This window comes from Bacillus sp. 01N42_2 (assembly GCF_056399565.1).
The window spans coordinates 343,992-569,417 of record NZ_JBFTRO010000003.1 but is presented as its reverse complement, the minus strand read 5'-3'; the positions used below and the strand labels follow the sequence as shown (position 1 = coordinate 569,417).

Below are 225,426 nucleotides of genomic sequence, written 5' to 3'. Positions count from 1 at the left end.
TTAGAATGCCTGCCTGTCACGCAGGAGGTCGCGGGTTCGAGTCCCGTCCGGACCGCCATTTATATAAAAAGGCTCGGTAGCTCAGTTGGTAGAGCAACGGACTGAAAATCCGTGTGTCGGCGGTTCGATTCCGTCCCGAGCCACCATTTTAATTTAATATTGTTTTGGCGGTTGTGGCGAAGTGGTTAACGCACCAGATTGTGGCTCTGGCACTCGTGGGTTCGATTCCCATCAATCGCCCCAAACAAATGCGGGTGTAGTTTAGTGGTAAAACCTCAGCCTTCCAAGCTGATGTCGTGGGTTCGATTCCCATCACCCGCTCCATTTTTATATTGTCGTGGGCCTGTAGCTCAGCTGGTTAGAGCGCACGCCTGATAAGCGTGAGGTCGGTGGTTCGAGTCCACTCAGGCCCACCATGATAATTTTCCACAGTAGCTCAGTGGTAGAGCTATCGGCTGTTAACCGATCGGTCGCAGGTTCGAATCCTGCCTGTGGAGCCATATGGAGAAGTACTCAAGTGGCTGAAGAGGCGCCCCTGCTAAGGGTGTAGGTCGTGTAAGCGGCGCGAGGGTTCAAATCCCTCCTTCTCCGCCATAAGGCCCGTTGGTCAAGCGGTTAAGACACCGCCCTTTCACGGCGGTAACACGGGTTCGAATCCCGTACGGGTCATTAAAAAAACCTTGCATAGTATGCAAGGTTTTTTATTATGAGTTCATAGTGTAAATGGTAAAAGACAGGTATGTGGCAAAAGCGCTCCATAATAAATAAGGAACCAAAAGCCAGGCTGAAGCTTTGCTGTATTTACTGGCAATCATCAATAAAATGAGTGTTGTAACGGCTACAAGCAGGCAATCGATAGATGCAGCAAGCAAATTTTTCTGTGTGAATTGAAAAAAGCTGAATCCTTGATTCACGATATAATTGATGAGAAGCATCACCCAGAAAGCTTTGGATTCTTTACATGAAAGCTTTACGTATACCAAGGCTGCTGACAGGGAGATAAGCGCAAACAAAACCGCCCATATGATGCCTATCACTGATCCGCTCGGCGTCCAGTCAGGTTTTTGAAGCGCGTCGTACCATTCCCGATCTATGGGAAAGAGAAACCCCGCTAAGGAAAACAAGGCATATGTAATGATAAATACAATGATCGCACCGATATACTTCTTTTTCATCTCTTCCCTCCATTGTTCAATGTCATTCCCGATTTTGGAAAGGTTAAACCTTTTTGAGAGCCATGCACCATTAAGTGTATGAGTTTCCATTGCAAAAATGCAACAAATGTAAAAACCCCGGCTTACCGGGGTTTTAGTCAGCATGAAGATCGCCGAAAGTCGTCATAATTCCTTCTTCATCCAGTTCCTGTTCATATTTTTCGTGGTCTCTGCTTGGATACACGGAAATGTTTTTTCCGGTAATATCTGTGGCGATAAAATTTTCATAATCCTCAACATAGCCGATGTTTTCTTCTGAGTTCATTGTCATATCGTTGTAGCTGAGAGGCGGAACCTCTAAATCTTGAGGTGTTTCTGAGTTTCCGTATTCCTCTACATCCTGATATGAGTCTTCACTATCGTAAGGCGGCCGTATTGATTCATCATCATCAAATTCAAACTGTCCGAACGGTGTTTCCTCTTCAATCGGCCTGTCTTTAGAAACGGCATCCTGAGAGGAATATTCCGCCAAGGTGGTAGCCGTCGGCAGAGCTTCCAGTCTGTCATAAGGGATTTCTTTGCCGCTGACTTCACAAATACCGTATGTGCCGTTTTCAATTTGTCTCAGGGAGTAATCAATGTCGCGAAGGTGCTCCCGTTCATGGTCGAGGAGAGCAAGATCTTTTTCACGCTCGTATAATTCAGTCGCCTGATCGCCGGGATGATTGTCATAGGAAGACAATTCGCCGGATGACTGATACGGGAATTCATCTGTTAATTGAAATTGGTCATTCTCTTTAAAACGACTTAAGATATCATGTTTGGCTTCTTCGAGCTCTTTTTTCAAGTGTGTGATCTGTTCATTTGTAAGCACATCATTCCCTCGTTTCTATGTGATGCTTATGACTGTTAGTATGAACGTTTTTGTGCAGAAAAATGGTGGATAAAAATGGTCGTTTTCCCACAGTAAAGTAAAGGATACAGTGATTGCCGAGAGTGGGGAAAGAAAATTCAAGTTTGTTTCTTTATTCATTTGCGCAAAAAGGTTTATAATAAGAAATGCAGGCATTTTGTCGTGCGCAAATCTGTGTGTTTGACACAAAGTCATCACAGGTGTATTGTATTAAAAGCATTTAACGGATTATGGAGGAATGTCTCATGGTGACAACGGTGCAGCATACGTTCCGAGAGGAAGCAGATCATGCATTACATAAAGCCAAACAAGTCAACCATGCTGTCTTATTGAGCTATTCAAGACGTATTGCGTCTTTAGACCCTCTATCATTTTTCAAAGACGGAGCAAAAAAATATAAAGGCAAACGATTTTTTTGGTCAGAACCCGGTAGTGAATTAACAATAGTCGGTCTTGGCACAGAAGCGCTGTTCCAATCGAATGAAAAAAACGAAAAACGTTATCAAGACGTTTTTGAACAATGGGAGCGCTTTAAAAAGACGGCTTATCATATTCATGAAGAAGAAGAGGCGGCGCAAACCGCGGTCGGCCCTGTCTTATTCGGCGGTTTTTCATTTAATCCCGCTGAAGAAAGAGGAGACGAATGGGATGGGTTCGAAGAAGGACTGTTTTTTATTCCCTCACTCATGCTGACAAAGACGGCGGATGGTGATTATTTAACCGTCAATCAATGGGCGGCAGACGGCAATCAGGCAGAAGATGTGCTGAAACGTCTGAAATCTTTTTCTGAAGCTTTTACAGTTTCTTCAATGACATATGAGGAATATCCTGATTTAACAAAAGCGGAAGAACTAGATGTAGAAAACTGGCTTGACGCCATTAAAACAGCAACAAATGATATGAAAGCAAATCAATATGATAAAGTCGTGCTGGCAAGGGAAGTCGTTTTGTCATATGACGGGCCGATTCCGGCGGAGAGCGTTGTCCGCAAGCTTTTGACGGATCAAACGACAAGCTATGTTTTTGCGATTGAGCAGGGAAATAAATGCTTTGTCGGCGCTTCACCGGAACGGCTGATCAAAAAATCCGGCAAAGACGTCATGTCCTCTTGTCTGGCAGGTTCAATTAAGCGCGGAGAAAGTCAGGAAGAAGATGACCGTCTCGGCGAAGAATTGCTGCATGACGAAAAAAACCTGGCGGAGCATGATTTTGTGGTTCAGATGATAAACGATGCTTTTATATCGAGCTGCAGTGATGTGAAAAAGCCTGCAGGTCCGCAATTATATAAAACAAAAAGTGTGCAGCATCTATATACGCCGATCACCGGCCGTCTTAAAACGTCTGCTTCGCTGTTTGATTTAATTGAAAAGCTGCATCCCACACCGGCATTGGGCGGAGCGCCCCAGCAGAAAGCTGTTGATGTTATCGCTGAAATTGAACCGATGACACGCGGGTGGTACGCGGCGCCGATCGGCTGGATGGACGGCAGGGAAAACGGAGAATTTGTCGTGGCCATCCGATCAGGATTGATTGAAGACAAAAGGGCGCGCCTTTTTGCAGGCTGCGGCATTGTTGAAGATTCAGATCCGCAATCAGAATATGAAGAAACACAAATTAAACTAAAGCCGATGATCTCTGCTTTAGGAGGTGAAAGGCTTTGACAAACCCGATTACACATTATATCGGAAGCTTTATTGATGAATTCGCTCTTTCGGGTGTAACCGACGCGGTCGTTTGTCCCGGATCGAGGTCGACTCCGCTGGCGGTTTTGGCAGCGGCCCACCCGGATATTCAAGTCCATATACAAATTGATGAACGATCCGCAGGTTTTTTCGCACTCGGTCTTGCAAAAGCCCGCCAGCGTCCGGTCATGCTGATTTGTACGTCAGGAACGGCAGCGGCTAACTTCTATCCGGCCGTGATTGAGGCTCATTATTCAAGAGTGCCTCTCATTGTCCTGACTGCTGACCGGCCCCATGAATTAAGGGAAGTAGGGGCGCCTCAGGCGATTAACCAGCATTTTCTGTTCGGTAACTTTGTTAAGTTTTTCACAGACTCGGCTCTTCCCGAGGAAAATCCTCAAATGCTGAGTTATATCAGAACTTTGGCCGGCAGAGCCGCAAGTGAAGCGGGGAAGCAGCCAATGGGACCGGTGCATGTCAATGTGCCGCTCAGGGAGCCTTTGATGCCTGATTTGTCAGCCCGGCCTTTTGAAAGAATGAGAGCAGATCGGCATGTCTCTGTCACAACAGGGATTCAATCTGCCGATCCGGCCTCACTGCGTCATATTACAGAGCGTCTTGCGAACACCGAAAAGGGGATGATCGTCTGCGGCGAAATTCACGGTGAAGCAGAAAAACAGCAAATCCTCGCGCTTGCCGAGATACTTCAATTCCCGATTTTGGCTGATCCGCTTTCAAATCTGCGAAACGGAAAGCATGATAAGGCGCTGATCATTGATGCTTATGACTCGTTCTTAAGAGATGAGGAGATAAAAGAAGTGCTGCGTCCGGAAGCTGTGATTCGCTTCGGTCCGATGCCGGTTTCCAAACCGCTCTTTGTATGGCTCAGGGATGATCCTGCCATTGAGCAGTTTATCGTCGATGAAGACGGAGGGTGGAGAGATCCCACTCAGGCCGGCGCGCATATGATTCATTGCCATCCGTCGGTGTTTTTGGAAGCGGTCCGTTCAGTTGAAACGGGAAGACGGCTATCCGAATGGCTGGAGAAATGGCAGTTTGTCAATGAACGGTTCCGCGGCCATTTACAGCATGCGGGCATTGATAACTTGTCATTCGAAGGAAATGTATATCGTCACCTTCAGCACCTTGTTCCTGAAGACAGTTCGATTTTTGTCGGCAACAGCATGCCGATTCGCGATGTGGATACTTTCTTTGAAAAGCAAGATCGTTCCTTCCGCGTCTATGCCAACCGCGGTGCTAACGGAATTGACGGAGTTGTTTCCTCGGCTATGGGCGTATGTGAGGGAACAAAAGCTCCCGTCACGCTTGTGATTGGAGATTTATCGTTTTACCATGATTTAAACGGTCTGTTAGCGGCTAAAAAACTTGGAATTCCGCTTACGGTTATTTTAATAAACAATGATGGCGGCGGGATTTTCTCATTTTTGCCGCAGGCATCTGATAAAACTCATTTTGAAGAACTATTCGGTACGCCGACGGGCCTTGATTTCAAGCATGCCGCAGCACTGTATGGCGGGACGTATACTTGCCCTGAGACATGGGAAGCATTTAAGGATGCGTATCAGCCGCAGGCGGACAAGCCCGGACTTCATATTATCGAGCTGAAAACAGATCGGACCTCAAGAGTTCAATTCCATCGCGATCTGCTGCAGGCTGCAGTGCGGGAAGTGAAAAAAGAATGGAGACTGTAACTGTCAAAATGGATGACGGCGTGTGCTACCGGGTGAATGATACCGGTGACCGCTCGTCTGAAGCAATTGTTTGTCTGCACGGATTTACGGGCAGTAAAGAATCATGGATGTTTCTGCGCGAAATGTTTCCCGGCGAGCGAATGGTGATGATTGACTGCCTGGGTCACGGGGAGACAGACGCGCCTGTGCAAGCGGCAAGGTACAGTACGAGCCGGCAGGTTGCGGACCTTGCCGCCGTTTTTGATCAATTAAAACTTCACAAAGTGAAACTTATTGGTTATTCTATGGGGGGAAGACTTGCGTATTCCTTTGCACAGGCATTTCCGCATCGGGTGTCAGCGCTTGTTTTGGAAAGCTCCACTCCGGGTCTCAGCACGCTTCAGGAACGCAAAAAGCGGATTCAGTCAGACCGGAAGCTTGCAGACTTTATATTGAAGGAAGGCATCACATCGTTTGTCGATTATTGGGAGGGCATTCCGTTGTTTGCCACGCAGCTTTCTCTGCCGGACAGCGTAAAGGCGTCCATCCGTGCCGGCAGGCTGAAAAATAATCCGTCCGGACTTGCAGGCAGTCTGCTCGGAATGGGGACGGGCTCGCAGCCTTCCTGGTGGGATGCATTAGACCGCATCAAGGCGCCCGTTCTGCTTATATGCGGTGAATGGGACGAAAAGTTTTGCGTGATTAATCAAAAGGTGCATAACCTGCTCCCATCAAGTAAAATAGAGGTTGTCAAACAGGCGGGGCACACGGTACATGTGGAACAGCCGCGAATTTTTGGTAAGATAGTAAGTGAGTTTTTATACGGCTTGTAAAGCATATAGAAAATAGCTTTTCGGCCGGACTCAGGCAAAAATGAAGGAGGTCATATCAATGGCTGCAGAATGGAAAACTGAACGTCAGTACGATGAAATCCTGTACGAGACGTATAACGGTATTGCAAAAATAACAATTAACCGCCCGGAGGTACATAACGCATTTACTCCTAAGACGGTATCAGAAATGATTGACGCATTTGCTTGTGCGCGTGATGACTCTAATATCGGTGTCATCGTTCTTGCGGGAGCGGGAGATAAAGCATTCTGTTCAGGCGGAGACCAAAAAGTCCGCGGTCACGGCGGATATGTCGGAGACGATCAGATCCCGCGTCTGAACGTGCTTGATCTTCAGCGTTTGATCCGCGTGATTCCTAAACCGGTTGTAGCAATGGTTTCAGGTTACGCGATCGGCGGAGGCCATGTGCTTCATATCGTCTGTGATTTAACGATTGCGGCTGATAACGCGATTTTCGGTCAGACCGGACCGAAAGTGGGAAGCTTTGATGCCGGGTACGGCTCAGGCTACCTGGCGCGTATCGTCGGACATAAGAAAGCCCGTGAAATCTGGTATCTGTGCCGTCAATACAATGCGCAGGAAGCGCTCGACATGGGTCTTGTTAATACGGTAGTCCCATTAGAGAAACTTGAAGAGGAAACCATTAAATGGTGTGAGGAAATGCTTGAGAAAAGCCCTACAGCCCTTCGTTTCCTTAAAGCGGCATTTAACGCAGATACAGACGGCCTCGCCGGAATTCAGCAATTTGCGGGAGATGCAACACTTCTTTATTACACGACAGACGAAGCGAAAGAAGGCCGCGATTCCTTTAAAGAAAAACGCAGTCCGGATTTCGGTCAGTTCCCTCGTTTTCCGTGATCAGATGACACTACGAAACAGCTTGAGCCGCTCTGGTCCAAGCTGTTTTCTTTTCAAACACAGTACTTTTACCTCGGAGATGATAACATGCTGACAGAACAGCCAAATTGGCTCATTCAAAGGGCTCAGCTGACACCTGAGAGAATCGCTCTCATATTTGAAAACAAACAGATGACATTCAGAGAATTGTATGATGCTTCTGAACAAATGGCCGCGCGGCTGTCCGAATACTGCAAGCTTAAAAAAGGAGACCGTGTCGCGATTTTGCTTTCTAACCGTCCGGAAATGGTTTATGCCGTTCACGCCTGCTTCTTATTAGGAGCGGAAGCGGTGCTGTTAAATACGAAGCTCTCAAAACAAGAACGGCTGTTTCAGCTCGAAGATTCAGAGGCGAAGCTTTTATTGACGGAAGACGGTTTTTGCCGCGAAGATTATGAATCTGCAGTCGCTGTCGCAGATGTGGACGAACTGCAGGCTGAAAAGGCGGATGACATGGAGCCGGAAGCTTATGTAACACTTGGTGATACGGCGACTCTTATGTATACGTCAGGAACAACGGGAAGGCCGAAGGGGGTGCAGCAGACTTTCGGAAACCATTATTCCAGCGCTGTATCGTCTGCGCTGAATCTGGGGGTCACGGAGCGGGACCGCTGGCTTATTGCGCTGCCGCTGTTTCATATCAGCGGCCTGTCTGCACTGTTTAAGTCGGTCATTTACGGTATGCCCGTCGTGCTGCACCGAAAATTTTCAGTTACTGATGTGCTTGCCAGCATCAGCTCACACCGGGTCACGATCATATCAGCGGTGCAGACAATGCTTTCAGGTCTGCTTGCGGAAACCGAACAATGTCCGGAATCATTGCGGTGCATTCTGCTTGGCGGAGGGCCGGCCCCGCTGCCGCTCCTTGAAGAATGCCGAAGAAAGCAATTTCCGGTCTTCCAGTCTTACGGCTTGACCGAAACCTGCTCACAGATTGTCACGCTTTCTCCGGAATTCAGCATGGAAAAGCTCGGCTCGGCCGGTAAACCGCTGTTTTCATGCGAGATCAGAATTGAAAAAGAAGGAAATCGCTGTGCGCCGTTTGAACACGGTGAAATCACGGTAAAAGGCCCGAATGTGATGAAAGGCTACTATCATCGTGATGAAGCGAATCAGGCCGCTTTTCATAATGGCTGGTTTAAAACGGGCGATCTTGGTTATTTAGATGACGAAGGGTTTTTATATGTGCTGGACAGACGGTCGGATCTCATCATTTCAGGCGGAGAGAACATCTATCCGGCTGAAGTGGAAGCGGCGCTGCTTGCCCATCCGGCTGTAGCGGAAGCAGGTGTTTCAGGAGCCGAAGATCCAAAGTGGGGGAAAGTGCCGCATGCCTTTCTCGTGCTGACTTCTTCTGTCAGTGCAGAAGAGCTGGCCGACTTTTGCCGTGAACGCCTTGCAAAATATAAAGTACCGGCTGCTTTTTTCGCGGTTGACGAGCTCCCGCGGAACGCGTCCAATAAACTGATGAGACATCGGCTGAATGAGCTTCGTAAAGGAGAATTGTCATGATTAAGATTGAAAAAATCACCCTTTATCATGTAAGTATGAGGCTGAAAAAACCGTTTAAAACAAGTATTGAAACGCTGCAGGACCGCAAATTTTTGATCGTGGAGGCGATCGATGAAACCGGCAGAACCGGCTGGGGGGAGGTATCGGCGTTTTCTTCTCCTTGGTATACAGAAGAAACGATTCAGACATGCGCGCATATGCTGAGAGATTTTTTCATCCCAAATATCGTAGGCCGCGAGTTTTTCCATCCGTCAGAAGTGCCTGACAGTCTCGCGCGTTTCAAAGGAAACCGCATGGCAAAAGCGGGGCTCGAATCAGCCGTGTGGGATCTATATGCCAAGAAAAAGGGGATATCTCTCGCAGAAGCCTTAGGGGGCAAAAGAGATAAAGTGCCCGCCGGGGTCGTAGTGGGTCTTGCTTCGGATGATGTGATGCTTCGGGAAATTGAGCAATATTTAAAAGAAGGTTATCAACGTATAAAAATAAAAATTCAGCCCGGCCGTGACGTTGATTTGGTCAGAGCCATCCGCAGCCGTTTCCCGAACTTACCGCTGATGGCAGATGCCAACTCGGCATATGAACTGAAAGACATCAGCAGGCTGAAAGAATTGGATGAATTCCAATTAATGATGATAGAACAGCCGCTTCAGGCAGATGATATTGTCGATCACCGCCACCTGCAAAAACATTTGAGAACGGCGATATGTCTTGATGAAAGTATATGCTCATTTGATGACGCGAGGCGGGCGATTGAGCTTGGAAGCTGTAAAATCATTAACATAAAACCGGCGCGTGTAGGAGGCCTGACAGAAGCTTTAAAAATACATGATTTATGCAGAGAGCATCACATGCCGGTATGGTGCGGCGGAATGTTCGAGACCGGCATTTCGAGAGCGCAGACAGTCGCGCTTGCTTCGCTGCCGCAATTTACGATACCGGGTGACATTTCCTCATCAGACCGATACTGGGAGGAGGATATCGTCACTCCTGACATCCGTATCGAAGAGGGATTTATCTCTGTTCCGGACGATCCTGGACTGGGTGTCAGCGTGAATCAGGAAGTAATGAGAAAATACGTCACCCAAATGGACGTTTTCACAACGAACAGCTGATAAAACTTTATTTCAGCAAGTTGAGCACACTGTAAGCTGCTGTTATATTGAAACTGTTCAACATCACCCCTTCCCTGTTTGAACCGGCTGAAAAAGCCGGTTTTTTTAGCAGACGAATGTGATAATTTTTTTCAAACAGTCTCAGCTTAACATCGCAAGCGTTGCTTTCTCGATACTGATTGTACCGTCTGCCGCCGCCTATTTGCCGGCGAACCGCCTTTCTGCCGTGCTTCTCATCGGCGCCGAAATGAAAAAGAGCTGTATAAAAACAGCTCTTTTTTTATAAATCATACGGTTTAAAGGTTTTGCAATCGGTTTCTTCACTTTTTTCAGCGGTTTCGCCTGTATGGCTGACAACATAAATCGCGTCGGCCGTGCATTTGTTTCCTTTGCCCCAATAAGAGCAGTTATTGACTTCACACAGTATTTTTTGATGATCCATGCTGACTCCCCCTCCATAATAAAAGGTACGCCATTAGTATGAACCGCTCTGATTTCTGTTATTCCTCCTGGCGGATATAACGTCTGTCTTTCATAAAGAGCTTCCAGAAGAAATAAAACCCGGGAAACAAAATAATGAAAGCGACGATATACGTCATAAACAGCGCCTTGAAGGTTGCCGGCTCCGTAAACCCAGACATGACCGTAATATCGGGATAAATCATATAAGGAAGATGGGCCCGTCCGTACGCATAGCTTGCCAGGAAATATTGCAGCGCAATGGCGATCATGGCGATTCTCGGTTTGCCGATGTTCTGGCCGAAGCGTTTATTCGGCAGAAACAGGGCCGCGCCCGCAATAATAAATGTAATGACAGACAGGATGAGCCATGTCTTGTCTTTCATCATCCCCGTATACAGCCAGCCGGCTTCAGAGCGTAATGTCACCATAATGAAGATGGCAAAAAGAAGTGACAGCGGCCCTGTTATTAAAGAGCTCCGTCTGTAGATGCGGTACGCATGCTCCTCTTCCGCAACATTTGAAAAGTCAGCCAGAAGCAGCGAAGATAAAAACAAAGTGCTTAAAATGGCAAAGCCGATAAACGCATACGCATTAGGGCTTGTAAAGACATTTGCCAAATTTAAGTGATACACTCCGCCCGTCTTGTCGATAAATCCCCCGTGTGTGACCGGAAGGACCAATATCAGCACGGCAGGAATAATGAAGCCTGAAATTCCGGAGATATATCTCATGATTTTTCTTTCCTTCGCCGTATTGGAGAAGACGAGAAAGCCGCTGCGGATCGCTAAAAGCAGCAGAATGATACTCCCCGGAATCAATAAAACGGTCCCCAGCACGAAGGTTGCCCCGGGAAAGAAGCTGAAAAGGGCGACAACGATCGCGACGATAAAGACATTGGTCACTTCCCATGTCGGGGACAAATAACGGTTGGCGATGTTTGTCGCCTTTGTTTGTTCTTTATTTAAATAAATCATCGACCAAAAGCCGGCTCCGAAGTCCATCGTTGCCATGACCGCGTAAATAAACACGAAGCCCCATACGATTGATATCGCGATGAGAGCGTCCATGGTAATGTCCATTTCAATTCAGCCCTTTCTTTGTTAAGATTCCGCCGCTTTTACATCCTCCTCAACGGGATGTTTGCGGAAATAATAAAGCAGCACATAAATGACTGCGGCCGCCAAAATGGCGTATACCACCGTAAACAGGATGAACAGCAAGCCGATTGAACCGGTTGTGGTGACGACATCTGATGTTTTCAGCAGATGATAAATCACCCATGGCTGCCGTCCCGTACAAGCGAATATCCACCCGAATTCAATTCCGATCAGACTGAGCGGTCCTGCTGTTAAAAATAAAATCAAAAGCCAAGTCGGAAAGCTGTCTTTCTTTAAGATTTTTCTCCATACGATGCCGATGATGGAGTATAAAATGAGCAGCATTCCGATGCCGACCATTCCGTTAAACAGTGTATGAATGAATAAAGGCGGCCACTCGTCTTTCGGAAACGCGTTCAACCCTTTAACGACGGTATCAAAGCTGTTTGCAGCCAAAAAGCTTAAAGCCCACGGCACTTCTATCGCCCATTTTACTTTTTCTTCTTTTGGATCGGTAAAACCGCCGATCGCAAGCGGAGCGTGTGATCTTGTTTCGAACAGCCCTTCTGCGCCCGCAAGCTTTTCAGGCTGGTATTCGTAAAGAAGCTGGGCAGATTCGTGTCCGTTTAAAGAAGCAATAATGGAAAAGATTCCGCCGATCGTTAAAGCGAGCAGCAGCGCTTTTCGGTGAAACCGGTATATCTGCTCCTGTTTTCTCGTTCTTAGCATTTTATAAGCTGCTACTGAGGCGACGATAAATGCACCGGTCATGAAAGCCGTCAGAACGACATGGCCCGCGGTGGTGAAAAAGCTTGGGTTAAAAAATGCGGCCCACGGTTCGACGTCAGTGATTTTGCCGTTTAAAATTTTAAAGCCGGCCGGCGTTCCTTCAAATGCGTGAACATTTGTGATTAAGACGGCAGATGCTGCGGCGCCGATCAAAACGAAAATAACCGCAATGATGCGCATCGCCGGAGTCAGCCGGTCAGCGGCATAGACATAAATGGACATAAACAGCGCTTCGATAAAGAAAGCATAAATTTCAATTTGAAACGGGAGTGACATCACTCTGCCGATGACTTCCATGAATCCGGGCCACAAAAGAGCAAGCTGTGTACCCGCGATCGTTCCAGTCGGTATCGCCACGCCGAGCAGAACCGCCTGCGCCTTTGTCCACCTTTTCGCCATAATGGCATAATGAGGATCTTTGGTTTTTTGATAAATTAATTCAGCCATTAAAATCATCAGAGGCAAGCCGACACCAAGCGTCGCGAAAATAATATGAAAGCCCATGGTTGTCCCGAACAGGCTTCTGGCTAACACTAAATCATCCACGTCATAAACCGCCTTTCTTATTACCGTTTTATGTAATGTGGTTATATTATTTGCTGAAGCCATTAGATTATTCTTCTGATTCCATATATGAGCAGGGTTTAGAAATCAAGGGATCGGGGCATATATGATTGACAAGCGCCTATTTAAGGTTTAGAATAAAACGTAATTATTACGATTTGAGAAAGGGAGATCAGCATGAAAAAAGATATTCATCCGGATAACCATCGAGTGATTTTTCAAGATGTGAACAGCGGCTACCGATTTTTAAGCCGTTCAACGAAAACGTCAGAGGAAACGGCAGAGTGGGAAGACGGAAAAACATACCCGCTGATTAAAGTAGAAGTCAGCTCAGATACGCATCCGTTTTATACAGGCCGCCAAAAGTTCAACGAAAAAGGCGGGAGAGTCGAACAGTTCAACAAAAAATACAATATGGGAAAATAAGACAAGTCCGAGGGGGTTTGTCTTATTTATTGGGCCGTCTGTTACTTTGGGATCAGGTGCGGGTAGTGACGAAATGGCCCGCCTTGTGTTATATTGTGAATAAAAAGACAGAAAGGAAACACCAAGATGAGTCTTCTAAACGATATCATGAATTTTAATGAGCAGTTCACTAAAAACAAAGATTATGAAAAATACCAAACATCTAAATTCCCGGATAAAAAGATGGCGATTTTGTCCTGCATGGACACACGCCTTGTTGAATTGCTTCCTCACGCGATGAACATGCGAAACGGCGATGTGAAAATAATTAAAAGTGCCGGCGCGCTTGTCGCCCACCCGTTCGGAAGCATCATGCGCAGCCTTTTAGTGGCCGTATATGAATTAAACGCTGATGAAGTCTGCGTGATCGGCCATCATGATTGCGGCATGAGCAAAATCAACAGCGAGGATATGCTCGGTAAAATTATTGACCGCGGTATTCCGAAAGAGCGGATTGACATGCTGAAGCACTCAGGTGTTGATCTTGATCAATGGCTGAAAAGCTTTGATTCTGTAGAAGCGAGTGTGACAGACAGCGTAAACGTCATTAAACACCATCCGCTTTTCCCTGACAATGTGCCGGTGCACGGTCTGGTGATTGATCCTGAAACCGGTAAACTTGATCTGGTGATCGACGGCTACCAGCATATGGACTAATGCTTTTGTTTTTTTTCCGGTACGGGATCAACCCCGCCCGGATGAAACGGATGGCACTTTAAGATTCGCTTCAAGGTCAGCCATCCGCCTTTTAATGCGCCGTGAGTCCTGACGGCTTCGATTCCGTACTGAGAACATGTCGGATAGAAGCGGCATGACGGCGGCGTCAGCGGAGAGATGAACTTCTGGTATCCGCGGATTAACGCAATCATTATGGTTTTCATCAAAAAAACCACCTTTCTAATGCCAGTATAGAAAAAAAATTTCAGATTGAAAAGCTTCCGCCGCAATTCTTATCGGAAAACTGTGTTATAATGGATGCATATTCTGAAAAAAAGGGAGTGCTATTATGCCTTCAGTAGAAAGCTTTGAGCTTGACCATAATGCGGTTGTGGCTCCGTATGTAAGACATTGCGGGGTGCATAAAGTCGGAACAGACGGCGTCGTGAATAAGTTTGACATCCGCTTCTGTCAGCCGAACAAACAGGCGATGAAGCCGGATACGATTCATACGCTTGAGCACTTGCTTGCGTTTACGATTCGCACACATTCTGAGAAATACGATCACTTCGACATCATAGATATTTCACCGATGGGCTGCCAGACAGGCTATTATCTAGTTGTGAGCGGCGAGCCGACAGCGGAAGAAATTGTCGACCTGCTTGACGCTACGCTGAAAGAAGCCATCGATATTACGGAGATCCCGGCAGCCAACGAAAAACAGTGCGGCCAGGCGAAACTTCATGATTTGGAAGGCGCGAAACGCCTGATGCGTTTCTGGCTGTCACAGGATAAAGAAGATTTGCTCAAAGTGTTCGGATAAAAAACAGGCCTTTTTGCTGTCATGCAAAAAGGCTTTTTTACATATTTCTAAAAAATGTCACACCTTATGTGTAAGCGTTTGCTAAAATAGAAGCAAACATGAAGGAGTGATGGAATGAAACGGGCTGTATTGGCGGGTATGTGCGGTATGGTATTTCTTTTATCTTCTTGCGGAGGCAATGCGGACAAAACCTCCGCGGATGAAGAGCCGAAAGCGCTTGAAGTCAAGCTTACCGGACCGGAAACGGCAGAGCCGCATGAAAAAGCAGAATACAAGGCGGAAGTTTTTTACGGCGGTAAGCGGGTCACGGATGCGGATGAAGTCATGTTTGAAGTATGGAAAGAAGGAAAAAAAGGCAGCGGCAAAACAAGCAAGGCCAAGGAGGAAAAAGGGGCGTATTATCTGCGGACTGAATTCGATAAAGAAGGTGTATATACCGTTCAATCCCACGTAACGGCAAAACAGCAGCACAATATGCCGACTGTAAAAGTGCGTGTCGGGGATGCTGAAGCTGCCGATGATTCCTCCGGCCGTGAGGAAAAGGCGCAACATCATTAAGGCTTGTTTTTATCCGTCAATCCGTTTGATGCGTCCTGCGGCGGATCGATCGTATGCTTTACGTTATAGGCTCTTACCGTCGACCAGATGGATAAAAGCAGCACGGCAAGCACGATAAGAAAGCCGAGACTCAGTAGAAGCAGCATGAAATCCCTCCTTTTTAACAAATGATAACATATTTTCCATCTGGAAAACCAAGGGCTAAAAATTTATGTTTTAACACACGATATATAGGGTATATCAATAGTAAACCAAAGGAGGAAGATTGGCATGTCAGAAAAACTATTGGAAGCAGTTAATAAACAAGTTGCAAACTGGACGGTCATGTATGTGAAATTACATAACTATCATTGGTACGTCAAAGGGAAGGACTTTTTCACATTGCATGAGAAATTCGAAGAGCTGTATAACGAAACGGCTACATATATTGATGACCTTGCAGAGCGTCTGCTGGCATTAAACGGCAAGCCGATCGGCACCATGACGGAATCATTGAAGACTGCTTCTATAAAAGAAGCGGAAGGCAATGAGAGCGCAGAACAAATGGTACAGAACGTTTATGATGATTTCACTGTCATTGCAGAAGAGCTGAAAAGCGGAATGGATCTCGCAGATGAGGTCGGGGATGAAACGACCGGCGATATGCTGCTGGCCATTCACCAGAATATCGAAAAACATAACTGGATGCTGAAAGCGTATTTAGGATAATTAACAAGGGAAGACCGGGGCTTTAGAGCGTCCGGTCTTTTATTTGGCTGCCGAAGATGTTGTCCATTTTTCTGAAAAATCCAGACCGTTCCGTTCACTTTTCATAGAATAATGTAAGGCCGTTTCTGTGAAAGGATGTTGGATCAAATGGGCAGAGACTTTGGCATCTTTTCGTTTTTTGCAGTGATTGTGTCGGCAGCGGGATTTTTCTTTGGCGGTTTTCAGTATTCGTTTCTGATTTTGCTATCGGTCATGGCGATCGAATTTATCAGTACAAGCTTAAAAGAGTCTCTTTTGCATCAGCTGAGCCCCAAAAGGCTTTTTGCGCGGCTGGTCAAAAAAATTGTGACCCTGGCATTAGTCTCAGTTTGCCATTTTTTTGATCAGCTGCTTTATACCGAAGGCGCTATCCGTAATTTGGCTATCATGTTTTATATCTTATACGAATCGGTACAGATTGTGATCACGGCAAGCTCACTGGGCATCCCGGTTCCGCAGGTGCTCGTCGATCTTTTGGACGCCTTGAAAAATAAATTCAAGCGCAAACCGTAACATTTGCTTCAAACGAGGCTATACTAGCGGGTATGATGGTTTTCCTCTGAATTTTTGATAAAGGGCTTCCGAACAAACGCAACTGTGGTATGATGTATGGAAGATATGAAGGAACGGATTAGAGGGATAAACATGTACGAGTTTAAAGACTATTATCAGAATACTGTTCAGCTCTCCTTTGAACACCAGCCTTTTTCAGACAGCCCGAAGCACGTATGGGTCATATGCCGATATGGCGATAAATGGCTTTTGACTGAGCATGAAGACCGGGGGTTTGAATTTCCGGGCGGAAAAGTGGAGCCGATGGAATGTGCGGAGGAAGCGGCCCTGCGCGAGGTGAAAGAAGAAACCGGCGCTGCGGTAAGACACCTTCAGTACGTCGGACAGTATAAAGTTCTCGGCAGGGAAAAGATAATCATTAAGAATATATATTTTGCCGATATTGAAAGGCTTGAAAAACAGGCTGATTATTTTGAAACGAAGGGGCCAGTGCTGTTCAGCGAACTGCCGGAGAATCTCCCGAGAAATAAAAAGTTCAGTTTCATCATGAAAGATTCAGTGCTTCCGATCAGCCTGAAAAAGCTGAAAGAGGACGGCGTATTTCAATCATAAAAACGGAGACCCGGCGATACCGCACGGGTCTTTTTTATATTTTTCCTTTCGTCCATTTTCTTTCTAACCATTCGACTCCCTGATACATCAATGTCGCAAAAACCGCGATGATCAGAAGGCTTAAGAACACCAAAGTGAAATTGAAGACTTGGAAGCCGTAAATGATCATGTAGCCCAGGCCCTTTTCGGACACAAGAAATTCGCCGACAATGACCCCGACCCAGGATAAACCGACATTCACTTTAAGCGCAGAAACAATCGCGGGGGAGCACGCCGGCAAGATGACTTCTTTAAATATGATGCGCCTTTTCGCTCCGAAGGTTTTCATGACCTTAATATAATTCTCATCCACTTCCTGAAAAGCCGTAAAGACGACGATCGTCGTGATAATGACACTGATGACTGCACCCATGGCTACGATGCTTGTGAAACTCGGCCCGAGTGCGACGATAAGAATCGGCCCGAGTGCGACTTTCGGCATCGCGTTTAAAATGACGAGGTACGGGTCTAACACACGGGCAAGCCTGTTTGACCACCATAACAGAGCGGCGAGGCATGTGCCGAGAAGTGTGCCGAGCAAAAAGCCCAGAACGGTTTCTCCTAATGTAACGCCGATGTGAGCCGCAAGAGATCCGTCCGCGATCTTTTCCGCCAAGAGCCGGCAAACGGCAGAGGGTGAGCTGAAGATTAACGGATCGATCCAGTCTGCCTTGCTCGAAATTTCCCACCCGGCAAAAAATACGATGAAAATGGCGGCCTGATACGCACGGATCCGGCGTTTTTCTTTTTGGTGGTTTTTCTTAAACTCCTGATGAAGCTGTTCAATCGTGCCGCTGCTGTTTTTCAAGGGAGTTCAGCTCCTTCCATATCGTTTGAAACAGCGGCTGAAAGGCCGGGTCCTGACGCGCGTCAAACGGATCTAAGGACGCGAGCTCCTTGGGCACGGTGAAGATTTGATGGATGGTGCCCGGCTGATTCGAAAATAAATAGATCGTATCGCTCATGGCGATGGCTTCACCGATATCGTGGGTGACGAGCACGGCGGTTTTTTGAAAATCTTTTAATGTTTTGAAGACAAGGTTTTCTAAAGAAAGCTTCGTTTGAAAGTCCAGCGCGGAAAACGGCTCATCCAGAAGCAGCAGTCCCGGGTCCGGCGCAAGCGTTCTGGCAAGTGCCGCCCGCTGACGCATTCCGCCTGACAGCTCTTTCGGATATTTTTTTTCGACGCCGATTAATCCGAGTTTAGGCAGAAGGCTGAGAACTTCAGCCCTTTTTTCTTCTGTTAATGTTTTGGAAATGTGTAAACCGAGCAGGACGTTTTCCTCAATTGATTTCCAAGGAAATAAATAATCCTGCTGAAGCATATAGCCGATTTGGTGTTCTTTATGGTTCGGCACGCTTCCTTCAATCAGCACCCGGCCTTGCGCGGGGGCGATAAGGCCGGCCAGAATGGACAGGAGTGTGGTTTTTCCGCATCCGCTCGGCCCGAGAAAAGAGATGAAATCCCCTTTTTCAATATGAAAATGTATATCTTTCACGGCGGTTGTTCTTTCTTTCAGCGAGAAATAAGTATGTGTCACATGATCCACTTGTAAAAAAGACATTCATGTTCCTCCTATTGTTCTGAGGTGGCTTTTTTGGCGATTGTTGTGTTGACGAGTTTGCTGTACGGAATATGTTTCGGGAGCTCTCCGGCTTCATCCATAATAGCTTGGAGCTGTTCCCATTCATCCTCTTGCAGAACAGGGTCTGAAGAGAACGATTTTTGTTTTTTATAGCGTTCTATTGATGCTTCAATAATGGCTGGGTCGGTATCGGCAAATTCCTTTTGAATCGTTTTTGCGATGTCTTTGGCCGGGTGGCTTTCCACCCATTGCTGGGCGCGGTAAATGGCGCGGGTGAATTTTTCCGCTGTTTTTTCATTGTTTTTTAAATAGCTTTCTTTTGCCATAAAAGTTGTGTAAGGCACTTGGCCGGAAGCTTCTCCGAAGGATGCGACGATATGGCCGATGCCTTCTTTTTCAAATTGGGATGCCGTCGGTTCAAACAGCTGCACATAATCACCGGTGCCGGATGCAAATGCGTTGGAAATGTTGGCGAAATCAATGTTTTGAATCAGGTTGATGTCTTTTTTCGGCTGTATGTGATGTTTTTTCAGGACGTACTCACCGGCCATTTGAGGCATGCCGCCTTTTCGCTGGCCGAGAAATGTTTTTCCTTTTAAATCGTCCCACTTGAATGATGTCTCATCCTTCCGCGCCACGAGAAATGTGCCGTCTGTCTGCGTCAGCTGTGCGAAGTTGATGATAGGATCTTTAGCTCCCTGCGCTTCCACGTAAATGGATGTTTCAGAACCGACCAGCGCGATGTCAGAGCCGTTTGACAAAAGCGATGTCATCGTTTTGTCTCCGCCCCATGTTGTTTGAAGAGACACTTGAAGCCCTTCTTTTTTAAAGAAACCCTTCGCTTCAGCGACATACATAGGCGTATAGAAGATGGAGTGTGTGACTTCCGCCACCTTCACCTTTGTCAGACTTTCTTCCTGTCTGCAGGCCGGAAGAATGAGCAGGAATAAGGCGCATATGACAAAGATGCAGCTCGTTTTGAGCCATTTGTTCACGTTGTAACCTCCTTATATTAAGCGTTAAAATAACCCTTTTTGCTTTACATATCGTATGATGGGTATAAAAAATGTGTGAGTGCCCATATTCAGGTTGGGAAAGAATAAAAAAACTGATGATGAAGGAGGCTCATTTGCTTTGCTGGTTGAAAAGAGAAGGTTTCCGTCTCCGAGCCCGCATGTCCGGCTCTTTGCGGTATGCTACGAGTCAGAAGGGCTGAAGGTAAAGGGGCTCCTTGCCGAGCCTGCGGCGCCGGGAACATACGACGGTTTTTTATATTTGCGCGGCGGCATAAAAAATGTCGGCATGGTCCGCCCGGGAAGAATCGTTCAGTTCGCTTCCCAAGGCTTTGTCGTGTTTGCACCTTATTACAGAGGCAATCAGGGCGGCGAGGGAAATGAAGATTTTGCGGGAGAGGACAGAGAGGACGCGTTTTCCGCTTTCCGCCTGCTTCGGGATCACCCGAACGTCAGGGAAGGCCGGGTTCATATTTTCGGGTTCTCCCGAGGCGGCATCATGGGGCTTTTGACTGCGATCGAGATGGGGCATCAGGCGGCTTCGCTCGTCTCTTGGGGCGGTGTGAGTGATATGGTGCTTACTTATGAAGAGCGGAAGGATATGCGGCGGATGATGAAGCGGGTGATCGGCGGCACGCCGAAAAAGGTGCCGGATGAATACAGATGGCGTTCGCCGTTTGAAAAAGCAGACCGTATTCAAGCGCCTGTGCTGCTCATCCATGGCGAGAATGACGAAAATGTTTCGATCGAACATGCGCGGATGATTGAGGACAGGCTGAAAGAGGCGGGAAAACCGGTAGAAACCTGGTATTACAGCGGTTTTACGCATTATTTTCCGCCGCAGGAAAACAGACGCATAGTCCGGCGTCTGGCGGAATGGATGAAGACAAGGTAAGATAACGGATTTATGATATGATAATAAAGAAAAAGAGAATGAAAGGGGATTTTCATTTTGGGAATGCCTGTTGAATTTAATACAATGATTGTGACAAAAGGCAATGAAAAACGGATAGAGGAAAATATTTTTTTATTGGAGAAAGAGGGCTACCGCGTTTATCCTCTTGATATTCCGATGGACGTGCGCAAAACAAAAAACGGCGAGAAATCCGGCACCGGCGAAGTCCAAAAGCTCGAATGGGCGAACGGCCGGACGAGCATTACATACAGACTCACTTCGCTTCATTCGACTAACTGAAAAAACAAAAGCCGAGGGCAGCAGCGCCCTTGGCTTTTTTGATTAAACGAGAGGCCCGCCGGCTTTGGCGATTGAGTCTGCATGAGAAAACTTTTTAAAGTTTTCTTTAAACTCATTGGCTAAAAACAGCGCCTTTTCGTTGTATGCTTTTTTATCGCTCCATGTGTTTTCAGGCTGAAGAACCTCATCCGGAACGCCCGGAACGTGAACGGGACTGTGCAGGCCGAAAATGCTGTCTGCCGTCATATCTGTCTGATCAAGTGTGCCGTCAATTGCGGCTTTTACCATCGCTCTTGTATACGAAAGTTTCATCCGCTCTCCGACTCCGTACCCTCCGCCGGTCCAGCCTGTGTTGACCAGGAAGACTTGAGCGCCGTGCTCGTCGATTTTATGCCCGAGCATTTCGGCATAGACGTGAGCCGGAAGCGGCAGGAAAGGTGAACCGAAGCACGTGGAGAAAGTCGTTTGCGGAGATGTCACGCCGCGCTCGGTTCCTGCGAGTTTGCTTGTGTACCCGCTTAAGAAATGATACATTGCCTGTTCCTTCGTCAGTTTGCTGATCGGAGGGAGCACCCCGAACGCGTCCGCCGTTAAAAAGACGATCGCCTGCGGATGGCCGGCAATGCTCGGCTGCACGATATTGCCGATCATCTCAATCGGATACGCGGCTCTTGTGTTTTCCGTGTAGAAGGAATTGTCGTAATCCGCCTCACCCGTTTTTTCATCAAGCACAACATTCTCAAGAACAGACCCAAAGCGGATCGCACGAAAAATCTGCGGTTCTTTTTCTTCGCTCAGATTGATACATTTAGCATAACATCCGCCTTCAATGTTAAACACGCCGGAGTCTGACCAGCCGTGCTCGTCATCGCCGATCAGTTTCCGGTCCTCATCGGCCGAAAGCGTCGTTTTCCCCGTGCCGGAAAGACCGAAGAACAAGGCGACATCACCTTTTTCACCGACGTTGGCTGAGCAGTGCATCGGCAGAATATCTTGCTGCGGAAGAAGGAAGTTCATAATGGAGAAAATTGATTTTTTCATTTCTCCGGCGTATTCGGTACCGCCGATTAAAATGACGCGCTTTTCGAAAGATACAATGATAAATGTTTCCGAATGCGTGCCGTCCGTCTCCGGATCCGCTTTAAAATGCGGAGCTGAGAGAATGGTAAAGGGCTGTGCTTCCGAATCCCTTTCAGCCGTCTCCGGTCTGATAAACAGCTGGCGCGCGAACAGGTTGTGCCATGCAAATTCATTTACGACTGTAATCGGCAGTCTGTATTTTTCATCTGCGCCTGCGAATCCTTCAAAAACAAACAGTTCATCTCTCTGTTTTAAGTAGCTGACGACTTTGGCGTACAGCTTTTCAAACGCCTCTTCAGAAATGGGCTGGTTCACCGCGCCCCAATCAATTTGATTTTCTGTGCTTTTTTCACGAACAATAAATTTATCTTTAGGTGATCGTCCCGTATATGCACCGGTAGTGGCGCGTACGGCGCCCGTAGATGTCAGTGTGCCTTCATTTCGGGTGATCACTTTTTCGGTAAGTTTTGGCGCCGATAAATTATGATGCACATTTGGACTTGCGAGTAATGCTTGAAGATCTGCGGTTAAATCAACTAATTTCATAAAACCCTTCCTTTGCCGGTTTATTTTTATTTCGCTGAATGTGGAATTAGTATAACACATATATAAAAATAGTCTATACTGTTTATTATTTTTTGTTTGTGTTTTTCCATTGCTTCCTGAAATAAAGGCGCGTAATCGCTTTAATTCATATTGACACTTTCCGCCCTTTTACGATAAGATATTTCATTGAGCGGATACTCTTATCCCGAGCTGGCGGAGGGACAGGCCCGATGAAGCCCAGCAACCGGTTTCTCTGTAAAAAAGCAGGTGAATACACTGTGGGAAACCAAGGTGCTAACCTGATGCAAGGTTTAATATTTCCTTGAGCGATAAGAGTGAAAGGCACACAGACCAAACCCTTTCCTCGAGTGGAAAAGGTTTTTTTATTTCATAAAATATGCCAATTAACATTCTCTGATATAGTATGACATTGTATTAAGAGGGAGCGAGTTCCGTATCATATGAGAAGGTCTTTCAAAAGATCTTTTTTCAGGAGGAAAAGTGAATGAGTAAAAACCGTCGACTATTTACATCTGAATCTGTTACTGAGGGTCATCCGGATAAAATCTGTGACCAAATTTCTGACAGCATCTTAGATGAGATTTTAAAAAAAGACCCGAACGCGCGCGTAGCCTGTGAAACATCTGTAACGACAGGCCTTGTGCTGGTAAGCGGAGAGATTACAACTTCAACATACGTTGACATTCCGAAAACAGTCCGTGAAACGATTAAAGAAATCGGCTACACACGGGCAAAATACGGATTTGATGCGGAGACTTGCGCTGTTTTAACATCAATTGATGAACAGTCTGCGGATATCGCGATGGGTGTCGATCAGGCTCTTGAAGCGCGTGAAGGCACAATGAGCGATGCTGAAATCGAAGCTATCGGAGCGGGTGACCAAGGTCTGATGTTCGGTTATGCGTGTAACGAAACGAAAGAGCTTATGCCGCTTCCGATCTCTTTGGCGCATAAATTGGCCCGCCGTTTGAGCGAAGTCCGCAAAGAAGACATTCTTCCGTACCTTCGCCCTGACGGAAAAACGCAAGTTACCGTTGAATATGACGAGAACAACAAGCCGGTCCGCATCGATGCGATCGTCATCTCGACTCAGCACCATCCGGAAATTACGCTTGAGCAGATTCAGCGCAATCTGAAAGAGCATGTCATTAACCCTGTCGTGCCTGAGGAACTGATTGATGACGAAACAAAATACTTCATCAACCCTACGGGACGTTTCGTAATCGGCGGTCCTCAAGGCGATGCGGGACTTACCGGCCGTAAAATCATCGTTGACACATACGGCGGATATGCACGCCACGGCGGCGGTGCATTCTCCGGTAAGGATGCGACGAAAGTAGACCGTTCAGCGGCTTACGCTGCGAGATACGTAGCGAAAAACATCGTGGCTGCAGGACTTGCTGATTCTTGTGAAGTGCAGCTTGCATACGCAATCGGCGTGGCACAGCCTGTATCTATTTCCATCAATACATTTGATACAGGAAAAGCTTCTGAAGAGAAACTGATCGAAGTCGTACGGAATAACTTCGACCTGAGACCTGCTGGCATTATTAAAATGCTTGATCTGCGCCGTCCGATCTATAAGCAGACTGCCGCTTACGGCCACTTCGGACGTCACGATGTGGATCTTCCTTGGGAGCGTACTGACAAGGCGGATGCGCTTCGCAAAGAAGCACTAGGAGAATAATTTTATAGCCGCTTATTTAAGCGGCTTTCCCTTTTTGCAGATGCTGCCATGCTTATTTTTTACATAGCGTGAAACCAATGGCGTAACAAAGCGTCTATAAAAAGGGGGTTCAATTAGAAAATTACACTTATGGAGGCTATACTATGTGTGGATTTGTCGGTGTTTTTAATAAGCATCCATTAACTCAAACCGCAGATCAAGAAGAGCTAATCAAACAAATGAACCAAATGATCGTTCACCGCGGTCCTGACAGCGATGGGTATTATCATGATGAGCACGTCGGATTCGGCTTCAGACGGCTCAGTATTATTGACGTAGAAAACGGCGGACAGCCTTTATCATATGAAGATGAGAAATATTGGATCATTTTTAACGGCGAAATCTATAACTACATTGAATTGAGAGAAGAGCTTGAAGCGAAAGGCTACACTTTCAATACAGATTCCGATACAGAGGTGCTCCTTGCGACATACCGTCATTATAAAGAAGAAGCTGCTTCAAAGCTTCGCGGAATGTTTGCGTTTTTAATCTGGAACAAAACTGACCGTGTCATGTACGGCGCGAGAGACCCGTTCGGCATTAAACCGCTGTATTACACAACCATCGGGGACAAAGTGTATTTTGCATCTGAAAGAAAAAGTTTAATGGCCGCTCAAAACGGTATTGATCTCGATAAAGCTTCTTTACAGCAATATATGTCTTTCCAATTCGTTCCTGAACCGAGCACGCTTGACGCTGAAGTGAAAAAAGTCGAGCCGGGCAGCCAGTTTACGATCCGCCCGGAAGGCGAAATCGCGTTTAAAACGTATTTCAAAGCGAACTTTAAGCCTGTTCAGTCCGATGAAGATAAATTGGTGAAAGAAGTCAGAGACGCAATCTTTGACTCTGTCAAAGTCCACATGAGAAGTGACGTTCCTGTCGGTTCGTTTCTATCCGGCGGCATCGACTCTTCTTTTATCGTCTCAGTTGCGAAAGAATTTCACCCGAACCTTAAAACATTTTCTGTCGGCTTTGAACAGCAGGGCTTCAGTGAGGTTGACGTAGCGAAGGAAACAGCTGCCGCGCTCGGGATTGAAAATATCAGCAAAGTCATTTCTCCTGAGGAGTATATGAACGAGCTTCCGAAAATCGTCTGGCACTTTGATGACCCGCTTGCAGATCCGGCGGCGATTCCTTTGTATTTTGTCGCGAAAGAAGCGAAAAAGCATGTAACGGTTGCATTATCCGGGGAAGGCGCGGACGAGCTGTTCGGCGGGTACAATATTTACCGCGAACCGCTGTCTCTTAAACCGTTTGAACGCATTCCGTCCGGTCTGAAAAAAATGCTTCTTCATGTGGCGTCCGTCATGCCGGAAGGAATGAGAGGAAAAAGCCTCTTAGTCCGCGGCTGCACACCGCTTGAGGACCGTTATATCGGGAATGCGAAGATTTTTGAAGAGCCTGTGAAAAAACAGCTGCTCAAACATTACAACCCAGAGCTTTCATACCGTGATGTTACGAAGCCGTACTTTACGGAAAGCCGTTCATACAGCGATATTAATAAAATGCAGTATGTTGACATTCACACTTGGATGCGCGGCGATATCCTGTTAAAGGCTGACAAAATGACGATGGCCAATTCATTGGAGCTGCGCGTGCCGTTCCTTGATAAAGTCGTGTTTGACGTGGCATCTAAAATTCCGGATGAACTGAAAACGAAAAACGGCACGACGAAATACCTTCTGCGTAAAGCTGCTGAAGGAGTTGTGCCTGATCATGTGCTGAACCGCAAAAAACTCGGTTTCCCTGTGCCGATCCGCCACTGGCTGAAAAATGAAATGAACGAATGGGTGCGCAACATCATTCGTGAAAGTGAAACAGACGCTTATATTGAAAAGGATTATGTCCTTCAGCTTCTGGAAGATCATTGCGCAGACAGAGCGGACAACAGCCGCAAAATCTGGACCGTGCTGATCTTCATGATCTGGCACAGCATCAATGTCGAAAAAAGACTGGTGCCGGAAGAACTGAATCATCAGCCGAAAGAAGTCATTTTCGTTTAATCCAAAAGGCTTTCGATGTTATCGAAAGCCTTTTTTCTATTGTTTTATGTAAACCGTCTATTCCGCTATGTTTTCAGTAAAGTATTACGCAATATTCAGAAAAAGGTTATAATAGGACTAATCGGGCAGATTCCGGAAAGTGCTTTCTGGCTATTTCGTCTCGGTTTGTTACTTTTCTGTCAAAATCAGGGGGGAGAGTTATGCAAAACAAAGGAAAAACGCTTCACCGCGGTTTGGAAGAGAGGCATATCTCGCTTATGTCTTTGGGCGCCGCGATAGGGGTCGGACTGTTTCTCGGGTCAGCTTCTGCCATAAAGCTTGCAGGACCGGGGATTTTAGCCGCTTACGCCTGCAGCGGGCTGATTATGTTTTTTATTATGCGGGCATTAGGGGAAATGGCGATTCAAAAGCCTGTTGCCGGCTCATTCAGCCGCTATGCAAGAGATTATCTCGGGCCGCTGGCCGGCTTTTTAACAGGGTGGAATTATTGGTTTTTATGGGTCGTGACCTGTATGGCGGAAATCACCGCGGTCGGCATTTATATGGGCTACTGGTTCCCTGACGTGCCGTCATGGATCTGGGCGCTTTGTGCACTCGTCATTATGACAGCTGTCAACTTTCTGGCGGTCAAAGCGTATGGTGAACTTGAGTTCTGGTTTGCGCTCATTAAAGTCTTGGCGATTCTGTCAATGATTGCAATCGGTCTGGTGATGATCGTATTCGGTCTCGGAAACGGAGGCGTCGCGCTTGGAATCAGCAATTTATGGAGCAACGGCGGCTTTTTCCCGAATGGGATTAAAGGGGTGCTGCTGTCGCTGCAGATGGTCATGTTTGCATATCTCGGAATTGAGCTGATCGGTGTCACAGCCGGTGAGGTCAAAAATCCGGAAAAATCATTGGCGCGGGCCATTGATACTGTTTTTTGGCGCATTCTCATTTTTTACGTCGGAGCTTTATTTGTCATTATGTCAATTTATCCGTGGCAGGAAATCGGTTCAGGCGGAAGTCCGTTTGTTTTGACATTTGAAAAAATCGGAATTCCCGCAGCAGCCGGAATCATTAATTTTGTCGTTTTGACAGCGGCTCTTTCTTCCTGCAACAGCGGGATCTTCAGCACGGGGCGCATGCTGTTTAATCTCGCGGAGCAAAATGAAGCCCCGAAAGCCTACGGCACAGTCACAAAAGGCGGCGTGCCGGGAAAAGCGGTATTGGTTTCAGCGGGAGCGTTATGCATCGGCGTTCTGCTGAACTACGTGGTGCCGGCGAAAGTGTTTACGTGGGTGACAAGCATTGCGACGTTCGGAGCAATTTGGACATGGGCGATTATTTTGCTTTCCCAAATGAAATACCGTAAAAGTTTACAGCCAGAACAACGGAAAAAACTAAAATATAAAATGCCTTTATACCCTTTTTCCTCATACATCTCACTGGCCTTTCTCGCATTTGTCGTTGTACTGATGGCTTTTGATGCAGAAACCAGAGTGGCTGTCATCATCGGCCCTGTCTGGTTCGGCATTTTATTAGCAGCCTATTACGGGAAAGGCTTCCACAAAAGAAAACACATAAACCTGGAAAACGGACAGACATTCGCTGAAAAAGCGTAAAAAAAGAGCCCGCTGAAATGGGCTCTTTTTTCATAGGATCGGGTAAAAGGGGGAAGAATAAAACAAATTCCTGAACATTTTGCTACTGTTTCCTGACAATCAGCGGAACGCAAATGGTTATTACTTAAATAATATTTTGAAAAATGGTACAGTAGTAAAACAAAGCTGATCTTTTTTATTTCTCTTGCAGTGTTTTATAGTATCGGCCTTTTTCAACATATTCCGATCTGATTCTTTCCATGTCCCGTATGTCTTCTTCTGTCAGCCGGCGGATGACCTTTGCGGGCCGGCCGAACGCAAGACAGCCGGGAGGAATGGTTTTGCCCGGAGGAACGAGACTTCCGGCGCCGATAAACGCGCCTTCTCCGATTTCCGCCCCGTCCAGAATGACGGAGCCCATACCGATTAAAGCATTCTTTCTGATGACTGCGCTGTGCAGTGTAACCTGATGGCCGATCGTGACGTCATCTTCAATAAGAAGCGGGCGCCCGGGACTTTGATGCAGACAGCTCAAGTCTTGTATGCTGACTCTTTTTCCGATCCTTGTCGGCGCAACATCCCCGCGGATGACGGCTGAGAACCAAATGCTTGATTGTTCTCCGATCACGACGTCACCCGTAATGACGGCGTTATCCGCGATAAACGCATCAGGATGTATATCCGGCGTAAATTGTTTATAAGGGTAGATTATCATGTCTCATCCTTCTTTCTTTAAATTTATGTAAGAGGTGAACTGCATGTGGACTTGGAAAGCAGACAGGCCCGTCGGTACCATTGTCATCATCCACGGGGCAAGCGAATATCACGGGCGTTATAAATGGCTCGTTGAAATGTGGAGATCTTCCGGATATAACGTGGTGATGGGCGATTTGCCGGGTCAGGGAACATCCACCCGCGCCAGAGGGCATATTCGCTCTTTCCAAGAATACATTGATGAAGTAGATATATGGATTGATCAAGCGAGAACGCTTGAAGCACCCGTTTTCCTTTTGGGCCACAGCATGGGCGGACTGATTGCGATAGAATGGTTTAAGCAGCAGAGAAATCCCCGCATTACGGCACTCATTTTATCATCACCTTGTCTCGGGCTGCAAATAAAAGTCAATAAAGTGCTTGATTTTGCGTCTAAAGGGCTGAATGTCCTCGCTCCGTCCATCAGAGTGGACTCCGGTTTATCGCCTGATATGGCGACGAGGAATGCGGATATGATTGAAGCGGATCAAAACGATTCTTTATATGTCACGAAAGTATCTGTAAGATGGTACAGAGAGCTTATAAAAACGATTGATGCCGCTATGGCGCCGACTGATGCGTTTTTAAAGGTGCCGCTTTTGCTTATGCAGGGCGGTGATGACAAAATCGTCGATAAAATGAAGGTCCGCAAATGGTTTTCCGGTGTGGCTTCCCATAATAAATCGTATCGGGAATGGGAAGGGCTTTATCATGAAATTTTTAATGAACCGGAAAGAGAAACTGTGTTTAAGGCGGCAAAAGCCTTTACAGATCAGTATATTTGAATTCGCTGGGGGTGCATATGTTGACAGTACCGGAACATCCTTTTAACCTTATGGCAAAAGTGTATCGGGAAATTTTTCCGCTCGTTCATCAGGAATTGAACATGTGGCGGGAAAAATCAGATTCCATTAAAAATACCGAACTGCGGCAGCAGGCGGCCGCAAGTATCCGCGATAAATCGTTTCATTGTGAAGGCGGCGGCATTTTAGCACTGCTGTCGGGAGAGCAAAAAGAGAAGTGCGTGCAATTTATCATTGCGTATCAGACGATCAGTGATTATCTGGACAATCTGTGCGACCGCAGCACATCGCTTGACCCGGAGGATTTCCGCATGCTTCACCTTTCCATGCGTGACGCGCTGACGGTCGGTGCAGAGGTGCAGCCGTACTATCAGTACAGAGAGGAGCAGGATGACGGCGGTTATCTTCATGAGCTGGTCAAAACATGCCAGCGGGTGCTTGGGTCAATAGAACATTACAGCCTTATTAAACCGTATCTGCTTGAGCTGTGCGATTATTATTGCGATCTTCAGGTTCATAAGCATGTCGTAGAACATGAACGCGTTCCGAGGCTTAAAGCCTGGTTTGAGCAGTATCAGTCAAAGCTTCCAGAAATGGAGTGGTTTGAGTTCTCGGCCTGCGCCGGATCGACGTTAGGTATTTTCTGTCTCGTTGCTTATTCATTCCAGCCTGATTTTAACGAACATACCGCTGAGAAAATCCGCAGCAGTTATTTTCCGTACATACAAGGCTTGCACATTCTGCTCGATTATTTAATTGACCAGGAAGAGGATCTGCTTGAAGGCGATCTGAATTTCTGCACGTATTATCAGTCTCATGAAGAAATGATGCAGAGACTGAAGCATTTTATTGAAAAAGCGGATGAACATCTGCACGGCATTCCGCATGAAAACTTTCACCGGCTGATTAACAGGGGGCTGCTCGGCGTCTATTTATCCGATGACAAAGTCGCCAGCCAAAAAGAAATGGGCCGCCTCGCGCGAAAGCTGATCAGAGCAAGCGGAAAAACGTCATTTTTCTTTTATATCAACGGAAGAGCCTACCGCAAATTTCAGAAGATGGCTTGGACGAAAAGTTCGTAATGGGTGAACTGCGCCTTTCGTGTATATCATGAAGGTGCGGTTTTTTTATTCTTAGAATGAAACATTGTTTGCGCAGGCATAATATGATACTTTAATTTTATGAAAAAATTAAAGTATTTAGTCATCATAGGATTAATTTCCATGATGGCCGGCTGCTCCGTCATACATGCTTCCCCCGGCTATCATCCCGTATTAATAGCTCACAGGGGCTCTTCTGAGATTGAACCGGAACATACTGCTTTATCCTATGCACGTGCCATTAAAGACAAAGCAGACTATATTGAGATAGACTTAAGGGAGACAAAGGACGGCCATCTGATTGCAATTCATGATAAAACAGTCGATCGGACAACTGATGGTAAAGGTTTGACAGAGGATCTGTCTTTGACTGAGATCAAAAAACTGAATGCCGGAAAAGGAGAAAAGATTTTAACGATTGAAGAAATCATAGAGAAATTCGGACAAACTGCCAATTACTATATTGAGACAAGAGAAAGCAACGGCAGCCTGGTGATGGAAAAGAAGCTGATTGACATATTACAAAAATATAAGCTGATTTCCAGTCATAAAGCAGTCATTGAATCCTTTAGCGAGAAGAGCTTAAAGAAAGTTCGATCTATGAATAAAAGCGTTCCTCTTGTTCGGTTATTAAAAGATAAAGAGACTGAGAACATAAATGATAAGCAGCTGCAAGCCATCAGAACATATGCTGATACAGTCGGTCTTAATGCTAAATTAACAAATGAAGCCGCCGTCAAACGTATCCACCACAATAAGATGAAGGTTCACGTCTTTTTTGATAAGGAAGATGAGCGGGCTCTGACGCCGATTATGCTGAAACAAAAAGTAGATGGGGTATTTACAAATAATCCTGCGTATACACGTAACGTGCTGCAAAAGCAGTAAATAAAAAGAGACATGCGATTTACGCTGTCTCTTTTTTTAATGGTTTCTTTTTTGCCGCAAGGTGCATTGCAAATTTGCCGATCAGCCCGATGACGAAAAATGCGGCAAACCACCAATAATAGGTTTTTGCGAACTCAAATCCTAAATGTCTTGATAAGATGATGACGAACATGACATAGGGAACACTGGAAAATATGATGCGAAGAATATTCAAACTGCTGCTCCTCCCGGATGTTACATTTAAACATGTACTTTTTTCCATTATTCATGGTAAGGGACTTTCGAAAAAATGTAAACACCATTCACAAAAAGAATCGGCCCGCTTATGACAGGCCGATTCTTTATTTGGCGGCAGATTTCTTTTCAATCGCTATAATAAACGGCGGATCGTTTCGCTGATTGAGAAAGCCGTAGCTCAGCACGCGCGCCTTTTCCTGATCTAGGTTTTCGCAATACTTTAGAAGCGCATTCTTTTCCGTCTTGCCTTCAGGATGCCCGTGGTACACAACGAGAACGATCAGCCCGTTTTCCTTCAGCAGTTCAAGGAGCTGTTCGATGGCAGAAATGGTAGAACGGCCGTTTGTCGTAATGCTTTTATCGCCGCCGGGCAGATAGCCGAGATTAAACACCGCACAAGCCACATGCCCGTGCGCTTCCTTGGGCAGAGCGGCCTTGATTTGATCATGGCTCTTATGGTGAAGCGTGACGCGCGGGCTGAAGGCGGCACCGAGCCGCTCCTTCGTTTTGGCGAGTGCGTCCGCTTGAATATCGAAGGCATGAACATGTCCTGTCTCACCGACAAGGCCTGCCAGAAAATATGTATCATGTCCGTTGCCCATCGTCGCGTCAACCGTGATATCTCCTTCTTGAGCGGCTGACTTCAGCAATTCTTTACTGAAAGGGAGGATATGCATCAAGGTCATAGGGCAGTCTCCTCCCCGATTTTCCTGAAATGCTTTCCTTGATAGCTTCCCCGTGCTTCCAGCTCTTTTTGAATGGCGCCCAGTACTTCCCATTTGTTGACGCTCCACATCGGCCCGACCATTAATTCAATCGGCCCGTCTCCCGTAATGCGGTGAACGATCATTTCCGGGGGAATGATTTCGAGCTGATCACATACAAGCTGGACATATTCTTCCTGAGAAAGGAATTCGAGCTTTCCTTTTTCATACTGCTTCACCATCGGTGTGCCTTTTAATAAATGAAGCAGGTGAATTTTAATGCCTTGAACATCCAAATCGGCAACCGCTTTGGCCGTGTCCATCATCATGTCCCTGTTTTCGAGCGGAAGCCCGTTAATGATATGGGAACAAACGCGGATGCCGTGTTTTCTCAGCTTATTGACGCCCTCAACATAGCAGTCAAAATCATGGGCGCGGTTGATCAGAAGGGCGGTCCGCTCATGTACGGTCTGCAGCCCGAGCTCAACCCACAAATATGTCCGCTCATTCAGTTCGGCTAAATATTCCACCACATCATCGGGCAGGCAGTCCGGACGGGTTGCGATAGACATGCCGACAACGCCGTCAAGCTTGAGTACGGATTCAAATTTCTCACGCAGCTCCTCTACCGGAGCATGCGTATTCGTGAACGCTTGAAAATAGGCGATATATTTGCCGTCTTTCCACTTTTCGTGCATGCGGTTTTTGATATCGTGAAATTGCGTGAGTAAGTCATCGGCCCGATTGCCGGCAAAATCGCCGGAGCCCGCCGCGCTGCAGAACGTGCAGCCGCCGTGTGCGACCGTGCCGTCCCGATTCGGACAGTCAAAACCGCCGTCAAGCGCAACTTTAAACACTTTATGTCCGAAATGCTCCCGCAGATGATAATTTAATGTATGGTACCGTTTTTCCGTATTTGAATAAGGAAAAGGGTTATTCTCGTTCAATGTTCAAAAAGCCTCCCTCACATCAGATGCATCCTAAAATTGTAGCATGAATGACAGAGAGGAACAATGAAACAATTATGGAACGGTCAAGACGTAATATCTACCTGGCTTTTCTGTTGTTGTTTTAATCTTTTTGGAGATATATCACTGAACAGTGCAAAAATAATTCCTAATATAAGAATTAAACCGCCTGCTTTGAAAGTAATATTAAAACTGTCACTCATTTTTTCATTATATATATTTGAAATTTTTTTCTGGAGGGCGATAACTTCCTTCTTTTGAATATCGAAGCTTCTTTGAACTTTTTCCTTATATGGGTCAGGAGTTACTGAGAGAATTTCATCCTCTTTTTTGTTTAATTCAGCAATACTTTTTTTCCGATCGAAACCTTTACCGTCAGAATGCTTTAAATGGGTTATTATTTCTTTTTTTGCATTCTTATCAAAAACCTGGTTGTTTTCTACAATTTTAATGGCTTCTTTTTTGGCGGAAACTGTCTGATCATTTATATTCATTGTAAGCACAGATGTAAGTATCGCGATGCCTAGTGCCTGACCAACTGTTCTCATCATATTAAGAATACCAGAAGCAATTCCTACTTTTTCAGGAGGAATAAGTCGTATCCCTGAACTCATAGCCGGACCTATTACAAGCCCTAAGGCTAAGCCGGTCAGACATAATAGAATAATTACTGTTGTTATAGAACTGTCGTATCGTATGTATCCATATAAATATGTTGTGATTGTTAAACCGAGCATTCCTAAGCCCGAAAGCCAAATGCCCCCGAGTTTATCAGATAGCTTTCCGGAAAGGACAGAGGTAAACATAGATGATAGAGCTAATGTAGAAACAATTAACCCCGCTTCTAATTCAGTTTTCCCCATTAAATTCGTGAGGAGTAAAGTAATAATAAGGGTACCGCTTGTTAATCCAAGGCCTTGCATAAAGAGGGTGAAAGAACTGAAACTAAACGTACGTATCTTCAGCATGGATAAGGGAATCATCGGGTGTTTAATTTTAGATTCAATAAAGAAAAACAAACAGAATAATAATACAGAGATTACAAATAGAGTGATAATTAATGATGATGACCAGCCTAAGTCAGATACTTTTGCAAAACCAAAGGTTAAACAGAAAAGAGCTCCGGATAAAATAATAATTCCAATATAATCAATTTTTTTACTTACTGTCTCATCATAACTCTCAGTAATAAAAAATGCTGCTAAAAAAAGAGAAATCAGACCTAAAGGAATATTTATGAAGAAGATAGCTTGCCAATTAAAATTTTCAGTTAATAATCCTCCAAGAACAGGTCCTAAAGTAGCTGCTAATCCTGAGAAAGCCCCCCAAACTCCAATGATCAATCCTTTTTTATTTGGAGGAACGATGGCCAAAGCAATAGGCATTGTAACTGGCACAATGAAAGCAGCAGATAATCCCTGAATCACTCTAATTGTGATAAGCATTTCAATTGAAGTGCTCAAACAGGCAATAACCGATGTCAAAATAAAAAGTGCTAATCCAAATATAAAAGCTTTTTTTCTTCCGAAATGGTCTGCCAGTTTTGAGGCACCTACTAATAATACTGCAAAAGCTAAAGTATAACCTGTAGCCACCCAAGCTACTTGAGAAAGGTTGCTCGAAAAATAATCCAGCATCTTAGGTAAGGCTATATTTACTATAGTGGTGTCCATTACCGAAATGAATGTACCTAATAATAATGCAGATAACATAATTAATTTTTTGAAATTCAATATACTTACATCTCCTTTAGATTATAATCTAATTTAATATTTGATATAAATCTAAAAACATGATAAATATAATTTGAAGGAGTGTCAATATTATTCATAGTTTGTTTTTTTATCCACTTGTTTAAAAACTTATTTTTAAGAAACTGAAATATACCTGTAAACTAACTGGGAGATGAATAAGGGTTCTGACAGGGAGACCGAAGGAGAGTAATTTAAATCAGGATCATGCTCAGCACGGGTATCCGAAGCATTTATATTACGAAGTGCAATGCAAAAATCCTTAAAAACAGGAAATGAATATTCTATGAAATTTCTCTTTTGATTGATAAGATTAATAAACATGTAATATGTCTTCCGAGAAGATGGTAAAACGTTTTCATCTGCGAAAAAAAGACTTTATGGGGTGTTTAGAAGTGCAGTTAATAATTAATGACAGTGTTTCAGATTTTTTTGATAAGATATCCTCTATTCTATTCCTAAAACACGAAGAATTCTTCAAAGATTATTCTTCAAAGATGGGTTTGAATTTAGATAATGAATATTTTGTATTAATAGATGATCTTAAACGAATAAAAGAGTTAGATAGTGAGTTTTTAAATTTTTATTTTGGCAGCTTTTGCGACTACAAAGATGTTAGGAATGCAAACATTTTTTGTTTAGCGACAGCTTTTTTTAAAATCCCACAGATCTATACGAAGGATTTTTTTGAAATAATTGAATATTTGTCTGCAGCTACAGATGAAGAGATAAGAAAAAATATTTTAGAGTCCTTAATTTATTTGCATGGAGAGCTTAAAACCGAAACATCTGCCCAACAATATTTAAATGATAGGGAAAGTTTATTTGAGCTGCTGAATAATCTTAATATAAAGTCCGAATACAAGTGGGTCATATTTAAGGTAATGAAATCTCCTAAAACTTATGTAGATCAATTTTGTAACAAATTAATGTTGGTGAATGGTTATCTTAACGAGGCGATTTATAATTTAATTAAATTTAGAGATGAGTGGATGAATCAATTAAAAAACATCAATATAGATTTTCCAAAAAAGATAATCAGTACGTTAAAAGGTAAGGAATACTTATCTTGTGATTATATTAATATATATCCAACACTTTTACCTTATACTGCAACTATTACGAAAAGTGAAGATAACATTTATGTTGGACTTGGTTATAAAGTTGATCAAATTTTTGAAAATACATTAGAGAAAGCAGAGATGAATCACATCATTGATTTTTTGAAGCTTTTATCAGATAAAAGTAAGTTCAAGATATTAATCTTACTTAGTCATAAAAAAATGTATGCTAATGAGATTGCTGAACAGCTCAATTTAACCAACGCAACGATTTCACACCATATGAGAATTTTGACATTGCAAGGTTTAGTTGAGAGTACGAGACATCAAAATAAAACATACTATTATCTTAATTCTTCTAAATTTCATTCCCTTTTGAATGGTTTATTGAAAAAATTTAAAGGTGTTTCAATTTTGGGTAAAGAAGAGTAAAACAAAGTGTTAAAACCGTCTTGATTTTATGGTTGGTGCTGAAATTCGAAATGAATTCTGGGTGTTTTACAAAATAGGGCGATTATGTCGAGGGGAAACTCGATAAATGTAAAAAAATAAGGCACCATATCAATCGAGTTATGCTCGGTAAAGTGCAGCGTTCTAAAATGGCGGATTTTTATAAAGATTTCATTCTGTCTTGATTAAATTATACATTTAATCGTATTTTATACCTTTTCTGTCTTGTGAATGAATTACCTGATATTTCTTGTGAGAATTTATTTGGAATAAGAAATACTATTGATATGACATTATCAATAGGAGGACTGTTTAATGGCAACAAGACAATCAGTAGATGAACATCTCCAAAGAAGCGAACAGGCGTATGAATTTGCGAATGAGCAATTTATAACCGCTTCAAAACAAGAGCATTATAATGATAATGAGTACAGTGAAGCGCAAATGATGCTTGAAAACGCGGTGAATGAATTAAACAAGCTGTCATTATCTGCGAATGATCAGCAGAGAGAACAGCTTTACCGAATGAGGCTGCAGCTGCAGACTTTGCAAAACAATATGATTTTGCAGCGTAATTTCGATTACTGACCGCGCTGTCTTAGATGGTGCAAAAAAACCTGCCGGAATCCCGGCGGGTTTTTTGTATTTCTTTTCAAAAAAGAATTGACAATAAGGCGGAGTGTGTTTATTGTATTACGTGTACTACTTGATGTAATACACTATAAACACTCAAAAAATAAAAACGACATATAAATGCTGAGCAAAGGAAAGGAGAGCTTTCATGAAAAACAAAAGATCCGTAAAACAAGATGTGCCTCTTATTATCGCCGCTTCGGTTTTGGCCAGCAGTCTGTTTGTCATTCTTGTCGTCATCGGTTTTCAGTGGCAGAACATTTAAAGAAATCGAGCAGCTCGTAAAAGAAAGAAGGGAAGTAAATGATTCAAATCGACCCGAGAAGCTCAACTCCGATTTATGAGCAAATCATACAGCAATTGAAAGAGCTTTGTTTGAAAGGGATCATGAAGCCGGGGGATAAACTTCCTTCTGTCAGAGAATTGGCAACGATCATTATCGCCAATCCGAATACCGTCAGCAAAGCGTACAAGGAGCTTGAACGCGATGGCGTCATTGAAACGCTGAGGGGAAGAGGAACGTATATATCGGAGAATGCAAAAAAGACATTGGTTGAAGGGAAGATGACGATGATAAAAGAGCAATTGAAACAGCTCATCATCGATGCCCATTACGCGGGAGTTGAGCTGGAGAAGCTGCAGGAATGGATAAAGGAAATCAGCGCTGATGTGAAAGGAGGCACGGATCATGATTGAATTGCGCAATCTCTCAAAAACAATTGACGGTAAAGAAGTGCTCAAAGATATTTCACTCACTATCGGAAAAGGAGAAATTTTCGGGCTGCTTGGCCGAAACGGATCAGGGAAAACAACGCTGCTCCGGCTCATTCAGCAGATTCTCCTGCCGGACCAAGGGACGGTTTTATTTAATCAGGTGGAAATAAAGCGGCACCCAAAAGTAAAACAGAATATCATTTATATGCCTGTTGAAAATCCTTTTTATGACAAATATACATATAAACAGCTTGTTGCGATTGTAAGCAGAATCTATCCGAATTTTGATGTGACTTACGCCAATGAACTGATGAACAGGTACAATATTCCGGAAACGAAGAAATACCGTGAACTATCAACAGGGCTGAAAAAACAGCTCGCGCTCGTCCTTGCCTTTGCGTCACGGCCGGCACTGATTCTTTTGGATGAACCGACGGACGGCATTGACGCCGTAACGCGTCATGACGTGCTTCAGCTTATGGTGGACGAAGTGGCTGAACGGGAAACGAGCATCCTGATTACCTCACATCGTTTAGAAGATATTGAGCGAATGTGCAACCGGATCGGATTTTTGGAAGGAAACCAGCTGACGAATGTGATGGATTTGGATGATATGAAGGAAGAATACATGAAAATCCAAATGGCGTTTGAAGAGGATGTCAACTTGATGATCAGAGAACAAAACATACCGATTCTCGACCATGCCGGTGTATTTTATACAGTGCTGATTCCGAAAAACGATGAGCAGAAAAAGGCATTTCTGCAAGAGCTGCGGCCGAAAGTATGGAACGAGCTTCCTGTGAATTTGGAAGAAGTCTTCATCGCGAAATTTGGGGGGAACCGGAGATGGTAGACAGGGGATTGCTGTACAGAGAATGGATGCAGAATCGAACTGTTCTCGTGATGGTAGGCATTTTTTTAGCGGCAGTTAATCCGTTTGAAGTATTAAATACCTATCTGGTCTACCAAGGCTGTCTGGATACCCACGGAGCATATTGTAAGTTTTATGTGAATTCTTTGGATAGCGGAATGCTGAACTTGAACTGGGCGCCCGCTGTGATCTTGGCGGTTTGCTTATTCGGACTGGAGCGTACGAAAGGAACGATTGATGCGCTGTTCAGTCTGCCGTATTCCCGCGCTCAGGTGTTTCACACCAAATTTTGGCTCGGAGCAGCGGTCATTGCCGGATTCCAAATCATCGGCTACGGGCTGGCCGAGCTGCTCATTCTTCTGTTAAAGCCTGAGCGCGTATATTTCTTCCATCATTACAGCGTCGGTGAGATCATTGTGAGTATTTTGGCTTTTGCATTGGTCGCTAGCGCAGGCTGCTTAACGGGCAATACGTTCGCCCAGCTGTTAACGGCGTTTACTGTGTCGATAGCGCCTTACCTGATTATTACGTTGCCGCTGTCAAATGCGGAAGTCATTTTCGGGGTCGGCATGTATGAGCTGATGCCGTCAGAAGATGCTTATCTCGAAGTATACAATCTTTTTCAATATTTGAATCCGATCATGTACATGGATACAGATTGGGTATCTGCCAGCAAGTATATATTACTCATCCCGGCAGTGATGAGCATTGTATTTTATGCCATCGGGTACTTTTGCTATGTCAGACAGCCGGTGGAACGGAACGGCCGTTTTTTCCTCTGGAGACAGCTTGACCGCCCTGTTCAGATTGTGGTCATCATGATCGGCGTTCTCGGTTTTGGTCTCGCGGGGTACTCGACGGGACAGTCAATGACAGGATATGTGGCCGGGATGATTGTCGGGGGAGCGGTCGGATTTTTAGTCAGTTATTTTGTAATTTATAAAAAAGCAAAGCATGTGTAAGAGAGGAGAACCGGAATGATACCGCGGGGATTATTGTACACAGAATGGAAGAAAAATCAGTGGCTGTTTTTGTTGAGCGGTATTTTATTAATAGCGGCAAACCCTTTTATGGTTTATAACAACTACTCAACATATCAAGGGTGTTTGAATAACCAAGTACTTCAAGATTGTGAATTTGCGTTGAGTTATACGAATGGGTCGCTTCTTTCTTTCAGCTGGGTTGTGAGTGTCGTCATTGCTGTCTGCTTATTGGGCTTGGAACGGACAAAGGGAACGATGGACGCCTTGTTAAGCATGCCTTACAGCAGAGGCCAAATCTTTCAGACTAAATTCTGGCTTGGCGCGGCAGTCATTGTTGTTTCTCAGGCGATAGGCTACGGAGCGGCGTCATTGCTCATATCTTTGCTGAAACCGAGCCATACGTACGATTTTGATCATTTTTCAATCGGAATGATTGTGATCAGTTTGATGGCTTACGCCCTGTTAATGGCAGCCGGCGCATTAACAGGACATATATTCGCCCAGCTGTTAACTGCGTTTACAGTAACGGTTCTGCCCTTTTTACTCATCGGTCTGCCGGCCGCGAATCTGGAGGTTGTTTTCGATATTAGTGTGGGAAATCAATTCTCTTTCATCAGCAGCTATATCGAATCTCGTCTTTTTGTATTTATAACTCCTGTTGGATATGTGTTTAACGACTGGATCAGAGAAAGAGATTTAGTCTTAATAATTCCGGCAGTGATGAGCCTCGTCTTTTATCTGATCGGTTATGTCAGCTTTCTGAAACATCCGAATGAACGGAACGGCAGATTCTTTCTATGGAGAAAATTGGACCGCCCGGTGCAGATTCTGGTGATTGTGTTTGCCGTTATGGGGTTTGGATTATTCGGGTATGGAGTCACAAACACGATGTTCGGCTATTTAGCCGGCATGATCTTCGGCGCTGTGATCGGGTTTTTTATCACTTATTTTACGGTTTACAGAAAAACAAAGCTTATGTAAGTTTGTATGAAAATGTGTAGTTTGGGGGAAGGCAAGGTGCCGATTAACGGTTTGCTTTATAAAGAATGGAAGCAGAGGCAGACACTGCTGCTTCTTACAGCGGGGTTCTTATCTATATTAGGCCCTTTGGCAATTATAAATGAGTATTTTCACTATAAGGATTGTTTGGGTGCGCTTCATCAATATTCAGGTTCAGTTTGTACATTCAGCATGAATTACAGCAATCAGAATTTGATTGGGCTGCACTTCATTCCTCCGGTTATATTGGGGCTTTTTCTGTCAAGAGCGGGACGGGCTGAAAACATGTTTACATTGAGTCTGCCGTATTCGAGAAGCCGGATATTCCATACTAAGTTTTTGTTGGGAGCAGCCGTGTTAGCCGGCTCGCAGCTTGTTTCTTACGGATTATCTGACATATTGTTTCTTACGCTTAAACCTGACGCTGTACTTCATTTTCACTCATTCAGCGCAGGAATGCTGGTCATCAGCTTGATGATTTATGCATTAGTGACAGCTGCCGGCACGATAACAGGCAATTTAGCAGCACAGCTGATCACAGCGTTCATGGTCTCCGTTTTTCCGATCGTTGTCTTGATCATTTACCTGTTAAACGCTGAGTTCCTTTTTGGCAGCCAGGCTGTGCAGAATATTCATTTTCCTTGGAGCGGATTTCTGATCTATTTCATGCCTGCCGCTTACATCCATACACCATGGATGTATTACACGAAACATGCCTTGCTTATATCTGCGTTAATGGGATTTTGTTTCTATCTTTTCGGCTATGTGAATTTCCTGAAAATGCCGAGTGAGCGAAGCGGACATTTTATCTTGAACAAACATACAGAACGCATGATCCAAGTGCTGGTCATGGCGCTTAGCATGCTGGGAAGTGCGGGTGTATGCGGATATGCTTATAACGGTAACGGTTCATATACCGGTTACATATTCGGCATGCTGATCGGCGCGGTTATCGGGTTTTTCATCAGTTATTACTTCATCTATAAAAAAACGAAACAAATATAAAGGGGAGTGGTGTACATGATAGAGGTGCAGCATATCGATCATTCATTTAAAATCGGCAGGAAAGGCAGAGAGAGTCAGGTTCCGGTGCTGAAGGACGTCTCTTTGACGGTTGAAAAAGGGGAGATCGCCTGTATCGTCGGGCGAAGCGGTTCCGGAAAATCGACGCTTCTGAATTTAATTTCCGGCTACATAGCGCCGACGAAGGGGCGTATCGTCATTAACGGCACTGATGTGACGGGCTTCAGTGAAAAGGAGTGGGCTCAGTTCCGCCTCGGGCATTTCGGCTTTATTTTTCAAAGCTTCCAGCTCATTCCGAGTCTGACAACCTATGAAAATGTTGAAATGCCGCTTGCCCTCAAAGGGATTAAACCGTCTGAACGGAAGCAGAAAGTCGCAGACATGCTGAAACGGGTCGGACTTGAGAATCATGCGAATCATTATCCTAATGAGCTGTCGGGCGGCCAGCAGCAGCGTGTCAGTATCGCAAGAGCGCTGATTTTAAATCCGTCGATCATTTTAGCAGATGAGCCGACGGGAAGCCTTGATTCAGAAACGGAGCTTGAGGTGCTTTCATTAATTCAGCAGCTGAACCGGGAGCGCGGGATTACTTTTGTCATCATCACGCATGACGATGAAGTCGCTTCGATTGCACATTCAAAATTCCAGCTGCACGACGGCGTATTAAAAGGGGGCGTTACTGTTGAGATTTAAGGATCAGGTTCACTTTATCAGAAGAAATATGAAGAAAAACCGCCTGCGTGTTTTCATGACTGTGCTTGCAACAACGATGGCATGTGCATTTTTGGTTGTGCTGGCCTCCGTCGGATTCGGCATTCAAAAAACGATAACAGACATAACCATGAGCCAGCAGATCGTAACGGAAATAAGAGTGCTCGGCCAAGAGAACGGAAAAGCCGTGAAGAAATCAGACTTGGAAAAATATAAGAATGTCAAGTCTGTCGTTGAAAGAACCGAAGTATATGAACCGAATAAAGCGTCATTGGATAACAGGACAAACGAAGGTTCAACGATCGTGTTAACGAACATGAAAGATGAAGTGAAAGCCAATATGGAGCTTGATCAGGGAAGAGTAGCCAAATCAGAAAATGAAATTGTGGTCGGTTATGATTTCGCGAAAAACCTATTGACGAAAAAAGAAGCTGAGGCTTACAACAAGGACTTAAAGGATCATCAAGAAGATGTCTCGGACGTGAAAAAGCCAAAAGGCTATACGAAGGATCTGCTGAATAAAACCATACAGCTGAGCATTTCTAAAACGAACAATGATAGCGGAAAAACGGAAGGAACCAGAACATACGACTTTAAAATTGTCGGGATTACAAAAAAACCGTCCCAAGATTGGATGGAGGACACAAATATTTTTATCAGTGATCAATTCAAAAAGGATTTTTCGAAATTCTTAGATTTTAAAGGCGGAAATGCTGAAAAAAGCATAAAAGTCTACGCTGACAAATTTGACAATGTTGAACAGTTAACGAAGGATTTGAGTGATGACGGTTATCAAGTCATGTCCGTCACAACCGAGCTTCAAGGCGTCAACACGTTTTTCCTCGTCTTTAAAATCGGTCTGATCTTTGTCGGCTTTATCGCCGTCGTCATTTCTGCCATCGGTATTTTCAATACGATGACGATGGCGGTTACGGAAAGAACGCAGGAAATCGGGATTATGAAAGCGATCGGCGCAAGCCCGTCCATCATCCGCAGAATGTTTTTGATGGAAAGCGCCTATATCGGAATATTAGGTTCTGTCATCGGGATTATCATTTCCTACGGAGTGAGTTTTGCCGTCAATCTGGCTGTGCCGGTTATCTTGAAAGCGGTAGGGGGAAATACCGGAGCTGAAGATCTTCATTATACCTTCTCCTATATCCCGCTCAGCCTCGTGGTGATCGCAGTGGTCATTTGTGCGGGGGTCGCGGTGATTTCGGGTATGAATCCGGCACGGAAAGCGACAAAAACCAACGTTCTGACCGCACTAAGAAGAGAATTGTAAAGAGAAAAAACCGGCTGGACGCAACAGCCGGTTTTTCATCTATCTATCAGAAAAGGGCGGATACCATGTTTCACATTTTGTTAATAGAAGATGATAACACTTTGTTTCACGAGATGAAAGAAAGATTAACAGGCTGGTCATTTGCGGTGCACGGAATAAAGGATTTCAGCCGGGTCATTCAGGAGTTTGCAGAAATCAAGCCTGATTTGGTGATCATTGATGTACAGCTGCCGAAATATGACGGCTTTCACTGGTGCAGAATGATACGTTCTCAATCAAACGTACCGATTCTGTTTTTGTCCTCGCGCGACCATCCCGCGGATATGGTCATGTCGATGCAGCTTGGGGCAGATGATTTTATTCAGAAGCCTTTTCACTTTGATGTGTTAATCGCGAAAATCCAGGCGGTATTCCGCCGCGTGCACCAATACGGCGCAGAACCGGCGCTGATGAAAAGATGGTGCGGGGCGGTCATTGACACAGAAACCGGCACAGTCAGCCATAAAACCGGTTCGGTCGAACTGACCAAAAACGAAATGCTGATTTTAAAACTGCTGGCCGAGCAGAAAAATAAAATCGTCAGCCGCGAAGAACTCATCAGAAGCCTATGGAATGATGAACGTTTCGTCAGCGATAACACACTGACGGTGAATGTCAACCGGCTGCGGAAAAAGCTCGATCATTTAGGCATCGGGAAAATGATTGAAACCAAGGTGGGGCAGGGATACATCGCAAAGGAAGAAGACGGTCTTTATGATTAAATCATTTCTGCTCGAAAGAAAAAGCTGGATCGCGATGTTTCTTTTTCAGCAGGTTGTGCTCCTTTTTGCGGCATATATTGATCCCTCCATTCCGTTTTTATCGGCGCTGTATTTTATTTATTTGTCACTTCTCGCCTTTCTCGTTTTTCTCTTGTTCCGCTATCGGAAAGAGACCGCTTTTTATAAAAGCTTAAAAGATTGGGACGCTGATTTAGATATTTCCGGTCTTAAAGCGCCCGACAGTCCGTTTGAGTCGATCATTGAAGAAAGCATTGAAGAACAGACAGAGCGATTAAGAAATAGTTCACTTCATATGCAGGCGGCGTCAGAGCATGAGAAGGATGAGCTGATGTCGTGGATTCACGAAGTCAAAACACCGCTGACAGCGATGCATCTCATGATCGAGCGCCTTGATGAACAGCCGCTGAAAGCCCCTTTGCATTATGAATGGCTGCGGATTCACCATCTCCTCGATCAGCAGCTTCATCAGAAACGATTGTCCTTTATCGAAAATGATTTATCGTTCCAGCGCATTCAGCTCCGCCCGCTTGTTTTCAAAGAAATTAAGGATCTGCAATCATGGTGTATACAAAAAGGAATCGGGTTTGACATTCAGCTTGAGGCACCGGACGTTCTCAGTGACGGAAAATGGCTTTCCTTCATTATCAGACAGCTGTTAAGCAATGCCGTCAAATACAGTGAAGCGGATGATATAACCGTAAAAAGCTACGAACTAAACGGCCGGGTGCATGTGGATATCAAAGACCGCGGCATCGGCATCAAGCCTAAAGATCTTCCGCGCATTTTTGAAAAGGGGTTTACCTCCACGCGGATGAGCCGTGATCACGCGTCAACGGGAATGGGCCTGTATTTGGCTCAAAAAGCCGCGGCTCCGCTTCACATCCAGATCAGCGTGCGATCAGAGCCGAAACAAGGCACGGTTTTCACCTTGGTATTTCCGAAACAAAACGACGCCGTCAGCATGTTCAGCGTGTGACAAAAGTGTCACATGCTTTTCTCTTTTGTTCGCTTAATCAAACGAAAAAAACGGCTTTTGTTTTTAAAATGAAGATAACCAATGTAAAAGGAGAATCGTAACTGATGATTTTAGAAGCAGGCAATATTCGAAAAAACTACGGAAATAAGCTGAATAAGCAGGAGGTGCTGAAAGGAATTGATCTTCAGATCCAAAAAGGGGAATTTGTCAGCATTATGGGCCCGTCAGGATCAGGGAAAACCACACTTTTGAATGTGCTATCTTCCATTGATAAAGTGAGCGCGGGCACGATCAGACTGAATGAGACGGAGATCACATCCATGAAAGAAAAACAGCTTGCCGAATTCAGAAAACGGCACCTCGGTTTTATCTTTCAAGATTATAATTTATTGGATACGCTGACCGTGAAAGAAAACATACTCCTGCCGTTATCCATTACGAAAATGCCTAAAAAAGAGGCGGACCGGCGATTTGCCGAGACGGCAGAGGAGCTTGGCATCTATGAGTTGAGAGATAAGTATCCGAGTGAAATTTCCGGCGGACAAAAACAGCGGACGTCTGCCGCGAGAGCTGTTATTCACGAGCCGGGCATTATTTTTGCTGATGAGCCGACGGGAGCACTTGATTCTAAAGCCGCCTCCGACTTGCTGAATAAACTCAGCCGCCTGAATCAAAAACGCCGCGCTACCATTGTGATGGTGACGCATGATCCGGTTGCCGCCAGCTATTCCGGCCGTGTGGTTTTCATTAAAGACGGCCGCGTGTATACACAGCTGAATAAAGGCGGCCAGGACAGACCGGACTTTTTTCAGGATATTATGAAAACGCAAGGTGTATTGGGCGGGATTCAGGCATGAGCATTTATCATTTGATCTTCCAGAACCTGAAAAAGAATATGAAAAACTATTACCTTTACGTTTTTGCGCTGGTGTTCAGCGCCGCCCTTTATTTCGCGTTTGTCACGATGCAATACGATCCGGCGCTTGATGAAATGAAAAGCTCCATAAAAGGAGCGGCGGCAATCCGGGCCGCCTCCATACTGCTTGTGGCGATCGTGTCGGTATTTCTTTTATACGCCAACACCATTTTTATCAAACGCCGCGGCCGGGAAATCGGCTTATTCCGATTAATCGGCATGACGAAAATGCATATTTTCCGCATACTCAGCACAGAAAACTTCATTTTGTATTTCGGATCGATATGGATCGGTATTATTGCCGGCTTTTCTCTCTCGAAATTATGTATGATGATGCTGTTTCATACAGTCGGTGTGAAAGCCTCTGTCTCACTGTTTTTTTCAAGCAAGGCGCTCGTTCAGACGTTAATTGTGTTCGGGGCAATTTATGTGCTGATTATGATGATGAATTACTTATTTATTAAACGGCAAAGCATTTTGTCTTTATTTAAAACCGCGTCATCGTCAGAAAGCAATATAAGACGGCTCTCTTGGGTGCAGATGACAATCGGCGTCATCGGTATCGCGGCCATTATCGCCGGCTATGCCGTGTCCGCAGATTTATTCGGAGGCAGTTTTACAACCATGAATGAACTGTTTTCGGCAATGGTGTTTATTCTCGGCTCGGTCATTATCGGAACCTATCTGTTTTATAAAGGTTCGGTCAGCTTTCTGGCAAATCTCATCCGGAAATCAAAAGGCGGGTATCTGAATGTCAGTGAAGTGCTGTCTTTGTCATCCATCATGTTCCGGATGAAGTCAAACGCCGTGCTGCTGACGATTATTACGACTCTTTCGGCGCTGGCAATCGGTTTACTGTCTTTAAGCTATATCTCGTACTACTCCGCGGAAAAATCGGCTGAGCAAAATACAGCCGCGGACTTTGCGTTTGATAACCAAAAGGAGACTGACTCATTTACCGCTTTATTGAAGAAAAACGGAATTGAACACAAAGTAAAAACAATCAAGACCATTCAAGCCGGTGTCAATATGAAGAATATCGTAAACGGTGATATGAAAAGCTTCAAACAAGACCCGTCCAGCTTGGCGCTGCCGATTATAAGCGAGAAAGACGCAGAAGGGACGGAGCTTTCTGACGGAGAAGCCGTGTTTACCGGATATAATGATATGATGAAAAGATTTCTCGACTTGAAAACGTCAGGTTCCATTGATATAAACGGCAAAACGGATAAAATACCGCTGGCGTATAAGGGCTTGAAGAACGACTTCCTCCTGTCATATACATTTACAAGCGGAGGGCTGCCGACCGTTATCGTCACGCAGCACGTATTTGACAGGATCGAGAAAGATATCGACCCGTCCATTCAGGGAAAATCAAATCGGTTTTTCGGCATTACACTCAAACATGAAGAGGACGTCCAAAAAGCTGATGACCTGTTTCAGGCGCAGCATTATTCAGACGGTGCCCTTTCACAGTTTGAAACGGCTGACACCCAAAAGAAAAATATGGGGCTGATCATGTTTATTGTCGGATTTTTAGGCTTAACCTTTCTGATCACTTCGGGCTGTATCCTTTATTTTAAACAAATGGGCGAGTGTGAGGATGAGAAGGCTGATTACACGATATTGCGGAAGCTCGGCTTCACAACGGGAGATCTGCTGAAAGGCATCCGCCGGAAGCAGGCGTATCATTTCGGCATTCCGCTCGTTCTCGGGCTGTTCCACAGCTATTTTGCCGTTCAGTCAGGGTGGTTTTTATTCGGAACGGAAGTATGGACGCCGATGATTATCGTCATGGCGCTGTACACACTGCTGTACTCCATTTTCGGCATGCTGTCGGTGCTTTATTATAAAAAGGTCATTCGGTCCGCATTGTAAAACAGGTTGAGGAGCCCCGCTGTGCGGGGCTTTTTTCTGCATGAATAGAAAAAAGCGATTTTTAAAAGAATAGACATACGTCATTTTTTCGCGCGGGGGAGCCTTATGCAGAAGTATTTTCAATTGAAATCTGAAACAGGGGCTTTTCATCTTTTTTCCAAGGAACACATTTTCACGCTGTTGATCATCGGATTGCTGGGGGTATGCGTGATCGTATTCCGGAAAAAGCTCCATCACGGCCGGCCGAATCGCGTGTTCCGATACGTGCTGTTCATTCTTCTAGCTGTGTCGCAGATCAGCTATCATATATGGCTGCTATGGCATCATGCCTGGTCGCTGAAAACATCTCTGCCGCTGCAGCTGAGCGACCTTTCCGTCTATTTGGCGATGCTGATGGTCATGACAAAAAGCAAAAAGCTGTTCGCCTTTCTCTATTTTGCCGGCTTGGGCAGCGCCATACAAGCGATGGCCACACCTGATTTAGGGGCGTATTCTTTCCCTCATTTTCGGTACATCGTATTTTTCATCTCGCACGGCTGTGTGTTTCTAGCCTGTCTGTTTATGGCCGGTGCCCAAAAGTACAGGCCGTCGGTGCGCGCGCTCTGGGTGTCATTGCTGACCGTAAATCTGTACGGGGCGTGTGTCTTTTTGATTGACCATGTGCTGAATGCAAACTACCTCTATTTAATGAAAAAACCGAAGACCGCTTCGCTTCTGAATGTTCTCGGCCCTTGGCCATGGTATCTTCTTTCAATGGAAGCTGCGGTGATGCTGAGCTTTTTCATTCTGTATATTCCGTTTTGGCTGCTGAGAAAAAGAGCATGAATCCCGTTTATGTTTGTGAAGCCGATCATTTGTAATTTTTTCAACATTCCGGCATTATTTTTTTCAGATTCTGATGTTGTAAAAAGGCGTCCGCGGCGATAAAATGAATCTGCTATGATAATGGGATCGATACGGAGCTGCAGCTTGCGGTTTCCGTTTTTTCATGGGGTTTTTTATAGAGAAAGGGGGATCGGTATGCCGCGCGCTTTGAAGATATTAATTATCGGAATGTTTATCAATGTGACGGGCGCATCTTTTTTGTGGCCGCTGAATACGATCTATATTCATAATCATTTAGGGAAATCGCTGACTGTCGCGGGGGTTGTTCTGATGCTGAATTCCGGAGCCAGTGTGGCGGGGAATTTATGCGGCGGATTTTTGTTTGATAAAATCGGCGGATTCAAATCCATTATGCTGGGTATTATCATCACCTTGGCAAGTCTTCTCGGACTCGTTCTGTTTCACCAATGGCCCGTTTATATTTGGCTGCTCGTCATTGTCGGGTTCGGTTCCGGCATCGTGTTTCCGGCCAGCTACGCCATGGCGGGAGCGGTCTGGAAAGAGGGCGGACGGAGAGCTTTTAATGCGATTTATGTAGCTCAGAATGCAGGTGTCGCGGTCGGTTCAGCACTCGGCGGAATGGTTGCGGCGTACTCGTTTACGTACGTGTTTTTAGCCAATGCTTTGCTGTATGTGCTGTTTTTCCTTATCGTATTTTTCGGGTTTCGAAATATTAAAACCGGAAATGCGGGCCAGGTCTCTGTACTGGACTACGAGCCTGTCAGCAGCAGAACGAAATTTACGGCGCTTCTTATACTGAGCGGCGGGTATGTTCTCGGGTGGATTGCCTATTCGCAGTGGTCCACAACCGTTGCGTCACATACTCAAAGCATCGGTATGCCGCTTTCATTATACAGTGTGCTCTGGACCGTAAACGGAATACTGATTGTCGCCGGACAGCCGCTTATAGGTGCTGTTCTGAAAAAATGGTCCGGGGCGTTAAAAACGCAGATGGTCATCGGCTTTTGTATTTTTATCGTCTCGTTCGGCGTGCTCCTTGGCGCCAAGCACTTTCCGATGTACCTTACCGCGATGGTGATTTTAACGATCGGAGAAATGCTTGTCTGGCCTGCCGTGCCTACTATTGCCAATCAGCTTGCGCCTAAGGGGAAAGAAGGGTTTTACCAAGGGTTCGTCAACAGTGCGGCGACGGGCGGCAGAATGATCGGGCCGCTCCTTGGAGGCGTGCTGGTTGATCAATACGGCATGAGCGTGCTGCTTTTGTTCCTGATGGCGCTTCTTGTCGTCAGCATCCTAGCGACGGTGCTGTATGACAAACGTCTGAAAACCGTTAATAAACAAAACGTCCAAGTGCGATGACGACATAAAAAATCCCGCTGTTTCGGCGGGATTTTTTATTTATAAGAGCGGAAGCACGTTGACGGCGTCCTTAACATTTAAATACGTCTTTAATGAAGTAAAGCTGGCATCAAGCTGATTCATTTTCATGGCAAGGGAAGGCTTGATACCGGTGATGATCAATTCTGTGCCAATTAAATTAAGCAGATGATGCAATTTGAAAATCCGGTCTGCGGTCTGTTCGTTTACCTCAGCTAAACCTGATAAGTCTATAATTAAGTAATCATCTTTAGATGCGGTTAATATGTCTGTCAAAGTTGTCACAATGGAATCAAATCGTTCTTCTGTTAAATTCCCCACTAACGGCATGGCGGAAATCCCGTTTCGAATCGGAACGATCGGCGTTGACAGCGTCGCAATTTCTCCGAGGGAATCCTCAAGAAGCTTTTCGTACTCTTTCTGCTCTGTGATGTCTTTTTGAAAACCGACAAAATAGAGCTTGTCTTCAACATAAAGAGGATCAATATTGAGTTCATTCCAAAACGGGGTGCCGTCTTTTTTGACATTTTTCAGCCGCACCGTGATCTTTTCTTTATGTTTTAGGCCTTTTCTTATTTTCGCGACTTGTTTTCGGTCGGTTTCTTTTCCTTGCAGAAATCTGCAGTTCTTACCTAATATCTCTTCGGAAGAATAGCCTGTCATATCCATAAATCCCTGATTCGTATAAATGATGGGATTGTCCTCAAGAGAGGGGTCTGTAATCACCACGCCGATGCGTGCGTGATCAAGCGCCTTTTTGATAAGCTCCAGCTGCTCCAGATTTCCGAGTACATTTGAGTCAGCCATATAAAACCCCCTTTTGGCCGTAAAGCTGCGCACTTTTTTCAGCCATTGTTTCTCCCCTTTTTAAATGAATCTACAGTAACCGTAGCATAACACATGTTCTGTTTCAAGCAGCCGCAGTTTGCAATTTGTCATTCGGGCTTGTCCTCATATACACTGAATATTAAGGGGAAGGCACATCATCGCTAAGTAAGTGACTAGGTCATTGTCACTGGGTGAAAAATGAATCTAATGCATCAAGCTTACCGATCATGTGTTCACATATAATGGAAGAAACAAGCTTTTTACTTTCCTGCTCATTCGCCGGTATGTAGATATCGAAAATCATCGTATTCGTAAGGGGGCTGGATGGCCTGAAGTCGCTTTACTAAATAAGGGCTTTAGGAAGGTGATGAAGATGCTGCATCAGGTAATTATTGCTTGTGTAATTGGAGGAATCATGGGGGTTCTCGGTCATGTGAAAAAGAGAGGCAGGCTGGAGAAACCCAGAATGACAAAGCGGTTTATCTATCTCGGTTTTTTGGAAGATGGTTTTATCGGAATGGCTGCTTCCATCTTACTTGTCTTATCCGCTAACCCCGATTCAGGAATTCAACTCGTCATCTTATCCATAATCGCAGGCTACGGCGGAGAAGCTGTTCTCAGGAGCTTTGATTTTGTCAGGGAACAAAACAGTGATTCGGCCGAAGCAAAACCACACCAGCAAAAAAATCCTCCATCAAAATAATATCCCCGCTCATGACCCGTTCTGGGTACATTCCCATTGTATACAAACCTGCTTGCACTTATGAACAGAATTCTATAAAATACAGGTAAGATTACGGTAGCGATAAGAACAGTGAAGAGGAGCAGTAAGAAGCAGATTTTGCAGTCAGAGAGTTGACGGCCGGTGCAAGTCAATCAAGTCTGTTTCCGAACTCGCCTCAGAGTTGCAGCGGCAAAACCGCTGACGCATAACTGCGTTAAAAGTATCAAGTGAGTGCGGCTTAAAACCGCGCTAACGAGGGTGGTACCGCGGGAAACAAAAATCTCTCGTCCCTTTTTGGGATGAGGGAGTTTTTTTTAGTTTTAGAATAATCTGAATACAATCTTCCTTATCCCGTCAATACTTGGACTACATACGCCGTATTCAATCAGAAGGAGGTTTTTGCGTTGAGTTTTCAGCACGAAAAAATAGAAAAGAAATGGCAGAATTACTGGTTGGAGCATAAAACGTTCGCCGTCAGCGAAGAGAGTGACAAGCCGAAGTTTTACGCGCTTGACATGTTCCCGTATCCTTCAGGAGCCGGCCTTCATGTCGGGCATCCGGAAGGCTATACGGCAACCGACATTCTTTCACGCATGAGACGCATGCAAGGGTACAACGTGCTTCATCCGATGGGATGGGACGCGTTCGGGCTTCCCGCCGAGCAATACGCGCTTGACACGGGGAATGATCCGGCTGAGTTTACGAAACACAATATCGATAATTTCCGCCGCCAGATCCAATCGCTCGGTTTTTCATATGATTGGGATCGTGAAATCAATACGACTGATCCTGACTACTACAAGTGGACGCAGTGGATCTTCACCAAGCTGTATGAAAAAGGTCTCGCTTATGTAGACGAAGTGCCGGTCAACTGGTGCCCGGCACTCGGAACGGTGCTTGCGAACGAAGAAGTCATTGACGGCAAAAGCGAGCGGGGCGGCCATCCGGTTGAACGCCGCCCGATGAGACAATGGATGCTGAAAATCACTGCTTATGCGGACAGGCTTCTTGAAGATTTAGAAGAGCTTGACTGGCCTGAAAGCATTAAAGACATGCAGCGCAACTGGATCGGACGCTCAGAAGGCGCAAACGTCCATTTCGCGATCGACGGCACTGACGACACATTCACGGTGTTTACGACAAGACCGGACACGCTGTTCGGCGCGGCTTATGCCGTGCTGGCTCCAGAGCATGAGCTTGTGGAGGCCATCACGACGGCTGAACAAAAAGAAGCGGTAGACGCTTATATTAAAGAAGTTCAGGCGAAAAGTGACCTGGAACGGACGGATCTTGCGAAAACAAAAACGGGCGTCTTCACGGGCGCATATGCGGTAAACCCGGCAAACGGGGAAAAGCTGCCGATCTGGATAGCTGATTATGTCCTCGCTTCTTACGGAACAGGGGCTGTAATGGCCGTTCCGGCGCATGATGAACGCGATTTTGAATTCGCCAAAGTGTTCAGCCTGCCTGTCAAAGAAGTCGTAAAAGGCGGAAACACGGAAGAGGAAGCGTACACGGGAGACGGAGAACATATCAATTCCGGCTTTCTGAACGGACTGAATAAAGCGGAAGCGATTGAAAAAATGATCGCCTGGCTTGAAGAAACGAAAAACGGTGAGAAAAAAGTGACATACCGTCTGCGTGATTGGCTGTTCAGCCGCCAGCGCTATTGGGGCGAGCCGATTCCGGTCATTCATTGGGAAGACGGCACTTCAACAGCCGTTCCGGCAGAAGAGCTGCCGCTGATTCTGCCGAAAACCGATGAGATCAAACCGAGCGGAACAGGTGAATCACCGCTTGCCAACATTAAAGAGTGGGTAGAGGTCACTGATCCTGAAACGGGCAGAAAAGGCAGAAGAGAAACGAACACGATGCCGCAATGGGCGGGAAGCTGCTGGTATTTCCTTCGCTTTATCGACCCGAAAAATCCGGATCAGCTCGCTTCACCTGAGAAACTGGATAAATGGCTGCCTGTCGATATTTACATCGGAGGAGCGGAGCATGCCGTGCTTCACCTTCTGTACGCGCGTTTCTGGCATAAATTCCTCTATGATATCGGTGTCGTACCGACGAAAGAACCGTTCCAAAAGCTGTATAACCAAGGAATGATTCTCGGGGAAAATAATGAAAAAATGAGTAAATCCCGCGGAAATGTCGTTAATCCGGATGAAATTGTGGCGTCTCACGGAGCAGATACGCTCCGCCTGTACGAAATGTTTATGGGGCCTCTTGACGCATCTATCGCCTGGTCTGAATCAGGTCTTGACGGAGCGCGCCGCTTCCTTGACCGTGTATGGCGTTTGTTTATCGAAGAAAACGGCGAGCTGACGGGCAAAGTGACAGAAGGCGCGGGCGAAACTCTTGAGCGCGTCTATCATGAAACGGTTATGAAAGTGACAGAAAACTACGAAGCTCTTCGCTTTAATACGGGCATCTCTCAGCTGATGGTCTTCATTAATGAAGCCTACAAAGCGAATGAACTGCCGAGAGAATATGTCGAAGGCTTTGTGAAGCTGCTTTCTCCTGTTGCACCGCATTTGGCGGAAGAACTGTGGGAAAAACTCGGCCACGAAGGTTCGATTGCATACGAAGCCTGGCCTGCTTATGACGAATCAAAATTGGTGGATGATGAAGTGGAAATCGTCGTCCAGCTGAACGGAAAAGTAAAAGCGAAATTAATGGTTCCGGCTGATGCTGATAAAGCAGCATTAGAACAGCTCGCACAAGCTGACGAAAAAGTAAAAGAGCAGCTTGAAGGAAAAACGATCCGAAAAATCATTGCCGTACCGGGCAAGCTTGTCAATATCGTCGCAAACTGACCGGACGAAGCCCCTCTCCTATAGAGAGGGGCTTTTTTATCAGGCCTCTATCATAGAAATTGCACCGCGGGCTTTGGTATACTTACACCATAAAGATGAATGGGAGTGTCACATATTGAAAATAAATGAAATCAGCACAGCCGCACTTGAAGAAAAATTAAAAGCGGGAGAAGAGCTGTATCTGATTGATGTCAGAGAAGATGAAGAAGTCGCCGAAGGAATGATTCCGCAGGCTGTTCATATCCGCATGGGGGACATCCCAGAAAAGATGGATGCGTTAGACAAGGACAAGGAATATGTATTTATCTGCCGTTCCGGAAAAAGAAGCATGAACGTTTGTATGTATTTACATGAGCAGGGCTTCCGTACGGTTAATGTTGAAGGCGGAATGCTGGAATGGGAAGGCGAAACAAAGCCGAAGAAATAACGTTGTGAAGTGAAAGAAGAAAAGGGATGCACGTCTTTTCTTCTTTTTTTATAGAAAAAAACGGGAGGCGATCAGGTGAAACCGGTCATACGCGCTATGAAAGCAAGTGATATCAAACAGGTCCGGCAAATCGCGGAACGAAGCTGGCATCATACGTATGAAGGGATTATCCCCAGACACATTCAGGATCAGTTTCTCGAATCCGCCTATCAGGATGAGATGATGGAACGCCGGCTTCGTCATTCACTGTTCCTTGTGGCAGAAGAAAAAGAGGGAAAACATCTCGGTTTTGCAAATGCCACCCCGGTTCAAAAAGACGGGAAAGCGGAGCTCGCTGCTATTTATATTGATCCGGATTGTCAGGGAAGCGGGATAGGCACGGCACTTCTTAAAGAATGCATCAGACAGTCCGGCGGGATAAAAGAGCTTTATGTCCATGCAGAAAAAGAGAACCGCCCCGCCTTGTCCTTTTATCAGGCTAAAGGATTTCAATGGGTATGTGAATTTGAAGAAGACTTTAAAGGACACACTTTACAGACGGTCAAACTGGTGCTGAACATATAAAGCGTCCGGCCCCCCTCAAGGGCCGGATCGCGTAGATCAATGATAAGCCGGAAGCCAGTCTTTGTGCGCTTCAAATAAGTCATCGCACAAAGATATGATGTCATTCATGGAAAGCTCGGCGCTCGTATGCGGATCAAGCATCGCCGCCTGATAGACGGCTTCCTTTTTTAAAGTGACGGCCGCTTCAATGGTTAAAAGCTGTGTGTTGATGTTCGTTCTGTTGAGCGCCGCGAGCTGTTCCGGAAGTTCGCCTGAATAGCACGGCATAATTTGATTTTTGACGGCGGCGCACGGCACTTCTACGATCGCTTTCGCCGGCAGATTCGGTATCAGCCCCGTATTCAGCACATTGCCGCCGAACATAAACGGATGCCCCGTCTCCATCGCTTCTATAATTCTCGAACCGTATTCTTTCGAGCGTTCATGCGTCAGGTTTTGATTGTTGATGATACCGTCTCTCATCGTTTCCCAATTTTTGATTTGTTCTGTGCATCTCCTCGGATATTCATCAAGCGGAATTTGGAGTTCGTCTATCAGCTCGGGATACCGGCTTTTTATAAAATACGGGTGATATTCGGCATTATGCTCAGATGATTCCGTGACGTAGCAGCCGAACTTATCCATCAGTTCAAATCGAACCATGTCTTTATGTTTTGTCTTTTGTTTTTCGCGGGCACGTCTTTTAATTTCCGGATATAGATCAATTCCGTCTTTTTTGATCTCCAAGAGCCAAGCCATGTGGTTGATGCCGGCAATGCGTTCTTCCGTACCTTCGTGATCCATGCCGAGTGAGTCAAACAGATCTTTCGTACAGACCTGCACGCTGTGGCACAGGCCGACCGTTTGCACATTTGTATGTCTGAGCATCGCGCCGGTCAGAGAAGCCATCGGATTTGTATAGTTTAACAGCCATGCATCCGGACAGACTTCCTCCATGTCTTTTGCGATATCAAATAAAACGGGGATGGTGCGGAGGGAGCGGAAAATGCCGCCTATTCCGACAGTATCGGCGATCGTCTGGCGGAGGCCGTACCGCTTCGGAATGTCAAAGTCGATGACCGTCGCGGGTTTATAGCCGCCGACCTGAATGGCGTTTATCACATAGCCGGCGTGTTTAAGCGCCTGTTTTCGATCATCATAAGAGATGATAGAAACGCTTGTATTATATCGGTCTCTCATATTTTCAAGCATGAGCTGGGATTCTTTCAGCCGCACAGCATCAATATCGTAAAGCGCGAATTCAAATCCGTTTAAAGCTTCAGTCAGTAAACAGTCTCCCAGCACATTTTTTGCGAAAATCGTGCTTCCGGCTCCGATAAACGTAATTTTCTTCAACAGAAATTCCTCCCTTTTCTTTTCAGCCTTTAACCGCCCCGGAGGACAGCCCTGAGATAAAATATTTTTGAAGCGCCAAAAACAAAACGACCATCGGCAGCATCGCCATAATCGCGGCTGCAGCGACTAAGTGGAGATTGTTCGCATTTTCGCCGAAAAATCCCGCCATAGCCACGGTCAATGTCTGCACCTTTTGATCTTGTAAAAAGAAAATCGCAAATTGGTAATCATTCCAGATAAACACGCAGGAAATGATGCAGACTGTTGCGGTAATCGGTTTCAACAAGGGAAACACGATCGTATAGAAAGTCCTGATCAATCCCGCGCCGTCCATCCGGGCCGCTTCCTCAAGCTCTTTCGGAATGGAAGAGCGGATAAACCCTGAATATAAGAAAACGGTCAGCGGCATATATGCAGCCGTATTAATGAGAATGGCTGCGGCATGCGTATTGATCAGCCCCGCATCAGCGACCATCTTGTATAAAGGAACCATGGAAGTCAAAGGCGGGATAATCATAATTGAAATCAAAAGGCCGAAGACGATTTTATTCAGCTTCGTATTTCTTCTTGCAAGCGGATATGCGGCAAGCGAACCCATGAAAATTAACAAAGCGGCGGAAACGGCCGTAATGATGATCGTGTTCAGAAAGGATTGCCCGAGAGAGGCCCGCTCCCATGCTTCACGAAAATTCTGAAAAGAAAAAGCGGAAGGCAGCGACCATTTTGAACTGTAGTCTCCTTTTGCTTTTAAGGACGTGGTCAGCAGAATGTAAAAGGGGACAATATGAACGCATGAGATGACGGCAGCCAATAGGGTAAAGATCCGCATTCGGGCTGTTTTCATGACGTTTCCGTCTCCTTTCGCTTGAAATACACGAGAGCCGTAAAGCTGATGACGAGAATAATGATGGACATAAACACACCTTGGGCGGCGGCATATCCCGCATCCTGCCGTTTAAAATATAAATCATACATAAACGTCGACATTGATTGAGAAGAATTGCCCGGCCCGCCTGCGGTCAGCGCGAAAATGACATCAAACAGTTTCAGCCCCCCGATGATATTGATGATCATGTTGATGGTGACAGCCGGCATCAGTAAAGGCAGGGTAATGGTGAAAAACGGCTGAAGACCGCCCGCGCCATCCATTTTTGCCGCTTCGTAATAATCTTTCGGAATACTTTGCAGCCCTGCCAAATACACAATCATCGCAATGCCTGCGTATTGATAGGTGTTAATCATGACGATAATCCAAGGGTTCGCCGACGGACTTGCCAGGGCATTGACAGAACCGGCTCCCAGCGCGCCAAGCACATCATTCAGCGCACCTCCGTCATATGAGAAAATAAAATACCAAATGTATCCCATAATCAGCGGACTGATAATGACGGGCAGGTAGACGATCGTTCTTGTGATCGCCTTCATTTTTAAGCTCTGATTCAAAAGCAAAGCATATAAAAGTCCGAGCATATTCTGAAAAAAAGTGCTTCCGAGTCCGTAAAGCAAAGTGTTTTTCACAACGAGCCACGTGTCCGGGTCTGTAAAAAGCCTTTTATATTGAGTGATACCCACCCACTGATACGTCTGCGAGAAACCGTTCCAGTTTGTAAATGTGATAAAAGCGCCTTTGACAAACGGAAAAATCATAAAAATAAAAACCGTGGCAAGAGCAGGGACGTACATCCACCATAGTGACGCGGGTTTTACAGGTTTCTTATTTTGATATCCGGCGGTTTCTCTTGCAAGATTACTCATTCTTTTTCAGCTCCTTGTGAATCAGACTGAAGACGGAGCCGTTTATATTCTCTGCCGAGTTTCGCCGAAATTTCAGCAGGAGTTAAAATATCAGCCATCAGCTCCTGTCCCGCTGTTCCCATCACATCCCACATTCCGTTCGGCAAGTAAAGGCGGTCGAAATAAGGCTGCACCTTAATATGCTGATAGCGCTTATAGTCATTTGCATAGAAAATGTCTGTTTGCACATTCACTAATCCGGCCGGGAGCGAGGTCGCTTCGGCAATTGATTTTGCGTTTTCGGGACGGGCCATAAATGCGATAAACTGTTTCGCTTCTTCAAGCCGCGGGGAATCCTTGGATGCCGCAAGCGTATAACGTTCGCCCCCGATCCATACCGGTGCGTCTCCCTTGTGGATAGCCGGGGTCGGTATGATGCCGACTTTTACCTTCGGATTGATTTGCGCAACATCTTGGCCGAGGGTGCCCCCCTGCAGCGTAAAGGCGATTTTGTTTTGCGCCATCAGTTCGATGAGCTGGGACCGTTTTGCTGTCACGGCATCTATATTAAGCAGGTTTTCCTTTTGCATCTCTTTCAGCTTGTCAGATAAATAGGTGAAGTGTGTCCAGCGGAAGGTTCCGTTTAACAGCTGTTTTTTGTAACGGTGAGCGGGATCTGTGATGAGGAGCGGTGCGGCGAATTGATCGTAATATTGGGCAAATGAACTTTTCTCATAACCGGCAAACCAGAAGGGGGTGACTGTTCCGCCGCTTTTTTCTTTAACCTGTCTCAGTGCCTTCATCAAATCATCCATCGTTTCCGGCGGTTTAATGCCGTACTTTTCCAACAACGTACGGTTGTAGGCCAGTCCGTCCTTTGCCTGATTCAGAGGGAAGGCGTATATTCTGCCTTTGGCGTCCTTAAGCATGCTGTTTAAATTCGGATCGAGCCGCTTCGTCCAAGACATTCCGCTGAGATCGGCTGTATATTCTCCGTAGCGGAGTTTGGCCCAGCCATGCGTGTCGAAAAGATCAGGCATGTCATCGGCAGCCATTCGGACCCTCATCATATTTTCGTAGTCATTGCCTGGGAAATGAACGTTTACTTGAATGTCCGGATGTTCTTTTTGGAATGCATCAGCCAATTTTCTGAATACCGCGCGTTCGCTGTCTGAGGAAATGGTCGAATAGACTGTCAAGGTTTTCTGCTTTTCTCCTGAGCTGCTCTCTTTTGCCGAGCAGCCGGTAAGTATCATACAAGTAAAAGAAAGAAACAAAACCAGTAAGCGTTTCATCTTTTCCTCCTTTAAATATGATATAAACGTTGCGGGAAATGTCACCTCCTTTCTTGTGAACCGCAGCTTTGTCTGACAATTAGTGAAGTGGGAAGCGTCACGGCCAGCGGGACGGTTCTGCCGTTTAAACGGTCGAGAAGCAGTTTGACGCCCGTCCGGCCCATCTCTTCTGTGTATACTTTTACCGTTGATAAAGGCGTGCTGGCGTATTCTGCTTCATCAATGCCATTGAAGCTGACAATCGCTGTATCACGGGGAACTTGAAGGCCGGCTTCTTGCAAGGCTTTTAAAGCGCCGACGGCCATTGAATCACTTGCGATAAAGAAAGCGTCAGGCAGACTCCCGCTTTTGATGGCTTCCTTCATCAGCCGGAAACCTTCGTGCATGCTGTATTCGCCTACCAGCACATGCTCCGGCTCGGCGCCGGCCATTTGTAAAAAAGCGGTCAGACGCTTATCTTCAATCGTTTGATTGCTGTTTACACCGTTTATGACGGTATGCTCCCGCTCACGGCCGCCAATATAGCCAAGCCGCTGATAGCCGAGTGACAGCAGATGTTCTATCGCCTTTTGCGCTGCGGCATAAAAATCCACGCTGACGGAGTCGTAGCGGGAGGGATCAGGTGTGCCGTTGACAAATACCGCATGCTTGAAAGCGGCGCAGATATTCGTAAGCGCCTCGTCTTGGAGGCTGCCGATTACGATCACACCGTCCAAATCGTGAAATAATTGCTCTTGGAAAGAACCGAGATGGATAGAAGAAGTGATAAAGATTTTTTGTTCAAAACATTCTTCTTCAATGCCTTTTCTGATCGCTGAGAAATAAGGATCCTGCCGTTCTTCCTCCGGTGACAGACAGCTGACAACGCCGATCAGAGGCGCTGAATCGCTGCGGCTGCGGTTCTTTCGTTTTTTTGCCGCCGGCTGATAGCCGAGCTCATCGGCGATCCGCAGGACTTTTTCTCTTGTTTCTTCAGTCACGGCCAAAGAGTCATCTCTGTTCAAAATTCTTGATACTGTCGCACTGGATACAGATGCTTGTAAGGCAATATCTTTGAGGCGGACCATTTTGCATCTCCTTTTTACTAAAAATTTACTAAATAGAAACGAACTGGTTATGATTAAAATGATATTATCACATGTTAGTAAGCGTTTTCAATAACGATTTTCGGTTATTTTTAGTAAAGATCAGTGAAAAAGAAAAACTTGTTTATTCTCTATCATAATTCATTTCTACCGGAATAAATTGATAGGGAAAGGAGAGGATGACGTGCTGAAGATAGCTGTGTTTGATGAGGAGCATGAAAAGGATTTGCAGACTGAAGTCAATTCATTTTTAAAGGGGATTTCTGAAGAACAGCTCGTTGATATCAAATATACGGTAGCGGCAGCTTGTGATCCGGAAGGGGAGCAGCTTTATTGTTTTTCCGCTCTCATTTTATATCGGAAATAAAGAAGCCCGGACGAATGGCCGGGCTTCACTGTGCATTATGCTTTTTTGACGCGGGGACTTCTCGGCTTTTGGTATTTCTCCGCTTGTTTGATTCCTTTTCTTTCGCTCGCTAATGATTTGTACAGAGACACGATCATCAGAAGGATTACGACTGAAAACGGAACCGCAGCGAGAATGGCTGTGTTTTGCAGTGCGGCAAGGCCGCCGGAATATAATAAAACCGCTGCCACGGCAGACTGGATAATGCCCCATGTGACTTTCACCCGGTTTGAAGGGTCCAACGAGCCGTATGTCGTCTGCATTCCAAGCACAAATGTCGCTGAATCGGCTGATGTAATAAAAAATACAGCGATCAGAACAAGCGTCAACACGGATGTCACCATTGTGAGCGGATAGTGGCTGAGAGCGCCGAACAGCATCGTATCCGTCGACAATCCGGCGACATTGAAGACGCCTTTCTGCTGAAGATCCATTGCAGATACGCCGAAAATCGCAAACCATAAAAAGGCCAATATACAAGGTGTCACTAACACACCGATTAAAAATTCCCGGATGGTCCGGCCCCTTGATACACGGGCGATAAAAATGCCGACAAACGGAGACCAGGAAATCCACCAGGCCCAATAAAAAATGGTCCAGCTGTTAATCCATTCGCGTTTTTGGGGATCATTCGGTGACAAGCGGAAGCTCATCTGCACGATATTTTGGATGTACTGCCCGATAGAATCGGTAAATGAGTTCATAATCAGCACCGTCGGGCCTACAATGAGCATGAAAAGCATTAATATACCCGCGAGTACCATGTTGGTATTGCTTAAGTATTTAATTCCCTTGCCGATGCCGCTCCACGCAGAAATTAAGAAAAGCACGGTCACGACAACGATCAAGATCAGCTGAATGGAAAATGTCTTCGGAATGCCGAATAAATAATGCAGACCGCCGTTGATCTGAGTCGCGCCGAGCCCCAAGCTTGTCGCCACACCGACAACCGTTGCAAATACGGCGATACAGTCAATCGTCTTGCCGATCGGACCGTTCACTTTATCGCCTAAAATCGGTGTCAGTGTGCTGCTGATCAAACCGGGGGCATCTTTTCTGAATTGAAAATATGCGATACATAAAGCGACGACGGCGTATATGGCCCAAGCGTGCAGCCCCCAATGGAAAAACGTATACCGGAGCGCATCACGAAAAGCTTGGGGCGTTTCTGTTTCACCTGAGGGAGAGCTGATCGCGTAATGGCTGATCGGTTCCGCAGCCCCGTAAAATACCAGGCCGATTCCCATGCCTGCGCTGAATAGCATGGCAAACCATGATAATAAGCCGAATTCCGGTTTTTCCCCGGGTTTTCCGAGTTTTATTTTGCCGATCGGACTCACGATGAGAAAGAGACAGAAACCGACAAATATTGAAACGGCCAGCAGATAATACCAGCCGAAAGAATCCGTAACAAAACGTTGTGCCGTATCTGTAACTTGCTGCAGGCTGTCAGGTGAAATAACTCCCCATAAAACCGCAGCGGCTGTGATAACGATCACAATCCAAAAAACACTGGAGATATTCTTTTTCTTCAAACGTTCTCACCCTCTGACTATTTTTTCAATACGCCATTTGCTTTAGTATGATCGTACGATTGCAGGTCATTCCTTTCTTCCTATTCCCTCAATCAGGTGAAACAAAACGCAGAAAACTCTATCATGTTTTTGGTGGGGACGCTCACGTTAATGTACTTAAAACTTTTTACAGCGAGTGTGAGTAACGTCCTGCATTCAAGCCGGCGAGACGGCCCGTAACAAGGGCTGACGTGATATTATAGCCTCCGGTGTAGCCGTGAATGTCAAGGATTTCCCCGCAAAAATATAAGCCCTCCATTTTTTTAGACGCCATTTGTTTCGGTTCAATCTCTTTTACAGAAACACCGCCGCCCGTGACAAACGCTTTGTCCAAAGAAAGCGTTCCGTCTGCTGAAACCGTAAATTGTTTGCAGTCTTTGACAAACGCCCTGAATTGATCCTTCGGCAGCTCCGTAAAGCTGATCTGAGGATCAAGGCCGTTCCGCTCCAGAAGGAAAAGCAGGTACCGTTCCTGCATCCATGGTCTGAGCGCGTTTTTGAGCGCTTTTTTCGGCGCGTCTTTCAGCTCCTTGTGCATCCGCTGAAATAACTCTTCCTCGGTGATGCCGGGAAACAGATCGATGCGGAGCTTGACCTCTGGCTGCTTTTTCAGTTCTTTGACGACAAACTGGCTGCAGCGGAGAATGGCCGGGCCTGACAAGCCGAAATGGGTAAACAGCATGTCCATCACATGTGTGACGACAGGTTTGCCTTTTTTATTCAGGACGCTGACGGCCGTGTTTCTAAGAGACAGCCCCTGAAGGGTTTTTTGCTTAATAAACGGCTCTGACGACGTAACCGGCACTTCTGTCGGAAAGAGTTCAGTTACGGTGTGGCCGGCAGCTTCCGCCCATGCATAGCCGTCTCCGGTGCTGCCGGTATGGGGGACTGATTTTCCGCCGACCGCGATAATGACGGCGCGTGCGTTAATGTGTTCGTCATTGTTTGTCGTAATGCCCGCTGTTCTGCCATTCTCGTACCGCACTTCTTTGATTTTTTCATTTGTGCGGATGGTGACATTCAGTTCTTTTAAACGGTTCAAAAGCGCATCGACAACGCTTTGCGCTTTGTCCGTCACCGGGAACATGCGCCCGTGGTCTTCTTCTTTCAGCTGAATGCCGAGGTTTTCAAAAAAGGCGATGATATCCTCATTATTAAATTCGGAAAATGCGCTGTATAAAAAGCGGCCGTTGCCGGGAATGTGTTTGATAATCTCTTCAACAGGGAGGCGATTGGTCACGTTGCAGCGCCCGCCGCCGGAAATCGCCAGCTTCCGTCCCAGCTTGTTTCCTTTATCAATTAATAGAACATCTGCCCCTTCTTCACCTGCGGCAATGGCAGCCATTAAACCGGACGGGCCGCCGCCGATCACAATCACGTCATAATGTTTCATATTTCATCAACAACTTTCTTTTTCGCGTATAATAGGCGGAAATGTCCGCTTCCTGCTATTATAGCGAAAGAAGGGGAATCCTTAAACGTGTTTTGTTTTTTTAGAGCTTCCCAAAAAGTTTCCCGCTGTAATTATTACCGTCTATTTGCCCAATTGTGTTAAAATAGAAAAGTTGAATCTTCGTAGAAAATGGTGATGAGGAAACATGTCAAGCAAATTGTTAAGGGGCACGTTCGTGCTGACGCTCGGCACCTATATATCGCGGATTTTAGGGATGATTTATCTGATCCCGTTCGGAGCGATGGTCGGAGCGACGGGCGGAGCTTTGTTTCAATACGGATATAATCAATATACACTGTTTTTAAACATTGCCACGATGGGATTTCCCGCCGCGGTTTCAAAGTTTGTCTCGAAATATAATTCCAAAGGAGACTATGAGACGAGCAGGCGGATGCTGAGAGCGGGAATGTCGGTTATGCTCGTTACCGGGATGATCGCTTTTTCGATACTTTATATTTCGGCGCCGTTTTTTGCGGAAACATCTCTCGGCGGCGCAAGTAACAACGGCCTTACGATTGACCACGTCGTTTATGTCATCCGGATGGTCAGTCTGGCACTTTTGGTTGTGCCGATTATGAGTCTTGTACGCGGTTTTTTCCAAGGCCACCAGATGATGGGGCCGACAGCCGTTTCTCAGGTTGTGGAGCAGCTTGCCCGGATCATCTTCTTATTGGGCGCAACATATTTGATTTTAAGAGTGATTAACGGCGGCCTTGTCATCGCAGTCGGATATGCGACTTTCGCAGCGCTGATCGGATCATTCGGAGGGCTTGTCGTCCTTTATATTTACTGGAATAAGCGAAAAGGCGATCTTCTGGCGATGAAGCCGAACCTCGTCCCGTCAGCGAACTTAAGCTATAAAAAAATGTTTATTGAGCTTTTCAGCTATGCCGCTCCTTACGTTTTTGTCGGACTGGCGATTCCTTTGTATTCTTATATCGATACGAATACGTTTAATAAAGCGATGATTGCGGCGGGCCATAAGGACATCAGCCAGGACATGCTGGCGATTGTCACCCTCTATGTACCGAAGCTTGTCATGATTCCGGTTTCTCTGGCGACCGCTTTCGGTCTGACGCTGATCCCGACGATAACCGAATCATTTACGAGCAGGAATTATAAGCTTTTGAATCAGCAGATTAACCAGACGATGCAGATCATTCTGTTTCTGGTTATCCCCGCCGTTGTCGGGATGTCGGTGTTATCAGGGCCGGCCTATACGTTCTTCTACGGTTCTGAAAGCCTTCGTCCGGATATCGGACAGGATATTTTGTTCTGGTACGCGCCTGTCGCGATTTTGTTTTCTCTGTTTACAGTAAATGCCGCGATCCTGCAAGGGATTAATAAGCAGAAATTTGCGGTCGTGAGCCTTTTTATCGGCGTCATTATAAAAGTGGTGCTGAACGTGCCGCTGATCAAGCTGTTTCAGGGAGACGGCGCCATATTGGCAACGGCGCTCGGTTATATCGCTTCTCTTCTGTACGGTTTTATTATGATTAAGCGCCATGCGGGCTATTCGTATACGGTGCTTATGAAGCGGGTCATTTTAATTGCGGTATTATCCGTTGTAATGGGAGTCGCGGTCAAGCTGACTCAATGGCTGCTCAGTTTCTTCGTAACGTACCAAAGCGGCCAGCTGCATGCGGCGATTGTCGTCTTTGTCTGTGCCGCTGTCGGCGGTGCGGTGTACATGTTTGCCGCGTACCGAATCGGATTTTTGCAGAAAATGTTTGGAAACCGTCTGCCGCGGGTTTTAAGAAGAGGCAGGCATTCCGCCCATTGAGGAATAATGAACAGTCCGCTTATTGCGGACTTTTCTTTTTAAAGGAGAGGATCAGGATGAGACTTGATAAGCTGCTTTCAAACAGCGGATTCGGCTCAAGAAAAGATGTGAAAAAAATCGTCAAGGCAGGGGCTGTCATGATTGACGGAGAGCCGGCGAAAGATGTGAAAACCCATGTCGATCCGGATAAACAGGACATCACGGTATACGGAGAGCCGGCAGACTACCGGGAATTTATTTATGTCATGATGAATAAGCCGCAAGGAGTGCTGTCCGCTACAGAAGACAGCCGCCAGCAAACGGTGGTTGATCTGCTGACGCCCGAAGAACAGAGATTCGAACCGTTTCCGGCGGGGCGTCTTGATAAGGATACCGAAGGATTTCTGCTTCTGACCAATGACGGGCAGCTCGCTCATCGTCTTCTTTCTCCGAAAAAGCACGTGCCTAAAACATATGAGGTCCGGTTAGCCTCACCTCTGTCACCGGAAGACATCATCAATCTGGAAAAAGGCGTCGTCATTGAAGGTGGCTATAAGACGAAGCCGGCAGCTGTTGAAACTATCACTGAAAGCCCGGATGAAACGGTCATTCATTTGACCATTACAGAAGGCAAATATCATCAGGTGAAGCTGATGGCAAAGGCTGTCGGAAATGAAGTGGCTTATTTAAAACGGCTTTCGATGGGGGCTGTTTCTCTTGATCCGGAGCTTAAGCCGGGAGAATTTCGCGAGCTGACTGAAGAAGAGCTCGCAGCGCTGAAAGATACTGAAGTGTAATCGATATCAGAAAAGCCCAAAACAGATTTGTTTTGGGCTTTTTATATAGAGGAACAAAAAACAACAAGGCAAAGACGCTGCTTTGCCTTGCAGCATGTCAGGCCGAAAAAGGCCTTATGTAATTGTTCGCTTAAGATGTAATTTTTACTTTTTTTCGTGTTGTCTCCCACTTGCCTCGGCTAGGACTATGAACAAGATCATTGTATGCTAACACATTTAAGTCTCGCTGAATGGTTCTAGGTGTAATGCCGAATTCATCAACCAGTTCCTGTGTCGTCACAAGACCTTTTTCCTGGATGAACATGTAAACTGATTTAATCCGAGTCAGCATACGATTTGTTGAAGGTTTCAAAAAACCACTCCCTATCATAAGATCGGATGGACTTGATATACCACAACTTTCGACTCTAAAACTTCGTACGAATAAGCAACAAAGGCAGACATTCTGTTTTTTCTCTTTTAACTGCCTCCATTATACACGATATGGCGGACATGAATCTAGGAATAAGCGCAGATAATTTTTACCAATTGAGCGCCGCTTGGTGCATTACTATGCCCGGCCCGCTTTTATTATTATGGAAACTGAAACTTTTTTTATACGTGTCCGTATGAAAACGGGGGAGGGAGAAAGCTTGGGAGACTTATTGAATGCAAACATCGTCTGCGCCGGTTATGCTGACAGGCCGAAGGTGATCTCAAATGTATCTCTGTCGGTCAGCGCGGGGGAAATTGCCGGGTTAATCGGGGCAAACGGGGCGGGGAAAAGTACGGTGATTAAGGCGATTCTCGGGCTGTGCAGGGATATAGAAGGCGGTATTGAATGGAATGATTCATCCTATGCTTACATACCGGAGCGTCCGAGTTTTTATGAAGAACTGACGCTTTGGGAGCATCTTGAACTCACAGGGTCATTGCGGGGGATAGAAGCCGGAGAGTGCCGTGAGCGGGCCGGGCGGCTGCTTGATGAATTTTCATTGACGGCGGTAAAACATGAATTGCCTTCCGGTTTTTCAAAAGGGATGCAGCAAAAATTGATGCTCATACAGGCGTTTTTGGCGAAGCCGGATATTTACATCATTGATGAGCCGTTTATCGGACTTGATCCGATCTCAACGAAGCTGTTTACCGACATGCTGATTGCTGAGAAAGAAAGGGGCGCGGGTATTCTGATGTGCACCCATGTTCTGGATACCGCCGAAAAAATCTGCGACCGGTTTTATTTGCTGGATCAGGGCGCTCTGCTTCTTCAAGGCACGTTAGCGGAGCTTCAAGAAAAAACGGGGAGCCGTTCATTGTTAGATTGCTTTTATTCAGCGGTTCGGAGCAGTCAGCGATGACCGGGCGGGCTTTGTTTTTTCAAAGGATGTTTCATTTCTGGCGGTATCAATGGAAGGTGTTTCAGACGGTCATTGATTGGACGGTCGCGCTGTATATCGTTCTTCCTGCTGCCGCATTGGCCGTTTATCAATATGCTGAATGGCTGAACGGCAGGGGGCTTCTTGATAGAGCTGCCGGAGTATTAGGCTGGGGCTGGCTGTATGTCTTCAGTGTCCTGCTGTTATGCACAGGTTTTATTCATACCTTTTTGCTGGAAGCGGATCATGTGTTTTTGGTGCATGCAAAATATCTGATGAAAAAGCTGAAACGGTACGCGCTTTTGTATTCGATGTTCCTTTCACTTATCAAATGGGGCGTGCTTGCCGTGCTGTTATTTCCCTTATGGCGCCAGTACGGTGACTGCACCTTCTCGGCATATTCAGGCATTTTTTGCTGTCTGTCCGGCTTTCATGCTGCGATATTGGCAGTGCATCGGCAAAGAAAAATCAGACGGCAGACAGTTGGACATCAGGCGGCAGGCTGGCTGAAAGCGGCGGTTCTGTTGGCGGGCGCGTGTTTCATGATCCGGTTTGCCGCCGAGTGGTACTGGCTTTGGCCGGCAGGATATATATTGTTCATCTGCTCCGTTCTTTTAACTTGGAAAGAAGCGGAGTCCTTATCAGCTTTTGAGGAAGAAGTGCTTGAGGAGAACAGGCGCAAGCTTTCATTCGCCGCCTTTGTTTTGATGCTCAGCCATGATGTGCAGCTGCCGAATGTAAAAAAGAAAGGGCGGAGCAAGCCGTTTTTATATCCCGGCTCAAAGCACATCTTTACAAAACGGTCGGCGTATACGGCGTGGAAAGAATTGTTTTTTAAAGTGCTGATCCGAAATGGCGGGTATCTCCGGCAGCTTTACCTTTTAACCGCGGCTTTTACGGCTCTTATTCTCGTTCTTCCGCTTTTGCTGAAGCCGGCAGCCCTCATTTTATTTACACTGGTCAGCCGATATGCCGCGTCGCTTCTCTTTGACCGGATCACGGACAAACCGGTTTTAAGCGGTATCAAAAGAGACAGTGATGATTATTTCCGGGCGAGAAACAGCGTATTAACCCTCATTCAAATCATCTGTTCCGGATGGTGCCTTATTGCGGCGGTTTTTTCCGCCCTTTATATGTGAAAAATCCCTTTCCGAAAAAGGAAAGGGATTTTTTTAATGTCCGTTCAAAATAAAAAGCTGAATAAAAAACAGCACCGCAAAGATGATGACTAAAGGATGGATTTCGCGCCATTTTTTCTTAGCGAGCTTCACAAGCGGGTATGAAATGAAGCCGAGCGCGATTCCGGTTGAAATACTGGATGTCAAAGGCATCGCCAAAATGACGAGAAAGGCCGGGAATGCTTCATCAAGCTCATTCCAGCGGATATTCGACACCGCCCCCATCATCAGACTGCCGACAATAATCAGAGCCGGTGACGTAATGGCGGACACTTCTGATAAGACGCTGACAAGCGGACTGAAAAACATGGAAACGGCAAACATAACGGCAATCGTCAGCGCCGTCAGGCCCGTTCTTCCGCCCGCGGCCACCCCTGCTGAAGATTCAACGAAAGCGGTCGTCGGGCTGGTGCCGAAAATGCTTCCGACTGTCGTAGCGGTCGAATCAGCCAAAAGCGCTCTTCTCGCATTCGGCAGCTGATTGTTTTTGATCAATCCCGCCTGTTCGGCGACACCGATCATGGTGCCGGTCGTATCAAAAATCGTAACGAGAAGAAAAGAAAACACAACGGCGTACAGACCGTGGTGCACGACATCCCCGAGGGCTCCGAACGGATTTGTTATTAAAAGCCCCTCAGGCAGGTGCGGGAAGGACATGAACCCTTTTGTAAAATGAATCTGACCGGTCAAAAAGGCAATGACAGCAGTCAGCGCCATACCGATGAACAGAGCCCCGTTTACATTCAGCACCATCAGCACGATACTGATGATAAGCCCGATAAGCGTTAAAATGACGGCAGTTGAATGAAGATCACCGAGTGCGACTAAATTAGATTTATCAGCCGTGATGATACCGGATTGGCGCAAACCGATAAATGCGATAAATAAGCCGATGCCGGTCGTAATGCCGTATTTTAAATTGTCTGGAATGGCTTCTATTAGTTGTTTTCTTAAAGGCGTTAACGATAAAATGATAAAGATGACTCCCGCGATAAATACGGCGCTGAAAGCCGTCTGATACGAGATGCCGCTGCCTGCGCCGACGACATGAAAGGCGAGATACGCGTTTAAGCCCATGCCGGGGGCAATGGCAATCGGAAAATTCGCAGCGAGAGCCATCCATAAAGTTCCGACAATGGAAGCGATAATCGTGGCGGTGAACACTTGGTCAAACGGAATTCCCGCATTTGAAAGGATCACCGGATTGACGACAATGATATACACCATTGTAAAGAAGGTGGTCAGTCCCGCGGTAATTTCTCTTTTTATTGTCGTTTGATGCTTGTCGAGATGAAACATAAGTACCTCCAATGACGAACATTTTTTCAAAACATCATCTATATTATTCGTTTTATGAACATTTTGCAAGTCTTTATCAAGAAAGGGGATTTGTGATGAACTGGGAAGTTGAAGTTATCCGAAACAAAGAAGATCTCATCCGTGACACGCAGAAATTTTTACAGATCAACAGCGTAATGGACGAATCAACAGCCGGCCCCGGCCGGCCGTTTGGGGAAGGCGTCAATGCCAGCCTGACTTCACTGCTGGAATTCGGCGAAAAAGAAGGCTTCACCGTCAAAAATCTTGACGGCTATGCGGGCCATATTGAGTGGGGGACGGGTGACGAAATTGTCGGCGTTCTGTGCCACGTCGATGTCGTTCCGCCCGGAGACGGCTGGACAAGCGATCCGTTTTCAGCCGAAATCAGGAACGGCCGGATATATGCCAGAGGCGCCATTGATGATAAAGGGCCGACAATGGCGGCGTTTTACGCGCTGAAAATCGTCAAAGACATGCAGCTGCCTTTATCCAAACGCGTGAGAATCATCATCGGAACAGATGAAGAGAGTGATTGGAGATGCGTGGACCACTATTTCAAACACGAAAAAATGCCTGACATCGGATTTGCCCCTGACGCCGATTTTCCGATCATTAACGCGGAAAAAGGAATGATAGATGCCACACTGCGTATTGCAAAAAGAACTTCTGACAAAGACGCAAAAAACAGGCTTCTGTCATTCCGTTCAGGGCTGCGCTTGAACATGGTGCCGGATGCGGCTGAAGCGGTCATTGAAGGGGCCGGCCTGGATGCCGTGCACGCATATTTCAGCAACTGGCTGGAGCAGTCAAAAACACAAGGTGAAGCGGTTTCGGAAAACGGAAAACTGACGCTTCGGGTGTTCGGAAAATCATGCCACGCGATGGAACCGAATAATGGTGTCAATGCCGGCTTAAAGCTTGCTGAATGCCTTAACGGAACGGAACTGGATGAAGCCGGAAAACACTTTGTCAAAACCGTCAGTGACTATTTTTTAAATGATACACGGGGCAAAAAGCTGAAGATTGATTGCAGGGATGACATCAGCGGAGAGCTTACATTGAATGTCGGCATCTTTACATACAGAAAGGGTGAGGGCGGAGAACTCGGCATCAACATCCGTTATCCCGTCACTTCGGACAGCCAAGTGATTCGTGATGCCTTTATGTCCGCTGCTGAATTTCGGCTTGAAGAATTTAAAGACAGCAAACCGCACCACGTATCTGCCGATCATCCGCTCGTAAAGACGCTTCAAAAGGTTTACGAAGGACAGACGGGAAAGAAAGCGGATTTGATTTCAATCGGCGGAGGAACGTATGCGAGATCCCTTGCGGCGGGCGTGGCGTTCGGACCACTGTTTCCCGGCCGGCCTGACAGCGCGCATCAAAAGGATGAGTACATCGAAATTGATGACCTTCTCCGATCAACCGCTTTATACGCCGAAGCCATTTATGAGCTTGCCAAGTGATCACAAAAAGGGACGCCGAAAGCGGCATCCCTTTTTTATCATTCAAATGACCATAAATCCGTTGATAAATAACGTTCTCCCGTATCGGCCGTCATACAGATGACGATCTGTTCGGGAGGGAGGCGTTTTGCGGTTTCAATGGCGGCAAAGCAGGCGGCGCCTGAAGACGGGCCGACGAGTATTCCTTCTTCCCGGGCCAGGCGCCGGGTTGTCGTATACGCATCTTCATCAGAGATTTTCATGATTTCATCGTAAACGTCCTGATTCAATATGCCGGGAATAAATCCGGGGCTTGTCCCGACCAGCTTATGAGCGCCGGGTTTTCCGCCGGACAGTACCGGCGATCCCGCGGGTTCGGCGACATGAACAATCATATCAGGGAAAAGCTCCTTCAGCGTTTCTCCGGTTCCGGTAATAGTTCCGCCTGTTCCCGCCGTTGCAACAAAAGCACCGAGCGGCCTGTTGAGCTGCTGAACGGCCTGATAGATTTCAATCGCGGTCGTTTTTCGGTGGGCGTCCGGATTTGCGCCGTTATCGAATTGCATCGGGATAAAACTTCCCGGAATCTGTTTGGCGAGTTCTTTCGCTTTTTTGATGCTGCCGGGCATTCTTTCAGCCCCCGGCGTTAATACCACCTCGGCGCCGTACGCTTTAAGCAGGTTGATGCGTTCTTTCGTCATCGTGTCAGGCATGACGAGGATTGCTCTGTAGCCGCGGGCCGCCGCGTTCATCGCCAGACCGATGCCTGTATTGCCGCTTGTCGGTTCGATGATGACAGAGCCGGGTTTTAAATGCCCGCTTTTTTCCGCTTCAATGATCATATTGTAAGCCGCTCTGTCTTTGACACTGCCGCTTGGGTTAAATGATTCTAATTTTAAATAGACTTGAGCTGCATGTTCTGGCTGAAGGCGATTGAGCTTTACGATCGGTGTGCCGCCGATCAGCTCCGCCGTGCTGTTTGCGATTTTCAAGACCGGCTCATTCCTTTCTGTATAAAACGTTCGGTACATAATATCCTATCATAATAAGCGGACAGGGTTCTCCTCTCCGCTTATCCGTTTTATAATAACACCATAACCAAAGAGGGGAGATCCTCATATGAAAGCTTCATTGCCGCATTATTTTATCGGCATTCCGATTCCTGCTGACATTGCTGAACCGATTTGGGAAGCAGCCAGAAAGGAGCCGGCGTTAACATTCAAAAAATGGGTGCATCCGCATGACTATCATATTACACTCATTTTTCTCGGGGCTGCGGATGAAGCCCGGCTTGCGAAACTATTGCCTTTGCTCACATATGCTGCGTCGAAAGCGCAGCCGTTTACCGTACAGTTTCAGCATCTGGATGTTTTCGGCGACCGCAGACAGCCGAGAGTGCTTCACCTAGAACCTGAACGGAATGAACGGCTCTTTGATTTGCGGGAAAAAACAAAACAGGCTGTTTTGAAAGCCGGTTTTCAAGTGGAAAAACGGCCGTATCATCCTCATATGACGATGGCGCGGAAGTGGGCGGGAGACCGGCCGTTTCCGGACGATGTGCCGTTTGAAAGCGGCAGGGTGCAAAGCGCCGTCAGCCGGTTTTCCCTGTTTCAGACCCACCTTGACCGGTCGCCAAAATACGAAGAAATCGCACAGTTTCAATTGACATAAACAAATATTCGGAGTGGGGAAATCACATGGCACAGATCATCAAAATACACGATTGCATATCAAGATATGAGCTTGATCCATATCATTATATGAACCAGTTTATCCGGCTGAAGAAAGAACGCTGGGAGGCACTCCTTGAAGCGTTTGACCGGAAAACGGAAGAAAAAGAAACAGAAACGGCTCAAGGCGGTGAAACCGGCCAAACGCCGGCCCGAAAAAAATTTTTCTTAAAAAAGAGAAAAGAAGAAATAACGGCCGATATAAATGAAAAGAGGCACCAATGGTTTGATGAGCCGGAGGAAGAAGAGGCGCTGTTCGGACATCTTCCGTCTCAAAAGTCTGAGCTCGCGTCTTTTTTCAAAGAACAGCTGTATGACTTTCAATTAAAATGGGCGAGCTCCACGCTTTCTCAAAAGTCTGAGCTTTCGCAGGCGGTCAAGAGGGACAGGATATTAAAAATGCTTGCTCAAAAGCTGCCCGATTCCTATTTTGTGATGTATCATCCGGTTCTTCAAATCCAGCAGGCGTCCGTCGAGCTGAGCATCATCATCATCTCCCCGCTGGAGATTTTCTGCGCTGCTTTTATGGAAGCTGAAGAGGACAGCGTATATATCGGATCAAAACATCGTTTTTGGGAAGAGAGGGGTTCCGGCAGCACGCGCCAAGTATTAAATCCGTCTCTCAGCCTGAACCGCACGGGATCGGTCGTTTCGCAAATCGTAAAAGAAAAGCAGGCCGACATTCCCGTCAGGAAGCTTTTGCTCAGCAGAACGTCTTATTTTGATTACCCGGAGCCGCCATTCGGGCTGGATATAGCCGATAAACGGACCGCCGCAGAGTGGCTGGAAAAGCAGCGGAAAAATACGGCGCCGATCAAGCACCATCAGCTGAAGGCGGCGAAGGCACTTTTGTCTTACTGCTTGAGCGATTCAAGCCGGAGACAGGAATGGCTTGATTAAAACGGACGTTTGGAGGCTGTCTCTTCTTCAATGAAGCAGGTGAAAACAAACGATGAGTCAATGGTTTTTTATTATTAATCCGGTCTCAGGAGGCGGGAGGGGGCGGCGTGTCTGGAAATCGGTTCAAAAAGAGCTGACCAGACGCGGTGTCAGCCACCGCTCCTTTCTGACCGGACATCCCGGACATGCGGAAGTGCTGGCGAGACAGATTTCAACGATGCAGGATCATAAGCTGAAGCGGCTTTTTGTCATCGGCGGTGACGGCACGATGCATGAAGTCATTAACGGACTGAAAGGAATTGATCAGATTGAACTGACCTTTGTGCCCGCCGGTTCGTACAATGACTTTTCCAAAGGCCTCGGTGTTAAGAAGTCGGCGCTCCTCCATGAAATCAAAGGTCTGCACCGCCCGCTCACACGGAAATTTTTCGGGGGAAGCATCAACTTTTTTCATGACAAAGCACAATCTCTTTATTTTATTAACCACCTGTCTGTAGGGTTTGACGCCTCAGTTTCGAAGGCAGCCGCGGAGTTTCCGTTTTTGCGTGTTCTTCGGTTTCTGCGTCTCGGCTTTGTGATTTACCCGCTTGCGCATATACATACGGCCTCGGGATTTCAGCCGTTCCGGTTTGCATGCACGGCAGACGGCCAAAGGCATGAATTCCGCAATGTCTGGTTTGTCATTGCGGCAAATCATCCTTATTACGGAGGCGGTATGAAAGCGGCGCCTTCTGCAAATCCCCGCCAAAACGATTTTGATATTGTCATTGCGGAAAACCTGTCCTTTTTCTCGCTGTATCGTTTTTTATGGGCGATGAGCTTTGGCCGTCATATCAAAATGGACGGAGTGACGATGATAAAGGGGAAGGAATTCATTTTTGAAACAGATGGGAAAATTCCGTTTCACGCTGACGGCGAACTGGTCGGAACGACGCCGTTTCGGCTGATGCCGGGCGGAGCGCCGTTAAAAATAAAAACATAATAAAAATAAAACCCGTCAAATCTTTCTTGGCAAAGAACGGTTTGCGGCATAAATCTTCAGAATTCACAGGTGTTCTTGCTAGTTTTGCTTGACGAAGTTTGTGCTGTAGCGCTAAAATTTATAAGACGGCTATTGATTAGCATATGAGACTCTCAATAGCTGTCTTTTTTATTCTCAAGAAATTGTTTATGACAGGCTGCTCCGCCGAAAGAGAAAGGCTGGAGGCCTATTCTAAAATATTTTAAGAAATGATGGGTTGAACATTGATATGAACTGGTTGGGACAATTACTAGGTAGCGATTGGGAGATCTTCCCCGCCGGAGGAGCTACAGGAGATGCATATTATGCGAAACATAACGGCCAACAGCTTTTTTTAAAACGTAATAGCTCGCCCTTTTTAGCCGTGTTATCCGCCGAAGGCATTGTTCCGAAGCTGGTTTGGACGAAACGGATGGAAAACGGAGACGTTATTACGGCTCAGCATTGGATGACGGGCAGAGAGCTGAAGCCGAAGGATATGAGCGGACGCCCGGTGGCTGAGCTGCTCCGCAAAATCCACACATCTAAAGCCTTGCTTGACATGCTGAAAAGATTGGGGAAAGAACCGCTCGATCCGGGCGCTCTTTTGTCGCAGCTGAAGCAGGCCGTCTTTGCTGTGCGGCAATTTTCGCCGCTTATTCAGGAAGGCCTTGCTTATTTGGAAGCTCATGTGGATCAGGTGCAATTCGGTGAAAAAGTCGTTTGCCATTGTGATGTGAATCATAATAACTGGCTTTTGTCTGAAAACGACCAGCTGTATTTAATAGATTGGGACGGCGCGATGATAGCTGATCCGGCCATGGATCTCGGCCCTTTATTGTATCATTACGTCGAAGAGCCAGCGTGGGACAGCTGGCTTGGGATGTACGGCATGAAGCTCACGGAAGGGCTTCGGCTGCGGATGGCGTGGTACATGTTATCAGAGACCATCACCTTCATCGCCTGGCACAAATCAAAAGGGAATGACAAAGCGTATCATGATGCCATGGAAGAGCTTCATGCCCTGATGAAGCAGATTGTCAAGTAGTCAGGAGTACGAATCCATCTGCTCCACCCATTGGGACAAATGGTTTTGGTGCTCCTGAATATGCGTGTCGATGGAATCGGCCGTGATGCCTGACTGGCTGTAGCGGTATACATCCTCGAGCACGTTTTTTATATTTGAATCAAGCCCGGTGTTGGCCATCAGTGATTTGATGACGCGCTCGAGCTGTTCATACTCGGCAACCGTGCCGCAGCAATCCAACTGGTGGTCGGCCAGTATGTCCTTTAATAACCGGACCTGATGTTCGCTTGTTAAGCCCATGATTCATATACACATCCTTTCTGTGTCATACATTGTGCAAAGCGGTGCGGTTTTATGCATCACATGAGTGTTCCGGACCGGGGAGCCTCTTTTTTTATGCAGCCGGAGCCTTTAAAAGGCGCTTGCGGCTCTTTTTGTTTCATGGTATGTTGTTACTCGAAATTATAGATAGAGGTGTCAATCATATGAGAATGCGCCATAAACCTTGGGCGAATGATTTTCTGGCAGAAAACGCTGACATCGCCATCAGTGATCCGGCTCAGTATAAAGGGCGGTGGAACACGGTCTTTGGCAATGACAACCCGATCCATATTGAAGTCGGTACGGGAAAAGGGCAGTTCATTTCAGGAATGGCCAAGCAGAATCCGGATATCAACTATATCGGAATTGAGCTGTTTAAAAGTGTCATCGTCACTGCCGTCCAAAAAGTAAAGGACAGCGGGGCTCACAATGTCCGTTTGTTAAATATAGACGCGGAAACACTGAATGACGTATTTGAACGGGGAGAAATCAAGCGCGTATATTTAAACTTTTCTGACCCTTGGCCGAAAAACCGTCACGAAAAACGCCGTTTAACCTTTAAAGCGTTCTTGAAAAAATACGAAGAAGTCATGGGCGAAACGGGTGAGATTCATTTCAAAACCGATAACCGCGGGTTGTTTGAATACTCTTTGAAAAGTTTTTCCGAATACGGCCTGCTCCTGAAGGAAGTCAGTCTCGATCTGCACAACAGCGATCCAAAAGGCAATATTATGACAGAATACGAAGAAAAATTCTCCGCGCTCGGCCAGCCGATTTACCGGGCTGAAGTTGAATGGAGAACAAAAGACAGACTCTGATGCGGGAGTCTGTTTTTTTATGCCTCCATTTGCTACCATTACATCAGGAGGGATCAAGATGGAGACATTGAATATTGGGAATATTTCATTAACATGGCTGGACGGCGGTGTAACGCATATGGACGGAGGAGCGATGTTCGGCGTTGTCCCGAAGCCTTTATGGTCGAGAAAATACCCTGTAAACGACAAAAACCAGATTGAATTAAGAACAGACCCGATTCTGATCAGAAAAAACGGCCTGAATATTTTGGTTGACGCGGGGATCGGCAGAGGGAAATTCTCCGATAAGCAGAAAAGGAATTACGGTGTAACGCAGGAATCCAATCTGAAAAAATCTCTGAGTGAACTCGGGCTTTCCTGTGAAGACATTCATATTGCGGCAATGACCCATCTTCATTTTGACCATGCATGCGGCCTGACGGAATACCGCGGAGAGGAGCTTGTCTCTGTTTTCCCGAACGCCCGCATTATCACTTCTGCGACAGAGTGGCAAGAAATGAAAAACCCTAATATCAGATCGAAAAATACATACTGGAGAGAAAATTGGGAGGCTGTACAAGATCAGGTCGAAACCTTTGAGGATGCGTATGAGCTCACAGAAGGCATTACGATGCACCACACCGGCGGCCACAGTGACGGACACAGTGTCATTGTATTAGAAGACGGAGGGGAAACGGCTGTGCATTTTGCCGACCTGATGCCGACAAACGCCCATAAAAATCCGTTATGGGTGCTGGCATATGATGACTATCCGATGACCTCCATTCCGCAAAAGCAAAAATGGCAGGCGTTCGCGGCAGAGAAAGACGCCTGGCTGATTTTCTATCACGACACGATTTACAGAGCCGTAAAATGGGGCGAAGACGGCGAAGTGGCGGCGTCTGTCAAACGGGAGAAAAAATAAGCGGATCAAATGATTTACCTGTATGAATTTCGGGAATAAAAGCAAACCTAAGACAAATTGCTTTGAAAGGAAGAGACAGGTGAATCAATTTCAAGTGACAAAAGATGGAGAAATCAAAACAACTCTGCGCGGATTAGAAGTTCTTTCTACTCCTTTTTTAAATAAAGGGGTGGCCTTTACACAAGAGGAAAGAAAGGAACTCGGACTCGAGGGATTTCTGCCGCCGAAGGTATTGACAATCGAAGAGCAGGTGAAGCGGGCTTACGAACAGTTCAGTTCGCAGCCTGACGAGCTGAGCAAAAATGTGTACTTGACTGCTCTCCATGACCGGAATGAAACATTATTTTACAGGCTGTTAAATGATCATTTAGGCGAAATGCTGCCGATCGTATATACGCCGACAGTCGGCACCGCGATCCAGCGTTACAGCCATGAGTACAGAAAACCCCGCGGTCTGTATTTGTCGATAGATGATCCTGAGGGAATGCGCGCCGCATTTCAGCAGTTCGGAAAAAATGAAAACATTGATTTAATCGTTGCGACAGATGCCGAGGGCATTCTGGGAATCGGTGATTGGGGCGTCGGCGGCATCGCCATTTCTGTCGGAAAACTTGCGGTGTATACGGCAGCGGCCGGAATTGACCCGTCACGAGTGCTTGCGGTCGTATTGGACGCGGGGACGAATCAGGAAAGCCTCTTAAATGATCCGTTTTACGTCGGAAACCAGCATTCAAGAGTGCGCGGCGAGAAATATGACCGCTTTATTGATGAGTATGTCTCGCTTGCCCGGGAAACATTCCCGAATGCGCTGCTTCATTGGGAGGATTTCGGCACGGCTAACGCCCGCGGCATATTGAAACGGTATAAAGATAAAGTCTGTACGTTTAACGATGACATTCAAGGAACGGGCGCGGTGTCGCTTGCAGCTGTTTTAGCCTGCGCGAAAGCATCAAAAGTGCCTTTAAAAGAACATAAAGTCGTCGTCTTCGGCGCGGGAACGGCCGGTATCGGAATTGCTGAGCAGCTGCGTGAAGCAATGGTGCATGCCGGATTAAGCGAAGAAGAATCATACAGCCGCTTTTGGTGTATCGACAGAAACGGACTGTTAACGGATGACATGAAAGACTTGCGTGATTTTCAGGTTCCGTACGCCCGGCCTGCCGATGAAGTGAAAGAGTACAGCCGCAGCGGTGAAGGCGGATCAATTGATCTGGCGGAGACGGTCCGTCAGGCCAAGCCGACGATTCTGATCGGCACATCTACTGTATCAGGCGCATTTACAGAAGAAATCGTCAAAGAAATGGCCTCACATGTTAAACGGCCCGCTATTTTGCCGATGTCAAATCCGACCACATTATCAGAAGCAAAACCGGAAGACTTAATTAAATGGACGGAAGGCCGCGCGCTTGTCACGACGGGCAGTCCGTTCCCGCCTGTTGAGTATAACGGCGTGACGTACCATATCGGCCAGGCGAACAACGCGCTCGTATTTCCGGGACTCGGACTCGGCACGATTGTGACAAAGGCAAGGCTCATTACGGACAATATGTTTGTCGCCTGCGCGAATGCCATCGCCGGTATGGTGGATGTCGGCAAGCCTGGGGCGCCGATGCTCCCGAAAGTGGAAGATCTCAGGACGGTATCGGCAACTGTAGCGGTAGCCGTAGCGAAAGCGGCCATCCAGGACGGTGTAGCGGAAACGGAACCCGAGGATCTGATCCAAACGGTGCAGGACGAGATGTGGCACCCTGTATACAAACGGATTCGCCCGATGTAACCGAATAAAGCCCAAAACGCTGATGGTTTTGGGCTTTATTTTTTGCTTGTCCGAATTATGAGGCGACAGAATCAATGACATCGACAATCTGGCCTGTTTTTGCATTGACCATGACTTCATATTGCTCCAGCTCGCCGAAAGCCGAACGTGTCACACCGGTTTTGTATACCTGGATGGTTTCTCCGTTTACCTGGTAAGGCTCAGGCTCTGTGTAAATCCACGATCCGTCTATCGGTCCGCGCTGTTTAAAAGCCGCTTTCACGATACGGAGCGCTTTTTCTGAAGAGATATAAGGTTTCATCGCATACTTTTTCACTGCGATGGCAGCGCATAATCCGACTCCTGCACCTAAGAGAAAATGACGTAATTTCAATATGAAGCACCTCCAATTATGTCGTAGTTTTTATTATACAGAAGATGCCAGACGGTGTTAAGTAAAGCGGCGGTTTTGCAGCCCATTCAATCTGACCGCTTGGAAAACAGTTGTTTTTCTAATAAAATAAAAGCATTACATAGAAATGAGGGGAAAATATGAATGAGGAAACGAAAACGCTTTTCCGGACGCTGACGCAGCTTCCCGGCGCACCGGGAAATGAACATCAGGTCCGCTCCTTTATGAAACGGGAGCTTGCGAAATATGCGGATGACATCGTGCAGGACAGACTCGGAAGTGTTTTCGGCGTAAGGCGCGGTGCTGAAGATGCGCCCACTATTATGGTAGCAGGCCATATGGATGAAGTCGGATTTATGGTAACGCAGATTACGGATAACGGCATGCTGAGATTTCAGACGCTCGGCGGCTGGTGGAGTCAAGTGCTACTGGCCCAGCGCGTCGAGGTTCAGACGGATAACGGACCTGTCATCGGCGTCATCTCAAGCATCCCGCCCCACATTTTAACGGATGCCCAGCGCGCCAAGCCGATGGAGATCAAAAATATGATGATTGATATCGGTGCAGATGACAGAGAGGACGCGGTCAAAATGGGGATCAGACCGGGTCAGCAGGTCGTGCCGGTCTGCCCGTTCACCCCGATGGCAAACGAGAAGAAAATATTGTCCAAAGCGTGGGATAACCGCTACGGATGCGGATTAAGCATTGAATTATTAAAAGAGCTGCACGGAAAAGAGCTGCCGAACAACCTGTACGCCGGGGCCACCGTTCAGGAGGAAGTCGGCCTGAGAGGGGCGCAGACAGCGGCCAACATGATTCAGCCTGATCTCTTCTTCGCGCTTGATGCCAGCCCGGCAAATGATATGAGCGGCGATAAGGAGCTGTTCGGCCGTCTCGGCGAGGGAGTGCTGCTCCGCATACTCGACAGAACGACGGTCATGCACCGCGGGATGAGAGAGTTCGTCCTTGATATGGCGGAAACGCACAATATCCCTTATCAATATTTCGCTTCCGGCGGAGGAACGGATGCCGGGCGGGTTCACATATCAAACAGCGGGGTTCCGTCAGCCGTCATCGGCATTTGTTCAAGATACATTCATACAAATGCCGCCATCATCCATGTCGATGATTATGCCGCGGCGAAAGAAATGCTCATTAAGCTGGTCATGGCGAGTGACAAGCAGACGGTCGAAACGATCAGAGAAAATGTGTGAAAAAATAAGCAGGCCCGCATAAGGCGGCCTGCTTATTCTGTTTCAAATAAATAAGAGAGTGCTTTCATCGCTTGATTGACGGTTTCCACCGTAATATTCGCTTTGCCGGAAAGCTCTTTCAGCGGATGGTGCAGCTCTTTCGGACGGATCAGAATGAGCGGCTTGCCTTTTGCGATGGCATAAGAAGCATCCATTGCGGTATTCCACTGTTTATATTTCTCGCCAAACAGGGCGATCACAAAATCGGCTTTTTCCATCAGCACCTCTGTACGGAAATTGTTGATATCAGAAGCTCTGGCGTCCTTTAAAACAGAATCAGGCTGCTCGCCCATAATCTCTTCTCCGATATTGTCTGAGCGCTCATGGTTTTCCATCGGTCCGACAAACGTAATCGGCAGGTGCAGCGCTTTTGCTTTGTTCTTGATCTCGTTCCGCCAATCGCTGTGGATTTCACCGGCTAAATATACGACAAACTGCATCTTTTGCTCCTCCTTATTCCATATTCAGATTTTCGTACGGCTATAAGCAAAATGGTAAACGAAACTTGCTTGATAATGCAAATGAAATATGATAATGATATTGCATATAGTTGGTCTTGCTGTAAACAGTCTGGTATGATCCAATTGGATAAACATCAGCATACAAAAAAACTCAAAATCCAGATGGAGGAATGACAATGAAAAAGATTGAAAGCACGGAAGAATTGCAAAAAGCGGTACAGGACGATTGGGCGGTATTTATGTTTTCTGCGGATTGGTGCCCGGACTGCCGCTTTGTGGAGCCGTTTCTCCCTGAGCTGGAAGCGGACTTTCCTGAATTCACTTATTACTACGTAGACCGCGATCAATTTATCGATACATGTGCGGAATGGGAAATCTACGGCATTCCGAGTTTTGTGGTATTTAACGGAGGAAAAGAAGTAAACCGCTTCGTCAGCAAAGACCGCAAAACGAAAGAAGAAATCGAGCAATTTTTAACCGATTCCCTTGCTAAAGCATAAAGGAGGCCACGGGCTTTGAAGATGACGTCGAGGAAGCTGTCGGATCTATTAAAACAGCGCCTGCAGCACGAGAACCGATCCTTCTTTTTTGACAGAGAAAAAGACACTCTCCGTGTTGAGGATCAAACGACCAAAAAAGGCATCACATTAGAACTTCCGCCGATCATCGCCAAGTGGGAGACGAAAAAAGAAGAAGCGATCGACGAGATCGTCTACTATGTGGCAGAAGCGATGGAGGCGATGGGAGGAAGCGGACAGGAGATGTCCGGAAAGGAAGCCGGAATTTATCCGGTGATCCGCTCCACGTCATTTCCTGATCAAACGGGCGACGGCATTCCGCTCGTGTATGATGACCATACCGCCGAAACCAGAATCTACTACGCGCTTGACCTCGGCAAGACGTACCGCTTAATTGACAGCCGGATGCTTGAGAAAGAAAACTGGACAAAAGAACGGATCAGGGAAACGGCATCATTCAATCTCCGCTCGCTCCCTTCGGTCGTGAAGCAGGATACGGTTGCGGGCAATTATTTTTATTTTTTCAGAGCGAATGACGGCTATGACGCCAGCCGAATTCTCAATGATTCGATTCTTCATGAATACAAACAGGCCGCTGAAGGCGAATTAGCGATTTCTGTCCCGCATCAGGATGTATTAATACTTGCTGACATTCGAAATGAATCGGGTTATGATATTTTAGGGCAAATGTCCATGAGCTTCTTTGCAAGCGGCACGGTGCCGATTACGGCCCTTTCATTTCTCTATAATGAAGGCAGACTGGAACCTGTGTTTATCATGGCGAAAAGCCGGCCGAAAAAGGATTAGAAAGGATTTTTCTTATGAACGCTTTTTACAATAAAGAAGGTGTGGGAGATACGCTTCTGATCTCTCTTAAAGATGCAGCACGTGAAGAAATCGGCTATGAAAGAGAAGGCGATGTCGTCCGAATCTTTAACAAAGAAACAAAAGAAACGACGGGCTTTAATATTTTTAACGTATCTTCTTATTTACAGATTGAGGACAACGGCCCTGTCGCATTGTCTGAGACATTCGTTCAGGACGTGAATGAAATACTGAACAGAAACGGTGTTTCAGAAACGCTGACAGTTGACCTTTCTCCGAAATTTGTTGTCGGTCATGTTGAATCGAAAGAAAAACATCCGAATGCGGATAAACTGAATATCTGCCAAGTGAATGTGGGAGAGGAAACCCTTCAAATCGTTTGCGGCGCGCCGAACGTAGACAAAGGACAAAAAGTCGTCGTCGCTAAAGTCGGCGCAGTGATGCCGAGCGGACTTGTCATTAAAGACGCTGAATTAAGAGGCGTTCCGTCAAGCGGCATGATCTGTTCCGCGAAAGAACTCGCTTTGCCGGATGCACCGTCGGAAAAAGGCATTCTCGTTCTTGAAGACAGCCGCGAGGCCGGCGAAGCATTTCAATTCTAACTCCCATAAATAAGCGCACAGAATCGAATGATGTGAGAGAAAGCCGTTAAGCAGGCCTGCTTAACGGCTTTCTTCAGTTGGGAGCTTAATCTTTTCTGAGCGGCCCGGCAGTGGTATACTAAATATCGTCCCAGACTACTAATAAGGGAGTTAGAGAGTGATTAAACATGAGTTGGCTGAATAAATTTTTTGACTTATTTTTAGGTGAAAAAGAAGAAGAGCATGAACATGAACCGAACACACATGCCCAAATCCCGAAACAGCAGATACCGGATCAGCCAGAAGGCAAATTAACGCGCATGGAAGATCCTAAAATATATTACGAATATCCGAAAGGGAATTTCCGTTTTCCCGTCGTTCCGGACGGCTATAAGCGAACGGAACAAAGACAGCAGGAAAGGCATGAACGCCGCCGCCAGCCGTCCCGGGGATATGCCGCCGCGACGGAGCATACGGAGCGGGAGCGGAAACAGCATACATATGAAGAGCCGGAGCCGGTGAAAAAGCCCTTTAAACCGTCCTCCATTCCTTCACCGGTCTACGGTTTTCAATCTCAGCACAGCATTAAAAAAGCGCCTAATCCGCAAAAACAGCGTGAAGAGAGCGTGACATTGCTGTCAGAGGAGCAATTTGTTCCGCCAAAGTCCGGTCAGGAAACGGAAAAAGAGCCCGAATTCACAGCATCCGGCATGACAAAACAGACGGACACCCGGCCGGAACCGTCTGTGAAACAAGAAACGGAAGAATTCCAGGCCGCCAAAAAAGAGCAGCCGCACACTGAGGCTGAGAATGCAAAAGAGCAAGTGTACAGTGCATCAGAACCGCGCCAGGCTAAAGACCCGCAGCAGCCGGAAAGCACGGAACCTGAAGGCTATACAGATCAACAAGAGTTGGAACAAACCGAGCCGCAGCCTTTAAATGAGACTGAGTATGAAGCGTCCCGGCCGTCTGAACACACGGAAGAACAAGCGCCGCAGCAGGAGGAGTATCAGCAGCCTGAGACGGAAGCCGCTCAAGCTTTTGAAACCGCTGGGGAACCGGTATATACATACTCAGAACCCGGGTATGAAGAGGAAGTTCAGCCGCAGTCTGAAGCCCTGCCTGAATCGCCTGAGGCTGACGCGGAACAAAAAGCAGATGAACAGCCTGAGTTCAACGAAGCCCCTCAGCATTCTGAACCGGAGCCTGAATCTGCAGTCATCGATCCGGCCGAAGCCCCGGCCCCGCCTGCCGAAGAAAAAACGAAGAATTACGAACAGCCCGTAAAAACGGCGGAGCGGCCGAAAGAGCGCAGTGTTCCGTTTAACGTCATGATGCTCAAAAGCGATAAACACAAGCAGACGAAGGCGTCAGAAAGCGGTGCGGGCTATGTTTTCCCGAATCTGTCGCTTCTGGACGTACCGCCGGCGCAGAGACATGACGACCAATCATGGATTGAAGAACAGCGCGAGCTTTTAAACGTCACACTGAAAAACTTTAATGTGCGCGCCCAAGTCGTTCATGTCACACAAGGCCCGTCCGTCACAAGATTTGAAGTGCATCCTGAGCCGGGAGTGAAAGTAAACAAAATTACAAACTTAGCAGATGATATAAAGCTGAGTTTATCTGCCAAGGATATTCGGATTGAGGCGCCGATCCCCGGCAAAAACACGATCGGCATTGAAGTTCCGAACCGCGTAAGCAAGGTCGTTGATTTACGGCAGATGATCAGAAGCGCCGCTTTCAGGACGAATCCGTCTCCGCTTACAGCCGCGCTCGGTGTCGATATTTCCGGCAACCCGGTCGTCATTGATTTGAAAAAAATGCCGCACGGCTTGATTGCGGGTGCGACAGGATCGGGAAAAAGCGTCTGCATCAATACCATTTTGGTCAGTCTGCTTTATAAAGCAGATCCGAGCGATGTCAAAATGCTTTTGATTGATCCGAAAATGGTCGAGCTTGCGCCTTATAACCAAATTCCGCATTTAGTCAGCCCCGTCATCACGGACGCCAAAGCCGCAACCGCGGCGTTAAAATGGGTTGTGGAAGAGATGGAACGGCGGTATGAACTGTTTGCTCATTCAGGTGTGAGAGATATCGGCCGCTTTAATGAATTAACGGCTGATCATAATACAGGCGAAAAGCTCCCGTACCTCGTAGTGGTTATTGATGAGCTTGCCGATTTAATGATGGTCGCGCCGAACGATGTGGAAGAAAGCATTGCCAGAATCGCGCAGAAAGCGAGAGCCTGCGGCATTCATCTCCTCGTCGCGACACAGCGTCCGTCTGTCGATGTCATTACCGGCATGATCAAGGCGAACATCCCGACGAGGATCGCATTCTCCGTCTCAAGTCAGGTCGATTCCAGAACGATTATCGACATGGCGGGGGCGGAAAAGCTGCTCGGAAAAGGCGACATGCTTTACTGGGAAAACGGTACCGGAAAACCGGTGCGTCTGCAGGGCAACTTTGTGTCAGACAGCGAGATCGACCGCGTCGTCTCTCATGTCAGAAAGCAGCTCCCGCCTTCTTATTTGTTTGAACAGGAAGAACTGATCAGGCAGGGAACTGCCCTCAAGGAAGAGGACGAGCTGTTTCCTGAGGCGTGCCAATTTGTCGTGGAGCAAAACAGCGCCAGCACCTCCAGCCTTCAAAGAAGGTTCAGGATCGGCTATAACCGTGCGGCGAGGCTGATTGACATGATGGAAGCTGAAGGCATGATCTCAGAAGCAAAGGGCAGCAAACCCCGCGAAGTGCTGATTACGGCTGCTGACATTACTCAAGAATAAGAATATCGTTCATTTTTCTCACAAACATGGTATGATAATGGATGGACCATCAAACAGCATCACTGTCACGCGCTGAAATATCATGCGGCAGGTTTAATCAAAAAGAAAGTTACAGATACTGACGATAACGTAAAAATAAATGGAAGCGCCGCTGTGCGGGCTTTTCGCCCGCGGCGGTCGCAAAATGAAATGAGCGTCATATACTGGGGAACAGATAGACGTTTGTTGGAGGTACGATTATGACTGTTTATCATTTTGTTGGAATAAAAGGGACAGGTATGAGCCCGCTTGCTCAAATCCTGCATGATACAGGGTATCAGGTGCAGGGATCGGATATCGAGAAGCAGATTTTTACTCAGGCTGCCCTTGAAAAAAGAAATATCCCGATCTATCCGTTCAGCCCCGATAACATCAAACCGGGCTTAACGGTAATCGCCGGAAACGCATTCCCTGATTCTCATCCGGAAATCGCAAAGGCGCTCGCTGAAGGAATTCCTGTTATCAGATATCATAAATTTTTAGCTGAATATATGAAAAAATACACAAGTGTCGCGGTTACGGGCGCACACGGCAAGACGTCCACTACGGGTCTCTTGGCACACGTGATGCAGCAGGCGAAGCCGACTTCGTTTCTTATCGGAGACGGGACGGGCAGAGGAAATGAAAGCAGCGAATACTTTGTATTTGAAGCCTGCGAGTACCGCCGTCATTTCTTAAGCTATCAGCCTGATTATGCGATCATGACGAATATTGATTTTGACCACCCTGATTATTTCGCCAACATTGACGATGTGTTTGATGCTTTCCAAAACATGGCGCTTCAAGTCAACAAAGGCATCATTGCCTGCGGTGATGACGAGTATCTGCCGAAAATTCACGCCAATGTGCCTGTCGTTTATTACGGCACGGGAGAAGAAAACGATTTTCAAGCGAGAAACATCGTAAAAAATACGGAAGGCACGACATTTGACGTCTTTGTCCGCAATACGTTTTACGATACGTTCTACATCCCGGCATACGGACATCACAATGTCCTCAATTCCTTAGCGGTCATTGCGCTCTGCCACTATGAAGAGATAGACGTGAACATGATTAAGCGCGGACTTGAATCATTCGGCGGCGTCAAACGCAGATTCAATGAAAAAGTGATCGGCAGCCAGGTGCTGATAGACGACTACGCCCACCATCCGACTGAAATTAAAGTCACCATTGAAGCGGCGCGCCAAAAATATCCGGAACGTGAAATCATCGCGGTATTCCAGCCGCATACGTTTACACGGACGCAATCATTCCTTGATGAATTTGCAGAAAGCTTGAGCGCGGCCGATCGTGTGTATCTGTGCGACATTTTCGGCTCTGCCCGCGAGAACGTCGGCAAACTCACCATCACGGATCTGCAGGAAAAAATCGATAACGCAGAACTCATTGAAGAGAATGACACATCCGTGTTAAAAGCGCATAAAGACGCAGTGCTGATCTTTATGGGCGCCGGAGACATTCAAAAATATATGAGGGCCTATGAAAACGTCATAGCGTAACAAAAAAGCAGTGGGGCTCTCACTGCTTTTTTGCGCGTGCTGCAAAGGGATTTACCGATAAACGGAGAAATAGTATACATACAGCCCCTTTCATATATGTTTATCATTTTAATAATTGGGTATATACCATTATATCCTGCAATAAGGAGGTATTAGATGATTATCATTCTTTATTTAAGCGTCGCACTCATTGCCGTAGCATTTCTCATCCTCGTCATTTATCTGTCAAAAACATTAAAGTCCGTGCAGATGACCTTAACAAACGTAGCGTCGACTTTAGACGGCCTTGAAGGGCAGATGAAGGGCATTACCGCAGAGACAACTGAGCTGTTACATAAGACAAACCGTCTCGCGGAAGACATTCAGGAAAAATCAGAGAAATTAAATACGGTTGTCCATGCTGTGCAGGAAGTGGGAACTTCCGTCCAGCAGTTTAATACATCCATAAAGCAGGCAGCCGGTTCCGTTTCGGCCTCTGTCAGAGAGAACCAGGATAAGATCAGTCAGGTTGTCACCTGGAGCCAGGCCGCTATGGAAATATGGGACAAGTGGAAGCAAAAGAAAAAAACATCGCTTTAATCATAAGAAAAATCCACTAAGGAGGAATCATAATGAGCAAAGATGGAATCAATAGTAAGGATTTTTTAATCGGAACGCTGATCGGGGGAATTATCGGCGCGACAACGGCATTGTTTCTGGCGCCTAAATCAGGCAAGGAGCTGCGCGACGATCTCGGCAGCCAGGCTTCTGCATTGAAAGATAGGACGGACAGAATGACGGCCGACGCGAAAGAAAAAGGCTCTCAATATGTCAGCATCGCCAAGGATAAAACATCTAACATCACCCAGCTGGTAGCTGATCAATCAGGCCAGATTATGAATAAAGTGAAGGATTTAAAAGACCGTTCTAAGAGCACACTAACTGAGAAAGCCGAAGAGACGAGAAGCGAAATGCAGGACACGGCCCAAAGCATCAAAGCCGAAGCGGAAGACGCCGGGGAAAAAGCCGGTCAGGCAAATCGCTGATCTTCAATAAGGAGAGATAACAGACATGACAAAGCAGCTGATATCGTCAGAAGAAGAGTTCAAAAATGCCGCTGAGAAAGAAAGCAAGTTCGTGTTTTTGAAACACAGCACAACCTGCCCGATCAGCCATGCGGCGTTTCAGGAGTTTGACGCCTTTGCATCGGAGCATTCAGAAGTGCCTTCTTATTACCTGCAGGTGCAGGACAGCCGGCCGCTTTCAAACTATATCGCCGAGACATACGGCGTGAAACATGAAAGCCCGCAAGTATTCGTCATTACAAACGGCGAAGTGAAATGGCACGCGTCTCATTCCCAAATCACAAAAAACGCAATAGAGCAGCACCTTTCATAATTTACTGACCGCCGGATGATACCGGCGGTTTTTTTTGAAAAAAACTATTGATCATTTCAGCCATATCATGTAGGATATCAATATACGTTACTTCAACGCATAAAAGCTTAAAAGCGTTTTGGTAATAAAGTAAAATGTGAAAAAATTTATTGTTTCATATTCCTATTTTCGCATAACTGTAGTAAGATGCATGTTAACCATTAAAATAAAACATAGCATAGAAGGGATGAAAAAGATGAGCAACAAGGAATTAGAGAGCCTAAGACAGCAGGCAGACGCACTAAACTTACAAATCCTTAAATTAATCAATGAACGCGGAGCCGTTGTAAAAGAAATCGGTAAAGCCAAAGAAGCACAGGGTGTCAACCGATTTGACCCCGTCAGAGAGCGTACAATGCTTAACCGCATTATTGAAAGCAATGACGGCCCGTTTGAAAACTCAACAATCCAGCATATTTTCAAAGAAATTTTCAAAGCCGGCCTTGAGCTTCAAGAAGAGGATCACAGCAAAGCGTTGCTCGTCTCCCGGAAGAAAAAAGCAGAAGATACGATCGTTGACATTAAAGGCGAAAAAGTCGGTGACGGCGATCAGAGATTCATCGTCGGTCCTTGTGCCGTAGAAAGCTATGAGCAGGTTGCGGAAGTAGCGGCCGCTGCGAAAAAACAAGGCATTAAAATCCTGCGCGGAGGTGCGTTCAAACCCCGCACAAGCCCGTATGATTTCCAAGGTCTCGGCGTAGAAGGCCTGCAGATCCTCAAACGCGTCGCTGATGAATATGACCTCGCGGTGATCAGTGAAATCGTTACGCCTGCCCACATTGAGCAAGCGATTGATTACATTGACGTCATTCAGATCGGCGCACGTAACATGCAAAACTTTGAATTGCTGAAAGCCGCCGGTTCGGTTAAAAAGCCGGTATTGTTAAAACGCGGTCTTGCCGCAACGATTTCAGAATTCATCAATGCAGCTGAATACATCATGTCACAAGGAAATGACCAAATCATTCTTTGTGAGCGCGGAATCAGAACGTACGAAACAGCAACGAGAAACACGCTTGACATTTCTGCCGTGCCGATTTTGAAACAGGAAACTCACTTGCCGGTGTTTGTTGACGTCACACATTCAACAGGCCGCCGCGATCTCCTGCTTCCGACAGCAAAAGCGGCGCTTGCGATCGGCGCTGACGGCGTGATGGCCGAAGTTCACCCTGATCCTTCCGTTGCCCTTTCAGACTCTGCGCAGCAGATGGATATACCTGAATTCGAGAAATGGCTGAACGAATTAAAGCCGATGGTGAAAGTAAAAGCATAATAAAGTGTTCCGTTCTTTAAGGGCCGCCTCGTGCGGCCCTTTTTCGTTTCTTCATTTTATTTAATTATAAAATGGAAGTGAACGTTTTCATCACTGGGAAAAACGTGTATAATTTCATGAGAAGTATTTAAATTTGATGAATAATGAAAAATAATGTACACTACTGACTTACGCTTACAACCATAAACGACAGAATGCGAAAACGCACGACATTTCTTTACATAAAGTGTTTATGCTATAGATAAGGATAAGTGTATCCAGTAAAAGGAGTGGTTTCAGTGAGCAACATTACGATATACGATGTGGCCAGAGAAGCAAATGTCAGCATGGCGACTGTTTCCCGCGTCGTAAACGGCAATCCGAATGTAAAACCGACGACCAGAAAAAAAGTATTGGAAGCCATTGACCGGCTCGGCTACCGCCCGAACGCGGTGGCAAGAGGACTGGCAAGCAAAAAAACGACAACGGTCGGCGTCATCATCCCTGATATCTCAAGCATTTTCTACTCGGAACTTGCCCGGGGAATTGAAGATATCGCGACGATGTACAAATATAATATTATTTTAAGCAACTCGGACCAAAACCTCGAGAAGGAACTGCACCTGTTAAACACGATGCTTGGCAAACAAGTGGACGGTATCGTATTTATGGGCGGCAACATTACGGACGAGCATGTCGAAGAATTTAAGCGCTCTCCTGTGCCGATCGTATTGGCGGCATCAGTGGAAGAACAGGCAGAGACGCCTTCTGTCGCCATTGATTATGAACAGGCGATTTATGATGCCGTTAAGCTTTTCATTGAGAAAGGGCATCGCGATATCGCATTTGTCTCCGGACCGATGGCAGAGCCGATCAACCGCTCGAAAAAACTGCAAGGGTACAGACGGGCGCTTGAAGAAGCTGGCATCCCGTTTAATGAGCAGTTCGTAGCGGAAGGCGATTACACCTATGATTCCGGAATGGAGGCGCTTCAAAGCTTAATGGGCCTTGAGCGGAAGCCGACGGCAATCCTTTCTGCAACGGATGAAATGGCGCTCGGCATTATTCATGCGGCTCAGGATCAAGGTCTGTCGATTCCTGACGATCTTGATATTATCGGTTTTGACAATACGAGATTGAGCCTGATGGTCCGCCCTCAGCTTTCCACAGTCGTGCAGCCTACTTACGATATCGGCGCCGTGGCGATGAGGCTTTTGACAAAACTGATGAACAAAGAGCCGGTTGAAGAGCATATCGTCGAGCTGCCTCACCGCATCGAATTAAGACAATCAACAAAGTCATAAAAAAACGGAAAAGCAAGCTTCACTCTGAGGAGTGGAATCTTGCTTTTTTACTTGAGTAAGGAGAAGATATGAAACGTTTTGATTATCTGACACCCGTTGGATTTATGTTAGGATGTATTATTGTCGCAATCGGAATTCTCTCAGGAACGGGACTTGCGGGAATCAGTTCATTTTTAGATCTGACTTCTTTTTTAATCGTCACAGGCGGCCTTGCCGCGGCGGTCTTTATCAGCTTTCCGCCTCGGGATTTAAAGAAAACCCCTTCTGTTTTAAAACAGGTATTTTCCCGTCAGGATGACAATGTAAAGGACCTTGTCAGAGTATTCGTCAGCCTTGCGGAGCAGGCGCGAAGACAGGGGCTTCTGTCTCTGGAGGACCGGGCGCGCGAGATCAAGGATCCGTTTTTGAAAAAAGGGCTTTTGCTTGCGATTGACGGCTGGGATGAAGAAACGATCCGGCTGGTGATGGATTCTGAGATTGCCGCGATGGAAGAACGACACAGAAAAGGAAGGCGCGTTTTTGAAAAAGCTGGTGATTTCGCGCCCGCCTGGGGAATGATCGGGACGCTTGTCGGACTGGTGCTCATGCTTAAAAATTTAAATGACCCGCATACCCTCGGGCCGAACATGGCTGTTGCGCTATTGACGACGCTGTACGGCGCGCTGCTTGCCAATCTCGTGTTTATCCCTATCGCGGCAAAGCTTGAAGAAAAAACGGAAAGTGAAATTTTCATCAAACAGGTTATGATCGAAGGGGTTGTCGGCATCCAATCGGGAAAAAATCCCCGCAACCTCGAAAGTCAGCTTGTCGTTTTCAGCTCAAGAGAAGACTGGCGTAAAGGGCAGCCTGCGAACAAGAAAAAGGGCGCTGTCCATGAAGCTTAGAAAAGAGCGTTTTGAAAGAAGAAACAAACCGGAAAATTCCGGCGGTTCACCAAGATGGATGGTGACGTTCGCTGACTTGATCACGCTTATTCTCGTGTTCTTTATATTGCTTTTTTCGATGTCGCAAATAGACGCAGAAAAATTTCAATCAGCCGTTTCATCGATTCATACAGACGGCAGCGGGGGTGAACCGGCGCCATCAGACAAAGCAAACGAAAATAAAGAACAGGATTTGCTGCTGCAGAACGTGAAAACATACATAAAATCGCACCATTTGAGTTCCAAATTAACGGCAAAGCGCGATGAGCGCGGAGTGGTTCTTGTGCTGCAGGAGGCCGTTCTATTTCAGACAGGAAAAGCGGATGTGCTGAAAAACGCCGAACCAGTCCTGCATCAGATCGCAGTGCTTTTGAAAACAATTCCGAATAACATTCAGGTGGAAGGCCATACGGACAGCCGCCGGATTTCCACCTATCAATTCCCGTCGAACTGGGAGCTGTCGTCTGCAAGAGCGGCGAGTGTGATCCGGTATTTTACCGCGAAAGAAGACTTTTCCGCCAAACGGTTTAGTTCAGTCGGATACGCGGATACGAAACCTGTGAAGGACAACAAAAGCCCCGGTCATATGAATGAAAACCGCCGTGTGGAAATTGTCATAAAAAAAACGACCTCCTCGTAAGGGTCGTTTTTTTATTTTGTTTTATACCGCTGTTCAGACCGGATGGCAAAAAGCGCTTTTTCCACGGTTTGGGCGTTTTTTTCTGATATTTCTTCTTTTCGGGGAATCGGAGGATATAATTGTTCAGGGTCACTCCAAAACGCGGGCAGGGTATAGGGCGAGTGTTTCTGCCATTTATGAATCCACTCCTGCGGTATGCGCTCCCCGGGATCAATCCCTTTCATCTCAAGCCATATACGGCTCCATGCTCTAGGAACCACTCGCCAAATATCGTATCCGCCTCCGCCGACCGCGATCCATCTGCCGCTGCAATGTTGATGGGCTAATGAGTGAGCGAGCCGGGGGATTTCCTGATAAATGGAGATGGTAGTGGACAGGTGTGTCAATGGGTCGTAATAATGGGCGTCCGCTCCGTTCTGGGTCAGGATTACATCCGGCTTAAAAAAAGCCGCGATTTCTGAAGCGGCCGTTTTGTAAGCGTGAAGAAAGGAATCGTCCTCTGTGAAAGCGTCCAGCGGAATGTTAAAAGAATAGCCGTAGCCTTGCCCGCTTCCTTTTTCCAGCACTTGTCCCGTCCCGGGAAATAAATAACGCCCGGTTTCGTGAAATGAAACTGTGCAGACATCTGACCTGTCGTAAAACGTAAATTGAACGCCGTCGCCGTGATGAGCGTCGGTATCAATGTATAACACTTTTGCCCCGTAGTTTTTCTGAATGTATTGGATGGCCACGGCGCTGTCATTATAAATACAAAAGCCCGATGCCCTGCCGCGGAAGCCGTGGTGAAGGCCCCCTCCTAAATTGCAGGCATGCCTCGCCTGTCCCGTCATGACATAATCTGCCGCTGTTAAAGTGCCGCCCACCAGAAGCGACGCGGCTTCATGCATGCCGGCAAAAACGGGGGTGTCTTCCGTTCCGAGCCCGTAGCTTTCTCCTTCTGCGGCAGGGAGCCGGCCCGCCCCCGCTAGTTCAACCGCCTGTATGTAATCCTCTGTATGAACGAGTGCCAGCTCTTCTTTAGAAGCCATGCGCGGAGCGGCGATATCTCCCTCTTCAAACGCGTCCGCCGCCTGAAGCAGCTCGTATGTCAAAAGCACGCGCTGCTGATTGAACGGGTGATCCTGGTGAAATTGATACGTCTGATAAGAAGGCGAGTAAACAAAAACGCTGTCTCTCATGACTGATCCCTCAATTGTTTCGGCCACAAGACATTATACCCGGCTTCATGAACGCTGCGGATAAAAGGGAGCGGATTCATCGTCTTCACCCGGAAGACGAGTATATTTGCCCCGGCGGAATCATGGGGGTAAACGAGCACGCTCAAGATTTGCAGCTGAAGATCGCGGCACATGCAGCTGAGATCAGCAAGGCTTTTGGTCATATCCGTCACCAAAATTTCCACCTGTGATCCCGGCTGGGCTGCGCCTGTCAGGCTGACAAAGGTCCGGAGTACATCGGTTTTGGTTAAAATGCCCGTCAGCTTATGATTTACCGTAATCGGCAGACATCCGATGCCATGCTCATAGAAAGAAGCCGATATTTCCTCTACGAAATCAAGCGGATGGGCGCAGATGACATTCCGTTTCATAATGGTTTCCACTTTGTTTGTCAGAAACACGACGCGGTCTTCTTGTTTAAAGCTGCCCGGGCCTGCCTGTTTAATGTCTCTGTCTGTGACGATGCCGCTAACGTGCAGTTCTTCGTCGATGACAGGGAGATGGCGGATATGATATGCCTTCATTTTATGTACGGCTGTTTCTATGGAGTCGTTTTTTGTGACGGTGATGACGTCCCGTTTCATGATTTGTTCTGCAATCATCTTTTTATCCCCTTTGTATGTCAGTCAATACATAAATCGCTGATAAAAACGAAGTCTGTCGAACTGTTCAATTGACTCCTGACTGACGTGCCTGCCGATGCGGGCCATCAGACAATTGGCCGGATGAGAGCTGATTTCCGGTTCATCCGTTGCAAACCAGACAAGACCTCCGGCATTCATCATCTTTTCCATGATCTTTCTGTACTCCCACACGTCTTTTTTCATCCCTTTTAAATCCCAATGCCAGTAATATTCTGTCGTCATGATGATGTACCGTTCCATCTGTTCATCCATCATGCTGACAGTCAGCAAAGTTTTTCCGACAGAACAGCCTCTGTAGCCGGGAGCGACCTCGATCGCCCCGAGTTCAAGGAGATCTTCCATATTTCCGTCAGACCACCGTTCAAGCGGATCAGGATATAAATACGTCACATAGCCGATAATCGTCTCTCCGTCCCTGGCGATGATGATCCGCCCTTCGGGAAGCCCGGCTATTTCGACTAACGCTTTGTGCTGTTCATGAGGAAGGCGAAAGGCTGTCAGGCCTTCATGAAACTCATACTGTGCTAAGTTCTCTGGAGGAACGGGCCCTTCTACCAAAAGAGGGCCGGCTGCTGTCTGAATAGATGAAGAATGGTACGTTTTATGATGTTTCACTGATTCACCGCCTGTCGGTTCTTAATAAAAACACATCTCCTTTAAGCATAACAAAATATAAAGCGTTTTCAATAGTACGGTAATTTATATTTTAAAAATTGAGAAAACTGTGAACATCTACTATAATTAGTCTATAGATAAGCAAAGGGGGATGTTGCATGAATTTGAAAACGTTGCCAGCGGAAAAGGGGAATTATCATCTGCAAAATTATGAGGAAACATACCGCAGCTTCGATTGGAAAGAAGTCGAGACGGAGTTTTCCTGGCATCAGACCGGAAAGCTGAATGCCGCGTACGAAGCGATTGACCGTCATGCCGAATCATTTCGCAAAAACAAAGTAGCGCTGTATTACAAGGACGCAAACCGGGAAGAAAAATACACGTTTAAAGAAATGATGGAGGAATCGAATCGGGCGGGAAATGTGCTGAGACGGTATGGAAACGTTGAAAAAGGGGACCGCGTTTTCATTTTCATGCCGCGTTCGCCGGAGCTTTATTTTATCATGCTCGGCGCAATTAAAATCGGTGCGATTGCCGGCCCTTTATTTGAAGCATTTATGGAAGGCGCCGTGAAAGACCGCCTGTTGAACAGTCAGGCCAAGGTTGTCGTGACAACACCTGAACTGGCTGAACGGATTCCGGCGGACAGCCTGCCCGACCTGAAGCATATCTTCATTGTCGGCGGCAGCAAAGAAGCCGGAGATAAAATCATTCATTATGATAAAGCGGCTGAAGGAGAAAGCACGAGACTTGATATTGAATGGATGGACAGAAGAGACGGCTACCTGCTTCACTATACATCAGGGTCAACAGGAACGCCTAAAGGCGTGCTTCACGTTCATGAAGCCATGATTCAGCAATACCAGACCGGCAAGTGGGTGCTTGATCTTAAAGAGGACGATATATATTGGTGCACGGCGGACCCGGGCTGGGTGACCGGGACGGTGTACGGGATTTTTGCGCCGTGGCTGAACGGAGCGGCGAATGTGATCGTCGGCGGCAGATTCAGTCCGGAAAATTGGTACGGCACGATTGAAAAGCTCGGTGTAAGCGTATGGTACAGCGCTCCGACGGCTTTCAGAATGCTTATGGGCGCCGGAGATGAAATGGCGTCCAAATTTGATCTGACTTCACTTCGTCACATCCTGAGTGTCGGAGAACCTTTAAACCCGGAGGTCATTAAGTGGGGACATAAAGTATTCGGCAAGCGCATTCACGATACGTGGTGGATGACGGAAACAGGCGGGCAGCTTATCTGCAATTATCCGTGCATGGAGATCAAGCCGGGTTCAATGGGGAAACCCATTCCGGGAGTGGAAGCGGCGATCGTTGATAACCAAGGGAATGAGCTTCCGCCGTACCGAATGGGGAACCTCGCCATTAAAAAGGGCTGGCCGTCCATGATGGATTCCATTTGGAATAACAAAGAAAAATATGAATCTTATTTCATGCCGGGCGGCTGGTATGTTTCCGGAGATTCAGCTTATATGGATGAAGACGGTTATTTTTGGTTCCAAGGCAGAGTCGATGACGTCATTATGACATCCGGCGAGCGCGTCGGCCCGTTTGAAGTCGAAAGCAAACTTGTTGAACATCCGGCGATTGCTGAAGCCGGTGTCATCGGAAAGCCGGATCCTGTCCGGGGAGAAATTATTAAAGCATTTATCGCGCTCAGAGAAGGGCATGAGCCATCCGATCAGCTGAAGGAGGATATTCGTCTTTTTGTAAAACAAGGGCTGGCCGCCCATGCCGCACCGCGGGAAATTGAATTCAAAGATAAACTTCCGAAAACACGGAGCGGAAAAATCATGAGACGTGTGCTGAAGGCGTGGGAGCTGAACCTGCCGGCAGGCGACCTGTCCACAATGGAAGATTAAAGAGACGGCGTTGACATCACATCTTATTTATGTTAAAAATGAGTAAGCTTCATACGAAAAGGTTTTGATTGAGACAAGTAGGATATCTGATTGTTCCAGAGAGCTGATGGCCGGTGAAAATCAGCACATAAGATATGCCGAATACACTCATGAACCGCTTTTGCGAACAAAGCCCTTCCAAGGCTTTCAGTAGTGGAAGAACGGACACGGTCCGTTATCAAAAAGAGTGATAAAAGCTTTTTTATGCTTTTATTAGTAGGGTGGTACCGCGATTATATCGTCCCTTCGTTTTAAACGAAGGGGCGTTTTTTATTTCCATAAAAAAAGGAGCAGACAAAATGACTAACTTATTAGAAGATTTATCCTTCCGCGGCTTAATCCAGCAAATGACGGATGAAGAAGGACTGAATAAACAGCTGAACGAAGAAAAAATCCGTTTATACTCAGGTTTCGACCCGACGGCGGACAGCCTGCACATCGGACACCTTCTGCCGATATTGACACTGCGCCGTTTCCAGCTTGCAGGCCACCATCCGATTGCGCTTGTAGGCGGAGCGACGGGGCTGATCGGCGATCCGAGCGGAAAAAAAGCGGAGCGCACGTTAAATACTCAGGATATCGTTGTCGAATGGTCGCAAAAAATTAAAAATCAGCTTTCTCAATTTTTAGATTTCGATGCAGGAGAAAACCCAGCCGTCATAGCGAACAACTTTGACTGGATCGGAAAAATGAGCATCATTGATTTTCTCCGCGACGTCGGAAAGAACTTCGGAATCAACTACATGCTTGCGAAAGATACTGTAAGCTCAAGAATTGAAACCGGAATTTCTTACACGGAATTCAGCTACATGATCCTGCAATCCTACGATTTTCTGAATCTGTACAGAGAAAAGAACTGCAAACTCCAAATCGGAGGCAGTGACCAGTGGGGCAACATCACGGCAGGTCTTGAACTGATCAGAAAATCGGAAGAAGAGGGGGCGAAAGCGTTCGGCCTTACCATTCCGCTCGTCACAAAAGCTGACGGCACGAAATTCGGCAAAACAGAAGGCGGCGCGATTTGGCTTGATAAAGAAAAGACATCGCCGTATGAATTCTACCAATTCTGGATCAATACAGATGACCGTGACGTCGTCAAATATTTAAAATACTTTACTTTCTTATCAAAAGAGGAAATTGAAGCTTATGCTGAAAAAGCGGAGACGGCTCCAGAGAAAAGGGAAGCGCAGAAACGCCTTGCTGAAGAAGTGACTGTACTTGTACACGGCCGTGAAGCGTTTGAGCAGGCCGTTCATATTTCTCAGGCGCTGTTCAGCGGCAATATTAAAGAGCTTTCCGCTCAAGACGTCAAGGTAGGTTTTAAAGACGTGCCTTCACTTGAAAAAGACCGCTCTGAAGAACTGTCTTTAGTAGACGTGCTTGTGGAATCTAAGTTGTCGCCTTCAAAACGGCAGGCCCGCGAAGACATTCAAAACGGGGCTGTTTACATTAACGGAGAGCGCCAGACGGATATCGGTCATCTGCTGACGGCGGAAGACCGCATCGAAGATCAATTTACCGTACTGCGCCGCGGAAAGAAAAAATACTTCCTGATCACATACTGAAAATAAAGAGCAGTCCGGCCGCTCAATGCGGCAGGCTGCTTTTTTATGTTTTGCGAATACTGCACCGGGAAATGAGTACAGTACGTAGTATAAGCAAAACAGGGAAGGGGCGCTGCGCCATGAATTTCATGTTTACCATTGCGAAAGAAAGATTGCAGCGGGATCATTGGGAACAGCAGCAAAGCATGAACGCCGAAGTCAAAGCCGAAGAACCTGAGGCGGAAGAAGAAAATCCGACCTCATAAAACAAAAGCCTCCATTCCCAAGGGATGGAGGCTTTTGTTTGTCACCATATCAGTCTGACGGCGGCCATCAGTACAACGCCTGTAATAACCGTGATGGATAAGCTTTTCGTCCGCATTGCGCAAAGCAATGTCGGGATGAGGACGATCATTGCTTTCCAATCAAAGGTCAAAGTGCTGTTTGTTTTTACGATCATGCTTTCCGTTACCAAGGCGGTCAAAATACAAAGCGGAATAAAGGAGAGCCACTTTAAAGCCAATTCCGGCATCTGAATGTTCCGGACAAATATAAAAGGAACAATGCGCGGCACAAGCGTAACAATCATGCAGCCGAGTATAATCCAGATCATTTGCGTGCTGATGCTCATTTGTCCGTCACCACCCCGATTGTTGCCACAATTACGGTTGAGACGATGACCGCGATGTGTGACGGGACGAAATACGATAACAAGATCATAAAAATGATCATATAGAGAATAAGGGAGAGGCTGTGTTTCAGCTTTTCCGATGCGGACGACTGCAATTGCAGCACTAAAAGCGCCGCAAACATAGCGGGCAAAGCAAAGTCCAGACCGAGGGCGTAAGGATCAGATATCCATTGTCCGAGAAGCCCGCCCATCACACAAGAAATAACCCAGCACGCATAGGCGGTTATATTGAGGCCATTCATCCACTTATCGTACAGCCTGCCGTTCTGAACCGCCTTGTTCACTGCTACCCCGAAAGATTCGTCAGTAAGCAAAGCACCGAAGCCGATATTCTTCACCAAAGAGTATTTTGTGAAATAAGGCGCGATGGTCAGGCTCAGGAGCAGGTGCCGCAGATTGACGATGAACGTCGTTAAAATAATGGCAGAAATCGGACTCCCGGAAACAAGGAGTGAGCAAATAATAAATTGGGCGGCGCCGGCATAGACCAACAAGGATAACAAACAAATTTCAAGAATACTGAGGTGTGAGGCAACGCCAACAATGCCAAAAGCAAAACCGACACTCATATAGCCCAGCAGTGTAGGCACACAATCACGCACCCCCTGTAAAAACGTATCGTTCATTTCCCGGGAAACGGCTGTTTTTTGCACTTCTGTCTGAATCATTTTTATACTCCTTCCTTAGAGATTATAATGATAACGACTAATGAAAAAATCAAAGAAAATACGGTTCACATTTAAATGAACCGATTTCCGGTGACGACATGAAATAAAGAATGGTTTTGTTTCATCAGACCTTCAACTTTTTCAGCTCCGACTTCTTTCACAAGCTCCGCAAACATCAGGTCATGCCTCATATATTCCATGGCCACGAGAACGAGAGCGGGATCTTCTGTTTTAATGGCCCAGGCATTCGTCTGCGGGGAAAAATTGGCGATTAAGACTTCTTTATTATCCCGTGCTGCTATCGTTAATCTTCCGCCCATGCGTTTTTCTGCCACTTCAGGAGACATATTATGATGTGTCGTATTTCCGAGCTTCACTTCCGGAGGGCCGAACACAATCGAAAAGACGGGTAATTTTTCGGCGGCGCGTTTGTTAACGGCCTCTTGAATAAAGGGAATCTGCTGTTCCCAGACAGACAGCCACAACTCTTCCTCGGCTTTTTCAATCATATCCTTCAATTCATTGATGACATGATCATTTGAGCTGATGCGGCGGATGACATTCATCTCCTGCTCGCTTTCAAGCGCTAATAATTTCTCTTCAAGATAGCCGAAGGAGCTCTCGAAGTCATGCCGCAGCCGGTCGATTAATTCCTTTCCGGCCAGCGGGGCATATGTAACCGGATCAGACGGCACAATATGGACAGCGCCTTTATCAACTAATTTCCCCAATACTTCATAGATCATTGAGCGGGGGACGCCTGACCTTTTACTGATTTCATATCCGGTAACAGGCGAGTGTTTCAACAAGCCGATATATGCTTTGCATTCGTATTGAGAAAATCCGAATTTCTGCAGTTCTTTCAGAACATCCTCCATAAACATCCTCCATAGTGGTTATTCATGAAACTACTATAATGTAAGCGGTTGTATGTTGTCAATGGGACTTGAGTGCTGAAAGAACAATTCGCCCGTGTTGTCGCTTTCCAACTTATTTTGGGGCGAGTTACTTGTATGGCTCTTGTGAAAAACGTTGCTGTAGACCCACACGGATGCCGTTTGATACGATAAATCCAAGAAAGTCAAAAAGAGGAGGATCATGGTGGAAAACACCTCTAAAATCGCTTTTTTATCAGTGATAAGCAATTCTCTGGTCGTCATGCTCAAAATAGCGGTAGGCATGGTAACCGGGTCTGTCGCAATACTTTCCGAAGCCATTCATTCTTTTTTAGATCTGATCGCCGCCTTCATCGCGTTTATTTCCGTCAGGATTTCAAAAAAGCCGGCTGATACAGGGCATCCGTACGGCCATGGGAAGGTCGAGAATCTGTCCGGAACGATCGAAACAATGCTGATTTTTGCGGCGGGGATTTGGATGATATATGAATGCGTTCAAAAACTGGTAAACCCGGAGCCTGTTCATCTGCCGGTATTGGGAATCGTTGTGATGCTTGCGGGAGCTCTTATTAATTTGATCGTCTCGAAATTAGTAAAAAGAGAAGCTGTAAAGGTTAATTCCGTGGCAATGAAATCAAATGCCCTGCACTTACTGACTGACGTGTACACATCATTAGGCGTAGCGGCAAGCCTTTTGGTCGTTACATTAACGAAGTGGTACATACTTGATCCGATTATAGGTATGGTGCTGGCGGTGTATATCATATATGAAGCGTTTAAATTAATGAAAGAAGCATTTCCGCCGCTGATTGACACCCGTTTGTCAGAGGAGGAAGAAAAAACAATTTTAGAGATTATCGAAACATTCCATCACGAATTTATTGAAATTCACGATTTTCGCACAAGGCGGTCCGGCCCGCAGGAGTATATTGATTTTCACATGGTCGTGGCGTCTCACGTGACGATTAAAGACGTGCACGACTTGTGTGACCGCATTGAAAGGGATATTACGGATGAATTTAAACAAGCACAAGTGATGATTCATCCCGAGCCGGAGAGTGAAAGGAAGAAATAAATCTGTTCTTGTATTTTGCGTTTTAACAGAGAGGCCCGTTTACACGGGTCTTTTTGTTATGTAAATGACTATTTCTATCACGGATTGAGAGAGAAGCTTATACAAGAGAGACTTTCATTTCATACGTTATGGTGTAAAGAAAAAGGGAGGTGAATACGATTGAACGCTATTTCTGTTAAAGAAATTGAACATGGAGTCGCCGTTGCTCATAGAGAAGGGTTAGGGGAGTATTTGCACCAAGAACCGGTTTCCAGAAAAAGCAAGCGCCGTTCACGCAGCCAAAAACGGACGCACCGGACACACCGTTCGCGCAGTAAAAAACGGACGCACCGGACACACCGTTCACGCAGCAAAAAACGGACGCATCGGACACATCGTTCACGCAGCAAAAAACGGACGCACCGGACACATCGTTCACGCAGCAAAAAACGGACACACCGGACACATCGTTCACGCAGCAAAAAACGGACGCACCGGACACATCGTTCACGCAGCAAAAAACGGACACATCGCACAAGACGGTCCCATCAGAAACGCCGCTCTTCCCGCAAACGCTGTTTTAAATGCTGACTGTAGAAACGATGATATATGATCTGCTATAATGGGAATAAAGGGACTGGATAAAAACTCCAGTATCACCTGCGGACACTGAACTGACAACATGACGCTGTTTGTTCGTGTCCGTTTTTGATTTTTGAACAACATGCCGAAGGATAAAACAGGAAGGGATGACGCCGAATGAAGCTGAATGAGGAAATGTATCAAGACTCTGAAGGAGAAACAATCTATTCGCAGGATATCAGCAGCAAGCTTTTGCATATTACGGACAGCGGGCATATCAGCGTTGACTTCATCAGCATAAGCAGGCTGCGGAAGGCTTCGAAAATCGCGATCTTAGGTGACAGCGTCGCCCGGGGGCTGCGTGCGAAATACAGCTTTGGTGACATTCTGAAAGACCGGACAAACGCCGAAATCACCAATCTGTCTGTCAGCGGCGTCAATATGAGTAACAACGGAAACGATAACATTTATCAGCAATCGCTTAAAACGTCGGGACAAGATGTCATTATCGTGCAGGGAACAGATGATGATTGGTGCGGCCACATCCCCATCGGCACAGATGAAAAAGATATCACTTCATTTTACGGAGGTTTCTGCCAAGTCATTCAGCAGCTCCGCAGCAGAAATAAAGGCGCGAGCATCATTGCAGTGACCCCGACGAAACAAGCGAAAATGTCAAACGGAAAAATCGTCCGACGTGATACTGATAAAAATAAACTGGGTTTGAAGCTGGCTGACTATGTGAAAGCCCAGAAAGAAGCCTGCACCCTGCTTTCTGTACCGTATGCCGACCTATTTGATACGGATCTCATCGACCCGTATAATCCCGCTTTCCGTAAAATGTGCATGTCAGAAGGCCTTCATCCGAACGAGACAGGGCATCAAATTATCTTTCAGGAAATCTGCCGAAATTTTTATTATTATTACGGATGAAACAGCACTGAAAGGTTATTTTCGGCTTTTCTCTTCTAAAAGCTCAATCATTCTTTGAGTTGCACGCCGTTGCGCTCTTAAAAGCGAGACGATATTTCCGGTAAAACCGATTAAAATGATAAGCAGAAAAATGATTATCCACATAAGCGAACCTCCCGTCGAGTGTTGAAAAACCCACTCTTTATTTTACTTATTATGGATGAGGGAGAGAATAGGTCTAACTATTGGTGTTTCTTTATAAATCCATAAAAAAATGCACAGACTGAACTGGTCTGTGCATTTTTATTCGCTTATTTCAGCAGATTCAATGATTCGCGATTAAAGGCTTCCAAATCGTCAGGTGTTCTGCTTGTTACAATGTTATGGCTGACAACGACTTCTTCATCTTTATAATTTGCGCCGGCATTGATTAAGTCTTTGCGGATGCTGCGGTATCCCGTGATATCTTTTCCTTTCAGAAGGTCGGTATCAATCAGCAGCTGCGGGCCGTGGCAGATCGCAAAAACGGGTTTCTGATTTTCCACGAATGCTTTAGTAAATTCACCCGGGCGGTCATCTCCGCGAAGCAGATCCGGTGAAAAGCCTCCAGGAATTAATAACGCATCGAATTCAACGGCGTCTGCGTCTGAGATCGCTTGATCAATCTTTACTTTTTCACCGTGCTTGCCGGTCACTTCTTTTCCTGCTTCCAAATCTATGGTCACCACACTGTGGCCTGCTTTTTTAAATGCTTCTGCCGGGCTTGTATATTCAATATCCTCGAATTGGTCTGTTATCAGAACTGCGATTTTTTTGCTCATCATCATGCCTCCTGTGTAGTTTGTATATGACAAGGATATCAGGCAAATCGCTCTCTCTCAACGTATTTGCTTGAAGATAAGCATAAAAAAGACCCCTCTGAAAAAGAGGAGCCAAAAGGTACGGAGGTCTGCTGAAACTTGCGTGTTTAACCTGAGATAAGGCAAGAAATCGAACCAATTACTTTTTGTGTCTTTTTTTATGCTTTTTACATCCGCATTTCCCGGGATCGCCCGGATCAATAACCTCATGAATTGTTTCTTCCTGATATACGTAAACCACTTCTTTGTCAGTATACGTGTCAGTCACAATATACTTAGGGTCACAGTAATATACTTTCGATTTTTTACCCATTCATCTCACCTCCCGTACTTTATTAAATGCTGACAACGGACAAGTACACCACGGCAAGTCCACATTTTGAAGTTTGCCATAAGGGGCGGATAGTATCTGTATGGTTTTTCCTGAATTCGCTTCAAATTGGGATGGTTAACGCTTTTTAATCAGGGAAATTTATAAAAAAGAATTCAACATAATTCTTTTCTCAGTTCAACGAGATGCTGACATCTTTGGAGGGATTTCTGAATGCTCGATGAAAAAACAATTGAAATCGTTAAAAGCACAGTGCCGGTCTTAAAAGAGCATGGTGAAGAAATCACAGGACGATTTTATGACCTGCTGTTTCAGCATCACCCTGAGCTGCTGAATGTCTTTAATCAGACGAATCAAAAGAAAAAAACCCAGCGTACAGCTTTGTCGAATGCTGTGATCGCGGCCGCCGCCAATATTGACCGCTTGGAAAACATCGTTCCCGTCGTGAAACAAATCAGCCAAAAACACCGGAGTATCGGAGTTAAGCCCGAGCATTACCCAATCGTTGGCAAGTACTTGTTAATCGCGATAAAGGATGTGTTAAAAGACGGAGCTTCTCCTGAGGTCATTCAGGCATGGGAAAAAGCATACGGCGTCATTGCAGACGCATTTATCGGTATTGAGAAGGAGATGTATGAACAAGCGGAAACACAAAAAGGCGGCTGGAAAGACTATAAGGCGTTTAAAATTGATAAAAAAGTAAAAGAAAGCAAAGAGATCATGTCTTTTTATTTAAAACCGGAAGACGGACAAGTTCTCCCCGAATTCAAAGCGGGACAATATATCAGTGTAAAAGTATACATTCCGGATACGGGTTATACACATATCCGCCAGTACAGCTTATCCGATGTGTCCGGTAAGGATTATTACCGGATTTCTGTTAAAAAAGAAGGGGTTGTTTCCTCTTATCTGCATGACCAATTACATGAAAAAGATTCAATTGAGATCAGCGCTCCGGCCGGTGACTTCGTATTAGACCCTGATTCCAAAAAGAATCTCGTTCTCATCAGTGCTGGTGTCGGAATCACGCCGATGATCAGCATGTTAAAGACGGTTGCCAAAGCCCAGCCGCAGCGAAACGTTCTCTTTATCCATGCGGCAAGGAGCGGCGAGTATCATGCGCTGCGGCATGAAGCTGAAGAAGCCGCGGAACACTCATCTGTTGACACCGTCTTTATTTACAGTGAGCCGTCCGAACAAGACCGTTCAGAAAACATTCGTTTTCGGGAAGGCCGGATTGACAAACAGCTGTTAGAAGAAGTGATGACAGATAAAGATGCTGATTTTTACCTGTGCGGATCACCGTCGTTCATTAAAGAAATGAAAAAGCTGATTTCTGAATTCAATACACCGCCGGAATCGATTCACTATGAATTATTCGAACCGCAGCTGAGTATGGTGTGATGAAAGAAGGGAATACGATGATTTTAATGTATGAAGCACCCGGATCGGGTGCTTTTTTTATTCTGTGAATCATCGGGAACTTCTTAAGTTCGGTTTAGAAATTTAAAATGATTTTATAGTCACCATTACTGGCTTTATTTCAAGTGCAGTTTATTGTGATAGTGTGTTAACATGATTTTTATATTTTTGATAATATATGGGTGGTTAAAAATAACACCTTGAATGAGGCAGATGGGGGAAAACAAAATGACTACTGAGAAAATTATTATTTTTGACATTATGATGTACATCGTTTTCGGTGTGGTAAGTGTTTACTTAATTTCGCAAACTAATTTTGGACCTGATGCGTTGATTTGTATTATTGTAGTTTATCTTGCTGTTATCGGGTACAAAGTCAAACAGTTAGTCAGTCGGGATGATTCTTAGGTTGCGTTAAGGGGATTACGAAAAGTGAAAAGGAAAATTGGTCAGGGTTAAACAATTAAATAGCAAGCATAGTTGGCGAAAAGCCGATAGTTATCGAAGCAAGAAACGATTTATATGAAAGTAGCACTTATAGCGGAAAATATAGAAAGGTTTTTCTCCATAACAGAGAATTTTTAGGGAAGGATATTAAAGTAGGTAAATCATATTCAAAGTCGTATTATCCTAAAAAGACAAAGTTTTTTATGTCCCAACATACTTCGGTAGCCGGTTGGAAAGGTTCACTTCCTGATACTTCCACTGGAACGTCGGCTCCTGCTCTTGCGAATAAAATAGCAATGCTGTATCCGGAGATAATAAATACTCACAGCAAAAAAACAATGCCTTTACCGGCTAAAGCAAATTTCCCGGTTGTACCTGTCGATAAAAGAACTAAATGGGATAGCAGAACGGATCGAGGTAACTATATAAAGAAGTATATCGACACATACGGTGGTCCAAAGTGGAATTGGAGTTCATTCGATATTCTCCATGTGCTTCCGCTAAAGTAAGGGGGAAAGAATAACTTTAATAATTTGTATCCTCTCCCTCGTGATATGCACCAAAACCTATTAAATCCTTGGTGGGATAAATATTAATAAGTAAGAGGTGGCTCAATGGCAGTTTTTGTTGAAAAAACGCTCCAAGGTCTAAAAGAATTAATTGATGAAAAAGGCCGCTTGAAAATTTTAGGGAATGAAGGAACGCTTTTAGAAACAGAATGTACTTTCTCTAAAGGCGCAACAGATCTGGAGATTGAGAGTTTTGAGAAGAAAATAAAAGTCTCACTTCCTGAAGATTATAAAACCTTTTTAAAATTGCATAACGGAGCCAGAATATTTGATTTGTTGATTTACGGTGAGAATGTGGGTGGGGGTTTGCATATTCTTAATTTAGAAGAGATTGAAAAGTATATGCAAAATGGTTTTTTAGAGCCTCAGTTTATTCCTGTCGCACATCTGTTAGACGGATGTTATTTGTTAATTGACAAAACCAAAATTTCCACAGATCCAAACTATTTATGGTTCCACGGATTTGTCGAGTATGAACCCATGCAACTTAATTTTGAGATATTTTTAGATAGGTATATCTTGTCTCAAGGAGCAAATTTTTGGGAGTGGAATATTTACACTGCTGAAAATTATTACAGAACTCACCAGAGTGATGAGCTTTAATCATTCGTATACGACCGATTTAAGCCCATCAGGATAAACAGCCGGAACAATAATGCCTTATAAAAGAAGCATTGAATTTCCTAAACATGCTATTTTAGCCGAGGAGAAAATGAGGCACCTGGAGGGATTATAATTGAAAAAAATGATTCTTTGTGCAGCCCTAATCTTTGTTACGTTAAGTGGTTTAGCTGCAGTTAAGATTAATCAAGAATCATCAGATGTTAAGATAACAGAGCGCCCGGTCGGTACTTTAAAATTAGCAGAGTGGCCAGTTGGCACATAAAAAAGCCCCGGACAGGGGCTTTTTTTAATAAAGAGAGGGGGCATCTGTCCACCATTCTGACAGCCCAAAAGAAAAACCCTAGAAATGTTGATATAACAACGTTTCTAGGGTCTAATCCAATGCTCTTTAAAGAGCATTTCAATTAACGAGAGTAGAACTCAACAATAAGCGCTTCGTTAATTTCCGGAGCAAGCTCAGAGCGCTCTGGAAGACGAGTGAATGTACCTTCAAGCTTTTCAGCGTCGAAAGTAAGGTACTCAGGAACGAAGTTGTTTACTTCTACAGATTCTTTGATGATAGAAAGGTTTCTTGATTTTTCGCGAACACCGATTGTTTGACCAGGTTTTACTTGGTAAGACGGAATGTCAACGCGGCTTCCGTCAACAAGGATGTGACCGTGGTTAACTAATTGGCGTGCCTGACGGCGAGTGCGCGCAAGACCAAGCTTGTACACAACGTTATCAAGACGTGCATCTAAAAGAATCATGAAGTTTTCGCCGTGTTTACCAGTCATTTTTGCAGCTTTGTCAAACAATGTGCGGAATTGACGTTCGTTTACACCGTACATGTGACGAAGTTTTTGCTTTTCTTGCAATTGCAAACCGTATTCTGATAGTTTTTTACGCTGTCCCGGACCGTGGGGACCTGGTGCGTAAGGGCGTTTTTCTAATTCTTTACCTGTACCGCTAAGAGAGATTCCTAAGCGGCGGGACAGTTTCCATGATGGACCTGTATAGCGAGCCATAATGTGACTCCTCCTTTGGTTTTATTTTGTGGAAAATAAAAACCGTCTGTTCGATCCGACCGTGCACATTTTGTTTTCATGTATCCTCGCTCCAGCAGCAGAGAGTTACACGATACACCTTACAGCTAAGGAACAAAATGCAAACACAGAAGCTGAACAAAAAGGCTGCAATATTTCACACAAAGAACATTATATGATTTTTCTCCGCCGCCGTCAACCATTTCTCCATGAAGACTGCCGGTTTATGATATAATGTACAAAAATGAGTAGTACATGTTTAGGTGATAAAAATGAAAAAACAAACAATCGATGAAGTGACGGCCTTTCATCAGAAAATGCTTTCTTTTTTCTTAACGAAATCTGAATCCGTCTCATTATCCGACTCGCTGTTATGGCTGGCCTCAGCTCTAGAATCCTGCTTTACATCTCTTTCATTGACCCTTTCACCGGCTGAATCAGCACGTTTCACCATAAAAACAGAAGAGGAACCGAATTATGCTCCGCTGAAAGAGAGTGACGGCCGTTTTATGATCAGGAATCAGACGTCCGGCAGATCCTTTTATCTGCGCACGGAAGGCGGGCTGCCGATCCCGGAATCATTGCCTGAGCTCGTTACTCAATTTATCAATCAATCTGTGAGACAGAGCGGGCTGTTTGACAAAACAAAGCATCAGCGGAAAATCCACAGAATGACAGAAATGTTCCATTCGCTTTTAGATCAGGATGAAGTATTGGAAAAACTGCAGGCGAGTTTGAGGAAGGCTTTCCAGTCTTTCCGTTTTTCACTGTTCATCTCGCAGGACCAGGATACGGACAGACAGCTCCCCGCAAAAGAATTGCATATGGACGGAGAAGACGCCGATCAGTTTGCCCTGCAGGTGTTTTTATCAGGCAGAATGCTCAGGAAAGGCAGGTCATCTGCTTACCTGCCGATCAAAGGCCAGCAGGGGACTTACGGGGTTCTGAAGACGGAGGGAATGCAGGACGCCGCGCTTTCGTGCAGCACGCTGAGTGAAATGCTGCTGCTTACGGGCGCAGCGGGAAAAGCATTTGAAAATGCGCAGCTGTATGAGCAATCGAAAAAAAGCATTGCGAATCTTGAGCTCATTAATGAAACATCGCGCCAGCTGAATCAGCGTCTCAGGCTCACTGATACGATGCGGGAGCTCGCCGCCATCATGACCCAATCGTTTTACGCCGAAGAAGTGGCTTTTTTTCATATTGATCATTTTGAGACGCAAAATCTGCTTCCCGGACATACCGCCTTTTTTAAGACAGAACGTGCCAACCCGTATATCAGCATTGTGAAAGAAAAGCTGTTCGAGGGAGAAAAGGGTGTGTTTATCGGCAGCGGAAAGACCGTATTCGGCGAAAATGGCTACGGTTCGCTGATGGCGGTGCCGATGATCGAAAATGACACCGTCTTCGGATTTGCGATTTTATTGAAAAAGGATTTGTATGCTTTTACGTTTGAAATGTATAAGCTTTTTCAGGCGCTCATTCACCATGCGACATTGGCTGTAACGAACTCCATGCTGCGCGACAGGCTTGAGCATCTTGTTCAGACAGACCAGCTGACGGAGCTGTATTCAAGAACCTATTTAGATGAGAAAATTCAATACAGCATGAAAATCCATAAACGGGGTGTATTTATCCTCGTTGATATCGATAATTTCAAACACATTAATGATACATACGGACATCAAACGGGAGATTCGATCCTGATTCAGGTGGCCTCCGTTATGAAAAACCATATCCGGGAGCACGATGTTGCCGCGAGATGGGGAGGCGAAGAGCTGGCTGTCTATCTGCCGAACATCAATGTGTCATCCGGAGAGCGCATTGCCAAAAGGCTCGTCCGCGCCATCCGGGAAAACACCGAGCCGCGCGTAACGATTTCCTGCGGCGTTTCCTGCTGGTCAAAGACTGGCCCTAAGCCGTTGAAAATGCTCGTTCAGCAAGCGGACGAGGCGCTTTATATCGCCAAACGGAGCGGTAAAAACCGGCTGATTATCCATCAAAACAGCACGGCGACGTAAAAAAGGAGCCGGCCTGCGGGCCGAACTCCTTTTTTATCCTAATCGTTTTTCAAGCGTTTCAACAAACTTTGCTAAATAGGTTTCGTCCGTTTCATCAAAACGGTTTTTCACGGGGCTGTCAATGTCCAGCACACCGATCACTTCTCCGTTTACGCGGATCGGGAGGACGATTTCTGACTGGGAAGCCGCGTCACAGGCAATGTGTCCCGGGAACGCATTCACATCGGCAATCCGCTGCACGGCGCCGTTGGAGTAGGCAGTGCCGCATACGCCTTTGCCGAACGGAATGCGCACACAGGCAGGAAGTCCTTGAAATGGTCCGAGTACAAGCTCGCCCTCTTTAGCGAAGTAAAACCCCGCCCAATTGACCTCATGTAATGAATGGTATAAAAGCGCTGACGCATTCGCGTAATTTGCGATCGCATCCGTTTCATCTTCTGTCATGGCTTCGAGCTGTTTAAGCAGAAGCTGATAACTTTTTTCTTTATCTCCGGACTGTTTTTCGACATGAAACATGGAAAACCCTCACTTTTTCTATAATATCAAACAAAGTTCCGGCCGTTCTGCCGGCATTTGTCGAGAAGTTCTTACAGGAACGGCGCCTTTCTGCTTGAATTGTAAACACATAAAGGGGTGAGCCGTATGAAAGTAAGCACCAAAGACAAAATTATTAACGCCGCTGTCCTGCTGTTTAACCAAAAAGGCTATTCCGGCACGTCCGTCCGTGAAATCGCAAAGTCAGCTGATGTAAATGTTGCGCACATCTCCTACTATTTTAAAGGGAAAGGCGGATTAATGGAACATTTAGTTTCCGAGTTTTACGAAGGCTATACTGAAGCGCTGGAAAAAGCCGCCGGCAGTGTGAACGGTGAAGACGCGCAGGAACGCATCCTGCGGGTGATTTTCGATATTTTATCCTATCAGCACGATCATCGTCAATTAACACGTTTTGTGTATCGGGAAGTGACGATTGATTCCGTGCTTATCAGGGAAATTATGTCTACTTACTTAATGAAAGAAAAATATATTTTCCAGCTGGTGATTGAAGAAGGGCAGTCACGCCACAAACGGCTGACGCTGCCCGTGCCGCATTTTATTCTGCAATTGAAATCCCTCTTGATGATGCCGTATCTCCAGCCTCAATATATTACGGAGGTGCTCTATATGCAGCCTCATGAGCCGTACTTTTATAAAAGGTATTTTGAAGAGGTGAAGATTTGGATCGAAAGCGTGTTCCGCCGTCCCGATGCGGCGCTTATGAAGTGACGATGCTTTTGTACGTTTCATAGGAACTGCCGACATCTTCCGCTTGATGGGCATCCGACCCGAATATGAGCGGGATTTTTTTTTGCTTCGCCGTCTCAGCCATCCAATCCTCTATATATACTTCCCCGGCAAACTTCTTTCTGAGTCCGGATGTATTCACATCCAGCTCCATTCCGTGCTCTTTCACGGCGTCAAGACAGCGGGCCGCAAGCTCTCTTATTTGAGGTGACATGCTGTAAGGGAAAAGGCGCGCGAATTTTTTGACGAGCGTGATATGGCCGACCCGTTTTGGCTTAAATGGTCCGAGCGGTGTTACAATGGAAGAATACACAGTTTTGTAGTATTGCTCATATACGGCTTCAACGCTGCCGAAGTGCGCGGCCAGCTGCTGAAACGCATGCTCATCAAAATCAAGGCATATATAAGACGGACCGGCCTTCAAAAAATGAACGGATAAAATGCCGTCATCCAGTGAGGGGCCGTATGTGTTAAGAAACGCCGCGGTTTCTTCTTCATACCCTGTGATAAAATCGGTTTCAAGCCCAGTCAGAATGCTGATCTGCCCCTTGTATTCCTTTTTCAGCTGTGACAGCCGCTCCAAATAAATCTCCAGCTGTCTGAGATCCATTGCGCTGTCTTGAAGCGGTACAGGATCTTGAAAAGACGGGGGAAGGGGGGCATGCTCTGTAAATGTGATCGAGTCAAAGCCTTTTTCCAGGGCTTTTTCGACATATTGTTTCAGCGTGTCTTCCGAGCCGTGAGGGCAAAAAGGCGTGTGGATATGAGCGTCTCGTTTTTCCATTTGTGTCACTCCATTAAAAAATTGCAGAATCCTGCCGAAATTATGCAAAAAGTTTTTGATTTCTGGTCAAAAAATGTTGGTTACATGGTATCATAATAACAATGAAAACGACAGATTTTCTCAATACATATATTGAAATCTTTCTGAATACATAAAACACCCTGACAGATTAAGAGAACAACAAGGGGGCTCATTATGGAGTTAGTCATCGGATTATTGGTTATACTGCTCGCGCTCTTTGCGGCGGGCTACTTTTTCAGGAAAAAAATTTATACGGAAATTGACCGGCTGGAGTCATGGAAGATTGAAATTTTAAACCGTTCGATAGTGGAAGAAATGTCCAAGATCAAACATCTGAAAATGACCGGAGAGACGGAAGAGTTCTTTGAAAGATGGCGTGAAGAGTGGGATGAAATTGTCACAGCCCATCTGCCGAAAGTAGAAGAGCTCCTTTATGATGCCGAAGAGAACGCCGACAAATACCGGTTTAAAAAAGCGAATCAGGTGCTTGTCCACATCGACGACCTCCTCACCGCCGCTGAATCAAATATAGAAGGCATATTGCGTGAGATCAGCGACCTTGTGACGAGCGAGGAAAAAAGCCGCGGAGAGATTGAACAGGTGCGTGAGCGGTATTCAAAAGCGCGGAAAAACCTTCTGGCGTACAGCCATCTCTACGGTGAGCTTTATAACAGCCTGGAGACGGATCTCGATGAAATTTGGAGCGGCATAAAAGAGTTTGAAGAAGAGACGGAAGGCGGCAATTACATCAAAGCGAGAAAAGTGCTGCTTGAACAGGACCGTAGGCTGGATCAGCTTCAAACATACATAAATGACGTTCCCAAATTGCTCGCGGACTGTAAACAGACCGTGCCGAACCAAATTGCCAAGCTGAAAGACGGCTACCGGGAAATGACGGAAAAAGGCTACAAACTGGAGCATATTCAAATCGAAAAAGAGCTGGAAACACTCACAAATCAAGTGAAACGGGCCGAAAACGCGCTTTTGGAAGAATTGGATGTCGACGAAGCATCCGCCATTCTTCAGCTGATTGATGAAACCATTCAATCGATGTATGAACAGCTGGAAGGCGAAGTGGAAGCCGGTCAGTCCGTCTTAAGCAAAATGCCTGAACTGATCATCGCGTATGAGAAGCTTGAGGACGAAAAAGAGCGCACAAAAACCGAAACAGAGCTCGTCAAGGAAAGCTATCAGCTGACGGCGGGAGAAATCGGCAGACAGAACGCGTTCGAAAAACAGATGGAAACAATCGGCCGGCTTCTTGAGCAGGCGAGAGAAAAACTCGACGGTGAGCATGTCGCTTACTCACTGCTGATTGAGGAAGTCGAAGCCATTGAAAAACAGATGGAAGAGGCTCAGAAAGAACATGCCGAATACCGTGAAAATCTGCAGGCGCTCAGAAAAGAAGAACTGCAGGCGCGGGAAACGCTGACGTATCTTCGGAAAACCATTTCTGATACGGCCAGAATGCTGCAAAAAAGCAACGTGCCGGGGATTCCCGAGCAGGTCAAGGACAAGCTGGAGACGGCAAATCATCATATAGAAGAAACCGTCAGCCAATTGGAAGAGCTGCCGCTGAACATGGAGGAAGCCGCCAAACACCTTACCGAAGCTGAAAAGATGGTTGAAGAAGTCAGCGAAGAGGCGAAGGAACTTGTCATTCAGGTGAAGCTTATTGAGCGGATCATTCAGTACGGCAATCGCTTCCGAAGCCAGAATCACATTTTATCTGAACAGCTGAAAGAAGCTGAACGGCTGTTTTACGCTTACAGCTATAATGAAGCTTATGAGATGGCGGCAGAAGCTGTTGAAAAAGCAGCTCCCGGCGCCGTGAAAAAAATTAAAGCTGATCAATCCGCTTCATAGCCGTACAGGCAAAAACTGCTCCTCTGATGTACATCAGAGGGGCAGTTTTTTTGTTTCTCACGGAATATAAAAAGCGCCTGCGGCTGATATCGTCAAGCCGCAGACGCTGAATGTTACGATTTCACTTTATTTAATTCGATAGGAGGGCTGGTAAAAAGCGTGATAATGCAGCCGATGAGCGCTCCGGCGATTCCGGGAAGCACCCAGCCGATTCCCATGTTGTAAAGCGGAAGATTTGCGTTTAAGAATGAATCTAATGATCCGAGCGGAATGCCGGCTGCCTTCAAGCCGTCCAGAATGCTGAAGAGCCCCGTTCCGATCAGGCAGGCGATATAAACTTCCCGTCTTTCCTTAAAGATTTTATCAATAAAGGAAAGGACGATAATGACAATCGCCAGCGGATAAATGGCTGATAAAATAGGAACTGAAAATGCAATGATCTCAGCAAGCCCGAAATTTGAAATCGCCAGGCTGAAGAGCGTGACAATCGTAACCACCATTTTGTATGATAAAGCGGGAATCAATTTTGAAAAATATTCGCCGCAAGATGTAACAAGCCCGATGCTTGTCGTTAAACACGCAACGGTGATGGCAGAGCCGAGAACGATGTTGCCCAGTGAACCGAACAGGTAATCAGATGAAGCTGATAAAATCTTTGCGCCTTCGCCGAGCGGCCCTACAGCGTCCGTGCTTGTCGCTCCCAAATAGGCCAAAGATAAATAAATGAATGTCAAACCTGCCGCTGCTATAAGACCCGCTTTAATACAAGCGGCCGCGAGCGCTTTACGCTGGGTGACGCCCCTGCTTTTAACAGCGTTGACGACAACAACACCGAAGACGATCGAAGCGAGCGCATCCATTGTTTTATAGCCTTCCAAAAATCCTTTGAATACCGGTGTTCCGGAATATGCCTGATGTACGGCGCCCAGTCCGCCCATCGGAGTGACAATGGCTTTTACGACGATGATTAAAATAATACCGAATTTAATAGGAGTCAAAATCTTTCCGACTCTATCCACGATTTTGGAAGGATTAAGAGCTAAATAATACGTAATGGAAAAAAAGATTAGCGTGAAAACAAATAACGACAGTCTTTCGGGAACACCATGCAAAAACGGAACTGCACCGATTTCATATGAAACGGTTCCGGTTCTCGGAATCGCAAAAAGCGGTCCGATTGATAAATAAAGCACAACGGTGAAAATAGTGCCGAATACCGGATGAGCTTTATCGGCAAGCCCTTTTGCATCTTTACCCGTTAATGCGATGGCGATGATACCCAAAAGCGGCAGACCAACGCCGGTCAGTAAGAAACCGCCCATCGCTTTCCAGACATTATGCCCAGCCGCTTGTCCAAGCTCCGGCGGATATATCATATTTCCTGCCCCGAAAAAAAGTGCGAAAAGCATGAAACCGATAATAACGGTATCTTTGACAGGTAGTGAGTGTTTCATAAAAGTCCTCCTAAATACTATGTTGAAATATTCTGTCAATTAATTGTCAGACAATATAACAAAACGAACATTACTTATTATATGGCAATGTACAGAGAAGTCAATACTCGATTTATTGCGAATTTATATTTACTTTTGTTATGGTAGCATAAATATCATACGATGTACCGTTTTCATAAAAGGAGTAAAAAAAATGATATATTTAGACAACAGCTCAACGACCGAGCCGTATGAAGAGGTATTGGATGTGTACAAACAGACAAGCAGCCGGTATTTCGGCAATCCTTCGTCTTTGCACCGATTAGGAACTGAGACGGAACAGCTCCTTGAAGCGGCCGCTCAGCAAATAAAAAAAACCTTGCGTTTGAAAAATTATGATATTGTATTTACATCAGGCGCGACTGAAGCGAACAACGCTGCGTTAAAGGGAGCCGCCTGGGCAAACATGAGTAAAGGAAAACATATCATTGCTTCAGCGATTGAGCATCCTTCCGTGACGGAAACGCTTGATCAGCTGACAGAGCTGTTTGGCTTTGAAGTCACATATCTTCCGGCCGACCAAGACGGCATCGTTTCTTTAGAAGATGTAAAAGCGGCCATCAGGCCGGACACAATACTCGTCAGCGTTATGCATGTCAATAATGAAGTCGGCTCTATTCAGCCCGTCAAAGAAATCGGAGGGCTGTTAAAACAGCACCGGAATATTCTGTTTCATGTTGATCATGTACAGGGCATTCATAAAGTCCCGCTGTCTATAGAAGAAGCGGGTATCGACCTTTGCACCATTTCAGGGCATAAATTTCACGGCTTAAAAGGAACCGGGGCGCTTATCGTCAAAAAGGGAACGCGGCTCATTCCGCTTATGACGGGCGGCACCCAGCAAAAAGGCATTCGTGCCGGGACAGAACATACAGCAGGCGCCGTTTCCCTTGCGAAAGCGGTCAATCTTTCTGCACGTGATATGAATGAGCGGCTTTCTTCTATGGAGGCGGCTAAGAATGCGCTGATGGAAAGGCTGAGCGGGACGGACGGGATCGTCATCAACACTCCCGTAAAAAACAGCGCCCCGCATATCATTAATTTTTCCGTTCCGGGCGTCAAGGCGGAAGTGCTGCTGCACATGCTTGAGGAAAAAGGAATATATGTCTCCACAACCGCGGCATGTTCGGCAAGAGAGCACAAGCCGAGCCGTGTTCTTCTGCAAATGAATAAAGGCGAACAGATTGCATCAAGCAGCATCAGAGTCAGCCTGAACTTCAGCCACACGGCTGATATTACAGAACCGTTTATGGCCGCGCTGGCGCCGGCTGTTCAAAAACTAAAAAAAATGATGAGGTAGCAAATGAATTACGATCATATTTTAATCCGTTTTGGTGAAATATCCACAAAAGGAAAAAACAGACGCAGTTTTATTGAGAGATTAAAACAGAATATCCGCCTGGTATTAAAGGATTATAAAAAGGTAAAATACTTTTCAAACCGGGATCGGATGTCAATTACACTTAATGGAGAAAACCCGGAGGAAATTTGTTCCTTATTAAAGAATATATTCGGCATTCAGAGCTTCAGTCTCGCCATTAAATGCGAAAGCAAGCTTGAAGAGATTAAAAAAACGGCATTAGCCGCGATGGAAGGCCAATATAAGCCGGGGAATACGTTTAAGGTCGAGACCAAACGGGCTTACAAGCAGTTTGAATTAGATACGAATGCGATGAACGCTGAGATCGGCGGCCATATTTTGAAAAACACGGATGGATTAACCGTCGATGTGAAAAATCCCGATATTCCGCTTCGGATTGAAATCAGGGAGGAAGCCACATTCCTGACCATCCGTAACGAAAAAGGCGCCGGAGGCCTTCCTGTCGGTTCCGCGGGGAAAGCGATGCTGATGCTTTCCGGCGGTTTTGACAGTCCGGTTGCCGGCTTTTACGCGATGAAACGGGGATTATCAGTGGAGGCCGTGCACTTCTTCAGCCCGCCGTATACGAGCGAACGGGCAAAGCAGAAAGTCATGGACCTCGCGGGATGCCTCGCAAAGTTCGGAGGCAGTATGACGCTTCATATCGTGCCGTTTACAAAGACGCAGGAGCTCATCCAAAAACAAATTCCGGAAAACTATACGATGACGGCGACGCGGCGTCTCATGCTGCAGATCGCGGACAGAATCAGAGAAGAACGAAAAGCGCTCGCGATCATTACGGGGGAAAGCCTCGGCCAAGTGGCAAGCCAGACGCTTGAGAGCATGTATGCGATCAATGCCGTAACGGCAACGCCGATTTTGCGTCCTCTGATCGGAATGGACAAAACAGAAATCATCGAGAAATCAAAAGAAATCGGCACTTATGAAACAAGCATTCAGCCGTTTGAGGACTGCTGCACCATCTTTACGCCGCCAAGTCCGAAAACACGCCCGAAAAAAGAAAAAATCGAGCATTTCGAAAGCTTTGTTGATTTTGAACCGCTGATTGCAGAGGCAGCAGCCGGTATTGAAACCATTACTGTTTACTCAGAACAAGAAGCTCACGATAAATTTGCCGGCCTGTTTTAGAACTGTATACAATTACCAAAGTTTTTTTGAATGAGGACATGTGTTTTATCACATTCTATACTCACAAGGAGGTGATACACATGTCACAACAATCAAACAGCGGAAACAGCAACCAGCTTTTAGTGCCAGGAGCTGCACAAGCTATCGACCAAATGAAGTATGAAATCGCTTCTGAATTCGGTGTAAACCTTGGACCGGAAACAACTTCTCGCGCCAACGGTTCTGTCGGTGGAGAAATCACAAAACGTCTTGTTTCTTTTGCTCAGCAAAGCATGGGCGGAAGCAGCCAGCAGCAGTTTTAATCACAACTTCACATAATGGCTAAGAGAGCGGGGAAATCCCCGCTCTTTTTTCATGAATAAAGCTAGAAGGCATGAAGCAATTTATGCATATCTTTATTGTTACGTCCTATGTTTATGTATAATAGGGAAAGAAAGTGAGGAGTTGTTCGTGTTAAAACGAGAAGATTTAATCGCCCCAAAGAACTATAACCTAGTAAATGAAATCGAAAAGTTCAGCCGTTCCAAAGAGAAGAACGCGCTTATTTGGGAAGATCAAACAGGCAGTAAGAAAGTCTGGACATATGAAAAACTGATGGAAGAAACGAATAAAATCGGAGCCCGCCTGAAAGGTCTCGGATTTGAAAAAGGCGATAAGCTGATTGTCATGGTTCCGAGAGTGCTTGAAGCGTATGCTGTGTATTTAGCGATCTTAAAAGCGGGGATGGTCGTCATTCCTTGCTCGGAGATGCTTCGCGCCAAAGATTTGGACTACCGCATTAAACACGCCGAAGTGAAAGGCGTTATCGTTTATCCTTCATTTATAAACGCGTTTGATGAGGTGAAAACCGATCAGCTCGTGACATTGGCCATTGGTGAAAATGATGCCGGCTGGAAAAACCTCTTAACGATTGAAGCGGACGGAGACAGTTTTCAAACCGCTGATACAACTAGAGAGGACATGGCGTTTTTATCCTATACTTCAGGAACGACCGGCCAGCCTAAAGGCGTTGTACATACACATGGCTGGGCTTTTGCCCATTTAAAAACATCCGCCGGTGCATGGCTGGATATTTCTGAAGACGATACAGTCTGGGCCACCGCGGCGCCCGGCTGGCAGAAATGGGTGTGGAGCCCGCTGCTTGCCGTTCTGGGAAGCGGCGCAACAGGATTTATTTATCACGGCAGATTCGACGCCAAGACGTATCTGGAGATGCTTGAGCGCCATCAGATCAATGTCTTCTGCTGTACGCCGACTGAATACCGCCTGATGGCCAAGGTGGAGGAATTGGACAAGTATGACCTTTCTGCCCTTCACAGCGCAGTTTCTGCGGGTGAACCTTTGAACAGGGAAGTCATTGACATCTTCCTGAAACATTTCGGCATTAAAGTGAGAGACGGCTACGGCCAAACGGAGAGCACTCTGTTAGTCGGCGTCCTGAAGAATATGGACATTAAGCCCGGAAGCATGGGGAAACCGACACCGGGAAATCAAGTAGAAATTATAAACGATGAAGGCGAAATATGTGAAATAGGCGAAACGGGCGATATCGCCGTGCACTTGAGCACACCGGCCTTATTCAAGGAATATTATAAAGACCCTGAAAGAACGAAGAAGCAGATTCGCGGAGATTACTTTTTGACAGGCGACCGCGCGAAAAAAGACGAGGACGGCTACTTTTGGTTTGAAAGCCGCAATGATGACATTATCGTCAGCTCCGGATATACAATCGGGCCTTTTGAAGTGGAAGACGCGCTCGTCAAGCATCCGGAAGTGAAAGAATGCGCCGTCGTGGCGAGCCCGGATGAAATCAGAGGTTCAATCGTAAAAGCTTATGTCGTTTTACAAAACGATGAGAAGCGCAGTGACGAACTTGTTAAAGAACTGCAAAACCACGTAAAAACGATTACGGCGCCTTATAAATATCCGAGAGAAATTGAATTTGTCGAAAGCCTGCCGAAAACGGCATCCGCAAAAATCAGACGGGTAGAGCTGAGACAGCGTGAAGAACGGCTGAAGGCGGATAAAAAAGCTTAATACAGAAAAAGGGTGAGCGGGGATGAAAGCGATTTGGCACGGCGGCACCATCTATACAATGCTTGACGAAAACCATGTCACTGAAGCCGTCTATACCGAAGACGGCATCATCAGACAGACGGGCAGCTTTCAGGAGCTCTGCGAGACATACGGTTCGCCTGATACGGAGGAAATCGACTTACATGGGGCTGTCATGTTTCCTGGTTTTACAGACAGTCATATGCATTTGATCGGACACGGTGAGAAACAGCTCCGCCTTGATTTGTCACAGCTGAAGTCAAAAGAAGCGATACTGCAGGCTGCAAAAGAAGCAGAGCGTGAATTGGAAGATGGCGAATGGCTGATCGGCGAAGGCTGGGATGAAAATCTGTTTGAACAGCCGGTTTATGTAACGAAGCATGACCTTGACCCGCTCTTTCCCGATCGCCCCGTCCTGCTGAAGCGGGTATGCAGGCACGCCGCTGCAGTCAATTCGGCCGCATTGCGCGCGGCGGGGATTACAAACGATACACCTGATCCAAACGGCGGGATTATCGTCCGGGACAGCGTCGGTCCGACAGGCCTTCTGCTGGATAAAGCCCAAGAGCTTGTGACTCAGGCTCTTCCGCCCGTCTCGCTTCACTATGTCAAACGCGCTCTTCAAACGGCAATCACGGACTGCTGGTCAAAAGGCCTGACCGGCGGGCATTCCGAGGATCTGGCATACTACGGAGACGCGTCCGTTCCCGTTGCCGCGTACGAGTCGTTAACAGGCAGCGGCCTGTTCCCTTTTCGGGCACATCTGCTTGTTCATCACGAAGCCGTCGACAGGTGGAGCGCTCTGGACAAAAGGACAGGGCCTTATCTGGAATACGGAGCGATGAAAATCTTCGCAGACGGCGCGCTCGGCGGCAGAACGGCCCTGTTGAAAAAGCCTTATCATGATGATCCGTCTGTTTCCGGCGTTCAGGTGCACGATGACGAAACCCTTGCCGCTCTTGTTTATAAAGCGAGACAGAAAGGGATGGAGATCGCCGTGCACGCGATTGGCGACCTTGCATTTGAAAAGGTGCTCGATGTGATCGAAAGATACCCGGCAAAGCCCGGACAGCTAGACAGGCTCATTCATGCGCAAGTATTAGATCACGGTTTGATGGAAAGAGCCGCCCGGCTTCCGATCGGCCTTGATCTTCAGCCGCATTTTGTGGCCAGTGATTTTCCGTGGGTGATTGACAGGCTCGGAGAAGAGCGGATGAAAACCGCTTTTGCCTGGAAAACCCTGCTGTCGAAAGGGCTGCTGTGCGCCGGAGGTTCAGATGCCCCGATAGAACCGGCAGATCCCATTCTGGGCATTCAATCGGCTGTGCTCCGTACAAGCAAGCAGCACCCGGAAGGTCCGGCCTATTATGAAAAAGAGTGCCTGACCGTGTACGAAGCCATTCAGCTTTACACGGAGGGAAGCGCGGCAATCATCCATAAAGAACATAGCCGCGGACGGATAGCTTCCGGCTATGATGCCGACTTTACCGTTCTCAGCGGCGATCCGTTTAAAACGGACCCGAAAAAGCTTCATGAATTGGATGCTGTCAAAACCGTCGTCGGCGGCCGTATCGTATATGAAAAAGAGGACAGGCGTTAATGCCCGTCCTCTTTTTTTATGATAAAAATGAGCGCTTTACTTTTTCCCAGAAAGAGTTGTCCTTCAGTTTGACCGTTTTGATTTTTTTATCGGATAGTGTAATCTCAACCTTTTTGACATTTCTCGTGCTGAGCGCTTCATTATCAAGTCCGATAATCGGATGCTCATTGCCGTCCTGCACCACCTGCAGTGTCAGCTTCCGGTCCGCGCTTAAAATAAACGAAGATCCGAGGGTGCGATATGTGTTGTTATTCAAAGAGGCCAGTTCGGATACCTGCATGCAGGAAATCAAAGGATCAACAACAGCGCCTGAAACGGATTTATTGTAGGCGGTGCTGCCTGTCGGGGTGGAAATGATCATGCCGTCGCCCCTGAAGGTCTCGAAGTGAAGATCATCAATTAACACATCCATCACAAACGTTTTAATAATGCTTGAACGGATGGAAACCTCGTTTAAACAGTGAAAATGATTGCTGCCGTCCACTGTTACGTGAATGAGCGGGTATTTTCTGACCTCAAGCTGTTCCGCGGTCATGCTGTCCGCCATTTTTTCAGGCTCATCGCTGTGAAAATCACAGTACAAATGGGCTTTTCCTTTTTTAGCGATGCCGACATACAGGCAGTCATCACGGAATCCGGTTTTTCTGACGGCCTGCAGAAATGAGCCGTCGCTGCCGATGCTGGCGATAATCCCGGCATCCTCCGGTTGGGCCGCAACTGTAAAACCGTGCGATTTGGCAAGCTGCTTCAGAGAGCTGACTTGTTCTTTTGTTTCGTTGTCTTGTTTGTGAAAAAAATAAACATTGCGGCGAAGATCGGTCATATCTCCATTCCCCTTTGCTGTCATATTTACGTTTTTCTCCCATCAGATATTGTGTTAAAATACCTGTGGCAATAGTGTAACATGTTTCCTGTTTATCCGTTAAGTGAAAGCGCTTCATGAAAAAAGTGAATCTTTTTTTCCAGGAGAACGTACGAATAGTGACAGAAAAGGAGGCAGAATAAATGAATGCAAAAAGATGGATTGCGCTCGTCATCGCTATCGGCATTTTCGGCGTATCAGTCATTGCAAGTGTGACTGTCGGGGTGCTGAAAAATGTCGGAGATACAGGGTCTGACTTTGCATCCCTGACAGATGACACAGAGGAAGTGACGCTTGATAAGGGAAGCCCCGGCAGTAAAATCGCCGTGCTTGAAGTGGACGGCACGATTGAGGATAACGGGGAGTCCGCAGGCCTGCTCAGCTCAGGCGGGTATGATCACAGATCATTTTTAAAACAAATAGAGCGTGCGAAAGAAGATAAAAGCGTCAAAGGAATTGTCCTGAAAATCAATTCCCCAGGCGGAGGCGTGTATGAAAGCGCGGAAATACATAAAAAACTGGAAGAACTAAAGAAAGAAACGAAGAAACCGATTTATGTATCCATGGGCTCCATGGCGGCATCGGGAGGCTACTACATCTCAACGGCCGCTGATAAAATCTATGCTTCACCGGAAACGCTCACCGGCTCACTCGGCGTCATCATGGAAAGCGTCAATTATTCTAAGCTCGCTGATGAACTCGGCATCAAGTTTGAAACCATCAAAAGCGGCGCGCATAAAGACATTATGTCACCGACCCGCGACATGACGAAGGAAGAAAGAAAGATCATGCAGACGATGGTCAATGATTCGTATGAAGGGTTTGTCAATGTCATTTCAAAAGGCCGGCACATGTCAAAAGCAGATGTGAAAAAAATTGCCGACGGCCGTGTTTATGACGGCAGACAAGCGAAAAAAATCGGCCTAGTTGATGATCTCGGTTTTTACGATGATACGATCAGCGCGATGAAAAAGGACCATAAAAATATGAAAAACGCTTCAGTCATCACGTACGAGGAAGGATTCGGATTAGGCTCGCTCTTTTCCATGAGCGCAGCGAAAATGTTTAAAAGCGAAATTGATTTTCTGAATATGAAAGAGCTTATTTCGCAATCCGGTTCGCCGCGGATGATGTATCTCTATGCAAAGTAGGGGGGAAGAAAGAATGGACGCAACTTACGAAGGCTTTCACGGCAAAGAAGAGGAAGCCGAGCAACACGGGACGCTCGACCCGGCTTACGCGGGCTTTTGGATCCGGTTTTGGGCGTTTCTTCTCGATTGGCTGGTGATCTGGGGGCTTAATCATATCATCGTTTCACCGGTGTTCACACTGATGAATTTACCGAAAACAAGCGGAATGTTTACAATCTCAGCCTATTCCGTCACAACTTTGATCGTCTACCTCGCCTATTTTGTGTTCATGACAAAATGGTTTCATCAGACACTCGGCAAAATGGTCTTCGGGTTAAAAGTCACTTCTTTGACGCCCGGAAAACCGCTGACATGGGGCACCGTCATTTTCAGGGAAGCAGTGGGGCGTTATATCGATAAAATCTGGATTCTTTATATTGTCATTGCGTTTACGCCTAAGAAGCAGGGAATTCATGATCTTATTGCCGACACAACGGTGATTCACGAAGCACTGTACCGCAAATAAAAGCAATAAACCCGGATAAACATCCGGGTTTATTTTTTTTGGTTTTGGCGATAATGCAGCTAAGGAAGTGAAGCTTATGGGATATGCCGCAGCAGCTGTTATTCTCATTCTCATTTTGTTCTGGCTGCTCATGAGGATGAAAATCCATCTGACTTTCGAATATCTGCATGATAAAGATAACGACAAAATGACGTTTAAACTCTCTGCCTTATACGGGCTGATCCGTTTTAAAAAAACGCTGCCCGTTATTAAAGTAAACAGCGAAGATGCGTCAATTGATGTCAAGCAAGACACAAAATCTAAAATAAAGGGTCAGCAAAAAGAGAAGAAAAAAATCACATATGAAGATGTCAAACAGACCATTCACAGAATAGAAATGATTCTGCATCAGGTCGTCAGAATGCGTCAAATCGGCGCCTCATTTCTTGCGGGAGTCCGCGTGACGAAGTTCGAATGGGTGACGGTTATCGGAATAAAGGACGCCGCCGTTACGGGAATCGCCGCCGGCGGCTTGTGGGCCGTAAAGGGAGGCATTACGGCGTTGCTGTATGACCATCTGCGTTTTATACATAAACCGGTGTGCGAAGTCATTCCGTCTTTTCAAGTGCCTGCATCCAAGACGCATTTGCAGTGTATATTCTTTTTTCGTTTTGGACATCTTATAGGTGCAGCTTTCAAATTGCTCAAATACGGGCGGAACGGACTTTCTATCATACGAAAGAAACAGCCGGTTCCGGCTGCTTCAAAGAATGATTCATCAGTTTAAGGAGGAGCGCACATGGCAGACCATCCCATTCAAGGTTTAATGAAAACCGCTATGGAAAATTTGAAAGAAATGATCGACGTGAATACAATCATCGGTGATCCGGTTGAAACGCCTGACGGCAGCGTAATCTTAACGGTTTCAAAGGTCGGCTTCGGATTTGCGGCGGGCGGAAGCGAGTTTGGAGCAAAACCGGCTGAAAAAAGAACCGAGGACGACGAAAGAAAAGAGCAGAAGCTCCCGTTCGGCGGCGGAAGCGGCGGCGGAGTATCCATTACGCCGATTGCGTTTCTGATTGTCGGAACAAACGGCGTGCGTATGCTTCATTTAGACGAGAACACCCATTTGATTGATAAACTGTTAGACTCCGCGCCTCAAACGATTGAACGCATCCAGCATATGTTTAAAAAAAATGAAAAAGGCCGGAACCAAAAAAGAACGGATATTGATTTATAACAGAAAAGTTAACTGCCGCCCGCAGTTAGCTTTTTTTACGATGCGGCATAACCTTTGCAGTTTGCATAAAACTCGACTATGATAGAGCTATACATAGATAAGGGAGGAATCAGAATGGCTGAGATTACATTTAAAGGCGGAGCCGTGACGCTGATCGGACAAGAAGTGAAACCGGGTGACCAAGCTCCTGACTTCACGGTTTTGACAAACGGATTAGAAGAGAAGACATTAGCAGATATGAAAGGGAAAGTAACAATCATATCCGTTATTCCTTCCATTGACACGGGCGTATGTGACGCGCAGACGCGCCGCTTCAACGAAGAAGCAGCAAAACTCGGCGATGTGAACGTTTATACAATCAGCGCCGACCTCCCGTTTGCACAAGCGCGCTGGTGCGGAGCGAACGGAATCGACAAAGTTGAAACATTATCGGATCATAAAGAGATGTCATTTGGTGAAGCATTCGGTGTTTACATCAAAGAACTTCGTCTTTTGGCGCGTTCCGTATTCGTTCTTGATCAGGACGGAAAAGTCGTTTATGCGGAATACGTAAGCGAAGCGACAAACCACCCGAATTATGAAAAGCCTATCGAAGCTGCAAAAGCATTAATTAAGTAAAGAGAGAAAAAGAGCTCCGGGTGCTGCCGCGGAGCTCTTTTCATGGCAAGGAGGAAACAGCATGCAACACGACCATGTCGGTCAGATTTATGAACTTTTAGATGAAGCCGCCCAAGTAATAGCAGAAGGCCTTCAGCTGTCTTATATTGAGGGGCTTGCGGAAGCGGGAGAGATGTATTTTCTCGAAACGGCCGAACAGCTTCGGCTTCAGGAAAAACAAACCGAACAGCTTAACAGCCTGCTTGCGAAAGCAGACTTCAAACAATGGGAGCCTGAATGGATCCGCAAGGCGTTTCAGCTCGCCATTTTAAAAGGACTGAAAGATAAATCCCATCCGAACAGACAGATGACGCCTGATACGATCGGCCTTTTCATCAGTTACCTCGTGAATAAATTTACGGGCGGCCAAAAAGGCCTGACATTGCTGGACCCCGCCTGCGGCACCGGAAACCTTCTATTGACCGCGGCAAACCAGCTTTCTGACAAAGCGGCAAAAAGCTTCGGCATTGAAATTGATGATGTCCTTCTGAAGATCGCTTATGCCCAGGCGAATCTGCAGGAAAAAGAAATGGAGCTGTTCTGCCAGGACAGTCTTCAGCCGTTATTTATCGAACCGGCTGATGCGGTCCTCTGCGATTTGCCGGTCGGCTATTATCCGAATGACGAAGGCGCAGAAGCGTTTGAGCTGAAAGCGGATGAAGGCCACTCATTTGCCCACCACTTATTCATTGAGCAGAGCGTCAAGCATACAAAACCGGGCGGATACTTGTTTTTTATGATTCCGAACCATCTGTTTGACAGCGCCCAAAGCGATAAACTGAAGCGGTTTTTTGCGGAAAAAGTGTATATCAACGCCCTTCTTCAGCTGCCGGCTACTCTGTTTAAAGACGAAGCGCAGGCAAAGAGCATTTTAATTTTGCAGAAAAAAGGCGAAGGCGCAAAGCCGCCGAAACAAACGCTTCTGGCCAACCTTCCTTCCTTCGCGAACCAGCAGGCGATGCGTGAGATGATGGCAAAATTGGATCAATGGATTCAAAAAGAAAAATAATGGCGAAAAAGCAGGGTGGTGACGCAAAATCCCGCACTGCTTTTTGCTTTTGAAAATGAATGGATATCAGGGTGCTGACACAACTTAAGGAAAGAACATAACATTCCGTAAGACCGAGCCGTCCATTTGGCACAGTGTGGATTTATCAGAAAATAACGACTTCATTTTGTAAGCGGTACCAATATGGATGTTGACTTGAAATGCTGAGTTGACAATGTTTAAATGGAAAAGTCAGATATTTTTTGGACTGCAGTTACGGTCTGGGAAAAAAGAACGAAACAAACGAAGAAGAATTTTGATAGGAGCGTCATTTATGTCTAAAATTATTGCAATTAACGCAGGAAGCTCATCTTTAAAATTTCAGCTATTCGAAATGCCTTCAGAAAAGGTGCTAACAAAAGGTTTAGTAGAACGGATCGGTATCGCCGACAGCGTTTTCACAATCTCTGTTAACGGCGAAAAAAATACAGAAGTGACAGATATTCCGGATCATGCGGTCGCGGTGAAGATGCTGCTTCACAAGCTGACTGAATTCGGTATTATAAAGGATTTAAATGAAATTGACGGAATCGGCCACCGTGTTGTTCACGGCGGAGAAAAATTCAGCGATTCTGTTTTGCTTACGGATGAAACAATCCGTGAGATTGAAGAGATTTCAGAACTTGCGCCGCTTCACAACCCGGCTCACATCGTCGGCATTAAAGCCTTTAAAGAAGTGCTTCCGGATGTACCTGCGGTTGCAGTATTTGATTCGGCGTTCCACCAAACGATGCCTGAGCAATCTTACTTGTACAGCCTTCCGTATGAATACTACGAGAAATACGGCATCCGCAAATACGGTTTCCACGGCACATCTCATAAATACGTGACACAGCGCGCAGCTGAGCTTCTCGGCCGTCCGCTTGAAGACTTGCGCCTGATTTCCTGCCACCTGGGTAACGGAGCAAGTATCGCAGCCGTCGAAGGCGGAAAATCAATTGATACGTCAATGGGCTTCACACCGCTTGCGGGTGTTGCGATGGGAACGCGTTCAGGGAACATCGACCCTGCCTTGATTCCGTACATTATGGAAAAAACGAATCAGACGGCTGATGAAGTATTAAATACATTAAATAAAAAGAGCGGACTGCTTGGCATATCCGGTTTCTCAAGTGACCTTCGCGATATCGTGGAAGCTTCAAAAGAAGGCAACGAAAGAGCGGAAACGGCGCTTGAAGTGTTCGCAAGCAGAATCCATAAATACATCGGTTCTTACGCTGCGAGAATGAGCGGGGTTGACGCGATTATTTTCACTGCCGGTATCGGTGAAAACAGCGTTGAAGTCAGAGAACGCGTGCTTCGCGGCTTAGAATTCATGGGCGTTTATTGGGACCCTGCGCTGAACAACGTGCGCGGCGAGGAAGCGTTTATCAGCTACCCGCACTCTCCTGTCAAAGTCATCATTATTCCGACTGATGAAGAGGTCATGATCGCGCGCGACGTTGTCCGCCTTGCACAATAATGATCGACAAAAAGCACATCCTTAAAGGATGTGCTTTTCTATTGAATGCCGAAGCGCCAAACGTTACGATATGCTTAGTACATAAATGATGAGGTGAAACAATGAGTGTGCATGAACATAAACAGGAGGCCCCGTCAGCGGTGCGCTGCAAAGTGATCACAGTCAGCGACACGAGAACGAAAGAAACCGATAAAAGCGGGCGCGTCATGATGGATTTCATCAGGGAAGCGGGATTTGAGACGATCGCTTATGACATCGTAAAAGATGAGAAAGGTGAATTGCAGAAAGCCGTTTTATCCGGCTGTATGGATGAATATACAGATGCGGTGCTGTTAAACGGAGGGACGGGCATTGCCGAAAGGGATGTCACCATTGAAGCGGTCACGCCGCTGTTTTCAAAAGAGCTCCCGGGATTCGGCGAGCTGTTCCGCATGCTGAGCTATACGGAGGACATCGGTTCCGCGGCCATTTTGTCCAGAGCGGCAGCGGGCGTGATCCAAAATACCGCAGTCTTCTGCACGCCGGGCTCCTCAGGCGCCGTCAAGCTTGCCATGAAGAAACTGATTATTCCTGAACTGCCCCATGTGCTCCGGGAGATCCGAAAAGACTTATAAATGTATAAAAAGGCTTTGCTCCGCTCAAAAAAATGGGTGGAGTTTTTTTTATAAAAAGCTTGAAAAAACAAAATTTACTTGTTACAGTGTATACATACAAAATGCATTTTTATTAATTAAAACTAATTTTTATACAAAAGGAGCTTTTAACATGGCAGAACAGAAAAAGGTTGTATTGGCATACTCAGGAGGTCTTGATACTTCTGTAGCGATAAAATGGCTGCAAGAACAGGGATACGATGTTATTGCATGCTGCTTAGACGTAGGGGAAGGAAAGGATTTGGCATTCGTTCAGCAAAAAGCGCTGGAAGTAGGCGCTGTAAATTCGTACGTGATTGATGCAAAAGAAGAATTCGCCCAAGAGTACGCGCTTATTTCTATGCAGGCTCATACAATGTATGAAGGCAAGTATCCGCTCGTATCTGCACTGTCCCGTCCGTTAATCGCGAAAAAACTCGTTGAAGTCGCGGAAAAGGAAAACGCAGTGGCCGTGGCGCACGGCTGTACAGGAAAAGGCAATGATCAGGTTCGTTTTGAAGTATCCATTAAATCATTAAACCCTGATCTGGAGGTCATCGCTCCGGTCCGTGAGTGGCAATGGTCGCGTGAAGAAGAAATTGAATACGCTGCAAGCCGCGGCATACCGATTCCGATCAATCTTGACAGCCCTTATTCCATCGACCAGAATCTGTGGGGCCGCGCCAATGAATGCGGTATATTAGAAGACCCGTGGGCGGCGCCGCCTGAAGGGGCATATGACCTGACAGCATCTCTAGAAAATACGCCGGACGTTCCTGAAATCATCGAAATCGCATTTGAAGCCGGTGTGCCGGTTTCAATCGACGGTGTATCCTACCCGCTTGCTGATTTGATTCTCAAGCTGAACGAGACTGCCGGAAAACACGGCATCGGCCGGATTGACCATGTCGAAAACCGCCTGGTCGGCATTAAGTCCCGTGAAGTTTATGAATGCCCGGGCGCAATGACTTTGATTACGGCTCACAAAGAGCTTGAGGATCTGACTTTAGTGAAAGAAGTGGCTCATTTCAAGCCGGCAATTGAACAAAAACTGTCTGAAATCATCTATAACGGTTTATGGTTCTCACCGTTAAAAGACGCGCTGCTTGCATTCCTGAAAGAAACCCAAAAGCACGTCACCGGCGTTGTGCGCGTCAAGCTGTTTAAAGGCCATGCCATTGTAGAAGGACGCAAGTCGGAATATTCTCTCTACGATGAAAAACTGGCGACATATACAAAAGACGATGCGTTTGACCATCATGCGGCAATCGGCTTTATCGAGCTTTGGGGACTGCCGACAAAAGTAAACAGCATTGTGAAAAAGAAGGAGCAGATTGAAGCATGAAGAAGCTTTGGGGAGGCCGTTTTCAAAAAACACCGGAAAAGTGGGTCGATGAGTTCGGTGCATCCATCACATTCGACCAAAACTTAGTCAAAGAGGATATTACAGGGTCTCTCGCTCATGCGGCAATGCTGAAAAAATGCGGCATTCTGACGGAGGAAGAAGAAGGCGCCATCCGTCAAGGACTGCAGACCCTCCTGCAAAAAGCAGAGGAAGGAACGCTTGAATTCTCTGTTGATTATGAAGATATTCATTTGAACATTGAAAAAATGCTGATTGAAGAAATCGGACCGCTCGGCGGAAAGCTCCATACAGGCAGAAGCCGGAACGACCAAGTGGCGACAGACATGCATCTATATTTGAAAGATCATGTCTCCCATATCATCGGGCTGATTGAACAGTTCCAAAAAGCGCTGATCGAAAAAGCAGAGGCCAATGTCGAGACCATTCTGCCGGGGTACACCCATTTGCAGCGGGCCCAGCCGATTTCTTTCGCCCACCATCTGCTCGCCTATTTTTGGATGCTTGAACGGGATAAAGAGCGTTTCCGTGACGCGCTGAAGCGGATTAACATATCGCCTCTCGGATGCGGGGCGCTTGCCGGAACGACGTTTCCGATAGACCGCAGCTATTCGGCGGAGCTGCTCGGTTTTGACTCCATTTATGAGAACAGTCTTGACGGGGTCAGCGACAGAGATTTTATTCTCGAGTTTTTAAGCAGCAGCAGTATGCTGATGATGCACCTTTCACGCTTCTCGGAAGAAATCATTCTATGGTGCTCGCAGGAATTCAGATTCATTGAATTGGATGATACGTACGCAACGGGAAGCAGCATGATGCCGCAGAAGAAAAACCCGGACATGGCGGAGCTGATCCGCGGAAAAACCGGACGCGTATACGGTGATATGATGGGGCTTTTCACGATTATGAAAGGGCTCCCGCTCGCATACAACAAAGACCTTCAGGAAGATAAAGAAGGTATGTTTGACACGGTGAAAACCGTTGAAGGAAGCCTTCAGATTTTTACGGGCATGATTGAAACGATGACCGTAAACAAAGACATCATGAAACAGGCGACAAAACAAGATTTTTCAAACGCGACGGAACTTGCCGATTATTTAGCCAAAAAAGGCATGCCGTTCAGAGAAGCGCACGAAGTGGTCGGCAAGCTTGTGTACAGCTGCATTGAAAAAGGAATCTATTTAAGTGATATGGCATTTGAAGAATTCCTTCAAGCCAGCAGTCTCTTTGAAGAAGATATTTATACCGTGCTTGATCCGCACCATGCGGTTGAAAAAAGAATGAGCGCCGGCGGAACGGGCTTTCAGCAGGTAAAACAGGCGCTCATAAAAGCAAAAGCCTGCGCCGGCGTTTAATTTGCTAAAATTTCCTTCATATTTTCCCGTCATATCAGACACGCTACATCTATAATGATGGGAGGTAGAAGGAATGCGCAAAGAACAAGACCGTTACATCTATGATGAAAAAGAAAGTGAAGAAACGGCCCGGCTCATCTCAGAGGCATACCAAAGCGGTTATGTCGGTCTGGAGGAAGCCTCAGCCCCTTCGGAAAATTAAGCTGTCTGTAAAGACGGCTTTTTTCGTGCGGATGAAGTGCAAAAAAGTGATATTGCCGCTTGTTTATAGTAAAGTAGAGGGAGAAACGACTTTATTTTATTGAAGCGGCAACGTTGCTTGGGGAGGGTATTCAATGTGCGACATGCTCTAATCACTGCCGGCACGAAGGGGTTGGGCCGAAAAGTGACTGAAATGCTGCTGGAAAAAGGCTTTTCGGTCACAGTGAATTACAGACAGGACGAAGAAGCCGTCGCTTGTCTGAAGGCTGATTATCCCCGGTGCCATGACAGATTGCAATTCGTTAAGGGCGATGTAACCCGAAAAGAAGATCTCATGCGGATCGCCGATGCAGCCCTTCAGCGGTTTGGAAGAATTGACATACTGATTAACAACGCCGGGCCGTACATATTTGAGCGTAAAAAGCTTGCCGATTACTCCGATGACGAATGGTATGGCATGCTTGAAGGGAATTTAAGCGCCGTTTTCCATCTGTTTAAAGCGGTTATCCCGGTAATGAGACAGCAGCGCTTCGGCAGGATTATTACATACGGCTTCCAAGGCGCAGATCATGCCCCCGGCTGGCTTCACCGTTCCGCTTTCGGGGCGGCTAAAGTCGGATTGGCTTCGTTAACGAAAACCATCGCGATTGAAGAAGCCGAATCAGGCATCACGGCCAACATGGTCTGCCCGGGTGATATTGTAGGAGATATGAAAGAAGCGTCTATAGAAGAAGCAAGACGGAAAATCGGGAAAGAAAACACGCCGATCGGGAGGTCCGGAACCGGAGAAGACATTGCAAGAATCATCGCCTTCTTATGTGAAGAGGATTCCGATCTTGTCACCGGAACGGTCATAGAAGCAACAGGCGGGCTGAATGTGATTAACAGGCATCAATCCCTGTAAGTTTTTTCGTTTGTCAAAAAGGGAACTTGATAAATATTAATTTTTTATGAGGTGAAAACGATGAAAGTGACTTATCACGGACATTCTGTTATTCAAGTGGAAACGAAAACCCATAACATTATTTTCGATCCGTTCCTAACCGGAAACAGTCTGACCAATCTGAAGCCGGAAGAAGTGAAAGCGGACGTCATTCTGCTTACTCACGGACACAATGACCATGTCGGAGATACAGAGCAGATCGCCAAACAAAACGACGCACTCGTTATTGCGCCGAACGAGCTGGCCGTTTATCTCGGCTTTAAAGGGTTAAACGTCCACCCGATGCATATCGGCGGGGCGCGCCAATTTGATTTCGGCAAAGTGAAACTGACACAGGCGTTCCACGGATCGGCGGTCACTGATGCAGAAAACAAAACCATCACATACACGGGGATGCCGGCCGGGATTTTATTAACGATTGACGGCAAAACGATTTTCCACGCCGGCGATACGGCGCTGTTCTCAGATATGAAACTGATCGGGGAACTGAATCACATTGACCTGGCGTTTCTGCCGATCGGTGATAACTTCACCATGGGGCCTGAAGATGCGAAACTCGCGGCTGAATGGCTGAGAGCGAAACAGGTCGTTCCCGTTCATTACAATACATTCCCCGTCATTGAACAGGACCCTGACGCTTTCGCTGAAAGTCTGCCCGGAGGCGTCGGCAAAGTCATGGCGGTCGGCGAGACCATTGAGCTTGCCTGACATATGTGTCAAAGGCCTTCTGAACCAAACGTTCAGAAGGTCTTTTTGTGATGACGCCTTTTTTCGGGCGTCTCATTGCGAATGAATCCCCCGTGCCCTTATAATAAAAGCAGAAGACTGTCCTTAGAGGTGAAACGCTTGGCAACAAAGCATGAACAAATCCTATCGTACATAGATTCGCTTCCTGTCGGTGAAAAAATTTCGGTCAGAAGAATTGCGAAAGAAATGAAAGTCAGTGAGGGAACGGCTTACAGAGCCATTAAGGAAGCTGAAAATAAAGGGTTCGTTTCCACTATTGAACGTGTGGGGACTATCCGGATTGAACAGAAGAAAAAGGAAAATATCGAAAAGCTGACATATGCCGAGGTTGTCAATGTGATAGACGGCCAGGTGCTCGGCGGAAAAGCCGGTCTGCATAAAACGCTGAATAAGTTTGTGATCGGCGCGATGGAGCTTGATGCGATGATGCGTTATACGGCGGCGGGGAACCTGTTAATCGTCGGGAACAGAATCAATGCCCACCGGCAGGCGCTTGAAGCGGGCGCGGCTGTTTTGGTAACCGGAGGATTTAATACCGACGACAGCATTATCGAGCTGGCCGATATGCTTGAGCTTCCGATTCTCTCCACAAGCTATGATACCTTTACGGTAGCCGCGATGATCAACCGGGCGATCTATGATCAGCTCATAAAAAAAGAGATTGTGCTCGTGGAGGACATTTTGACTCCCGCCGATCGGACAGTGACGCTGTCTCCTAAAGATAAGCTGGAGAAATGGTACGAAAAAAACGATGAAACCGGACACGGCCGCTTTCCTGTCATTGACGGGCAAATGAAAATCCACGGGATTCTCACACCGAAAGATATCGCCGGACATGACCGGTCAGTCCCGATTGAAAAAGTAATGACCAAAAACCCTGTCACGGTCATCGGGAAAACGTCTGTCGCCTCAGCGGCTCAAATGATGGTTTGGGAAGGAATCGAAGTGCTCCCGGTGACAGACGGGAACCACAGACTGATCGGTATGATCAGCCGTCAGGACGTCTTAAAAGCGCTGCAAATGATTCAAAAGCAGCCTCAGGTCGGGGAAAAGCTTGATGATATCGTTTCAAGGGGATTTAAAGAAGAAGAAGATGACAAAACGCCGGCTGTTTATCAATATGAAGTCACGCCGCAGATGACCAATCAGCTTGGGACGATTTCTTACGGGGTGTTTACGACGATTTTAACTCAGGCTGCCAGCCGATTTTTACGGTCCCGCAAACGCGGCGAGCTGGTCATTGAAAGCATTACGATTTTCTTCTTAAAGCCCGTTCAGATGGAATCGGTCATTGAAGTAAAGCCGCGCATTTTAGAAGCGGGCCGGAAATTCGGAAAAATGGAAGTGGAAGTGTCAAGCCAAAGCGGCATCGTTTCAAAAGCGATGCTCATGGTGCAGCTGATGGAGAGAAGTTAAGGGACGCATCTCGGTCCCTTGACATTCATTATGCGTGGTCTCTCTCCGCTTCTTTTGCATGGATAGGTTCATAATGCTTATAGGCTTTATACCCGGCCCATGCGCTGCCTGCTCCGATTAAAATGAAGACGCCGCCGATGACGAGGGTCAGGACGGAGTGAAACAGAATCATTTGGTTTACTCCGTACAAAAGCACCAGCGCGCCTAACGCCATACTTGATTTAGCCGAAAAACATTCCTTCTCCAGCGCCCGTTTCGTCTGGATGCCTTTTACTTTGTAATACACGTAAAAGCAGGCAGAAAGCCCGATGAGAAAAACAAAAACCAGCATAAATGAAATCCTCCATTATATGAGTTTGCAAAACCGTTTACACCGTTACTGAAAGATTTTCCTTTTCCATGGATAAAGAGTATGATTAAATGAATAAAAACAAAAGGAGAAAACGATGAAATCCGAATTGATCAGAACCATATCATTATATGACACCATTATCTTACATAGACATGTGAGGCCTGACCCAGACGCTTACGGATCACAGTGCGGCCTTACGGAAATCCTGCGGGAAACGTATCCCGAAAAAAATATTTTTGCCGTCGGACAGCCTGAGCCGTCCCTGTCTTTCTTATATTCCCTCGATGAGGTGGGTGACGAAACCTACAAAGATGCTCTTGTCATCGTGTGCGACACCGCAAACCAAGCACGGATCGACGATCAGCGCTACCATTCCGGCGCAAAGCTCATGAAAATAGACCACCATCCAAATGAAGATCCGTATGGCGATCTGTTATGGGTCGATACGAATGCAAGCTCCGTAAGCGAAATGATCTATGAGCTGTACCTGGAAGGAAAGCAGCACGGCTGGAAGCTGAATACGAAAGCAGCTGAGCTGATCTACGCGGGTATCGTCGGTGATACGGGACGCTTCTTATTCCCGAACACCACAAAAAAGACATTAAAATACGCGGGAGAGCTCATTGAGTTCCCATTTTCATCGTCAGAGCTGTTTAATCAATTGTATGAAACGAAATTAAATGTGGTGAAGCTGAATGGCTTTATTTATCAAAATGTGTCATTGTCTGAAAACGGCGTCGCTTCCGTTTTCATTAAAAAAGACATTTTGGAGACATATGGAACCACCGCTTCTGAAGCGTCGCAGCTCGTCGGAACACTCGGAAATATTTCCGGTATTCGCGCTTGGGTGTTTTTCGTAGAAGAAGACGACCAAATCAGAGTCCGGTTCCGTTCAAAAGGCCCGGTCATCAACGGAATTGCCCGGAAATACAATGGCGGCGGACATCCGCTTGCAGCCGGCGCATCCATCTTCAGCTGGGATGAAACCGGTCCGATTCTTGCTGATCTTGAAGAGATATGTAACGAACACAAGTAGAGGGGAGACCCTCTTTCTTAGTGTTCATCTGTCACAGGGATGAACCAGCAGCCGAATTCAGTCAGGTCTTCGTAGACGCGGAGATTACAGATTTGGAGTTCTTTTTTTATGAGGGAAGCGAGTGTGTTTGTTTCTGCATATGCGGAATAGCCTTTTCTGATTCGGTCTGCATGATCTTTTGCCAGGCGGCGTTCACTAAAAACCTCCATTTTCCCTTCCTCCCTTCAGAATCATTGAAAATGTCTCATTTACAGTTTATAAAAAAGCGGAGAAAAAAGCGACAGATCTATGGAAATTTTTTAAAAATGACATAATTACGTCGCAAAAGAAATATGAATTTCGACAGACAATCTCGTATAAATCGTCAGTTCCTTTACTTGAGCTTTATATTCCTTTTCATTTATGGTGTACACCTTGTTTTCAATCGTCCGTTTTAAAAGCTCCTTTGTTTTATACACGCTCTCAATATCCTTTGTGATGACTTCAGAAATATCATCTTTCACCTGTTCTTCAAATTTCATCTTATCAGGCTGGGCGATTCTGTATTTTTCCCCATTGATCAGCTTCACATCAACACTTTGGATAAGCAGTCTTTGTTTATTATCCTCATTTAATTTATGAAGATCTTTCTGATAGATGGAGATCTGGTTTTTCAAATCCCGTGCGTGCTCCCGCTGTTTTTCAATTAACGTCACCTGTTCTTCCTGAAACGTTCCGTATGTAAACAGAAAGAACAGCCAGCTGACGATTGCTCCGCACATCATTCCCGCAAAAAAACGCTGCCATCCCGGTTTTTTATAATACTCGGGAATTCTCATGAAGGCATATTCTCCTGAGCCAGCCATGACACAATCAGCCAGCCGGTCTGCGCGCCGCCCATCGCTGAAATAATTAATAGAAGCTGTTTGAAGATGTCGCGCGTGTTGCCTTCAAACAGCCCCCGCTCAAAACTGTATACGGCGTCAAATGTTCCTCCGATAGCCGCGACAAGCGCCCAGATCTTCAGCCTGTTCGCCAATTTTGTAATCGCCGTAAGCGGAGGCTCGCCTGATAAATAAGCTCCGACGCCGCCGATGAGCGCTCCGCCGAGCAAAACGCCGAGGGCGATAAAATAACTGCTGATAAAATTCGCCATAAAGCCGGCTTCCTGATCCATATATACACCACCTCACTTTTCTATCATATTGAGCAAAGCGGACAAGTATGATGATGAGTCAAAAAAGAACATTTGTTTCTTAAGAAAACCCGTCTTATAATGTAGAAAGGCAAAATGAACGTATACGGAAAGGAGTGGCGGCATTGTCTTTTGTTCATCTGCAAGTACATAGCGGCTACAGCCTGTTAAACAGCGCCGCTTCTGTAAAAGATCTTGTTACACAAGCGAAGGAGCTCGGTTATTCTTCATTGGCGCTGACGGACGAAAATGTGCTGTACGGCGCCATTGAGTTTTATAAAGCATGCAAGTCAAACGGAATAAAGCCGATTATCGGTCTGACGGCTTCTATATACACGGACGAAACGGAACTTGAAGCACGCCCGCTTGTTCTTTTGGCGGAGACAAACACCGGTTATCAGAACCTGCTGAAAATCTCAAGTGCGCTGCAATCCATAGCAAAGGGCGGCATGAAGCGAAAATGGATGAAGAGCTATCATGAGGGGCTGATCGCCATTACACCCGGTGAAAACGGGTACATTGAAAGTCTGCTGCAAGCCGGGAAATTTGAAGAAGCGGTCAAAGCTGCCGAAGGATTCCGGGAACTGTTCGGAGAAGGCCGTTTTTATTTAGGATACCAGCCGTTCAAAGGTCATGAGACGTTATCGGAAGATATTCTCCGCCTGTCAGCCGAGACGGAAATCCCAGTCTGCGCTGCGGGGGATGTCCGTTATATCAAGAAAGAAGATCAAGATGCGTACCGCTGTCTGTGCGCCATTAAAGCCGGTGAGAAATGGGAGGATCAGAACGGGAATCTGCCGGATTTACACTTGAGGCCGCCTGAAGAGATGGCGGAGCTTTACACGCAGCATCCGGAAGCGATTGAAGCATCCGCGCGTATCGCCGGGCAATGCCGGGTCGATGTCAGCCTCGGACAGACACGCCTTCCGTCTTTTCCGGCGCCGGACGGCAAATCAGCCGATGATTATTTGGCGGAAGTCTGTCACGAGGGGCTGCGTCTCCGTTTCGGCACTCCTGATGAGCGCGCCATCCGCCGGCTTGAATATGAGTTGGACGTCATCAGGCGCATGAAATTCAGTGATTATTTTCTCATCGTATGGGACTTTATGAAGTACGCGCATGAAAAGGGCATTGTGACAGGCCCGGGAAGAGGATCTGCGGCAGGCTCGCTTGTCGCTTACTCTCTTTTCATTACAGACGTGGATCCGCTGAAACATTCTCTGCTGTTTGAAAGGTTTCTTAATCCGGAGAGGATCAGCATGCCCGATATTGATATCGATTTCCCAGATACGAGAAGGGATGAGGTCATTCAGTATGTACAAAATAAGTACGGGGCCATGCACGTCGCTCAGATTATCACCTTCGGAACATTGGCCGCAAAGGCGGCGTTAAGAGACACCGGGAGAGTGTTCGGAATCAGTCCGAAAGAAGCTGACCAGCTTGCCCGCCTGATTCCGTCAAAGCCGGGAATGACGCTTGAGGAAGCGAGGCGGCAGTCCGCTCAGCTGAACAGGCGGCTGTCTGAATCCGCCGTTCTTCATAAAGTGTTTCAGGTCGCCAGGAAAATTGAAGGTCTTCCGAGGCATACGTCAACACACGCGGCCGGCGTTGTTCTCAGTAAAGATCCGCTTTCTGAAGTTGTCCCTCTTCAAGAAGGGCATGACGGCGTGTATTTAACGCAGTATGCGATGGATCACTTGGAAGATCTGGGTCTTTTGAAAATGGACTTTTTAGGTTTGCGCAACCTGACGCTTATTGAATCCATTAAAACGATGATTGAAAAAGAGACGAATACGAAAATTGATTTTTCCGAGATTTCTTACCAGGATGAAAAAACGTTCTCCCTGTTGTCAGACGGCGATACGACGGGCATTTTTCAGCTGGAATCATCAGGGATGAGGAGCGTGCTGAAGCGTTTGAAGCCGTCGAGGCTTGAAGACATTGTCGCGGTGAATGCGCTTTACAGACCGGGGCCGATGGAAAATATTCCATTATTTATCGATCGGAAGCACGGGCGGGCGCGTGTGGAAGTGCCGCATGAGGATGTAAGAAATATTCTCAGTGACACGTATGGCGTCATCGTCTATCAGGAGCAGATTATGATGATCGCCTCGCGGATGGCAGGGTTTTCATTAGGTGAAGCGGATCTGCTCAGACGGGCTGTCAGTAAAAAGCAAAAGGACATTCTGGACAGAGAGCGAAGCCATTTTGTTGAAGGGTGCTTAAAAAAGGAGTATTCTGTAGTCACTGCAAACGAGGTCTACGATCTGATTGTCAAATTCGCCAACTACGGATTTAACAGAAGCCATGCTGTCGCATACAGCATGATCGGCTATCAGCTCGCCTATTTAAAAGCGCACTATCCTTTATATTTTATGTGCGGTCTTTTGACGAGCGTCATCGGCAATGAGGACAAAATATCGCAATATCTGCATGAAGCGAAGGGGAGCGGGATCCAAGTTCTTCCGCCGTCAATAAACAAGAGCGGTTTTCCGTTTGCGCCGGAAAACGGAGCCGTCAGATACAGTTTGCGGGCCGTGAAAAACGTAGGCGTCTCGGCAGTGAAAGATATTTATAAAGCAAGAACACATAAACCGTTCGAGGATCTTTTCGATTTCTGCTTTCGCGTACCTGCAAAAAGCGTGAATCGGAAAACAATCGAAGCCCTTATATTTTCTGGCGCCATGGACGAATTCAATCAAAACCGCGCCTCCTTGCTGGCCTCCGTGGATGTCGCTTTAGAGCACGCTGAACTTTTTCGTGCAGACGATGACCAAATGGGATTGTTTTTGGAAGAATCGTTTTCCATTAAGCCAAAATATGTAGAGGCTGAGGAATTTCCGCTCGTGGACAAGCTTCGGTTTGAAAAAGAAGCTCTCGGTGTTTATTTCTCAAGCCATCCTTTGTCCGCTTTCAGGGATCTCTTGAAAAAACGGGGTGCGCAAGCGATCGCAAAAGCGCGTCAGGCGCCTAAGGGGCAGCTGTCGATCGGCGCTTTGCTCGCGGGCATCAAAACGATTCGGACAAAGACAGGTCAGCATATGGCGTTTCTCACATTAAGCGACGAAACGGGAGAAATGGAAGCCGTCGTGTTTCCTGACCAATACAGAAGGCTGTCTCCGCTGTTAAAAGAAGGCGCGCTTTTATTCGCCGCCGGAAAAATGGAAGAGCGGCAGGAGAAGACACAATTCATCATGTCATCCGCCTCTCTTCTTGAGGAGACGGAGACAGACAGAGCGCCGTCTGTTTACATCAAAATCGAAGGCAGCCGGCACAATCAGGAGTTTTTGGAAAAGATGAAGCGTATTTTACTGGAGCATAAAGGGGAAACCGGCGTTTATCTTTATTATGAAAAAGACAAGCAGACCATCAGGCTGCCCGACACCTTTCATATTCAGGCGGACCATCAGGCGTTATACCGTTTAAAAGAGCTGCTGGGCCGCGAAAACGTCGTGTTAAAATAGTGGTAACAACAATGGTTTTGTTATACAATTGAAACAATTGTGCTATCTTATTTAAAGATTCTGAAATTTTTCACCTCCAGAGATTGTACCAGTCTATGCGGCAGAATATGTAACAAAGTACTTAAAAGGAGTGTTTAGCATGTCATTAAGAGAAGAAGCGTTACATTTACACAAAGTAAACCAAGGAAAGCTTGAATCAAAAGCAAAGGTGGAAGTCAGAAATGCGGACGATTTAAGCCTTGCCTACTCTCCGGGGGTAGCTGAGCCTTGTAAAGAGATTTATGACGATAAAAATAAAGTATATGATTATACAATGAAGGGGAACATGGTAGCAGTCGTAACAGACGGATCAGCGGTTCTCGGTCTCGGAAATATCGGGCCTGAAGCTTCACTTCCGGTCATGGAAGGAAAAGCGGTTCTGTTCAAAAGCTTTGCGGGCGTGGACGCATTCCCGATCGCGCTCAACACAAACGACGTGGACAAAATCATCGACACGGTGAAGCTGCTTGAACCGACATTCGGCGGTGTCAATCTTGAAGATATTGCGGCGCCGAACTGTTTTATCATTGAAGAGCGCCTGAAAAAAGAAACAAACATTCCGGTTTTCCACGATGATCAGCACGGCACTGCCATCGTAACCGTAGCCGGACTTGTAAACGCGCTGAAATTATCAGGAAAATCCATGTCATCTATTAAAGTTGTGGCAAACGGAGCGGGAGCGGCAGGCATCGCGATCATCAAGCTTCTTTACCATTTCGGCGTTCGCGACATCGTGATGTGCGACTCTAAAGGAGCCATTTACGAAGGGCGTCCTGCCGGCATGAATGCGGTGAAAAACGAAGTGGCCAAGTTTACAAACCAAGACCGCAATGACGGTTCGCTGCAGGATGTCATTAAAGATGCAGACGTCTTTATCGGTGTATCAGTCGAAGGCGCTTTGACAAAAGAAATGGTGGAAAGCATGGCGAAAGATCCAATTATTTTCGCAATGGCCAACCCGAATCCGGAAATCATGCCTGAAGACGCGCGCGCAGCCGGCGCAAGCGTAATCGGAACAGGCCGTTCTGACTTCCCGAACCAGGTCAACAACGTACTTGCATTCCCTGGAATCTTCCGCGGAGCGCTTGACGTTCGCGCGACTCATATCAACGAAGAAATGAAAATAGCTGCGGTTGAAGCGATCGCTTCCCTCGTTTCAGAGGATGAATTAAGCGCGGAGTATGTCATCCCGGCTCCATTTGACAAACGCGTGGCTCCTGCCGTTGCGAAAGCCGTTGCGAAAGCGGCGATGGAAACGGGCGTCGCCAGAATTACGGTTGACCCTGAGGAAGTGGCTGAAAAAACAAGACAGCTTACGGTCATTGGCGAATAATAACACAAAAAGAATTGGCAGCGCGTTGGGAAAAACAACGCGCTGCTGTTCAATATACGGACTGCTGGCATTTTTTTAAGGGCAGGTCTTAAAAAAATTTCAGCAGAATCCTTATTTCTTTTGAAAACGCTGACAGATAAGGCTGAGCAACGCTTTTAAAGGTCTGTCATCCGTCCGTTTCCGCCTGCTTTTCAGCAAAAAATGTCGAATGGAGGATGACACCGTTTGACAAAAAAAGTACAATAGTTTCGGTAAAGTTATTATTAAGTCTATCTAATCGGAAGACATGCAGTGAAGAGAACCCTTCACAAAAGGGAGGTAATCATTTGTTAAAGGATATATTCACAAAAAAGAAAAAATATGCTTCCGTGCCGTCTGAGCAGGCAAAACATGATGTTCCGGAAGGCATTATGACAAAGTGCCCCAAATGTAAAAAAATCATGCTCACAAAAGAGTTAGATAAAAACCTGCGCGTCTGCATGAACTGCGGGCATCATTTCCCGATGAATGCAAAGCAGCGCATTGAAATCCTCCTGGATGAAAATTCATTCGAAGAATTCAACCAGGGAATGATATCTGAAAACCCGCTCGGTTTCCCGGGATACTTAGAAAAAATCGAAAAAGACCGTGAGAAAACATCGCAGAATGAAGCGGTTGTTACCGGAAAAGGGACCATCAGCGGATTCCCTGCCGTGATCGCGATCATGGATTCGACATTCCGCATGGGCAGCATGGGCTCGGTTGTCGGCGAAAAAATCACGCTGGCAATTGAAAAAGCGAAAGAGGAAAAAGTCCCGTTCATCATCTTTACCGCTTCCGGCGGCGCACGTATGCAGGAAGGGGTCTTAAGCCTTATGCAGATGGCGAAGACAAGCTCTGCATTGAAACTGTTCAGTGAAGAGCAGGGGCTGATTATTTCGGTTATGACCCACCCGACGACTGGCGGCGTATCGGCCAGTTTCGCGTCTCTCGGTGATTATAATTTCGCTGAACCGGGCGCCTTGATCGGATTTGCCGGAAGACGTATTATTGAACAGACGATCGGAGAAAAACTGCCGGAAGATTTCCAGACGGCGGAATTTTTATTAAAGCACGGCCAGCTTGATGCGGTGATTCACAGAAACGACATGAAAGACAAACTCGCATTTCTGCTGGACATGCACCAAACAGGAGGTGAGCATGAGTGGCTGCAAGATTAGAATTTGAAAAACCGGTGATTGAACTGCAGACAAAAATCGCCGAACTGAAAAAATTCACCCAAGATTCGGAGATGGATTTAAGCGCTGAAATCGCAAGGCTTGAAGACCGGCTCAGCAAGCTCCAGGATGAAATTTATAAAAACCTGAAGCCTTGGGACAGAGTGCAGATCGCACGCCTTCCCGAACGGCCGACGACCCTTGATTACATTCAATACCTGTTTACCGACTTTTTTGAGTGCCACGGAGACAGAACATACGGAGACGATGCTGCGATTGTCGGCGGAGTTGCCAAATATCACGGCATGCCGGTCACCGTCATCGGTCATCAGCGCGGAAAAGACACGAAAGAAAACCTTGTCCGCAATTTCGGGATGCCTCACCCTGAAGGCTACCGTAAAGCGCTTCGCCTCATGAAGCAGGCGGATAAGTTTAACCGCCCGATTATCTGCTTCATCGACACGAAGGGAGCGTATCCCGGCAAAGCGGCGGAGGAACGGGGACAAAGTGAAGCCATTGCTAAGAACCTGTTCGAAATGGCCGGCCTGACAGTGCCTGTCGTTTGTATCGTCATCGGCGAAGGCGGCAGCGGAGGGGCGCTTGCATTAGGTGTGGGCAACCGCATGCTGATGCTGGAGAACTCGACGTATTCCGTTATTTCTCCTGAAGGAGCCGCGTCCATTTTGTGGAAAGATTCCAGCCTTGCCAAAAAAGCAGCTGAAACCATGAAGATTACTGCGCCCGATTTATTAGAATTAGGAATTATAGATAATATGATTAAAGAAGTGAAGGGCGGAGCTCACCATGACATCAAGCAGCAGGCGGGCTACATTGACGGCATCCTAAAAGAAACATTAAAATCTCTTCTCCCATTGAACGCCGAAGAATTGATCTCACAGCGCTACGAAAAATACAAAGCCATCGGAAAAGTTTCGGTTGAGGATCAATATATCGGGGCAAACTGAATAGACGTGAAGCCTATGGCTCACGTTTATTTTTTGTGTTTTTTGTGATATTCCTTAAATTTTATTTAAAAACAGTTTATTTAATTGTATAATAGGTAAGGTTTCATGGGAGCTCAGGCGTCCCTTTTCATTGTTTTAGGGCAATGATCATGATATGTTTAACATATATATGTTGCTGAGGTGAATAGGAAATGAAGCGTATAGGAGTATTAACGAGCGGCGGGGATTCCCCGGGGATGAACGCAGCGGTGCGAGCGGTTGTGCGTAAAGCTATCTATCACGATGTAGAAGTTTACGGAATTTATAACGGTTATTCAGGATTAATCAGCGGAAAAATAGAGAAACTGGAACTGGGTTCGGTCGGTGACATCATCCACCGCGGAGGAACAAAGCTGTATACAGCCAGATGTCCTGAATTCAAAACAGTTGAAGGCCGTGAAAAAGGAATCGAAAATTTAAAGAGACTCGGCATTGAAGGTCTTGTCGTGATCGGCGGAGACGGTTCGTACATGGGTGCGAAAAAATTAACTGAACACGGGTTTCCGTGTGTAGGTGTACCGGGTACGATAGATAATGACATCCCGGGAACTGATTTTACGATCGGATTTGATACGGCGTTAAACACCGTAATTGATGCGATTGATAAAATCCGTGACACAGCTACGTCGCATGAGCGTACATACGTTATTGAAGTGATGGGACGCCATGCAGGCGACATTGCTTTATGGGCAGGTCTTGCAGGCGGAGCGGAATCCATTTTAATCCCTGAAGCGGACTACGATATGGAAGAAATTATCGGCCGTTTGAAGAGAGGGCATGACCGCGGCAAAAAACACAGTATCATCATCGTTGCTGAGGGGGTAGGCAGCGGGGTTGAATTCGGAAAACGCATCGAAGAAGAAACAAACCTTGAAACACGGGTATCCGTTTTAGGGCACATCCAGCGCGGCGGATCTCCAAGCGCTTCTGACCGGGTTCTTGCAAGCCGCCTCGGCGCTTACGCGGTTGAGCTTCTGCTTAAAGGAAAAGGCGGACGCTGCGTAGGTATACAAAACAACAAGCTTGTAGACCATGATATTATAGAAATTTTAGAATCAAAACATACTGTTGAACCAAACATGTATCAGCTTTCAAAAGAACTGTCTATTTAAGACGGAAGAAGCTGAAGATTTCAGAAGGAAGTGAACGAGTTGAAAAAAACAAAAATCGTTTGTACAATCGGTCCGGCCAGTGAAAGTGTAGAAATGCTGACAAAATTGATGGAAGCGGGTATGAATGTTGCCCGTCTGAATTTTTCACACGGTGATTTCGAAGAGCACGGCGCAAGAATTAAAAACATCAGAGAAGCAAGCAAAAAGCTCGGCAAAAACGTGGGGATTCTCCTCGATACGAAAGGTCCGGAAATCCGCACGCACGATATGGAAAACGGCGCGCTTGAGCTTCAGGCGGGAAATGAAATTATCGTTTCTACAAAACAGGTGCTGGGAACGCTTGAAAAATTCTCAGTTTCTTATGAAGGCCTGGCAGACGACGTGTCAGCAGGGTCTATCATCCTGCTGGATGACGGTTTAATCGGATTGGAAGTGATTGAATCAAATCCGGAAAAACACGAAATCAAAACAAAAATCTTAAACAGCGGCACGCTGAAAAATAAAAAAGGCGTAAACGTTCCAGGCGTCAGCGTCAACCTTCCGGGAATTACTGAAAAAGACGCTAAAGACATCGTCTTCGGTATCGAGCAAGGCGTTGATTTCATCGCTGCGTCATTTGTACGCCGCTCTACGGATGTTCTGGAAATCCGCGAATTGCTTGAAGAGCATAACGCGTCTGACATTCAAATCATCCCTAAAATTGAGAACCAGGAAGGCGTAGACAATCTGGATGCGATTCTGGAAGTATCTGACGGCTTAATGGTAGCGCGCGGAGACCTCGGCGTAGAGATTCCGGCTGAAGAAGTGCCGCTCGTGCAAAAAGAAATGATCAAAAAATGCAACGCGCTCGGCAAACCGGTTATTACCGCGACTCAAATGCTCGACAGCATGCAGCGCAACCCACGTCCGACACGCGCTGAAGCAAGTGACGTTGCCAACGCTATTTTCGACGGTACAGATGCGATCATGCTTTCCGGTGAGACAGCTGCGGGACAATATCCTGTTGAGGCGGTTCAAACAATGTTTAACATCGCCACACGCACGGAAGAATCTCTGAACTACAAAGAAATTCTGTCTAAACGCAGAGATCAGGTCGGCATGACGATTACCGATGCAATCGGCCAATCCGTTGCGCACACGGCAATCAATCTGAACGCGGCAGCTATCGTTACGCCTACAGAAAGCGGCCATACGGCGCGTATGATCGCGAAATACCGTCCGCAGGCTCCGATTGTAGCCGTTACAGTGAATGAGTCTGTATCACGCAAACTCGGCCTTGTATTCGGTGTCTTCCCGGCAAGCGGCCAAAACGCGAATTCTACAGATGAAATGCTTGAAGATGCAGTTCAAAAATCACTTGACAGCGGACTCGTGAAACACGGTGATCTGATTGTCATTACAGCCGGTTCTGTCGGTGAATCAGGCACGACGAATCTGATGAAAGTCCACACTGTCGGCAGCGTAATCGCAAAAGGACAAGGCATCGGACGCAAATCAGCATTCGGTCCGGTTGTTGTTGCAAAAAATGCGAAGGAAGCTGAACAAAAAATGACAGACGGCGCAGTATTGGTTGCTTCAAGCACTGACCGTGACATGATCGCTTCGCTTGAAAAAGCATCAGCGCTCATTACGGAAGAAGGCGGTCTGACAAGCCATGCCGCAGTAGTCGGTTTAAGCTTGGGCATTCCGGTTATCGTCGGTCTGGAGAACGCAACTTCAGTTTTAACAGAAGGACAGGTTATCACAGTTGACGCTGCCCGCGGCGCTGTGTATGAAGGCCGCGCAAGCGTTCTTTAAACAGCTTTAAAAAAGAGAGGGGGGTTCTCCCTTCTCTTTTGTCTTTAGGTTGATTTTCCTATTCCCATGCGGACGGTGACGCGCTTTTAGAAGGGCAGGAGGGCAGAAAAATGAGACTTTTATTCTTACTGTTTATCGTGTGTCCGGCAATTGAAATCAGCTTGTTTCTGCTGGCGGGAAAATGGCTCGGCGTTTTTCCGACCGTCCTTCTCATCATTTTGACAGGCGTGCTGGGCGCCTTGGTGGCAAAAAGACAGGGAATTGATGTATATCATCGGGTGATGCGCGACCTGCAGCACGGCAGCATGCCGGGGGACGCGCTTCTTGACGGAATATGCGTCTTTATCGGAGGCCTGCTTTTGATGCTTCCGGGTTTTTTGTCCGATATTGCAGGGGCCTGTCTTCTGATTCCGTTCACTCGGAACCGCATGAAGCCGCTTTTGTTCAAATGGCTGAGAGGAATGTCAAAAAACAAGCGGATCATTATCAAATAAAAACGGCAGCCTTCTTGCAGGGCTGCTGTTTTTATTTGGACTGAACAGTAATATAGGCCCATATTTCTTTTAAAGCGCCCGTTGTGATAAAGGCCTGAATGAAAACGAGCAGCGCAGGCCCCGCAGCCAGTCCTAAAATTCCGAACAGCTTAAAGCCGGCAAACAGGGCGATTAAGGTCGCAATCGGATCAAGCCCGATTGACTTGCTTAAAATCTTCGGCTCCGTCAGCTGGCGCTGAATGAGAACCACAATATATAAAATACCGAGACCGATCGCTTGGGGAAGCTGACCGGCAATGGCCAAATACATAATCCAGGGAACAAATACCGATCCGGCGCCGAGATACGGGAGAAGATCCACCAGGCCGATAAAAAAGGCAATGGTCGCCGCATGCTCAATTCCTAAAAGAAACAGTCCGATAAAGACAATGATCATCGTAAAAAGGATGAGCACGGCCTGCGCCTTAATGAAACCGGCCATCGCTTTTTTCAGTTCTCCCGACACGGCCTTGGCGTTTGCCGAAACGCGTTCCGGAAGAATGGAATAAAGCATCGCTTTCAGCTTGTGCCAGTCCTTTGTCATAAAAAAAGTCGCCAGCATTGCGAATACGAAGACAGCAGCCGTATTGGGAAGGAAGGCAATCAATTTCGGCACCAGCTCTAAAAGATGTGAAAGCATCAGCCCCGCATTTTTAGCGGCTGTATCACCGAGAGTCTGAATATGCGTCACGATGGATGCCTGCTGATTGGTTTCCAGCCCGTTAAATAAGACAGTCAGCTCGTGGTACAATGGCTGAATGCGGGAAGTGAAGAACTCCTCGCAATACGTTATAAAGGCGCTGATATGGGGAGGGAGCGTTTTGGCCAGATAGGCGGTTCCCGAGATGATTTCCGCAACGAGAAAAGTCGCCGCGCCAAGAAGAATCAGCAAAAAGAAGGCCAGGACAATGACTGTATTGACTGATCGGGGCAGCCCCGTCAGTTTGTCCAGCCAGTCAACCACGGGAATGATCGCCGACGACAGAATAAGGGCGATCAGAAACGGATAAGTTAACGAAAATGAGGCGTAACCGGCCGCTAAAGCGCCGCCGGCCGCAACTAGTACAAACAGTGCGCGGAAAAAAACAGTTGCATAGTGCGGATTCACATCGATCCTCCTCTCGGTCGGCACGTCCTATTACATTAGTTTATTCGTCAAAAAAAAGGATATGAATACAGTTATGATGAAGGATGGTGCTTTCAGGATGTTTACACAGGCGAATTTATTTTTACTATTATTGCTGGCCATCGCATTGATAGCCAAAAACCAGTCATTGCTTTTTGCCGTCGGCTTTCTCATTGTGATAAAAGCTGTCGGTCTTGACCAGAAATTGTTCCCGGTGATTCAGTCAAAAGGAATCAACTGGGGGGTCACCGTCATTACAATCGCCGTTTTAGTGCCGATTGCGACAGGTGACATCGGTTTTAAACAGCTCGGAGAAGCGATGAAATCATATTATGCGTGGATCGCTCTCGGCGCCGGAATCGCCGTTGCCTTAATCGCCAAAAACGGTCTCACCTTATTGGAAAACGATCCTCATATTACAACGGCGCTGGTGATCGGCACGATACTTGCCGTCGCGCTTTTCGGCGGCGTTGCCGTCGGTCCGTTAATCGGCGCCGGAATTGCCTATCTGGCCATGCAGATCGTAAAAATATTCACTTCGTAAAGTAAAAAAGCGGCTTAAAGCTGCTTTTTTTGCGGGTGAAAATAAGAGTTTGCAGCGCATTTTGTAGTTCAGACAAATGCCATTTGCATTATTCCGAGGAATGAAGTGGCTTACCATGTAACAAAGAACTTCGGAATCGACGGCGCATATGGCACGAAGACTGAAGATGCAGTAAGGCGGTTCCAATTGATGAATGGATTAAAAGCTGATGGAATTTATGCACTTGAACCAAATCAAAACTTGAAGTGTTGTTAAAATAAGCGGAGACCCTTTCCTTCAATTTGAAAGTTTGTTAAATTTATAATGAGAATGAAAAAACACAATTCGGTTGGTAGTCCGGATGCATTATTTAAAATGTCAGTAACCTTCCCCTCCTCGGGATGTCCATCATTCTTCAGTAAATTTAGGAGGAGGGAATCGTTATGAAATTAACGGTTTACTACGATGGTCAGTTTTGGGTAGGAGTAATTGAAGTTGTGAATGATGGGAAATTAAGAGCAATTCGTCATTTGTTTGGACAAGAGCCAAAGGATTCAGAAATCATGCATTTTGTTAATAATCAACTTTTACAGACTCTATCCCGCACTGAACAGGAAGGGGTTTGTGTTAAAACAAAATCTAAGAAGTTAAACCCAAAAAGATTACAACGACAAGCTTCTAAAGAGATAAAAAATATCGGGATATCAACTAAGGCACAAAAAGCGATAAAGCAGGAGCTTGAAACAAGAAAAGAAAAGAAAAAACAACTGAATAGAAAACAAAGAGAAAAAATAAAGGAACAAAAATATTTAATCAGAAAACAAAAAGCAAAAGAAAAGCATAGGGGCAAATAGTTGGAGAACCCTATGAAGCCCTTCGATTGAAAAGTTGAGCGGCATCAGTTTTTTCTTCAGACTGATTAAGAAAAAAGCAGTAGAAATCGAGCCCTTCTCGAGATGAGGAGGGTTTTTCTGCAATTTATTTAAATTCACTTACATCAGTAAATGAGTCAGTTTCAATTGATGAACGGTTTGATGAGGATATTTAGGGCTGAGTACAAAAGCGAAAATCTTGTCTTAGCTGAAGTAATAATAAGCTCTCTCTTTTATGAAGGGAGAAGATTTTTCGAAGTTATTCAAGATGTAATAAAAAATAAAGGAATGCAAATGTTAAAGTGAAGGGAGATGATTACTATGAAAAAAATAATTGTATTGGTGATCTTATGTTTTTCGTTAAGCTCTATCACAGTGGCTGCTGCTAAACAAGAACACGGCCAGAACCCAAAAGTTTCTCAGGAGCTATTTGGTGTTTTTATGCATGAGCTTTTCTGTAAAAATATATTAGACAGTGCCCGTGAATTCTATAAGGATGACACACTCTCTGTTACCATTAAAGGAGGCGTTAAATTATCCGAAGAAAAAGAAGGCAGGTATATAGTGAAGTTCATAATTATCCCTCATTCAAAGCTTCCGGGTACAAAAGGCAAGATTTCAGGAACCGATACATTGACTTTCAGAGTAGACCCCTTCCTTTTGGGTTCTGGTTCAAGGGACAGAAATTCAGCAGTTACATTCCTGCATTTAAAGCATCACAACTCCACAAGGCAAAATTGATAAAACAGGATACTCTACATAGGATATCCTCTTTATGAGGCTAAAATAAATATTATTTACGGAGTTCTGCAGCAGGATCAGAGGAAAAGCATTGAAACTTGTCGAGGTGGTATTTTTTACTTATATGAAGTAAATGACCTTGATAGCGTCTTTGATCTTTCTTTGGTTATTTCAGAACACTGTGAGAAGCATGGACTCTATAAAGAGGCGCTTGAATTTTCTAAGCATGCTATTTTAGCCGAGGAGAAAATGAGGCACCTGGAGGGATTATAATTGAAAAAAATTATTCTTTGTGCAGCCCTAACCTTTGTTACATTAAGTGGTTTAGCTGTAGTTAAGATTAATCAAGAATCATCAGATGTTAAGATAACAGAGCGCCCGGTGGGTACTCTAAAATTAGCAGAGCGGCCAGTAGGCACATAAAAAAAGCCACGGACAGGGCTTTTTTTTTGCGCTCTTTCTGGCGTTCATTTGTGAATAACCCGGGTAGTGGTGCGTTGTCCTTTTAAACTCCCAAAGCTCCCCCAAATGAAAACATGAGAATACATGATTTTACAAAGCGCCTGAAAGCAAGCGATTAAATTTATCAACGCAAAACCTTGATATATAGGGCTTTTAAAACATTTTTAGTTAAAAGTCTACAAATTAATCAGATTATTGTTTATAATAAGAATAGGCTTAAACTTAAATAAGCTTATAAGAATTTGTTATGTTCCTCTATAAGCATATCGGTTATGTAACCGCAATCAATGAAATGTAAGCATTTTCTTAAAGGGGAAAGGGAGTGTTTACATGACTCATTTTAAGTAAGCCGTATGTTTTATGTACTCTTTAAAGGGGAATTTTGATTGAAAAGGAGAGGTTGAATATGACAGCAACACGCGGTCTTGAAGGGGTTGTAGCAACAACATCATCTGTAAGCTCTATTATCGACGATACCCTTACATATGTAGGGTACGATATTGACGACTTGACAGAGAATGCAAGTTTTGAAGAAATCATTTATTTGCTGTGGCATCTGCGCCTGCCGAATAAAACAGAGCTTGCTGAACTGAAAAAACAGCTTGCGAAAGAAGCTGCCGTTCCACAAGAAATCATTGAGCACTTCAAATCCTATCCCCTCAATAACGTACATCCAATGGCTGCGCTCCGGACGGCAATTTCATTACTCGGTCTGACTGACAGTGAAGCCGATGTCATGAATCCGGAAGCGAACTACAGAAAAGCCATCCGTCTGCAGGCGAAGGTGCCGGGCATTGTCGCCGCTTTCTCAAGAATCCGCAAAGGGCTTGATCCTGTTGAACCGAAGGAAGAGTACGGTATTGCGGAGAACTTCCTTTATACCTTAAACGGTGAAGATCCTTCTCCGATCGAAGTGGAAGCGTTTAACAAAGCGCTCATTCTTCATGCGGATCATGAGCTGAATGCATCAACATTTACGGCGAGAGTATGTGTCGCCACCTTATCTGATATTTACTCAGGCATCACGGCAGCCATCGGCGCATTAAAAGGGCCGCTTCACGGCGGAGCCAATGAAGCCGTCATGAAAATGCTGACAGAGATCGGAGAAGTGGAAAATGCCGAGCCTTATATCCGCAGCAAAATGGAGAAAAAGGAAAAAGTGATGGGCTTCGGACACCGCGTGTATAAGCATGGGGATCCGCGCGCCAAACATTTAAAAGAAATGAGCAAACGCCTGACGAATCTGACGGGTGAAAGCAAATGGTACGACATGTCAATCCGTGTCGAAGAAATTGTGACGTCGGAGAAAAAACTTCCGCCTAACGTTGATTTCTATTCAGCATCTGTGTACCACAGTCTCGGCATTGACCACGATCTGTTTACGCCGATCTTTGCGGTCAGCAGAATGTCCGGATGGATCGCGCACATTCTTGAGCAATACGATAACAACCGCCTCATCCGCCCGCGCGCTGAATACACGGGTCCGGATAAGCAGACTTTTGTTCCGATTGACGAAAGAGCCTGATCAAACGGGAGGCTGGTGATTTTCATGTCGTTAGCCTCTTGTTAATCAAGCCCAAGTTGGTTTACAATTTTGATAGAATCTTGAGAAAAATCATTTTATTTTCTATACAAGAAAAATAAAATGTTTTCTAAATATGAATTACATACTGGGAGGTAATATTGTGTCACAAGGTGAAAAAATTACAGTCTCTAATGGAGTATTAAACGTACCAAATAATCCGATTATCCCGTTTATTGAAGGTGACGGCACAGGCCCTGATATTTGGAATGCCGCTTCTAAAGTATTGGAAGCCGCTGTTGAAAAAGCATATAAAGGCGAGAAAAAAATCACGTGGAAAGAAGTTTATGCCGGTGAAAAGGCTTATAATAAAACAGGTGAGTGGCTTCCTGCCGAAACGCTGGAAGACATCAGAGAGTACTTCATCGCTATCAAAGGACCTCTGACGACACCGGTCGGCGGCGGTATCCGTTCTCTGAACGTGGCGCTGAGACAGGAACTTGATTTGTTTACGTGCCTGCGCCCTGTCAGATATTTCACTGGAGTGCCTTCTCCGGTCAAACGTCCTGAAGATACGGATATGGTCATTTTCCGTGAAAACACGGAAGATATTTATGCCGGAATTGAGTATGCGAAAGGTTCTGAAGAAGTTGAAAAGCTGATCAGCTTCCTGCAAAATGAAATGGGTGTTAACAAAATCCGTTTCCCTGAAACATCAGGAATCGGCATCAAGCCTGTTTCTGAAGAAGGAACAAGCCGCTTAGTCAGAGCTGCCATTGAGTATGCGATCGAAAACGGCCGTAAGTCAGTCACGCTTGTCCACAAAGGAAACATCATGAAGTTCACTGAAGGGGCATTTAAAAACTGGGGCTACGAGCTTGCCGAAAGAGAATATGGAGATAAAGTATTCACTTGGGCCGAATATGACCGCATCGTCGAAAAAGACGGAAAAGAAGCGGCTGATAAAGCGCAGAGCGAAGCGGAAGCAGCAGGAAAAATCATCGTCAAAGACAGCATCGCTGATATTTTCCTTCAGCAGATCTTAACCCGTCCGAGCGAATTCGACGTCGTGGCGACGATGAACTTAAACGGAGACTATATCTCTGATGCGCTTGCCGCTCAGGTAGGCGGAATCGGAATCGCACCGGGAGCGAACATCAACTATGAAACAGGGCATGCGATTTTTGAAGCGACTCACGGAACGGCTCCTAAATATGCCGGCCTTGACAAAGTCAACCCGTCATCCGTTATCCTTTCAGGAGTGCTTCTTCTTGAACACCTGAACTGGAATGAGGCGGCTGACCTAGTCATTAAAGCTATGGAAAAAACGATTGCTTCAAAAGTAGTAACTTACGATTTTGCAAGATTAATGGACGGTGCAACTGAAGTGAAATGTTCAGAGTTCGGTGAAGAGCTTATCAAAAACATGGACTGAACCTAAAGCAGACTTCTAATGAAGCCAAAAAAGGAGAAGAGAATCATGGGAAAAACACGCAGTAAAGTTTCTGTTATCGGAGCAGGATTTACGGGAGCGACAACAGCCTTCCTTACAGCTCAAAAAGAGCTTGCGGATGTTGTGCTCGTTGATATTCCTCAATTAGAAAACCCGACTAGAGGAAAAGCGCTTGACATGCTTGAAGCAAGTCCGGTTCAAGGATTTGACGCGAAAATCACAGGCACGTCCAACTACGAGGACACAGCCGGTTCTGATATCGTCGTCATCACGGCCGGAATTGCGAGAAAACCAGGCATGAGCCGTGATGATCTCGTATCTACAAACGAAAAAATCATGAGAAGCGTCACACGTGAGATCGTGAAATATTCTCCTGACTGCATTATCGTCGTGTTAACAAACCCTGTTGATGCGATGACATATGCGGTGTACAAAGAATCAGGCTTCCCGAAAGAACGCGTTATCGGACAATCCGGAGTGCTTGACACTGCGCGGTTCAGAACATTCGTCGCTGAAGAATTAAACCTGTCAGTAAAAGACGTGACCGGTTTTGTTCTTGGAGGACACGGTGACGACATGGTTCCTCTCGTCCGTTATTCCTATGCGGGCGGCATTCCGCTCGAAACACTTATCCCGAAAGACCGTCTTGATGCGATTGTAGAGCGCACAAGAAAAGGCGGCGGGGAAATCGTCAACCTTCTCGGCAACGGAAGCGCCTACTATGCGCCTGCTGCATCACTGACAGAAATGGTAGAAGCCATTTTGAAAGATCAGCGCCGCGTGCTTCCGACTATCGCTTATTTAGAAGGCGAATACGGTCATGAGGGCATTTACTTAGGCGTACCGACGATTATCGGAGGAAACGGCCTAGAGCAAATCATTGAGCTTGAACTGACAGACTATGAAAAAGCACAGCTGAGTAAATCAGTTGAATCTGTCAAAAACGTGATGAAAGTATTGTCATAAGAAAAAAGGGAAGGCTTCCGAATCAGAAGCCTTCCTCTTTTTACAATTAATGAAAGCGTTTTCTTTTTCCCTGAACGATCCTTTCTCTGAAAATGATCAAAAAGGCGAATTGTCTGAACGGGCAGTATTGGATAAAATGAAATCATAAAGTGATATGCAGCACATAAAATAGAGAAAATTGGATGTCGGGGAAAATAGACAGCGGAGGGCGCAGCATGAACAAAAAAATTTTAGTTGTAGATGATGAACAATCTATCGTTACTCTTTTACAGTACAATCTGGAACGGTCCGGCTATGATGTCATTACCGCATCAGACGGCGAAGAGGCTCTGGAGCAGGCAGAGAAGGAAAATCCGGATTTAATCGTACTGGATGTCATGCTGCCGAAAGTGGACGGAATCGACGTCTGTAAACAGCTCAGACAGCAGAAAATGATGGTTCCGATCTTGATGCTGACAGCAAAAGATGAAGAGTTTGATAAGGTGCTGGGACTGGAGCTCGGAGCGGATGATTACATGACAAAGCCGTTCAGTCCGAGGGAAGTGACTGCGCGGGTGAAAGCCATTTTAAGAAGGGCTGACATTTCTTCGCTGTCGCAAAGCAGAGAAGAGGAAAAGGACGGGCAGATCCTTATCGGCGAGCTGAAAATTCTTCCGGAGCATTACGAAGCGTACTTCAAGTCAGAACAGCTGGAATTGACGCCTAAAGAATTTGAACTGCTTCTGTATTTGGGAAAACACAAGGGAAGAGTGCTGACGAGAGATCTTCTGCTGAGCGCGGTCTGGAACTATGATTTTGCCGGGGACACCCGGATTGTTGACGTTCATATCAGCCATCTGCGCGACAAAATCGAATCAAATACCAAAAAACCCATCTATATTAAAACAATCAGAGGTTTGGGGTATAAACTGGAGGAGCCAAAAATGAATGAATAAAGTCCGTGTGCGTCTGTTCGCTTTACTCGTTGTATGTATCATATTGGTTTTCAGTGTTCTCGGCCTTTTTTTACAGCAGCTTATTTCTTCAGCCGCTAAAGACAGAACGGCGGATCAGCTGAAAAAGGAATCGGTATACATAGCGGGCCTTCTGGACACCGGCCGAATCGGCAATAAAAGCAATGAAACGGTGGTCCGCGACGCCGGCCGCACCCTCGGTATAAACGTCTCTGTTCTCAATGAGAAGGGTGACGCCGTTTATCATTCCGGCAGGCATGCTGATGATGCAGCCGTAAAGGAGTTCATTTCTCACAATAAAAATGAGGCAGCCATACAGGCGGGAAGCAAAGTGATCCGCGGCGCCGCCGTAAAAAATGACGCCGGCCGAACGGCGGGATATGTGCTCGTTTCCTCGGAAATCAGCGGCGGTTCAAGTATTACCGGAGAAATGTGGGGCATGCTGGCAGCAAGTCTTTGTACCGCTTTTATCATTATCGTTTTCTTTTATACAAACATGACGTCCCGTTACAAAAAATCAATCGACGCCGCGACGAAGGTGGCGACAGAGCTGTCCAAAGGCAATTATGACGCCCGCTCCTACAGCGGTTACGCAAGGCGGTCTGACCGTCTCGGGCGTGCGATGAACAGTCTGGCGGTCGATTTGATGGAAATGACGAGAACGCAGGATATGCAGCGCGACCGTCTGTTAACCGTCATTGAAAATATCGGTTCAGGTTTGATTTTAATAGACGGGAGAGGTTTTATTAATCTCGTGAACCGATCGTACACGAAGCAGTTTCATACAAAGCCTGAACGTCTGCTTCGCCGCCTTTACCATGATGCGCTTGAGCATGAGGAAATCATTCGGCTCGTCGAAGATATTTTTATGACGGAGACGAAAAAATGCCAGCTGCTGAGACTTCCCATCAATATTGAGCGGCGCTACTTTGAAGTTGACGGCGTTCCGATCATGGGTCCTGATGATGAATGGAAGGGCATTGTTCTCGTTTTTCACGATATAACGGAAATTAAAAAATTGGAGCAGATGAGGAAGGACTTCGTCGCCAATGTTTCCCATGAACTGAAAACGCCGATCACTTCGATTAAAGGCTTTACGGAAACGCTGTTAGACGGGGCGATGAAAGATGAAAAGGCGCTTTCAGACTTTCTGTCTATCATTCTGAAAGAAAGTGAGCGGCTCCAATCCCTCGTACAGGACTTATTGGATTTATCCAAAATGGAGCAGCAAAACTTTACGATGCGCGTAGAATCCTTTGACGCTGCAAAAATCCTCCATGAAATCGAAGCCCTTTTACAGCATAAGGCTGAGGAAAAAGGCATCAGTTTTCAGCTCGATCTTCCGGAGGAGCCGATTTTTGTGACGGGTGATGTGCACAGGCTGAAGCAGGTATTCCTGAATCTGGCGAACAACGCTTTAACCTACACGCCTGAAAAAGGGACGGTGGCGATTTCGGTAAATGTGAAAGAAACCGCTGTTGATATCAAAGTGTCCGATACGGGAATCGGTATTCAGAAGGAAGAGATTCCGCGGATATTTGAGAGATTTTACCGCGTGGATAAAGACAGAAGCCGCAACTCGGGAGGAACCGGGCTCGGTCTTGCCATCGTAAAGCACTTAATAGAAGCCCATGAAGGCAAAATCGAAGTCACAAGCGAGCCGGGACAGGGAACTGTGTTCACTGTGACGCTGAAGCGGCCGCCGGCAGCGTGATCAGCTTTACAAAGGATTAACAATTTCTTCATGACCTGTTAAACCTATCTTGTTAGGATGTAACAGAACCCCTTCATCCAAGGAGCCAATTTTGACGGCGGGAACGTGTTTTCTTGTTCCCGTCCTTTTTTGCGTTTTCACGGGGTCCGCTCATTTTCCTTTCAAATTGAACTTTGTTAAAATAAGAGAAGCTGTGAGATTAAAAAACAGAGGAATGACGAGCTTTTGCTCTTAGGAGGATATTGAATGACGGAACGAAAAAAATTAGTGCTTGTCGACGGAAACAGTCTGGCGTACCGGGCGTTTTTTGCATTACCGCTTCTAAGCAATGAAAAAGGCATTCATACAAATGCCGTATACGGGTTTGCGATGATTTTAATGAAAATGCTGGAGGATGAAAAACCGACCCACATGCTGGTGGCTTTTGATGCGGGAAAAACGACTTTCCGCCACAGCACGTTTAAAGAATATAAAGGCGGAAGGCAAAAAACGCCGCCGGAGCTTTCTGAACAGATGCCGTTCATCCGTGAGCTCCTCGATGCTTATAACATCAGCCGCTATGAGCTTCCTGAATACGAAGCGGATGATATTATCGGCACGCTTGCCGTATCTGCTGAGAAAGACGGCTTTGAAGTAAAGGTATTTTCCGGAGACAAAGACTTAACGCAGCTTGCAACCGGGAAAACGACCGTTGCTATTACGAGAAAAGGCATTACCGACGTGGAAGATTACACGCCGGAACACGTCGAAGAAAAGTACGGTCTGACACCGCTGCAAATCATTGATATGAAGGGATTAATGGGGGATTCCTCCGATAACATCCCGGGCGTTCCCGGCGTCGGCGAAAAAACGGCAATTAAACTCTTGAAGCAGTTCCATTCGGTTGAGAAACTGCTTGATTCAATTGATGAAGTCAGCGGGAAAAAATTAAAAGAAAAGCTCGAAGAATATAAAGAACAAGCCCTGATGAGCAAAGAGCTGGCGACGATTATGACAAATGCGCCGATTGAAGTCAAGCTTGACGATTTAGATTATCAAGGGTTCGACCGTGAACAAGTCGTTGCCATTTTTAAAGACCTCGGCTTTAACACGCTGCTTGAGCGGCTCGGTGAAGATAGCGGAGAAACGGCGGAAGAAGATTTTGAGGACATCAATGTTGAAACGGCCGAAGAAATCACTGAAGCTATGCTCGTTTCGCCGTCCGCTTTAGTCGTCGAACAAATCGGGGATAACTATCACGAAGAACCGATACTCGGCTTTTCCATCGTGAATGAAACAGGCCTTTATTATATTCCGAAAGAAACCGCCATCCAGTCCGAAGCGTTTAAATCCTGGGCTGAAGATGAGTCGAAGAAAAAGTGGGTGTTTGACAGCAAACGCTCCGTCGTCGCTTTGCGCTGGCAGGGAATTGAGCTGAAGGGAACGGAATTTGATGCGCTTCTTGCTGCCTACATTATAAACCCGGGCAATTCGTACGACGATGTCGCGAGCGTAGCGAAAGAATACGGCCTGAATATCGTTTCGAAAGATGAAGCGGTTTACGGAAAAGGCGCAAAGCGCGCCGTTCCGGCTGAAAAAGAGCTTGCCGATCATCTCGCGCGAAAAGCGTCTGCCGTTAACAGCCTCCGGGACAAGCTGCTGCACGCGCTGGAAGAAAATAATCAGCTTGAATTATATGAAGATCTCGAACTCCCGCTTGCGCTTATTCTCGGAGAAATGGAATCATTGGGCGTCAAAGTGGATGTTGATAGACTGAAGCGAATGGGCGAAGAGCTCGGGGCGAAGCTGAAAGAATATGAAGAAAAAATCCATGACATCGCCGGTGAACCGTTTAACATCAATTCACCAAAACAGCTCGGCGTCATTCTGTTTGAAAAGCTCGGCCTGCCGCCAGTAAAGAAAACAAAAACAGGCTATTCCACTTCAGCCGATGTGCTGGAGAAGCTCGCAGACAAACATGATATCGTCGCCTACATTCTGCAATATAGACAAATAGGCAAACTCCAATCAACTTATATTGAAGGGCTGCTGAAAGTCACACGCAAGGATTCTCATAAGGTGCATACGCGATTCAATCAGGCATTGACTCAAACCGGACGCCTCAGTTCAACGGATCCGAACCTGCAAAATATTCCGATCAGGCTGGAGGAAGGGCGGAAAATCCGTCAGGCTTTCGTACCGTCCGAACCGGACTGGCTTATTTTCGCCGCCGATTATTCACAAATTGAATTAAGGGTGCTTGCGCATATTTCAAAAGATGAAAATCTGATTGAGGCGTTTACGAATGATATGGACATTCACACAAAAACCGCAATGGATGTGTTTCATGTCAGCGAGGATGAAGTGACACAGGCGATGCGCCGTCAGGCAAAGGCCGTCAATTTCGGGATCGTTTACGGCATCAGTGATTACGGGCTGTCTCAAAACCTCGGCATTACCCGGAAGGAAGCGGGCGCTTTTATTGACCGCTACTTGGAAAGCTTTCCGGGCGTCAAGGCGTATATGGAAGAATCGGTGCAGGAAGCGAAACAAAAAGGATATGTGACGACTCTTATGCAGCGCCGCCGCTATATCCCCGAGCTGACAAGCCGCAACTTCAACCTGCGGAGCTTTGCGGAACGGACGGCCATGAATACGCCGATTCAGGGAAGCGCCGCTGATATTATTAAAAAAGCCATGATTGATATGGCAGCTGAGCTGAAGGAGAAAAAACTGAAGGCAAGACTGCTGCTTCAGGTGCACGATGAATTGATTTTTGAAGCGCCTAAGGAAGAAATTGAAATATTAGAGAAGCTGGTTCCTGAAGTGATGGAGCATGCTTTGGCATTAGACGTGCCGTTAAAGGCGGATTATGCTTCAGGACCGTCTTGGTACGATGCAAAATAAATAAACAGAGAAAAAGGAAGTGATGATTGTGCCGGAATTACCAGAAGTTGAAACGGTCCGGCGCACTCTGACCGGTCTTGTGAAGGGGAAAACGATTGAATCGGCGGACATCAGATGGCCGAATATCATCAAAAAACCCGCCGAGCCGGAGGAATTCGCGCGGCAGATTGCAGGAGAAACCATCCGATCCATCGGAAGAAGGGGAAAGTTTTTGCTTTTCCATCTGGATCATTATGTCATGGTGTCCCATCTCCGGATGGAGGGGAAATACGGTCTTTATCAGGCCGATGAGCCTGACGACAAACATGTTCACGTCGTGTTTCGCATGACGGACGGAACAGAGCTCCGCTACCGGGATGTCCGGAAATTCGGCACGATGCATTTATTTGCGCCGGGAGAGGAACTGAATGCATTACCGCTTTCACAGCTCGGACCCGAACCAGATGATGAAGCCTTTACCGCCGCCTATTTAAAAGAGCGGCTGGCAAAAACGAACCGCGCGGTGAAAACCGCCCTGCTCGATCAAAAAGCGGTCGTCGGCCTCGGCAACATTTATGTCGATGAAGCTTTATTCCGGGCGCGGATTCACCCTGAGACAAAAGCGAACAGCCTGTCTGACGGACAGATAAAAACGCTTCATACAGAAATTAAAGACACCCTTCAGGAAGCGATTGACGCGGGCGGGAGCACCGTCCGGTCTTATATCAATTCTCAAGGGGAAATCGGAATGTTTCAGCTCAAACATTACGTATACGGCAAAAAGGATGAGCCGTGCAAAACGTGCGGCACGATGATTTCTAAAATCGTAGTCGGCGGAAGGGGTACGCATTTTTGCGCCCGATGCCAAAAAAAATCATAAACTGAAGCTGTTCAAGCAGGCGGCAGCAGAATGACTTTTTTCTAACACAGATGATGACCTTTCTCCATATATATATTGTGATTCACCCAATAGGCATATGTCACAATTGCCGATCAAGAGAAAGGGAGAAACGGATATGGAGATTGTTTCTTTGCTGCTTTTGGCTTTTGCTGTCAGCTTGGACAGTTTTTCAGTCGGGTTTACGTATGGATTGAGAAAAATGAAAATCCCGTTCAAAGCGATTGCCGTGATCGCTTGCTGTTCAGCCTCTGTGATGTTTATATCCATGCTGATCGGCCATTTTCTGACAAAGATTTTCCCTGTATCCGTCACGGAGAAACTGGGCGGGCTGATCTTAATCGGAATCGGGGCATGGGTCATCTATCAATTTTTTAAACCGGCGAAAGAGCCGGATTACTTATTACACGAAAAAACGCTGCTAAACCTTGAAGTGAAATCGCTCGGCATCGTGATTCACATTTTGAAAAAGCCGACCAGCGCTGATATTGATCAATCCGGAACCATTAATGGAGTCGAAGCGCTTCTGCTCGGTATCGCCTTATCTATTGACGCCTTTGGCGCAGGCATGGGAGCGGCCATTCTCGGTTTTTCTCCGGTTATGATGAGCGTGACCGTCGGGGTGATGAGCTCGCTGTTTGTGTCATTCGGCATCAACGCCGGGCATTTTCTTTCAAGGTGGAATTGGATAGATAAAATGACATTTTTGCCGGGGATCCTGCTGATTATCATCGGGATTTGGAAAATGTAAGAAGGAGTGGGCTTTTTGAGCTTGGTCATCGGTTTAACGGGAGGCATCGCCAGCGGCAAAAGCACGGTAGCGCGCATGCTGATCGACAAAAAAATAACAGTCATTGATGCGGATGTCATCGCTAGGCAGGCGGTGGAAAAAGGAATGCCGGCTTACGGACAGATCGTTGAAGCGTTCGGAAAAGACATCCTGCAGGAAAACGGCGGCATTGACAGAAAAAAACTCGGTTCTATCGTTTTTACGGACGAACAGAAGCGTCTTATCCTGAATCAGATCGTTCATCCGGCAGTGCGTGCGGAAATGATGAAACAGCGGGATGAAGCCGTTGCGAGAAAAGAGCGGTTCGTCGTTTTGGATATCCCGCTTTTGTATGAAAGCGGGCTTGACTATCTGGTCGGCAAAGTGCTCGTCGTCACCGTACCGGCAGACATTCAGCTCAAACGGCTGATGAAGCGGAATTCACTTACAGAAGAAGAAGCGATGAGCCGGATAACGTCGCAAATGCCTTTAGCGGACAAAACAAAAAAAGCTGACGCCGTCATTGATAACAGCGGCAGTCTTGAATATACGAAGCATCAGCTGGAGGAAATATTGAGCAGCTGGACATAAAGAAACACCGTTCGGAAAACCGAACGGTGTTTTTCTGGTTAAAAATCAAAATTGTCAGGATCCGGGCCGACACGGAGATTTTCGTTCAGATCATCAATCCGCTTCATATCGTCAGCTGACAGTTCGAAATCAAAGACATTTGCATTTTCTTCAATACGGTGTTTTTTAGTTGATTTCGGAATGGTGATGACGCCGTTTTGCAAATCCCAGCGCAAAATCACTTGAGCGGCTGATTTGCCGTATTTCTCAGCGATTTCCTGTAAGACGGGATGATCAAGCAGCTGGCCTTGCATCAATGGCGACCATGCTTCAAGCTGAATATTTTGTTCGGCGCAGAAAGCGTGCAGTTCTTTCTGAGTCAGACGGGGGTGGTACTCCACCTGGTTAATCATCGGCTTGATTTCCGTTTCTTTCATGAGATGTTTCAGATGGTGAATTTGGAAATTGCTGACCCCGATCGCCTTAATGCGTCCATCCCGGTAGAGGGTTTCGAGCGCCCGCCACGCATCGATGTACTTTCCTTCGACAGGCCAATGGATCAAATATAAATCTAAATAGTCTAAACCGAGTTTTTCTAAACTTGTGTCAAACGCTTTTAACGTTTCTTCATACCCTAAATCGGCATTCCACACTTTTGACGTGACAAAAATGTCTTCACGCTTTAATCCCGCTTCTTGCAATCCTTGGCGGATGCCTTCGCCGACACCCTCTTCATTTCCGTAAATCGCGGCGGTATCAACACTGCGATAGCCGTGCGCCAATGCCGTTTTCACCGCGTTGACGAGTTCCGCGCCTTCCTCTACTTTGAAAACTCCGATGCCGAACCAAGGCATCTCTACTCCGTTATGCAATGTTGCTTTTGCTTGTAAATGTGTTGTCATGTATATGTTCCTCCTATTGTTTGTTTGTTAAAAAAATTAAAATGCGCTGAAGAAAAACTCACCTCCTTTCAAGGACAGTGCGATCCCGCTTTTCAAGCTTTCTGCTCCATCCGGTTAACACGACCGCGCTGAGCACCATTAACGCCCCGATCCAAGCGGTATGAATAATCCCGATTGAATCTGTTATAATCCCGCCGGCAAAAGAACCGATTGCGATTCCGGCATTAAATGCCGCGATGTTTAAGGCTGATGCTGTATCAACGGCGCTTGGCGCAAAACGTTCACTCAGCATCACGACATATACTTGAAGCCCCGGCACATTCATAAACGCCAACAGCCCCATAAAAATAATGGTGATCAGTCCGGCTGTTTTAAACGGCGCGGTAAAAGTCAAGATAAACAGCACAGCCGCCTGGACAATGAACATGTAAAACAATGCTCTCAGCGGATTCCGATTTGATAACCGGCCGCCGATCATGTTTCCGATAGCAATCGCAATTCCGTAAACAAGCAGGATGGCCGCGACGGTTTCTTTCTGAAAACCTGTTACTTCCTGAAGAAGCGGAGATAAATACGTAAACACGACAAACGTTCCGCCGTAGCCTAACGCTGTAATAATAAATAAAAGCAGCAGCCGGCCGTTTTTGACGAGTTTTATCTGTTCGGAAAATGCGGTTTTCGTTCCTTTGCGCAAATTTGACGGAACGAGAAGCGCATTTGTGAGAAATGCAATGATTCCTACCGCGACGATGACGGCAAATGCGATTCTCCATCCGAATTGCTGGCCGAGATAAGTCCCGAACGGAACACCGGTCACTGTAGCTACCGTCAGCCCTGTGAACATGATGGAAATCGCGCTTGCTCTTTTATGCTCAGGCACGATATTGGCGGCGATTGTTGCCCCGATTGACATGAAAATGCCGTGGGAAAAAGCAGAAATGACCCGCGCTGCCAGTAAGACGCCGATTGAGGAAGCGCTCGCTGCAAGTGTATTTCCGGCGATAAAAATCAGCATTACCCAGAGCAGCAGCGTTTTCCGCGACATGCCTGATGTAAGAGAAGTTAAAACCGGCGCGCCGAATGTCACGCCCAGAGCATACATGGAAACGGTAAGTCCCGCCGTTGTCACAGGTATATGCAGATCATGAGATATAAGCGGCAGCAGTCCGACGCTGATAAATTCGGTTGTGCCGATCGCAAAAGCACTGACGGCTAATGCCAGCAGTGCTGGTAAATAGCTTTGGCGATGTGAAGACATCTGTTTTCCTCCTTGAACGATAATGTATGGTTGAAATGATGCCGGGTAAACGATATAAGTATAAGAGTACATTCCTTTTCAGCCGGCAAATGTCATTATGATCGATAGATGAGTCATTGAAAAGAACGTACTTTTAAGTGCCATAGGCACTTTTTAGTTCCTATAGATGAGGAGGAATTACCGTTGCTGAAGAAAAAATACAATATATCTGTAGAGGCGACGCTAGAAGTGATCGGCGGAAAATGGAAGTGTGTGATCCTCTGCCACCTGATGCGCGGAAAAAAGCGGACAAGCGAATTGAAGCGGCTTATGCCGGACATTACACAAAAGATGCTGACACAGCAATTGCGGGAATTGGAAGCTGACGGCGTCATCAACCGGATCGTGTACAATCAGGTGCCGCCGAAAGTGGAATACGAATTGAGTGAATACGGCCACAGCCTGGAAAGAATTTTAAACGCGCTGTGCGACTGGGGCGCGATGCATATTTCTAAACGGTACGGCGAGGTGTCATCCGTATTAGAGGACAGCATTTTAAATGACAAATTTAAAGATCCGGAACAAATATAAGAAAAAAGCAGGCAGCCAGAGATGCTGATCCTGCTTTTTTTATGGAAAAAAGATCATTTTATATGCAAAAAAACCGATTGAACAACATATTGATCGGTATAAGGGCGGATTTTTATCAAGTTGTACTGGCGGATTTCTTTTAATGTGTTATACTATATATAATTAAAATTAAATTAGAGTGGCATATTAAAAAGGGGTGACCTGAGCATGAAGGTAAAAGTAGCAATCAACGGGTTTGGAAGAATCGGAAGAATGGTGTTCAGAAAAGCAATGGAAGATGATCAAATTCAAATAACAGCCATTAATGCAAGCTATCCCCCGGAAACGCTTGCTCATTTGATAAAGTATGACACAATTCACGGCAAATACGGTCAAGAAGTCGAAGCTGCCGAAGACAGTCTGATCGTCAACGGAAAACATATTATGCTGTTCAATCGGCGGGATCCGAGAGAGCTTCCGTGGAAAGAGTGCGGAATAGACATCGTTATAGAGGCAACGGGAAAATTTAATTCAAAAGAAAAAGCGATGAGCCATATTGAAGCAGGGGCGAAAAAGGTTATTTTAACGGCTCCGGGTAAAAATGAAGACGTTACCATTGTCATGGGAGTGAATGAAGAAAAGTTCAATCCGGATGAACATGTAATTATTTCAAATGCATCCTGCACGACAAACTGTCTTGCACCGGTCGTCAAAGTGCTTGATCAGGAATTCGGGATTGAGAGCGGCCTGATGACGACCGTTCACGCTTACACGAATGACCAAAAAAATATCGACAATCCGCATAAAGATCTGCGGAGGGCGAGAGCGTGCGGAGAATCCATCATTCCGACTTCTACAGGCGCGGCTAAAGCGCTGTCGCTCGTGCTGCCTCATCTGAAAGGAAAACTTCACGGCCTGGCTCTGCGGGTTCCCGTTCCTAACGTGTCCTTAGTGGACCTTGTCTGTGACCTGAAAACAGATGTGTCGGCCGAGCAAGTGAACGCCGCATTCCAACGAGCCGCAAAGACGTCAATGTACGGAATACTTGATTATTCGGATGAACCACTCGTTTCTTCGGATTATAATACGAATTCACACTCGGCGATCATTGACGGGCTGACGACAATGGTGATGGAAGACCGGAAAGTAAAGGTGCTCGCCTGGTATGACAATGAATGGGGATATTCCTGCCGGGTCGTTGATCTTATCCGCCACGTCGCCGCGCGAATGAAACACCCGTCAGCTGTGTAGAATAAAGATCATGGACATTTGTTAGAAAAAACCCTTAACGGCATATTTGCAAAAAAACACTCCTTGCAAAATAAACTTAAACACAGTATACTATCTTTCGTGAACTTCTTGCTCGTGACTGCTTCGGAATTACTTAAAGGGTTAGGACCTCTCCGGACTAACTTTCCCCCGTGGTAAATGGCCGGGTCAGTTCTCGGAAATTCACTTTTTTAATTCTTGTTAAGGGGGGTCCATGATTATGGAAACAATGGGGCGTCACGTCATCTCCGAGCTGTGGGGATGCGATTTTGATAAGCTCAATGACATGGATTTTATTGAAAAAACGTTTGTAAATGCTGCTTTGAAATCAGGAGCTGAAGTGCGCGAGGTCGCATTTCACAAATTTGCACCGCAAGGCGTAAGCGGAGTCGTTATTATCTCTGAGTCACATTTAACGATTCACAGTTTTCCTGAACACGGATATGCAAGCATTGATGTTTATACTTGTGGAGACCTGGATCCTAATGTGGCTGCTGATTACATTGCGGACGCATTACATGCAGATACAAGAGAAAACATTGAAATACCGAGAGGAATGGGGCCTGTACAGATTAAACAGGCACAAGCGAAAGTTCTGTAATTTTCAAAACGCAAACACAAGGGAGCTAAGCTGAAAAAGCCATTACGCGCTTTGAAGCTGATGCTCCTTTTCTTATGTAAAAAAACAGCATTGCTTTTTCTTTAAGCAATTTTTTTGTAAAATAGAAGAAGATAAGGCCGGTCTATCGGCTCTCCCAACACAATAGGCTCATCCTAGATACGTTGGCGGGCATTTACCGGAAGCTTGCGAACCGCATTACAGCAATGAAACAGATGGGAGCTGATCCAATTGAAATGTCCTTCATGCCAGCATAACGGTTCCCGCGTACTTGATTCACGGCCTGCGGACGAAGGGAAATCAATCCGCAGAAGGCGGGAGTGCGAAGCCTGCCATTACCGCTTCACTACATTTGAGAAGTTTGAAGAGATGCCTCTGATCGTCGTGAAAAAAGAAGGCGTCCGGGAAGAATTCAGCCGTGAAAAAATGCTGCGCGGATTAATTAAAGCCTGTGAAAAAAGGCCCGTTCCTTTAAAAACACTTGAAGACATGTGCTTTGACATTGAAAAAGAGCTGCGAAATCAAGGCGTATCTGAAGTCAAAAGCGAACTTGTCGGAGAAATGGTGATGGACCGGCTGGCGAAAATAGATGAGGTGTCTTATGTCCGCTTTGCCTCGGTCTACCGGCAGTTTAAAGATATAAACGTGTTTATTGATGAATTGAAAGATTTAATAAAGAAAGAGCGCTAAAGAGCTAAGAGATGATGTCTGGCTCTTTTCTCATGAGCAAAATTGGCATTTGATAGATGACGGAAACGGTGTAAAATGAGAGTAGAAACATATCGGAAGGTTTGAGAATCATGGCTGACTATTGGAATGACGTATTGCCTGTAGATCCTTATACGGTCAAAAGCCGTTCGCTTCTTCAGGATGTCGACAGACAGGTTTTGACACATCTGTACCAGCCGCTGATCGGTTCATTTGCATTCTCTCTGTATATGACTTTATGGGGGGAGCTTGAGCAGAACCGTTTGTGGGGAGCTGAATCCACGCACAGACAGCTGATGGGCATGATGCAGGCAAATCTAAAAAAGATTCATCATGAACAGGGAAAGCTTGAAGGAATCGGGCTGCTGAAAGTGTATATCCGGGAGTCCGAGCAAAAGGAACGGATGTTTATTTATGAGCTGCTGCCCCCGCTCAGACCGAATGATTTTTTTGAAGACGGCATGCTGAATGTCTTTCTTTATAACAGAGTCGGTAAAACGAAATACCAACAGCTGAGACAATTTTACACGCATCCTTCCGTCGGTGCGGACGCAAGGGAAATTACGCGTCCGTTTAATCACGCCTTTGCCTCTTTTCAGCCGAGCGAATGGAAAATGACGCCGGATATGGAAGAAGCGATGAAGCTCCCCGAGGACTATGAGACGGCGTCTGTCGGACAAGCGCCTTCCTATACGGTGACGGAGGAAGTGTTTGATTTTGAGCTTTTCATGGCGGGACTGTCAGAAACGATGATACCGCGCAAATCAATCACGCAGGACGTGCGGGAGAGCATTAAAAAGCTTTCATATTTATACGGAATAGATCCTATCTCCATGCAGCACGTCGTCATGACCGCAATTAATGAACAGGATACGATAACGGCCGAAGCGCTGAGGAAAGCGGCCAGCGACTGGTACCAAATTGAAAGAAGCGGGAAGCTTCCGGAACTGATTGATAAAACACAGCCTGTCCGTCTGCGGGAAAACAAGACGGAAAAGGACGATTCATTGAATGCCGAACTCATTGCACAGCTTGAGACCATATCACCGAGAAAGCTTCTTCAGGACATTGCGGACGGGACCGAGCCGTCCAAAGCAGACTTGCAGATTATCGCTGATATTATGTTCGAACAGAAGCTTGAGCCCGGTGTCACCAATGTGCTGATTTATTATGTCATGCTGAAAACGGATATGAAGCTGTCCAAAAACTATATTCAAAAAATCGCCGCTCACTGGGCCAGAAAGAAAGTAAAAACGGTCCGGGAAGCAATGAAGCTCGCAATAGAAGAGCACAGGCAGTATCTTGATTGGGCGGACGGCAAAACAAACGGCGCGGCGCGCGGCAAAAAAACCGTCCGGGAAGAAAAGCGCCCTGATTGGATGAAAGAAGAAGAAACCGGGAAGAAGCCTGAACAGCAGCCGGCTCTTTCCGCGGAGGATCTCGAAGAACAGAAGAAAAAAATGATGGAAGAAATGAAAAAACTGAAAAAATACTCTGCCTACTGAGACAGAGAAGCGGGGTGATACTGAATGGAACCGATCAGCCGATCCTTAGAAGGCGTGACGAAGAGACCTGACTTTCAAAAACGCCTGGAACGAATGCAGCAGCAAGTCATGGCCGACAAAGACGTCCAGGCTTTTTTGAAGGAACAGAAAGATGCAATTAATCAAAGCATGATTGACAGAGGGTTAAATAAACTGTACGAATACGTTCAGCAAAGCAAGCAGTGCGCCTTCTGTTCAAAAGACAACGAGACGAACAGCCTGCTTGAAGGCTATCATCCGAAGCTTGTGATCAACGGACGTTCTATTGATATTGAATATTACGAATGTCCGGAAAAGAGAAAGCTCGACCGCCAGAAAAGACAAAAGTCCCTGATGAAGAGCATGTATATCCAGCGGGATCTTCTCGGCGCGACGTTTCAGCAGATCGACATTACAGATCCGAGCAGACTCGGCATCTTCCAGCATGTGACGGATTTTCTGAAAAGCTATAATGAAACGGGCAAAGGCAAGGGGCTGTACCTGTACGGAAAATTCGGAATCGGAAAGACATTTATTCTAGCCGCCATTGCTAATGAACTGGCGGAAAAAGAGTATTCATCAATGATCGTATATGTTCCCGAATTTGTCAGAGAGCTGAAAAACTCGCTCCAGGATCAGTCGCTGGAGGAGAAACTGAATATGGTCAAAACGACGCCCGTCCTGATGCTTGATGACATCGGAGCGGAGTCAATGACAAGCTGGGTCAGGGATGAGGTCATCGGCACCGTGCTTCAGCACAGAATGAGCCAGCAGCTTCCCACGTTTTTCTCGTCCAATTTTTCACCTGACGAGCTGAAGCATCATTTTACGTATTCACAGAGGGGAGAAAAGGAAGAGGTAAAAGCGGCAAGATTGATGGAGCGGATTTTATATTTGGCTTCGCCTGTCCGTCTTGACGGGGAAAACCGCCGCCGTCCATAATGCCGGCGTCCAAAGGGAAGGATTTGAGGGAATGAGGAATAAGAAGGCTGTCACATGGGCTGCGGCTGCGGCGGGAGCCGGCCTTTTGCTGTGGGCAAACCGCAAATATCTGAATCTGTCGCCTAAGGAGATCCGTCTTTGGGTGTTATCGTTCGGTGTCTTTGCGCCGCTTGTGTTTATCGGAATTTCCATCGTCAGGCCTTTTGTGCTGTTTCCCGTATCAATCGTTTCCGTCGCCGGAGGATTGGCGTTCGGACCGTTTTTCGGCACCGTGTATACGCTGGCGGGCTCAATGGGCGCTGCGGCCGCGTCTTTTTTTGCGGCCGGGCTGTTTGCCTTTAAAGAAAAAAGCCGTCACGGAAAAATGGAAGCCATTCAAAAGCAGATGAAAACCAATGGCTTCTTTTATATTTTTATCCTTCGCATTCTGCCTGTGAATTTTGATGTGATCAGCTATGCCGCGGGCCTTTCGAAAGTCAGGCCGATGACATATTTTTTGGCGACCGCAGCGGGCATCATTCCGGGGACGATCGTTCTGAATGTGCTTGGCGCGAGCTTTATGTCCGGAAATGTGCTGAACATGCTCGGAGTCATCTGTCTTTACATCGTGTTTTTATCGCTTCCCCTCATCTTTAAGAAGAAGGTCCGCCATTTGTTCGGCGGTGAAAGCTAACCTTTACGTCTATTTTAAAAACATCCCCCATATACTTGTAACAGATGCCGTAAGGGGGGACAAATATGCTTGAAGTGATCTTTGAAGATGACCACGATACCGCCGCTTTTTTACATCTCATTCAGCAATCGGACGACCGGAGACATTTTATTGTCCGTGAAGGCATAAAAAAAGTCGGAATCGCAAGGTCGGAATCGGCTTTTTGCGTTCAGCGCTTTATTGAGCCGATCCTGGTCAGATTTTTTTTAGAATGTAAAGAAGACGAGCATATGCTTTCGCTTATTGAAGACGAATACTGCTTCACCGATCAGGATGAACAGCAGCAAATCCTTCAGCTTGCACACAGCATTATGGAAGGAGAGCTTGATGATCATCCGTTTGAGCCGAAGAAAGAGCCGCGCACACAGTTTATTTCAGAAGCGCTCCGGACGATTTCACTTGATGCGGGTGTTTTTTCCGTGCGTTCGTTTCAGACGTTCCGGCTCGGCAGGTATTATGAGCGGCTCAGGGAATATACCGAGGCTGCGATAGATGAATACCGGATGGAACAGGAATATCAAAACTTTATCCAGTCTTTGAGAGATTACGTGACATCCAATCCGCCGCGGATGAAGAAAGTCCATATCGTACATGACCGGGCTTTTACACTGTGGGAGCTGCGCTATGTGTCAGAACGGGAACAGAAAAAATACATAGACAGACGGTTTGTGCGGGAGCACCCGATGTATATAGATTCCCACCTGCTTGCGCCGCTGATCTCCATCGCGCCTGAGACGGTAGAACTATATACGGACAAACCGGAGCATATGATGTCCAGAACGATTCAAAACGTGTTTCAGGAGCGGGTGCGTCTTTTTCCGTTAGGCGCGTTTGCGGCGGAAAAGACGGAAGGATAGCTGCACAGACGGCCTTGCGGCAGCAGCGGGGCTGTCTGTGCGAAATCAGACGGAAAACCGAGTTGCATTTTTCTCACAGACATTTTATAATACATAACAGATTAATGATTGCTACACGTATTGATAAGGACATGAAGCATTGATACCGGCTTTATAAGAGAGGAGAGCCCAGGCTGAAAGCTTTCCAGCTATGGATCATTGTCTTTACCGCCTTTGAACTTCAGCTGTGAACGCCGGAATAAGCGCCAGTAATAGCTGACGGGAACTCCCGTTACAGAGTTTAGAGCCGCAGGCGCCGAAAAAAACAGGCCGCGCGGAAAAAAGGGTGGAACCACGATTCCGTTTATTTAACCTCGTCCCTTTCATAGGGGGCGGGGTTTTTGATTTGCATAAAAAAAGGAGTGACGAAGATGTCAGATATGATCAACATCACATTTCCGGACGGAGCGGTAAAGGAATTTCCGAAAGGAACAACAACAGAAGATATCGCGGCATCCATCAGTCCGGGATTAAAGAAAAAGTCTTTAGCCGGAAAACTGAACGGACAGGAAATTGATTTAAGAACGCCGATTCAAGAGGACGGTGCCGTAGAAATTATTACAGAAGGCACAGAAGAAGGCCTGAATATCATGCGTCACAGCACGGCGCATTTATTGGCTCAGGCGATTAAACGCATTTATAAAGATGTGAAATTCGGAGTCGGCCCCGTCATTGAAAACGGGTTCTATTATGACGTTGAAATGGAGCAGGCGCTGACGCCGGATGATCTTCCGAAGATTGAAAAAGAAATGAAACGCATCGTCGGTGAAAATCTGCCGATCATCCGAAAAGAAGTGAGCCGTGAGGAAGCAAAAGCCATGTTTGCGGAAATCGGCGATAATCTGAAGCTTGAACTGCTGGATGCCATCCCAGAAGGAGAAACGGTCTCCATTTATGAGCAGGGTGAATTTTTTGACCTCTGCCGCGGCGTGCACGTGCCGTCTACAGGAAAAATTAAAGAATTTAAGCTGCTCAGCCTTGCAGGCGCATACTGGCGCGGCGACAGCAAAAACCAAATGCTTCAGCGCATTTACGGCACGGCTTTCTTTAAAAAAGATGACCTGAAAGAGCATTTGCGCATGCTTGAAGAAGCGAAAGAACGCGACCACAGAAAACTGGGCAAAGAACTAAAATTGTTCGCCAACTCTCAAAAAGTCGGACAAGGCCTGCCGCTCTGGCTGCCGAAAGGCGCGACCATCCGCCGCGTGATTGAGCGCTACATTGTGGATAAAGAGCTGAGCCTCGGCTATGAACACGTCTATACGCCTGTTCTCGGAAGCAAAGACCTGTACGAAACATCAGGTCACTGGGAACATTATCAGGACGGCATGTTCCCGCCGATGGAAATGGACAATGAAACGCTTGTGCTCCGTCCGATGAACTGTCCTCACCATATGATGATTTACAAACAGGACATTCACAGCTACCGCGAGCTTCCGATCCGCATCGCCGAGCTCGGAACGATGCACCGCTATGAAATGTCAGGAGCGCTTTCAGGTCTTCAGCGCGTACGCGGCATGACGTTAAATGACGCGCACATTTTCGTCCGCCCGGATCAGATTAAAGAAGAATTCATCCGCACGGTCCGCTTGATTCAAGACGTATACGAAGACTTCGGCCTGAGTGATTACACATTCCGCCTGTCTTACCGGGATCCTGAAGACACGGAAAAATATTTTGATGATGATGAGATGTGGAATAAAGCGCAATCCATGCTGAAGGCGGCAATGGATGAAATCGGCCATGATTACTATGAAGCGGAAGGCGAAGCGGCATTTTACGGCCCTAAGCTTGACGTGCAGGTGAAAACGGCGATCGGCAAAGAAGAGACATTGTCAACCGTGCAGCTTGACTTCCTTCTTCCGGAACGCTTTGATCTCACTTACGTCGGGGAAGACGGCAAACAGCACCGTCCAGTCGTTATTCACCGAGGCGTCGTGTCAACGATGGAACGCTTTGTTGCTTTCTTAATCGAAGAGCACAAAGGCGCTCTTCCGACATGGCTTGCGCCTGTGCAGTTCCAAGTCATTCCTGTATCACCATCTGTGCATCTTGACTACGCGAAAAAAGTGCAGGAGCGCCTGCAGCGCGAAAGCCTGCGTGTCGAGCTTGACAGCCGGGACGAGAAAATCGGCTATAAAATCCGTGAAGCGCAAATGCAAAAAATCCCGTACATGCTTGTGGTCGGTGACCAAGAAGCTGAAAACGGCGCGGTAAACGTCCGGAAATACGGCGAGCAGAAATCCGAAACCGTTTCATTGGACGATTTTGTGAAAAAGGCTGTAGCCGAAGCGAAAAAATAACCAGACACACAAAAGCCCCCATTCTGAATGAATGGGGGTTTTTTTTATTTTTGTTTCTGCTTCTCTATAATCGCAAACAGCTCGTGAAGATCGCTGATCACATAATCAGGCGTAATGTCTGTTTCATTTTTCTTATTCGTCCGGTTTACCCACACCGTCGTGATGCCTGCCCGTTTCGCTCCCAAAATATCAGTGTTGAGATTATCTCCGACCATTATGGCATCTTCTTTTTTCAGCTTCAGGAGGCTGAGGCAATGTTCAAATATAGAGGCGTCGGGTTTCCCTTTTCCGAAAGCGCCTGAGATGACGATTTCATTAAAATAAGGCGCAAGCTCAGGAACGCCGGCAAGTTTTTCTTTTTGCAGGCTGGGATCGCCGTTTGTCAGCAGAAGCAGTTCATAAACACCTTTCAGCTTATCAAGCACCGCAAATGTTTCATCATATACATACGGGCGCTGTCTGCGTTCCGCCGCGAAAAACTCCGCCAAATATTCGCCGTAAGCCGCATCGTCTATGCCGACACTTTTTAAGCCGTTCGTCCAGGCGTTTCGTCTGTATTCCGGCGCAATCTGATTCAGCTGTTTAAATCCTTCGCTGACCGGCTCGGAGAAATTCGCCCACAACCCTTCAAACGGATTAATGCCGATCATGACCGTATAAGGATAGGTTTCGTATGACATATACAATTCCCGTGCCGCTTTCCGAACCGCTTCTTCAAAAGTGTGCGGGTCAAGGCCATATTTTTTTTCCGCTTGTAAACATGTTTCCCTGAATGTTGTTCTGACGCTTTTTTCATCCCATAACAGTGTATCGTCCAAATCAAAAAATACGGCTTTCATGATCTTCTCCTCTTTGTTATATTCTGAAACTCTCTGCCGCAAGGCTCCCGTTTATTCTACAATAGATACATAGACTGCGAAAGATTTGTTTTCAGATGATTTGAAAAAAACAGGCAGATTTGTGTCATATTCTGTCTCAAGCGTTAAAACGTGATAAAATAAAATTTGAAAGAACAGGTGAAAAAGCATGCTGCATTTGATCATTATGATGCTGGAAAGAGTCGGAATAATCGTCATATTGGGCTTTGTTCTGGCTCATACCAGATTGTTCAGACAGGCGCTCCAGCAGCCTGAGAGCTATAAAGGAAAAGCGGTGCTGATTTCAATTTTCTCGCTGTTCAGTATTATCAGCAACTATACGGGAATAGAAATTCAGCAGAATACAATTATGAATAATGACTGGGTGTTTCAAATTAATCCGTCCGGTTCAATTGCCAACACGCGGATTATGGGTGTTGAAATCGGCGGACTCTTGGGCGGCCCGTATGTAGGGATCGGTGTCGGCATACTGTCGGGCCTGCATCGCTTATCACTAGGCGGCGCGACCGCAGTCAGCTGTGCCGTCTCATCCGTTTTAGCGGGGATTTTATCCGGCTGGATCGGGCGGTATTTCAGAAAGCGCTATGCAATGCCGACACCGCGAGTGGCCGCGCTGGTCGGACTCGGGATGGAATCATTGCAAATGCTGCTCATTCTTTTAATGGCCAAGCCGTTTTCTGACGCTTGGACGCTAGTGAGCATCATTGGCATCCCGATGATATTGGTAAACGGGTCAGGGACTTTTATTTTTCTTTCGATCATTCAATCGATGATCCGGAAGGAAGAACGGGCAAGAGCTCTTGAGACCCACAGGGTGCTGATGATTGCCGACCAGACGCTTCCGTTTTTCCGTCAGGGGCTGAATGAAAGCTCATGCAAAAGCGTCGCTGCCATCATCCACAGGCAAACAGGAACGGACGCGGTATCGCTTACGGATAATGAAAAGATTTTAGCTCACGTCGGAGCGGGTGCCGACCATCATATTCCGTCTGAAAGCCTGATCACCGGATTGTCAAAACGCGTCATTAAAACGGGGCATATTATGAAAGCGACATCAAAGGAAGAAATTGAATGCACGCACGATCCCTGTCCGCTGCATGCGGCGATCGTATTGCCGCTGACGTCAAACGGCAAAACAATCGGGACGCTGAAAATGTACTTTAAAAGCCCGTCAGGTTTAAGCCGGGTTGAAGAAGAGCTCGCAGAGGGGCTCGCCATGCTGTTTTCCACCCAGCTTGAACTCGGCGAGGCGGAATTGCAGAGCAAATTGCTGAAAGATGCAGAAATAAAGGCGCTTCAGGCACAGGTCAATCCGCATTTTCTGTTTAATGCAATCAATACGATTTCTGCTCTTTGCCGTACGGATGTGGAAAAAACCCGAAAGCTTCTGCTGCAGCTCAGCGTCTATTTCCGTTCCAACCTGCAGGGGGCAAGGCAGCTGCTCATCCCGCTTTCTAAAGAACTGAACCATCTGCAGGCATATTTGTCATTGGAGCAGGCCCGTTTTCCCGGGAAATATAAAATCAGTCTTGAAATTGAAAACGGTTTGGAGGACATCGAAATTCCTCCTTTTGTGCTGCAGATCCTCGTCGAAAATGCGCTCCGCCATGCATTTTCAAGAAAGCAGGACAGCTGTGCCGTCAATGTCAGCGTGGTATCCGCCGGCCCGTCGGTTTTAATGCGGGTGGGGGACAATGGACGGGGAATTGATCCGGAATTGCTGTCCGTGCTCGGAAACCGTCCGCTGCCGTCTAAAGAAGGAACGGGAACGGCACTTTACAATTTAAATCAGCGGCTGATCGGGCTGTTCGGCCCTGAAGCCGCTCTGCGATTGGAAAGTGAGCCCCAAAAAGGTACGGACGTATCATTTGAGCTGCCTTTGAAACTGATGACTAAAGGAGAAGAACATGCTGAAGGTGTTAATCGTTGATGATGAAATGCTGGCAAGGGATGAATTAGCTTATTTGCTGAAACGGACGAATGAAGTAGATGACATAAACGAGGCGGAAAATATTGAATCCGCTTTTGACAGCATGATGGATCAAAAACCCGATCTGCTGTTTTTGGATGTTGATTTGTCAGGAGAAAACGGATTTGACATTGCCAAGCGGCTGAAAAACATGAAAAATCCGCCGGCTGTCGTTTTTGCGACAGCGTATGACCAATTTGCTTTAAAGGCCTTTGAAGTCGATGCGCTCGATTATTTAACAAAGCCTTTTGATGAAGAAAGAGTCCGCCAGACAATCAGAAAGTTTAAAAGAGTGAAGCAGGACAGGGCAGAAGCCGTCTCAGAACAGCCGTCCGCAGCCGGAGCGCATAAGCTTGCGGTATCAGCCGGCGAATCCATTGTCATTTTAGATACGAAAGATATTATTTTTGCGGGCATGGAGGACGGGCACGTTTCCGTCAAAACGTTTGCCGCGTCTTATTCCGTTCATGAAACCTTGGCTGTCATTGAGAAAAAGCTGCCTGAGACGGGCTTCTTGAGAGTGCACCGCGCGTTCATCGTGAATACGGAGCATATTACGGAAATTCATCCATGGTTTAATTCGACCTACAATCTGATCTTAAAAGACGGCTCTAAAATTCCCGTCAGCCGTACATACGCTAAGGACTTAAAAAAGCTGCTTCATATTATATGAGGCGGCTTTCTGCATTTCAGCAGCCGTTTTTTGCATTTCAGATTGAATATTCTGCGGGTTTGTGATGAAAGCGCTTAATAAGTCGGTTTCTCTTTTATAATGGACCTAACTTAGAGAAAGAGGTGAAGAAAATGAGTGCGAAGAAAGTGTACGGATTTCTGACACAAGCATTTATTTTTGCCGGCATTATGCTCATATCTAATGGGATTGCAGCGATTGTCCCCATTCCTATACCCGCTTCCGTAGTAGGTTTGGTGCTATTATTTGTCCTTTTATGCCTGAAAGTGATAAAACTTGAACAAGTAGAAACGCTGGGAACATCATTAACGTCACTGATCGGATTTTTATTTGTCCCGTCGGGCATCTCCGTGATGAATTCACTTGGCGTCATGCAGCAGTACGGCGTGCAGATCGCACTCGTCATCTTACTCGCCACCATCATTCTGTTAGGGGCGACGGGCCTTTTTTCTCAGCTGATTCTGTCAGTCAGCCAAAAACGTCAGAAGGCAGCTCCGGCTGATAAACAAACGGTGCGCCGTTCCAATCAAGAAAATGAACTTGTGCAGCATTAGGAGGGAAATCGGATGAGTCCATATTTCGGTATTGTCGTTTCACTTGCGGCCTTTGGCATCGGCACGTATTTATTTAAAAAAACGAAAGGCTTTTTCCTCTTCACCCCGCTGTTTGTCGCGATGGTGCTTGGCATTCTTTTTCTGAAGCTCGGCGGTTTTTCATATGAAGATTATAAAAGCGGCGGAGACATTATTAAGTTCTTCCTGGAGCCTGCGACGATTGCTTTTGCCATTCCTTTATACAAACAGCGTGACAAGCTGAAAAAATACTGGTGGCAGATCATGTCGTCTATCATTGTCGGCTCTATCTGCTCAGTCACGATTGTCTATCTGATCGCAAAAGGCATTCATCTTGACGCGGCCGTTATGAAAAGCATGCTTCCGCAGGCGGCGACAACGGCAATTGCCCTTCCGTTGTCAAAAGGGATCGGCGGCATCACCGACATCACTGCTTTCGCCGTCATTTTCAACGCCGTCATTGTCTATGCTCTCGGGGCATTATTCTTAAAACTGTTTAAAGTGAAACACCCGATCTCTAAAGGATTGGCTCTCGGCACATCCGGACACGCACTCGGTGTTGCGGTCGGTATTGAGATGGGAGAAGTAGAAGCGGCAATGGCAAGTATCGCGGTTGTCGTCGTAGGAGTGGTGACGGTGCTGGTCATTCCGGTATTCGTTCAGCTCATTGGTGGATAAACCCGGATCATACACCCGGGTTTTTTATTGTCCGGCCCATCCGCGGACGGCAAAGAACGAAATTTCACATTTTTCCTTGCGCTCCCCCCGGTGCCGTGTTAAAATGAAAAAGTTGATCCGGATAAGTCATTCTTGACTAACGTTCCGGTATTGTGTAGAATAGTTATTGAATTGAATATAAATCACAAGCAGAGGCACCCGCTTCTCACCTGATTGACACATTCATGTAGTTGGCAGGTTGACCGTACATTTTTATTTATGCAGATGTTCGTAGTGTGGGTGTGTTGTCATGCCCGCACTTTTTGTTTGCCTGCAGAATGCAGTCAAAACGCGTTGTGAATCAATTCGAAGAAACTATGGAGGTGGCTCATTATTAGCAAAGATCAATTGGTTAATGAGGGTATCCGTGCACGTGAAGTTCGTCTGATCGGACAAAATGGCGATCAGCTCGGCATCAAGTCCCGTCAGGAAGCACTTGAAATCGCCGGCCGCGCAAATCTTGACCTTGTGTTAGTTGCAGCAAATGCAAAACCGCCTGTATGCCGCATCATGGACTACGGTAAGTTCAGATTCGAGCAGCAGAAAAAGGACAAAGAAGCACGCAAAAATCAAAAAATCATTAACTTAAAAGAAGTTAGATTAAGTCCGACAATCGATGAGCATGACTTTAACACGAAATTGCGCAATGCGATTAAATTCCTTGAAAAAGGCGATAAAGTGAAAGCTTCTATCCGCTTTAAAGGGCGCGCAATCACTCATAAAGAAATCGGCCAGCGCGTATTGGACCGTTTCTCTGAAGCATGTGCGGAAGTTGCGACAGTCGAAACAAAACCAAAAATGGACGGCCGCAGCATGTTCTTAATGCTCGCGCCGAAAAACGAAAAGCAATAAGGAGGAAATCCCATGCCAAAAATGAAAACTCACCGCGGATCTGCTAAACGTTTTAAAAAGACAGGTTCTGGGAAGTTAAAACGTTCTCATGCATATACAAGTCACTTATTCGCCAACAAATCCCAAAAGCAAAAGCGTAAGCTTCGCAAGGGTGCTATTGTAAGCGCAGGAGACTTCAAACGTATCAAACAACAGCTTGCTAACATCAAGTAATCGGACAAGGAACAATTAGGAGGGAAATATAATGCCAAGAGTAAAAGGCGGAACTGTGTCGCGTCAGCGTCGTAAAAAGGTTCTTAAATTAGCAAAAGGTTATTTCGGTTCAAAACATAGATTATACAAAGTAGCAAACCAGCAGGTCATGAAATCTGGAAACTACGCTTTCCGTGACCGTCGTCAGAAAAAACGTGACTTCCGTAAGCTTTGGATCACTCGTATCAACGCAGCTGCTCGTATGAACGGTCTTTCTTACAGCCGTTTAATGCACGGTCTTAAGCTTTCAGGCATCGAAGTAAACCGCAAAATGCTTGCTGATCTTGCTGTAAACGACCTTACTGCTTTCAATCAGCTTGCTGATGCTGCTAAAGCACAGTTAGACAAGTAAGTTGAAAAAAGCCGCTCTCTTTCCGGGAGCGGTTTTTTTACGTAAAGGGTGACAATTAATGGCTCTCTTCATTTATGCCGTATTGATAAACGGATACGGCTTTTGGATCATGGGCGCTGATAAAAGAAGAGCGAAAGCGCACAGATGGAGAATATCAGAGAAACGGATATGGCTCACAGCCGCCATGTTCGGCTCACTCGGCGTATGGCTCGGCATGCGCACCTTCAGGCATAAGACAAAGCACAAAGCTTTTTTATACGGGGTGCCGCTGCTTTTTCTCGTTGAAGCCGCCCTTGTGGTGATCTATTTGAATGATAAATAAAAAGCAGGAGGGCTCAGCGCCCGCCTGCTTTTTTTGCTTTTTTAATGGGCTGGTCCCAATCAATCTTGCAATTCGGGTACCGCTCCAATACCTTTTTCTCAACTTCTTCGAAATCATCTGCAGAAAAGCTGCTCAGCTTTTCCGGAGTCTCAGTCCATACAAATATCGTATGAATAAACAGCGGATGGTCTTTGGAAGGGATATGCTTCTCTCCTTCAAAGAGCACTCCTTTATAAGTAAGCTGGAGATTTTTTCGCGTGTTTTTCTGTTCATCAATAAAATAAAAATTTTCTTTTGATTGTGCCAGTCTGAGCCTTCTCTTCGGGTTTGCGTAGAATTTGACCGCCATGTAAATAAAATAAATAAGAAGTGCAAGCAAGACAATCCTGAATACTGTAATGGCCATCTGTGTGAAGGCACCTCCTCACCTTTGTCATGATCTGATGTAATACGAAAAACAAAACAAAAGGTTTCATTTTTTTAAAAGAAATAGATAAAAACATTTACCCGTTTTTCAGGCGAATTAATCGTATGCTTCTGCATCGGTTCTGTATAATAAGAAGGGTAGTGAAAAAAAGGAGGTTTATTGATGACAAAATTAGATGAAACGCTCACCATGCTGAAAGCGTTAACGGACGCAAAAGGGATACCGGGAAATGAGAGAGAAGTAAGACAAGTGATGAAATCATACATAGAACCATTTGCCGATGAGGTCACAACCGACCGGCTGGGAAGCTTAATTGCCAAAAAAACCGGCGAAGAAAACGGCCCGAAAATCATGATCTCAGGGCATTTAGACGAAGTCGGTTTTATGGTGACGCAAATCACTGATAAAGGCTTTCTCCGCTTCCAAACCGTCGGCGGCTGGTGGTCTCAGGTGATGCTGGCCCAGCGCGTCACCGTCGTGACAAAAAAAGGAGACATCACGGGAATCATCGGTTCGAAGCCGCCGCATATTTTACCGCCTGACGCCAGAAAAAAAGCCGCCGATATCAAAGAGATGTTCATCGATATCGGGGCGTCCAGCCGTGAAGAAGCAATGGAATGGGGCGTTCTTCCGGGTGACCAGGTTGTGCCGTATTTTGAATTTACAGTGATGAACAATGAAAAACATTTATTGGCGAAAGCATGGGACAACCGTATCGGCTGTGCGATTGCCATCGATGTATTAAAAAATCTGAAAAACAGCGATCATCCGAATGAAGTATACGGAGTGGGAACGGTTCAAGAAGAAGTCGGGCTGCGCGGGGCTAAAACAGCGGCGCATACCATCCAGCCTGACATCGCGTTCGGTGTGGATGTCGGAATTGCCGGAGATACACCGGGAATTTCTGAAAAAGAAGCGCAAAGTAAAATCGGCGAAGGGCCGCAAATTATTCTGTATGACGCATCTATGGTCTCTCACAAAGGGCTGCGCGACCTTGTCGTAAACACGGCGGAAGAAGCGGGAATTCCGTATCAATTCGATTCCATTGCCGGGGGCGGGACGGATTCAGGTTCCATTCATTTAACCGCAAACGGAGTGCCGGCGCTGTCTATTACGATCGCAACGCGCTACATTCACACTCATGCCGCTATTTTGCATCGGGATGATTATGAGAATACGGTAAAATTGATCACAGAAGTAATTAAAAAATTAGACCGGGAAACGGTTGACCGTATTACATATCAATAATGATACGGAAGAATCTGCTTTTTTCAAGCAGATTCTTTTTTTGTATGTACAAATATAATTACGATGGCTACAATAAGAAAAGACATAGAAAAATATTACAGAATATTTTTTTGTAAGCGCTTTAAAAAGGGAGGGGTTATGAAATGAAAAACAGATTCAAACGCATGATCCGCTTTTCGTGCGCAGCCGTAACAGCCGGGCTGCTGCTGTCTTCATCTCCTGCATCTGCCGCGTTTTGGGGTGCGTCGAATGAATTGCTGCACGATCCGACAATGGCGAAAGAAGGAAACACGTGGTACGCATTCGGAACCGGTTTGGAAGGTGAGAGGGGACTTCGTGTCTTAAAGGCGGGCAGCGGCGGCGTATGGACCGTTCAGAAATCAATTTTTACTTCCCCGCTGTCATGGTGGGGCAATTATGTGCCGAATTACGGGCTGAATCAATGGGCCCCCGATGTTCAATATTTTAACGGAAAGTATTGGCTGTATTATGCCGTTTCTTCATTCGGCAAAAATACCTCCGCGATCGGTCTTGCATCATCTACAAGCCTCAGTTCGGGAAACTGGAAGGACGAAGGGATCGTCATCCGTTCAACAAGCGCCAATAACTACAATGCAATTGATCCGGAGCTGACAATTGATAAAGACGGAAACCCTTGGCTTGCCTTCGGTTCTTTTTGGAGCGGCATTAAGCTGACAAAGCTTGATAAAAACACAATGAAACCGACCGGATCCCTTTATTCCATCGCCTCAAGACCGAATAACGGAGGAGCTTTGGAAGCGCCTGCCATCACCTATCAGAACGGCTACTATTACTTAATGGTGTCGTTTGATAAATGCTGTTCAGGCGTGAATAGTACGTACAAAATTGCTTATGGAAGATCCAAAAGCATCACCGGTCCATATCTTGATAAAAGCGGGAAAAGCATGTCAGAAGGCGGAGGGACGATTCTTGATTCCGGCAATGACCGCTGGAAAGGCCCGGGCGGCCAAGACATTGTGAACGGAAATATTTTAGTGCGCCATGCGTATGATGCCGAAAACAGCGGAATCCCGAAGATGCTCATCAATGATATCGATTGGAGTTCAGGGTGGCCATCCTATTAATTGAGCAGCCGGGCATGTGTGTCCGGCTTTTTACTTGCAATAAAAGATTGACAGTTTGATTCCTCCTTAACTATAATAAAATTGTTCGTACAAATAAAAAGTTAAAAGTTTAATATTTTAATTTATACGTATATTTTTAAATGCAAGCGCTTTATTTTGACAGGAAGGGGAAATGAATGTGCTTCAGAACAAAGAATATGAATTTTGGTTTGTGACGGGAAGCCAGCACTTATACGGAGAGGAAACGCTTCAGCTTGTCGATCAACACGCAAAAGGGATATGTGACGGTCTCAGCGGGGTGTCATCAAGATACAAGATCAGGCATAAAGCGGTTGTTACGTCATCTGAAACAATCAGAGAGGTTTTGCGGGAAGCCCAATATCAAGAAAACTGCGCCGGGATCATCACGTGGATGCATACATTTTCTCCGGCGAAAATGTGGATTGAAGGTCTTTCCGCCTTTCAAAAGCCGATGCTTCATCTGCATACCCAATATCATCGCGACATTCCGTGGGAAACGATTGATATGGATTTTATGAACAGCAACCAATCCGCCCACGGAGACCGGGAATACGGATATATCCAGTCAAGAATGGGGCAGACGAGAAAAGTCATTGCAGGCTATTGGGATGATGAAGAAGTTAAACGTGACATTTCACAATGGATGAATACTGCTGCCGCTTGGAATGAAAGCAGGCATATTAAAGTAGCCCGGTTCGGCGACAACATGCGGAATGTAGCCGTTACTGACGGAGACAAAGTCGGCGCCCACATTCAATTCGGCTGGCAGGTTGACGGGTACGGAATCGGCGATCTTACCGAGGTGATGAACAATGTCACCGATGCAGAAATTGAAGCGCTTTATGAAGAATACGACAAATTGTATGTCATCAGCGACGAAACGAAACAGGATGAAGCAAAAGTTTCTTCCATTAAAGAACAGGCGAAAATCGAACTTGGGTTAACGGCTTTTCTCGAACGGGGCGGATATACAGCGTTTTCGACCTCCTTTGAGGTGCTGCACGGAATGAAGCAGCTTCCGGGGCTTGCCGTTCAGCGTCTCATGGAAAAAGGGTACGGATTTGCCGGCGAAGGCGATTGGAAAACGGCTGCCTTGGTGCGAATGATGAAAATAATGGCGGACGGAAAACAAACCTCCTTCATGGAAGATTACACGTACCATTTTGAGCCGGGGCGTGCGATGATTCTCGGATCACATATGCTTGAAGTATGTCCGACAATTGCCCTTGATCGGCCGAAAATTGAAGTCCATCCTCTCTTAATCGGGGGAAAAGAAGATCCCGCCCGATTGGTCTTTAACGGAATCGGCGGTTCAGCCATCATCGCAAGTATCATTGACATCGGAGGGCGGTTCCGTCTCATTCTAAATGAAGCGGAAGGCATGGAAATTGAACATGACATGCCGAATCTGCCTGTGGCGCGGGTGCTGTGGAAGCCTGAGCCATCGCTGAAAACAGCTGCGGAAGCATGGATTTTGGCGGGAGGCGCTCATCATACCTGTATGTCCTTCCGGCTTACGGCTGAACAGATGCTTGACTGGGCTGAAATGGCAGGCATTGAAAGCATCTTTATTTCCCGCAATACCGAAATACGCGAGCTGAAAAAAGAGCTGAAGTGGAATGACGCATTATACCGGCTGGGAGGAAATTGATATGGCGTATACAATTGGTGTAGATTTCGGCACATTGTCCGGCAGGGCGGTGCTTGTCAATGTCCGGACAGGAGAAGAAATCGCATCCGCGGTCAAAGAATACACTCATGCTGTTATCGACCGTACGCTGCCGAAAACGGGGGAAAAGCTCCCTCGTGACTGGGCGCTTCAAGATCCCGCCGATTATATTGAAGTTTTGGAAACGGCGATTCCGAGCCTGCTTCAGCAGTCGGGCGCTGATCCAAAAGATGTGATCGGCATAGGAATTGATTTTACGGCCTGCACCATTTTGCCGGTAGACGGCGCGGGACAGCCGCTTTGTATGCTTCCGGAATTTGAACGGGAGCCTCACAGTTATGTGAAGCTGTGGAAGCATCATGCGGCTCAAAAGCATGCAGACCGTTTGAACGCGATTGCCGAAGACACAAAAGAAGAATTTCTCAAAAGATACGGCGGTAAAATTTCTTCCGAATGGATGATCCCGAAAATCATGCAAATTGCGGAAGAAGCGCCGCATATATACGAGGCGGCAGATCGGATTGTGGAAGCGGCAGACTGGATCGTCTATCAATTGTGCGGTTCATTGAAGCGGAGCAACTGCACGGCCGGCTACAAAGCAATTTGGAATGAGGAGACGGGATATCCGCCTAATCATTTTTTCGAAAGGCTCAACCCGTTAATGAAAACGATTACAAATGATAAATTAAGCGGAACCATTTATTCAGTCGGAGAAAAGGCAGGAGGACTGACCGAAAAAATGGCGGAGCTGACCGGGCTTTTGCCGGGGACGGCCGTTGCCGTCGCCAATGTTGACGCTCACGTGTCAGTGCCAGCGGTCGGCATTACAGAGCCGGGGAAAATGCTGATGATCATGGGAACGTCCACCTGTCATGTGCTGCTCGGTGAGGAAGAACATATCGTCCCCGGTATGTGCGGAGTTGTCAATAACGGCATCTTGCCTGGATATGCGGGATATGAAGCGGGGCAGTCCTGTGTCGGCGACCATTTTGATTGGTTTGTTAAAACGTGCGTTCCGAATGACTATGAGAAGGAAGCCGAGGAAAAACAGATCGATATTCACGAGCTTTTAAGCGAAAAAGCAGCAGAGCTTGCTCCGGGGGAAAGCGGTCTTCTCGCGCTTGACTGGTGGAACGGAAACCGGTCAACCTTGGTGGACGCCGATTTGACGGGCATGATGCTCGGCATGACGCTGCACACGAAACCGGAAGAAATCTACAGGGCATTGATTGAAGCGACGGCGTTCGGAACGAGGATGATTATCGAAACGTTCCGCGAAAACGGCGTACCGGTCGAGGAGCTTCACGCAGCCGGAGGAATCGCTGAGAAAAATCCATTTATCATGCAAATTTATGCAGACGTCACAAATATGGACATTAAATTATCCGGGTCTCCGCAGGCGCCGGCACTGGGCTCCGCGATTTTCGGAGCGCTCGCTGCGGGACGGGAAAACGGGGGTTTCTCCAATATTGCTGAGGCTTGCACACATATGGGGAAATTAAAAGACGGCTCTTATGTCCCGAATCGGGGAAGAGCTGAGATTTATGACAGCTTATATGCGGAATACAAAGAGCTCGTTCACTACTTCGGCAAAGAAAACAATGTCATGAAACGCCTGAAAGCCATTAAAAACCGTGAGTTCGCGAAAGGGGAGAGCCGCCATGCTTGAAGCGTTAAAAGAAGAAGTGCTCGCCGCCAATCTGAAGCTTGAGGAACATAATCTTGTCACGTTTACATGGGGAAATGTCAGCGGCATTGACAGAGAAAGCGGGAGAATCGTCATTAAACCGAGCGGTGTCGATTACAGTGAGCTGACCGCAGACAAACTGGTCGTCCTGAATGAGGACGGAGACATTCTGGAAGGCTCGCTGAAGCCGTCTTCTGACACGCCGACCCATCTTTATCTGTATAAAGCCTTTCCCGCTATCGGCGGAATCGTTCATACGCATTCCCGCTGGGCGACGAGCTGGGCGCAGTCAGGCAGAGACATTCCCGCGCTCGGAACGACCCACGCGGATTATTTTGAAAGCGCTATACCCTGTACGAGGGAAATGTATGAAGAAGAAATTGTGAAAGATTACGAATATCATACAGGCAAAGTCATAGCGGAAACCTTTCAAAATGAATCGTATGAACAAAATCCGGGTGTTCTCGTCCACAGCCACGGTCCGTTCTGCTGGGGAACGGACGCGCTGAATGCCGTGCATAACGCTGTAGTGCTCGAAACCGTGGCGGAAATGGCCTACCATTCGCTTATGCTGAACAAACAGCTCAGCCCGATAGACAGAGTGCTGCATGATAAGCATTTTTACAGAAAACACGGGGCGAATGCTTATTATGGCCAAACTTGACGCATCCGGGTTTCTGATTGATTTAGACGGAACCGTATTCAGGGGGCAGGAGCTGATTGACGGCGCAACAGAAGCCATTCATACCCTTCAGTCCCTGGGCAAAGCCGTTGTCTTTTTAAGCAACCGCGGCAATCTATCAAGAGCCATGTGCCAAAAGAAACTGCTTGGTGCCGGTATCCGCACGGATGAACGGAGCATCGTGCTGTCCTCCAGTGTGACGGCATCATTTTTAAAGAAGCATTATCCTTTGTCAAAGGTATGGGTGTTAGGAGAGAAAGGGCTGACTGATGAACTCGCTTTAGCGGGTGTCACTATGGCGCAAAAACCGCAGGCGGCAGACTGGCTTGTTATCTCTTTGCATGAAACTGTCACCTATGAGGATCTGAATCTCGCTTTTCAGGCAGCTTCCTCCGGCGCGCGCATCATCGCCACGAACCGGGACCGCTCGTTTCCGAATGAAGGCGGCCATGCTATGGACGTTGCGGGAATGATCGGGGCCATTGAGGCATCTGCCGGAGTAAAAACGGAGCTTGTCGTCGGCAAACCGTCTTGGCTGATGGCTGAGGCAGCATGTGAAGCGCTCGGGCTTTCTCCGGGAGAATGCGCAATAATCGGGGACAGCCTCGAATCAGATATCGCAATGGGAAGGCTGTACGGGATGAAAAGCGTGTTGGTTCTGACGGGATCGGCAAAACTTGGGGAGACGCGTCTCTATGAGCCTGACATCGTGCTCGATTCTATTAAAGACCTGACAGAATTAGCGAAGGGGGGAATCCTTTTATGAAACTTTCTCCGGCGGACATTCAATCCGAGTTTAATAGGGAAGGAGGCAGCCGCTCTCCTATTCAAATAGAAGACATCATCATCGGAGCGGATGCAAAAGAAGAGCTTTTCAGATTTCTTCAAAAAAAATGCTGGAAACATCCGGCGATCGTCTGTGACCGGAACACTGACGAAGCGGCGGGAGGGATGCTTGCGGACGAATTGAAGGCCGGCGGGATCGAAGCGGCAAAGATCATCATTCCGGAGCATGAAACAGGAACCGCTGCGGCTGATGAAAGGACACTGATCTATACGCTGATCAATATCGCGGAAGAGACGGATGTCATCATTGCGGCCGGGTCAGGAACGATTCACGACATTACGCGGTTTGCCGCCTGCCAGCGCGGTTTGCCGTTTATCTCATTCCCCACCGCTCCTTCAGTCGACGGATTTACATCGGCTGGAGCGCCGCTCATATTAAACGGCATCAAAACGACGATTCAGACGAAAGCGCCGATCGCCTTATTTGCGGATACGAATCTATTAAAAGAAGCGCCGCGCGTAATGACAGCTGCGGGCTTCGGAGACATGCTCGGAAAAATAACTTCGCTGGCAGATTGGGAGATCTCCCATAGGCTTGCGGATGAGCCGTACTCAGAAGCCGGGGCGAAACTTGTGAAAGACGCGCTTTGGCAGTGCATTGATCACCGCGCTGACATTGCCATGGGAACAGAGGCCGGCATTCGCATCCTGATGGAAGCGCTGATCGTTTCGGGTCTTGTCATGCTTGCCCTTGATCACTCCCGTCCCGCCTCGGGAGGAGAGCATCACATCTCGCATTGGATTGAGATGGAACTGCTGAAGACGAAACAGCCCCCGATTCTCCACGGTGCGAAGGTGGGCTGCGCGTGCGCGGTGCTAAGTGATATTTACAAAGATCTAGCCTGTCACGAAAAGCTTGCAGAACTTCCGCCGCACTTTCGCGAGGCGGTTCAATCAGCATATGAAGGGCTTCCTGACGGCAAAACAATTGCCGGGTGGCTCACATCTGCCGGAGGTCCCGCCAGTTTTGATGAAATCGGTGTAAAACAGGACCTTGTCAGCGACGCCCTTAAGCACGCGCACACACTGCGAGACCGTTATACCGGCTTAACCATCATAAATGAAAATATCGCGCTCTTTGCACATCATTCGCCGCACGGCCTGAAGCGGAAGGGGTAATGACATGAAAAAAACGACCGCTGCATGTTTGGCGCTGATGATGTTCTTATTATTTACCGCCGGCTGTTCACAAGAACGGACTGCCGGCAGGGCGGGAGAAACGGAGCTGACATTTTGGACGTTTAACGGACTGCACGAACAGTTTTATCAGGAAATGGCCAAAGAATGGAATCAGAAATACCCGGACCGCAAAATTAAGCTGAATACCGTTGTTTATCCTTATGGACAAATGCATGATAATCTATCCGTTTCCCTGATCGCGGGCGAAGGGCTTCCTGATATTGCCGACGTGGAATTAAGCCGGTTCTCGAATTTTCTGAAGGGGAAGGATATCCCGCTTGCCGATCTGACTCCGCTGATTGAAAAAGACCGCGATAAGTTTGTGGAAGCGCGCCTGGCCTTATACAGCAAAAACGGCAAACTGTACGGCCTTGACACACATGTAGGGACGACCGTGATGTTTTACAACATGGATATTATGAAAAAGGCGGGCGTTGATCCCGCATCGATTAAGACATGGGAGGACTACCGGCGGGCGGGGAAAAAAGTGCGCGAAATCGCGGGGAAACCGATGGGAACGGTTGAAACAAATGACTCCGCCACATTTCTTTCCGTGATTTCGCAGCAAGGATCAGGCTACTTCAGCAAAAACGGAAAGTTGATTCTGAACAATAAAACGAATATAGACACATTGAATGACTTAAAGGACATGGTAAATGATAAAACCCTTCTGCCGGCTCCCGGCGGCGGCCATCACAGTGAAGAATACTACGGTTTTATGAATCAGGGCGGGGCAGCGTCAGTGCTGATGCCCATCTGGTACATGGGACGGTTTATCGATTATATGCCTGATTTAAAAGGAAAAATGGCGATTTACCCTATGCCGGCTTGGAAAAAAGGCGGCGACAGATCAGCGGGCTTGGGCGGAACAGCCACCGTCGTACCGAAACAGGCTGAACATCTGAAACTTGCGAAAGAATTTCTCGGATTTGCGAAAGGTTCAAAGGAAGGAAATATTAAGCTGTGGACGGTGCTCGGCTTTGATCCGCTCCGCTGGGACGTGTGGGATTCAAAAGAATTGAAGGAGAAAAATAAGTACACGGATTTCTTCCGGAACGGTACATCCATTTTTTCCACGCTCCTTGAAGTAAAAGATGAGATCAATCCGATTTATTTGCATGAAGACTTCTCTAAAGCGGCTGATCTCGTCGTCAGACAGGTGCTGTTCGATGCGCTGAAGACGCAGGAAAAAACACCTAAGGAAGCCTTGGACGAGGCGGCACAGCAATTGGAAAAATAAGAAGCCGCCCATTTTAACGGAGAAAGCGGGGGAGCTTTTATGAGACCTGTAAAGACAGAGACAGCGCAAACCGTTTCCGCAGCCCGGAAGAAGCCGCGCCGGCGCAATGTGCTGTATTCCAAAAAAGCGGCGCCTTATCTTTTTACGGCGCCTTTTATCATTTCGTTTCTCGTTTTCTTTTTGTATCCGATCATCAGCGTGTGTATCATGAGCTTTCAGCGGATACTGCCGGGAGAAGCTGCATTTGTCGGGTTTTCCAATTACACCTCTCTTCTTAATCCAACCTTTTACACCGCACTGTTTAATACCTTGGAATATACCTTCTGGACGCTGATCGTGCTGATTCCGGTGCCGCTTCTTTTGGCGGTGATTCTGAATTCGAAGCTCGTCAGATTCAGAAATGTGTTTAAATCGGCACTGTTCGTACCGGCTTTGACATCGACGATCGTCGCGGGGATTATATTCCGGCTGATGTTCGGAGAAATGAATACGTCGCTGGCAAACGAGCTGATGATGAAGCTTGGCGTATCGCCTCAAAACTGGCTCAATAACAAAGGAACCGGCATGTTTTTAATGGTGCTGCTTGCATCATGGAGATGGATGGGCATTAACATTCTTTATTTTCTGGCCGGATTGCAAAACGTGCCGAAAGAATTATATGAGGCGGCTGAAATTGACGGGGCGAGTACATGGAAAAAGTTCCGGCATATTACCCTCCCGTTTTTAAAGCCGGTATCGGTTTATGTGTTAACGATCAGTATGATCGGCGGTTTCAGAATGTTTGAGGAAAGCTATGTGCTTTGGCAGAATAATTCCCCGGGCAATATCGGCCTCACGCTTGTCGGTTATTTATATCAGCAGGGGCTTGCGTACAACGAAATGGGGTACGGGGCCGCCATCGGAATTGTCCTTTTGCTTGTCATCTTACTTGTCAGCCTTGTGTCGCTGAAACTGTCCGGTTCGTTTAAAGGGGAGGGATAGATGGTGCGTAACAATCACATGTTTTCCGTGTACAGAGTCGCGTTTACCTTGTTTTTTATCATGCTGAGCCTGCTGTATATCTTTCCGATGATCTGCCTATTGCTCGGTTCATTAAAGCCGTCATCTGAGCTGATGCGCATCGGACTGAATCTGCGTCTTGATCCGGATGTGATGAGCTTTGATAACTACACGTATTTGTTCAACGGGGGAAGCATTTATTTTAAGTGGTTTTTTAACAGCCTGCTGCTCGGCGTTCTCACCACGGTTCTCACACTGTTTTTTTCCTCAATGATCGGCTACGGACTCGGTGTATACGAGTTTAAAGGCCGAAATGTTATTTTCGTTCTTGTGCTGATCATTATGATGGTGCCTCTGGAAGTGATGATGCTTCCGTTATTTAAACTGACGGTGGGGCTTCATTTGATTGATTCTTATACGGGGGTGATTCTGCCGTTTATTGTGTCGCCTGTCGCCGTGTTCTTTTTCAGGCAATACGCACTCGGCCTTCCGAGGGATCTGCTCGATTCAGCGAGAATGGATGGCTGCACGGAATTCGGAATTTTCTTCAGAATTATGGCGCCCCTCATGAAACCGGCATTCGGAGCAATGATCATTCTCCAATCTTTAAACAGCTGGAATAACTTTTTATGGCCGTTGATCGTGCTTCGGTCGAAAGAAATATTTACGCTTCCAATCGGACTGTCAGGGCTGCTGAGTCCGTACGGCAACAACTATGACATGCTGATCTCCGGTTCCGTTTTTGCGATACTGCCGGTGATTATCATATTCTTGTTTTTCCAAAAATACTTTATTTCCGGCCTGACAGTCGGCGGAGTGAAGGGATAGAGAGAGGGAGGAAACATAATGAAAAAAGCGGGAATTACAGCAGATAAAGAATATATCATCGGTGAAGTGGACAAACGGATGTACGGATCATTTATAGAACATATGGGCCGGGCGGTGTATGAAGGCATTTATGAGCCAGGACACCCGAAAGCCGACAAGGACGGGTTCAGAACAGACGTGCAGGAGCTGATCAGAGAATTACAGGTGCCGTTCATCCGCTATCCGGGAGGGAATTTTCTCTCCGGCTACAATTGGGAAGACGGCGTCGGACCGGTGAAGGACCGACCGCGGAGGCTTGATCTGGCATGGCAGACGACAGAAACGAACGAAGTCGGGACGAATGAATTTTTAACGTGGGCAAAAAAAGTGAACGCCGAAGTGAATATGGCGGTCAATCTCGGGACGAGAGGAATCGATGCCGCCCGGAACCTCGTCGAGTACTGCAACCATCCTGAAGGGTCATACTGGAGCGACTTGCGAAAATCGCACGGGTATGAAAAACCTTACGGCATAAAAACGTGGTGCTTAGGAAATGAGATGGACGGCCCTTGGCAGATCGGGCACAAAACGGCGCATGAATACGGACGGCTCGCCGCTGAAACGGCAAAAGTGATGAAATGGACGGACCCGACGATCGAATTGGTGGCCTGCGGAAGCTCAAACAGCGGCATGCCGACCTTCATCGAATGGGAGGCGGAGGTGCTTGAGCATACGTACGAGCATGTGGATTACATCTCACTGCATACGTATTACGGCAACCATGAAAATGATCTTGAAAACTATTTGGCGAAGTCGATGGATTTAGACCATTTTATCAAATCCGTCACAGCCGTATGTGATTATATGAAAGCGAAAAAACGGAGCAAAAAAACGATTCACCTTTCTTTAGATGAGTGGAATGTATGGTACCACTCCAATGAAGCGGATAAAAAAGTGGAGCCGTGGATTACGGCCCGGCCGATTCTGGAAGACATCTACAATTTTGAAGATGCGCTGTTGATCGGTTCATTGCTGATTACGATGCTGCAGCATGCGGACAGACTAAAGATCGCCTGTCTCGCCCAGCTTGTCAACGTGATTGCGCCTATCATGACTGAAAAGGGCGGAGAAGCATGGAGACAGCCGATCTTTTATCCTTACATGCACGCCTCTGTCTACGGGAGAGGGACTTCGATGAAGCTGCTGATTACCTCCCCGAAATACGACTCAGCGGATTTTACGGATGTGCCGTATGTTGATGCCGCGGCCGTTTACCGTGAAGAGGATGAAGCCCTGACCATTTTTGCGGTCAACAAAAGCAAGGAACCGATAGAAACGGAGATCAAACTGAGAGGGTTTGAAGATTACCGCATCATTGAGCATATCGTGCTGGAGCATCAGGATATGAAAGCGACCAATCAAAAAAACAGAAAAGAAGTTATGCCTCACTCAAACGGAACGTCTTCCGCAAACGCTGAAGGGATAACGGCTCATTTTACGCCGCTGTCATGGAATGTCATCCGTTTATCAGGAAAATAATGTTCCGAAAAGCCGGGCTGCGCCGCCGGCTTTTTTTACGCAAAAATCATCTCTCGTTATCTGATAATTGTGATAATATTTAGAAAAAGAGAAAAGGGGCTGGGATTAAATGAATGCGATTACAATCGTCATAGCGTCTATATGCATTTTGGCGATCGCCTATCGGCTTTACGGTACCTTTATGATGGTCAAAGTATTAAAAATCAATGATCAGACACCGACTCCGGCCCATGTGCTTGAGGATGGGAAAGATTATGTGCCGACGAATAAATGGGTGTCATTCGGCCACCATTTCGCGGCAATCGCCGCTGCCGGCCCGCTTGTCGGACCGATTCTCGCAGCTCAGTTCGGCTATCTGCCCGGGCTGTTATGGCTGTTAATCGGGGCGGTGATCGGGGGAGCCGTGCACGATATTGTCGTATTGTTTGCATCTATGCGGAAAAACGGGAAAACGCTTTCTGAAGTCGCCAAAGAAGAGCTCGGCCCGGTGGCGGGCTTTTGCACGGGTCTTTCGATGCTGTTTATCATTACGATCACGATGGCGGGGCTGTCCATGGTTGTGCTGCACGCACTTGAGAAAAACCCGTGGGGAACGTTTGCGGTGGGGATTACGATTCCGATCGCGATGGGGGTCGGCGTCTACTATAAAAAAACGGGCAATCTCAAACTTGCATCAACTGTCGGTTTTCTTTTGTTAATGGCCGGCGTTGTGATCGGGCCGCGGCTGCAGACAACGGCTCTCGGCGACATGCTGACGTTGGATGCGAAAACACTCGCGGTGGCGCTTCCCGTCTATGCTTTTTTCGCCGCGGCGCTTCCGGTTTGGCTTTTGCTTGCCCCGCGTGACTATTTAAGCAGTTTTATGAAAATCGGGGTATTTGCCGCTTTGATCGCCGGAGTCTTTTTCGTTAATCCAGCCGTTAAATTCCCGGCCGTAACGGAGTTCATTCACGGCGGCGGACCGGTGATCGCGGGACCTGTCTGGCCGTTTATTTCAATAACGATTGCCTGCGGCGCCATTTCAGGCTTTCATGCGTTTGTCGGTTCCGGCACAACGCCGAAAATGCTGGATAAATGGAGTGATATAAAGCCGGTTGCTTTCGGAGCGATGCTTGTTGAATGTCTTGTCGGGATTATGGCGCTCATAGCTGCCGTCGCACTTGAGCCAGCCGATTATTTTGCCATTAACAGCACGCCGGAAATTTTCCGCGCCCTTGGGATGAATGTCGTCCATCTGCCTGAATTGAGCAAAGAAATCGGGCTCAGTCTGGAAGGAAGAACGGGCGGCGCTGTTACGCTTGCCGTCGGAATGACGTATATCTTTACGGAGATTCCGTTTTTCAGTCATTTGGCTTCATACTTTTTTCAATTTGTCATTATGTTTGAAGCGGTGTTTATTTTAACGGCGATTGATGCGGGAACCCGTGTCGCCCGCTACTTGATCCAGGAGTTTTTCGGAGAGGTGTATAAGCCGCTGAAAAAAACAGACTGGCTGCCGGGCTCGATTTTCTCAAGCGCGCTCGCCTGCCTGCTGTGGGGCTATCTTCTGTATTCGGGCGACATCAGCTCCATTTGGGCGCTGTTCGGCGTGTCCAATCAGCTTATGGCGTCCGTCGGATTAATCATCGGTGCGACTGTCGTATTGAAGATAGCCGATAAGCGGCGTTATATGCTGACATGCCTGATTCCTCTCGCTTATTTGTACGTGACCGTCAACTATGCGGGTTATTGGATGGTGCGGTATGTGTATTTGAATCCCGAAGCGGCGGGATACAATGTGCTGAATGGCGTTTTATCTATTATCATGCTCATTCTCGGGCTTGTGATTATCATGGCGGCTGTGAAAAAATGGGCAAACATTTGGCGTGATCCGAGTGCCAGATTGGAAGCTTCAATACCCGGATAAATCCGCCCCGAACTGTAAAACTTGCAGCATCATAAAAGCAGAGAGCCGTTCGGTCTCTCTGCTTTTTCCGTTTATGACAAATCCGCCGCTTCCAAAAGGTAATCCGCCAAATGTACCGCGCGGACACGGTCTGTTAATCCTTCGCGCAAAATGCCGAGCTGCATTTGCAAAAGGCATCCGGGATTGGCTGTCACGATGACGGTTGCTTCCGTTTTTCCGGCGGCTTTCATCTTGCTGTCTAATATTTTCATAGACATCTCTGACTCTGTTATATTATAAATTCCCGCCGACCCGCAGCAGCTGTCGGCCTTTTCCATTTCTCTGTACTCGGCCCCTTTAATGCTTTTCAAAAGCATGCGCGGTTCCTCTGACGTATGCATCACATTGCGGAGATGGCAGGAGTCCTGATATGTGACGATATGAGGGGATTGCGCCTGAAGGTTCCTTTGATGGAACTTCAGTTCAACCAGTACGGATGAAAAGTCTTTGAGCTTCCGGACGAATTGTTCGGCACGATCCGCCCATTCAGGTTCATCCTTCAGCAAATGCGGATATTCCTGAAGAAAGGCGCCGCATCCGCCGGCGTTTGTAATGATATAATCTGCGTCAAGCGCTTCAAAAGCCGCGATATTCCGCTTGGCCAGTTCTTTTCCCGTCTCTTTTTCTCCGCTGTGCCCGTGAAGCGCGCCGCAGCACGCCTGACCTTCCGGAACCGCGATTTCACATCCGGCCGCCTGTAAAAGCGCTGTTGTCGCATGATTTGTTGCTAAAAACATCGTATCCATTAAACAGCCCGAGAAAAAAGCAGCCCGTTTTTGAACGGGACCCGAGGCGGGAAGAAAACGGGGCCGTTCCTTCATGTCTTTCCGTTTCGGGACGGGCGGGAGCACTTGTTCCATTGTGCGCAGATGCTCAGGCAAAACGCGCAGCATACCGGTTTTTCTGACGGCGGTCTGCAGTCCTGATCTTTGGTATATCCCGAGAAGATTCGCCGCTGTCTGCATGCGGTTTTGATGGGGAAAAAGCCCGCTAAATGCCGCTTTCCGCAAGAGTCGCACGCCCGGCTTATGTTTTTTATTTTGTTGAATGATATCCCTTGCTTCTTCAAGCAGCTGTCCGTAATTGACTCCTGCCGGACAAACGGGCTCGCATGCCCGGCAGCCGAGACACAGCGAAAGTGAGCGCTCGACATCTTCATCCGGCTCGATCAGTCCGTCTGTGACGGCTTTCATCAGGGCGATCCGGCCGCGCGGCGAATGGGATTCTTGAAATCCTGATTCGATATAGGTCGGACAGGAAGGAAGGCAGAAGCCGCAGCGCATGCAGTTCAGCAATTCACCTTCATCCATGCGGTTTTTGAATTCTGTTTGTATTTGTTTCTGCTCTTTAGCCGTTGTCATTTCATCACCACCACGCGTTTCCTTGACGAATTGGCGAATATTTTTCCCGGATTCAGCAGGTTTTGGGGATCGAGCGCTTGTTTGATCGCTTTCATGGCGGTGATGCCTTCTGTTTTCAGCTTCATTTCTAAATAAGGCGCTTTTACGATGCCGACCCCATGTTCACCTGTTATCGTTCCTCCCAGCTCAATCGCTTTCTCAAAAATGGCGGCAAAGGCTTTTTCGACACGTTCCATCTCCTCTGTATTTCGGATATCGGTGGTGCACGTCGGATGGAGGTTGCCGTCGCCTGCATGGCCGAATGTACAGATGGACAAGCCGTATGTTTCTGCAATCTCGTTAATGGCTCTGACCATATTGGCAATTTGTGATCTCGGCACGGTGGCATCTTCCAGAATCGTCGTCGGTTTCAGTCTGGCGAGAGCTGATAGTGCGGACCGTCTGGCCTCTGTAAGGGCGAATGCTTCCTCCTCGGTTTCAGCCGTTTGGACGGATACGGCGGCTCCGTTTTTACAGATGGCTTCGATTTTTTCCATATCGCGTCTGACCGTGTCGCTGTCACCGTCCTGTTCGATCAGCAGTACGGCTTTTGCGTCTGTCGGAAGCCCGATCTTGGCGTAATCTTCAATGACCTGCAGTGTCGGCTGATCCAGAAATTCGAGTGTCGCCGGAATGATTTTTTCAGCGATGATGGCAGAAACCGATTCTGCAGCCGCTTCAATATGTTCATAGAGTGCGAGCAGCGTTTTTTTCGTTTCCGGCTTCGGAACAAGCTTTAAAGTCGCTTCCGTCACAACACCGAGCGTCCCCTCTGATCCGACGAAAAGCCGGGTCAGATCATAACCGGCGACATCCTTTGTCAGCTTTCCTCCTGTGCGGATGATATCGCCTGAAGCCAAGACGGCTTCAAGGCCGAGGACATAATCCCGGGTGACACCGTACTTCAGGCCGCGCAGTCCGCCGGAATTTTCATTAATATTTCCGCCGATCGTCGATATTTTCATGCTGCTCGGATCAGGCGGATAAAATAACCCTTTCCGTTCAACCGCATGAATCATATCTTGCGTGATCACACCCGGCTGGACGGTTGCCGTCAAATTTTCCTCATCAATTTCAAGAATTCGGTTCATATGTTTGAATAAAAGAACAAGACCGCCCTCAGACGGACATGTGCCGCCGCATAAGTTTGTGCCTGAACCCCTCGGCACGATCGGAATGTCATGCCTGCTGCAAATCGTTAATATACGGGACACGTCATCCGTACAGCGGGGGGCGATTACGGCATCCGGCATGGCTTGCAGCTGAGGGGCCGCATCGTACGAATACACAAGACGGCCAGCCGCAGAATCATCATAATTCTCCTTCCCGACCGCCCGGATGAACTGTTCCTTTGCCTCTCGTGAAATCATATTCTCCCAACCTCCCGATTAGAAAAGCGTTTTCATTTAATTGTAAAGAAAAATGATTTCGTAAACTATGGAGAAATAGATGAAAAATGATGGTGATATCACGTGATTTTTGTATGTTGATCTAAAAAGCGAAGCGCCAAATAAAAAGCCGTTATGTCTTCAGGGCGGTCAAGCTTCATATTTGTCAGCGATTCCAGTTTGGAAAGACGGTAGCGCAGCGTATTAATATGAATATGCATGTCATCAGCGGTGCGCTTTAACGATAACTGCCGGTCGAAAAAGGCGCGCAGCGTATCCAGAAGTTCTTCACGGCCGAGCACATGCTCGAGAACCCGCCGTGAAAATTCAGACCGTGTGCCGGGCGCAATATCGGCAAGACACATATCCAGTTTTAAATCTTCTTCAAAGACGGCCTGCTTGTCAATAGCGCCCGCCGAAAGAGCTTTCTCCGCCTGTCCGTATGATTCCGTCAGGCGTTCTCCCGGAACGATCCGTCCAATGCCGGCCGTGACAGGCTGCCCAAAAACAGTGTTCATTCTTTTGACGAGCTTCTCCTTAGAATCCGAGTTTGTTTCATGATTAATGAGAATACGTTCATTTCCCCAGCGGACAAACAGGTCTTCAGGGTATTCACTTTGCCAAAGGCGCCCGAGCTCTTCTGCTTCATATTGCTCATAACGGCCTTGAATGAGTATGATTCGGCGTTGCGCATGAAGGTCTGCTGCAAGGAGCTTTGCTTTTTCTAAAAAACCCGGCGACCATTCTTTTAACTGCAGCCAATCCACCATAAAGGATTCAAGCATTCTCTCACGCCATTGCACTTCTTCCAGGTGGCGCGTTTCTTTTATAAAAAGTTCCGTCATTTTTCTGAGCAATTCCCCGAAAGGCAGGATATCGTCAGGGTTTCCTGTCAGACCGAATACTCCGATCACCTCATGACCCGAAAAAACGGGGAGGTTCAATCCTGCTTTTACGCCCTCGAGCCGTTTTTCATCTTCTTTCGTAATGATGACATTCCGTTTTTCCCGCGCGCAGATCAGAGCTCCTTCATGAAAACATCCGGCGCGCGCAGCGTTGGTGCCCGCGATGATCATTCCTTTTGTATCGGCAATAATCACTTCGCGGCTGTACATATGTTTGACTTCGGCAATCAATTTTTTTGCCAGTTCCGGCTGTAACTGCATTGGCGATCCCCCTCGCCATTATTATACAAAAAAAACCGGGTGTGCCATCACCCGGTTTCATGCTTATTGCGCAGGTTTTAATCCGCCTTCAAGTGTTTTGAGCATTTCATTTTTTTCTGAGTCTGACGCATGCTGCCAAAGAACTTCGAATAAGACGCCGAGACCCGGAAGCATTTTTTCTTCACCGCTTTGGATGGCGTCAACGATAGTATGCTCCAGCTGATCCTGGTTATTGCCGGTCACATTGGCAATAACGGCGTTGCGTAAATTAAGATCCATTACAACCGCTCCTTTTTTCCTGAATGTGATACGCATATTCTTACCGCGCACGCGGTTTATTATGTGCTGTTCTTGAGATATAATAACAACATGCATGAAAAAAGGAGAGCGCAGAAATAAAGTGAAACGAATTGACTCGGCAAAAAACCAAAAAGTGAAGGACTGGAAAAAACTCCACACAAAAAAAGAGAGACATAAAACGAATACATTTCTGATAGAAGGAGAGCATCTGGCAGAAGAAGCGCTCAAGTCAAAGGGAACGGTAAAAGAAATTCTCGTAAAAGATGAGAGCGCCATCCCGGCCGATCTGGACATGAGCATTCCGTGCTATGTGCTGAGCGAAGATGCGTTTTCAGCCGTGACGGAAACGGAAACGCCGCAGCAGATCGCCGCAGTCTGCCATATGCCGGACGAGAAGCCTGACCGGCTGAAGCGGCTGCTTCTGATTGATGCCGTGCAGGATCCGGGGAATTTAGGAACAATGATCAGAACGGCAGATGCGGCGGGGATAGACGCTGTTGTCCTTGGTGAGGGAACGGCAGATCCATACAACGGAAAAACGCTGCGTTCAGCCCAAGGATCTCACTTTCATATTCCCATTTTGAAACGTCCGCTCGACGAGTTTACCGATGAGCTGAAATCGCAAGGCGTCGCGATCTACGGCACGGCGCTTGAAAACGGTGCGGCTTATCAAAGCGTGAAGCCTGAAGAATCGTTCGCGTTAATCGTCGGGAACGAGGGGGCGGGAGTGGACGCCGGCCTTCTGCAAAAAACGGATCTCAACCTGTACGTTCCGCTGTACGGACAGGCGGAGTCGCTGAATGTGGCGGTGGCGGCCGCCATCCTCGTCTATCATCTCAGAGGATAGGTTGCGCAAAGCCGCGAATTTCACTATAATAGATAGCAATAATGTAAAAACCGTGACAGAGGACGTCAATTTTTTCACAAGCTGCCTTCCAGGGAGAAAATGCCGCCGACTGAAAGCATTTTTATCGCAGCACAGAAATTGATTTTCACCTCTCGAGTTGTCACCGGGACCGTGCCAAACGCGCGTAAAGGTGAACCGGAACGATCGTTTCCGTTATGTCAATGAAGCTGTCGGCAGATGAAGTCTGCCTTAAAAAGGGTGGTACCGCGGCCACAACTCGTCCCTTCTCTCAAGGGGCGGGTTTTTTTGTTTTCTGAAAAAGGCATAGAACGGTTTGGTTTACATAAAAGGAGGATGCATGATGGAAGAGAAGCTTAAACAGCTCGAACTGGAAGCTGCAGAAAAAGTAGAAGCGGCAGGTTCATTAAAAGAAGTTAACGACATTCGGGTGCAATATCTCGGAAAAAAAGGGCCGATTACAGAAGTTCTCCGCGGCATGGGCAAACTGTCCGCCGAAGAACGCCCGAAAATGGGAGCGCTCGCCAATGAAGTGAGAGAGCGCATTGCAGCAGCCATTACGGCGAAAAATGAACAGCTTGAACAAGAAGAAATGAATAAAAAACTCAGCAGCCAGACGATTGACGTCACATTGCCGGGCAGTCAGGTAAACATCGGCGGGCGCCATCCGCTGACGGTCGTTATTGAAGAAATTGAAGATTTATTTATCGGCATGGGGTATACCATCGAAGAAGGTCCTGAAGTGGAAACGGATTATTACAACTTTGAGGCGCTGAATCTGCCGAAGGAGCACCCGGCTCGCGACATGCAGGACAGCTTTTACATTACAGAAGAAATGCTGATGAGAACGCAGACGTCACCGGTGCAGACGCGCACGATGGAAAAGCATAAAGGCAAAGGCCCCGTCAAAATCATTTGTCCCGGAAAAGTGTATCGCCGCGACAACGATGACGCGACACATTCCCACCAGTTCATGCAGATTGAGGGTCTCGTCGTGGATCGCAAAATCAGCATGAGCGATCTGAAAGGCACGCTTGAATTGGTCGCCAAAAAAATGTTCGGCCAAGACCGTGAAATCAGGCTCCGTCCGAGCTTTTTCCCATTCACTGAACCTTCTGTCGAGGTGGATGTGACCTGCTTTAAATGCGGCGGACAAGGCTGTTCCGTCTGCAAAAAAACGGGCTGGATCGAAATTCTCGGCGCCGGCATGATTCACCCGAACGTGCTGAAAATGGCCGGATTCAATCCTGAGGAATACCAGGGCTTTGCTTTCGGAATGGGTGTGGAACGGATCGCAATGCTGAAATACGGCATTGAAGATATCCGCCATTTCTATACCAATGATGTCAGATTCATTTCGCAGTTTAAACAGGCGTAAGAGGAGGATACACATGTTTGTTTCATATAAATGGTTAGAAGATTACGTTGACTTGCAGGGAATCGACCCGGCCGTGCTTGCAGAAAAAATTACGAGAGCCGGTATTGAAGTTGAGGGTATCGAGTATAAAGGGGAAGGCGTAAAAGGCGTTGTCATCGGACACGTGCTTGAGCGTGAACAGCACCCGAATGCCGACAAACTCAACAAATGCCTTGTCGATATCGGTGCGGAGGAACCTGTTCAGATTATCTGCGGCGCCCCGAATGTTGATAAAGGACAGAAGGTTGCCGTTGCAACAGTCGGTGCCGTTCTTCCCGGCAATTTCAAAATTAAAAAAGCCAAGCTGCGCGGCGAAGCGTCTCACGGCATGATCTGTTCTCTCCAGGAGCTCGGCATTGAAAGCAAGCTCGTGGCGAAAGAATATGCGGAAGGCATTTTCGTGTTTCCGAATGATGCTGAAACGGGAGCTGACGCAATGGCAGCCCTTCAGCTTGATGATGCGATTTTAGAATTGGGCTTAACGCCGAACCGCGCCGACGCAATGAACATGCTTGGTGTGGCTTATGAAGTTGCGGCTATTCTCGGCACCGAGGTGAAGCTTCCGGAGACTTCATATGAAAAAGCGGCAGAAAAAGCAGCGGACGCTGTTTCCGTCAAGATTGAAGATACGCAGGCCAATCCGCATTATGCCGCAAAAATCATTAAAAACGTCAAAATCGGCCCGTCTCCGCTGTGGATGCAGACGAAGCTGATGAATGCAGGCATCCGCCCGCACAATAACGTCGTGGACATCACAAACTTCGTCCTCCTTGAGTACGGCCAGCCGCTTCACGCTTTCGATTACGATCGGTTCGGTTCAAAAGAAGTCGTCGTCAGAAAAGCGGCGGAAAACGAAACCATCGTGACGCTGGATGAACAGGAGCGCAAGCTGTCAAGCAGCCATTTGGTCATCACGAACGGAAAAAAAGCGCAAGCCGTTGCGGGAGTCATGGGCGGAGCAGAATCTGAAGTCCGTGAAGACACCACCGCGATTTTACTGGAAGCCGCTTATTTCGACGGACAGACCGTCCGCAAAGCGTCGAGAGACCTCGGGCTGAGAAGCGAAGCGAGCGCCAGATATGAAAAAGGCATTGACCCGGCACGCGTTCTGCTGGCGGCTGAACGGGCCTGCAGCCTCATTCAGGCGTATGCCGGCGGAGAAGTGCTCTCAGGCACGGTCGAAGAAAACCATCTGGAAATCGAAGCGAACAACATTCATGTATCTGTTGACAAAGTGAACGCCGTGCTCGGCATGACAATCACTAAAGAAGAAATCATCAGCATTTACAAGCGCCTCGGTTTTGCAGTCGGTGAAGCAAAAGACGTTCTGGTCGTAACGGTGCCGTCACGCCGCGGAGATATTAAAATCGAAGAGGACCTGATTGAAGAAGCGGCAAGACTGTACGGGTATGACAATATTCCGTCCACGCTTCCGGAAACGGCCGGCACGACAGGCGGCTTGACACCGTATCAGGCAAAACGCCGGAAAGTGAGACGTTTCCTTGAAGGAGCGGGTCTTTCACAAGCGACCACATATTCATTGACGAATGATAAAAAAGCGGCCGCTTTTGCGATCGAAAAATCATTCAATACGATGCTTGCTCTGCCGATGAGCGAAGAAAGAAGCATTCTCAGACACAGCCTCGTGCCGAATCTGCTTGAAGCCGTTTCATACAATCTGGCCAGACAGACTGATTCCGTTGCTTTATACGAAACGGGTTCTGTATTTCTGACGAAGGAAGAAAACACAAAACCGGTTGAAAAAGAACGGGTTGCCGGAGCCGTAACCGGGTTATGGCGCAAAAACCTATGGCAGGGTGAGAAAAAGCCGGTTGATTTCTTTGTCGTCAAAGGAATCGTTGAAGGCCTGCTGCATCAATTGAATGTGTCAGACCGGATTGAATTTGTCCAGTCAGAACGCAAAAACATGCACCCCGGACGGACCGCAAACATTCTTTTGAACGGCTCACTTGTCGGATTTATCGGACAGGTGCACCCGGCAATGGAAAAAGAGCTGGATATCAAAGAAACGTATGTGTTCGAGCTTGATCTTCACGCGCTTCTGACTGAGGAAACAGAACCTGTCGTGTACACGGCGATTCCGAAGTACCCGTCCGTCACACGCGACATTGCGCTTGTTGCAGATAAAACCGTCACAAGCGGACAGCTCGAAGCCGTGATCAAAGAAGCCGGCGGCGCGCTATTGAAAGAAGTCACCGTATTTGATGTGTACGAAGGTGAGCATATGGAAGAGGGCAAAAAATCCGTCGCCTTCTCGCTCCAATATGTCAACCCTGAACAAACATTGACAGAAGAAGAAGTGACAAAAGTCCACGAAAACGTGCTGAAAGCGCTGGAAGAAACGTATCAGGCCGTATTAAGAGGATAAAGAAAAAGCTTGCAGATCACTCTGCAAGCTTTTTTGTTATGACCTTTTCCGTTCTGCAAGGCGTTTTGCTTTTTGCGTATTGGCAAAATGCAGTTTAGTGAACGTCCTGAGCGCATCTTCTCCTTTATTGATGATCAGCTTGGCGGCAGCTTCATCGACGTGCGGCCCCGCGCCTTTCGGAATCGTCATCCCGGCTTCCCGGGAAAGCTTATCCATTTCAATTAAGAAAGAATACCGCGCGATGATAGAGGCTGCGGCGACGGAAAGATGTATGCCTTCCGCCTTCGTGCTGAAAAACGTTTTTTCTTTTACGATATCCCGCCCGGAAAGATGCTTAAAATAAATGCCGGGCTCTGCAAATTGGTCAATCAGAATCGCTTCCGGTTTGACGCCGTTCATTTTCCTCAGCAGATTGGAAATCGCCTGATTATGAAGGAGCGCCTTCATTTTCCCCTGGCTCATGCCTTTTTCCTGCATCTGATTGTATTTTTCATTTTTTAACACAAGCAGGCTGTAAGGAATGGTTTTAATTAACAGTTTGGCGATTTCAATAATCTGCGGATCTTTTAAATCTTTCGAATCCTTCACGCCCAGTTCTTTCATTAAAGAAAGCTTTGTTTTGTCGGCATAGGCGCAGGCAACCGTTATCGGTCCGAAGTAATCGCCTGTTCCGACCTCATCTGAGCCGATTACCGACATGGACGCAATGCCCGCCGGGGGAGCGTAGAGCGGGTCGGCCGCTTTTTTGACGGTTTTCTTTGCTTTCGGCGCCTCAGCCGTTCCCCAGCGGGCCGCTTCTGTGCCGGCGTTTTTTCCTTGAAAGAGAACCTTGCCCGAACGGTAGGCTGTAATGGTACAGCCCGGCGGCTTAGCCTGGAAGACGGCGCCCTGCGGAACGGCCGGAGTAAGGGAGCCGGCATAGGATTGTTTCATTTGTTCTATAGCGGAAGCGGATACTTTTATAACAGAATGGGACACGATATAATCTCCTTTTTTGGCACTTTTCACTGTATATACCAGTGTATCATAACAGCCTGAGGCTCGTCTTTCCATTCAATCGATAATCGTGGTATGATAGGAACTAGGATTCTCGCGGAATGGAGGAGAAACGTTGTCTGACGGCAAAAAAACCAAAACGACAGTAAACATTTACGGCCAGCACTTCACCATTATCGGGGAAGAAAGCAAAGCGCACATGCGTCATGTGGCCGGAATGGTTGATGATAAAATGAGAGAAATCAATGAGAAAAATCCATATCTTGATATAAATAAGCTCGCTGTTTTGACTGCGGTCAATGTCGTGCATGATTATATGAAACTGCAAGAAAAATATGAATTACTGGAGCGGCAGCTTAAAGAAAAGGAATGAACACCATATGATAGATATCATCATCTTAGTTTTGCTCTTGATGGGCACATTGCTTGGATTGAAAAGAGGATTTATCCTCCAATTTATATATTTAACGAGTTTCATCCTCTCGCTTGCGTTTGCGGCGCTTTTTTACAAAAATCTGGCCCCGCATTTAAGTTTTATACCCGCGCCTGATTTTTCCGGCGGGCAGACGGCTCTTTCTTTTATTAAAGGAAACGTAGAGACGGCTTATTACAACGCGATCGCGTTTGTCATTTTGTTTATCATTGCAAAGATTCTGCTTCGGATTATCGGAGCGGCGCTTAATATCATCGCAAGCATTCCGGTCATTAAACAGATCAACAAACTGCTTGGCGGGGTGCTCGGGTTTCTGGAAGTCTATTTATTTGCGTTTATCCTGTTATACGTCGCATCCGTACTGCCGGTAAGCGCGCTTCAGGATATGCTCGCACAATCGACGCTTGCAAATATCATCACGCATCATACGCCGTATCTGTCTGGGCTCCTGCAAGAACTGTGGGCCCAGTACGGGGCATAAAAAACTTCTCTTGACCGGAGAAGTTTTTTTCAAGCTCTGCGTCAGTTGTGCCGGAGAAGAAAAATTTGTATGATGAAAAGCAGGAAACGACTGGGGGTTAACAGTATGCATAAAAAAGATATCATCAGGCTGCTTGAAACGATTGCGGTCTATATGGAACTGAAAGGGGACAACCCGTTTAAAATATCAGCCTTCCGAAAAGCGGCAGCGGCGCTTGAGCAGGATGACCGCAGCCTGTCGGAAATCGACGACATGATGTCTTTATCCGGAATCGGAAAAGGCACCTACGGCGTCATTCGTGAATATATGCAGGAAGGTGTGTCCAGCACGCTTCTCCAATTGCAGAAAGAAGTCCCGGAAGGCTTGGTTCCTCTTTTGAAGCTTCCGGGCCTAGGCGGCAAAAAAATCGCCAAACTGTATCAGGAGCTTGGCGTTCATGACGCGGAATCGCTGAAAGAAGCATGCGAGCAGCAAAAGGTGCAAGGGCTCGCCGGTTTCGGAAAAAAAACGGAGGAGAAAATCCTTCAGGCTCTCGGAGAAGCCGGAAAACAGCCGGAACGTTTTCCGATCGGCTATGCGCTCGGCATTGCTTCAGTCATTGAAGAACATTTGGACCGGCTGACGGATATTCAGAAATATTCCCGGGCCGGCAGTCTCAGAAGAGCGCGGGAGACTGTTAAAGATCTCGATTACATTATCGCTACAGATCATCCGGAGGCTGTCAGAGATCAGCTTCTGTCCCTGCCGAACGTAAAAGACGTGATAGCTAGCGGGGATACAAAAGTATCTGTTATCCTGACCTTTGAATATGAGACGAGTGTGGATTTCCGGCTTGTGACAGAGGAGCAGTTTGCGACCACACTGCATCATTTTACCGGCTCGAAAGATCACAACATTAAGATGCGCCAGCTGGCGAAAGAGCGCGGCGAACGGATCAGCGAATACGGGGTAGAAACCATAGAAACGGGAGAAGTCAAAACGTTTCCGAGTGAAGAAGCCTTTTACGCCCACTTCGGTCTGCCGTTTATTCCTCCGGAGCTCAGAGAAAGCGGGCAGGAGGTCGACACGTATCGGGAAGAAACGGACCTTGTGGAGCAAAAAGCGATAAAAGGCGATCTCCACATGCACTCAGCCTGGAGTGACGGCGCTTTTTCCATCAGGGAAATGGCAGAAGCGTGTATGGCAAAAGGCTATCAGTACATGGCGATCACCGACCATTCCCAATATTTAAAGGTAGCCAACGGGTTAACGGCCGAACGGCTCAGAAAACAAGCGGAAGAAATTGACGCGTTAAACGCTGAGTTTGAAAACTTTCATATTTTTAAAGGCGTAGAAATGGACATTCTCCCCGACGGTTCGCTTGATTATGATGACAGTGTTCTGTCTGAAATGGATCTTGTCATCGCATCTATTCATTCAAGCTTCAGCCAGCCGGAGCATGTCATTATGAAACGGCTTGAACAGGCGCTGACGAATAAGCACGTGGACATTATCGCCCACCCGACGGGCCGCCTGATCGGCAGACGGGCCGGCTATGAAGTCGACATCGACATGCTGATTGAGCTCGCAGCCAAAACAAATACGGCGCTTGAGCTGAATGCAAACCCCGCGCGTCTCGATTTACGGACTGAGCATCTGATCAAAGCAAACGAAAAAGGCGTGACTTTGGTCATTAATACAGATGCCCATAATATAGAAATGCTCGATGACATGAAAACGGGCGTGACCGCTGCGCGCAAAGGCTGGACTGAAACAAAGAATGTGTTAAACGCCCGGCCGTTACATGAGGTCAAAGCATTTCTGACGCGCAATGATTAAGTAAGGAGGACCATAAAACCGTGCAGCAAAAAGTGTTATCATCACTTGAATTTCATAAAGTAAAAGAACAGATTACCGCACATGCCGCCTCATCGCTCGGCCGGGAAAAGCTTCTGCAGCTGAAGCCTTTAACGGATCTCGCCGACATCCAAAAACAGCTGGATGAAGTCGAAGAAGCATCCGCGGTCATGCGCTTAAGAGGCCATGCTCCGTTCGGCGGGCTGACCGATATAAGATCGGCTTTGCGGCGGGCGGAAATCGGCAGTGTGCTGACTCCGGCGGAATTTACCGAATTGTCCGGGCTGCTGTATGCCGTTAAACAAATGAAGCACTTTATCAGCCAAATGACAGAAGACGGCGTCAGCATTCCGCTGATACAGGCCCATGCAGAAGAACTGATTACATTGGGCGATTTGGAAAGGGAGATTAACTCCTGCATTGACGATCACGGCGAAGTGCTTGATCATGCATCTCCCGCCCTAAGAGGAATCCGGACGCAGCTCAGGACGCTTGAATCAAGAGTGAGAGACCGTCTTGAATCGATGCTGCGTTCATCTTCCGCATCAAAAATGCTGTCTGACACCATCGTTACGATCCGGAATGACCGCTTTGTCATTCCGGTCAAACAGGAATACAGATCAAGCTACGGCGGAATTGTCCACGATACATCTTCATCCGGTGCGACGCTTTTTATTGAACCGCAGGCGATCGTAGATATGAACAACTCGCTTCAGCAGGCGAAGGTAAAAGAAAAACAGGAAATCGAACGGATTCTCCGGATGCTGACGGAGCATACGGCTGAACACACACATGAAATCGCTAAAAATGTAGAAGTACTGCAGACATTGGATTTCATTTTCGCCAAAGCGAGATACGCAAAAGCAATGAAGGCGACAAAACCATTCATGAACGGAGACGGCTTTATCCGTCTCAAAAAAGCGCGCCATCCGCTGCTGCCCCAAGATCAAGTCGTCGCCAACGATATTGAACTGGGCGGAGATTATTCAACGATCGTCATCACGGGCCCGAATACGGGCGGTAAAACCGTTACGTTAAAAACACTCGGGCTGCTGACGATAATGGCGCAGGCTGGATTGCACATACCGGCTGATGAGGGATCGGAAGCCGCCGTATTTGACAATGTGTTTGCCGATATCGGAGATGAACAGTCGATCGAACAAAGTCTGAGTACGTTCTCATCCCACATGGTCAATATCGTCAGTATTTTAAAAGAAGTGTCTGAAAACAGTCTTGCGCTGTTTGATGAACTCGGTGCCGGAACAGACCCGCAGGAAGGGGCGGCGCTTGCCATGAGCATTCTTGACGAAGTCCACCGGACAAACGCCAGAGTGCTTGCGACAACCCATTACCCGGAACTGAAAGCATACGGATATAACCGGCAAGGCGTCATGAACGCCAGCGTTGAATTTGACATTGAAACACTTTCGCCTACCTATAAGCTCCTGATCGGAGTACCAGGCCGAAGCAACGCATTTGAAATTTCAAGACGCCTCGGCCTGCCGGAGCATATCATCGGCCAGGCGAAGTCAGAAATGACCGCCGAACACAACGAAGTCGATCTGATGATCGCATCGCTTGAAAAAAGCAAAAAAAGAGCGGATGAAGAGCTTTCTGAAACCGAATCAATCAGAAAAGAAGCAGAAAAACTGCACAAAGAGCTTCAGCAGCAAATCATTGAGCTGAACGCCCAAAAAGATAAAATGATGGAAGAAGCCGAACAAAAAGCGGCGGAAAAACTGGAAGCCGCCGCAAATGAAGCCGAACAGATCATCCGCGAGCTCCGGTCCATCAAGCAAGAACACAGATCCTTTAAGGAACACGAGCTGATTGATGCCAAAAAACGTCTCGGAGACGCGATGCCGGCTTTTGAAAAATCAAAGCAGCCGGAAAGAAAAACAGAGAAAAAACGCGAGCTGAAGCCGGGCGACGAAGTAAAGGTGCTCACATTCGGACAAAAAGGGGCGTTGCTTGAAAAAACCGGCGAGAAAGAATGGAACGTCCAAATCGGCATCCTCAAAATGAAGGTGAAGGAAAAAGATCTCGAGTTTCTCAAATCGGCTCCTGAACCGAAAAAAGAAAAAGCAATCACCGCCGTAAAAGGGAAGGATTATCACGTATCCCTTGAACTTGACCTCAGGGGAGAGCGTTACGAAAATGCCCTCAGCCGCGTCGAAAAATATTTAGATGACGCGGTGCTTGCCGGCTACCCGAGAGTGTCCATCATTCACGGAAAAGGCACGGGCGCCCTTCGCAAAGGGGTGCAGGATCTTCTGAAAAACCACCGCAGCGTGAAAAGCGCGCGGTTCGGGGAAGCGGGAGAAGGAGGATCAGGCGTAACGATTGTCGAACTAAAATAAAAAGGGAGAAAACGTCATGAATGCTTTTTGGGAAGATGAGCTTGTTGAAATCGCGGCTTATTACAGTGTGGCCGTCTTGTGTCTCGTCATTTTTCTGACCGTGTTTGAATTGGTGACATCCTATAAAAACTGGGTGGAAATCCAAAAAGGCAATCTTGCGGTGGCAATGGCGACCGGAGGGAAAATTCTCGGTATCGCGAATGTCTTTCAGCACAGCATCGCCCAGCATAATTCGCTTTTGCAAATGATCGGCTGGGGCGTATACGGATTTATTATGCTTTTAATCAGCTATTTTATCTTTGAATTTCTGACGCCCCGGTTTAAAATTGATAAAGAAATTGAAAAAGATAACAGAGCTGTCGGCTTTATTTCATTTGTCATCTCAGTCGGCCTGTCATTTGTGGTGGCCGCCGGGATTTAAGGGGACGGGGAAAAATGGAGAAGCTTGCGAAAGTGCTGCTGTCGGCAGCGGGAATTTTTCTGTTCATCGGACTTATTTATCTGGTCATGACATCTTAATACTGAAAAAAGGCTGCCGAATTGAAATCGGCAGTCTTTTTATTGAGAATACCAATTGATGCACATCGTATCAGAGCAAATGACGGCTTCCCAATTCATGGCGCGGATAACAGACAGCATGTCTTGATCCTCCATGAGAAAGAGTGTTGTGAAAGAATCGTACACACTCATAAAAGCGGCGCGCCGCTTTACATCAGCAATCATCATGTCAGCCTGCAGCAGTCCGCATACATCCGAAGACGCTGTTTGCTTGAGCGAAAATAGGCCTTCCGCTTCGATCGGCTCATAAAAAGTGCAGCGCTCAATGCCTTTTGAACGAAACACGTCCAAGAGTCCCGGTATCAAAAATGGCGAAGTGACATCATCGCTCGGCAAGTACAGATCGGGGTGATGAAGCCGGTTTAACAGCGCGGCGGATTCAGGCCGGGCATATTCATCCCGCAGTGCCGTGACAGCAGTCATCAGTGCAAGCGCGGTCTCTTTTTCAGAGCGCAGTCCGCAAATGGTCATGACGGTTTTCCAGGAAACAGGTCTGCCCGTTTCGATGATCTCCTCATCACTCGGATAGATATGCTCAAAAGGCCGCTTGCGCTTTTGCGCTTCCCACCCATCCGGCATTCGGACAAAGGGATGAAGCAAAAAGGCGGCTGAAGTAAACGGCTTCGGCAGCTGGCGCAGGATAGGAACTCCCTCTTCAAAATACAGTGTTTCCAGCAAACTCAACACCTCCTGAACTCGAAAATAACATGAAACGCTTTCCAATTCCAATCAGCCTTCTGCTATAATAATAGCGTATAGGAAAACAGAAGGGAGAGGTTTTATGCAGTCTGAAAAGCCATGGCTTTCTCAATATCCCGAAGAGATTCCGCATGAGCTTGAATTTACCGGTCAAACCCTGCCATCCAATCTGACAAACTCCGCAGCTCAATTCCCGAACCATACCGCCATTTATTTTCTCGGAAAAAAACTCACATTCCAAGACGTTCTCACAGATTCATTAAAGCTAGCCGCTTTTTTACGCAAAACAGGCCTGAAAAAAGGCGACAGAGCCGCCATTATGCTGCCCAATTGTCCGCAGTCGGTCATCGCATTTTACGGCGTATTGTTCGCCGGGGGCATAGTCGTTCAGACCAATCCTCTCTACACGGAACACGAGCTTGAGTATCAGCTGCAAGACAGTTCGCCGCGCGTGATCATCACCCTCGATATGCTGTTTCCGAAGGTGATAAAAATGAAAACGTTGTCAATTGTTGAACGCATTATTACAACCAGTATCAAAGACTTTTTGCCGTTTCCGAAAAATATGCTTTATACACTCACGCAAAAAAAACAAGTGCATATCGATTACGACGGACATGAACAGATTCACAGCTTAGCGGACATTTTAAAAAATGAAAAAGCGGAGAAGGCGGAGGAATTTGATATTGATCCTGAGCATGACATCGCCGTGCTTCAATACACGGGCGGAACAACCGGCTATCCGAAAGGCGTCATGCTCACGCACAAAAACATTCAGGCCAATACAGAAATGGGCGCCGCCTGGATGTACAAAATGAAAAAGGGAGCCGAAAAAGTGCTCGGCATCGTACCTTTTTTTCATGTGTACGGATTAACCGCCGTGCTGAATTTTTCCATCATGCAGGGGTGTGAAATGATTCTGCTTCCTAAATTCAATCCTTTGGATACCTTGAAAACAATCGACAGGCAAAAGCCGACAGTTTTTCCGGGAGCTCCGACGATTTACATCGGGCTTTTGCATCATCCGGAACTGAATAAATATGATCTGTCCTCCATAAAAAGCTGTCCGAGCGGTTCAGCAGCGCTCCCGGTCGAAGTCAAACAGAAATTTGAAAAAGTGACCGGCGGAAAGCTTGTGGAAGGCTACGGATTATCCGAAGCATCACCGGTGACCCATTCAAATTTCATCTGGGGAAAAAATAAACCCGGCAGCATCGGCTGTCCCTGGCCCAATACCGACGCCGGAATCTATTCAGAAGAAAAAGGCGGGCTTGCGGAGCCGTATGAACACGGCGAGCTGATCGTAAAAGGTCCGCAGGTTATGAAAGGCTATTGGAACAAGCAGGAGGAGACGGCCCGTGTCATCAGAGACGGCTGGCTGTTTACCGGAGACATGGGATATATGGATGAGGAAGGATTTTTCTACATCGCCGACAGGAAAAAAGACATCATCATTGCCGGGGGATACAACATTTACCCTCGTGAGGTGGAAGAGGCGCTGTATGAGCATGAAGCCGTTCAGGAAATCGTCGTAGCGGGCGTGCCTGATTCCTACAGAGGGGAGACGGTGAAAGCATTTGTCGTTTTGAAAAAAGGCGCCGAAGCGGATGCCGATGAGCTTGATGCGTTTGCCAGAGAGCGGCTTGCGCCGTACAAAGTCCCGAAGCTGTACGAATTCAGAAAAGAGCTTCCGAAAACGGCCGTCGGAAAGATATTAAGAAGGCGTCTCGTCGAAGAGGAAGATGCTTCTCATGAAAACAAGGTGCCTTAAAAGAAAAACTTGACAAAACCGGGAATCCTTTTTATCATGAAGTTATGAATGAATAGTCATTCATTTATTGAAGGAAGGAACGATGACATTGAACCAAAAACGGCCAAAGTATATGCAGATCATTGATGCAGCAGTAGAAGTCATAGCGGAAAACGGCTATCACCAATCACAGGTGTCCAAAATCGCCAAGCAGGCCGGCGTTGCGGACGGCACCATCTATTTATATTTCAAAAACAAAGAGGATATACTCATTTCTCTTTTTAAAGAAAAGATGGGCCAGTTCATTGAACGCATGGAAGAAGAAGTGAAAGAAAAAACGACGGCAAAAGAAAAACTCGCTCTCGTCATTAAGCAGCACTTCACACTGCTCGGCAATGACCGCCACCTCGCGATTGTGACCCAGCTTGAGCTCAGACAGTCGAATATCAAGCTGCGCCTGAAAATCAATGATATTTTAAAAGGTTATTTAAACATGCTGGACACCATTTTGACCGAAGGAATCGAGTCGGGCGAATGGAAAGACAATCTCGACGTCCGCCTCGCCCGGCAGATGATATTCGGGACGATAGATGAAACAGTGACAACATGGGTGATGAACGATCAGAAATATGATCTTCCGGATTTGTCAGACAAGGTATTGGAACTGTTGGTGTCAGGGATTCATCAAAACTAAAGGGGGTTGACGGATGAACAGCCTTTCAGTGGCGGTTGAACAATCTGTCGCGGTGATCACCATCAATCATCAGCCGGCCAACGCGCTGTCCGGTGCGGTTTTAGCTGAATTATCCGGTCTGTTCGACCGGTGTGAAACAGATGACAGCGTCAGAAGCATCATCATTCGCGGTGAGGGAAAATTTTTTTCGGCGGGCGCCGATATCAAGGAATTTACGTCGCTTGATGATCTTGAGCAGTCTTCTGCCATGGCGGATAAAGGTCAGCAGCTGATGGAAAGAATTGAAGGGTTTCCGAAGCCCGTTATCGCGGCGATTCACGGCGCTGCGCTCGGCGGCGGTCTGGAGCTTGCCATGGCCTGTCATATCAGAATCGCCACATTGGATGCAAAGCTCGGCCTGCCCGAGCTGAATCTCGGCATTATTCCGGGCTTTGCCGGGACGCAGCGCCTGCCCCGGTACGTCGGCACGGCGAAAGCGCTTGAGATGATCGGCACTTCAGAACCTGTGACCGGAGAAGAAGCGCTCAGCCTCGGGCTTGTCACAATAGGCGCCGAAAATGAAGAGGAGCTGCTGGAAAAGGCGAAAACGCTAGCGGGCAAGTTTGCGGAAAAAAGCCCGCAGTCGATGGCTTCCCTGCTTGAGCTTCTTTATTCAAACAAAGTCTATTCTTATGACGGCGGCTTAAAGCTCGAAGCAAAGCGCTTTGGGGAAGCATTTGCATCAGAAGACGCAAAAGAAGGCATTCAGGCATTTCTCGAAAAAAGAAAGCCTCAATTCGGTGGGCGAAGATAAAGGGGATAAGAATATGAATCTATTTGTACTGATGAAACGGACGTTTGACACAGAAGAGAAAATCGTCATTGAAGCAGGAAAGATTCAGGAGGACGGAGCCGAGTTTATCATTAATCCGTATGATGAGTACGCCATTGAAGAAGCGATTCAGCTGAAAGAAGAGCATGGCGGAACCGTTACCGCCGTAACCGTCGGCGGAGAAGATGCGGAGAAAGAACTCCGCACCGCTCTTGCGATGGGGTGCGACCAGGCGGTATTAATCAATATTGAGGATGACCTGAGCGATCCCGACCAATACTCCATTTCCACGATCTTATATCACTATTTCAAGGACCGGGAATATGATCTGATTCTCGGCGGAAATGTCGCGATTGACGGCGGTTCCGGCCAAGTGGCCCCAAGACTTGCCGAACTGTTGAACATTCCTTGCGTCACAACGATTACAAAACTGACAATCAGCGGCGATGAAGCTATGGCAGAGAAAGACAACGAAGGGGATACCGAAGTCATTAAAACCTCACTTCCTTTAGTCATCACGGCACAGCAAGGCTTAAACGAGCCGCGCTATCCGTCGCTTCCGGGCATTATGAAGGCGAAGAAAAAACCGCTGGAAGAGCTTGAGCTCGATGACCTCGGCATTGATGAAGATGATGCTGCACCGAAACTCAAAACGATCGAACGTTTTCTCCCGCCGCAAAAAGAAGCGGGCAAACTGATCGAAGGAGAAGCCGCTGAGCAGGCGAAGGAGCTTGTCTCACTGCTGAGAAAAGAAGCCAAAGTCGTATAAACCGATATTAAAGAAACTGGGGGATGTCAGAATGGGAAAAAAAGTGATCGTACTCGGAGAAATTCGTGACGGCGCCTTACGGAACGTCACCTTTGAAGCCATAGCCGCAGGCAAAACCATTTCCGGCGGAGGAGATGTCATCGGCGTGCTGTTGGGAAAAGGCGCGGCTGATGCAGCATCAGAACTCATTCAGTACGGCGCCGATAAAGTATTTACGGCCGATGCAGCGGGACTTTCTCAGTATACGGCGGACGGATATGCAGCGGTTCTAGGGGATCTGATCGAAAATGAAAAGCCCGATGCGGTTATTTTCGGCCATACTTCTATGGGAAAAGATTTGTCACCGAAGCTTGCGGCCCGGTTTGAAACGGGATTGATTTCAGACAGCACGGATGTAAGCGTTACCGGAGACAACATCGTATTTACAAGACCGATCTATTCCGGCAAAGCCTTTGAACAGGTGATTTCAACCGATCCTTTCATCTTGGCGACAATCCGTCCGAATAACATTCAGGCATTAGAAAGAGATGCAAGCCGCACGGGTGATATTGAAGAGCTTGCGGTCCCGCCGGCAGATTTGCGGACGGTCATTGAAGAAGTAGTTAAAAAAACAGCGGACGGCGTGGATTTATCAGAAGCGAAAATCATCGTTGCGGGCGGCCGCGGGGTAAAAAGTAAAGATGGGTTTGAACCGTTAAAAGAACTTGCCGAAGTGCTGGGAGCAGCGGTGGGCGCTTCGCGCGGCGCGTGTGACGCGGATTATTGCGACTATTCTCTTCAAATCGGCCAAACGGGGAAAGTCGTTACACCGGATTTGTATATTGCCTGCGGGATTTCCGGAGCGATTCAGCACTTGGCGGGGATGTCAAACAGTAAAGTGATCGTTGCCATCAACAAAGACCCGGAAGCGGAAATATTCAAAATAGCGGACTACGGAATTGTCGGCGATTTGTTCGAAGTGGTTCCGCTCCTGACCCAGGAATTTAAAAAGGCCAATATTCATTCATAACCAAAACCCTCTGGCTTCATTTGTCAGAGGGTTTTGGTTTGTGATGATTGATTCGTACAAATTATGTATTGGTAAAATAACAGATTGACATGTACGAACCAATATAATAAGCTTTTTGTAAAGCGCTTACAAACTTATCCTTTCAGCATACATACATCCCAGATACATAGATTGGCTGTAGTGCTTTCATTCTTATTAAGGGGAAGGAATGATCAAGTATGTCTCACAATACGGCAGTCATTCAAACGGATATCACACGGGGAACCATTAACAAAAACATATACGGACATTTCGCGGAACACTTAGGAAGAGGCATATATGAGGGCATCTGGGTCGGAAAAGATTCCGATATTCCGAATACCGGCGGAATCAGGACGGATGTCGCCTCCGCCCTCAAACAGCTCCAGATTCCCGTTCTCAGATGGCCCGGCGGCTGTTTTGCTGATGAATATCATTGGGCAAACGGCGTAGGGGAACGAAAAACCATGCTGAATACCCATTGGGGCGGAACGATTGATTCCAATGAATTCGGCACGCACGAATTTATGATGCTTTGTGAACTGCTCGGCTGCGAACCGTACATCGCCGGAAACGTCGGCAGCGGAACGGTTAAGGAAATGGCTGATTGGATTGAATACATGACGTTTGAAGCGGGCACGCCGATGTCCGACTGGAGAAATGAAAACGGGCGGGAAAAACCGTGGAAGCTGAAATATTTCGGTATAGGAAATGAGAACTGGGGCTGCGGCGGAAACATGCATCCTGAGTATTATGCCGATCTTTACCGGCACTTTCAAACCTATGTCCGCAATTACAGCGGGAATGCAATCTATAAAATTGCCGGCGGTGCGAATGTCGACGATTACCGCTGGACAGAAACCTTAATGAAAAAAGCCGCTGATCTCATGGACGGGCTGAGCCTGCATTATTACACAATACCGGGCGACTTCTGGAAGGGAAAAGGGTCAGCGACGGAGTTTACGGAAGATGAATGGTTCATCACGATGAAAAAAGCGGCTCATATGGATGAATTGATTACAAGGCACAGCGCCATTATGGATCAGTACGATCCGGAAAAAAGAGTCGGTCTGATCATTGATGAATGGGGCACATGGCTTGATCCTGAGCCTGGCACGAATCCGGGCTTTTTGTATCAGCAAAATACGATCCGCGACGCGCTTGTCGCCGCCACACATTTTCACATTTTTCATCAGCACGCAGACCGTGTGCAGATGGCCAATATCGCGCAAACCGTCAACGTGCTTCAGGCAATGATCCTGACAGAAGGCAAAAATATGCTGCTGACGCCGACATATCATGTGTTTGATATGTTTAAGGTTCATCAGGATGCTTCTCTTTTGGCCGCAGAAACAAAAGCGGCCGAATACGAATGGAAAGACGGCCGGCTCCCGCAAGTCAGCATTTCGGCGTCCAAACAGAAAAACGGCGGCATACATATCAGCATTTGCAATATCGATCACCTGCACAAAGCTGACGTGAAGATTGAACTGCGGGGCATGAAAAAGATTGGGAAGCCTTCCGCGACGATTCTGCATGCTGAAAAAATGAATGCCCGCAATACATTCAGCAGCCCGGAAAACGTCAAACCGAAGCCGTTTTCCGGGTTTACGCAGAAGGGCGGAAACCTGGAGGCGGAGCTTCCTCCGATGGCGGTTGTATTAATCACGCTGCCGGCGGGTCCATCTTAAGTTTTGAACGCCTGCTGATCGGTTATCATACATTCTATAAATAAGATTATTTTCGGCGGGTTCGGGAGAAAATAATATAAGCATTAAATTAGCATGAACGAATGGGAGATGCTATACTAAAAATCATCATTTGACATTGGAGGAATAACAAATGGCTATCGTAAAAGCAACTGATCAATCGTTCTCAGCTGAAACAAGTGAAGGTGTCGTATTAGCTGATTTCTGGGCTCCTTGGTGCGGACCTTGTAAAATGATCGCGCCCGTTCTTGAAGAGCTTGATCAAGAAATGGGAGACAAACTGAAAATCGTCAAAATCGACGTGGATGAAAACCAAGAAACTGCCGGTAAATACGGCGTCATGAGCATCCCGACACTTCTTGTGTTAAAAGACGGAGAAGTGGTTGAAACATCTGTCGGCTTCAAACCGAAAGAAGCCCTTGAAGAGCTTGTAAACAAACATCTGTAAGCCGAAAGTTTCTGTTACGGCTACGGCAGGGCGATTCCTTTAAAAGGGATCGCCTTTTTTGATCTTCCAAAAGCTGAGAATGGAGAAAAACAAATGTTCGTGATACACTGAATGGACACAAGAAATGAATGTAAGGAAGGGTAACGTATGAATAAACAACTGAAAGAAAAGCTGGCCCTCCTTCCCGATCAGCCGGGCTGTTATTTAATGAAAGACCGTCAGAAAACAGTCATCTACGTGGGGAAAGCGAAAGTGCTGAAAAACAGGGTGAGATCCTATTTCACCGGTTCTCACGATGCAAAAACCCAAAGGCTTGTGACGGAGATTGAGGACTTTGAATATATCGTGACTTCCTCCAATCTTGAAGCGCTTATTTTGGAAATGAATCTGATTAAAAAATACGATCCGAAATACAATGTCATGCTGAAAGATGATAAAACCTATCCCTTTATTAAAATCACCCATGAACGCCATCCGCGGCTTATTGTCACCCGCAATGTCAAAAAAGACAAAGGGCGCTATTTCGGCCCGTACCCGAATGTACAGGCGGCGCGGGAAACGAAAAAACTGCTGGACCGCCTTTATCCGCTCAGGAAGTGCTCGAATCTTCCGGACCGTGTCTGTCTCTATTACCATCTCGGACAATGCCTCGCTCCATGTGTAAAGGATATTTCCGAGGAGACAAACCGCGAGCTTGTGGAAGACATCACCCGCTTTTTAAAGGGAGGGCATAACGAGGTCAAAAAAGAGCTTGAAGAGAAAATGGCAGAGGCGGCGGAAAAGCTTGAATTTGAACGGGCTAAAGAATTCCGCGATCAGCTTGTTTACATCGAATCGACGATGGAAAAGCAGAAAATGACCATGAATGACCTTCTGGACCGCGATGTGTTCGCTTATGCGTACGATAAAGGCTGGATGTGCGTCCAAGTCTTTTTCATACGCCAAGGAAAGCTGATCGAACGCGATGTCAGCATGTTTCCGATGTACCAGGAAGCGGATGAAGAATTTCTGACCTTCATCGGCCAGTTCTATTCGAAAAACAATCACTTTCTGCCCAAGGAAATTCTGGTGCCTGACAGCGTGGACAGGGACATGATCAGCGAGCTTTTGGAAACCGCCGTGCATCAGCCGAAAAAAGGCCCGAAAAAAGAACTGCTTCTGCTTGCGCACAAAAATGCGAAAATCGCCCTGCGGGAAAAGTTCTCATTAATCGAGCGGGATGAGGAAAGGTCAATCGGTGCAGCCGAACGGCTCGGCGAAGCATTGAACATTTACACGCCGCACCGGATTGAAGCGTTTGACAACTCCAATATTCAAGGCACAAACCCTGTATCGGCCATGATTGTCTTTATTGACGGAAAACCGAATAAAAAGGAATACCGCAAATATAAAATTAAAACCGTAACAGGGCCTGACGATTACGGATCAATGAGAGAAGTCGTCAGAAGAAGATATTCGAGGGTGCTCCGCGAAAATCTCCCGCTGCCGGATTTA

Annotated in this window: 221 protein-coding genes, 7 tRNA genes, 2 pseudogenes, 1 riboswitch and 3 other annotated features (1 of these 234 cut by a window edge); of the genes and pseudogenes, 171 read left to right on the top strand and 59 right to left on the bottom strand. The window is 46.8% G+C overall.

All coding sequences use genetic code 11. The features are described from left to right. Positions 1–70 precede the first annotated feature (70 nt). The 7 genes from AC1DN5_RS10460 (at position 71) to AC1DN5_RS10430 (ending at position 669) form a co-directional block, all read left to right on the top strand. Positions 71–146: transfer RNA gene (locus tag AC1DN5_RS10460), tRNA-Phe, on the top strand. Positions 147–167: 21 nt separating this feature from the next. Then, a tRNA-His gene (locus AC1DN5_RS10455) sits at positions 168–243 on the top strand. Between the two features lie 7 nt (positions 244–250). Then, positions 251–324: transfer RNA gene (locus AC1DN5_RS10450), tRNA-Gly, on the top strand. A gap of 15 nt (positions 325–339) precedes the next feature. Beyond that, positions 340–416, top strand: a tRNA-Ile gene (locus AC1DN5_RS10445). A gap of 9 nt (positions 417–425) precedes the next feature. Beyond that, positions 426–500: transfer RNA gene (locus AC1DN5_RS10440), tRNA-Asn, on the top strand. A gap of 3 nt (positions 501–503) precedes the next feature. Then, positions 504–594: transfer RNA gene (locus AC1DN5_RS10435), tRNA-Ser, on the top strand. 3 nt (positions 595–597) lie between these two features. After that, positions 598–669: transfer RNA gene (locus AC1DN5_RS10430), tRNA-Glu, on the top strand. A 35-nt stretch (positions 670–704) separates the two neighbouring features. Here AC1DN5_RS10430 and AC1DN5_RS10425 read toward each other — a convergent pair. Both AC1DN5_RS10425 and AC1DN5_RS10420 read right to left on the bottom strand, forming a co-directional pair. Next, the gene (locus tag AC1DN5_RS10425) at positions 705–1,175 is read right to left on the bottom strand and encodes a TspO/MBR family protein (RefSeq protein ID WP_366969050.1); all 471 of its coding nucleotides are present in this window, start codon (positions 1,173–1,175) and stop codon (positions 705–707) included. 133 nt (positions 1,176–1,308) lie between these two features. Continuing rightward, a complete protein-coding gene (locus tag AC1DN5_RS10420; RefSeq protein ID WP_366969051.1) occupies positions 1,309–2,028 on the bottom strand; it encodes a TraR/DksA C4-type zinc finger protein in 720 nt (239 codons plus the stop codon). Between the two features lie 284 nt (positions 2,029–2,312). Between AC1DN5_RS10420 and AC1DN5_RS10415 the strand changes: the two genes are divergently transcribed. From AC1DN5_RS10415 to menC, 6 genes are all read left to right on the top strand, one after another. Further along, positions 2,313–3,728, top strand: a complete 1,416-nt coding sequence (locus AC1DN5_RS10415; protein ID WP_366969052.1) for an isochorismate synthase — start codon at positions 2,313–2,315, stop codon at positions 3,726–3,728. Then, entirely contained in the window at positions 3,725–5,461 is a 1,737-nt protein-coding gene (gene menD, locus AC1DN5_RS10410) for a 2-succinyl-5-enolpyruvyl-6-hydroxy-3-cyclohexene-1-carboxylic-acid synthase (protein ID WP_366969053.1), read from the top strand. Before AC1DN5_RS10415 ends, menD begins: the two co-directional genes overlap by 4 nt. Next, on the top strand, positions 5,449–6,273 hold the full coding sequence (gene menH, locus AC1DN5_RS10405) for a 2-succinyl-6-hydroxy-2,4-cyclohexadiene-1-carboxylate synthase (protein WP_049627226.1): 825 nt from the start codon (positions 5,449–5,451) through the stop codon (positions 6,271–6,273). The genes menD and menH overlap by 13 nt, the downstream gene beginning before the upstream one ends. Before the next feature lie 58 nt (positions 6,274–6,331). Next, entirely contained in the window at positions 6,332–7,150 is an 819-nt protein-coding gene (gene menB, locus AC1DN5_RS10400; protein WP_016938465.1) for a 1,4-dihydroxy-2-naphthoyl-CoA synthase, read from the top strand. Positions 7,151–7,237: 87 nt separating this feature from the next. After that, complete coding sequence (locus tag AC1DN5_RS10395) at positions 7,238–8,701, top strand: o-succinylbenzoate--CoA ligase (protein WP_366969054.1); 1,464 nt, start codon at positions 7,238–7,240, stop codon at positions 8,699–8,701. Continuing rightward, the gene (menC, locus tag AC1DN5_RS10390; RefSeq protein ID WP_342006980.1) at positions 8,698–9,813 is read left to right on the top strand and encodes an o-succinylbenzoate synthase; all 1,116 of its coding nucleotides are present in this window, start codon (positions 8,698–8,700) and stop codon (positions 9,811–9,813) included. The genes AC1DN5_RS10395 and menC overlap by 4 nt, the downstream gene beginning before the upstream one ends. Positions 9,814–10,093: 280 nt before the next feature. Here the strand turns inward: menC and AC1DN5_RS10385 are convergent, their stop codons facing one another. Genes AC1DN5_RS10385 through AC1DN5_RS10375 form a run of 3 tightly spaced genes read right to left on the bottom strand, consistent with a single transcriptional unit; the run spans position 10,094 to position 12,707 of the window. Continuing rightward, positions 10,094–10,255: a DUF1540 domain-containing protein gene (locus AC1DN5_RS10385; protein WP_016938469.1), complete on the bottom strand. Its 162-nt coding sequence runs from the start codon at positions 10,253–10,255 to the stop codon at positions 10,094–10,096. A gap of 58 nt (positions 10,256–10,313) precedes the next feature. Further along, positions 10,314–11,354 carry a cytochrome d ubiquinol oxidase subunit II gene (locus AC1DN5_RS10380; protein ID WP_016938470.1) on the bottom strand — a complete coding sequence of 347 codons (1,041 nt, stop codon included), beginning with the start codon at positions 11,352–11,354 and terminating at the stop codon, positions 10,314–10,316. 21 nt (positions 11,355–11,375) lie between these two features. Continuing rightward, entirely contained in the window at positions 11,376–12,707 is a 1,332-nt protein-coding gene (locus AC1DN5_RS10375; RefSeq protein ID WP_029575342.1) for a cytochrome ubiquinol oxidase subunit I, read from the bottom strand. Between the two features lie 195 nt (positions 12,708–12,902). Between AC1DN5_RS10375 and AC1DN5_RS10370 the strand changes: the two genes are divergently transcribed. After that, positions 12,903–13,151 (top strand): type B 50S ribosomal protein L31, encoded by a 249-nt coding sequence (locus AC1DN5_RS10370; RefSeq protein WP_016938472.1) that lies wholly within the window; start codon positions 12,903–12,905, stop codon positions 13,149–13,151. Between the two features lie 126 nt (positions 13,152–13,277). Further along, positions 13,278–13,847 carry a beta-class carbonic anhydrase gene (locus AC1DN5_RS10365; protein ID WP_016938473.1) on the top strand — a complete coding sequence of 190 codons (570 nt, stop codon included), beginning with the start codon at positions 13,278–13,280 and terminating at the stop codon, positions 13,845–13,847. Here AC1DN5_RS10365 and yidD read toward each other — a convergent pair. Further along, entirely contained in the window at positions 13,844–14,071 is a 228-nt protein-coding gene (gene yidD, locus AC1DN5_RS10360) for a membrane protein insertion efficiency factor YidD (protein WP_016938474.1), read from the bottom strand. The two genes, AC1DN5_RS10365 and yidD, sit on opposite strands and share 4 nt — an antisense overlap. Positions 14,072–14,196: 125 nt before the next feature. Here yidD and AC1DN5_RS10355 point away from each other — a divergent pair, with 125 nt between their 5' ends. Together AC1DN5_RS10355 and AC1DN5_RS10350 are read left to right on the top strand one after the other, a co-directional pair. Continuing rightward, complete coding sequence (locus tag AC1DN5_RS10355) at positions 14,197–14,670, top strand: S-ribosylhomocysteine lyase (protein ID WP_003152237.1); 474 nt, start codon at positions 14,197–14,199, stop codon at positions 14,668–14,670. A 114-nt stretch (positions 14,671–14,784) separates the two neighbouring features. Continuing rightward, positions 14,785–15,228: a FixH family protein gene (locus tag AC1DN5_RS10350; RefSeq protein ID WP_016938475.1), complete on the top strand. Its 444-nt coding sequence runs from the start codon at positions 14,785–14,787 to the stop codon at positions 15,226–15,228. Here AC1DN5_RS10350 and ytzI read toward each other — a convergent pair. Beyond that, positions 15,225–15,374, bottom strand: a complete 150-nt coding sequence (gene ytzI / locus AC1DN5_RS10345; protein WP_016938476.1) for a YtzI protein — start codon at positions 15,372–15,374, stop codon at positions 15,225–15,227. The genes AC1DN5_RS10350 and ytzI overlap by 4 nt on opposite strands. A 124-nt stretch (positions 15,375–15,498) precedes the next feature. Between ytzI and AC1DN5_RS10340 the strand changes: the two genes are divergently transcribed. From AC1DN5_RS10340 to ytkD, 3 genes are all read left to right on the top strand, one after another. Next, entirely contained in the window at positions 15,499–15,936 is a 438-nt protein-coding gene (locus AC1DN5_RS10340; protein ID WP_016938477.1) for a Dps family protein, read from the top strand. 147 nt (positions 15,937–16,083) lie between these two features. Next, positions 16,084–16,488, top strand: coding sequence for a phage holin family protein (locus AC1DN5_RS10335; RefSeq protein WP_016938478.1), 405 nt, complete (start codon positions 16,084–16,086; stop codon positions 16,486–16,488). A gap of 132 nt (positions 16,489–16,620) precedes the next feature. Then, positions 16,621–17,100 (top strand): RNA deprotection pyrophosphohydrolase, encoded by a 480-nt coding sequence (ytkD, locus tag AC1DN5_RS10330; protein WP_016938479.1) that lies wholly within the window; start codon positions 16,621–16,623, stop codon positions 17,098–17,100. A gap of 34 nt (positions 17,101–17,134) precedes the next feature. Here the strand turns inward: ytkD and AC1DN5_RS10325 are convergent, their stop codons facing one another. The 3 genes from AC1DN5_RS10325 to AC1DN5_RS10315 are packed head-to-tail and all read right to left on the bottom strand — an operon-like array spanning position 17,135 to position 19,720. After that, positions 17,135–17,947, bottom strand: coding sequence for an ABC transporter permease (locus tag AC1DN5_RS10325; RefSeq protein WP_366969055.1), 813 nt, complete (start codon positions 17,945–17,947; stop codon positions 17,135–17,137). After that, entirely contained in the window at positions 17,922–18,704 is a 783-nt protein-coding gene (locus AC1DN5_RS10320; protein WP_045926403.1) for an ABC transporter ATP-binding protein, read from the bottom strand. Before AC1DN5_RS10320 ends, AC1DN5_RS10325 begins: the two co-directional genes overlap by 26 nt. 11 nt (positions 18,705–18,715) lie before the next feature. Continuing rightward, entirely contained in the window at positions 18,716–19,720 is a 1,005-nt protein-coding gene (locus AC1DN5_RS10315; protein WP_016938482.1) for an ABC transporter substrate-binding protein, read from the bottom strand. A gap of 139 nt (positions 19,721–19,859) precedes the next feature. On the opposite strand from AC1DN5_RS10315, the gene AC1DN5_RS10310 reads away from it, so the two are divergent. Beyond that, complete coding sequence (locus AC1DN5_RS10310; RefSeq protein WP_016938483.1) at positions 19,860–20,633, top strand: alpha/beta hydrolase family protein; 774 nt, start codon at positions 19,860–19,862, stop codon at positions 20,631–20,633. 57 nt (positions 20,634–20,690) lie between these two features. Then, positions 20,691–20,933 carry a DUF2584 domain-containing protein gene (locus tag AC1DN5_RS10305; RefSeq protein WP_013353269.1) on the top strand — a complete coding sequence of 81 codons (243 nt, stop codon included), beginning with the start codon at positions 20,691–20,693 and terminating at the stop codon, positions 20,931–20,933. A 42-nt stretch (positions 20,934–20,975) separates the two neighbouring features. Here the strand turns inward: AC1DN5_RS10305 and pckA are convergent, their stop codons facing one another. After that, a complete protein-coding gene (gene pckA / locus AC1DN5_RS10300) occupies positions 20,976–22,559 on the bottom strand; it encodes a phosphoenolpyruvate carboxykinase (ATP) (RefSeq protein ID WP_016938484.1) in 1,584 nt (527 codons plus the stop codon). Between the two features lie 197 nt (positions 22,560–22,756). Then, positions 22,757–22,895, top strand: a riboswitch (SAM riboswitch). 169 nt (positions 22,896–23,064) lie between these two features. Here pckA and metK point away from each other — a divergent pair. The 3 genes from metK (at position 23,065) to alaP (ending at position 27,913) form a co-directional block, all read left to right on the top strand. Further along, the gene (gene metK, locus AC1DN5_RS10295) at positions 23,065–24,267 is read left to right on the top strand and encodes a methionine adenosyltransferase (RefSeq protein ID WP_016938485.1); all 1,203 of its coding nucleotides are present in this window, start codon (positions 23,065–23,067) and stop codon (positions 24,265–24,267) included. 143 nt (positions 24,268–24,410) lie between these two features. After that, positions 24,411–26,309, top strand: coding sequence for an asparagine synthase (glutamine-hydrolyzing) (gene asnB / locus AC1DN5_RS10290; RefSeq protein WP_016938486.1), 1,899 nt, complete (start codon positions 24,411–24,413; stop codon positions 26,307–26,309). A 200-nt stretch (positions 26,310–26,509) separates the two neighbouring features. Then, positions 26,510–27,913 carry an alanine permease AlaP gene (gene alaP / locus AC1DN5_RS10285; protein ID WP_366969056.1) on the top strand — a complete coding sequence of 468 codons (1,404 nt, stop codon included), beginning with the start codon at positions 26,510–26,512 and terminating at the stop codon, positions 27,911–27,913. Between the two features lie 175 nt (positions 27,914–28,088). Here alaP and AC1DN5_RS10280 read toward each other — a convergent pair whose 3' ends face one another. After that, on the bottom strand, positions 28,089–28,604 hold the full coding sequence (locus tag AC1DN5_RS10280; RefSeq protein ID WP_095241536.1) for a gamma carbonic anhydrase: 516 nt from the start codon (positions 28,602–28,604) through the stop codon (positions 28,089–28,091). A gap of 46 nt (positions 28,605–28,650) precedes the next feature. Here AC1DN5_RS10280 and AC1DN5_RS10275 point away from each other — a divergent pair, with 46 nt between their 5' ends. The 3 genes from AC1DN5_RS10275 (at position 28,651) to AC1DN5_RS10265 (ending at position 31,436) form a co-directional block, all read left to right on the top strand. Continuing rightward, the gene (locus tag AC1DN5_RS10275; protein WP_366969057.1) at positions 28,651–29,430 is read left to right on the top strand and encodes an alpha/beta hydrolase; all 780 of its coding nucleotides are present in this window, start codon (positions 28,651–28,653) and stop codon (positions 29,428–29,430) included. A gap of 20 nt (positions 29,431–29,450) precedes the next feature. Beyond that, positions 29,451–30,530, top strand: coding sequence for a tetraprenyl-beta-curcumene synthase family protein (locus AC1DN5_RS10270; RefSeq protein ID WP_029575344.1), 1,080 nt, complete (start codon positions 29,451–29,453; stop codon positions 30,528–30,530). A 99-nt stretch (positions 30,531–30,629) separates the two neighbouring features. Beyond that, positions 30,630–31,436, top strand: a complete 807-nt coding sequence (locus AC1DN5_RS10265) for a glycerophosphodiester phosphodiesterase family protein (RefSeq protein ID WP_366969058.1) — start codon at positions 30,630–30,632, stop codon at positions 31,434–31,436. 19 nt (positions 31,437–31,455) lie between these two features. Here the strand turns inward: AC1DN5_RS10265 and AC1DN5_RS10260 are convergent, their stop codons facing one another. The 4 genes from AC1DN5_RS10260 to AC1DN5_RS10245 all read right to left on the bottom strand — a co-directional run bounded on the left by AC1DN5_RS10260 (position 31,456) and on the right by AC1DN5_RS10245 (position 35,078). Next, on the bottom strand, positions 31,456–31,650 hold the full coding sequence (locus AC1DN5_RS10260; protein WP_003152265.1) for a hypothetical protein: 195 nt from the start codon (positions 31,648–31,650) through the stop codon (positions 31,456–31,458). A gap of 127 nt (positions 31,651–31,777) precedes the next feature. Then, positions 31,778–32,359 carry a tRNA 5-(aminomethyl)-2-thiouridylate-methyltransferase MnmM gene (gene mnmM, locus AC1DN5_RS10255; RefSeq protein ID WP_326352368.1) on the bottom strand — a complete coding sequence of 194 codons (582 nt, stop codon included), beginning with the start codon at positions 32,357–32,359 and terminating at the stop codon, positions 31,778–31,780. Beyond that, the gene (gene mnmL, locus AC1DN5_RS10250; RefSeq protein WP_366969059.1) at positions 32,356–33,324 is read right to left on the bottom strand and encodes a tRNA modification radical SAM protein MnmL/YtqA; all 969 of its coding nucleotides are present in this window, start codon (positions 33,322–33,324) and stop codon (positions 32,356–32,358) included. Before mnmL ends, mnmM begins: the two co-directional genes overlap by 4 nt. 86 nt (positions 33,325–33,410) lie before the next feature. Next, positions 33,411–35,078 carry an MFS transporter gene (locus AC1DN5_RS10245; protein ID WP_326352370.1) on the bottom strand — a complete coding sequence of 556 codons (1,668 nt, stop codon included), beginning with the start codon at positions 35,076–35,078 and terminating at the stop codon, positions 33,411–33,413. Between the two features lie 398 nt (positions 35,079–35,476). Between AC1DN5_RS10245 and AC1DN5_RS10240 the strand changes: the two genes are divergently transcribed. The 15 genes and pseudogenes from AC1DN5_RS10240 (at position 35,477) to AC1DN5_RS10170 (ending at position 50,583) form a co-directional block, all read left to right on the top strand. Continuing rightward, on the top strand, positions 35,477–36,589 hold the full coding sequence (locus tag AC1DN5_RS10240; protein ID WP_327815785.1) for an ArsR/SmtB family transcription factor: 1,113 nt from the start codon (positions 35,477–35,479) through the stop codon (positions 36,587–36,589). Positions 36,590–36,922: 333 nt separating this feature from the next. Then, on the top strand, positions 36,923–37,195 hold the full coding sequence (locus AC1DN5_RS10235) for a YtzC family protein (protein ID WP_016938496.1): 273 nt from the start codon (positions 36,923–36,925) through the stop codon (positions 37,193–37,195). A 348-nt stretch (positions 37,196–37,543) separates the two neighbouring features. After that, positions 37,544–37,936: a GntR family transcriptional regulator gene (locus tag AC1DN5_RS10230; protein WP_016938498.1), complete on the top strand. Its 393-nt coding sequence runs from the start codon at positions 37,544–37,546 to the stop codon at positions 37,934–37,936. Continuing rightward, on the top strand, positions 37,929–38,807 hold the full coding sequence (locus AC1DN5_RS10225; RefSeq protein WP_366969060.1) for an ABC transporter ATP-binding protein: 879 nt from the start codon (positions 37,929–37,931) through the stop codon (positions 38,805–38,807). The genes AC1DN5_RS10230 and AC1DN5_RS10225 overlap by 8 nt, the downstream gene beginning before the upstream one ends. After that, positions 38,801–39,787 (top strand): ABC transporter permease subunit, encoded by a 987-nt coding sequence (locus AC1DN5_RS10220; protein WP_366969061.1) that lies wholly within the window; start codon positions 38,801–38,803, stop codon positions 39,785–39,787. The genes AC1DN5_RS10225 and AC1DN5_RS10220 overlap by 7 nt, the downstream gene beginning before the upstream one ends. A gap of 15 nt (positions 39,788–39,802) precedes the next feature. Continuing rightward, complete coding sequence (locus AC1DN5_RS10215; protein ID WP_366969062.1) at positions 39,803–40,789, top strand: ABC transporter permease; 987 nt, start codon at positions 39,803–39,805, stop codon at positions 40,787–40,789. 36 nt (positions 40,790–40,825) lie between these two features. Continuing rightward, positions 40,826–41,812 (top strand): ABC transporter permease, encoded by a 987-nt coding sequence (locus AC1DN5_RS10210; protein WP_366969063.1) that lies wholly within the window; start codon positions 40,826–40,828, stop codon positions 41,810–41,812. Between the two features lie 15 nt (positions 41,813–41,827). After that, positions 41,828–42,523 carry an ABC transporter ATP-binding protein gene (locus AC1DN5_RS10205; RefSeq protein ID WP_045926413.1) on the top strand — a complete coding sequence of 232 codons (696 nt, stop codon included), beginning with the start codon at positions 41,828–41,830 and terminating at the stop codon, positions 42,521–42,523. Beyond that, on the top strand, positions 42,513–43,826 hold the full coding sequence (locus tag AC1DN5_RS10200) for an ABC transporter permease (protein ID WP_366969064.1): 1,314 nt from the start codon (positions 42,513–42,515) through the stop codon (positions 43,824–43,826). Before AC1DN5_RS10205 ends, AC1DN5_RS10200 begins: the two co-directional genes overlap by 11 nt. A gap of 65 nt (positions 43,827–43,891) precedes the next feature. Next, a complete protein-coding gene (locus tag AC1DN5_RS10195; protein WP_366969065.1) occupies positions 43,892–44,587 on the top strand; it encodes a response regulator transcription factor in 696 nt (231 codons plus the stop codon). Then, positions 44,580–45,584, top strand: a complete 1,005-nt coding sequence (locus tag AC1DN5_RS10190; protein ID WP_366969066.1) for a sensor histidine kinase — start codon at positions 44,580–44,582, stop codon at positions 45,582–45,584. The genes AC1DN5_RS10195 and AC1DN5_RS10190 overlap by 8 nt, the downstream gene beginning before the upstream one ends. A gap of 101 nt (positions 45,585–45,685) precedes the next feature. Continuing rightward, positions 45,686–46,445: pseudogene (locus AC1DN5_RS10185) on the top strand (ABC transporter ATP-binding protein); the annotation flags it as partial. Next, positions 46,438–48,378, top strand: coding sequence for an ABC transporter permease (locus AC1DN5_RS10180; RefSeq protein WP_366969067.1), 1,941 nt, complete (start codon positions 46,438–46,440; stop codon positions 48,376–48,378). The pseudogene AC1DN5_RS10185 and the gene AC1DN5_RS10180, both read left to right, overlap by 8 nt. 105 nt (positions 48,379–48,483) lie before the next feature. Then, on the top strand, positions 48,484–49,203 hold the full coding sequence (locus tag AC1DN5_RS10175; protein ID WP_047476818.1) for a YwaF family protein: 720 nt from the start codon (positions 48,484–48,486) through the stop codon (positions 49,201–49,203). 195 nt (positions 49,204–49,398) lie between these two features. Beyond that, positions 49,399–50,583 carry an MDR family MFS transporter gene (locus tag AC1DN5_RS10170; RefSeq protein WP_045926419.1) on the top strand — a complete coding sequence of 395 codons (1,185 nt, stop codon included), beginning with the start codon at positions 49,399–49,401 and terminating at the stop codon, positions 50,581–50,583. Between the two features lie 39 nt (positions 50,584–50,622). Here AC1DN5_RS10170 and ytvA read toward each other — a convergent pair whose 3' ends face one another. Further along, positions 50,623–51,408: a YtvA family blue-light photoreceptor gene (gene ytvA / locus AC1DN5_RS10165; RefSeq protein WP_016938511.1), complete on the bottom strand. Its 786-nt coding sequence runs from the start codon at positions 51,406–51,408 to the stop codon at positions 50,623–50,625. A 388-nt stretch (positions 51,409–51,796) separates the two neighbouring features. Between ytvA and AC1DN5_RS10160 the strand changes: the two genes are divergently transcribed. From AC1DN5_RS10160 to AC1DN5_RS10145, 4 genes are all read left to right on the top strand, one after another. Next, positions 51,797–52,132, top strand: a complete 336-nt coding sequence (locus tag AC1DN5_RS10160) for a DUF4257 domain-containing protein (RefSeq protein WP_076982551.1) — start codon at positions 51,797–51,799, stop codon at positions 52,130–52,132. A 102-nt stretch (positions 52,133–52,234) separates the two neighbouring features. Then, positions 52,235–52,448, top strand: a binding site (T-box leader). A 109-nt stretch (positions 52,449–52,557) separates the two neighbouring features. After that, positions 52,558–54,972, top strand: a complete 2,415-nt coding sequence (leuS, locus tag AC1DN5_RS10155; protein ID WP_045926420.1) for a leucine--tRNA ligase — start codon at positions 52,558–52,560, stop codon at positions 54,970–54,972. Between the two features lie 115 nt (positions 54,973–55,087). After that, complete coding sequence (locus AC1DN5_RS10150; RefSeq protein ID WP_007613212.1) at positions 55,088–55,399, top strand: rhodanese-like domain-containing protein; 312 nt, start codon at positions 55,088–55,090, stop codon at positions 55,397–55,399. Positions 55,400–55,474: 75 nt separating this feature from the next. After that, a complete protein-coding gene (locus AC1DN5_RS10145) occupies positions 55,475–55,963 on the top strand; it encodes a GNAT family N-acetyltransferase (protein WP_047476820.1) in 489 nt (162 codons plus the stop codon). A gap of 36 nt (positions 55,964–55,999) precedes the next feature. Here the strand turns inward: AC1DN5_RS10145 and melA are convergent, their stop codons facing one another. From melA to AC1DN5_RS10120, 5 genes are read right to left on the bottom strand one after another with little or no spacing between them, the layout of a single operon-like run. Further along, a complete protein-coding gene (melA, locus tag AC1DN5_RS10140; protein WP_045926421.1) occupies positions 56,000–57,298 on the bottom strand; it encodes an alpha-galactosidase MelA in 1,299 nt (432 codons plus the stop codon). A gap of 22 nt (positions 57,299–57,320) precedes the next feature. Continuing rightward, positions 57,321–58,142 (bottom strand): carbohydrate ABC transporter permease, encoded by an 822-nt coding sequence (locus AC1DN5_RS10135; RefSeq protein ID WP_007408803.1) that lies wholly within the window; start codon positions 58,140–58,142, stop codon positions 57,321–57,323. Then, the gene (locus tag AC1DN5_RS10130; RefSeq protein ID WP_049627208.1) at positions 58,139–59,053 is read right to left on the bottom strand and encodes a carbohydrate ABC transporter permease; all 915 of its coding nucleotides are present in this window, start codon (positions 59,051–59,053) and stop codon (positions 58,139–58,141) included. Before AC1DN5_RS10130 ends, AC1DN5_RS10135 begins: the two co-directional genes overlap by 4 nt. After that, positions 59,050–60,327: an ABC transporter substrate-binding protein gene (locus AC1DN5_RS10125; RefSeq protein ID WP_327815018.1), complete on the bottom strand. Its 1,278-nt coding sequence runs from the start codon at positions 60,325–60,327 to the stop codon at positions 59,050–59,052. The genes AC1DN5_RS10130 and AC1DN5_RS10125 overlap by 4 nt, the downstream gene beginning before the upstream one ends. A gap of 41 nt (positions 60,328–60,368) precedes the next feature. Then, positions 60,369–61,394, bottom strand: a complete 1,026-nt coding sequence (locus AC1DN5_RS10120; RefSeq protein WP_327815020.1) for a LacI family DNA-binding transcriptional regulator — start codon at positions 61,392–61,394, stop codon at positions 60,369–60,371. A 202-nt stretch (positions 61,395–61,596) separates the two neighbouring features. Here AC1DN5_RS10120 and AC1DN5_RS10115 point away from each other — a divergent pair, with 202 nt between their 5' ends. Beyond that, a complete protein-coding gene (locus tag AC1DN5_RS10115; RefSeq protein ID WP_013353238.1) occupies positions 61,597–61,779 on the top strand; it encodes a sporulation protein Cse60 in 183 nt (60 codons plus the stop codon). Between the two features lie 35 nt (positions 61,780–61,814). On the opposite strand, the gene opuD is transcribed toward AC1DN5_RS10115, so the two are convergent. After that, complete coding sequence (gene opuD / locus AC1DN5_RS10110; protein WP_016938521.1) at positions 61,815–63,353, bottom strand: glycine betaine transporter OpuD; 1,539 nt, start codon at positions 63,351–63,353, stop codon at positions 61,815–61,817. A gap of 166 nt (positions 63,354–63,519) precedes the next feature. Then, positions 63,520–64,785 carry a BaiN/RdsA family NAD(P)/FAD-dependent oxidoreductase gene (locus AC1DN5_RS10105; RefSeq protein WP_016938522.1) on the bottom strand — a complete coding sequence of 422 codons (1,266 nt, stop codon included), beginning with the start codon at positions 64,783–64,785 and terminating at the stop codon, positions 63,520–63,522. Between the two features lie 205 nt (positions 64,786–64,990). On the opposite strand from AC1DN5_RS10105, the gene AC1DN5_RS10100 reads away from it, so the two are divergent. After that, positions 64,991–66,628, top strand: a complete 1,638-nt coding sequence (locus AC1DN5_RS10100) for a putative polysaccharide biosynthesis protein (protein WP_016938523.1) — start codon at positions 64,991–64,993, stop codon at positions 66,626–66,628. Between the two features lie 56 nt (positions 66,629–66,684). After that, positions 66,685–67,404 (top strand): pseudouridine synthase, encoded by a 720-nt coding sequence (locus AC1DN5_RS10095; protein ID WP_047476830.1) that lies wholly within the window; start codon positions 66,685–66,687, stop codon positions 67,402–67,404. A 130-nt stretch (positions 67,405–67,534) separates the two neighbouring features. Here AC1DN5_RS10095 and AC1DN5_RS10090 read toward each other — a convergent pair whose 3' ends face one another. Beyond that, on the bottom strand, positions 67,535–67,756 hold the full coding sequence (locus AC1DN5_RS10090; RefSeq protein ID WP_003152337.1) for a DeoR family transcriptional regulator: 222 nt from the start codon (positions 67,754–67,756) through the stop codon (positions 67,535–67,537). A gap of 280 nt (positions 67,757–68,036) precedes the next feature. Between AC1DN5_RS10090 and AC1DN5_RS10085 the strand changes: the two genes are divergently transcribed. Continuing rightward, positions 68,037–68,741 (top strand): ABC transporter ATP-binding protein, encoded by a 705-nt coding sequence (locus AC1DN5_RS10085; RefSeq protein ID WP_016938525.1) that lies wholly within the window; start codon positions 68,037–68,039, stop codon positions 68,739–68,741. Continuing rightward, on the top strand, positions 68,738–69,898 hold the full coding sequence (locus tag AC1DN5_RS10080; protein WP_016938526.1) for an ABC transporter permease: 1,161 nt from the start codon (positions 68,738–68,740) through the stop codon (positions 69,896–69,898). Before AC1DN5_RS10085 ends, AC1DN5_RS10080 begins: the two co-directional genes overlap by 4 nt. Positions 69,899–69,931: 33 nt before the next feature. Here AC1DN5_RS10080 and AC1DN5_RS10075 read toward each other — a convergent pair whose 3' ends face one another. Beyond that, positions 69,932–71,236: an NCS2 family permease gene (locus AC1DN5_RS10075; protein ID WP_016938527.1), complete on the bottom strand. Its 1,305-nt coding sequence runs from the start codon at positions 71,234–71,236 to the stop codon at positions 69,932–69,934. 95 nt (positions 71,237–71,331) lie between these two features. Here AC1DN5_RS10075 and pepV point away from each other — a divergent pair, with 95 nt between their 5' ends. Continuing rightward, a complete protein-coding gene (pepV, locus tag AC1DN5_RS10070; protein WP_016938528.1) occupies positions 71,332–72,723 on the top strand; it encodes a dipeptidase PepV in 1,392 nt (463 codons plus the stop codon). A 38-nt stretch (positions 72,724–72,761) separates the two neighbouring features. Here the strand turns inward: pepV and cysK are convergent, their stop codons facing one another. Further along, a complete protein-coding gene (cysK, locus tag AC1DN5_RS10065; RefSeq protein WP_016938529.1) occupies positions 72,762–73,733 on the bottom strand; it encodes a cysteine synthase A in 972 nt (323 codons plus the stop codon). Positions 73,734–73,821: 88 nt separating this feature from the next. Between cysK and thpR the strand changes: the two genes are divergently transcribed. The 4 genes from thpR to AC1DN5_RS10045 all read left to right on the top strand — a co-directional run bounded on the left by thpR (position 73,822) and on the right by AC1DN5_RS10045 (position 77,380). After that, a complete protein-coding gene (gene thpR / locus AC1DN5_RS10060) occupies positions 73,822–74,373 on the top strand; it encodes an RNA 2',3'-cyclic phosphodiesterase (protein ID WP_366969068.1) in 552 nt (183 codons plus the stop codon). A 26-nt stretch (positions 74,374–74,399) separates the two neighbouring features. Continuing rightward, the gene (locus AC1DN5_RS10055) at positions 74,400–75,332 is read left to right on the top strand and encodes a hypothetical protein (RefSeq protein WP_366969069.1); all 933 of its coding nucleotides are present in this window, start codon (positions 74,400–74,402) and stop codon (positions 75,330–75,332) included. Positions 75,333–75,384: 52 nt separating this feature from the next. Next, the gene (locus AC1DN5_RS10050; RefSeq protein ID WP_366969070.1) at positions 75,385–76,314 is read left to right on the top strand and encodes a YegS/Rv2252/BmrU family lipid kinase; all 930 of its coding nucleotides are present in this window, start codon (positions 75,385–75,387) and stop codon (positions 76,312–76,314) included. A gap of 268 nt (positions 76,315–76,582) precedes the next feature. Beyond that, entirely contained in the window at positions 76,583–77,380 is a 798-nt protein-coding gene (locus AC1DN5_RS10045) for a phosphotransferase family protein (RefSeq protein ID WP_366969071.1), read from the top strand. Here the strand turns inward: AC1DN5_RS10045 and AC1DN5_RS10040 are convergent, their stop codons facing one another. After that, the gene (locus AC1DN5_RS10040; RefSeq protein WP_003152357.1) at positions 77,381–77,659 is read right to left on the bottom strand and encodes a YtzH-like family protein; all 279 of its coding nucleotides are present in this window, start codon (positions 77,657–77,659) and stop codon (positions 77,381–77,383) included. 185 nt (positions 77,660–77,844) lie between these two features. On the opposite strand from AC1DN5_RS10040, the gene trmB reads away from it, so the two are divergent. From trmB to AC1DN5_RS10025, 3 genes are all read left to right on the top strand, one after another. After that, entirely contained in the window at positions 77,845–78,498 is a 654-nt protein-coding gene (gene trmB / locus AC1DN5_RS10035) for a tRNA (guanosine(46)-N7)-methyltransferase TrmB (protein WP_016938534.1), read from the top strand. A gap of 58 nt (positions 78,499–78,556) precedes the next feature. Continuing rightward, positions 78,557–79,402, top strand: a complete 846-nt coding sequence (locus tag AC1DN5_RS10030; protein ID WP_366969072.1) for a YtnP family quorum-quenching lactonase — start codon at positions 78,557–78,559, stop codon at positions 79,400–79,402. Positions 79,403–79,481: 79 nt separating this feature from the next. After that, on the top strand, positions 79,482–81,179 hold the full coding sequence (locus AC1DN5_RS10025; protein WP_016938536.1) for an NAD-dependent malic enzyme: 1,698 nt from the start codon (positions 79,482–79,484) through the stop codon (positions 81,177–81,179). Between the two features lie 55 nt (positions 81,180–81,234). Here the strand turns inward: AC1DN5_RS10025 and AC1DN5_RS10020 are convergent, their stop codons facing one another. Beyond that, on the bottom strand, positions 81,235–81,552 hold the full coding sequence (locus AC1DN5_RS10020; RefSeq protein WP_003152366.1) for a PepSY domain-containing protein: 318 nt from the start codon (positions 81,550–81,552) through the stop codon (positions 81,235–81,237). 158 nt (positions 81,553–81,710) lie between these two features. Here AC1DN5_RS10020 and AC1DN5_RS10015 point away from each other — a divergent pair, with 158 nt between their 5' ends. Beyond that, the gene (locus AC1DN5_RS10015; RefSeq protein WP_016938537.1) at positions 81,711–82,784 is read left to right on the top strand and encodes a M42 family metallopeptidase; all 1,074 of its coding nucleotides are present in this window, start codon (positions 81,711–81,713) and stop codon (positions 82,782–82,784) included. Between the two features lie 32 nt (positions 82,785–82,816). Here the strand turns inward: AC1DN5_RS10015 and AC1DN5_RS10010 are convergent, their stop codons facing one another. Further along, positions 82,817–83,263 (bottom strand): YtoQ family protein, encoded by a 447-nt coding sequence (locus AC1DN5_RS10010; RefSeq protein ID WP_016938538.1) that lies wholly within the window; start codon positions 83,261–83,263, stop codon positions 82,817–82,819. Positions 83,264–83,460: 197 nt separating this feature from the next. Here AC1DN5_RS10010 and AC1DN5_RS10005 point away from each other — a divergent pair, with 197 nt between their 5' ends. The 12 genes from AC1DN5_RS10005 (at position 83,461) to motS (ending at position 95,070) form a co-directional block, all read left to right on the top strand. Beyond that, the gene (locus tag AC1DN5_RS10005) at positions 83,461–83,784 is read left to right on the top strand and encodes a thioredoxin family protein (RefSeq protein WP_003152373.1); all 324 of its coding nucleotides are present in this window, start codon (positions 83,461–83,463) and stop codon (positions 83,782–83,784) included. A gap of 15 nt (positions 83,785–83,799) precedes the next feature. Continuing rightward, positions 83,800–84,609 (top strand): DUF1444 domain-containing protein, encoded by an 810-nt coding sequence (locus AC1DN5_RS10000; RefSeq protein WP_095241483.1) that lies wholly within the window; start codon positions 83,800–83,802, stop codon positions 84,607–84,609. A gap of 14 nt (positions 84,610–84,623) precedes the next feature. Then, positions 84,624–85,229, top strand: coding sequence for a YtpR family tRNA-binding protein (gene ytpR / locus AC1DN5_RS09995; RefSeq protein WP_016938540.1), 606 nt, complete (start codon positions 84,624–84,626; stop codon positions 85,227–85,229). 167 nt (positions 85,230–85,396) lie between these two features. Then, the gene (locus AC1DN5_RS09990) at positions 85,397–87,997 is read left to right on the top strand and encodes a DNA translocase FtsK (protein ID WP_366969073.1); all 2,601 of its coding nucleotides are present in this window, start codon (positions 85,397–85,399) and stop codon (positions 87,995–87,997) included. 239 nt (positions 87,998–88,236) lie between these two features. Further along, the gene (gene murC / locus AC1DN5_RS09985) at positions 88,237–89,535 is read left to right on the top strand and encodes a UDP-N-acetylmuramate--L-alanine ligase (protein ID WP_016938542.1); all 1,299 of its coding nucleotides are present in this window, start codon (positions 88,237–88,239) and stop codon (positions 89,533–89,535) included. Positions 89,536–89,691: 156 nt separating this feature from the next. After that, positions 89,692–90,114, top strand: a complete 423-nt coding sequence (locus tag AC1DN5_RS09980; RefSeq protein ID WP_016938543.1) for a DUF948 domain-containing protein — start codon at positions 89,692–89,694, stop codon at positions 90,112–90,114. 32 nt (positions 90,115–90,146) lie between these two features. Next, a complete protein-coding gene (locus AC1DN5_RS09975; RefSeq protein WP_016938544.1) occupies positions 90,147–90,560 on the top strand; it encodes a YtxH domain-containing protein in 414 nt (137 codons plus the stop codon). Positions 90,561–90,585: 25 nt separating this feature from the next. Beyond that, positions 90,586–90,912, top strand: a complete 327-nt coding sequence (gene ytxJ / locus AC1DN5_RS09970; protein WP_366969074.1) for a bacillithiol system redox-active protein YtxJ — start codon at positions 90,586–90,588, stop codon at positions 90,910–90,912. 235 nt (positions 90,913–91,147) lie between these two features. Then, the gene (locus tag AC1DN5_RS09965; protein ID WP_016938546.1) at positions 91,148–92,224 is read left to right on the top strand and encodes a bifunctional 3-deoxy-7-phosphoheptulonate synthase/chorismate mutase; all 1,077 of its coding nucleotides are present in this window, start codon (positions 91,148–91,150) and stop codon (positions 92,222–92,224) included. Between the two features lie 278 nt (positions 92,225–92,502). Then, entirely contained in the window at positions 92,503–93,507 is a 1,005-nt protein-coding gene (gene ccpA / locus AC1DN5_RS09960; protein ID WP_016938547.1) for a catabolite control protein A, read from the top strand. 68 nt (positions 93,508–93,575) lie between these two features. Then, positions 93,576–94,391, top strand: coding sequence for a flagellar motor protein MotP (gene motP, locus AC1DN5_RS09955; protein ID WP_045926811.1), 816 nt, complete (start codon positions 93,576–93,578; stop codon positions 94,389–94,391). Then, positions 94,381–95,070: a flagellar motor protein MotS gene (gene motS / locus AC1DN5_RS09950; RefSeq protein ID WP_366969075.1), complete on the top strand. Its 690-nt coding sequence runs from the start codon at positions 94,381–94,383 to the stop codon at positions 95,068–95,070. The genes motP and motS overlap by 11 nt, the downstream gene beginning before the upstream one ends. Positions 95,071–95,081: 11 nt before the next feature. Here the strand turns inward: motS and AC1DN5_RS09945 are convergent, their stop codons facing one another. From AC1DN5_RS09945 to AC1DN5_RS09935, 3 genes are read right to left on the bottom strand one after another with little or no spacing between them, the layout of a single operon-like run. After that, positions 95,082–96,248 (bottom strand): acetoin utilization protein AcuC, encoded by a 1,167-nt coding sequence (locus tag AC1DN5_RS09945; RefSeq protein WP_016938550.1) that lies wholly within the window; start codon positions 96,246–96,248, stop codon positions 95,082–95,084. Next, the gene (locus AC1DN5_RS09940) at positions 96,245–96,889 is read right to left on the bottom strand and encodes an acetoin utilization AcuB family protein (RefSeq protein WP_342006947.1); all 645 of its coding nucleotides are present in this window, start codon (positions 96,887–96,889) and stop codon (positions 96,245–96,247) included. Before AC1DN5_RS09940 ends, AC1DN5_RS09945 begins: the two co-directional genes overlap by 4 nt. Before the next feature lie 24 nt (positions 96,890–96,913). Further along, positions 96,914–97,546 carry a GNAT family N-acetyltransferase gene (locus tag AC1DN5_RS09935; RefSeq protein WP_045926814.1) on the bottom strand — a complete coding sequence of 211 codons (633 nt, stop codon included), beginning with the start codon at positions 97,544–97,546 and terminating at the stop codon, positions 96,914–96,916. Positions 97,547–97,704: 158 nt separating this feature from the next. Here AC1DN5_RS09935 and acsA point away from each other — a divergent pair, with 158 nt between their 5' ends. The 3 genes from acsA (at position 97,705) to sr7p (ending at position 101,272) form a co-directional block, all read left to right on the top strand. Further along, a complete protein-coding gene (gene acsA, locus AC1DN5_RS09930) occupies positions 97,705–99,423 on the top strand; it encodes an acetate--CoA ligase (RefSeq protein WP_342008032.1) in 1,719 nt (572 codons plus the stop codon). Between the two features lie 55 nt (positions 99,424–99,478). Further along, positions 99,479–99,711, top strand: a binding site (T-box leader). Between the two features lie 50 nt (positions 99,712–99,761). After that, positions 99,762–101,027, top strand: coding sequence for a tyrosine--tRNA ligase (tyrS, locus tag AC1DN5_RS09925; protein WP_366969076.1), 1,266 nt, complete (start codon positions 99,762–99,764; stop codon positions 101,025–101,027). Between the two features lie 119 nt (positions 101,028–101,146). Next, positions 101,147–101,272: a small protein SR7P gene (gene sr7p / locus AC1DN5_RS09920; protein ID WP_264819001.1), complete on the top strand. Its 126-nt coding sequence runs from the start codon at positions 101,147–101,149 to the stop codon at positions 101,270–101,272. A 41-nt stretch (positions 101,273–101,313) separates the two neighbouring features. Here sr7p and AC1DN5_RS09915 read toward each other — a convergent pair whose 3' ends face one another. The 3 genes from AC1DN5_RS09915 to AC1DN5_RS09905 form a co-directional block, all read right to left on the bottom strand. After that, positions 101,314–101,637 carry an AzlD domain-containing protein gene (locus AC1DN5_RS09915; protein WP_016938556.1) on the bottom strand — a complete coding sequence of 108 codons (324 nt, stop codon included), beginning with the start codon at positions 101,635–101,637 and terminating at the stop codon, positions 101,314–101,316. Continuing rightward, entirely contained in the window at positions 101,634–102,365 is a 732-nt protein-coding gene (locus AC1DN5_RS09910; RefSeq protein ID WP_016938557.1) for an AzlC family ABC transporter permease, read from the bottom strand. Before AC1DN5_RS09910 ends, AC1DN5_RS09915 begins: the two co-directional genes overlap by 4 nt. A 71-nt stretch (positions 102,366–102,436) precedes the next feature. Then, positions 102,437–103,243: a TrmB family transcriptional regulator gene (locus AC1DN5_RS09905; protein ID WP_366969077.1), complete on the bottom strand. Its 807-nt coding sequence runs from the start codon at positions 103,241–103,243 to the stop codon at positions 102,437–102,439. A gap of 220 nt (positions 103,244–103,463) precedes the next feature. Here AC1DN5_RS09905 and AC1DN5_RS09900 point away from each other — a divergent pair, with 220 nt between their 5' ends. From AC1DN5_RS09900 to AC1DN5_RS09890, 3 genes are all read left to right on the top strand, one after another. Further along, positions 103,464–104,336, top strand: coding sequence for a cation diffusion facilitator family transporter (locus tag AC1DN5_RS09900; RefSeq protein ID WP_045926818.1), 873 nt, complete (start codon positions 103,464–103,466; stop codon positions 104,334–104,336). Between the two features lie 159 nt (positions 104,337–104,495). Then, positions 104,496–104,906 (top strand): CotG/ExsB N-terminal domain-containing protein, encoded by a 411-nt coding sequence (locus tag AC1DN5_RS09895; RefSeq protein ID WP_366969078.1) that lies wholly within the window; start codon positions 104,496–104,498, stop codon positions 104,904–104,906. 168 nt (positions 104,907–105,074) lie between these two features. Further along, positions 105,075–105,830, top strand: a complete 756-nt coding sequence (locus tag AC1DN5_RS09890) for an SGNH/GDSL hydrolase family protein (protein WP_045926819.1) — start codon at positions 105,075–105,077, stop codon at positions 105,828–105,830. 15 nt (positions 105,831–105,845) lie between these two features. Here the strand turns inward: AC1DN5_RS09890 and AC1DN5_RS09885 are convergent, their stop codons facing one another. From AC1DN5_RS09885 to AC1DN5_RS09875, 3 genes are all read right to left on the bottom strand, one after another. After that, on the bottom strand, positions 105,846–105,974 hold the full coding sequence (locus AC1DN5_RS09885) for a hypothetical protein (RefSeq protein WP_255034232.1): 129 nt from the start codon (positions 105,972–105,974) through the stop codon (positions 105,846–105,848). Positions 105,975–106,120: 146 nt separating this feature from the next. Then, complete coding sequence (locus AC1DN5_RS09880; RefSeq protein ID WP_016938563.1) at positions 106,121–106,630, bottom strand: type 1 glutamine amidotransferase domain-containing protein; 510 nt, start codon at positions 106,628–106,630, stop codon at positions 106,121–106,123. 178 nt (positions 106,631–106,808) lie between these two features. After that, the gene (locus AC1DN5_RS09875) at positions 106,809–106,982 is read right to left on the bottom strand and encodes a hypothetical protein (RefSeq protein WP_176465401.1); all 174 of its coding nucleotides are present in this window, start codon (positions 106,980–106,982) and stop codon (positions 106,809–106,811) included. 231 nt (positions 106,983–107,213) lie between these two features. Here AC1DN5_RS09875 and hmpA point away from each other — a divergent pair, with 231 nt between their 5' ends. The 3 genes from hmpA to AC1DN5_RS09860 all read left to right on the top strand — a co-directional run bounded on the left by hmpA (position 107,214) and on the right by AC1DN5_RS09860 (position 110,324). Then, on the top strand, positions 107,214–108,404 hold the full coding sequence (gene hmpA, locus AC1DN5_RS09870; RefSeq protein ID WP_366969079.1) for an NO-inducible flavohemoprotein: 1,191 nt from the start codon (positions 107,214–107,216) through the stop codon (positions 108,402–108,404). A 1,079-nt stretch (positions 108,405–109,483) separates the two neighbouring features. Then, entirely contained in the window at positions 109,484–110,041 is a 558-nt protein-coding gene (locus AC1DN5_RS09865; RefSeq protein ID WP_366969080.1) for an SMI1/KNR4 family protein, read from the top strand. 142 nt (positions 110,042–110,183) lie between these two features. Then, the gene (locus AC1DN5_RS09860; RefSeq protein WP_232904915.1) at positions 110,184–110,324 is read left to right on the top strand and encodes a hypothetical protein; all 141 of its coding nucleotides are present in this window, start codon (positions 110,184–110,186) and stop codon (positions 110,322–110,324) included. 142 nt (positions 110,325–110,466) lie between these two features. On the opposite strand, the gene rpsD is transcribed toward AC1DN5_RS09860, so the two are convergent. After that, positions 110,467–111,069, bottom strand: a complete 603-nt coding sequence (rpsD, locus tag AC1DN5_RS09855; protein ID WP_003152406.1) for a 30S ribosomal protein S4 — start codon at positions 111,067–111,069, stop codon at positions 110,467–110,469. Positions 111,070–111,359: 290 nt separating this feature from the next. Here rpsD and AC1DN5_RS09850 point away from each other — a divergent pair, with 290 nt between their 5' ends. After that, positions 111,360–113,108, top strand: coding sequence for a sensor domain-containing diguanylate cyclase (locus AC1DN5_RS09850; RefSeq protein ID WP_045926823.1), 1,749 nt, complete (start codon positions 111,360–111,362; stop codon positions 113,106–113,108). Between the two features lie 33 nt (positions 113,109–113,141). On the opposite strand, the gene AC1DN5_RS09845 is transcribed toward AC1DN5_RS09850, so the two are convergent. Beyond that, positions 113,142–113,624 carry a GAF domain-containing protein gene (locus AC1DN5_RS09845; protein ID WP_016938571.1) on the bottom strand — a complete coding sequence of 161 codons (483 nt, stop codon included), beginning with the start codon at positions 113,622–113,624 and terminating at the stop codon, positions 113,142–113,144. A 126-nt stretch (positions 113,625–113,750) separates the two neighbouring features. Here AC1DN5_RS09845 and refZ point away from each other — a divergent pair, with 126 nt between their 5' ends. Further along, positions 113,751–114,374, top strand: coding sequence for a forespore capture DNA-binding protein RefZ (gene refZ / locus AC1DN5_RS09840; protein WP_016938572.1), 624 nt, complete (start codon positions 113,751–113,753; stop codon positions 114,372–114,374). Here refZ and hisJ read toward each other — a convergent pair. After that, a complete protein-coding gene (gene hisJ / locus AC1DN5_RS09835; RefSeq protein ID WP_366969081.1) occupies positions 114,364–115,176 on the bottom strand; it encodes a histidinol-phosphatase HisJ in 813 nt (270 codons plus the stop codon). The genes refZ and hisJ overlap by 11 nt on opposite strands. 195 nt (positions 115,177–115,371) lie before the next feature. Here hisJ and ezrA point away from each other — a divergent pair, with 195 nt between their 5' ends. Next, complete coding sequence (ezrA, locus tag AC1DN5_RS09830) at positions 115,372–117,063, top strand: septation ring formation regulator EzrA (protein WP_366969082.1); 1,692 nt, start codon at positions 115,372–115,374, stop codon at positions 117,061–117,063. A gap of 113 nt (positions 117,064–117,176) precedes the next feature. Here ezrA and brnQ read toward each other — a convergent pair whose 3' ends face one another. Beyond that, positions 117,177–118,517: a branched-chain amino acid transport system II carrier protein gene (gene brnQ, locus AC1DN5_RS09825; RefSeq protein WP_016938575.1), complete on the bottom strand. Its 1,341-nt coding sequence runs from the start codon at positions 118,515–118,517 to the stop codon at positions 117,177–117,179. Positions 118,518–118,710: 193 nt separating this feature from the next. On the opposite strand from brnQ, the gene AC1DN5_RS09820 reads away from it, so the two are divergent. The 5 genes from AC1DN5_RS09820 to AC1DN5_RS09800 all read left to right on the top strand — a co-directional run bounded on the left by AC1DN5_RS09820 (position 118,711) and on the right by AC1DN5_RS09800 (position 124,720). Continuing rightward, positions 118,711–119,856, top strand: coding sequence for a cysteine desulfurase family protein (locus AC1DN5_RS09820; RefSeq protein ID WP_366969083.1), 1,146 nt, complete (start codon positions 118,711–118,713; stop codon positions 119,854–119,856). Between the two features lie 3 nt (positions 119,857–119,859). Then, on the top strand, positions 119,860–121,065 hold the full coding sequence (gene thiI / locus AC1DN5_RS09815; protein ID WP_016938577.1) for a tRNA uracil 4-sulfurtransferase ThiI: 1,206 nt from the start codon (positions 119,860–119,862) through the stop codon (positions 121,063–121,065). 80 nt (positions 121,066–121,145) lie between these two features. Further along, positions 121,146–121,367 (top strand): alpha/beta-type small acid-soluble spore protein, encoded by a 222-nt coding sequence (locus AC1DN5_RS09810; protein ID WP_007408043.1) that lies wholly within the window; start codon positions 121,146–121,148, stop codon positions 121,365–121,367. 148 nt (positions 121,368–121,515) lie between these two features. After that, positions 121,516–123,102, top strand: coding sequence for an acyl-CoA synthetase MbcS (gene mbcS, locus AC1DN5_RS09805; protein ID WP_366969084.1), 1,587 nt, complete (start codon positions 121,516–121,518; stop codon positions 123,100–123,102). Between the two features lie 22 nt (positions 123,103–123,124). Beyond that, positions 123,125–124,720, top strand: coding sequence for an amidohydrolase (locus tag AC1DN5_RS09800; protein WP_366969085.1), 1,596 nt, complete (start codon positions 123,125–123,127; stop codon positions 124,718–124,720). A gap of 16 nt (positions 124,721–124,736) precedes the next feature. Here the strand turns inward: AC1DN5_RS09800 and AC1DN5_RS09795 are convergent, their stop codons facing one another. Further along, the gene (locus AC1DN5_RS09795; protein WP_016938580.1) at positions 124,737–125,543 is read right to left on the bottom strand and encodes an NAD kinase; all 807 of its coding nucleotides are present in this window, start codon (positions 125,541–125,543) and stop codon (positions 124,737–124,739) included. 182 nt (positions 125,544–125,725) lie between these two features. On the opposite strand from AC1DN5_RS09795, the gene sppA reads away from it, so the two are divergent. The 14 genes from sppA to AC1DN5_RS09725 all read left to right on the top strand — a co-directional run bounded on the left by sppA (position 125,726) and on the right by AC1DN5_RS09725 (position 138,281). Next, a complete protein-coding gene (gene sppA / locus AC1DN5_RS09790) occupies positions 125,726–126,733 on the top strand; it encodes a signal peptide peptidase SppA (protein WP_016938581.1) in 1,008 nt (335 codons plus the stop codon). Between the two features lie 13 nt (positions 126,734–126,746). Then, positions 126,747–127,238 (top strand): RDD family protein, encoded by a 492-nt coding sequence (locus tag AC1DN5_RS09785; RefSeq protein ID WP_016938582.1) that lies wholly within the window; start codon positions 126,747–126,749, stop codon positions 127,236–127,238. Positions 127,239–127,314: 76 nt separating this feature from the next. Then, positions 127,315–128,004, top strand: coding sequence for a DUF2953 domain-containing protein (locus AC1DN5_RS09780; protein WP_342008020.1), 690 nt, complete (start codon positions 127,315–127,317; stop codon positions 128,002–128,004). A gap of 12 nt (positions 128,005–128,016) precedes the next feature. Further along, positions 128,017–128,457, top strand: a complete 441-nt coding sequence (ytfJ, locus tag AC1DN5_RS09775) for a GerW family sporulation protein (RefSeq protein WP_016938584.1) — start codon at positions 128,017–128,019, stop codon at positions 128,455–128,457. Between the two features lie 114 nt (positions 128,458–128,571). Beyond that, on the top strand, positions 128,572–129,075 hold the full coding sequence (tpx, locus tag AC1DN5_RS09770; protein WP_007408050.1) for a thiol peroxidase: 504 nt from the start codon (positions 128,572–128,574) through the stop codon (positions 129,073–129,075). A 61-nt stretch (positions 129,076–129,136) separates the two neighbouring features. Next, positions 129,137–130,123, top strand: a complete 987-nt coding sequence (locus AC1DN5_RS09765) for a class I SAM-dependent methyltransferase (protein WP_264818989.1) — start codon at positions 129,137–129,139, stop codon at positions 130,121–130,123. A 313-nt stretch (positions 130,124–130,436) separates the two neighbouring features. After that, on the top strand, positions 130,437–131,624 hold the full coding sequence (locus tag AC1DN5_RS09760; protein WP_016938587.1) for an acetate kinase: 1,188 nt from the start codon (positions 130,437–130,439) through the stop codon (positions 131,622–131,624). Positions 131,625–131,725: 101 nt separating this feature from the next. After that, the gene (locus AC1DN5_RS09755) at positions 131,726–132,238 is read left to right on the top strand and encodes a MogA/MoaB family molybdenum cofactor biosynthesis protein (protein ID WP_016938588.1); all 513 of its coding nucleotides are present in this window, start codon (positions 131,726–131,728) and stop codon (positions 132,236–132,238) included. A gap of 151 nt (positions 132,239–132,389) precedes the next feature. Then, complete coding sequence (locus AC1DN5_RS09750) at positions 132,390–133,601, top strand: argininosuccinate synthase (protein ID WP_016938589.1); 1,212 nt, start codon at positions 132,390–132,392, stop codon at positions 133,599–133,601. Next, on the top strand, positions 133,598–134,974 hold the full coding sequence (gene argH / locus AC1DN5_RS09745) for an argininosuccinate lyase (protein WP_016938590.1): 1,377 nt from the start codon (positions 133,598–133,600) through the stop codon (positions 134,972–134,974). The genes AC1DN5_RS09750 and argH overlap by 4 nt, the downstream gene beginning before the upstream one ends. Positions 134,975–135,047: 73 nt before the next feature. After that, the gene (locus AC1DN5_RS09740; protein WP_014470818.1) at positions 135,048–135,176 is read left to right on the top strand and encodes a hypothetical protein; all 129 of its coding nucleotides are present in this window, start codon (positions 135,048–135,050) and stop codon (positions 135,174–135,176) included. A gap of 135 nt (positions 135,177–135,311) precedes the next feature. Next, complete coding sequence (locus AC1DN5_RS09735; RefSeq protein WP_016938591.1) at positions 135,312–136,079, top strand: SDR family oxidoreductase; 768 nt, start codon at positions 135,312–135,314, stop codon at positions 136,077–136,079. A 60-nt stretch (positions 136,080–136,139) separates the two neighbouring features. After that, positions 136,140–136,826: a metal-dependent hydrolase gene (locus AC1DN5_RS09730; RefSeq protein WP_049627161.1), complete on the top strand. Its 687-nt coding sequence runs from the start codon at positions 136,140–136,142 to the stop codon at positions 136,824–136,826. A 138-nt stretch (positions 136,827–136,964) separates the two neighbouring features. Continuing rightward, positions 136,965–138,281: a CBS domain-containing protein gene (locus tag AC1DN5_RS09725; RefSeq protein WP_045926836.1), complete on the top strand. Its 1,317-nt coding sequence runs from the start codon at positions 136,965–136,967 to the stop codon at positions 138,279–138,281. 28 nt (positions 138,282–138,309) lie between these two features. Here AC1DN5_RS09725 and AC1DN5_RS09720 read toward each other — a convergent pair whose 3' ends face one another. Continuing rightward, on the bottom strand, positions 138,310–138,612 hold the full coding sequence (locus tag AC1DN5_RS09720) for a YtpI family protein (RefSeq protein ID WP_003152434.1): 303 nt from the start codon (positions 138,610–138,612) through the stop codon (positions 138,310–138,312). Positions 138,613–138,727: 115 nt separating this feature from the next. On the opposite strand from AC1DN5_RS09720, the gene AC1DN5_RS09715 reads away from it, so the two are divergent. After that, a complete protein-coding gene (locus AC1DN5_RS09715; protein ID WP_016938594.1) occupies positions 138,728–139,669 on the top strand; it encodes a DHH family phosphoesterase in 942 nt (313 codons plus the stop codon). A 17-nt stretch (positions 139,670–139,686) separates the two neighbouring features. On the opposite strand, the gene AC1DN5_RS09710 is transcribed toward AC1DN5_RS09715, so the two are convergent. The 3 genes from AC1DN5_RS09710 to ytrH all read right to left on the bottom strand — a co-directional run bounded on the left by AC1DN5_RS09710 (position 139,687) and on the right by ytrH (position 140,825). Then, on the bottom strand, positions 139,687–139,878 hold the full coding sequence (locus tag AC1DN5_RS09710; protein ID WP_045926837.1) for a YtzJ family protein: 192 nt from the start codon (positions 139,876–139,878) through the stop codon (positions 139,687–139,689). 105 nt (positions 139,879–139,983) lie between these two features. Further along, complete coding sequence (gene ytrI / locus AC1DN5_RS09705) at positions 139,984–140,487, bottom strand: sporulation membrane protein YtrI (RefSeq protein ID WP_016938595.1); 504 nt, start codon at positions 140,485–140,487, stop codon at positions 139,984–139,986. Further along, entirely contained in the window at positions 140,484–140,825 is a 342-nt protein-coding gene (ytrH, locus tag AC1DN5_RS09700) for a sporulation membrane protein YtrH (protein WP_016938596.1), read from the bottom strand. Before ytrH ends, ytrI begins: the two co-directional genes overlap by 4 nt. Positions 140,826–140,968: 143 nt before the next feature. Here ytrH and dnaE point away from each other — a divergent pair, with 143 nt between their 5' ends. From dnaE to AC1DN5_RS09665, 7 genes are all read left to right on the top strand, one after another. Then, on the top strand, positions 140,969–144,307 hold the full coding sequence (gene dnaE / locus AC1DN5_RS09695; RefSeq protein ID WP_099744769.1) for a DNA polymerase III subunit alpha: 3,339 nt from the start codon (positions 140,969–140,971) through the stop codon (positions 144,305–144,307). A 139-nt stretch (positions 144,308–144,446) separates the two neighbouring features. Further along, positions 144,447–145,679 (top strand): NADP-dependent malic enzyme, encoded by a 1,233-nt coding sequence (gene ystJ / locus AC1DN5_RS09690; RefSeq protein WP_016938598.1) that lies wholly within the window; start codon positions 144,447–144,449, stop codon positions 145,677–145,679. Between the two features lie 326 nt (positions 145,680–146,005). Then, positions 146,006–146,878, top strand: coding sequence for an acetyl-CoA carboxylase, carboxyltransferase subunit beta (gene accD / locus AC1DN5_RS09685; RefSeq protein ID WP_016938599.1), 873 nt, complete (start codon positions 146,006–146,008; stop codon positions 146,876–146,878). After that, entirely contained in the window at positions 146,863–147,840 is a 978-nt protein-coding gene (accA, locus tag AC1DN5_RS09680) for an acetyl-CoA carboxylase carboxyl transferase subunit alpha (protein WP_016938600.1), read from the top strand. Before accD ends, accA begins: the two co-directional genes overlap by 16 nt. A 191-nt stretch (positions 147,841–148,031) precedes the next feature. After that, the gene (pfkA, locus tag AC1DN5_RS09675; protein WP_016938601.1) at positions 148,032–148,991 is read left to right on the top strand and encodes a 6-phosphofructokinase; all 960 of its coding nucleotides are present in this window, start codon (positions 148,032–148,034) and stop codon (positions 148,989–148,991) included. Positions 148,992–149,030: 39 nt separating this feature from the next. Then, positions 149,031–150,788, top strand: a complete 1,758-nt coding sequence (pyk, locus tag AC1DN5_RS09670; protein ID WP_047476898.1) for a pyruvate kinase — start codon at positions 149,031–149,033, stop codon at positions 150,786–150,788. Positions 150,789–150,898: 110 nt separating this feature from the next. Further along, a complete protein-coding gene (locus AC1DN5_RS09665) occupies positions 150,899–151,282 on the top strand; it encodes an FxsA family protein (RefSeq protein ID WP_366969086.1) in 384 nt (127 codons plus the stop codon). 31 nt (positions 151,283–151,313) lie between these two features. On the opposite strand, the gene ytvI is transcribed toward AC1DN5_RS09665, so the two are convergent. Continuing rightward, positions 151,314–152,429 (bottom strand): sporulation integral membrane protein YtvI, encoded by a 1,116-nt coding sequence (gene ytvI, locus AC1DN5_RS09660; protein WP_366969087.1) that lies wholly within the window; start codon positions 152,427–152,429, stop codon positions 151,314–151,316. Positions 152,430–152,526: 97 nt separating this feature from the next. On the opposite strand from ytvI, the gene AC1DN5_RS09655 reads away from it, so the two are divergent. The 14 genes and pseudogenes from AC1DN5_RS09655 (at position 152,527) to coaE (ending at position 166,776) form a co-directional block, all read left to right on the top strand. Continuing rightward, entirely contained in the window at positions 152,527–152,991 is a 465-nt protein-coding gene (locus AC1DN5_RS09655; protein WP_007408072.1) for a DUF441 domain-containing protein, read from the top strand. Between the two features lie 123 nt (positions 152,992–153,114). Continuing rightward, positions 153,115–153,251: pseudogene (locus tag AC1DN5_RS09650) on the top strand (peptidoglycan-binding domain-containing protein); the annotation flags it as partial. Between the two features lie 162 nt (positions 153,252–153,413). Continuing rightward, complete coding sequence (locus tag AC1DN5_RS09645; RefSeq protein ID WP_366969088.1) at positions 153,414–153,824, top strand: YjdF family protein; 411 nt, start codon at positions 153,414–153,416, stop codon at positions 153,822–153,824. 339 nt (positions 153,825–154,163) lie between these two features. Then, positions 154,164–154,583 (top strand): hypothetical protein, encoded by a 420-nt coding sequence (locus tag AC1DN5_RS09640; protein WP_198698005.1) that lies wholly within the window; start codon positions 154,164–154,166, stop codon positions 154,581–154,583. A gap of 273 nt (positions 154,584–154,856) precedes the next feature. Beyond that, positions 154,857–155,006: a PhrK family phosphatase-inhibitory pheromone gene (locus AC1DN5_RS09635; RefSeq protein WP_016938738.1), complete on the top strand. Its 150-nt coding sequence runs from the start codon at positions 154,857–154,859 to the stop codon at positions 155,004–155,006. 445 nt (positions 155,007–155,451) lie between these two features. Then, a complete protein-coding gene (citZ, locus tag AC1DN5_RS09630; RefSeq protein WP_016938606.1) occupies positions 155,452–156,570 on the top strand; it encodes a citrate synthase in 1,119 nt (372 codons plus the stop codon). A gap of 160 nt (positions 156,571–156,730) precedes the next feature. Beyond that, complete coding sequence (gene icd / locus AC1DN5_RS09625; protein ID WP_016938607.1) at positions 156,731–158,002, top strand: NADP-dependent isocitrate dehydrogenase; 1,272 nt, start codon at positions 156,731–156,733, stop codon at positions 158,000–158,002. Positions 158,003–158,047: 45 nt separating this feature from the next. Beyond that, positions 158,048–158,986 carry a malate dehydrogenase gene (mdh, locus tag AC1DN5_RS09620; protein ID WP_366969090.1) on the top strand — a complete coding sequence of 313 codons (939 nt, stop codon included), beginning with the start codon at positions 158,048–158,050 and terminating at the stop codon, positions 158,984–158,986. Positions 158,987–159,201: 215 nt separating this feature from the next. Further along, entirely contained in the window at positions 159,202–159,921 is a 720-nt protein-coding gene (locus AC1DN5_RS09615) for a response regulator transcription factor (protein ID WP_016938608.1), read from the top strand. Beyond that, positions 159,914–161,653, top strand: coding sequence for a two-component system histidine kinase PnpS (pnpS, locus tag AC1DN5_RS09610; RefSeq protein ID WP_366969091.1), 1,740 nt, complete (start codon positions 159,914–159,916; stop codon positions 161,651–161,653). Before AC1DN5_RS09615 ends, pnpS begins: the two co-directional genes overlap by 8 nt. 246 nt (positions 161,654–161,899) lie before the next feature. Further along, entirely contained in the window at positions 161,900–164,539 is a 2,640-nt protein-coding gene (polA, locus tag AC1DN5_RS09605) for a DNA polymerase I (RefSeq protein ID WP_198698002.1), read from the top strand. A gap of 28 nt (positions 164,540–164,567) precedes the next feature. Beyond that, positions 164,568–165,398 (top strand): DNA-formamidopyrimidine glycosylase, encoded by an 831-nt coding sequence (mutM, locus tag AC1DN5_RS09600; protein WP_016938611.1) that lies wholly within the window; start codon positions 164,568–164,570, stop codon positions 165,396–165,398. Between the two features lie 136 nt (positions 165,399–165,534). After that, positions 165,535–166,167, top strand: a complete 633-nt coding sequence (gene ytaF / locus AC1DN5_RS09595) for a sporulation membrane protein YtaF (RefSeq protein WP_016938612.1) — start codon at positions 165,535–165,537, stop codon at positions 166,165–166,167. Positions 166,168–166,182: 15 nt separating this feature from the next. Continuing rightward, positions 166,183–166,776: a dephospho-CoA kinase gene (coaE, locus tag AC1DN5_RS09590; RefSeq protein ID WP_366969092.1), complete on the top strand. Its 594-nt coding sequence runs from the start codon at positions 166,183–166,185 to the stop codon at positions 166,774–166,776. 38 nt (positions 166,777–166,814) lie between these two features. Here coaE and AC1DN5_RS09585 read toward each other — a convergent pair whose 3' ends face one another. After that, positions 166,815–167,657 (bottom strand): aldo/keto reductase, encoded by an 843-nt coding sequence (locus AC1DN5_RS09585; RefSeq protein WP_366969093.1) that lies wholly within the window; start codon positions 167,655–167,657, stop codon positions 166,815–166,817. Between the two features lie 58 nt (positions 167,658–167,715). Further along, positions 167,716–168,915, bottom strand: a complete 1,200-nt coding sequence (locus tag AC1DN5_RS09580) for an MFS transporter (protein ID WP_366969094.1) — start codon at positions 168,913–168,915, stop codon at positions 167,716–167,718. A 183-nt stretch (positions 168,916–169,098) separates the two neighbouring features. On the opposite strand from AC1DN5_RS09580, the gene AC1DN5_RS09575 reads away from it, so the two are divergent. The 9 genes from AC1DN5_RS09575 (at position 169,099) to thrS (ending at position 178,436) form a co-directional block, all read left to right on the top strand. Further along, positions 169,099–169,485 carry a winged helix-turn-helix transcriptional regulator gene (locus tag AC1DN5_RS09575; RefSeq protein ID WP_049627153.1) on the top strand — a complete coding sequence of 129 codons (387 nt, stop codon included), beginning with the start codon at positions 169,099–169,101 and terminating at the stop codon, positions 169,483–169,485. Positions 169,486–169,692: 207 nt separating this feature from the next. Then, the gene (locus AC1DN5_RS09570) at positions 169,693–170,715 is read left to right on the top strand and encodes a glyceraldehyde-3-phosphate dehydrogenase (RefSeq protein ID WP_045925223.1); all 1,023 of its coding nucleotides are present in this window, start codon (positions 169,693–169,695) and stop codon (positions 170,713–170,715) included. Between the two features lie 238 nt (positions 170,716–170,953). After that, positions 170,954–171,334 (top strand): adenosylmethionine decarboxylase, encoded by a 381-nt coding sequence (speD, locus tag AC1DN5_RS09565; protein WP_003152471.1) that lies wholly within the window; start codon positions 170,954–170,956, stop codon positions 171,332–171,334. 249 nt (positions 171,335–171,583) lie between these two features. Continuing rightward, positions 171,584–172,042: a transcriptional regulator NrdR gene (gene nrdR / locus AC1DN5_RS09560; protein ID WP_003152473.1), complete on the top strand. Its 459-nt coding sequence runs from the start codon at positions 171,584–171,586 to the stop codon at positions 172,040–172,042. A gap of 110 nt (positions 172,043–172,152) precedes the next feature. Continuing rightward, positions 172,153–173,565, top strand: coding sequence for a replicative helicase loading/DNA remodeling protein DnaB (gene dnaB / locus AC1DN5_RS09555; RefSeq protein ID WP_047476918.1), 1,413 nt, complete (start codon positions 172,153–172,155; stop codon positions 173,563–173,565). A 24-nt stretch (positions 173,566–173,589) separates the two neighbouring features. After that, positions 173,590–174,525, top strand: coding sequence for a primosomal protein DnaI (dnaI, locus tag AC1DN5_RS09550; RefSeq protein WP_016938619.1), 936 nt, complete (start codon positions 173,590–173,592; stop codon positions 174,523–174,525). 31 nt (positions 174,526–174,556) lie between these two features. Beyond that, positions 174,557–175,198, top strand: a complete 642-nt coding sequence (locus tag AC1DN5_RS09545) for a TVP38/TMEM64 family protein (protein ID WP_029575352.1) — start codon at positions 174,557–174,559, stop codon at positions 175,196–175,198. 65 nt (positions 175,199–175,263) lie between these two features. Continuing rightward, a complete protein-coding gene (ytxC, locus tag AC1DN5_RS09540; RefSeq protein WP_016938621.1) occupies positions 175,264–176,094 on the top strand; it encodes a putative sporulation protein YtxC in 831 nt (276 codons plus the stop codon). 410 nt (positions 176,095–176,504) lie between these two features. Then, positions 176,505–178,436 carry a threonine--tRNA ligase gene (gene thrS / locus AC1DN5_RS09535; protein ID WP_366969095.1) on the top strand — a complete coding sequence of 644 codons (1,932 nt, stop codon included), beginning with the start codon at positions 176,505–176,507 and terminating at the stop codon, positions 178,434–178,436. A gap of 44 nt (positions 178,437–178,480) precedes the next feature. Here the strand turns inward: thrS and AC1DN5_RS09530 are convergent, their stop codons facing one another. Further along, positions 178,481–179,275 carry an HAD family hydrolase gene (locus AC1DN5_RS09530; RefSeq protein WP_060964584.1) on the bottom strand — a complete coding sequence of 265 codons (795 nt, stop codon included), beginning with the start codon at positions 179,273–179,275 and terminating at the stop codon, positions 178,481–178,483. 187 nt (positions 179,276–179,462) lie between these two features. Between AC1DN5_RS09530 and AC1DN5_RS09525 the strand changes: the two genes are divergently transcribed. From AC1DN5_RS09525 to AC1DN5_RS09490, 8 genes are all read left to right on the top strand, one after another. Then, the gene (locus tag AC1DN5_RS09525; protein ID WP_366969096.1) at positions 179,463–181,244 is read left to right on the top strand and encodes a sensor histidine kinase; all 1,782 of its coding nucleotides are present in this window, start codon (positions 179,463–179,465) and stop codon (positions 181,242–181,244) included. After that, positions 181,222–181,956: a LytR/AlgR family response regulator transcription factor gene (locus tag AC1DN5_RS09520; RefSeq protein ID WP_366969097.1), complete on the top strand. Its 735-nt coding sequence runs from the start codon at positions 181,222–181,224 to the stop codon at positions 181,954–181,956. Before AC1DN5_RS09525 ends, AC1DN5_RS09520 begins: the two co-directional genes overlap by 23 nt. A gap of 131 nt (positions 181,957–182,087) precedes the next feature. Then, positions 182,088–182,528, top strand: a complete 441-nt coding sequence (gene lrgA / locus AC1DN5_RS09515; RefSeq protein WP_016938627.1) for an antiholin-like murein hydrolase modulator LrgA — start codon at positions 182,088–182,090, stop codon at positions 182,526–182,528. Between the two features lie 12 nt (positions 182,529–182,540). Then, positions 182,541–183,224 carry an antiholin-like protein LrgB gene (gene lrgB / locus AC1DN5_RS09510; RefSeq protein WP_049627150.1) on the top strand — a complete coding sequence of 228 codons (684 nt, stop codon included), beginning with the start codon at positions 182,541–182,543 and terminating at the stop codon, positions 183,222–183,224. A gap of 180 nt (positions 183,225–183,404) precedes the next feature. After that, positions 183,405–183,535 (top strand) — a sequence feature (ribosomal protein L20 leader region). A 58-nt stretch (positions 183,536–183,593) separates the two neighbouring features. Next, the gene (gene infC, locus AC1DN5_RS09505) at positions 183,594–184,115 is read left to right on the top strand and encodes a translation initiation factor IF-3 (RefSeq protein ID WP_071543361.1); all 522 of its coding nucleotides are present in this window, start codon (positions 183,594–183,596) and stop codon (positions 184,113–184,115) included. A 12-nt stretch (positions 184,116–184,127) separates the two neighbouring features. Then, positions 184,128–184,328, top strand: coding sequence for a 50S ribosomal protein L35 (rpmI, locus tag AC1DN5_RS09500; RefSeq protein WP_003152493.1), 201 nt, complete (start codon positions 184,128–184,130; stop codon positions 184,326–184,328). Between the two features lie 31 nt (positions 184,329–184,359). After that, positions 184,360–184,719, top strand: a complete 360-nt coding sequence (rplT, locus tag AC1DN5_RS09495; RefSeq protein WP_007613019.1) for a 50S ribosomal protein L20 — start codon at positions 184,360–184,362, stop codon at positions 184,717–184,719. 58 nt (positions 184,720–184,777) lie between these two features. Beyond that, positions 184,778–185,041 (top strand): DUF1294 domain-containing protein, encoded by a 264-nt coding sequence (locus tag AC1DN5_RS09490; protein ID WP_016938629.1) that lies wholly within the window; start codon positions 184,778–184,780, stop codon positions 185,039–185,041. 13 nt (positions 185,042–185,054) lie between these two features. Here AC1DN5_RS09490 and AC1DN5_RS09485 read toward each other — a convergent pair whose 3' ends face one another. Beyond that, positions 185,055–185,447, bottom strand: coding sequence for a hypothetical protein (locus tag AC1DN5_RS09485; RefSeq protein ID WP_016938630.1), 393 nt, complete (start codon positions 185,445–185,447; stop codon positions 185,055–185,057). A gap of 183 nt (positions 185,448–185,630) precedes the next feature. Between AC1DN5_RS09485 and AC1DN5_RS09480 the strand changes: the two genes are divergently transcribed. The 12 genes from AC1DN5_RS09480 (at position 185,631) to cstA (ending at position 200,397) form a co-directional block, all read left to right on the top strand. Continuing rightward, positions 185,631–186,716 carry a M42 family metallopeptidase gene (locus AC1DN5_RS09480; RefSeq protein ID WP_016938631.1) on the top strand — a complete coding sequence of 362 codons (1,086 nt, stop codon included), beginning with the start codon at positions 185,631–185,633 and terminating at the stop codon, positions 186,714–186,716. Between the two features lie 143 nt (positions 186,717–186,859). Next, positions 186,860–187,822 (top strand): arabinan endo-1,5-alpha-L-arabinosidase AbnA, encoded by a 963-nt coding sequence (locus tag AC1DN5_RS09475; protein WP_366969098.1) that lies wholly within the window; start codon positions 186,860–186,862, stop codon positions 187,820–187,822. A gap of 178 nt (positions 187,823–188,000) precedes the next feature. Beyond that, the gene (araA, locus tag AC1DN5_RS09470; protein WP_366969099.1) at positions 188,001–189,494 is read left to right on the top strand and encodes an L-arabinose isomerase; all 1,494 of its coding nucleotides are present in this window, start codon (positions 188,001–188,003) and stop codon (positions 189,492–189,494) included. 1 nt (position 189,495) lies between these two features. Continuing rightward, a complete protein-coding gene (gene araB / locus AC1DN5_RS09465) occupies positions 189,496–191,181 on the top strand; it encodes a ribulokinase (RefSeq protein ID WP_366969100.1) in 1,686 nt (561 codons plus the stop codon). Further along, positions 191,174–191,863 (top strand): L-ribulose-5-phosphate 4-epimerase, encoded by a 690-nt coding sequence (gene araD, locus AC1DN5_RS09460; protein WP_095241514.1) that lies wholly within the window; start codon positions 191,174–191,176, stop codon positions 191,861–191,863. Before araB ends, araD begins: the two co-directional genes overlap by 8 nt. Continuing rightward, complete coding sequence (locus AC1DN5_RS09455; protein WP_436627800.1) at positions 191,841–192,647, top strand: HAD-IIA family hydrolase; 807 nt, start codon at positions 191,841–191,843, stop codon at positions 192,645–192,647. The genes araD and AC1DN5_RS09455 overlap by 23 nt, the downstream gene beginning before the upstream one ends. Then, a complete protein-coding gene (locus AC1DN5_RS09450) occupies positions 192,644–193,846 on the top strand; it encodes a sn-glycerol-1-phosphate dehydrogenase (protein ID WP_366969102.1) in 1,203 nt (400 codons plus the stop codon). Before AC1DN5_RS09455 ends, AC1DN5_RS09450 begins: the two co-directional genes overlap by 4 nt. A 4-nt stretch (positions 193,847–193,850) precedes the next feature. Then, positions 193,851–195,146, top strand: coding sequence for an ABC transporter substrate-binding protein (locus AC1DN5_RS09445; protein WP_366969103.1), 1,296 nt, complete (start codon positions 193,851–193,853; stop codon positions 195,144–195,146). Positions 195,147–195,185: 39 nt separating this feature from the next. Continuing rightward, positions 195,186–196,127 (top strand): carbohydrate ABC transporter permease, encoded by a 942-nt coding sequence (locus tag AC1DN5_RS09440; protein ID WP_366969104.1) that lies wholly within the window; start codon positions 195,186–195,188, stop codon positions 196,125–196,127. Further along, complete coding sequence (locus AC1DN5_RS09435; RefSeq protein ID WP_366969105.1) at positions 196,128–196,973, top strand: carbohydrate ABC transporter permease; 846 nt, start codon at positions 196,128–196,130, stop codon at positions 196,971–196,973. An 18-nt stretch (positions 196,974–196,991) separates the two neighbouring features. Further along, positions 196,992–198,491: an arabinosylfuranosidase ArfA gene (gene arfA, locus AC1DN5_RS09430; RefSeq protein WP_366969106.1), complete on the top strand. Its 1,500-nt coding sequence runs from the start codon at positions 196,992–196,994 to the stop codon at positions 198,489–198,491. Positions 198,492–198,600: 109 nt separating this feature from the next. Then, positions 198,601–200,397, top strand: coding sequence for a carbon starvation protein CstA (gene cstA, locus AC1DN5_RS09425; protein ID WP_016938642.1), 1,797 nt, complete (start codon positions 198,601–198,603; stop codon positions 200,395–200,397). Between the two features lie 71 nt (positions 200,398–200,468). On the opposite strand, the gene AC1DN5_RS09420 is transcribed toward cstA, so the two are convergent. The 4 genes from AC1DN5_RS09420 to sspI all read right to left on the bottom strand — a co-directional run bounded on the left by AC1DN5_RS09420 (position 200,469) and on the right by sspI (position 204,669). Then, on the bottom strand, positions 200,469–201,797 hold the full coding sequence (locus AC1DN5_RS09420) for a (Fe-S)-binding protein (protein ID WP_016938643.1): 1,329 nt from the start codon (positions 201,795–201,797) through the stop codon (positions 200,469–200,471). Next, the gene (glcD, locus tag AC1DN5_RS09415) at positions 201,794–203,206 is read right to left on the bottom strand and encodes a glycolate oxidase subunit GlcD (protein ID WP_188154621.1); all 1,413 of its coding nucleotides are present in this window, start codon (positions 203,204–203,206) and stop codon (positions 201,794–201,796) included. The genes AC1DN5_RS09420 and glcD overlap by 4 nt, the downstream gene beginning before the upstream one ends. Before the next feature lie 98 nt (positions 203,207–203,304). Further along, positions 203,305–204,390 (bottom strand): CdaR family transcriptional regulator, encoded by a 1,086-nt coding sequence (locus AC1DN5_RS09410; protein ID WP_049627137.1) that lies wholly within the window; start codon positions 204,388–204,390, stop codon positions 203,305–203,307. 63 nt (positions 204,391–204,453) lie between these two features. After that, the gene (sspI, locus tag AC1DN5_RS09405) at positions 204,454–204,669 is read right to left on the bottom strand and encodes a small acid-soluble spore protein SspI (protein WP_003152527.1); all 216 of its coding nucleotides are present in this window, start codon (positions 204,667–204,669) and stop codon (positions 204,454–204,456) included. 121 nt (positions 204,670–204,790) lie between these two features. On the opposite strand from sspI, the gene AC1DN5_RS09400 reads away from it, so the two are divergent. The 3 genes from AC1DN5_RS09400 to pheT all read left to right on the top strand — a co-directional run bounded on the left by AC1DN5_RS09400 (position 204,791) and on the right by pheT (position 209,361). Further along, entirely contained in the window at positions 204,791–205,537 is a 747-nt protein-coding gene (locus AC1DN5_RS09400; RefSeq protein ID WP_064777777.1) for a TrmH family RNA methyltransferase, read from the top strand. A 361-nt stretch (positions 205,538–205,898) separates the two neighbouring features. Beyond that, on the top strand, positions 205,899–206,933 hold the full coding sequence (pheS, locus tag AC1DN5_RS09395) for a phenylalanine--tRNA ligase subunit alpha (protein ID WP_016938647.1): 1,035 nt from the start codon (positions 205,899–205,901) through the stop codon (positions 206,931–206,933). Between the two features lie 13 nt (positions 206,934–206,946). Next, entirely contained in the window at positions 206,947–209,361 is a 2,415-nt protein-coding gene (pheT, locus tag AC1DN5_RS09390) for a phenylalanine--tRNA ligase subunit beta (protein WP_366969107.1), read from the top strand. A gap of 36 nt (positions 209,362–209,397) precedes the next feature. Here pheT and rnhC read toward each other — a convergent pair whose 3' ends face one another. Next, the gene (rnhC, locus tag AC1DN5_RS09385) at positions 209,398–210,339 is read right to left on the bottom strand and encodes a ribonuclease HIII (protein ID WP_045925242.1); all 942 of its coding nucleotides are present in this window, start codon (positions 210,337–210,339) and stop codon (positions 209,398–209,400) included. 133 nt (positions 210,340–210,472) lie between these two features. On the opposite strand from rnhC, the gene zapA reads away from it, so the two are divergent. From zapA to AC1DN5_RS09360, 5 genes are all read left to right on the top strand, one after another. Then, a complete protein-coding gene (zapA, locus tag AC1DN5_RS09380; RefSeq protein WP_016938650.1) occupies positions 210,473–210,730 on the top strand; it encodes a cell division protein ZapA in 258 nt (85 codons plus the stop codon). Between the two features lie 7 nt (positions 210,731–210,737). Continuing rightward, the gene (locus AC1DN5_RS09375; RefSeq protein WP_366969108.1) at positions 210,738–211,271 is read left to right on the top strand and encodes a CvpA family protein; all 534 of its coding nucleotides are present in this window, start codon (positions 210,738–210,740) and stop codon (positions 211,269–211,271) included. A 105-nt stretch (positions 211,272–211,376) separates the two neighbouring features. Beyond that, positions 211,377–213,089, top strand: a complete 1,713-nt coding sequence (gene polX / locus AC1DN5_RS09370; protein WP_198697983.1) for a DNA polymerase/3'-5' exonuclease PolX — start codon at positions 211,377–211,379, stop codon at positions 213,087–213,089. 20 nt (positions 213,090–213,109) lie between these two features. After that, complete coding sequence (locus AC1DN5_RS09365) at positions 213,110–215,467, top strand: endonuclease MutS2 (RefSeq protein ID WP_366969109.1); 2,358 nt, start codon at positions 213,110–213,112, stop codon at positions 215,465–215,467. Between the two features lie 16 nt (positions 215,468–215,483). Continuing rightward, a complete protein-coding gene (locus AC1DN5_RS09360) occupies positions 215,484–215,888 on the top strand; it encodes a DUF350 domain-containing protein (protein WP_441397045.1) in 405 nt (134 codons plus the stop codon). A gap of 137 nt (positions 215,889–216,025) precedes the next feature. Here the strand turns inward: AC1DN5_RS09360 and AC1DN5_RS09355 are convergent, their stop codons facing one another. Continuing rightward, positions 216,026–216,703, bottom strand: a complete 678-nt coding sequence (locus tag AC1DN5_RS09355; protein ID WP_366969110.1) for a DUF2711 family protein — start codon at positions 216,701–216,703, stop codon at positions 216,026–216,028. 103 nt (positions 216,704–216,806) lie between these two features. On the opposite strand from AC1DN5_RS09355, the gene AC1DN5_RS09350 reads away from it, so the two are divergent. The 8 genes from AC1DN5_RS09350 to uvrC all read left to right on the top strand — a co-directional run. Next, positions 216,807–218,495 carry an AMP-binding protein gene (locus AC1DN5_RS09350; protein ID WP_366969111.1) on the top strand — a complete coding sequence of 563 codons (1,689 nt, stop codon included), beginning with the start codon at positions 216,807–216,809 and terminating at the stop codon, positions 218,493–218,495. Between the two features lie 88 nt (positions 218,496–218,583). Continuing rightward, a complete protein-coding gene (locus AC1DN5_RS09345) occupies positions 218,584–219,168 on the top strand; it encodes a TetR/AcrR family transcriptional regulator (RefSeq protein WP_014470798.1) in 585 nt (194 codons plus the stop codon). Positions 219,169–219,181: 13 nt separating this feature from the next. Next, positions 219,182–219,961, top strand: coding sequence for an enoyl-CoA hydratase (locus AC1DN5_RS09340; protein ID WP_016938656.1), 780 nt, complete (start codon positions 219,182–219,184; stop codon positions 219,959–219,961). Positions 219,962–219,974: 13 nt separating this feature from the next. Then, positions 219,975–220,748 (top strand): electron transfer flavoprotein subunit beta/FixA family protein, encoded by a 774-nt coding sequence (locus tag AC1DN5_RS09335; protein WP_264818963.1) that lies wholly within the window; start codon positions 219,975–219,977, stop codon positions 220,746–220,748. Positions 220,749–220,779: 31 nt separating this feature from the next. Continuing rightward, positions 220,780–221,757 carry an electron transfer flavoprotein subunit alpha/FixB family protein gene (locus AC1DN5_RS09330; RefSeq protein ID WP_045925249.1) on the top strand — a complete coding sequence of 326 codons (978 nt, stop codon included), beginning with the start codon at positions 220,780–220,782 and terminating at the stop codon, positions 221,755–221,757. 218 nt (positions 221,758–221,975) lie between these two features. Beyond that, the gene (locus AC1DN5_RS09325; protein ID WP_327815114.1) at positions 221,976–223,466 is read left to right on the top strand and encodes an alpha-N-arabinofuranosidase; all 1,491 of its coding nucleotides are present in this window, start codon (positions 221,976–221,978) and stop codon (positions 223,464–223,466) included. A gap of 151 nt (positions 223,467–223,617) precedes the next feature. Then, positions 223,618–223,932, top strand: coding sequence for a thioredoxin (gene trxA, locus AC1DN5_RS09320; RefSeq protein WP_003152560.1), 315 nt, complete (start codon positions 223,618–223,620; stop codon positions 223,930–223,932). A 147-nt stretch (positions 223,933–224,079) separates the two neighbouring features. Beyond that, positions 224,080–225,426 carry the 5' portion of an excinuclease ABC subunit UvrC gene (uvrC, locus tag AC1DN5_RS09315; protein ID WP_327815116.1) on the top strand. The gene runs 426 nt beyond the window's last position, so only the first 1,347 of its 1,773 coding nucleotides appear in the window; it begins with the start codon at positions 224,080–224,082; its stop codon lies off the right edge, out of view.

Coding starts and splice junctions, on each gene's coding strand:
- AC1DN5_RS09865 (WP_366969080.1), top strand. CDS start 109,484: ATGGCAGTTTTTGTTGAAAAAACGCTCCAAGGTCTAAAAGAATTAATT.
- AC1DN5_RS09340 (WP_016938656.1), top strand. CDS start 219,182: ATGAACAGCCTTTCAGTGGCGGTTGAACAATCTGTCGCGGTGATCACC.
- AC1DN5_RS09665 (WP_366969086.1), top strand. CDS start 150,899: ATGAGACTTTTATTCTTACTGTTTATCGTGTGTCCGGCAATTGAAATC.
- AC1DN5_RS10205 (WP_045926413.1), top strand. CDS start 41,828: ATGATAGAGGTGCAGCATATCGATCATTCATTTAAAATCGGCAGGAAA.
- AC1DN5_RS10215 (WP_366969062.1), top strand. CDS start 39,803: ATGATACCGCGGGGATTATTGTACACAGAATGGAAGAAAAATCAGTGG.
- AC1DN5_RS09890 (WP_045926819.1), top strand. CDS start 105,075: ATGAAGCTGAATGAGGAAATGTATCAAGACTCTGAAGGAGAAACAATC.
- AC1DN5_RS09975 (WP_016938544.1), top strand. CDS start 90,147: ATGAGCAAAGATGGAATCAATAGTAAGGATTTTTTAATCGGAACGCTG.
- AC1DN5_RS09885 (WP_255034232.1), bottom strand. CDS start 105,974: ATGTGGATAATCATTTTTCTGCTTATCATTTTAATCGGTTTTACCGGA.
- AC1DN5_RS10080 (WP_016938526.1), top strand. CDS start 68,738: ATGACCGGGCGGGCTTTGTTTTTTCAAAGGATGTTTCATTTCTGGCGG.
- AC1DN5_RS09475 (WP_366969098.1), top strand. CDS start 186,860: ATGAAAAACAGATTCAAACGCATGATCCGCTTTTCGTGCGCAGCCGTA.
- speD (WP_003152471.1), top strand. CDS start 170,954: ATGGAAACAATGGGGCGTCACGTCATCTCCGAGCTGTGGGGATGCGAT.
- AC1DN5_RS09750 (WP_016938589.1), top strand. CDS start 132,390: ATGGCAGAACAGAAAAAGGTTGTATTGGCATACTCAGGAGGTCTTGAT.
- thrS (WP_366969095.1), top strand. CDS start 176,505: ATGTCAGATATGATCAACATCACATTTCCGGACGGAGCGGTAAAGGAA.
- thiI (WP_016938577.1), top strand. CDS start 119,860: ATGAATTACGATCATATTTTAATCCGTTTTGGTGAAATATCCACAAAA.
- AC1DN5_RS09810 (WP_007408043.1), top strand. CDS start 121,146: ATGTCACAACAATCAAACAGCGGAAACAGCAACCAGCTTTTAGTGCCA.
- AC1DN5_RS09335 (WP_264818963.1), top strand. CDS start 219,975: ATGAATCTATTTGTACTGATGAAACGGACGTTTGACACAGAAGAGAAA.
- glcD (WP_188154621.1), bottom strand. CDS start 203,206: ATGATTTCACGAGAGGCAAAGGAACAGTTCATCCGGGCGGTCGGGAAG.
- AC1DN5_RS09965 (WP_016938546.1), top strand. CDS start 91,148: ATGAGCAACAAGGAATTAGAGAGCCTAAGACAGCAGGCAGACGCACTA.
- AC1DN5_RS09795 (WP_016938580.1), bottom strand. CDS start 125,543: ATGACCGATCTTCGCCGCAATGTTTATTTTTTTCACAAACAAGACAAC.
- tpx (WP_007408050.1), top strand. CDS start 128,572: ATGGCTGAGATTACATTTAAAGGCGGAGCCGTGACGCTGATCGGACAA.
- brnQ (WP_016938575.1), bottom strand. CDS start 118,517: ATGAAACACTCACTACCTGTCAAAGATACCGTTATTATCGGTTTCATG.
- AC1DN5_RS09330 (WP_045925249.1), top strand. CDS start 220,780: ATGGGAAAAAAAGTGATCGTACTCGGAGAAATTCGTGACGGCGCCTTA.
- sr7p (WP_264819001.1), top strand. CDS start 101,147: ATGAATTTCATGTTTACCATTGCGAAAGAAAGATTGCAGCGGGATCAT.
- polX (WP_198697983.1), top strand. CDS start 211,377: ATGCATAAAAAAGATATCATCAGGCTGCTTGAAACGATTGCGGTCTAT.
- AC1DN5_RS10120 (WP_327815020.1), bottom strand. CDS start 61,394: ATGGTCCGCCTCAAAGATATTGCCTTACAAGCATCTGTATCCAGTGCG.
- AC1DN5_RS09915 (WP_016938556.1), bottom strand. CDS start 101,637: ATGAGCATCAGCACGCAAATGATCTGGATTATACTCGGCTGCATGATT.
- AC1DN5_RS09715 (WP_016938594.1), top strand. CDS start 138,728: ATGAAATCCGAATTGATCAGAACCATATCATTATATGACACCATTATC.
- AC1DN5_RS09940 (WP_342006947.1), bottom strand. CDS start 96,889: ATGATTGCAGAACAAATCATGAAACGGGACGTCATCACCGTCACAAAA.
- araD (WP_095241514.1), top strand. CDS start 191,174: ATGCTTGAAGCGTTAAAAGAAGAAGTGCTCGCCGCCAATCTGAAGCTT.
- AC1DN5_RS10415 (WP_366969052.1), top strand. CDS start 2,313: ATGGTGACAACGGTGCAGCATACGTTCCGAGAGGAAGCAGATCATGCA.
- ytpR (WP_016938540.1), top strand. CDS start 84,624: ATGAACGCTTTTTACAATAAAGAAGGTGTGGGAGATACGCTTCTGATC.
- asnB (WP_016938486.1), top strand. CDS start 24,411: ATGTGTGGATTTGTCGGTGTTTTTAATAAGCATCCATTAACTCAAACC.
- AC1DN5_RS09820 (WP_366969083.1), top strand. CDS start 118,711: ATGATATATTTAGACAACAGCTCAACGACCGAGCCGTATGAAGAGGTA.
- AC1DN5_RS10365 (WP_016938473.1), top strand. CDS start 13,278: ATGAGTCTTCTAAACGATATCATGAATTTTAATGAGCAGTTCACTAAA.
- AC1DN5_RS09710 (WP_045926837.1), bottom strand. CDS start 139,878: ATGGAGGTTTTTAGTGAACGCCGCCTGGCAAAAGATCATGCAGACCGA.
- AC1DN5_RS09375 (WP_366969108.1), top strand. CDS start 210,738: ATGATAGATATCATCATCTTAGTTTTGCTCTTGATGGGCACATTGCTT.
- AC1DN5_RS10380 (WP_016938470.1), bottom strand. CDS start 11,354: ATGGACATTACCATGGACGCTCTCATCGCGATATCAATCGTATGGGGC.
- AC1DN5_RS09860 (WP_232904915.1), top strand. CDS start 110,184: ATGATTCTTTGTGCAGCCCTAATCTTTGTTACGTTAAGTGGTTTAGCT.
- AC1DN5_RS09360 (WP_441397045.1), top strand. CDS start 215,484: ATGAATGCTTTTTGGGAAGATGAGCTTGTTGAAATCGCGGCTTATTAC.
- thpR (WP_366969068.1), top strand. CDS start 73,822: ATGAAAGCTTCATTGCCGCATTATTTTATCGGCATTCCGATTCCTGCT.
- AC1DN5_RS10175 (WP_047476818.1), top strand. CDS start 48,484: ATGCAGAAGTATTTTCAATTGAAATCTGAAACAGGGGCTTTTCATCTT.
- cstA (WP_016938642.1), top strand. CDS start 198,601: ATGAATGCGATTACAATCGTCATAGCGTCTATATGCATTTTGGCGATC.
- cysK (WP_016938529.1), bottom strand. CDS start 73,733: ATGTACCGAACGTTTTATACAGAAAGGAATGAGCCGGTCTTGAAAATC.
- AC1DN5_RS09760 (WP_016938587.1), top strand. CDS start 130,437: ATGTCTAAAATTATTGCAATTAACGCAGGAAGCTCATCTTTAAAATTT.
- AC1DN5_RS09730 (WP_049627161.1), top strand. CDS start 136,140: ATGAAAGTGACTTATCACGGACATTCTGTTATTCAAGTGGAAACGAAA.
- ytkD (WP_016938479.1), top strand. CDS start 16,621: ATGTACGAGTTTAAAGACTATTATCAGAATACTGTTCAGCTCTCCTTT.
- AC1DN5_RS09480 (WP_016938631.1), top strand. CDS start 185,631: ATGACAAAATTAGATGAAACGCTCACCATGCTGAAAGCGTTAACGGAC.
- AC1DN5_RS09800 (WP_366969085.1), top strand. CDS start 123,125: ATGAAAGCGATTTGGCACGGCGGCACCATCTATACAATGCTTGACGAA.
- AC1DN5_RS09900 (WP_045926818.1), top strand. CDS start 103,464: ATGGTGGAAAACACCTCTAAAATCGCTTTTTTATCAGTGATAAGCAAT.
- arfA (WP_366969106.1), top strand. CDS start 196,992: ATGAAAAAAGCGGGAATTACAGCAGATAAAGAATATATCATCGGTGAA.
- ytvA (WP_016938511.1), bottom strand. CDS start 51,408: ATGGCTGACTCAAATGTACTCGGAAATCTGGAGCAGCTGGAGCTTATC.
- ytrH (WP_016938596.1), bottom strand. CDS start 140,825: ATGGATCAGGAAGCCGGCTTTATGGCGAATTTTATCAGCAGTTATTTT.
- AC1DN5_RS10055 (WP_366969069.1), top strand. CDS start 74,400: ATGGCACAGATCATCAAAATACACGATTGCATATCAAGATATGAGCTT.
- pheS (WP_016938647.1), top strand. CDS start 205,899: ATGGAAGAGAAGCTTAAACAGCTCGAACTGGAAGCTGCAGAAAAAGTA.
- AC1DN5_RS09445 (WP_366969103.1), top strand. CDS start 193,851: ATGAAAAAAACGACCGCTGCATGTTTGGCGCTGATGATGTTCTTATTA.
- AC1DN5_RS09720 (WP_003152434.1), bottom strand. CDS start 138,612: ATGCTGGTTTTTGTTTTTCTCATCGGGCTTTCTGCCTGCTTTTACGTG.
- AC1DN5_RS09980 (WP_016938543.1), top strand. CDS start 89,692: ATGATTATCATTCTTTATTTAAGCGTCGCACTCATTGCCGTAGCATTT.
- pckA (WP_016938484.1), bottom strand. CDS start 22,559: ATGAAATTAGTTGATTTAACCGCAGATCTTCAAGCATTACTCGCAAGT.
- AC1DN5_RS09325 (WP_327815114.1), top strand. CDS start 221,976: ATGTCTCACAATACGGCAGTCATTCAAACGGATATCACACGGGGAACC.
- ytrI (WP_016938595.1), bottom strand. CDS start 140,487: ATGAGAATTCCCGAGTATTATAAAAAACCGGGATGGCAGCGTTTTTTT.
- AC1DN5_RS10265 (WP_366969058.1), top strand. CDS start 30,630: ATGAAAAAATTAAAGTATTTAGTCATCATAGGATTAATTTCCATGATG.
- AC1DN5_RS10010 (WP_016938538.1), bottom strand. CDS start 83,263: ATGCAGTTTGTCGTATATTTAGCCGGTGAAATCCACAGCGATTGGCGG.
- AC1DN5_RS10045 (WP_366969071.1), top strand. CDS start 76,583: ATGAACTGGTTGGGACAATTACTAGGTAGCGATTGGGAGATCTTCCCC.
- AC1DN5_RS10030 (WP_366969072.1), top strand. CDS start 78,557: ATGGAGACATTGAATATTGGGAATATTTCATTAACATGGCTGGACGGC.
- AC1DN5_RS09545 (WP_029575352.1), top strand. CDS start 174,557: ATGAGGAATAAGAAGGCTGTCACATGGGCTGCGGCTGCGGCGGGAGCC.
- dnaI (WP_016938619.1), top strand. CDS start 173,590: ATGGAACCGATCAGCCGATCCTTAGAAGGCGTGACGAAGAGACCTGAC.
- AC1DN5_RS09435 (WP_366969105.1), top strand. CDS start 196,128: ATGGTGCGTAACAATCACATGTTTTCCGTGTACAGAGTCGCGTTTACC.
- menB (WP_016938465.1), top strand. CDS start 6,332: ATGGCTGCAGAATGGAAAACTGAACGTCAGTACGATGAAATCCTGTAC.
- polA (WP_198698002.1), top strand. CDS start 161,900: ATGACGGAACGAAAAAAATTAGTGCTTGTCGACGGAAACAGTCTGGCG.
- AC1DN5_RS10350 (WP_016938475.1), top strand. CDS start 14,785: ATGAAACGGGCTGTATTGGCGGGTATGTGCGGTATGGTATTTCTTTTA.
- AC1DN5_RS09780 (WP_342008020.1), top strand. CDS start 127,315: ATGGGATATGCCGCAGCAGCTGTTATTCTCATTCTCATTTTGTTCTGG.
- refZ (WP_016938572.1), top strand. CDS start 113,751: ATGAAAGTAAGCACCAAAGACAAAATTATTAACGCCGCTGTCCTGCTG.
- AC1DN5_RS10050 (WP_366969070.1), top strand. CDS start 75,385: ATGAGTCAATGGTTTTTTATTATTAATCCGGTCTCAGGAGGCGGGAGG.
- ytfJ (WP_016938584.1), top strand. CDS start 128,017: ATGGCAGACCATCCCATTCAAGGTTTAATGAAAACCGCTATGGAAAAT.
- AC1DN5_RS10320 (WP_045926403.1), bottom strand. CDS start 18,704: ATGTCTTTTTTACAAGTGGATCATGTGACACATACTTATTTCTCGCTG.
- AC1DN5_RS09880 (WP_016938563.1), bottom strand. CDS start 106,630: ATGAGCAAAAAAATCGCAGTTCTGATAACAGACCAATTCGAGGATATT.
- pfkA (WP_016938601.1), top strand. CDS start 148,032: ATGAAGCGTATAGGAGTATTAACGAGCGGCGGGGATTCCCCGGGGATG.
- rplT (WP_007613019.1), top strand. CDS start 184,360: ATGCCAAGAGTAAAAGGCGGAACTGTGTCGCGTCAGCGTCGTAAAAAG.
- AC1DN5_RS10335 (WP_016938478.1), top strand. CDS start 16,084: ATGGGCAGAGACTTTGGCATCTTTTCGTTTTTTGCAGTGATTGTGTCG.
- AC1DN5_RS09580 (WP_366969094.1), bottom strand. CDS start 168,915: ATGTCTTCACATCGCCAAAGCTATTTACCAGCACTGCTGGCATTAGCC.
- AC1DN5_RS10220 (WP_366969061.1), top strand. CDS start 38,801: ATGGTAGACAGGGGATTGCTGTACAGAGAATGGATGCAGAATCGAACT.
- mnmM (WP_326352368.1), bottom strand. CDS start 32,359: ATGACCTTGATGCATATCCTCCCTTTCAGTAAAGAATTGCTGAAGTCA.
- AC1DN5_RS10235 (WP_016938496.1), top strand. CDS start 36,923: ATGGCAACAAGACAATCAGTAGATGAACATCTCCAAAGAAGCGAACAG.
- AC1DN5_RS09910 (WP_016938557.1), bottom strand. CDS start 102,365: ATGATTCAGACAGAAGTGCAAAAAACAGCCGTTTCCCGGGAAATGAAC.
- araB (WP_366969100.1), top strand. CDS start 189,496: ATGGCGTATACAATTGGTGTAGATTTCGGCACATTGTCCGGCAGGGCG.
- AC1DN5_RS10170 (WP_045926419.1), top strand. CDS start 49,399: ATGCCGCGCGCTTTGAAGATATTAATTATCGGAATGTTTATCAATGTG.
- AC1DN5_RS10095 (WP_047476830.1), top strand. CDS start 66,685: ATGAGACTTGATAAGCTGCTTTCAAACAGCGGATTCGGCTCAAGAAAA.
- AC1DN5_RS10180 (WP_366969067.1), top strand. CDS start 46,438: ATGAGCATTTATCATTTGATCTTCCAGAACCTGAAAAAGAATATGAAA.
- argH (WP_016938590.1), top strand. CDS start 133,598: ATGAAGAAGCTTTGGGGAGGCCGTTTTCAAAAAACACCGGAAAAGTGG.
- AC1DN5_RS10225 (WP_366969060.1), top strand. CDS start 37,929: ATGATTGAATTGCGCAATCTCTCAAAAACAATTGACGGTAAAGAAGTG.
- AC1DN5_RS09615 (WP_016938608.1), top strand. CDS start 159,202: ATGAACAAAAAAATTTTAGTTGTAGATGATGAACAATCTATCGTTACT.
- citZ (WP_016938606.1), top strand. CDS start 155,452: ATGACAGCAACACGCGGTCTTGAAGGGGTTGTAGCAACAACATCATCT.
- hmpA (WP_366969079.1), top strand. CDS start 107,214: ATGCTCGATGAAAAAACAATTGAAATCGTTAAAAGCACAGTGCCGGTC.
- AC1DN5_RS10355 (WP_003152237.1), top strand. CDS start 14,197: ATGCCTTCAGTAGAAAGCTTTGAGCTTGACCATAATGCGGTTGTGGCT.
- AC1DN5_RS10425 (WP_366969050.1), bottom strand. CDS start 1,175: ATGAAAAAGAAGTATATCGGTGCGATCATTGTATTTATCATTACATAT.
- AC1DN5_RS10005 (WP_003152373.1), top strand. CDS start 83,461: ATGAAAAAGATTGAAAGCACGGAAGAATTGCAAAAAGCGGTACAGGAC.
- AC1DN5_RS09655 (WP_007408072.1), top strand. CDS start 152,527: ATGTTTACACAGGCGAATTTATTTTTACTATTATTGCTGGCCATCGCA.
- ytxC (WP_016938621.1), top strand. CDS start 175,264: ATGCTTGAAGTGATCTTTGAAGATGACCACGATACCGCCGCTTTTTTA.
- yidD (WP_016938474.1), bottom strand. CDS start 14,071: ATGAAAACCATAATGATTGCGTTAATCCGCGGATACCAGAAGTTCATC.
- AC1DN5_RS10395 (WP_366969054.1), top strand. CDS start 7,238: ATGCTGACAGAACAGCCAAATTGGCTCATTCAAAGGGCTCAGCTGACA.
- trmB (WP_016938534.1), top strand. CDS start 77,845: ATGAGAATGCGCCATAAACCTTGGGCGAATGATTTTCTGGCAGAAAAC.
- AC1DN5_RS09490 (WP_016938629.1), top strand. CDS start 184,778: ATGGCTCTCTTCATTTATGCCGTATTGATAAACGGATACGGCTTTTGG.
- AC1DN5_RS10385 (WP_016938469.1), bottom strand. CDS start 10,255: ATGGATCATCAAAAAATACTGTGTGAAGTCAATAACTGCTCTTATTGG.
- AC1DN5_RS10340 (WP_016938477.1), top strand. CDS start 15,499: ATGTCAGAAAAACTATTGGAAGCAGTTAATAAACAAGTTGCAAACTGG.
- AC1DN5_RS09530 (WP_060964584.1), bottom strand. CDS start 179,275: ATGAAAGCCGTATTTTTTGATTTGGACGATACACTGTTATGGGATGAA.
- AC1DN5_RS09440 (WP_366969104.1), top strand. CDS start 195,186: ATGAGACCTGTAAAGACAGAGACAGCGCAAACCGTTTCCGCAGCCCGG.
- AC1DN5_RS10230 (WP_016938498.1), top strand. CDS start 37,544: ATGATTCAAATCGACCCGAGAAGCTCAACTCCGATTTATGAGCAAATC.
- AC1DN5_RS09350 (WP_366969111.1), top strand. CDS start 216,807: ATGCAGTCTGAAAAGCCATGGCTTTCTCAATATCCCGAAGAGATTCCG.
- AC1DN5_RS09845 (WP_016938571.1), bottom strand. CDS start 113,624: ATGTTTCATGTCGAAAAACAGTCCGGAGATAAAGAAAAAAGTTATCAG.
- AC1DN5_RS09875 (WP_176465401.1), bottom strand. CDS start 106,982: ATGGGTAAAAAATCGAAAGTATATTACTGTGACCCTAAGTATATTGTG.
- ytaF (WP_016938612.1), top strand. CDS start 165,535: ATGGAGATTGTTTCTTTGCTGCTTTTGGCTTTTGCTGTCAGCTTGGAC.
- AC1DN5_RS10240 (WP_327815785.1), top strand. CDS start 35,477: ATGGGGTGTTTAGAAGTGCAGTTAATAATTAATGACAGTGTTTCAGAT.
- ytxJ (WP_366969074.1), top strand. CDS start 90,586: ATGACAAAGCAGCTGATATCGTCAGAAGAAGAGTTCAAAAATGCCGCT.
- alaP (WP_366969056.1), top strand. CDS start 26,510: ATGCAAAACAAAGGAAAAACGCTTCACCGCGGTTTGGAAGAGAGGCAT.
- AC1DN5_RS09525 (WP_366969096.1), top strand. CDS start 179,463: ATGCTGCATTTGATCATTATGATGCTGGAAAGAGTCGGAATAATCGTC.
- motS (WP_366969075.1), top strand. CDS start 94,381: ATGAAGCTTAGAAAAGAGCGTTTTGAAAGAAGAAACAAACCGGAAAAT.
- sspI (WP_003152527.1), bottom strand. CDS start 204,669: ATGGATCTTAATTTACGCAACGCCGTTATTGCCAATGTGACCGGCAAT.
- acsA (WP_342008032.1), top strand. CDS start 97,705: ATGAATTTGAAAACGTTGCCAGCGGAAAAGGGGAATTATCATCTGCAA.
- AC1DN5_RS10015 (WP_016938537.1), top strand. CDS start 81,711: ATGAATGAGGAAACGAAAACGCTTTTCCGGACGCTGACGCAGCTTCCC.
- AC1DN5_RS09905 (WP_366969077.1), bottom strand. CDS start 103,243: ATGGAGGATGTTCTGAAAGAACTGCAGAAATTCGGATTTTCTCAATAC.
- AC1DN5_RS10105 (WP_016938522.1), bottom strand. CDS start 64,785: ATGAAACATTATGACGTGATTGTGATCGGCGGCGGCCCGTCCGGTTTA.
- AC1DN5_RS10195 (WP_366969065.1), top strand. CDS start 43,892: ATGTTTCACATTTTGTTAATAGAAGATGATAACACTTTGTTTCACGAG.
- mdh (WP_366969090.1), top strand. CDS start 158,048: ATGGGAAAAACACGCAGTAAAGTTTCTGTTATCGGAGCAGGATTTACG.
- lrgA (WP_016938627.1), top strand. CDS start 182,088: ATGAGTGCGAAGAAAGTGTACGGATTTCTGACACAAGCATTTATTTTT.
- AC1DN5_RS09520 (WP_366969097.1), top strand. CDS start 181,222: ATGCTGAAGGTGTTAATCGTTGATGATGAAATGCTGGCAAGGGATGAA.
- AC1DN5_RS10130 (WP_049627208.1), bottom strand. CDS start 59,053: ATGAGTAATCTTGCAAGAGAAACCGCCGGATATCAAAATAAGAAACCT.
- AC1DN5_RS10125 (WP_327815018.1), bottom strand. CDS start 60,327: ATGAAACGCTTACTGGTTTTGTTTCTTTCTTTTACTTGTATGATACTT.
- AC1DN5_RS10075 (WP_016938527.1), bottom strand. CDS start 71,236: ATGTTTCATCTCGACAAGCATCAAACGACAATAAAAAGAGAAATTACC.
- AC1DN5_RS09755 (WP_016938588.1), top strand. CDS start 131,726: ATGAGTGTGCATGAACATAAACAGGAGGCCCCGTCAGCGGTGCGCTGC.
- AC1DN5_RS09640 (WP_198698005.1), top strand. CDS start 154,164: ATGAAAAAAATAATTGTATTGGTGATCTTATGTTTTTCGTTAAGCTCT.
- lrgB (WP_049627150.1), top strand. CDS start 182,541: ATGAGTCCATATTTCGGTATTGTCGTTTCACTTGCGGCCTTTGGCATC.
- AC1DN5_RS09765 (WP_264818989.1), top strand. CDS start 129,137: ATGCAACACGACCATGTCGGTCAGATTTATGAACTTTTAGATGAAGCC.
- menC (WP_342006980.1), top strand. CDS start 8,698: ATGATTAAGATTGAAAAAATCACCCTTTATCATGTAAGTATGAGGCTG.
- murC (WP_016938542.1), top strand. CDS start 88,237: ATGACTGTTTATCATTTTGTTGGAATAAAAGGGACAGGTATGAGCCCG.
- menH (WP_049627226.1), top strand. CDS start 5,449: ATGGAGACTGTAACTGTCAAAATGGATGACGGCGTGTGCTACCGGGTG.
- rpmI (WP_003152493.1), top strand. CDS start 184,128: ATGCCAAAAATGAAAACTCACCGCGGATCTGCTAAACGTTTTAAAAAG.
- AC1DN5_RS09945 (WP_016938550.1), bottom strand. CDS start 96,248: ATGAGAGACAGCGTTTTTGTTTACTCGCCTTCTTATCAGACGTATCAA.
- hisJ (WP_366969081.1), bottom strand. CDS start 115,176: ATGGAAAAACGAGACGCTCATATCCACACGCCTTTTTGCCCTCACGGC.
- AC1DN5_RS09570 (WP_045925223.1), top strand. CDS start 169,693: ATGAAGGTAAAAGTAGCAATCAACGGGTTTGGAAGAATCGGAAGAATG.
- AC1DN5_RS09645 (WP_366969088.1), top strand. CDS start 153,414: ATGAAATTAACGGTTTACTACGATGGTCAGTTTTGGGTAGGAGTAATT.
- AC1DN5_RS10160 (WP_076982551.1), top strand. CDS start 51,797: ATGAAGATGCTGCATCAGGTAATTATTGCTTGTGTAATTGGAGGAATC.
- metK (WP_016938485.1), top strand. CDS start 23,065: ATGAGTAAAAACCGTCGACTATTTACATCTGAATCTGTTACTGAGGGT.
- ytzI (WP_016938476.1), bottom strand. CDS start 15,374: ATGCTGCTTCTACTGAGTCTCGGCTTTCTTATCGTGCTTGCCGTGCTG.
- pheT (WP_366969107.1), top strand. CDS start 206,947: ATGTTTGTTTCATATAAATGGTTAGAAGATTACGTTGACTTGCAGGGA.
- rpsD (WP_003152406.1), bottom strand. CDS start 111,069: ATGGCTCGCTATACAGGTCCATCATGGAAACTGTCCCGCCGCTTAGGA.
- AC1DN5_RS09585 (WP_366969093.1), bottom strand. CDS start 167,657: ATGACAACACATTTACAAGCAAAAGCAACATTGCATAACGGAGTAGAG.
- dnaB (WP_047476918.1), top strand. CDS start 172,153: ATGGCTGACTATTGGAATGACGTATTGCCTGTAGATCCTTATACGGTC.
- pnpS (WP_366969091.1), top strand. CDS start 159,914: ATGAATAAAGTCCGTGTGCGTCTGTTCGCTTTACTCGTTGTATGTATC.
- AC1DN5_RS10100 (WP_016938523.1), top strand. CDS start 64,991: ATGTCAAGCAAATTGTTAAGGGGCACGTTCGTGCTGACGCTCGGCACC.
- trxA (WP_003152560.1), top strand. CDS start 223,618: ATGGCTATCGTAAAAGCAACTGATCAATCGTTCTCAGCTGAAACAAGT.
- AC1DN5_RS09420 (WP_016938643.1), bottom strand. CDS start 201,797: ATGACAACGGCTAAAGAGCAGAAACAAATACAAACAGAATTCAAAAAC.
- AC1DN5_RS10190 (WP_366969066.1), top strand. CDS start 44,580: ATGATTAAATCATTTCTGCTCGAAAGAAAAAGCTGGATCGCGATGTTT.
- AC1DN5_RS10135 (WP_007408803.1), bottom strand. CDS start 58,142: ATGAAAACAGCCCGAATGCGGATCTTTACCCTATTGGCTGCCGTCATC.
- AC1DN5_RS09785 (WP_016938582.1), top strand. CDS start 126,747: ATGGACGCAACTTACGAAGGCTTTCACGGCAAAGAAGAGGAAGCCGAG.
- pepV (WP_016938528.1), top strand. CDS start 71,332: ATGAACTGGGAAGTTGAAGTTATCCGAAACAAAGAAGATCTCATCCGT.
- AC1DN5_RS09850 (WP_045926823.1), top strand. CDS start 111,360: ATGAAAAAACAAACAATCGATGAAGTGACGGCCTTTCATCAGAAAATG.
- AC1DN5_RS09990 (WP_366969073.1), top strand. CDS start 85,397: ATGAGTTGGCTGAATAAATTTTTTGACTTATTTTTAGGTGAAAAAGAA.
- AC1DN5_RS09740 (WP_014470818.1), top strand. CDS start 135,048: ATGCGCAAAGAACAAGACCGTTACATCTATGATGAAAAAGAAAGTGAA.
- AC1DN5_RS10370 (WP_016938472.1), top strand. CDS start 12,903: ATGAAAAAAGATATTCATCCGGATAACCATCGAGTGATTTTTCAAGAT.
- AC1DN5_RS09410 (WP_049627137.1), bottom strand. CDS start 204,390: ATGCAGTTACAGCCGGAACTGGCAAAAAAATTGATTGCCGAAGTCAAA.
- tyrS (WP_366969076.1), top strand. CDS start 99,762: ATGACTAACTTATTAGAAGATTTATCCTTCCGCGGCTTAATCCAGCAA.
- AC1DN5_RS09485 (WP_016938630.1), bottom strand. CDS start 185,447: ATGGCCATTACAGTATTCAGGATTGTCTTGCTTGCACTTCTTATTTAT.
- ystJ (WP_016938598.1), top strand. CDS start 144,447: ATGTCATTAAGAGAAGAAGCGTTACATTTACACAAAGTAAACCAAGGA.
- ezrA (WP_366969082.1), top strand. CDS start 115,372: ATGGAGTTAGTCATCGGATTATTGGTTATACTGCTCGCGCTCTTTGCG.
- AC1DN5_RS10275 (WP_366969057.1), top strand. CDS start 28,651: ATGTGGACTTGGAAAGCAGACAGGCCCGTCGGTACCATTGTCATCATC.
- sppA (WP_016938581.1), top strand. CDS start 125,726: ATGAATGCAAAAAGATGGATTGCGCTCGTCATCGCTATCGGCATTTTC.
- motP (WP_045926811.1), top strand. CDS start 93,576: ATGAAACGTTTTGATTATCTGACACCCGTTGGATTTATGTTAGGATGT.
- AC1DN5_RS09450 (WP_366969102.1), top strand. CDS start 192,644: ATGAAACTTTCTCCGGCGGACATTCAATCCGAGTTTAATAGGGAAGGA.
- AC1DN5_RS10040 (WP_003152357.1), bottom strand. CDS start 77,659: ATGGGCTTAACAAGCGAACATCAGGTCCGGTTATTAAAGGACATACTG.
- AC1DN5_RS09455 (WP_436627800.1), top strand. CDS start 191,841: ATGCTTATTATGGCCAAACTTGACGCATCCGGGTTTCTGATTGATTTA.